Genomic DNA, 164686 nt, shown 5'->3' with positions numbered 1-164686 from the left:
CGGCGCAGGCTTCATTCCGCAAACGGGTATCGGACTCCGCTTGAGGTCCACAACGAGTACCTGAGCCGGCAGCTCGCAGCATGAAGTGATCATCAGGAAGCTGTCCGGAGAACGCGGGGCTCCTCACTCATTGGACAGCGCGGCAAGGTGGTGAGCATCCTGCGCAATGGCACGCTGGCACTCGTGGAACTCGACGGCGAGCCAAGCGAACTACTCGGCGGAGCACGACGCTGGCCCATCCACTGGGATGACCTGCTGGTGTACACGGTGGACGCCGGGCCAGTGAACCTCGAAGACGGCTACCGACTGGGACTATCCAGCCTCAAACGGAACGCCGTGCAGCATGCCGTACAAGCTGGCAGCAGGACGAGCCTCTGCGGGAAGCCAGTCCATCCACTGCCGATCTGCGACTGGTCGATGCCGTTCTCGCCCAGGGCGACTCGGGCATGCCCGGCCTGTGTCCGCTTGGCAGCGCAGCCTTCATAGGCAAGCCGACGAGCGCGCGCTTGTTCTCCCCGTGGTCTCGGATGTGCGGAGAGGAAGCCATCAAATCCGCTCGCCGTCGACTCCGCCAGCGGACTGGTGCGTCCCATGACCGCCCCTCCCCGACCCTGACAACGACCTGATCCCACCTCGAATGCGCTAAGACCAGAACGGAGTAACCAGCACTCACGTCGAGAATGACTGTCCGCTTTTCAGGCGGAGCAAACACACTGCCTAGCTGACCAGGACCGTGGTCAGGCGCATGTGTACGGTCGCGCGGATGCGTCTGCGTGTGGGGACGTTGCTGTCAGTGCTGCTGTCACCTCAGCCATGGTCACCCGGTGCCGGGGCCCGACGAAGGAGGGCTTCGGCGTCGATCGCCCCAGCCATGGTCGGCGGGCGCCGAAGTCTGCGATCGTCACGGCCATGACCACTTCGATGCGAACTGTGGGCGGGCCCACGACGACAGCCCTGCCGTACAGATCGAACGTGCGCCGCCGTGCGACGGAGGTTGGCGCTGTATGACGCTGTTGCTGTACGAACTGCTGTACAGCACCTGACCCCGGAGGCACCGGAAGCGGTGCGGCAGCGACCTTCCGCTTCCAGCGGTACCAACCTCGCTGTCAACACAGCCCTCTGCTGATGGCTGGAGAATCATCGAGGTGCGCTACCTGCTCCGCCGCCAGGTCATCGCCTCACGCTTTCTGACCCTCCGCGCCCAGCCGCCCGATCCCATGAAAATCACAGACTACGAGCTGGCCTGGGCTTATGCGATGGGATAACGGCCAACCTCCAGCCAGTACACCAGAGGCGGGGCCACCCCCGTCACCTTGAGGTCAGTCCGATGCGAGAGTGCACCGCCTCAAGCCAGTCAGCGGCCATGTCTGTTTCCGTTATGCGGCCGATCAACGCCAGGGTCGAGCTAATGCTCTCGTCCTCTTCCACGGGGTTGTCATCGCCACTGACCTGAAAGCGCAGCCCATCCATCAGGTGATCGAGCGCGTGCGGGTCGCTGCCCTGCTTGGAGTCGGGCCAGGTGGGTCGGAAAGAGACGATGGTGTGCCCGTCCCGGATGTACTTGAATCTGTCATGGCCGTTGATGTCCATGCTGAAGCTGAGGGCCTGACGGCCTCCTTCGGTCAGCGACAGCAGGAAAGCGTCGTCTGAACGTGCCGGCAGGATGCCCGTCCACCCTCCGGCCTCGGCTACCCAGAGAGAACCGTCGTCGCCGTTGTGGTCGAGGATTTCGCTCAAGTGGCTCGGGACGCGGGTGGAAAGGTCCAAGGAGAAGGCCTGGGCGAGGGTGTCGAGATCCGCTCCCTTGATCCAAAGGGCGCTGAATCCCAGCGACCACAGGTCCATGTCGTGATCGAGTTCATCGTTGAAGAGAGTCGAGACCAGAAGGTCGTGCAGGTACGTCGGCGACCGCATGATCACCTCTCGATTGTAGGTGCGCCAGGAGGGGGCATCCCGGAGACGCCCCCTCCTGACTGTGGAGTTATGACGGTGGCGCGCCCGCGCGGATTCTGACCCAGAAGGCATTGGACGGCCAGTTGCCCGCGCCGCCTTCGCGGGAGCTCGAAGTGAAGACGCGATAGCGGGAGTAGAAAGCGCCTAGATCGAAACCGGCGGCTTCGTTGTGCGCCGCGCTCACCATGCGAAGTGAGGCGTTGAACGTAGGCGTCCAGACATTGTTGACCATTTTGCCCTCGACGCCGAGCGCTTGGAAGGTGGAGCGGAACGGATACTCATCGCACTCCTTGCCCGGGCCGTTCCCGCTGAGGTTCGGACAGTACCAGGTCATCTGGGTGCGGTTCTTCCCGTTCAGCAGCACGCCGTCGGGGGCGAGCTCGCTGTTCGCCCACCTGGTCAAGGGGGCCCTGGGTATCACGTCGTAGTTGCCGGGGAACTTCTTGGTGATGGGCTGGCCTTGCCGATCCAGCTTCGGATCGGTCGCCTGCGGGTTTTGGAAGGCGTCCCTGATGTGTCTCGCCACCTCTCCACGGAAGGGATCTTCCGTGTACATGGTGTAGACACGGTCGGCGCCGAGAATTCTGCATCCGCCGGTGTGGCCGGGCCAATAGAAGTCGCCATTGGACCTGCGCGCCGGATAACTGAGTCGAATGCTGTCGCAGCGGGCGACGAAGGGAAAATCGCCCTTTGGCCGAGTGGGGATCTGCTCGGTCCCGAGGTGGTGCCACAGCTTGAACGGTTCCGGGTCGAGGAAGTCGATGCTAACCCCTGGGTAGAGCTTGGGGCGCAGTGTGCAGTTTCCCCAATTGGAGCCCTGGGACCGGAAGACGAAAGCGGTCTGGCCGTTTCGCTTGAATTCACCGATCGTGGCGATTCTCTTTCCGTCTTCAGGGCCCTCGATCATGTCGCAGTCGGAGTTGTCGGACCCTGCGGCCTCCACCCTGACCGTGATGTTGCGCCCGTCGAGCACGTTCGTCTGGACGCAGTTGGCGCCCACGACGATGAGTTCGCTGATGTTGATCCAGATACTGATGTCTCTGGCCTTCAGGTTGGGGTTGTTCTGCCCGTATACGACCGGCCCATCCTTGGTGGTGCCGAGGTTGGTGTACATGATGACGTTGACGGTCATCCTGACGCCTTGCGACTTGGGGCACGGCGTCTTCGGGAGCCCGGTCAGCAGGTCGACCTCCCAGTCGCCCCATCCTGCGATCCGGCTGTAGCAACCGGTATAGGGACGCATGACAGTCCAGCCGAATCCGTGCCAGGGGCGCGGTGACTTGAGACGCTCCGCGTTGCAGTCCGCGGGGCTCATGCGCTGGTAGTCGAACGGACCGCTGGTGTTCGTGTCCGTTGCCGCGGTCACTCCAGCCGGAGCTGTTTTTCCAGTAGGTAGGGCTGGCGTAGAAGTAGACACGTTGAGGGTGTGCCAGGTGGTCCAGGCGCCGTTGACGCCGGCGGCGGTGGCGCGGGCGCGCCAGCGGACCTTCCATCCGTCGGTCAACTTGCCCGAGGCGATGGTGATCCCGGCGGAGGAGCCGTTACTCACTGCTGTGGTGGTGCTGCCCGACCAGATCAGACCGCTGCCCTGGCCGGAGGCGGTCGGGTCATGCTCAACCTCCACCGTCATGGTCGACGAGCGACCGTCCGGATCGCTGAGCCAGCCGATGAACCGTGGTGTCAGGGTCGAGGTGACCGTGCCCTCCTCATCGCTGGTGGGAGTCACATACTCACTCGACACCGTCGGCTTGGAGATGTCCACGTTGAGGGTGTGCCAGGTGGTCCAGGCGCCGTTGACGCCGGCGGCGGTGGCGCGGGCGCGCCAGCGGACCTTCCATCCGTCGGTCAACTTGCCCGAGGCGATGGTGATCCCGGCGGAGGAGCCGTTACTCACTGCTGTGGTGGTGCTGCCCGACCAGATCAGACCGCTGCCCTGGCCGGAGGCGGTCGGGTCATGCTCAACCTCCACCGTCATGGTCGACGAGCGACCGTCCGGATCGCTGAGCCAGCCGATGAACCGTGGTGTCAGGGTCGAGGTGACCGTGCCCTCCTCATCGCTGGTGGGAGTCACATACTCACTCAACACCATCGGTGAGTTCGGCGGTGGTGGGAGTTCCTTCGTGGTGAACGACCATGTGTGCAACGCCATCACGTTGCCCGCGTCATCCTTGGCGCCGGTCACCTCAACCGTGTATTTGGTGCGCTCGGCCAGTGGCTGAGCGGGAGTGAAGGACAGGACGGTCGTGGAGTCCGCCGCGAGAGTACCGGCCACGATGCCGCCTGCCGGATCCTTGACCACAATCTGGCCCTCGGACACCGGCTCACTGAGAGTCGCCTTGATCGGGCCGCCGAGAGCCACATCGACGGCGTTGGGTTCGGGGCTCGACGCGGTGACTGTCGGCGCGACGGTGTCCGGCTGGGCGGTAGTGAAGGACCAGGAATATGGTTCCATCACGTTTCCCGCAGGATCCCTCCCCCCTGAGACACTGACGGTGTGGGCGGTTTCGGGGTTCAGGGGACCGCCGAATGTCAATGTCCACGTTGTGTTCGCAGCGTCTACAGCGATGTCACCGAGAACCGGCGCTCCCGCCGCATCGGCAGCGGTGATCTGAGCATCCGACACGGCCTCGGAGAACCTCACGACGACTTTGGTTTTCACCGAGACACCCGTGGCGCCGCCTGCCGGACTGACGTGCGCCACCGTAGGCGCAGTGACATCCGCCTCCGTGGTGAACTGCCAGAGACGTGGAGCGACCTCTTGGCCGTCCACATCCGTGGCGCCGTTCACTTCCACGCTGTAGGTGGTCGCGTGCCGTAGCGCTTGAGCGGGAGTGAAAGTGAGCACCTTCTTGGCGGCATCCAGGGCCGTCGTCCCTTGGACCGCTGTCCCGACCGAGTCCTTGAGGGCGATGTTCGCGGTCCGTGCCATTCCACCCACCGTTCGGCGCGTCCGGCTCACCACTCCCCCAAGCCCCCTGGGCAAGTGGGAACTGAGCTGGGGCGATCAGTTCGACATCCGGCCGATCCTGGTCGATCCGAGCGCCGAAGGGCTCAGCGAGCGGGCCGTAGCCGGTTACATCGCCAAGTACGCCACCAAGGGCGCGGAAGCCTCCGGGACGGTGGATCATCGCCTGTCCTGCTCGGCGTGCGCGGGCCGTGGGCGGATGACTTTGATGGCCACCTGCGGACTGTGCCACGGCACAGGTCTCAAGCCTGGCCTGCACCTCGACGCCCTGCCGGTCACCGAGCACGCCCGGCGCATGATCCGTACCTGTTGGGACCTGGGCGCACGACCCGAGTTCACCAGCCTGCGGCTCCGGAAGTGGGCGCACATGCTCGGGTTCCGGGGACACTTCTCCACCAAGAGCCGCCGCTACTCCACCACCCTCGGGGACCTGCGCAGCGCACGCGCCCAGCATCGGGCCACCGAAGCGCGGGAGCGTCACGGCCTGCCCGCCGTCAGCGATGCGACCACGCTCGTGCTCGGGCACTGGCGGTTCGCCGGGATCGGCTACACGTCCGGCGAAGCCATCATGGCCGAGCACATCCGGCAGCGCGTCCAGACCGCCCGAAAGATCGCGGCAGAGCCGGAGGACGGATGACACCAGCCCCATCCGCCCACGATCGGCGGCTCTATCGCGTCACCGACGCCATGCACCTGCTCAGCCTCAGCCGGAGCGTGATCTACGAGCTCATCCGCTCAGGTCGCCTCCGCTCCGTCACCCAGGGGCGTACGCGCCTCATCCCCGCCTCAGCCATTGAGGACTACATCGCCCTACTCGAACAGGAGGCTTCATGACCGAACGACGCAGCCGGGGCGACGGCGGCCTGCACTGGGACGAGAAGCGGCAACGCTGGATCGCCTCGGTGACGGTCGGCTACACCCCGGCCGGCAAGCGCATCGTCAAGAAGGCCAGCGGCAAGACCAAGACCGAAGCCAAGGCCAAGCTCAAAGAGATCATCCGCGACCACGAGGACGGGCTTGCCAGCGGCCCGGCGAACTACACCGTGGCGGACGCCGTGACGGGCTGGCTCGCCTATGGCCTGCATGGCCGCAACCAGAACACGGTCACCAACTACCGGACCCTGTGCGACAAGCACATTCTCCCCGACCTGGGCGCGCGCAAGTTGCGCGAGCTGAGCGCCGAGGACGTGGACCGGTGGCTCGTCGGCAAGGCCAAAGTTCTCAGCGCCCGCACGGTGCGGCTGCTCCACTCGTGCCTGAACCGTGCCGTGAAGTTCGCCCAAGCCCGCGACAAGGTGAAGCGCAACGTCGTGGGCCTCTGCGAGATCCCTGAGGGCAAGGAAGGCCGCCCGTCCAAGTCCCTCACTCTCGACCAGGCGAGCGCCCTCCTCGACGCGGCCGAGGGCACACGCCTGTACGCCTACGTCGTCCTGTCGCTGCTGATCGGTGCCCGTACGGAGGAACTGCGGGCGCTCACGTGGAAGGAGGTGGATCTCGTCGGCGACCCGGACAAGGACATCCCGCCATGGATCGCCGTGTGGCGCTCGGTACGCGAAGGAGGCGACACCAAGACCAAGCGCTCACGGAGATCACTAGCGCTGCCCAAGCGATGCGTGGAAGCGCTCAAGGCGCACCGGGAGCAGCAGCGGAAGGATAAGAAGGAGGCAGGCGAGAAGTGGAAGGATCACGGTCTCGTCTTCGCTTCCCTCGTTGGCACACCGCTCGACGCCCACAACGTACGCCGCGCCTTCCGGAAGATCGTCAAGGACGCGGGGATGCCCGCGTACTACTGGACGCCGCGAGAGATGCGGCACAGCTTCGTCTCGTTGCTTTCCGACTCTGGCGTCCCGTTGGAGGACATCGCCCGCCTCGTCGGCCACAGCGGGACGGCCGTCACCGAAGCCGTCTACCGCAAGCAGATCCGCCCCGTACTCCTGCAAGGAGCTTCGGCGATGGACACCCTCTTCGCCCGGTAGTCACTCAGTTGGTCACTCAGCAATGCGAAAGGGTGCCACCCTAGAGAGTGACACCCTGCTCGACCAGCGAAAACCTGGTCGGGACGACAGGATTTGAACCTGCGACCCCTTGACCCCCAGTCAAGTGCGCTACCAAGCTGCGCTACGTCCCGGTTGTGTCGACCGCTCCCTGTGCGGTGCGACGTCATAACCTTAGCGCACATCGGAGGTGCACGCGCACACGGAGAGCGGAGTGGAGGTGGCCAGGTGGGCCGCAAGCCGACCATCGATCGGAAGGAACTGGCCGAACTGGTCGCCCAAGGGGCGAGCGTGCAGGAGTTGGCGGCTCATTTCGGGGTCAGCGAGTCAGGGGTGTTGCAGGCCAAGCGGGCTGCCGGGCTGGCCAAGCCGATGATGGACCACAGCGCCGCCGTGCCGTGGAAGCTGGCCCGGGCGCACGCCCAGTCGGGGCCGGCAACGAATCTGCGTAACCTGTCGGCGGCCGCTCAGGGCAGGCCGCCGGCGGCCGAGCGGCTCAACACGGCGCTGCGGTGGGCGCAGCGGCTCGTGGACGCCGGGCTGGACGTCCGGTACGACGCCGACGAAGGGTTCAGCGAGGTCCCTGCGGCACCATCGGGATCACATGTCGCAGTCGTTCTCGCGGCGGCGCGGAAAGGGCTCGAAAGCCGCTGAGCACGGGCCTGCCGGTATGGCCTGACGAGTTTCGACATACCTGTTCGAGGGCAGTCGCGGTCTCAACATAGAGACCGGAGGCGAACATCATGACCACCTACGCTTGGGTGGCCGTCGTCGTGGTCGCGGTGGTGGCGGTCGCCGTAGTGGGATATGTCGTGCTTCAGCGGCAGAAGCGCCGCAACCACCTCCGCGAACGTTTCGGCCCGGAGTACGAACGCACGGTCGCCGAAAGCGAGAACCGGCGGGAGGCCGAGCAGGAGCTGCTCGCGCGCGAGCGGCGCCTTTCCGAGCTCGACATCCGCCCTCTCCCCCAGGAGGCCCGCGATACCTACGCCAACCGGTGGACCGAGGTGCAGGAGCGCTTCGTGGACGCGCCGGGGTTCGCCGTGACCGAGGCTGATCAACTGGTGACGGCTGTCATGGCGGAACGGGGTTACCCGACGGAGGATTTCGAGCAGCGGCTCTCCGACCTGTCGGTGGGGCACGCGGCAACTCTCGATCACTACAGAGCGGCTCACGAGATCAGCGGGCGCGCGGCCAGGAAGGAGGCCTCCACGGAGGAGCTCCGGCAGGCCATGGTGCACTACCGCGCGCTGTTCGAGGAGCTGCTGAATGAGACCACCCGAGGACGGTGAAACGATATGAGCAGCAGCGACGAGCTCAAAGTGCCGTCGCAGCGCACCGATGAGCGCGCCGATGAACGCGCGGATGAGCGCGCCGACGAGACGGACGCGCGTGCCCGTGACGACGTTCAGGATGCCGAGGAGTTCGGCGGGCGTCCGCGCGAGGAGGAGCGAGCGGCGGGTCCCGAGCCGGTTGCGGGCGCCGAGCGGGCGGACGGCCACGGCAACGACAACAACAACGACAAAGACGACGATCGGCTGAGGGGGGAGAGTCCCCGGGTCGGTGACGAATACGCGGCGGCCGTTCCCGGGGCGGTCGTCACTCCTGCCCCTCACGGCGTTCCTGCTTCTGGGAGCGCTCCCGTCCCCGGGGACGAAGAGGCGCCGTATCGGGATCCGTATGCCAGGACCGACGGCGACATGCTGGCAGAGCCAGAGGCCCTGGAGCCAGAGCGGGAGCTGGCGGGTGGTCCAGGGCCGGTCCGGGCCCCGGGTGGGGCCGATGAGGTGCCGGCGCATGCCGCGCCCCAGGACGTAGCGCTGTTCGACCAGGATCCCGCCCAGGTGCAGGCCCGCTGGCGCGACCTGCAGGCGTCCTTCGTCGACGACCCCAGCGAGGCCGTGCAGCGCGCCGACGGCCTGGTGGGCGAGGTGGTGGAGTCGCTCACCAGCAGCCTCACCAGCCGCACGAACGCCCTGCGCGAGCGCTGGAAGGACGCCCCCGGCCCCGACACCGAGCAACTGCGCCTGGCACTCCGGGACTACAGGACGGTCCTCGAGCGCCTGCTCGCCCTGTCCAGCCGCCAGACGACCCAAAGCGCCGAGACGGCCGGGGTCGCCGGCCAGAGCGAGGAAACGAGGTGACATGACATGCTCGCGATAGTGGCAGCGATCATCTTCGGGCTGGGCTTCCTGCTCGATCTGGTCGGCGCGAGGATCCCCGGCGGGTTCTCGGGCATGACGTTCGCGCTGCTGGGGCTGTGCCTGCTGGCCCTGCATCAGGCAGGGGTCGGCAAGGCCAGCTTCCGCACCGGTTACAGCAACTGGCGGGGCCGTGCCCGCCGCTGACCGACCAAGATGATCATCCGAACGGAGCGGCCTCCCGCCAAGACGGTGCGGGAGGCCGTTCGTGTGTGCGGCGGAACTCACCCCTTGCCGAGGCGCCCCAGCCGGTGAAGCCGCAGGCGACGGAGCTCAGCCCTTGCCGTGGAAGCGCATGATCACTGTGCTGCCGCCGCTGCCCACGCGAAGGGTCAGGTCCGACGACAGCAGGCGGGCCACCCACAGGCCCATGCCGCCGATGGCGCCGGGCATGGGCCCGGGCTTCCATGTGCCCTCGTCGTGCACCTCGACGACGAGGTCGCCGTTCACCGTCCAGGTCCGCAGGGTGGCCCGGTCGGCTCCGTGGGTGACCGCGTTGGTCGCCACCTCGTTGACGGCGATGACGAAGTCGCCGATCGCCTCCTCGGGCATGCCGGCGTCACGGGCCTCGTCCTCGGCGAACTGCCGGACCCGGGGCAGATCCGGCAGCCGGAATCGGAACCGTCTCACGGGCGCGCCGGGTGGCGGGCTCGTGTAGCCCGTCTGAGGCTCGACGTCCTCGTTCACCCGGCGACCTTCTACTCAACCGACCAGTTCGCTGCGAAGCTGGTCGAGGACCTTGCGGAGGATGCGCGAGACGTGCATCTGGGAGATGCCGAACTCCGCCGCGATCTCGGCCTGCGTCATGTTGCCGAAGAAGCGCAGCAGAAGAATGTGCTTCTCACGCGAGGGAAGCGCGTCGATGAGGGGTTTGACGGCCTCCCTGTCGACCATGGTGCTCAACGTGTCGTCGTCCTCCGGGATGACGTCGCCGAGCGAGGCTGCGTCGTCGTCGGTGCCGAGCGGCGCGTCGAGCGAGAGCGTGCTGTACGCGGCGGAGGCGTCCAGTGTCAGCAGGACGTCCTCCTCGGTGATGTTCATCTTGGCCGCGAGCTCCGCGACGGTGGGCGACCTGCCGAGGTCCTGGCTGAGGTCGGCGACCAGCCGGTTGAGCTCGGAGCGGCGCTCCTGGTAGAGGCGCGGCACCCGGATGGCCCAGGTGCGGTCGCGGAAGTGTCGCTTGACCTCTCCTGTCATCGTCACCACCGCGTAACCTCTGAACGCATGCCCGAGGCTGGGGTCGAAGCCGTTGACGGCCTTCATCAGGCCAACATACGCGGCTTGGAGGAGATCCTCCAAAGGTTCGCCCCGATAGCGGTATCGCCTCGCGATCTCCATGGCGAGCGGCCGGTGCATCTCGACGATGCGCTCGCGCAGCCGCTCCCTGTGGCTGTCGGGGGTGTCGTCCCTGGCCATCTCGGCCAGGAGCTCTTCTGCCGTCATCTCCTCGAGGTCGTATTCCTGCACAGCCATTCGCTGCTCCTCATATGGATCGCAGGCGGCCTCTGCTGAAGCAGGAAAAGCCCATGCAGAGGCGCGCCTCGCTCTACTCTCGAGACGAAAGCCCGCTGCTGGACTTCGGCTCCAGTGTCCCCCGTGCCGTCAGAAGTATTCCTCCCTCGTGCGGTGACAGTAGGGTTGCTCCGTGACAATGCCGGAAAACGGCGACGGGCCCTCGGCGGCCCTGAGCCTGACGTCATCGACCGTCGACGAGATCACCGTGATCCGTGTCGACGGCGTGCTCGACGCGACCACGCGCGAGCAGTTCGCCGATTACCTGTCGATGGCGGGTTCCGACGTGATTCTCGATCTCGCCGGAGTGACGTTCATGGACTCGCGCGCGCTCGGCCTGATCGTCCACCACTGGCAGACGAGCCTGGCCTCCGGGGCGAGGTTCGCGCTGGTCGGGGTCGAATACTCCAAGTCCAAGGTGATGTGGATCACCGGGCTGGCGCAGCGGCTGCCGCTCTACGACACGCTCGACGACGCCCTGGCCGCCATTGGCTGAGGCCCGAAGCCAGAGCCAAAGCCCGAGGCCAGGGCCTGGTCCGAGGCGCCAAGCCCGAGGTCAGCGCCGGCTCAGAGGGCGGCGCGGCGACTGAGGTCAGCGCCGCGACTTGCGCTGGTGCTCCTCGACCAGGAGCCTGGCCAGGTCGGCCACCTTGACCTGGTGGTGCTGGGAGATCCGGCGCAGCTCCTCGAACGCGGCCTCGGCGGTGCACCCGCTGGTCTGCATGATGATGCCCTTGGCCTGGTCGATGACGGAGCGACCGGCGAGCGCCTCCTGGAGCTGGGCTGCGTCGGTACGCACCTCCTCGAACTCGGACATGTTCGCCATGGCCACCCCGAGCTGCTCGGTCAGCATGTCGGTGAGCGAGTGGGCGCCCTGCGGCGAGAACGCCCCGGGCCGTACGGAATAGAGGCCCACGATCAGGTCGGCGGACGCCACGTCGATGGGGACGACCAGCGCCGACCGCACCCCCCAGCGGGTGGCCAGCGCGTCGTAGCGCGGCCAGCGGCTGTCGGTGAGCACGTCGTTGACGGAGGCGCGGGCCCCGCTCTTCCTGGCCTCGATGGACGGTCCCTCGCCCAGCTCGCGCTCGCCCTCGACGAGCATGATGAGCTCGCTGTGCGAGCCGGCGGCCAGGACCCGGTGGTCGCGCCAGTGCTCGGCGGAGGCCCCGGAACAGCCGGGCACGCCCGCCGCCAGGGCCGTCGTGAGCCCGCGCAGCACGCTCTCCGTGGAGGTGTCTTCGCCCAGGCGCCCCAGCGACGCGAGGTCACGCGCGAGGCCCGGGGTGATCATCGCGGTCGATTCCATAGCGATATCGCCCTACCCCATATGGCACCCATTATCCCGGGTGGCGTAGCGTCGGAGGATGACCATGCCGGACCTCGAACACGCGCTGGACGCGCTGGCGGGGCGCGTCTCATCGCTGCGTGAGGCGAGGACCGCCTATCCCGCGGACCTGGCGCCGACGCTCGACGCCGCGCTGGCCGAGCTCGACACCGCCGTCGAGCTGTTGGCCGAGGCGCGCGAGCAGCTGCGCAAGGCGCCCAAGCGGGCGGGGGGCAAGAAGGACGGCGCGCAGCGCGAGCTGAAGCTGCTGCGCCAGGTGTTCCGGGCGTTCCCGGTGCCGGTGATCGTGCTCGACGGCGGCGGCGTGGTCCGGCGCATCAACCCGGAGACCTCGCGGCTGCTCGGCAGCCCGGACGGCTATCTGGTGGGCCGCTCGTTCCCGCTGCTGGTGGACGTGTCGCGGCGGGCGGCGTTCCGGTCTCATCTGACGTCGGTGCTGCAGACCGGGCATCCGGCGGCGTTCGAGACCCGGCTGGCGCACCAGGGGCGCAGCCATGTCGTGCAGATCGCGCTCACCAGGCTGACGATGCCGGGCGAGCCGCAGCAGATGGTGGCGGCGGTGGCGCTGCCGATGGAGGTGCAGCTGCCCGAGCCGGGCGCGCGGCGGCCCGAGCAGTCCGACGGCGCGCTGCTGCTCGCCGCGGCCAAGCGGCAGGACCTGCTGGCCAAGATGGGCACGTTGCTCCTCGACGAGCAGGCGCTGCTGCGTCCCGTCGCGCTGCCGCGGGCGACGCGGCTGCTGGCGGCCGAGTGGGCCGACTGGGTGATCGCCGACGTCGTGCGCGGCGGGCTGCCGCGCCGCTCGATCGTGGTGGGGCCGAAGGACCAGCCGGTCGGCGAGCTCGTCCGCCAGGTCGAGGCCGTCGACCCGGCCACCTGTCAGGTGGTGCTGCAGGTGCTCGATCGGGGCTCGGGCGTGGTCCTGGAGATGGTGGACGACGAGAGCTTGCTGGGATTCTGCGCCGAGGGCCCGGTGCTGACGGCGATGGGCGCGGGCTCGCTGGTGAGCGTGCCGATCGGGGCCGGCGACGGGGTGCTGACGCTGGTGCGCACGCACGACAAGCAGCCCTTCGCGCTGGCGGACCTGGCGGTGCTGCAGGAAGTGGGGTTGCAGCTGGGGCTGGCGGTACGCGCGCAGAGCAGCTACCAGAGCCGTTCCCGGGCCGCGGACGCGCTGTCGGCCAGTGTCGCACCACGCAACCTGCCCGACGTGCCGGGTTATGAGGCGGCCGCCGTTTACCACCCGGGGTCGTCGGTGGGGGCGGAGTTCTACGACGTGTTCCCGGTCTCGGGGGGGTGGGGCTTCGCGCTGGGCGGGGCGGCCGGCAAGGGCGAGGAGGCGGCGTCGGTCAGCGCCATGGTCCGCGGCGGCCTGCGGGTGCTGAGCGTCTGGGAGTCCGATCCCGACCTGGTGATGCGCAAGGTCAACGAGGCCCTGGTGGCGCAGGGCACCGGGATGTTCGTGATGGCGGTGGCGGGGTTCGTACGGGGGCGCGAGATCCGGCTGTCGTCGGCCGGGCACCATCCGGCCGTGCTGCTGCAGCCCGACGGCGGCGTGCGGTACGCGGCGGGCGGCGGCGTGCCGCTGGGCATCGCGGCCGAGGCGGAGACCTGCGCGCAGAAGCTGACGGTCTCTCCCGGGCAGACGCTGGTGCTGTATTCGGAGGGGTTGATCTCCTCCAGGAACGAGCACGGCGAGCCGTACGGCGAGGAGCGGCTGGCCGACGTGCTGGGCCGGTGCGCGGGTCAGGCGCCGTCCACGGTGGTCAAGGCGGTGGAGTCGGACCGGCACGCGTTCTCGGGCGGCCAGGTGTGGGATGAGATCGTGGTGTTCGCTCTCCGCGGTGTCTGATCTGTAGGGGTTTGCGATCGGGGCAAACCTGGGTATCGTCAAAGGCGTAGACGCATGTGCCTAAGACGCAGGCACACCTTTGACGCTTTCCACGCTGCTGAGGTGTGCCATGAATATCGCGATCGTCGCTTCCGCCGGGGGTAACCAGCGCCACCGCATCCTCTCCGTCGCACGAGAGCTGGGGCGCGAGCACCACGTCACCATCTATTCCCGCCGTGACAACGCCGAGGGCAAGCCCAGGACGCGGGTGGCCCCAGGGGTCACACTGGAGCAGCTCGACGTGGGCCCGGCCAAGGACTTGCCCGGGGACGAGGTCCTGCCGTACCTCAACGACATCGGCGAGAATCTGATGCGGCGGTGGAGCCAGGACCGGCCGGACGTCATCCACGCTCACACCTGGACCTGGGGCCTGGCCGCAGTGGCGGGCGCCAAGGGGCTGTCGGTGCCGGTTACGCAGACGTTCCACACCGTCGACGCCGCGCACAAGGACGTCGAGCTGGCCCTCGGCCGCCGGGCCGACGCGGTCATCGCCGGCTCGGGAGACGAGGAGTCGGCGCTCATCCGGCTCGGCGTGCCGCGCGGCCACATCGCGGTCGTCCCCTACGGCGTCGACACCGAGCGCTTCCAGCGGCGCGGCCCGGTGGCCACGCGCGGCTCCCGCAAGCGGCTGCTGCACGTCGGCCCCCTCACGCCGGACCGCGGCGCGCACACCGTCGTACGGGCGCTGCAGGGCCTGTCCGACGTCGAGCTCGTCATCGCCGGCGGGCCGGAGCCCGACCAGCTGGAGGACGACCGGGACGCGCGCCGCCTGCGCTCCCTGGCCGACCAGCTCGGCGTCGCCGACCGGGTGACGCTGCTGGGCCAGGTGAAGCGCGCTTCGGTGCCGAAGCTGATGCGCAGCGCGGACGCCGTGGTGTCGGTGCCGCGCGAGGCCGTGACCGGGATCGTCGCGCTGGAGGCCATGGCCTGCGGCGTGCCGGTGATCGCCTCGGCCGTCGGCGCGCACCTCGACTCCGTCATCGACGGCGTCACCGGCCTGCTGGTGCCGCCGGACCGGCCGGCGCGCACCGCGCGCCTGGCCCGCGAGCTGCTGTCGGACCCGACCCTGCGCACCGCGCTCGGCTACGCGGGCGCCGACCGGGCGCGCTCGCGTTACTCCTGGGAACGCGTGAGCCAGGAGCTGGTACGGGTTTACGAGGCGGCCTGCGCCTGAACCTACCGGACGGCTCCGGCGGGCGGACGGCCTGCCGGAGCCGTTTCATGGCCTGGCCGGGGACCCCAGGTGTGTGCGAGTGTGGCGCGCATGGAGATCGACGAGGCACGGTCGCTGGCGCAGGCCCTCCAGAGGCTGCTGCACAGGGCCGCCACCATGATCGACGAGTCCCGGCCCACACCCGAGCTGGTGGCCAGGGTGACCGGGCACGTGGGCTGCGAGCTGAAGGACCTGATCTGCGTCACGCAGGCGTTCAACGTCTGGGAGCACGCGAGCCTGCAACGCGGCGTGGACGCCTACCTGGCCGCCCGGGGCAAGGCGGACTGGTTCGGGGTGTCGGGGCAGGGCCGCGAGCACAGCGACACGATCGACATCCTGTCAACGGTCGCCCGCGGCTTCGAGGCGTACGAGATCAGCGCCGTCGACTACGCCACCACGGCCGTCGGCCCGGACGAGATGATCGAGGTGGTGAACTTCGGGCTGGTGCAGACGTCGGCGCCGGACGGCTCCCCCATCGTGATCGTCCTGCGCGGGCCCAGCGAGAGGTACGGCGGGACCGGCTGCCGGGTGGAGGTGATGGCCGCCTCCCGCGCGAGCGCCACCGCCGCCAGGGAGGAGATCGAGCGGCTGACGCGGCGCCACGACGTGCTGCGCGGCCAGATCCTGACGTTCGGCGTCTCGGAGTACATGGGCAACAGCCTGGTCACGTTCCTGCCGCGCCCGTCGCTCGCCCCGGAGGAGGTCATCCTGCCCGACGGGGTGCTGGAGACGATCGAGCGGCACGTGGTCGGCATCGGCCGGCACGCCGAGGCGCTGCGGGCGCGCGGCCAGCACCTCAAGCGCGGCCTGCTGCTGCACGGCCCGCCCGGCACCGGCAAGACCCACACGGTGCGCTACCTGATGGGGCGCATGCCGGGCGTGACGGTCGTGGTCCTGGCCGGCACGGCTGTGGGCTCCATCTCGGACGCGGCGGCGCTGGCCAGGCGGCTGCAGCCGGCCATCGTGGTCGTGGAGGACGTGGACCTGGTGGCGCACGACCGCCGCCTGTCCGTCGAGGGCAGCCCGCTGCTGTTCACGCTGTTCGACGCGATGGACGGGATCGGCGCCGACGCCGACGTCACGTTCGTGCTGACCACGAACCGGGCCGACGTGCTGGAGGAGGCCCTGGCCAACCGGCCGGGACGGGTGGACCTGGCCGTGGAGGTGCCCAGGCCGGACGCGCGCTGCCGGGCCGCGCTGCTGCGGCTCTACGGCGGCGACCTGCTGCCGGAGGCGGACCTGGAGCCGCTGGTGGCCAGGACGGAGGGCATGACGGCGTCGTTCTTCAAGGAGCTGCTGCGCAGGGCCGTGCTGGGTGCCCTGGCCGCCGACGGCGCCGTGGACCGGCTGTCGGCCGAGCATCTGTCGGACGCGCTGGAGGAGATGCTGCGCGGCCAGGAGGAGCTGACCCGCACGCTGCTCGGCGCCCCACAGCCGATGTCCAGAGTGGCCTACGGGCCGGACGGGCTGTTACCGGAGTGACATCTTTGGTTCTATGGGGCGCATGCTCAGACGCAGTTCGATCATGGCGGCGGCGCTTCTGAGCGTCGCCGCGCTCCCCCAGACCGCGCAGGCACAGACATGGGGCCCGCCCGTCCTCGTGGAGGACTTCGACGGCTCGTCGATCGACACGAGCAAGTGGATGATCTACCACTCCCCGGACGCGGAGCGGAATCCCCGCACGGGCAGGGCGGCGACGGTCTCGAACGGCGTGCTCCGCCTCAAGGGCGGCATGTACGGCGGCAAGGACCTGTCCGGCGGCGTGGCCACCCGGCACGCGCAGACGTACGGCCGGTGGGAGGTCAGGTTCAGGGCCGAGGCGGGCGCCGGTTACACGCCGGTGGCGCTGCTGTGGCCGACGGCGCAGGGCGAGGGCGCCGGCTACGCCGAGGTCGACTTCGCCGAGATCGTGGACCCGAAGCGGCAGGGCGGCGGCATCTTCGTGCACAGCGGGCACGGGCGGGCGCAGCGGCAGCTGCGGGCCGACTTCACGAAGTGGCACACGGTGGCGGTCGACCGGCTGCCGGGCCGGCTGACGTTCTGGCTGGACGGCAGGAAGGTGTGGGACTACCGCGGCGCGTACGTGCCCGACGGCGGCCGGATGGGGCTGGCGCTGCAGAACGACGTGGTGTGCGAGCCACGCTGCAGGGACGCCTCGACGCCCGCCACCGTGTCCATGTACGTCGACTGGGTGAAGGTCTACAAGGCCTCCTGACCGCCGCGGGGCTCAGGCGCCGTCCTGGCCGCGCAGCCGGGCGGCCTTGAGGCCCAGGTGGACGGCCAGGCGGTCGTCGCCGTCCGACAGGTCCCGGTGCGTGAGCCGCTCGGCCTTGCCCAGCCGGTAGTAGAGCGTCTGGCGGTGGATGCCCAGCTCGACGGCCGTCTTCTGGGCGTGGCCGCCGCAGTCGAGGTAGACCTCCACGGTGTGGGCCAGCTCGGCGTCCAGCGCCGCGGTCTCGGCCGCCAGCTCGCGCAGGTCCTGCTGGCCGAGCCGGGCCAGCAAGCGATGCACGCCGAGGTCCTCCCAGCGGGCGACGGGGGCGTGCCTCGGGAAGTGCTCGGCGATGCGCAGCGCCTGGCGGGCCTCGCGCCAGCTCAGCCAGGCGTCGGCCGGATCGGTTCTGGGCGCGCCGACGCCGGCGGCGGTGCCGTACGCGCTCTGGACGGTCTGCGCCACCTCGACCGCCAGGTGGGCGGGGGCCAGCAGGGCGACGGGCGAACCCGGGCGGGCGAGGACGCCGCGCGGGAGGGTCCAGAGGGCGGCCACGCGGTCCTGCGACTCCCGTACGGCGATGGCCGTGACCGGCCCCGGCACCTCGATGGAGACGCCGGCGCGCTCCTCCGGGTCGGCCGAGAACAGGGCGAGCAGGCCGCGCCCCAGGTCGCGGCGGCTCCTGGCCTCCTGGGCGAGCGCGGCGGCGGCCCTGGCCACGAGCGGGGCCACGAGCGGCGCGGCCGAGCGGAGCCGCTCGTCGGTGAGCGTGCCCGAGTCGAGCAGCCACAGGTAGCCGTAGGCGACCTCACCGTGCCGCAGCGGCCAGCACACCCGGGCCAGGACGCCGAGCGCCGCGTCGCCGGGGATCCTGACGGGGCCCTCGGCCCTGGCGATGCCGTAGCGCTCGAAGTAGTCGCGCACCTCGCCGGTGGCGCGCCTGCGCAGGATGGACTCCTGGCGGACCGTGTCGATGTCGCCGTGCTGCGCGCCGTAGGCCAGCAGCCGGAACGAGCGGTCCTCCAGCGTCGCGGACGCCCCCAGCAGGGCGGCGATCTCGTCGACGATCTCTTGGAGGTCAGCGGCGTCGTACATTTGTACAACAGCATTCCACACCGGGCGTTACGCGCGTCGATAGCCCCCTCTGAGCTGCGGTTTTTACACTTGGGCCCATGCTGGGTCAACTGCTGCTCGCCGCTTCCAGGAGCGGTGTCGTGCACCGCACCGTGTCGGGTTTCCCGCTCACCAAGAAGGTCGTGGAGCGGTTCGTCGCGGGCGAAAGCGTCCAGGAGGCCCGCGACGCCGTCGAACGGCTGCGCGATGCGAACCTCGCCGTCACCGTCGACCACCTCGGCGAGGAGACGCGCGACGCGCGGGCCGCCGAGGCCACCGCGAACGCCTACATCTCCCTGCTGGAGGCGCTGCGGCCGCTGGAGCTGGGCGCCAGGGGAGAGGTGTCGGTGAAGCTGTCGGCCGTCGGGCAGCGGCTCGACGACGCGATGGCACTGGAGCACGCCCGCGAGATCTGCGCCGCCGCGGCGGCCGGCGGCTCGGCGGTCACGCTCGACATGGAGGACCACACCACGGTCGACTCGACGCTGGGCATCCTGCGTAAGCTGCGCGAGGACTTCCCGGAGACGGGCGTGGCGATCCAGGCGTACCTGTTCCGCAGCGAGGAGGACTGCCGCGACCTGGCGGCGGAGGGCTCCCGGGTGCGGCTGGTCAAGGGCGCCTACCGCGAGCCCGCCTCGGTCGCGCACCAGGGGAAGGCCGCCGTGGACAAAGCGTACGTGCGATGCCTGCGGATCCTCATGGCGGGGAAGGGATACCCCATGGTGGCGACGCACGACGATCGCATGATCGCGATCACGGAGCTGCTCGCCGACCGGTACGGGCGGACGATCGGCGACCACGAGTTCCAGATGCTCTACGGAATCCGGACCGACCGGCAGGAGGCCCTGGCGGGGGCCGGCCACACGGTCCGCGTCTACGTCCCGTACGGCGACGACTGGTACGGCTATTTCATGCGCCGCCTGGCGGAGCGCCCGGCCAACGTCGCCTTCTTCCTTCGTGCCCTTGGGGGTAAGTAAATGGATGCCATCAGCAACGTCCCCGTCCCCGCCAACGAGCGGGTGTACGGCTACGCGCCGGGCAGCGCCGAGCGGGCCACGCTGGAGGACCGCATCAAGGAGCTGGCCGGGGCGTCACTCGACCTGACCATGACCATCGGCGGCGAGCAGCGGCTCGGCGGCGGCGCGCCCATCGACGTGGTGCAGCCGCACAACCGCGCCGCCGTGCTGGGCCGGACCCACGAGGCAACCGCCCAGGATGTGCGGGCGGCCGTCGACAGCGCGCTGCGGGCGGCGCCCGCGTGGCGGGCGCTGCCGTTCGACGAGCGGGCCGCGATCTTCCTCAAGGCGGCCGACCTGCTGGCCGGGCCGTGGCGGGCGACGCTCAACGCGTCCACGGTGCTGGGCCAGTCGAAGTCGGCGTACCAGGCGGAGATCGACGCGGCCTGCGAGATGATCGACTTCTTCCGGTTCAACGTGGCCTACGCCCGTCAGCTCTACGCCGACCAGCCGATGTCGTCGCCCGGTGTGTGGAACCGGATGGAGTACCGGCCGCTGGAAGGGTTCGTGCTGGCGATCACGCCGTTCAACTTCACCTCCATCGCCGGAAATTTGCCGACTTCTGCCGCTTTGATGGGCAATGTCGTCGTCTGGAAGCCGTCGCCCACCCAGCAGTTCTCCGCGCACTTCATCATGCAACTGCTGGAGGCGGCCGGCCTGCCGCCCGGCGTGATCAACATGGTCACCGGCAACGGTCAGGCCGTCTCCGAGGTGGCCCTCCCCCACCCCGAGCTGGCCGGCATCCACTTCACCGGCTCGACGGCCACGTTCCAGCACCTGTGGCGCACGGTCGGCGAGAACATCGCCTCCTACCGCGGCTACCCGCGGCTGGTCGGCGAGACCGGCGGCAAGGACTTCGTCGTCGCCCACCCGTCCGCCGACCCGGCGGTGCTCTCGACGGCGCTGATCAGGGGCGCGTTCGAGTACCAGGGGCAGAAGTGCTCGGCGGCCTCGCGGGCGTACGTGCCGCGCTCGATCTGGAACCGCATCCGCGACGACTTCGTCGCCACGGCCGAGTCGCTGACCGTGGGCGACGTGTCCGGCGACCTGTCGACGTTCATGGGCGCGGTCATCGACGACCGGGCGTTCGCCAAGCACAAGGTGGCCATCGACCGGGCGCGGGCGGCCTCGAACATCGACGTGCTCACGGGCTCGTACGACGACAGCGTCGGATATTTCGTGAAGCCGACCGTCCTGGAGTGCGCCGACCCCACGGACGAGATCTTCGTCAAGGAGTACTTCGGCCCGATCCTCGGCGTGCACGTCTACGAGGACCGCGACTTCGACCAGGTCCTCGACCAGATGGAGGGCATCGCCCCGTACGCGCTGACCGGATCGGTCATCGCCCAGGACCGCTACGCCATCGCCGCGGCCTCCGACCGGCTGCGCTTCGCGGCCGGCAACTTCTACGTCAACGACAAGCCGACCGGCGCGGTCGTGGGCCAGCAGCCGTTCGGCGGCGCCCGCTCCTCGGGCACCAACGACAAGGCCGGCTCGATCTTCAACCTGATCCGCTGGGTGAACGCCCGCACCATGAAGGAGACGTTCGTCCCGCCGACCGACCACCGCTACCCGCACATGGGCTGATCTTCACCCCGCGCCCTCGGCTGCGAGACCGGCCGAGGGCGCCGCGCGTGATGCCCGGGGAGCCCTGGGTCCGGGCCTGGTGACGCCTCGATCTTCGAGCCGGCGGTCGTTTGTATGCGATGATCCGAGGGTGGGCGACCTGACCAGGCGTGTGAGGTTACGGTGGGTGCTGCTGCTCGCGGCCGTGCCGGCCCTCGTGCTGATCGCGGTGTCACTCGCGCGCTCGGCGGGTTTTCCGACCGCCCGCCTCCTGGCCGACACGACGGAGTCCGGCGGCGGCTTCTCCGACTCCGCCGATCGGACCGTCAGCATGCGCTTCGACATCAGGAACGCCGGCTGGACGGCGGTCACGATCACGGGCGTGGGGCGCAGCGGCTCTTTCATGCGGCTGGTCAAGACGGACGGGCCCCGATTCCCGCACACGCTCGAGGCCGGGGAGAAGGTGCACGTGGAGCTCGTCTACCAGGTGACCGACTGTGACGCCGTCCCCGACGAGGACTGGCCGATCCCGGTGCGGGTGGAACGGTGGTGGGGTGCTCAGACCGTGGAGGTCGACCCCTCGCCGCAGACGCCCGACGTGTCGGAGGACTACGACGAAGAGCCGGTGGACGGCGAGATGCCGGCGTTGATCAAGTGGCATGCCGCCCGGGCCAGTCACGTCTGTGACTGGGGCCTCTGATCCCGCGTCTGGGACGGCTCAGTCTCCCCGGCAACGCGCGCGGGACACGGCCAGGCGGTTCCAGTGGATCCTGGCGCCGTCGCGCAGGGTCAGGAAGTCGCCGTACAGGTCGTCGTACAGCGCGGAGCGTTTGTCGTCGGGCTCGAAGACGTCGCGCGGCCGCACGTGCCGCTCCACCGCGGCCCGCACGGAGGGCTCGGCTCCGGTGGCGACCAGCGCGGCGATGAACGCGCCCTTGGCACCGAGCTCGGTGTCGGCGGACCGCATCGTGGGCACGCCGGTGACGTCGGCGAGCAGCCGGCACCAGAAGTCGCTGTTCGCGCCGCCGCCCGTGATCCGCAGCTCGGTGGCGTGCGCGCCGGAGCACTCCAGGCATTCGCGGACGACGTAGCTCATCCCTTCCAGCATGGCGCGGGTGATATGGGCCTTGGTGTGCTCGAAGGTGAGCCCGCTCAGCGAGCCTCGGGCGCGGGTGTCGCGGAACGGGGCGCGCTCGCCCGCGGGGCTGAGGTAGGGGTGGAAGAAGAGGCCGTCCGCGCCGGGATCGGCGGCCTGCGCGAGGTCGGAGATGCCGCCGGGTTCGCCGAGCCCCATCAGGTCCATCCCCCAGCCGATGGCCTCGATCCCGGCCATGGCGGCGAGTGAGCGCAGGTATCCTCCGGGCACGCCGGAGGGCAGGGTCATCCCGGATGGGGTGCAGGAGGTGTCCACGGCCGCGACGGGTGTCGCGATGGAGAGGGTGGTTCCGAGGATCACGCAGGCCTGTCCCGGGGTGACGGCGCCGATGCCGAGCGCCGTGGCGGGGATGTCGAAGGGCGCCATCACCACCGGCAGCCCGGCCGGGAGGCCCAACTCCGCCGCCGCGAGGGTCCGCAACTGGCCGATGCGGTCGCCGTCGCCGCGGATGCCGGGCAGGAGGCGTTCGGCCCACGGCATGCCGAGGAGGTCCAGGATTTCCGGCGCGTAGGCGCGCGTGCGGATGTCCAGGAAGGGTGAGGCGGCGTCGGACTCCTCGGCCGCGTACTCGCCGGTGAGCCGCAGGAACAGCCAGCCGCCGCAGTAGAGCGCCTTGTGGGAGGCGTCGAGCCGCTCCCGGTCGTGGGCCCGCAGCCAGGCGAGGATGGCGCCGGACGTGCCGGCGAAGCCGTAGTTCCCGTTGATCTTGAAGGCGGCGTCGAGCACCCCGCCGGCCTCCCAGCGGTCGATGATGTCGCAGGCCCGTCCGTCGTTCCACAGGATGGCGGGTCCGGTGGGGCGGCCGTCGGGTCCCACGAGCCAGCATCCGTCCCCCTGGCCGGTGAAGGCGAGCGTCCGCACCGGCTCCCGGCCCGCCCGGACGAGGGCGCGGACGGTGGAGACGACCGCGTCCCAGACGCCGTCCATGTCCTGCTCGCTGAAGCCCGGCCCGCCGCGCCGCACCTGTGTCGCCTGGCGGGCGACCCGCAGTTCGTGCCCCTCCTCGTCGAACAGCACGGCCTTGACCATGGTGGTGCCCGCGTCGACGCACAAGACGGCCATGTTCCTCGCTCCCTAGCTCGCGCTGCGGTCCTCGTAGCGGGTGATGACGACGACCTTCTCGTTCGACGGGGAGGAGCTGTCGAACTCGTAGCCCAGCCATTCCTTGACCAGGCGGCGGGCCAGCTCGGGCCCGATCACCCGCTGGCCGAGCGCGAGCACCTGGCAGTTGTTGGACAGGATGGACCGCTCGGCGCTGAAGGAGTCGTGGGCGACCGTGGCGCGTACCCCGGGCACCTTGTTGGCGCTGATGGCCATGCCGATGCCGGTGCCGCAGATCAGGACGCCCCGGTCGATCTCCCCCGCCGCCACGAGCTCGGCGAGCCTGATGCCGACCTCCCCGTAGGACTCGCTCTCCGGATCGGAGGCGGGCACGCCGAGGTCGCGGACCGACTCCACTCGGTCGTCGGCCCGCAGGTCCGCCAGGATCAGCTCCTTGTAGGCGAGCCCGGCGGAGTCGCAGCCGATCGCCATACGCCAGCGCTTGGACACCATGGAAGTCGTCTCCTTTCTGTGGGTCAGCCGCAGTGCCGGCCGAGCACGTCGCCGACGGCGGTGAGGATGAGGCCCATGGACGTCGCGCCGGCGTCCGGGGAGCCGACGCTGCGCTCGGCCAGCGGGCGGGCCCGGCCGATCCGGGGCACGAGGTTCGCGGTGGCGGCGGCCGCGTCGACCGCGGTCCCCGCGGCCGCGTTCCACGCGCCGGCGAGCCGGGCTCCGGCGGCGAGGTCCGCGTCGAGGGCGTCGGCGAACGGGAACAGCGCGTCCAGCATGGTCTTGTCGCCGAGCTCGGCGCGGCCGAAGTCCTTCATCGCCTCCGCGCCCCGCCGCACGGCCCGCGCGAGGTTCGCCGGGCCGACGGGCGCGGTGTTGCCGAGGGATTCGCCGATCGTGCGCAGGAACAGGCTCCACAGCACTCCGGAGGTGCCGCCGGCCCGGTCGCCGAAGGCGTCGGCCGCGGCGGTGAGCACGGTCCGGACGCCTCCGCGGGTCTCCTCGGCCGCCGCCTGGGCCGCGCGCAGCCCGCGGACCATGCCGGAGCCGTGGTCGCCGTCGCCGGCGATGGCGTCGATGCGCCCGAGCTCGTCCTCGTGGTCGGCGACGACGGAGGTCATGGCGCGCAGCGCGTCCCGGACGACCTCGGCGGCACGCACCGACTCGGGGCCGGGCTGCTCGGCCGCCCACGCCGCCACGGCCTCCGCCAAGGCGACGGCCTTCTCCGCAGCGGCGCCCTTCTCCTGAGCGGCGGCCGGCTCCGGGGCGGACTCCTGCTGCCGGGCGAAGCGGGCAGCGGCCTGGTCCGGGGCGGCGTGGCGGCGGAAGGCCGCGGCGGGGACGGCGCCGCGGCGGAAGGCGGGCGTCTCGGCCGGTGCCCGCCAGAGCTCCTCCAGTTCGTCGTCCAGCCAGGTGATCGAGAGCGAGCAGCCCGCCATGTCCAGGCTCGTGACGAGCTCGCCGACCTCGGGCATGACCAGGTCGACGCCGGCGGCGGCCAGCAGCGGCCGCACGTTGCCCCAGAGCAGGAACAACTCCTCGTACTTGGTGGCCCCGAGGCCGTTGAGCAGCACGGCGGCGCGGTGCGCGCCCTCGGGGCGCTCGGCGAGCAGCGGCTCGACCAGCGCGGAGGCGATCTTCGCGGCCGGCATCCAGTCGTCGGACCGCACGCCCGGCTCGCCATGGATGCCCAGCCCGAAGTCCATCCGCCCCTCCGGCACGGCGAACAGCGGGGTGGACTGCCCGGGGAAGGTGCAGCCGGCGAAGGCGACGCCGAACGAGAACGTGCGGGCGTTGGCCGTCCGCATGATCCGCTCCACCGCGTCGAGGTCGTCCCCGCGCTCGGCGGCGGCCCCGCCGATCTTGTACACGGTGAACGTGCCGGCGATGCCGCGCCGGTCGCCCACCTCGGCGGCGGGCGCGGAGGCGATGTCGTCGGTCACGTACACGATGCGGACGTCCACGCCTTCGGCGCGCAGCCGGTCGGCGGCGGCGGCGAAGTTCAGCCGGTCCCCGGCGTAGTTGCCGAAGGCCAGGACCAGGCCGGCGCCGCCGTGGGCGGCCCGCGCGACCCGGGAGACCTGCTCGGCCGAGGGCGAGGTGAAGACGTCGCCGAGCACGGCGCCGTCGGCGAACCCGGCGCCGGTCACCCCCGAGTACGACGGGTAGTGGCCGGAGCCGCCCCCGACGACCAGGCTGACCTTGCCCGGGCGCGGTCCGCCGGCCCGGATGAAGCCGGACGCACCGGGCACCCGCATGACGTAGTCCGGGTAGGCGAGGGCGAACCCGTCGATGACCTCGTTCTTGAACTCGGCGGGGTCGTTGTAGATCTTCGTCACTGGCGTGCTCCCTCGGACAGCTGGGCGAGGATGAACTCGCGGGCATCGACGTGGTCGGCGGCCAGGTGGTCCGCCAGTGCCGCCGCCTCCGGCCGGGGCGGATAGGTGGCGTTGGGGATCCCGACGACGAGCAGGCCGGCGGCGTACGCGGCCCGGATGCCGTTGCTGGAGTCCTCCACGGCGAGGCCGTTGCCGGGGCTGATCCCGAGCCGGGCCACGGCCTCGAGGTAGACGTCCGGGCTCGGTTTGCCGCGCGGCACCTCCTCGCTGGAGACGACCGCGGTGAACAGCCCGGTCAGGTCGTGGTGGTGGAGCACCGCGTCGATGGCCGGGCGGGCGGCCGACGACGCCAGCGCGATGGGCACCCGGGCGCTCACGCTGGTGATCAGCTCGCGCGCGCCGGGGAGGAGCTCGGCCTCGCCGCGCCGGATGCGGCCGACCAGCCCGGTCACGCAGTGGTCGCGGGCGAGGTCGGCGTCGCCGGGGGCGCCGACGTGGCCGGCGAGGTATCCGGCCCATTCCAGCGAGCTCATGCCCTGGACGGCCAGGGTGTCGGACAGCTCCCACGGGCGACCCCGCGACTCGGAGAAGTCGCGCCAGACCTCCTCCCAGAGGTGCTCGCTCTCGATGATCACGCCGTCCAGGTCGAAGACGACGCCCTCGATGGCCGGGGCGCCGGTCATGGTGTCACCTCCACGGTCGCTCCGGCCGCCTCCAGGGCCTCGATCGCCTTGGGGCTCGCATCGGAGTCGGTGATCACCAGGTCGAAGGCGGACAGGGAGGACAGCCGGTGCAGCGCGGTCTTGTCGAGCTTGCTGCTGTCGACGAGCAGGTAGCGGGCGGAGGCGGACTCGATCATGGCGCGCTTGAACGCCACGATGCGCTCCTCCTGGTGGTAGGCGTGGCCGGCGGCGACCGCGGAAGTGGACATGAACAGCACGTCGGCGTGGATGGCCTGGATGATCTCGATGGCGTGCATGCCCTGGAAGGAGTCGTGCAGCGGGTCGTAGTCGCCGCCGATCCCGATGACGCGGATGTCGGGCAGGGCGGTCAGCTCCTTGAGCGCGGCCATGAAGTTCGTGGCGACGTGCAGCGGCGCGCACTCCGCCAGGCCGGGCACCATGTGCAGGACGGTCGTCGAGTCGTCGAGCAGCACGGACATGCCGGGCTCGACGTGGCGCAGCGCCGCCTGGGCGATCCTGCGCTTCTGCTCGACGGCGGCAGCGTGCCGGAAGGCCACGCGGGCCTCGTAGACACCGCTCGGCTGGGCCGTGGCGACGCCGCGCGCCTTGCGCAGGACACCCTGCCGTTCGAGCTCGTCGAGGTCGCGATGGATGGTCATGACGCTGACGCCGAACATCTCCGCGAGTTCCTGCGCCGTCATCGACCCCTGGCCCAGGATGAGGTCGGCGATCTGGCTCTGCCGAGCCCTGTTCTTTCGCACGGGCACTCTTTCGACGTCGGGGACACTTGGGGGATTCGTCACAGCCGCTCGCCGTCCGCCACTCGGAGCCGGGGGTCCCTGACGGCGTCGCGGGCCGCCATGGCCGACTCGTCGTCGGGCAGGCGCTGGGCGGCCAGCTCCGCCTCGATGCGGGCCAGGGAGAGGGCGAGCTCCTGCCGTACGCGCTCGTCGTCCCACCCCAGCTCCGCGCCGATCACCGGGGCGATCGCGCGCGCGGCGGCGGCTCCCCGGTCGCGGGTCTCGATCGCGATGTGGGTACGGCGGGTGAGGACGTCGTCGAGGTGGAGCGCGCCCTCGTGGGTGACGGCGTGGACCGCCTCGGCGAGGAGGTAGTCCGGTGCTCCCTCGACGGGCCGCCCAAGTTCCGGCCGCTCGATGATCATAGCGATCAGGTCCTCGGTCAGCGAGCCGTACCGGCCGAGCAGATGATCCATCTGCGCCGCGGTGAGACCGGCGGACGCGGCGAGCTCGCCCGCCCGTGCCCTGGTCGCGGCGTAGCCGACGGCGCCGAGCAGGGGCACGCTCTCGGTACGCGACGGCGGCGTCGCGCGGCCCAGTCCCTTCACGGCCGCGTCGATCGCGTCCCTGGCCATGATCCGGTACGTGGTGTACTTACCGCCCGCGATCGTGGTGAGCCCGGGGACGGACGTCTCCACCGCGTGCTCCCGGCTGAGCCGGCTCGTCGTGCCGGCGTCACCGCGGATGAGCGGGCGCAGCCCGGCGAAGACCCCGTCGATGTCGTCCCTGGTCAGCTCGGTCTCCAGGGCGGCGTTCACGTTGCGCAGCAGGTAGTCGAGGTCGGTGGAGGTCGCCGCCGGATGGTCGAGCCCGGCCGCCCACGCGGTGTCGGTGGTGCCGATCAGCCAGTGGCGGCGCCAGCCGCGGACGAACAGGACGCTGTCCTCGGCGCGGACGAACAGCGAGACGTCGCTCCTGATCCGCTCGCGCGGCACCATGATGTGCACGCCCTTGGACGCCTGCACGTTGAAGCCGGGCCTGCCGCCGGCGAGGGCGCGCACCCCGTCCGTCCAGACGCCGGTGGCGTTGACCACGTGCCCGGCGCGGATGGTGAACGTCTCCCCGCTCTCCAGGTCCCGTACGTGCGCGCCGCGTACGGCGCCGCCGGATGTCTCCAGCCCGATCACCTTGACCGCGGAGGCGACGTCCGCGCCGTGGGCCGCCGCGGTGCGGACGAGTTCCAGGGTGTGGCGCGCGTCGTCGACCTGGGCGTCGTAGAAGGTGATCGCGCCGATCAGCCCGCTCTGCCTCACTCCGGGCGCGAGGCCGCGCACCGCGCGGCGGGACAGGTGGCGGTGTCGGGGAAGCGCGCCGGCGCCGCCGATGGTGTCGTAGAGCAGCAGGCCGGCGCCCACGTAGGCGCGTTCCCAGACCCGCCGGCGCAGCGGGTAGAGGAAGCGGATGGGCTTGACGAGGTGCGGGGCGAGGTCCTTCAGGAGGAGCCGCCGTTCACGCAGCGACTCGCGGACGAGCCCGAAGTCGAACCGCTCCAGATAGCGCAGCCCTCCGTGGATGAGCTTGCCGGACCGGCTGGAGGTGCCGGCCGCGTAGTCGCGCATCTCGACGAGGGCGACGGACAGCCCGCGCGCGGCCGCGTCCAGGGCCGCCCCGGCTCCGGTGACGCCGCCGCCGATGACGAGGACGTCGTATTCGGTGCGGGCGAGGCGTGCCAGCGCTTCGGCGCGCCCGGCCGGGCTGAGCTGGCCGTTCGGCATTCGCTGTCGGACCCTTTCTCGTTCATGGGGTGGGGGAAGCGGGCGCCGGCCGTCGCGTGCGACGGCCTCTGGGCAGGTCGGCACCCGCTCCCCGGCTCGGATGGCGCGCGCTCACTTGTCCAGGACGAACGGCCCCTTGTACTTGTCGGCGTTGTCCTTGGTGATCAGCACGCAGTCGATGCTCTGCTTCTCGTCGGCGACGCCGGTCTTGCCGGTCTTGAGGTATTCGACGGCCTGGGCGACGGCGTTGGTCGTCCCCTGGACGATGGGCTGGAGCACGGTGGCGACCATGGTCCCGGCCTTCACCGCCGCGACCGCGTCGGCGTTGCCGTCGAAGCCGAGCACCTTCACCTTGTCGATCTTCTTGGCGTCGGTGAGCGCCTCGATCGCGCCGAGGGCCATCTCGTCGTTGCCTGCGATGACGCCGTCGAGGTCGGGGTGGGCGGCCAGGAGGCCTTCCATCTTCTCCTTGCCCTGGACGCGGTCCCAGTTCGCGGTCTCCTGGCCGACCTTCTTGAGGTCGGGGTAGGCGGAGATGACGGCGGCGTAGCCGTCGGAGCGCACCTGGGCGTTGTTGTCGGTCGGGTTGCCGAACAGCTCGACGTACTTGCCCTTGCCGTCCATCGCCTTCACCCAGGCCTCGGCGCCGATCGTGGCGCCCTGGGCGTTGTTGGAGATGATCTGCGCCTTGGCGACGCCCTGCTTGGCGATCTCGGCATTCACGAGGAAGACCGGGATGCCGGCGTCGGTGGCCTTCTGGACGGCGGCCACGGACTCGTCGGCGCCGGCCGGGTCGAGGATGATGGCCTTGACCTTGTTGCTGATGGCGGTGTCGATCAGCTGGTTCTGCTTGTCGGGGTCGGCCCCGTGGGCGTTGACCGTGGCCTGGTAGCCGGCCTTCTCGATCTCGGTCTTGGCGGTGTCCGCCTCCGCCTGCCAGTAGGAGTTGGCCAGGTCCACCGTGATGACGGCGATGGTCCCGCCCGCGGCGGCCGCGGGGCTCGGGGCCGCGGCGGAGGTGCCGGACCCTGACGAGCCGCAGGAGGCGAGGCCGAGTGCCAGCGCGCTGGCCGCGGCGACGGCGGCGATCTTTCGGAACATGGGGAGCCTTTCTGGGTGGTGCAGACGGCGCGTGGCCGTCCGGGGTACGTCGGGGTCACACCGGGGCCGGCGCGTGCTCCGACGGCTTGGGGGGTGACAGCGCGGCCTTGGCGGACCGGCGCTTGTGGAGTGACTGCTGGAGCTGGTCCAGCGCGACGGCGACGACGATCACGGCGCCCTTGATGATCTGCTGCCAGAACTGGGAGACCCCGACGAGGACGAGGCCGTCCACGAGGAACCCGATGACGAACGCTCCGATGAGGGTGCCGCGGATGGTGCCGCGGCCGCCCGAGAGCGCGGCGCCGCCGATCACCACGGCGGCGATGGCGTTGAGCTCGAAGAACTCGCCGGCCGCCGGGGTCGCCGAGGACAGGTCGGCCGTCAGGAGCAGCCCGACCGCGGCCGCGCACAGCCCGGACAGGACGTAGATGCGGGTCTTGACCTTCTTGACGGGGACGCCGGACAGTTCGGCCGCGCGCTCGTTGCCGCCGGTGGCGTAGAGCCAGCGGCCGAACGGGCTCTTGCTGAGCACCAGCGCGAACACCGCGGCGAAGAGGATCATCGCCCAGACCGGCATGGGCAGGCCGAGCGGGGCGCTCTTGAGGAAGGTGAGGAAGCCGGTGTTGCCCAGCGTCTCCTCGCCGCCGAGTTTGGAGAACGGGGTGCCGTTGGTGATGAGCAGCGCGATGCCGCGGGCGACGTACAGCATGCCGAGGGTGGCGATGAACGGCGCGACGTTGAGTCTCGCGACCACCAGCCCGTTCACCCAGCCGAGCAGGGTGCCGACGCCGAGGGAGACGACGATCACGACCCAGGCGGCGGGGTAGACGACCAGGTCGAGGCCGCCGATCTCGAGTCCTTCGAGCAACAGGCCCGCGGTGACGCCGGACAGGCCCACGATCGAGCCGACCGACAGGTCGATGCCGCCGTTGAGGATCACCAGCAGCATCCCGATCGCGAGGATGGCGTTCATCGCGACGTGCCGGGTCATGATGATGAGGTTGTCCGCGCTGAGGAAGTTGGGCGACAGCAGCGAGAAGACGACCACGATGAGGACGAGCGCGAGCAGCGCACGCCCCTCGATCATCAGGGCCCTGGTGTTGATCTTGCGGAGGGGGCGGGGCGCCGTCGCCTTGACGGCGGCCTGGCTCAGCTCACTCACTGGCGGTTCCCATCGCGTGGACGCCGGCCTCGGACTCCCCGGAGGCGGCCATGATCTCTTCACGGGAGGCCGTGCGCGGGTCGAACTCCCGCACGACACGGCCCTTGGACATGACGACGATGCGGTGCGAGGCGGTGATCGCCTCCCCGATCTCGCTGGTGACGTAGAGGACCGCGAGGCCCTTGCGCGCCTCGCGGAAGAGCAGCGAGAAGATCTCGCCCTTGGCGCCGACGTCGATGCCGCGGGCCGGCTCGTCGAGCAGGAGCACCTTCGGGCCGGTGAGCAGCATCTTGCCGATCACCACTTTCTGCTGGTTCCCGCCGCTCAGCGAGGTGATCGGGGCGCCGGGGCCGGAGGTCTTCACCTGGACCTCGGAGATCCCGTCCCGGACGCGGCCCGCCTCACGCCTGCGGGAGACGAAGCCGGCGACGACCAAGGACCTGGTCAGCTCCAGCAGGCTCGACAGGGACAGGTTCTGGCCGACGGACATCGACTGGACCAGCCCGTCGCGCTGCCGGTCCTCCGGGACGAGGCCGATGCCGAGCTCGATCCGCTCCGCGACGGAGGCGCCGGACAGGTCCCTGCCGCCGAGCTCGACCCGGCCGGAGGCGATCGCCCCGCGGCCGGCCAGCGCCTCGACCAGCTCGGTGCGGCCGGCGCCCATGAGCCCGTAGAGGCAGACGATCTCGCCGTGCCTGACGTCCAGGGAGACGCCGTTGACCGCGAGGCGGCCCTCTCCCGTGGCGTCGACGATCTTGACGTCGCGGATGCTCAGCGCGACGTCGCCGAAGTCGCGCTCGGCGTCGCGGAAGTCGTACTCGGCGGCCCGGCCGACCATCTTGCCGACGACCCAGGCCAGGTCGATGTCCGCCGCGTCCGCGGTGGCGACCAGCTCGCCGTCGCGGAACACGACGGCGTGGTCGGCGATCTCGATCGCCTCCTCCAGGTGGTGGGAGATGTAGACGATCGCGACCCCGTTGGCGGTGAGGTCCTTGATGACCTTGAAAAGGACCTCGACCTCCGGGGCGCTGAGCGCCGAGGTGGGCTCGTCCATGATGAGGATGCGGGCGTCCAGCGCCAGGGCTCGGGCGATCTCGACGATCTGCTGCTGCCCGATGCGCAGGTCGGCGACGAGGGTGTCGGGGTCGATGTCCTCTTCGAGCCGCTCCATGAGCCGCCGCACGACCTCGCGCTCGCCGCGGTAGTCGACCGTGCCGAACAGGCCCGTGCGCTCGCGGCCGATGAAGATGTTGTCGCGCACGCTCAGGTTCGGGCAGAGGTTGAGCTCCTGGTGGATGATCGAGATGCCGTGCTCGACGGCCTGGCCGGGCGAGCGCAGCTCGATCGCCTGCCCGTCGAGCTCCAGGTGTCCGGAGGTCGGGGACTCGACGCCGGCGATGATCTTCATCAGGGTCGACTTGCCGGCGCCGTTCTCGCCGAACAGGGCGGTCACCTTGCCCCGGTGCACCTCGAAGTTGACGCCCTTGAGTGCCTGCGTGGCGCCGTAGTGCTTGGTGATGTCGATGGCCCGCAGGACGACGGGGGTCGCGGCGTCCGGGAACATCAGCCCGCCACCTCGACCTTCACGGGCGTGACGAGGTAGCTGCCCTCCGGTCCGGTGTTGGTGACGTAGACGCCGGTCACCGTCGCGGTCCCGCCCTTCGCGGCGGCGAGGTCGATCTTGGCGGCGACCTCCGCGAGCATCCTGGCCTTCAACTCGTTGGCCGTCTGCTGGTAGTCGGTCTGGTTCTGGAAGTCCTTGAACTTCAGCGTCCCCGGGGCGTCGCGCAGGGCGGTGCCGTTGGCGGCCTGGCCGAGGGCGACGCGGACCACGCTGCGCTCGGGCAGCCCCGCCACGTCGACGGTGAGCAGACCCGCGTCGGCCTCGGTGACCTTGCCGGTGAAGCGCACCGGGATCGCGTACTTGTCGGTGCCCGCGATGTTGCCGTACTTGGGGCCGGCGGCCGAGGGGTCGGCGGCCACCGCGGCGGCGACCTCCTTGAGATCCGCGGCCTTCGCCTCGACGACCGCCACGATCTTGGGGTATTCGGCGGCGGCGAAGTCTTTGGCGTTGAACTCCGCGGGGTTGAGCGCGCTCACCTCTTGCCTGGACAGGAACCGGGTGTCCAGGGCCATGGCGACCAGGAGGGCCGCGATCGCGACCGGCCAGAACAGGCGCGCGATCAGGCGGGGAGGGGCGGCGGCTGCGCTGCTCATCGGACGGGGGGCTCCTTTCCAGCAACACGCGTTCACGTGAACGTAACAGAACAAATCGTTATCTATCAAGATTCTTCTGTTACGAGCACCAGCGGATGCGGAGATGTTGTGACTCAAGTCACGCCTGCCTAGATTTATCACGTGGCTCGCGATAGCGTCTACACGAGTCACGTTAGAAGTAACACGATGAATCTCATGAAAAGATGAGATGATCACTCAGGAGCGCGATGAGCAGCTACCGGGACCGCGCACTCCAACGCCTTCGGCACACGTTCGACCTGCTCGTCATCGGCGGCGGCGTGAACGGGCTCGGCATCGCGTGGGACGCGGCCGACCGCGGCCTGTCCGTGCTGGTCATCGACAAGGGCGACTGGGGCGGCGGCACGTCGTCGTGGTCCTCCCGGATGATCCACGGCGGGCTCAAATACCTCGACAAGCTCGACATGGGGCTCGTCCGCGAGTCGTTGCGGGACCGGGAGTGGCTGCTGCGTGGCGCGCCGCACCTCGTGGCGCCGCTGCCGTTCGCGTTGCCGTTCTACCGCGGCAACAGGCACCACCGGTTCGCGCTGCGCGCCGGGATGGTGCTCTACGACGTCCTCTCCTTCGACAAGTCGCTGCCGCTCCACCGGACCTATGGGCGGCGGAAGACCGCCGCCCTGCTGCCCGGCCTGTCCCCGGACGGGCTCCAGGGCGCGGCGGTCTACCACGACGCGCAGGTCGAGTACGCCGAGCGGCTCTGCGTCGAGATCATGCTCGCCGCGCGCGCCGCCGGGGCGGCCACGCTCAACCACGCCGAGTCCACCCGGTTGCGGGTCGAGCAGGGCCGAGTCGTCGGGGCGTCGGTCCGCGACGTGCTCACCGGCGCCGTCCACGAGGTGACGGCGCGTTTCACCGTCAACGTGGCGGGGCCGTGGGCCGACTCCGTGCTCGCCGGCTCGGCCGCAGGGACCGAACGGCTGATCGGCGGCACCAAGGGCACGCATCTCGTCGTGGACCCGTTTCCCGGCGCGCCGTACTGCGCGATGTACTACGAGGCCGTCAGCGACGGCCGCCCGCTCATGGTGATCCCGTGGCTCGGCAGATATCTCATCGGCAGCACCGACGAGCGGTTCACGGGCGACCCCGGCACGGCCGCCGCCGACCAGGGGGAGATCGACTACATCCTGGCCGAGACCAACCGCCTGTTCCCCGCCGCCGGCCTCACCGAGGACAGCATCCTGTACACCTACACCGGGGTGAGACCCCTTCCGTTCGTGCCGGAGGGCGATCCCGGGGACATCACGCGCCGGCACATTCTGCACGACCACCGCCCGCGCCTCGACGGGCTGCTCTCGGTCGTCGGCGGCAAGCTGACCACCTTCCGCACCCTCGCCGAGCACGCCGTCGACGAGGTGGGCAGGCGCCTGGGCAGGAAGGCGAGGTCGCGGACCCGCGGGCTCGGCCTCCCCGGCCGCCCGCCCGAGGGGCCGGCGGAGCACGCCCGCGCGTTCGAGCGGTCGAGCGGGCTGCCGGCCGCCGAGTCCCGCCGGCTGACACGCGTCTACGGAGCCCGCGCGGGCCGGGTCGCCGACCTCATCGCCGCCTCCGAGCCGCTCTCCCTGACCGTGGCGACGGGGGTGCGGGCCGGCGAGGTGGCGTTCGCGATCAGGGAGGAGGAGGCCGTGACCCTCGCCGACGTGCTCGCCCGCCGGACGATGATCGGCCTGGAACCCGACCTCGGCCAGGGGGCCATGGACGCGGTCGCCGCGGCCTGCGCCGCCGAGCTCGGCTGGGACGACGCGGAGACCGCCCGGCAGAAGGCCGCGTACGTACGCTATCTCCGGCGTTTCCGCGAATTCGAACCGGGACCGGTGGCGTGAATGGGACGTTACCTCCTCGGCGTCGACGCCGGATCGACCGTCACCAAGGCCGTGCTCTTCGACGTGACCGGCGCCGAGGTCGGCCAGGCGGCGCGGCGGGTGCCTCATCGTTATCCGCGCCCCCACCACGTGGAGCGCGACCAGGACGAGCTGTGGGAGGTGACCTGCGCGGTCATCAGGGAGGTCGTCGCCGCGGCCGGCGTCCGGCCCGCGGAGGTCGCGGGCGTCGCCGTCACCTCACACGGCGACGGGATCTATCTGGTCGACGAGCGGGGCCGGCCGACCCGGCCGGGCATCCTGTCGCTCGACACCCGCGCGGCGGGCCTGGTCGCCGAGTGGGAGCGCGCCGGCCGCTGCGCCGCCGTCCTGCCGCTCAGCGGGCAGAAGCCCTGGCCGGGCTCGCCGGTGTCGGTGCTCGCCTGGCTGCTGCGCAACGAGCCCGACGTCCTGGCCCGCACGGCGTACGCGCTCCCGTGCAAGGACGTCATCAAGCAGCGGCTCACCGGCGTCGTCTCCACCGACCCCACCGAGTCGAGCCTGTCGTTCACGAACGTGCACACGCAGGAGTACGACCGCGAGACGCTGCGGATCTTCGGCGTCGAGGAGCTGTTCGGCCTGCTGCCCGAGGTGATCGGGTCCCATGAGGTCGCCGGCGAGGTCACCGGCGCGGCGGCGGAGCAGTGCGGCCTCGCCCCCGGCACCCCGGTCGCGTCGGGGGCGCACGACGTGGACTGCGGGGCCATCGGCATGGGCACGGTGCTGCAGGGCCAGCTCGCGATCATCGCGGGGACGTTCAGCATCAACGAGGTGATCTCCGACGTGGCCCGGGTGGACGAGCGCTGGAACGCCCGCGCGTTCGTCGTGCCCGGCCAGTGGATGAACATGGCGCTGTCCCCGTCGAGCGCGGCCAACCTCGAGTGGTTCGCCACGCGGCTCGCCGCCGACGCGCACGCGGGCCGGCCCTTCGGCTTCGTCGAGGACGATCTGCGCGCGGTCGAGTCCAGCCCCGGCGACCTGGTGTACCTGCCGTTCCTCTTCGGCTCCCCCTACCCCGTGGACGCCAGCGCGGCCTTCGTCGGGCTGCGCGGCTGGCACGAGCGCGGCCACCTCGTCCGGGCGGTGATGGAAGGAGTGGTCTTCAACCACCGTCACCACGTGGACGCGCTGCGGGACGGCTTCGACGTCACCGACATCCGGCTCACCGGCGGGGCCGCAGGCAACCCCCGGTGGGTGCGGATGTTCGCCGACGCCCTGGCCGCCCCGGTGGGGGTGAGTCCCGTACGGGAGGCGGGCGCGCTCGGCTGCGCCATGCTGGCCGGCATCGCGGCGGGCGTCTACGCCGACCTGGCGGAGGCCGCCGCCGCGGTCGCCGCGCCGCCCGCCGTCTGCGAGCCGACGCCCGGCGGCGTGGCGCGGCAGGAGGAGAACTACCGGCGTTACCAGCGCGTCGTGGAGAGGATGACGGCGGTATGGGCCGAGCTCGGATGACGTGGATCGGCACCAGCTGGAAGATGAACAAGACGCTGGCCGAGGCCCGCGCGTTCGCCGACGGGCTGGTCGCGGCCCGCGGCGCCTTCGACGGGGTCACGGCCTTCGTCATCCCCGCGCACACCGCGATCGCCGCCGTACGCGAGCGCCTGCCGCCCGACGTCCCCGTCCTCATCGGGGCCCAGAACGCGCACTGGGCGCCCGCCGGGGCCTACACCGGCGAGGTGTCCATGGGGATGGTCGCCGACGCGGGCGCCACGCTCGTCGAGATCGGCCACTCCGAACGCAGGGAGCACTTCGGCGAGACCGACGACACCGTCGCGCTCAAGGTCGAGGCCGCCGTCGCGGCGGGTCTCACGCCGCTGCTGTGCGTCGGCGAACCGGGCGCGGTGCGCGCCGCCGGACGGGAGATCGACTGGGTGGCCGGGCAGGTGACCCGCGGGCTGTCCAGGCTCGCCGCCGGCGACCTGCACGAGGTCGTGGTCGCGTACGAGCCCGTCTGGGCGATCGGCGAGCGCGGCCGCGAACCGGTGACGTACGAGATCGCCCCCGTCATGGAGACGCTGTCCACCGGTTTCGGGGTCCGTGCCGTCCTCTACGGGGGAAGCGTCAACCGACGCAACGCGGCGGCGCTGCTCGACGTGCCCGGGATCGACGGCTTGTTCGTCGGCCGGGCCGCGTGGGACGTCGCGGATTTCCTCGCGTTGGTCCGCATCGCGGCCGCGGGCCGTCACGTGGGCCGGCCGGATGCGCGATAGTCGGAGGCTGAAACATCCGGATCGAGCAGGAGGTGCGATGAAGGAGCCGCCCGCGGAGGGCCGCCTGGAACGGCAGCGCGCGCGCCAGCGCGCGATCGCCGCGGACGTGATGGCGGAAGGCTCGGTCCGCATCGAGGCGATCGCGGAGAAACACGGGATCAGCCTGATGACCGCCCACCGCGACCTCGACGCGCTCGTCGCCCGGGGGATCGTCCGCAAGTCGCGCGGCGTGGTCACCGCCCTGCCCTCCAGCCTCGTCGAGGCCAGCGACCTGTTCCGCCGCGGCCGGCAGCAGCCCGAGAAGGCGGCGCTCGCCCGGGCCGCCTGCGCGTGGATCGAGCCGGGACACGCCGTCATCCTCGACGACTCGACCACCACCCTGCACCTCGTCCCGATGCTCGGCGACAAGGCGCCCCTGACGGTGATCACGAACTTCCTGCCGGTCATCGAAGACCTGACCGGCGAGCCGGACCTCACGCTCATCGCGCTCGGCGGCCGGTTCCACCCCTGGGCCAACTCGTTCATGGGCCACATGACCGTCGCGGCGATCCGGGAGGTGCGCGCCGACATCGTCATCATGTCCACCTCGGCCATCACCGACGACATCTGCTTCCACCAGACCGAGGAGACGGTCGACACCAAGCGGGCCATGTTCGACTCGGCGGCCACCCGCCTGCTGATCGTCGATCACACCAAGTTCGAGCGCCGGGCCCTGCACGCCCTCGCGCCGCTGACCGAGTTCGACCACGTCATCGTCGACTGGCGGACGCCGCCGGAGCATGTGGAGCGGCTGCGGCGCAAGGGCGTCGGTGTCACCGTGGCGCCCGCCGCGCGCGGACGCTGACCCCGCGGTCTCGTGGCGTAATCTGCAATCGTCGTGTCGTTGACGCCACGAGATGATCGCGACCAGCATGAGGGCATGCAGCGGCGGGTGGTGATCGTCGTCTTCCCCGGGTTCCAGTTGCTCGACATGGCCGGGCCCGCCGACGTGTTCGCGACGGCGGCGCTGCTCGTGCGGGGCGGCTACCGGGTGGAGGTCGTGGCCGTGCGCGCGGGCACGGTGCCGGCCGGCAACGGCGTCGCCGTGACGGCCTCGGCGCTCGGCGAGGTCGCGGGGCCGATCGACACGCTGCTCGTGGCGGGCGGGATGTCGGTGCCCGATCACCTGGCGGACCGGGAGCTCGTCGAGGGCGTTCTGCGGCTGGCCGGGGCCGCGCGGCGCATCGCCTCCGTCTGCAACGGCGCGTTCCTGCTGGCCGAGGCCGGGCTGCTGGACCACCGGCGGGCCACCACGCACTGGCTGGCCGCCGGCGAGCTCCGGTCCCGGTACGCGTGCGTGGAGGTGGACGCGGACCCTCTCTACATCGAGGACGGCCACGTGTGGACCTCGGCGGGCGTGCTGTCCGGCGTGGACCTCGCGCTGGCGCTGGTGGCCAGGGACCACGGCCACGAGGTGGCCCGCGACGTGGCCCGCGGGCTCGTGGTGTACCTGCACCGGCCGGGCGGGCAGAGCCAGTTCAGCACGCCGATGCGGGCGCTGACGCCGCGCAGCGAGCCGCTGCGGGAGCTGCAGGCGTACATCGACGCCCACCCGGCCGCGGACCTGAGCGTGCCCGCGCTCGCCCTGCGCGCGGGGATGAGCGAGCGCCACTTCTCCCGCGTCTTCACCCGCCAGACCGGCCTGTCCCCCGGCCGGTACGTCGAGCTCAGCCGCGCCGAAGCCGCCAGGCGGCTCCTGGAGGTCACCGACCATCCGCTGGACACCGTGGCCAGGGAGTCGGGGCTCGGCACGGCGGAGACGCTCTACCGCGTCTTCCGCCGCCACTGGCGGGTCTCGCCGGGCGATCACCGCCGCAGGTTCCGGTCCCGGGACCGCGGCCTCCCCTCGAACGAGCGGTCCCCGGCGCGGGACCGCGGCCTCCAGCCGAACGAGCGGTCCTCGTCCGGGGACCGCGGCCTCCAGCCGAAGGAGCACTGACATGCGCGTGGCCATCCCGCTCTATCCCCGGTACACCGCGCTGGACGCGGTCGGGCCGTACACCGTGCTGGCCACCGCGCCCGGCTGCACGGTCACGTTCGTGGCGGCCGAGGCGGGGCCGGTGACCGACGACCAGGGCACGCTGACCCTGACCGCCGCGGCCTCGTACGCGGACCTGCCCGACCCCGACGTGATCGTCGTGCCCGGCGGGCTCGGCACGCTCGACGCCCTGTCCGACGAGGCCCTGGTCGGCTGGATCCGCGAGGCCCACCGGCACACCCGGTGGACCACCTCGGTGTGCACCGGCTCGTTCCTGCTCGGCGAGGCCGGTCTGCTGCGGGGACTGAAGGCGACCACCCACTGGGCTCTGCTGGAGCTGCTCGAACGGTTCGGCGCCGAGCCGGTGAGCGAGCGGGTCGTCATCGAAGGCAAGATCGTGACCGCGGCCGGGGTGTCGTCGGGCATCGACATGGCCCTGACGCTGCTGGCCGCGGCGGGCGGCGCGGAGACGGCGCAGGCGGTGCAACTCGCCATCGAGTACGACCCGCGGCCCCCGTTCAACGCGGGCTCGCCCGGTACGGCGTCGGAGGAGACGAGGCAACGCGCGCTCAACCTGCTCAGCTGACGAAGCACGCGTCTCCGGCCCTCCAGCCCGGGACGGGGCGCTGCCCGTCCGGGCCCGATGTCGGGCGGGCCCAGAGGTCTGCGCATCACTCCTGGTCCGCGTCCCCGATGGCCCCCAGCGGCAGGACGTCGAAGTGGACGACCACGTGTCCGGTGGAACGCTCGGCGGCCTCCGGGGACTCGCGTCGCCTGCGATCCGACACCGTGCGGTACCTCTCCAGCACCTCCAGCACCTCGTCCCGCAGCTCGGCCGTCTCCGCCGCCGTGAGCCGCAGCGACCGTCGCGCGAATCCACTGGCCTGCTCCCACTCCTCGGGCGCCATTGACATGTGCTCCCGCCACCTGGCCAGTTCCGCCCCCCGCTGCCGCACTAGGTCGTCGAGCAGGAGCTCCAGGGCGCCGGCCGTCTCGGGGTCGTCCGGCGGCTCACCGTAGGTGAAGCCGCCCGGCACGATCCTCCAGTACTTCTCCTTGCCGCGCCCCATCTCCGGCGCGACCTCGATCATGCCGTGCCTGGCCAGCTCCCTCAGGTGGTAGCTCGTCGCCCCGGTGTTCTGCCCCAGCAGACCGGCGAGGCCGGTGGCGGTGGACGGCCCGTGCTCGTCCAGCAGCTCGTAGATCCGCAAGCGCAGGGGGTGGGCGAACGACTTCAGCGCGTTCGCGTCGAGCGTACGCGCGGAAAAGCTCTTGCTCCGCTTCACGTGCAAGCCTATCTTTGCAAAGAAATCTATGCACACTTTCTCTTGTACACGTCTACTTTAGGGGGAGTCGGCCGTGCCGGGTCTCGGGCGCTCGTTCGCCTTCCTGTGGTCGTCCACCGCGCTGTCGAACCTCGCCGACGGCGTGCTGAAGATCGGCGCGCCCCTGCTGGCCGTGTCGATGACCCGCTCCCCCACGCTGGTCTCCCTGGTGGGCGCCGCGGCGACTGCGCCCTGGCTGCTGCTGGCGCTGCACGCGGGCGCGATCGCCGACCGGGCCGACCGCCGCCGGGTCATGGGGGCGGCCAACGCCGTCCGCGCCGCGATCCTCGCCGCCGTCGCCCTGCTGGCATCACTGGGGTTGCTGGACCTCTGGGTGCTGCTCGCCGCCGTGCTGGCGGCCGGCGTGACGGAGGTCTTCGCCGACACCTCGGCGCAGTCGATCCTGCCGATGACCGTGCCCGCGCACGACCTGCCCCGGGCGAACGGCCGCGTGTCCAGCGCCCAGCTCGCCGGCAACGACTTCGCCGGCGCCCCTCTGGCCGGGCTCCTCGCCGGAGCGCTCCCCGCCGCCGTCTTCGGCGCCCCTGCCCTGCTGTACGGCGCCGCGGGGCTGCTCCTGCTGGGCATGCGCGGCCCGTACCGGTTACCCGCCCCCCGCCCGGAGCGCCGCCCGCTGCGGCGGGACATCGGCGAGGCGCTGCGTTACCTGAGGTCGCACCGGGTGCTGCGGAGCCTGGCGATCACGGCGGGCCTGCTCAACCTCGCCAACGCCGCATACTTCGCCGTCTTCGTGCTGTGGGCCGTGGGCGACGGGTCGATGATCGGGCTGGAGCCCGGTCAATACGGGCTGATGATGGCGGCGTTCGCGGCCGGGGCGGTGGCCGGGTCCCTGCTGTCCGGGCGGGCGGCGGGGCTCTTCGGGGAGTTCCGCACGATCGTGGGGGCGTGGCTGATCAGCAGCCTCCTGCTCCTGGTGCCCGTGGCGGCGCCCACGCCGTGGGCGCTCTACCCGACCGCCGTCCTGTGGGGCGTGGTGGGGGCGGGGGGCAACGTGCTCGTGGTCTCGACGCGGCAGCGGCTGATCCCCGCCGAGTTGCTCGGGCGGGTCAATTCGGCATACCGCCTCGTCGGCATGGGCGGCATGCCCGCAGGGGCGGCGCTCGGGGGCCTGGTGGCAGAGTTCACGGGCATTGCAGCCGTCCTCGCAGGCGCCGCAGGAGTATGTTTGGTGGGGGTCGGGCTGGTATGGCGCGCCTTATCGGATCGAATTTCTAGGCCGCTGACCAGCGCACCTGCGTTTTCTGACATATCCAGGCAACGTTAGGCACCCAACAGCCGGTGCTGAAGTGACATGATTATCCCCGAGCAAGAGGGGATGGTATGCGGGAGATCGGCGGACGGTACCTCCTGAACGAGGAGGCCGGTCGTGGGGGTATGGGAGTCGTCTGGCGTGCGTTCGACCAGCTCCTCCACCGTACGGTGGCGCTTAAGGAGCTGACCTTGGCCGGTGAGGTCGAGATGGTTCGCCGCCGGGTGTTGCGTGAGGCCAGAATGGCTGCCGGTCTGACGCACCCCAACATCGTCACGGTCCACGACCTGATCGAAGAGGGCGGCAAGCTCTGGATCGTGATGGAATACCTGGACGGGCTCTCATTGCACCAGTTGCTCTCCCAGGTCGGCACGCTTCCGGCGCAGTCGGTGGCGGCCATCGGGCAGCACCTGCTCGCCGCATTACGCACGGCCCATCAGGCCGGTGTGCTGCACCGCGACGTGAAGCCCGCCAACGTCATGCTGACCGGCGACCGGGTGGTGCTGACCGACTTCGGCATCGCCACGGCCGAGGGCGACATCCGCATGACGACGTCGCGGCGGCTGCGCGGCACGCCCGCGTTCATGGCGCCCGAGCGCCTGCACGGCGGGCCGGCCAGCAAGGAGGCCGACATGTGGTCCTTCGGCGCCACGCTCTACAGCGCCGTCGAGGGCCAGCCGCCCTATCCGGGCCAGGACGCCGCCACGGTGCTGGGCATGGCCAGGAGCGGCCCTTACCCGCCGCCCCGCCGGGCCGGGGTGATGCGTCCCCTGATCGAGGGGCTGCTGCACCACGACCCGGTACGCCGCTTCACGCCGGAGCAGACGGCGGGCCTCCTGGCCGGGATGCGCGCCAGCACCTACCAGACCGCCATCTGATCCCATCGCCCATGGGACGACGAAGCCGACGGCTCAGCGCCGTTGAACACCGTCCGAACGCCTTGGCCGACGCTCCCCGCAGACGGCGAAGAGGAGATCCTCCGAGGCGGAGACTGTCGGTGCCGACGGTGGACGGCTAGCGTGGAGGGGGTGGATGTCGTCTACACCCCCTACGATCCGTCGATCAACGACGATCCGTACCCCGTCTACGCGCGGTTACGCCGGGAAGCGCCGGTCTATCACAATCCGGACCTCGACTTCTGGGCGCTGTCCCGGTACGCCGACGTCTCGGCCGCGCTCCCCGACAGCGCCCGCTACTCCAGCGACCACGGGCCCATGCTCGACCGGGGCGCGTGGGGGCCGCAGGCGCGGACGTACCTGTCGTTCGTGGCCATGGACCCGCCCGAGCACACCCGCATGCGCGCCATCGTGTCGCGGGCCTTCACCCCGCGCCGGGTCGCCGCCCTCGAACCCATGATCAGGAAGCTCACGCGGGGCTACATCGAGCGGGGACTCGAACGGGGCACGTTCGACTTCGCCCGCGACCTGTCCGCCAAGCTGCCGCTCGACGTGATCTCCGAGCTGATGGGCGTGCCGCCGTCCGACCGGGCCGACGTGCGCCGCAAGTCCCTCACCCTGGTCAACTACAACCCCCAGGGCAAGATGGCGGACGACGCGCTCCAGGGCCTGCTGTCGCTCGGCGACTACTACACCTCGATCATCGCCGAGCGCCGGGCCACGCCGCGCGACGACCTCGTCTCCGCGCTCGTCGCCGACGGCGAGCTCACCCACGAGGAGATCGTGGCGTTCATCTTCCTCCTGATCGGCGCCGGCTCGGAGACCACGACGCACCTGCTCAGCGCCGCCTGGTACTGGGCGTGGCGCAACCCGGCCCAGCGCGCCGCCGCCTTCGGCGGGGCGATAGCGTCGTGGGTGGAGGAATCGCTGCGGTACGACACCCCGGCGCACGGCCTCGCCCGCCGCCTCACCGAGCCCACCGAACTGCACGGCACGCTCGTTCCCAAGGACGCCAAGATCTGGCTCCTGATCGGCTCCGCCAACCGCGACGAGTCGGTCTTCCCCGACCCCGACGTCTACGACCTGACGCGCGACACCTCGAAGGGCATCAGCTTCGGGGTCGGCCGCCACTACTGCCTCGGCGGCCCGCTGGCCAGGCTGGAGGCGCGGGTGACGCTGGAAGAGCTGACGAAGGCCGTCTCGCCCGAGTACGAGGTCCACGAGGAGGGGATCAGACGCACCACCCACGGCAACGTCCGAGGAATGATCAGCCTCCCGACCACCGTCACACCTGCCTGAGCAAGCTGCGGTACGTTCTGCACATGGCTGAGATCGTGTACCCGCCGGTGATCGCCGCCGCGCGGACCTTCTTTCGCGTGCTCGACATCCGCTTCCACCTGGAGGGGACCGAGCACGTGCCGCGGTCCGGAGGAGCGGTGCTGGTGAGCAACCACATCAGCTACCTCGACTTCATCTTCGCCGGGTTCGCCGCGTTGCCGTCGAAGCGGCTGGTGCGCTTCATGGCGAAGGAGGACGTGTTCAAGCACCGGATCTCGGGTCCGCTGATGCGCGGCATGCACCACATTCCGGTCGACCGGGGGGCGGGCGCGGGGTCGTACGCGACGGCGCTGCGCATGCTGAAGGCCGGCGAGGTGGTGGGCGTCTTCGCGGAGGCCACGATCAGCCGCTCGTTCACCGTCAAGGACATCAAGAACGGCGCGATCCGGATGGCGCAGGCCACGAACACGCCGCTGATCCCGGTGGCGCTGTGGGGCAGCCAGCGGTTCTGGACCAAGGGGCGGCCGCGCAACCTGCTGCAGCGTCACGTGCCGCTCACCATCCTGGTCGGCGAGCCCATGCACCCGAAGCGGGGCGATGACGTCAACCAGCACACCGCCGATTTGCACGCCCGCATGTCGGAGCTGGTCGACCGGGCGCAGCGCACCTATCCGGAGGTGCCGCCGGGGGTGTGGTGGCAGCCCGCCCACCTGGGCGGCACGGCTCCGACCCCGGAGGAGGCCGCCGCCATGGACGCGGCCGAGGCCGAGGCGAGAGCCAAGAAGGCGTAACCCGAGGGAAAGCCGACGCGACCGTCCGCGCTGTCGGCGCGCTTCCGGGCGCGTCGCCGTCCGTACCACCGGCTGCTTCACCATCAGCACCGCCCACGGCACCGTCCAAGGCATCCATCATCAACACTTTTCGTCTCCTCCGACGAGAAGACGGGTATGCCTACATCACGCGGAAGGAGGGAGGGGCTTTCTCGTCGGGCCGAAGCCCGGGGTTTCAGCCCCAGACACCTGATGAAGAAGCTCATCAACACGGCGGACACCCTCGTTGAGGATGCGCTGAACGGCATGGCCGCGGCCCATCCCTCGCTGCGGATCCGCGATCAGGTGGTCTACCGGGCCGAGGGCCCGCGCCACGGCAAGGTCGGCCTGGTCTCGGGCGGCGGGTCCGGGCACGAGCCGCTGCATGCCGGATTCGTCGGGTACGGCATGCTCGACGCGGCCTGCCCGGGCGAGGTCTTCACCTCACCGGTGCCCGACCAGATCATCGAGGCCACCAGGGCGGTGGACGGCGGCGCGGGCGTCCTGCACATCGTCAAGAACTACACCGGAGACGTGCTCAACTTCGAGATGGCCGCCGAGCTCGTCGAGAGCGTCGAGGTGGCGAGCGTGCTGGTCGACGACGACGTGGCCGTACAGGACTCCCTCTACACGGCGGGCCGCCGCGGCACCGGCGCGACGCTGTTCGTGGAGAAGATGGCGGGCGCGCTGGCCGAGGAGGGGGCGCCGCTGGCCGAGGTGGCCAGGGTGGCGGGCGAGGTGGACGAGCGCAGCAGGTCGTTCGGGATCGCGCTGAGCTCGTGCACGACGCCGCACGCCGGCAAGCCGACCTTCGACCTGCCCGACAACCAGGTGGAGCTGGGCATCGGCATCCACGGCGAGCCGGGGCGGACGCGGGCGCCGATGGCCTCGGCCCGCGAGCTGGCCGCGATCGCGATGGAGGCCATCCACGGGGACATGCCGCTCCACGGCGACCTGCTGGTCATGGTCAACGGCATGGGCGGCACACCGCTCATGGAGCTGTACGTGGTGTTCGCCGAGGTGGCGTCGTTCGTCAAGGGGAAGGGGGCCCGCGTATCCCGGTCGCTGGTCGGCAACTATGTGACGAGCCTGGACATGCAGGGCTTCTCCGTGACGGTCTGCCGGCTCGACGACGCGCTGACCCGGCTGTGGGACGCGCCGGTCGAGACGCCGGGGCTGCGCTGGGGGCGCTGATGGACACCATGGACACGGGCTTCTTCGTGGCCTGGTTCGAGGAGGCGGCCAGGCTGGTGCGGCGTGACCGCGACCGGCTGACGGAGCTGGACGCCGCGATCGGCGACGCCGACCACGGCACGAACCTCGACCGCGGCCTCACCGAGGTCACCAAGGCCCTGGCCGAGTGGCCGCCGAGCTCGCCGGTGCAGGTGCTGAGCTCGGCCGGCGCGACGCTGATCCGCCGCGTCGGCGGGGCCTCCGGGCCGCTGTACGGGTCGGTGTTCCGCCAGATGAGCAAGGCGCTGGATACGCCGGTGACGCTTGCGGGGTTCGCGGCGGCGTTCGACCAGGGCGTGGTGGCGCTGCAGCGGCTGGGGAAAGCGGCTCTGGGCGACAAGACCATGGTGGACGCGCTGACTCCCGCGTCCCGCGCGCTGGCGCTGGCCGTACGGGATGGGGTGGGGGCGCGGGAGGCGTTCGAGCAGGCGGCGCGTGCGGCGGCGGAGGGCGCGAAGGCGACGATCCCCCTACAGGCGCGCAAGGGGCGGGCCAGCTATCTGGGCGAGCGCAGCGTCGGCCACGAGGACCCGGGCGCGGCCTCGGCGGCCCTGTTCATGGCCGCGCTGGCCACCGCCGCGGCGTGATGCCGCCCCTTGAGGGCCACGGGATCCTCGCGAAACGGCCCCTGCGGGCGCGGGCGGAGGTTGGGTGATGGTGGGGCTGGTGCTGGTGTCGCACAGTGCGGGGCTGGCGGCGGAGGCGGCGGCGCTGGTGCGCGGGATCGCCGGGCACGACGCGCCGGTGGCGGTGGCCGGTGGGACGGACGACGGTGGGCTGGGCACCAGTCTGGACCTCATCGAGGCGGCGATACAGGCCGTCGATCAAGGTGATGGGGTGCTCCTCGTGCCTGACATCGGCAGCTCGGTGCTCACCGCCCGGCTGGTGGAGGAGCCCGGACGGGTCGTGCTGGCGGATGCGCCGTTCGTGGAGGGCGCGATCGCGGCGGCTGTGACGGCGGGCACGGGAGCGCCGCTGGCCGACGTGCTGGCCGCGGCCGAGGAGGCCCGCATTTTCCGCAAGCTCTAGGTGCGCGGCGGCTGCCGGGCGTCCTCTTGCGGTCAGCTCACGCTTCTGGATTCGGCCAACCGTTAATCACCGTCCCGCCATCTGCCTGGCCTAGCGTTCGGCCAGACAACGGCACGACCGAGGTGGATGGGCACATGGCCGGACAGCGGCATTGGACGGGATCGGACTCGGGCCAGCGGCACCCGCTGCCCGTCTGGGCCGACCCCGACGTCGAGGAAGAGCGGCTGGACACTCAAGGCGTGGCCCGGCGCGGTCTGCTCCGCCGGGCGGGCTTGTTCGGCGCGGGGTTCGCCGCGGCCTCGATCGCCGGCGCCGTCTCCAGTGGGGGCGCCCAGCCGGCCGCCGCCCGGCAGGGCAAGCCCGGCGGGGACGACCCCGAGCTGGCGTACCTCGTCGGTGACCACCACGTGCACACCGTTTACAGCCACGACGCGAAGTACACCTTCTCCCAGCAGGCGATGCGTGCCGCCCAGTTCGGCCTGGACTGGATGGTCTTCACCGAGCACAGCAACTTCGGCCACGCCAACGCCGGTGGTGCGCTCGCCGAACACGCCGAGGTGCTCAAGGCACGCGCCGAGAACCCGCGCATGCTGATCTTTCAGGGTCTGGAGTGGTACATCCCCGCGGCAGAGCACTGCACCGTGTTCGCCGCTCCGGGCGAGAACGAGGCCGAGATCCTGCGCCAGTTCGAACTCGCCTACGACGGCAAGCTGCTGAAGCGGACCGAGGGCGGTCCTACGCATGCCGGCACGGCGGCCAACGAGGCCCTCGCGGTGGAGGCGATCAAATGGCTGGCCGAGCGCAAGCGGGCGGGTTTCGTCGATGACGTGCTGGTGCTGGCCAATCATCCGTCCCGGCTGGGCATCGACTCGCCGCACGAGCTGCGTGCCTGGAACGACGCCGATCCGGAGATCATGATCGGTATGGAGGGCGCACCGGGTGCGCAGGGCGCCGCCCTGCCCGGACGCGGCGCGAGCAGCATCCGCGGCGAGTACGAGAACAAGCCGTCCGGGCAGTCGTGGCCGGGCTATCCCGGCGAGGCGTACGTGACCTATGGCGGCTTCGACTGGATGACCGCCACCGTCGGCGGCCTGTGGGACGCCCTGCTGTCCGAGGGCCGGCTGTTCTCGATCACCTCCAACTCCGACAACCACGGACCGTCGGCGACACCTGGCGCAACGGCGACTGGCCTGCCGGACAGAGCTTCGACGACACCGGCAGGCTGCCCGACCCGGTGGACACCGGCACCCCTCAGCCGGGCAGCGACTTCTGGCCCGGGCAGTTCAGCCGCACCCACGTGGGCGTGCGGAAGTACGGCTACCTGGAGGTGATGGAGGGCCTGCGGGCGGGCCGGGTGTGGGTGGACCACGGCCAGCTCATCGACGGCATCGAGGTCCGGCTCGTCGGCAGATCCGGCGGCGGCAGCGGCGCCACGCTCGGCGGCCGCGTACGGGCCCGTCGCGGGCAGCCGCTGCACCTGCTGGTCACCATCACGACCGCGTCCCGCCCGAACTACCACGGGGAGCTGCCGAAGCTCGCCCACGTCGACGTGATCAAGGGAGTGGTCCGCGGCCCCGCGGCCGACCGCGACTCCTGGAGGGCGCCGGACACCCGGGTGGTCCGCAGCTTCGACGTCGGCGGCAGGACCGGCACGTACACGCTGCGGATCCCCGTCGGCCCGGTCACCGAGCCGTGCTACCTGCGGCTGCGCGGCAGCGACGGGCGCCGTCACGGTCCCGGTCTGCTCGGCGGCGACATCGACCCGCACGGGCCGATCGCCCACACGCCCGGCGACGGAGACCCGTGGCTGGACATCTGGTTCTACACCAACCCCATTTTCATCGACGTCGAGTCCTGACACTCGGCGCCGACCATCGCCGGCCACGGGTGAGCCGGCCCTTCCCCATCAGAGAGGACTGTCATGCGCCGTAGAGCCGGACGTTTCGGAGTGATCGGCGGGCTGGCCGTGGCCTGCCTCGTCGCCGGGCAGGTCGCGACGGCCGCGCCGATCCCGTCGGCAGAGCGCCTGCCGTCCGGACCGGTGTCCGTGACGTCGGCCGCGCGCCTCCCGCTCGGACCGGCGTCCTTGCGGGAGGAACGCACCTCCCGCCAAGTGGCCCCGGGCGTCACCCACGTCGCCATCGAACGCGGCCAGAGCTCCCCCGGCGACTTCTGGACGGTCACGATCGGCGTGGCGACCACCGAGGAAGAGGCGAGCGAGCTGGAGCGGCGGATCCGCGCGGCGGGGTACGAGCCGCGCCGGGACCCCGCCGCCGGCGCCTCGCCGCTCGGCCCGGACGACCGGCCACTCGGCTGGATGGTCCGGGTCGGCAAGCACGCCGATCAGCAGGCGGCGCAGGCGGCCGCGGACGGCCTGGCCGCCAAGGGCCTGCGCGGCAGCGTCCAGTTCACCGGCGAGGACGGTCACCCGACGACCGGCCCCTGGTCGATCGACCTCCTCGTCATCGATCCACGCCGCTTCCGCGGACGGCTCGGGTCCGAACTGGCCACGGGGATCGTGCCGGGACGGGAGACCACCAGCTCGATCGCCCAGCGGACCGAGGCGCTGGCCGCGGTCAACGGCGGCTACTTCGTCATCTCCGCCGGCGACGGCGGCAAGCCCGGCCCCGGGCTCGCCGGCACCGACGGCGACCTCGCCGGCATCTCCGTGGTCCGCGGCGACCTCGTCTCCGAAGCCGTCAACGGCCGCCCGGCCCTGGTCGTCCCCACCGGCTCGGGAAGCGGCGCCGCCGTACGACGGCTCGAGACCCGCCTGTCGGCACGGGCCGCGAGCGGCGTCCGCCGCGAGGTCACGGGCCTCAACCGCAGGCCCGGCCTGATCGTCAACTGCGGCGGCGTCGGGGACGCCTACCCGCTGGCGCAGCCTGCTCACGACTACACCTGCGGAAACGACAACGAGGTGATCGCGTTCACGCCCGTCTTCGGACCGCGGCTGCCGGAGGGCGAGGGCCACCAGGTGACGATCGACCGGCGAGGCGTCGTCGTGGCCGCGAAGGACGGGCTCGGGGGCGCGATGTCCGCGCAGGGCACCGTCCTGCAGGGCACCGGCACCGGCGCCCAGTGGCTGCGCGACCACGCCCGCCCCGGCGCCCACCTCGCGCTGAGCCGCTCCGTCATCGACGCGGAACGCGGCACGCCGCTGCCGCTGCGGCCGCAGAGCTCGATCGTCAACGGCGGGCCGCTGCTGCTGCGCGATGGCGCGGTCGCGCTGGACCCGGTACGGGACGGGTGGAGCCCGCAGGACATCGGCGGCGCCGACCGCGGCGCCTTCTACAACGGCTGGTACCTGCGCAGGAACCCGCGTACGGCCGCGGGCGTCGGCCGTGACGGGCAGATCATCCTGCTCACCGTCGACGGGCGCCGCCCCGCGCACAGCGTGGGGCTGAGCATCCCGGAGGTCGCCGAGGTCATGCGCAGCCTGGGAGCGGTGGACGCGATCAATCTCGACGGCGGCGGGTCGACGGCCATGGTCGTCGGCGGTGCGCTACAGGGCACGCCGAGCGACAGCACCGGCGAGCGGCCGGACGGGGACGCCATCGTGGTCCTCCCCAAGAGCTGACTCCGGTGGCCGCTGATCCGCGGACGCCCGCGGATCAGCGGGCCCTGCCCCCGCGGCGGGCCCTGCCCGGTGGACCAGCGGCCCCGCTCCGCGGACCAGCGGCCTCGCCCCGTGGACCAGCGGGCCTTGGCCGGCGGATCAGTGGCCTTTGAACGCCTCCTCCAGCCACCAGGAGCCGCGCTCCCGCGTGACCTTGGCGTGGATCAGCAGCGGCCGGTCCAGCGGCCCCTTGAGCCAGTCGGCCACGCCGGCCAGGTCGGCCTGCTCGGTGACGGTCACGGCGGCGAAGCCGTGTCCCCGGGCGATGGCGGCCAGGTCGGCGGGCGGGAACGTGACCGTGTCCAGCGGGTGGCCGTGGGGTCCGAAGTGGTGGACCTCGGCGCCGTACGCCTCGTCGTCATACACCACGATCATCATCGGCAGGCCGAGGCGGACGACGGTCTCCAGTTCCGCGATGCTCATGAGGGCGCCGCCGTCGCCGAGCGCGGCCACCGGGAGCCGGTCCGGCCGGGCCACGGCGGCGCCGATCGCCGTCGCCAGGCCGAGCCCGATCGACTGGAACGCCTGCGTGAAGCAGAACCCGCCCTCGTCCGGGACATCGATGAACATCGACGGATATCCCATGAAATTTCCGGAATCGATGGCCACGATCCGTTCCATCGGCAGCAGGTCGTCCAGGCCGATGGAGAGCGTCCTCGGATCGATCCGGGCGTCGCCGCTCTCGTCCTCGTACGGCACGTCCCGCCACCGGCCCTCGGCCTGAATGCGGCGGGCGATCTCGGGTGAGCGATAGCCCGCGGCACCGACCGGCCCGCCGGCCTCCACGGCCGGTACGGCGGGCTCGGCGGCGGCGGATGCGGCCGTCGTGCCGGATCGCGGAGCGGCGGGTGCGGCGCTGGGGGCGGTCGTGCCGGCTCGCGGGGCGGTAGGGGCGGTGGGCGGGATGGTCAGGTGGGCGGTGAGGGCGGTGGCGACCGCTGCCACGTCGCCTGCCACGCCCAGGTCGACGGGCACGTGTGCGCCGAGCGCCGCCCGGTCGAGATCCACCTGGGCCACCTTCCCGTCCGCCGGGATCAGTGAGCCGTGGCGGGTGGTCCACATGTTGAGGGCGCACCCCCACCCGACGACCAGGTCCGCGCCGCGGATCAGCTCGGCGGCCAGCGGGGTCGCGAAGCCGCCGCTCACGTCCAGGTCCCACGGGCTGCCCCGGAACAGCCCCTTGGCCACCGCCGACGTGGCCAGCAGGGCGCCCACGCGGTCGGCCAGGACCTCCAGCTCCCGCCGCGCATGCCGTGCGCCGCGCCCCGCGATGAACACGGGCCGTCGCGACTCCGCCAGCAGGCGCGCGAGCTCCTCCACCTCACCGTCTGCGGGAAGGGACGGACGGGCCCTCTGAACGGCGTCGGGCGAGGGCGCCGGAGCGGCCCTCTCGACGGTGGCGGCCGGGCGCGTCGGGTCGGCCCCGTAGACGGTGGCCCGCGAGCGCGACGGGCCGATGCCCGGGACAGTGGCGGGAGTGTGATCCGGCCGGGCGTGCTCGGAGGGGACGGGGAGGGCTTGGATGTCGAGCGGGAGGTTCAGCAGGACGGTGCGGCGTTCCTCCGTGGCCACACGGTACGCCTCCACCGCCTGCTCCCACGCCCCCTCCGCGGACGTGACCCGCATCGGCACCGCCCCCACCGCCGCGACCAGCGCGTCCTGGTCGATGTGGAAGTTGGAGCGGGCGTCGGTGGCCTCACCGGCCAGGATGATCAGTGGGGTACGGCTCTTGGCGGCCTCGGCGATGCCGGTCATGGCGTTCGTGAGCCCGGGCCCCTGGTGCACCGACACGATCCCGGCCCGCCCGCTCATCCGCGCGTACGCGTCGGCCATGGTGGCGGCCCCGCCCTCGTGCCGCGCCGCGACGAAGCGCACGCCGGCCGCCACGAGGGCGTTCGTGACGTGGAAGTTGCCGCTGCCGACCACGCCGAAGACGGCCCCGGCGCCGCACGCGGCCAGGGCCCGGCCCACGGCCTCCGCGACGATCAACGCTCTACCAGGGCCAGCACGCGGACGGGGCTGCCCGAGCCGCCCACGATGGGCAGCGGCGGGGCGACCACGACGGCGCCGGTGACGGGCAGACGGTCGAGGTTGCGCAGCTGGGTCAGGCCGTATTTGCCCGCGCCGAGCAGGAACGAGTGGCAGGGGAAGGCCGGGTCGAAGGAGTGGGCGGCCCCGGCGTCGGTGCCGACCGTCTCGACGCCGACCCCGATGATCGGCGTGTCGGAGGCCAGCCAGGAGGCGCATTCGACGGAGATGCCCGGGGTGTGAGGGCCGGTCTCGTCGGCGTTGAGGAAGGCGGCCTGGTCGGAGGCGCGGGTGTCCCAGCCGGTGCGGTAGAGGAGCCAGCCGCCGTCGGGCAGCGGCCCATTGGCACGCTCCCATTCCTTGACGTGGTCGACCTGGAGGAGGAAGTCGGGGTCCTTGGACGCCTCGGCGGAGAAGTCGAGCACGACGGCGGGCGCGATCAGGCTGCGGGCCGGCACCTGGGAGACGTCCTGGCCGTCGCGGGCGGTGATCCAGTGGATGGGGGCGTCGAAGTGCGTCCCCGTGTGCTCGCCCGTGTGGATGTCGTTCCAGTACCAGGCGGGGCCGCGATCGTCGTACCGGCTGATCTCCTCCAGCCGGAACGGGATCGTGTTGCCGAACGGCCCGGGCAGCTGGAGGATCGGCGTCTCGGACGAGAGGGGCGCGGTGAGGTCGATCACCTCGATCGCGCCGCTGCGCACGTGGTCCACGAAGCTCTGCAACACCGACATGTCATCCTCCTTGATGGGCTGAGCGCATCCTCCCCTCCCGCATGGGCTACTTCAACCCGCTGAAGCTCCAGCGGCTGGTAGGGCTTCGCGGGCAGGGAGGAGAGCTGCCACTGCCGGCTGGTGTCGAGCGCGGGCTTCCAGCAGTTCCGCAAAAGAATCATGCTCGGATCCACTCCGCGCATCCGCCGGTCGAGAAGGCCTTGTCGGTGGCCTCGATGGTGACGGTGGACGGGCCCGTCGGCATGTCGGAGGCGATCACGTCCGCCGGGCTCGCGGACGTCCCCTTCATGCGGGCCCAGAAGCACGTGGTGAACCCGGCGGCCGGCCCGGCCGTGCGGTATTTCCCCGGCTGGATGTCCTTGCCGACGATGAGCATGCGCAGGGCGGCGGAGTTGGTCACGGGGTCGGCGCCCGTCCCGCCGGGCGAGCCGCTCTGTGTGGCGCCCGGCTGCGTGGCCCCGGGCTGCGTCGCGCCGGGCTGCGTGGGCCCCGGCTGGGTGGCGCCGGGCTGGGTGGCGCCGGGCTGGGTGGCGCCGGGCTGGGGCGCCTCGGTCGGCTGCTGCTGGTCGGTGGGCGGCTGGGTGTCCTCGATCGTCACCGTGACCCTGGGCTCGGAGGACTCGGACGGCGACCCCGCGCCGAACCCCACGAAGATCCCCAGCAGGAAGCCCAGCAGCGCGGCGAGCCCCGAGACGAGCAGGATGATCGGCGGACTGCTCGTCGCCCGCGGGTATTCGGGCGGGGGATATCCATGAGGCGGCCCGTACATCACGGACCCAAGCGTGCCATCCCTGTCAACGGTGGAGATAGTCCACGAGGGACGCCTTCTCCGTCTCCAGCTCCTCGATGGCGCTCTTCACCACGTCGCCGATGCTGACGATGCCCACCAGGCGGCCGTTCTCGACCACGGGCATGTGCCGGAACCGCTGGGTGGTCATGGTCCGCCGCAGCGCGTCGACGTTGTCGCCGGGGCCGACCGTGCGGACGTCCGTCGTCATGATGGCGGAGACCGGCTCCTCGAGGACCGCCGCGCCGCGGTCGTGCAGATGGCGCACGACGTCGCGCTCGGAGACGATCCCCGCGATGGTGACGCCGTCGGTGGACACCACCACAGCGCCGATGTTGTGCTCGGCGAGCTTGGCGAGCAGCTCGCGGACGGACGACTCCGGAGCCACCGTCGTCACGTCGCTGCCCTTGGCGCGAAGGATCGTCCCGATGAGCATGTGCACCACCTCTGCCCTCAGTGTTCCAAACCTTGGGTCAAGGCAAACAAGCCCGTGGGGACGGCGTCAACCATTCCCCTAGGCTGCTTCCGGTACAAATTACGTACAGGGAGCCAAAACCCGCCTAACCAGGGATGGAGCCAGATGACCGAGCCGCTCAACGTCGGAAGCCACGACCTGCCCATCACGGAGGAGCTGGCCGCGTTCATGCGCACCGGCTGGGCGGACACCCGGCGCCTCGACGTGACCGCGCTGCCGATCGCGCCCTGGGCCGCCAAGCGCCGCGCCGCGCTGGCCGCGCGCTTCCCCGGCGAGCGGCTGGTGATCCCGGCGGGCACGCTCAAGGTACGCAGCAACGACTGCGACTACCGGTTCCGGCCGCACAGCGCGTACTCGTACCTGACCGGCGCGGGCGAACCGGACGACGTGCTGGTCGTCGAGCCGTCCGGGGAGAGCGTCCTGTACGTGCGGCCGCGCTCGCCGCGCGAGGAGGGACAGGAGTTCTACCGCGACCGCCGCTACGGCGAGTTCTGGGCCGGCCGCCGCCCGGACCTGGCCGAGGCGGCGGAGCTGTACCAGGTGGAGTGCCGGCACATCCGCGACCTGGAGCTGGACGGGCCCGCCCGGGTGCTGCGCGGCGTGGACGCCTCGGTCGACGCGCGGGTGCCGCGCGGCTCGGGCGACGCGGAGTTCGAGTCGTTCCTGGCGGAGATGCGGCTGGTCAAGGACGAGTGGGAGCTCGGCGAGCTGCAGTCGGCCGTGGACGCCACCGTGCGCGGCTTCGAGGACGTCGTCCGCGCGCTGCCGCAGGCGCTCGGGCACCCGCGGGGCGAGCGGTACCTGGAGGGCGTGTTCGGGCTGCGGTCGCGGCTGGAGGGCAACGCGGTCGGCTACGAGAGCATCGTCGCCTCGGGGGCGCACGCGTGCGTGCTGCACTGGATCCGCAACGACGGCGCGCTCAACGCCGGCGACCTGCTGCTGCTGGACGCGGGCGTGGAGTGCGACACGCTCTACACGGCCGACGTGACCCGGACGTTCCCCCTGTCGGGGCGGTTCAGCGCGGTGCAGCGGCAGGCGTACGAGCTGGTGTACGAGGCGCAGACGGCGGCCATCGCCACGCTGCGGCCGGGCGCCCGCTTCCGCGACTTCCACCTGGCGGCCATGCGGGTGATCTGCGACGGCCTGCGCGACTGGGGCCTGCTGAAAGGCTCGACCGACGAGCTCATGGAGACGGGACTCTACCGCCGGTACACGCTGTGCAGCAGCGGCCACATGCTCGGCCTGGACGTGCACGACTGCGCGCGGTCGCGGGCGGAGGTCTACCTGGACGGCGTCCTGGAGGAGGGCCACGTGCTGACCGTCGAGCCCGGACTCTACTTCCAGCCGGACGACCTGACGCTGCCCGAGGAGCTGCGCGGCATCGGCATCCGCATCGAGGACGACCTCGTCGTCACCGCCGGCGGCGCCGCCCTGATGTCCGGCGGGCTTCCCCGCCGCGCGGACGAGGTCGAGTCCTGGATGGGTGCACTGGTGTAACGAAGCGGACACGTTTCGTGCTGGGCTGACAACGTGTGACGTGGGTCTCATACCTTTTCCTCAAATTCCCGCGAAAGCGTCGACTACTAGACAGGCCGTCAGTAGGGTGACTGATCCGTAGGCGGCGGAGGTGGTCAGCTCATGGCGCTGTCCGGGAATGCGTCCGGATACGTCCGACGCAAGGCCGGGTCGGTGCTCGGGCAGGTCGGCGACCTGTTCGTCATCGCCCTGGAGGGGCTGCGCCGCAGCTGGGACGTCAAGAGCTGGTGGTGGGAGTTCGTCGACCAGTGCGTGTTCCTGGCCCGCGTCACCAGCGTGCCCGTCCTGCTGGTCTCCCTGCCGCTGGGCGCAACCGTGGCGTTGCAGGTGGGCGAGCTGGCCTGGCAGCTCGGCGCCGGCTCGGCCACCGGCAGCGCGGTCTTCGTCGGCCTCATCCGCGAGGTGGCGCCGCTGGCCAGCGCGCTGCTCATCGCCGGGGCCGGCGGCAGCGCCATGACGTCCGACATCGGCGCGCGGCACATCCGCGACGAGCTGTCGGCGATGGAGGTCATGTCGGTCAATCCGATCCACCGTCTGGTCACGCCGCGCATGTGGGCGGCCAGCACGATCGCGGTGTGCCTGTGCCCGCTGGTGATCCTGGCGGGCGCGAGCGGCGGCTACTTCTTCAACGTGGTCGTGCAGGGCGTGACGCCGGGCGCGTACTTCGACGGGGCGCTGTCCCTCGTCGTGGCCTCCGACCTGTACGTCACGCTGTTCAAGGCGTGGATCTTCGGGTTCATCGCGGCGGCGGTCGCCTGCTACAAGGGCATGACGTGCGCCACCAGCCCGGTCGGCGTGGGGCGGGCAGTCAACCAGGCGACCGTGGTGACGTTCATGCTGGTGTTCACGTTCAACTACGTGATCTCCGCGGTCTACTTCCTCGCCTACCCGCCGAGGTCTCTGTGATGGTGACGCGGACGGCCGGCCTGAGGCTCGCCCACCGGGGGCGGGATCTCGCCGAGCGGTTCGCGACGCTGGCCGACTGGCCGCTGTTCGTGTGGAAGGTGCTGTACTACTCCGTCCGCGACGTGGTGCTGCGGCTGCGCTACTTCAAGGTCGTCTTACGGCAGGTCAGCGACGTCGTCGTGGGCGTCGGGGCGACCGTCATCGGCGGCGGCATGATCTTCGTGGTGTTCACGATGGCGTTCGTCGTGGGCGCGACCGTCGGCCTGCAGGGATACCAGGGGCTGCAGGCGATCGGCGCGGAGTCGTTCATGGGCCTGGTGGGCAGCTTCGCCAACGTCCGCGAGATCACGCCGATCATCGCGGCCACGGCGCTGGCGGCGCAGGTGGGCTCGTCGTTCACGGCGGAGCTGGGCGCGATGCGGATCTCGGAGGAGATCGACGCGCTGGAGGTGATGGGCATCAACGCCTTCACCTACCTCATCTGCACCCGGGTCGTGGCGGCGCTGCTGGCGCTGATGCCGATCTATCTCATCGCGTTGTTCGCCAGCTTCTTCGCCACGCGGCTGATGTGCACGGTGCTCTTCGGGCTGGCGCCCGGGGTCTACGACTACTACTTCTACCTGTACCTGCCGGTCAGCGACATCCTCTTCAGCGTCGCCAAGGTGGGCGTGTTCGCGTTCGCGGTCATCGTGATCCACTGCTACCACGGCTTCAACGCCACCGGCGGCCCGGTCGGCGTGGGGGTGGCGGCGGGCCGCGCCATCCGCCAGTCGATCGTCACGATCGTGCTCCTCAACCTGCTGTTGTCGTACCTGTTCTGGGGCGGCGGCGGCAACATACCGCTGACGGGGTGAGCCGGTGGGCCGATTCGAACTCTCCCTCGCCGCCCGGATGGGCATCGCGTTCGCCGTGCTCGCCCTGCTGGCGGCGGCGACGGTGTTCGTCGTACGCACGGCGACCGAGATCAGCGGAACGCGGATCGACGCCGTGTTCGCCCGCTCCGGCCAGGGGCTGGACACCAACTCGCCGGTCAAGATCCGCGGCATCACGGTCGGCGACGTGACGGCCGTGTCACTCGACGCCAAAGGCCGGGCCGTGGTGACCATGCACCTGGAGCCCGGCGTCAGGGTGCCCGAGACCACGGTCGCCTCCATCGAGCCGTCGTCGGTGTTCGGGCCCAAGTTCGTCGCGCTCACGCCGGGCACGGGCGAGACCACCGGCCCCTACCTGGGCAGCGGCGCGATCATCACGAAGACGGAGGGGCCGATCGACCTGTCCGACACGCTCGGCGACGCCTACCGCGGGCTGGACGCCGTGGACCCGCGCGAGGTCACGGTGATCGTGCACACCCTCGCCAAGGGACTCGACGGCGAGGGGAAGCACCTGCGCGAGCTGATCGGCGACGCCGGCACCGTCGTCGGGGTCGCACACCGGCACCGAGACCGGGCCAGGCAGTTCCTGCACGACGCCGCCGCGCTCGGCACGGCCCTGTCGGACAAGGGCGACGAGCTGGTGTCGATCTCGTCCGACGTCAACGTCATCACCCCCGACCTGCTCGAACGCGCAGGCAAGGTGCGCGCCCTGCTCCAGGAGGTCACCTCCGTCTCCGGCCAGGCGGCGCACGGCCTGCGCAAGCACCGGCAGAACCTGCGGGCAGGCGTGCACTCGGGCGAGCGCGTGGCCGCCCTCATCTACGCCCAGCTCGGCCTGGCCGGCGACGGCGTACGCGGGTTCAACCGCCTGGTCGACCTCCTCAACGAGCTGATCGAGGCGCAGGGCCCGGGCAACACCCGCCAGCTCCAGGTCGAGGCGTTCGTCGCCACCGACGTGTGCGAGCTGATCGTCGGCGCCTGCGGTCCCACCGACGGGAGGCGCTGAGATGGCCCGCCGGGGATGGCTGTTCGTCAGGTTCGCGCTGTTCGTCGGGCTGACCGTTTCGCTGATCGTGCTGATCAGCGTGCAGATCGAGCGGATCGGCGCCGGCGGCGGCTACCGGCTCGTCGCCACCTTCGACGACGTGTCGGGACTGACCGAGGGCGACCAGGTCAAGATCGCCGGAGCGCCGGTGGGCCAGGTGTCCGCGATCAGTGTGGTGGACGGCCGGGCCGAGGTGACCATGGAGGTGCAGGACGCGGTCCGGGTCCCCGCCGACACCGAGGCCGCCATCCGCTGGCGCAACGCCGTCGGCCAGCGCGTGGTCTACCTGCTGCCCGGCACCGCGCCGGACCGGCTGCCGCCCGGCGGCCGCATCGCCCGCACCTCCTCCGTGGTGGACATCGGGGAGCTGGTCAGCGACCTCGGCCCGCTCACCCGCAGCCTCGACCCCGAGCAGATCAACCAGCTTCTCACCGCGGCCGCCAAGTCGCTCAAAGGCAACCAGCGCAACATCCCGCGGCTGCTCGACAACGTCAACGCGATCACCACGACGGTGAACGACCGCAGGAAGACCATCGAGCAGCTGCTGAAGGACTACGCCACCGTCACCGACGTGGTCGCCCGCCGGGACCAGCAGATCGAGCGGCTCGTCGACAACCTGGTCACGCTGACGGACGCCTTCGCCGCCAACCGCAAGCTGATCGACGACTCGCTGGTGGAGCTCTCGACCACGATCCGCACCCAGAACGAGGTGCTCGGCAAGAACGCCGGCGAGCTCGGCGCCCTGGTCGACAACCTGACCGGGCTCACCGGCGGCATCCGGCGCAACGTGGACAAGATAGACAAGGCGGTCGCCACGCTGCAGCCGTCGCTCGCCCGCGGCTACTCCACCGTCAACCGGGGCCACTACTTCATCACCGCGGTCCCCTGCCTGGCTCTGGGGCCGGCGCCGTGCCCGTACGGGATGCAGTCGCCGCCGCCGCTGCGCAACAGCCGGGTCCAGAGCACCGAGGACCTGCGCAAGCTCATGGTGGGCGGCCGGTGATGGCGCTCAAGTCCTTCCGCGACCGCAACAAGTACGCCGTCGGGCTGGTGTCGCTGGCCACGCTCGCCACGATCCTCGTCGCCACGTTCCTGGTCGGCAATCTCGGCCTGCTGGAGGGCGGCTACACCATGTCGGGCGTCTTCGCCGACTCCGGCGGGCTGCGCAGCGGCAACGACGTGCGGATCGCGGGGGTACGCGTCGGCGAGGTCACCGAGGTGCGCGCCGACTACGCGCAGGGTCACGTGATCGTCACCTGGCGGGTGGACGACGGCGTGCGGCTCGGCCGGAGCACCCGCGCCGACGTCGCCCTGTCCAACCTGCTCGGCGGCCGCTACCTGAAGCTGACCGGCGCCGTGTCGGCCCCCCCGTACATGGACCAGCTCCCCGAGGCGCAGCGGCGCATCCCGATGGACCGGACCGGCGTGCCCACACTGATCAACGACGCCATCAAGGACGCGACCCGCCTGGTGGAGCGGCTGGACACCGAGGCCGTGGACGACCTGCTCACCGAGCTCGGCAAGGTCGACCTCGCCAGGCGCGGCCGGATCACCCGGCTGCTGGAGAACATCGGCGACCTTTCGGACACGATCAGCAAGAGCGAGCCGCAGCTCCAGCGGCTGCTCGACAACGGCACCAAGATCATGGACGTCCTGGAGAAGAAGGACAAGCAGCTCGTGCGGCTCATCGACGGCATCGAGATCATGCTGAGCGAGCTGCGTCGACGCCGGAACGAGCTGCGCGTGCTGCTCGGTGACGGCAGCGATCTGGTGCAGAGCACCACGCGGCTGATCAACGAGCACGAGCGGGCGCTGGTGCAGGTGCTGGACGACAACGCGGCCATCACCACCCGGCTCAGCGGGAGCAACGAGCAGCTCAACTCGCTGCTGGCGTGGGCGGGGCCGACGTTCACCGGCCTGTCCACGATGGGCGGCCAGGGCCCGTGGCTCGAGGCCATAGCCACGGGTCTCGGGCCGATCAACCCGGAGGTGCTCGCCGCCATCGCCAAGGACAGGAGGAACGACCGATGACCCCTCCCCCTGACCGCACCTGCCCCCTCGCCCTCCGGGCCTGCTCCCCCGCCCCGCGCCCCGCTGGGGCGTCCGGACCGCCCCTCCCTGCCTCCACGCCGGCGTGCCCCGCCTCGACTCCCCGACACTCACCGGGGCGCACCGGGCCGCCTGCCCCGGCCTCGGCGCGACCCGCCGAGACGTGCGGGCCGGGGCTCATGGGACCCGCCGGCGCGCCCGACCCCGTCCTTGCGCCATCGGCCTCGCCCGCCCCGGCTCTCCCCCAGCCGGCGAATCCCGCGCGTCGATGGCACCGTCCGCTGTCGCGCGGGCGTTGCGGGCCGCCAGGTGGCCGGTGGTCGGGCCGTGAGCGGCGACGTCCCTCTGCCGAAGCGCCCAGCCCGGCGCGCACGGCATCCGCCGACATCCCTGCCTCCCCGCGCTCCGTTGAGGCGTTCGGCCCGGCTCTCAGGTCGCCTGTTGACGCGCCCCGCCGGGTCCTGCCGAGGGTCGCGGGTGGGTGCAAGGGGGCGGTGTGCCCAGGAGGGGTGGAGGGCGGGTCGGGTTCGGGCGGTAGAGGGGAGGGCCTGTGAGGGGGTTCGTGGCGGTGCTGGTCGCCGGGGTGTTCCTGGCGTCCGGATGCTCCGTACTCGGAGCGGAGCCGTACCGGCTGGTCGCGATCTTCAGCAAGGCCCCGTCCCTGTACGAAGAGGCGCGGATCAAGGTGATGGGCCTGGACGCCGGGTACGTGGACAGCATCCGCATCGACGGCGACAAGGTCCGCGTCGGCCTGCGCGTCGACCGGAACGTGCCGCTGCCCGCCGACGTCAAGGCCGTGGTCGCGCCCCAGAACACCCTCGGCGAGCGGAACGTCGTCCTCTATCCCCCGTGGAAACCCGGCGACCAGCGGATCGCGCCCGGCACCATCATCCCGCTGGAGCGCACCGACCTGCCGGTGGAGATCGACGACGCGCTCGACGCGTTCACCAAGCTGACCGACGCGCTCGACGACGAGAAGCTGGGCGACGTGGCCGGCGACCTGGCCGACGGGGTCAGGGGCCGCGGCAAGACCATCAACAACGCGATCGCCGACACCGCGGAGCTCACCGGCACCCTGGCCAAGCAGGACCAGCAGCTCATCGACCTGGCCAAGGGCCTCAACCGGCTCGCCACCACGCTCAACGAGCGCGAGAGGCAGGTGACCGGCGCGATCGACGCGTTCTCCGAGGCCAGCGCGATCCTGGCCGAGGAGCGGCGGCGGCTGCGCGGCTTCGTGTCGAGCATGGCGGAGTTCGTACGGCGCGGCGACGTGGTCATCGAGCAGTACTCCGAACGGCTGCCGCAGGCCGCGGGGACGCTGGCCGAGCTGGTGCTGACGGTCCGGGCCAACAGCGCGTCCATGGCGCAGGCGGTCCAGGGCGCGGCCGACTTCGCGGACGTGGTGATCGAGGCATGGGACAGGAAGCAGCACGTGCTGAAGATCCGCGTCGTGCTCAACGCGATGACCAGGGCGTGGCTGACGCCGCTGTTCGAGGCCCTGAACCTGGGGCGGGTGCCGTGCCTGCCCAACGGGCTGAGCAACTGCCCCTTCGAGCAGCGCGGGAGGCGGCGATGAGGATCGCGGCCGGATGCCTGGCCCTGTTCGTCACCGCGTCGTGCTCGCTGCAGACGCTCGGCGCGCCCACCGGCGGCCTGACGCTGCACGCGGTCTTCGACGACGTCCAGAGCCTGGTGGCCGGGCACAGCGTGCAGATCGCGGACGTGCGGGTGGGGACGGTCACCGACATCCGGCTGCAGGGCTACCGGGCGAAGGTGACGATGTCGATCAAGTCGGAGCACCGGGTGCCGCAGGGCAGCACCGCCACCGTGGCCAAGACGTCGGTCCTGGGCGAGAACTACGTGCTGCTCACCCCGCCGAAGGGCAAGGACCTGTCCACGGGCCCGTACCTGCCCACCGGGGCGACCATCGCCGACACGTCGGTCGAGCCGGACATCGAGCAGGTCACCGCCAAGGCGGGGCCGCTCATCGAGGCGCTCGGCGCGCAGGACGTCAACGCCATCCTGGACGCGGCCTCGACCGCGTTCGCCGGGCAGGGCGACGACGTCAACAAGCTGATCAGGCAGACGGCCGAGGTCACCGACGCGTACTCCGCCGCCCGCGCCGACCTGGCCACCAGCATCGACGCGCTCGCCAGGCTGGGCGACGACCTGGCGAAGGGCAGCGCCGAGCTGGACCGGCTGCCGGGAACGCTGGCCGCGGCCACCTCGCGCGTCGCGCACGGGCGCAAGCACATCAAGAAGACGATCGTCGCGCTGACGAACCTGGCGCGGGAGGCCAACCTGACCGTCTACCCGCGCCACGCCGCCCGGCTGCGCACGCTGCTGCGCGAGCTCGAAGCCGTCTCCTCCTCGATGCAGCGGGGCAAAGAGGACCTGAAGGCGCTGGTGGCGAAGGTCCAGAAGTACCTGGACGCGCCGCCGATCACGGTGAACGGGCAGGTGCTGATCTACGTCTGGCTGAAGGGCGTGCTGCTGCCCCAGAGGTCGGACAGCGGGCCGCGGCCGAACCGGGTCGAGGACTTCCGCCTGCTGCTGGAGCCGCCGCGATGAGAAACCGGATCTATCTCAACCTGGGGTTCTTCGTGGTGCTGGGGGTCGTCATGACGATCTGGGCCTTCAGCACGATCATCCGGCTCGACGCGATCGAGCGGCCGTACCGGGTGTCGGCCGAGTTCGTCTCCTCGCCCGGGCTCGTGCGCGGCTTCGACGTGGCCTACCTGGGCGTACGCGTCGGCAAGATCGGCGACGTGCGGCTGGCGCCCGGCAGGATCGTCGTCGGGCTGGACATCGACAGGGAGGTCAGGCTGCCGAAGGGCGTGACGGCCGAGGTGCGGCGCAAGTCCGCCATCGGGGAGCCGTACGTGGAGCTCTCGCCGCCCGCCACCGGGGTCAGAGGGCCGGCGCTGGCGGCGGGAGACACGATCCCGCTGACCAAGACGACGGTGCCGCTCGACTACAAGGAGCTCTTCGAGGGCGTCGGCAAGTTGCTGAACGCCGTGCCGCCCAGGGACGCCAAGACGATCACCCATGAGCTGGCGGTCGCGCTGGACGGCCGGGCGCCGTCGATCAGGAAGCTCATCGACGACGCCCACTCCCTGACCGGCACGCTGGCCGACAACGCCGACGTGCTCGACGACCTGTCGGTGCAGCTCACCCGGCTCACGCACACGCTGGCCGGGAAGAAGGACCGGCTGGCGTCCGGGATCACGGATCTGAGCACGGTGACGGCGACGCTGCGGGCGTCCCGTACCGACCTGAACGCCTTCCTCGACCACGGGCCGGGGGTGTTCGCGGAGATCGACTCGGCCGTCAGGGCGTCCAGGCCGGGGTTCTCGTGCCTGCTGACGGCGGCGGGGCTGCCGCACCGGCCGGCGTTCTCGGCCGGCACCGAGCGGAACGTGCACCATCTTCTGAGCATCGTGCCGACCGCGCTGAGCCTGGCCGACGACATCAGCGACCGGCGCGACGGGACCGTGTACGGGAAGGCGGCGTTCGTGTTCAGCGTGCCCGGCGGGCCGACGCCGGCCGAGGAGTACGCCGGGCCGGTGGGGCCGCCCTCGGTGCCCCGCCTGCGTGCCTGCCCGGATCGCCGGCCCGCCCCCGACGTCACGGCCGATGCGGCGGACGCGGGAGACCCGGGTGCTCCTGGGAGCGACCGCCACCAGGATGCCGCCGAGTCCCCCCGGCCTCCGGCGAAGACAGAGGAACCCGAGGACGCCCGGCACGCCGCCGAGACGTCGCCCAGCGGCGTGGCCGCCACCGGCGCCGCGTCGTCCCGTACCGCACCGAACCCCGTCCCGCTGATTGTCGCGATCTTCCTCGCCGTCGTGGCAGGTGGTGGCATCGTGGGCTGGATCGCGGCGGGCCGGGCCGCCCGCCGCCGTGAGGAGTCCCCATGACCCCCGAACAGGACCCCATGACCCCCGAGCAGGACCCCATGCCCCCCGAGCAGGACGCCGCCGCACCCCACGCCGCGGCCGCCGACCCCGGCTCCGGGGACACCCCCGCGGAGGCGCCGCACACGCCTGCCGGCCGCGAGCACCCGCAAACCGCCGACGACGACCGCCCTGTGACGGACGTGGCGTCCGGCGCCGAGGGCCTGGAAGCAGGCGCGGCACCGGCAGGCGCAACCGACGCCGAGGGCACGGAGGCGGGCACAGGGCCGGGCGGCTCTCGGCCGGACGCCACCGGCACGTCCGACGACGCTCAGGGGACGGCCACCGGCGTGGTGTCCGGTGACGGGGAGCCGGCGGACGGCGAGCGGCCGGCCGCCGGGGCCGGAGGAGGGCGGCGGTTCGGGCGGGTGACGCGGGCCAGGATCGCCGGGGCGGTGGCCGCGATGGTGGTGGCCGCCGTCGCCGCGACCGCCGTCCTGCAGTGGGTCACCGCCGCCCAGGCCGAGGACGCGCGGGCCCAGCTGGCGGTCGAGCGCGCGCTGCGGCTCGAGGTGTCCGGGGCGGCGAGCGCCTTCAGCAAGGCCCTGCTCAGCTACGACTACCGGGACCTGCAGACCACCCGGGCCACGCTCAGCGCCCAGGCCACGGGCGATTTCCTGGCCACGTACGACACCGCGTTCGGCGGCGCGATGGCGCAGGTGATCGTGAAGCTCAAGGCCACCTCGCAGGCCACCGTGCGCGAGGTCTACCTGGCCGACGTGGACGAGGCCACCGCGCACGCCATCGTCGTCGTCGACCAGCAGGTGAACACCTCGGAGGCGATCCGCTCCGTGAAGGATTCGCACCTTAAGATCGCTCTTGTGAAGGAGAAGGGCACCTGGAAGGTCCACGACGTGACCGTGCTCGGCGCGGCCTCGGAGGACCAGTATTCCCTCGACGGCGGCGACGCCAAGAAGAAGGACTGACGATCGGCCCCATCGCGATGGGCGGCCGCCCCGACGAGGTGCGCGCCCCAGAGAAATGGCTCACCGAGGTGGAGCGGGAGCGGGCCGCGCGGTTCCGGTTCGAGTCCGACCGCGCCGCGTTCGTCGCCGCCCACCTGCTGGTACGGCTCTGCGCCGCCGCCGCGCTCGACGCCGACCCCGGCGAGCTGACGCTCCTGCAGCACTGCGACGTGCACGGCCCCGGGCACGGCAGGCCGTACCTGGAGCAGGCCCCCGGCTTAGGCGTGAGCCTGAGCCACACACGCGGGTACGTGTGCGCCGCGGCCGGTCCCGGCAAGGTCGGGGTGGACGCCGAGCACGTGCCGCCGGGCCCGCTGGACGGGATGCTGGCCGACCGGGTCCTCACCCCGCGCGAACGCGTGCTGGTCACCGGCAACGACGAGCTGATCCGGCACTGGGTGCGCAAGGAGGCGCTGGTCAAGCGCGGCGAGCTGTCGCTCGACCGGTTCGGCTCGGCCGACGGCGACCTGACGGGCCGGCACCTGCTGGAGTGGACCGCCGGGCCGGACATCAGGGTGGCCGTCGTCACGGACCATCCCGCGAAGAGGGCGCTCATCCAGCGAATAGGCTGACGGGCATGTTCTACCGGAAACCGGTCGAGGAGCGGATCGCCGAGCGCCGGCCGCTCTGCCTCTCCCCCGTGCAGCTCACGTACGGTGCGCTAGATTGGAGATCATGAGCGCGCCTCGCTGGCTTTCTCCCGCCGAACAGCGTGCCTGGCGCACGCATCTGGCGCTGCACAAGCTGCTCATGCACCGGCTCGACCGCGAGCTGCAGGAGCACTCCCTGTCGTTGAACGACTACGAGATCCTGGTCAACCTGTCGGAGAGCCAGGGACGCCGCATGCGCATGAGCGACCTGGCGGACGCGACGATCCAGTCACGCAGCCGCCTGTCGCACCAGATCTCCCGCATGGAGGCCAAGGGCCTGGTGACCAGGGAAGACTGCCGGGACGACCGGCGGGGCACGTTCGCGGTGCTGACCGACGAGGGCTGGGAGACGATCCAGCGGGTGGCGCCCCACCACGTGGCGGGCGTGCGCGAGCACTTCGTCGACCGGCTCACCGACGACCAGCTCAACGCGATCGAGGCGGCGTTCGCGCCGATCGTGGAACACCTCAAGAAGCTGCGCTGATCAGCTGAGGAGGCCGCGCCGACACCCAACCGATATCGGTGACGCACCACGGCGTTCCCAAGCGCTCGCTACGATCCGGTCATGCTCAGAAAGCTGCTCGTCCTGGCGGTTCTCGCGCTGGCAACGGCGTGCTCGTCGGGCGGTGGGGACCAGCTGCCCGCCGGTCCCGATCTGATGAAGAAGGCCGCGGAGGCCATGAAGGGGGTCAAGTCGGCCACCTTCTCGATCTCCACCGAAGGCAAGCCGAACGTGCCGGTCAAGAAGGCCGACGGGCGGCTCACCGCCGCCGGTGACGCCGACGGCACCATCACGCTCGACGTCCTGGGCACTCTGCAGGAGGTCACCTTCGCCCTCATCGGCGACACCGTGCACTTCAAGGGCCCGACGGGCGGGTTCCAGAAGATGACCAGGCAACAGCTGGCGCAGTTCTACGACCCGTCGGTGATCCTGGAGCCGACCAAGGGCATCGCGCAGCTGCTCGCCTCGGCGACGGACCCGAAGGTCGAGGGTGTGGAGAGCGGCTCGTACCGAGTCGCCACCACGTTCCCCGGACAGGTGGTCGGGCAGATCGTGCCCGGCGTCACGCAGGGCGTCAACGGCAAGGTCTGGCTCGACCAGGCCACCAGCAGGCTCACCAAGGCCAGCCTGCCGTTGCAGAACGGCACCGTGACGGTGTCGTTCAGCGACTACGACGCGCCGGTGACGATCACGCCGCCCGCCGCCGGATGAGGCGCGCCCGCCGGGTCGCGCTCGGCGCGGGGGGCGCGGTGGTGCTGCTGGCCGCGCTCGACGCGTACGTGGTGGCGACCGTCCTCATCCCCATCGCCACGGACGTCGGCATTCCGCTCAACCATCTGGAGCGGGCCACGCCGATCGTGACCGGGTTCCTGCTCGGGTACATCGCGGCCATGCCGCTGCTCGGGCAGCTCTCCGACCGGTACGGGCGGCGGCCGCTCATCCACGCCTGCCTGGCGGCGTTCGCGCTCGGGTCGGTGCTGACGGCGCTGGCGGGCAGTGTGGTGATGGTGGTCGCCGGGCGTGCCGTGCAGGGGGTGGCCGGCGGGGCGCTGCTGCCGATCACGATGGCGCTCATCGGCGACCTGTGGGACGAACGCGAGAGGCCCCTCGCCCTGGGGGCGGTGGGGGCGGCTCAGGAGCTGGGGAGCGCGCTGGGACCGCTGTACGGCGGACTGGTGGCGCAGATCTCCGCCTTCATGGTGGCGGGGGTGGAGCTGGGCGGCTGGCACGCCATCTTCTGGATCAACGTCCCGTTGACGGCGCTGGCCGCCGTGGCGGTCCACCGCGCGATCCCGGGGCGTCCGGTGGATGCCCCGGGCAGCCTCCCCACCGCCCCCTCTCCCGGCGCCGCGGACCGGACGACAGCCGACGTCGGCACGGCCGGCGGGCGGACCGCTCACCCCGATCCGCCATCCGGCCAGCCGGGACCGTCCGCGGACGCGGTGGGCCGGTCGGCGGCCGCCCCCTCCACCGGCGGAGCAGGAGCGACAGGCCGGTCGGGCCCGGTGGGGCGGGTCGACGTGATCGGCGGGGCGTTGCTGGCGCTGGCGCTCGCGCTCCTCGTCGTCGGCCTCTACAACCCCGACCCGGCCAAGTCCGTCCTGCCGCCGTGGGGCCTGCCGGTGATCGCGGCCGGAGCGGTGGCGGCCGTGATCTTCGTCTGGTGGGAGATCCGCTCCCCCGTACGCCTGCTCGACCTGTCCGGCACCCGCAAGGGCCCGCTGCTGGCCACCCTGGGCGTGAGCTTCCTGGCGGGCGCGGCACTCCTGGTCACGATGGTGTTCGTCCCGTTCACCGCCCAGACCCTGCTGGGCGAGGACGAGTTCGGCGGGGCGCTCGTCCTGGCCAGGTTCCTGGGCGCGCTGACCGTCGGCGCCCTGCTCGGCGGCCTGCTGGCCAGGAAGGTGGGCGAGCGGCTCGTGGCGGTGGCGGGCATGGCGGTGGCGGCGGCCGGCTACTGGCTGATGAGCCGCTGGCCGCTCGACCTGGCGGGCGCGGGCCTGGTCGTGGACGTCGACCTGGTGGTGTCGGGTCTGGGCCTCGGCGTGGTCATCGCCCCGGTGTCGTCGGCGGTGCTGCGGGTGAGCCCGGCGGCCCAGCACGGTGTGGCGTCGGCGGCGATCGTGGTGGCCAGGATGATGGGCATGCTGATCGGCATCGCGGCCGTGTCGGCGTGGGGTTTCTACCGGTTCCAGTCGTTGACCGCGCATCTGGACACGCCGCTGCCGTTCGGCGTGGACCCGGAGACCTACCAGCGGCGACTGGCCGACTACACGGCGAAGGTGCAGGCGGCGCTGCACACCGAATATACGGAGATGTTCCTGGTCACGGCGCTCATCTGCCTGCTGGGCGCGGCCATCGCGCTGCTGATGCCCGGCTCCGGGCGGTCACAGGGTGGTCTTCGCGAACCCGCGTAGCCCTGCCCCGGGGGTGGCCGCCGCCGGATCCGGTGGCATCCCAGGCATGAGACCTGCCGCAGCCGACATGCACGTCAGCCGCACCGGGTGATCGCCAGAATCGCCATGTCGTCATCGCGCGGACCGCCGGTCCAGCGCTCGACATCACGTACCAGGACCTGGACCACCTCGTCCGGCTTCCGGAACGGGCCCCGCCCGGCGAGCCGGCTCACCGGGTCGTAGAAGGTGCCGGAACGGTCTCGGGCCTCCGTCACTCCATCGGTGACCAGCAGGAGCGTGCCCCCCATCGGGAACGGCCAGTCCCTGGGCTCTGCCTGCGGCACACCCAGGCCGCTCATGCCCAAAGGAAGACTGGGCTCGCCCGGATCCAGCGGGGACACCGCGTCGCCCTCGACGAGATACGGCGAGGGGTGGCCGCAGTTCAGCAGCCGCACACGGTCCGCGCTCGCCGTGATCTCGCCGAGCACCGCCGTGACGAACCCTTCCATCCGGACGTCCTCCTCGCGCGAGGAGACCTCTCTGACCAGTGCGCGCTCTATACGCCCGGCCAGCGCCACAAGGTCGGGTGCCCGGTCTGCCGCCTCCCGGAATGCGCCCAGCAGTACGGACACGGTGCCGACCGCGCCCAGGCCTTTGCCCCGCACATCCGCGATCAGGAGCCTGGTGCCGTACGGCGTGTCCTGCACGGCGTACGCGTCTCCGCCGATCAAGGCCTCGATCTGCGCGGTCTTGTAGACGGCGGCGATCGCCAGCGGGCCGACACCTGCCGGTGGAGCGGGCAGCACGGCACGCTGGGCGGCCTCGGCGACGGAACGCACCGCTTCCAGACGGCGCCCCTGGCGAGCGATCACCTGGTTCACCCCGAGGCCGACGAGCGCGGTGAACACCGCGTCGATCAGCGAGAAGGTGCCGGCGGCACGACCGAAGTAACCGTCCTTGATCAGCAGTGCCAGCTCGATCAGGACAAGGGCCGCTCCGGCCGCGATCGTGTGCCGGAGCGAGAGCAGTGCTCCGGCCAGCACGACCGCGGCACCCAGCTGGTAGTCGCCCCAATAGTCGCGCGGAGACAGAATATTCAGGACGGTGCCGATGACCATCAGTGCGGCCGGTATGAACCAGACGTACCGGGGCCACCTCATGGAGGGTGGGTCCATCCGCGCCCCGATCCCACATCCGACGGGGAACACCACGTGAATTACTCTTGGGTTCGTCCCACGTCACTTCCCCAATCCTGACCTTTGATCCTTTCTAGTGGACGTCGAATCGCCTGTCGAGGCGACACTCCCAGAGCGTTCGCCCTGGCGGTGGAGGGACCCGTCGACGGAAAGCCCTCGGTGTGGGCAAGGGCCTATGGCGAGAGCCGGTGGAGGTCGCGGGGAAAGGCGGTGGTCTGGCGGATGTTGGCGGCGCCCGTCAGCCGCGCCGTCCACCGCTCCAGCCCCAGCGCGAACCCGCCGTGCGGCGGCATCCCGTACCGGAACGCCTGCAAGTACCCTTCGTACGGCTCCACCGGCTCCCCACGCTCGGCCAGCGCCGCCAGGTAGTCCTCGTACCGGTGCAGCCGCTGCCCGCCCGTCACCAGCTCCATCCCCCGGAACAGCAGGTCGAACCCGTTGGAGTGCCCCGGCCGCGCGGGGTCGGGATGGGTGTAGAAGGGCCGCTTGGCCATGGGGTAACCGGTGACGAAGAGGAACTCGGACCCGTGCTCCCGCATCGCCCACTCCGACAGCCACCGCTCCTGCGCGGGCGACAGGTCCGGCTCGTCGGACGAGGTCATCCGCTGGGCCTCGGTGAAGTGGACGGCCGGGATCTCGGCGGGCACGCCGGGCAGCGTGGCCCCGAGGAGCGAGACGGCGGATGCGGCGCGCTGGCGTACCGACTCCAGCATGCCCGCCATCGCCTCCCGCACCACCGCCATGACGTCCCTGTGGCCGGCGACGAAGCCCAGCTCAGCGTCGAGGCTGGTGTATTGGGCCAGGTGGCGCACGGTGTCGTGCGGCTCGGCGCGGAACACCGGCCCCACTTCGTAGACCCGCTCGAACACCCCGACCATCGCCTGCTTGTAGAACTGCGGCGACTGGGCGAGGTACGCGGGCCGCCCGAAGTAGTCGATGCCGAAGACGTTCGCGCCCGACTCGGTGGCGGAGCCGACGATCTTCGGGGTGTGGATCTCGGTGAAACCGAGCCGGTCGAGCGTCTCGCGGAACCCGGCCACGCTCGCGGCCGAGATCTCCAGCGGCGCCCGCAGCAGCGGATGCCGCAGCGCGACCGGCGCGTGGTCGAGGACCGTCGGCAGCGCCGCCGGCACCACCGGCCGGTAGAGCTCGAACGGCGGCGGCGCGCCGGGCTCGGACAGCACCTCGATCTCCGGCTCGACCAGCTCGGCGCCGCCGGGCGCCTGTGCGCTGGCCATCACGGTCCCCGTGACCCGGACGACGCTCTCCTCGCCGGGCAGGTCGCGCCCGGCGACCACCTGGGAGAGGCCGGTCCGGTCTCTGACGACGAGGAAGGACACGGATTTCAGCTGCCGGCGGCGGTGCACCCAGCCGGCGATCGTCACTCGTCGCCCCGCGTGCTCGGCGAGCTCCGCGGACATGACACGAGAGATCATTACAGCTCCTCGGAAAGGATGTGCATGATCCCTTGGGAGTGCGGGGGAGAAGGGTGCTCCCGGTGCCACCGCACTTTCGCCGCCCCGCCACGGGGCGGCCTCGGCGACCCGATGACGGGGGTCAGACCGGCGGGGCATTTCCTCCCCGCACTCGGGAGTGTCTTCGCCGGCGGGGCGCGGGGCCGCCTTCGCAGCTGCCGGCGGCTCTCTGGACCCGTGCGGATCCGCGGCTACTCGTCTCCGTCAACGTTTGCCGTCGATCTTACGGCCACGCCGGAGCCACCGGCAAAGCGATTACTTGTCCTTCTTCGGCCGCTTCTCCCTGATCTTCATCGTGACCTCGATCGGGGAGCCGGCGAAGCCGAACTCCTCGCGGATGCGCCGCTCGATGAAGCGCCGGTAGGTGTCTTCCAGCCATCCCGAGGTGAACAGCACGAACTTGGGGGGCTCGGTCGACGCCTGCGTGGCGAAGAGGATCTTGGGCTGCTTGCCGCCCCGCACCGGCGGTGGCGTCTGCTGCACCAGCTCGGTCAGGAACGCGTTGAGCCGCGCCGTCGGCACGCGCGTGGACCAGGAGTCGAGCGCCTTCTCCAGTGCGGGGACCAGCCGGTCGACGTGCCGCCCGGTCTTGGCGGAGATGTTGACGCGCAGCGCCCACGGCGTGCGGACGAGCTGGCGGTCGATCTCCTTCTCGAGGTAGTAGCGGCGGTCCTCGTCGACCAGGTCCCACTTGTTGAACGCGACCACCATGGCCCGCCCCGACTCGATGACCAGGCCGATGATGCGGAGGTCCTGCTCGGTGAGCGGCTGGCTGGCGTCGATGAGCACGACCGCCACCTCCGAGCGCTCCAGGGCGGCGCGGGTGCGCATGGCGGCGTAGAAGTCGGCGCCCTGCAGCTCGCGGTCGCGCCGGCGGATGCCCGCCGTGTCGACGAAGCGCCAGGTGCGCCCGCCCAGCTCGATCAGCTCGTCCACGGGGTCGCGCGTGGTGCCCGCCATGGGGTCGACCAGCACGCGCTCCTCCCCCGCCAGCTTGTTGAGCAGCGAGGACTTGCCGACGTTGGGCTTGCCGAGCAGCGCCACCCTGGCCGGGCCGCGCTGGGCCTCGAACGTGACCCGCGGCGTCTCGGGCAGCGCGTCGAGCACCACGTCGAGCAGGTCGCCGCTGGCCCGCCCGTGCAGGGCGGAGACGGGGTAGGGCTCGCCGAGCCCCAGCGACCACAGTGCGGCGGCCTCCAGCTCCAGCTGCTGGTTGTCGACCTTGTTGGCGGCCAGGATGACCGGCTTGCCGGACTGCCGCAGGATGGAGCCGACGATCTCGTCGGCGTCGGTCGCGCCGACGGTGGCGTCGACCACGAACAGGATCACGTCGGCGAGCTCGGCCGCGATCTGGGCCTGCTCGGCGATGCGCAGGTTCATCCCGGTGGCGTCGGGGTCCCAGCCGCCGGTGTCGACCACGGTGAAGCGGCGGCCGCGCCAGTTGGCGTCGTACGTGACGCGGTCGCGGGTGACGCCGGGCACGTCTTCGACGACCGCCTCACGGCGGCCGATGATGCGGTTGACCAGCGTGGACTTGCCGACGTTGGGCCGTCCTACGATGGCGACGACGGGCAGCGGCGTGGTGTCGCCGTGCTCGATGATCTCAAGGTCGTCGAGCTCGGCCTCGACCCAGTCCCCCGTTGACACGAATTTTCATCCTTCATGTGAGTACCGCACCCTCAGGTGCGCTCCTTGACCAGTCTCAGCACCTCCGCGACGACCTCTTCGAGGGTCAGCGCGGTGGTGTCGAGCTCGACGGCGCCAGCCGCCATCGAGAGCGGGTCAGCCTTACGTGTCGAGTCGAGCGTGTCACGCCGGGCCATGGCCTCCTGCTGGGCCTCCACCGTGGTGCCGGCCAGCTCGGCGCTGCGCCGCCGGGCGCGCGCCTCCGCGCTGGCCGTCAGGTAGATCTTGACGGTGGCGTCGGGGCAGACGACGCTGCCGATGTCGCGGCCCTCGACCACGATGTCGCCGTCGCCGATGATCTCCCGCTGCAGCGCGACCAGGCGCGCCCGCACCTCGGGGACGGCGGCGACGGCGGAGACGGCGCCCGTGACCTCGGCCTCCCTGATCGGCCCCGCCACGTCGACGCCGTCGACGTGGATCGCGGGACCGTCGGGGTCGGTGCCGGAGACGATCCGCGGCTCGCCGCACCTGGCCGCGATCGCGGCGTGGTCGGCGAGGTCGACGCCCTGCTGGAGCATCCACCAGGTCATCGCGCGGTACATGGCCCCGGTGTCGAGGTAACGCAGGCCCAGCGCGCGGGCGACCCCGCGCGACACGCTTGACTTACCCGACCCCGAAGGGCCGTCCATGGCGACGACCAGACCGGCCACGGCCTCTCCCTCTTCACGTTTATCCAACCTGAGAAGGCTACCGCCTCCGGCGCGAGATCCGGCACGGCGATCGGTCGTGGCCCGGTGGCACCGGTTTCATGCCGTGGCGACGGCGCAGGAGCACGTCATCCGCCGGCGTTCGGCCAGGCTCGGCCGCCGGTGGAGGATCATCGCCACGATCATGGGGAGCGTCACCAGGGTGTTGTAGAACAGGTGCAGTTCCACGCGCGGGATGATCAGCTGGACGATGCTGGTGACGACCGGCTTGCCCAGGAGGTGATATCCCGTCAGCGCCTGCAACAGCAGGAGCAGGTGCTCGAAGTGGTGCCAGGCCTGGATGCCGAGCGCGATGTTCCACCAGGTCCGCGACCGGCCGACGAACCCCTGGCGCAGGAACCAGAGGCCGGCCAGCATGATGAGCGCGTAACCGTAGTGCATCCATTCGCTGGTGACCAGCCAGGGGAAGGGGATGCCCAGGACGCCGCGGGCCTCCGGCAACGGCCAGCCGAGCGCGTAGACCTGGATCGCCTGCGCGATGTGCTCGGCCCAATGCGCCACCACGATGACGAGGAAGATCGTCAGCGCCTGCTTGTGCCGTACGGAATTCATGGTCGTGGTCATGTCAGAACCTCCGCCGCCGCGCGCCATCCGCTGGCCACGGCCCCGTTCATGCCGCTGTCGAAGGGACTGGTGTGCTCGCCCGCGAAGTGGCAGGCGCCTTCCTGACGGGCCTCCTCGCCGGCGAACGCGGTGAACTGTCCCGGCCGGTAGAAGGCGTAGCAGCCCAGCGACCAGGGATGGGCGGACCAGTCGAAGGAGGCCCAGCCGCCCGTCCACGCGGCCGCCACCCCGCTGATCACCTTGTCGATCTCGCCTATGAGGGCATCGGGCGGCACGGGCCGCGTCGCGTCCGCCCCCGATCGGAGGTTGACCAGGATCGAGGTCTCGCCGGGGACGCCCAGGGTCTCCTCCCAGCAGGTCTGGTAGCCGGTGTCGGAGACCGTCGCCCCGTCGCAGCCCGAGGCCAGCCAGGGCCGTCCGACCACCTCCAGGTGCGTCCGCACCGCGCCGCCCATGGGCAGTTCGCCGATGGCGCGGGTCTTGAGCGGCGAGAACCCGGCCCGGCTGATGTCGACCGAGGCCCGCAGCACCGAGAACGGGAGGGCGAGCACCACCTGATCAGCCGGGACGTCCTGCACGGCCACGCCGCGCTGGAAGGTGAGCACGAAGCGGCCCCAGTCGTCGCGGCGGACGGCGACCAGCTCGGCGCCCGGGTTGACGCGGTCTCCGACGCGCTCGGCGAGGCGCTCGGCGATCCGGTCCACGCCGTCGGGGATCGCGTAGCGGGCATCCCCCGGGCCGAACAGCTCGAACTCCCCTTCAGGGCTCCGTCCCAGGAGCGTCACGAGATGCAGGGCGCTGAGCTCCGTCGCGTCGGCGCCGAGCTCCCAGGTGTAGGCGACCTCCAGGAAGCGGCGCAGGCGCCGGGCGGCGCCGATGGACTCGAGGTAGTCGCTGATGGACAGCCGATCCAGCTCCACCGCGCGCGTTGTCGCGTCGGCGTGGCCGGGCCTCGGACCGGTCGCCAGGAGGTCCGCCCGGATCGCCGGCTGGACGTCCGCGAAGTGCTTGGCGGCCTCCTCCAGCGGGTATTCCGCTCCGTCGATCCACAGCCGTGGCGCGGCGCCGGGCGGCATGACCGCTTGGAGGTCCACCACCGGGATCTCCAGCTCGTCCAGCAGGGACAACAGGGCGCTGTCGCCGGAGTCGACGAGCTGCGCGCCGCGCTCGGCGTGCCTGCCTCCGGAGAAGTGGCCGCGCAGGGTCCAGCACCTGCCACCCACACGTTCGGCGGCTTCGTAGACCTGGACGTCCACGCCCGCGCGGCGCAGGCGATCAGCACAGGCCAGGCCGGCCAGCCCGGCTCCGACGACGACTATCACCGTTCCGTCTTAAACCGGCCAAACACCGAGAGGGAGGATTAACCGCATTTATCCACCTAAGTTGGACCCATCACCGGGCCCAAGGTCTCATTTCAGCATCCGCCCCCCGCTTCTAGGCTCGCTCTTGCGCGAAACGTCGATGCACGGGGGCGGCCATGCTTCGAAAGGTTCGACGCCGGATGCTGGGCATCTCGCCACGAGAGGTGAGCTTCAGCGTCCGCGGGTTCCACCTTGGTGATCATGAGACCCGGTCGCGGTTGGAGGCCGCGGGCGCGGCCTTCGTCCGGGGATACCAGCTCGCGTTGGACATCGGCGAGCCCGAGCACGTCGGGCGGGTCATCGATGCGACCGAGGGCCGCGCCAGGGCCTCACTCGCGCGGGGCGCGGACACCGATCACGGCGGCGGCGGACGTGCCGACGGCATCGGCTTCGTCTTCGAAGGCGCGGCCATGGCCCTGTCCCTCCTGGACGCCCTGTCGCCCATCCCCGGCGACCGCCTGGCGCGTTTCCGGGAGGGGCCCGCCGCCCGGAGCGTCTACACGGTCAACGTGGGCGTCGGGTGGGCACTGGCCCGGCTGCCCCGATGGCGCTGGCGCCCGCTGTTGTGCCGCCTGGACCCCCTGCTCGGCTGGCTCGCCTGGGACGGCTACGGCTTCCACCAGGTGTTCTTCCACCCCCGAGAGCCGGTCCGCGCACCACTGCCCGGTTACGTGGCGCACGCCACCGCGCAGGGGGCCGGAAGAGCGCTCTGGTTCTTCTGCTGCGGCGACGCCGACCTCGTCGCCGGCGAGGTACGCCGCTACCGTCCCGAGTTCCACGGCGACGTGTGGAGCGGCGTGGGGCTCGCCGCGACGTACGCCGGAGGCCCGCAGGACCACGTCACCCGCCTCCCCCGGCTGGCGGGAGCCCACGCGCCCGCCCTGGCCCAAGGCGCGGCGTTCGCCGCCAAGGCGCGGATCCGCCTGGGCGTGCCGCCGGCGCACACCGAGGCGGCCACGCTGGCGCTGGCCGGTGTCGGCAGCGCCGAGGCGGCGGCGGTGACCGACCGGGTGCTGGCGGGGCTGGCAGGCCACACGGGCCCGGTGCCGGCCTACGAGGAATGGCGGCGGCGGGTGGCACGAGAACTCACGACCACAGGGAGCAGTCATGTCGCCTGACCGCATGGAGCGTGTCCGCCCGTATGTCGCACGCGGCTTAGCACTTCTCCTGGTGGTCGCCGCCTTCCTCGTCACCCGGCTGCCCGAGGCGGGCGCGGAGGAGCGGCAGCGGCTCGGAGAGCGGTACCGCTTCGCCGCCCTGCCCATCGCCATGCCGCAGGGCCTGCCGCAACAGACCATCAGGCAGGTGCACCCCGACTACCGGCGGATCCAGGCGTGGATGTCGTCGGTCGGCGCGGGGATCGCGATGACCGACCTGGACGGCGACGGGCTGGCCAACGACCTGTGCTATGTGGACCCGCGCGTGGACAGGGCCGTCGTGGCGCCCGCTCCGGTCGGCCCGGCCAGATATCAGCCCTTCGCCCTGGACGTGGGGTCGCTGCGGTACGACGCCGCCATGGCGCCCATGGGGTGCCTGCCGCTCGACGCCAACGCGGACGGCCGCATGGACCTGCTGGTGTACTACTGGGGCCGCACGCCCACGCTGCACCTCGCCACCGGCCGCACCCCGTCGCCGGGCACGTACCGCGCCACGGATCTGGTGCCCGGCAGCACCGAGCGCTGGAACACCAACGCGGCCTCCACGGCCGACGTGGACGGCGACGGCCGCCTGGACCTGATCATCGGCAACTACTTCCCTGACGACACGGCGGTGCTGGACGCCGCGGGACAGGGCCCCGTGTGGATGAACCACTCCTGGTCACGTGCCTTCAACGCCGGTCGCAACCGGCTGTTCCTCGGGACAGGCGACACGAGCCTGTTCAAGGACGCCAGCAAGGCGTTCACCTGGGAGATGTCCGACGGCTGGACGCTGGCGCTCGGCGCGCAGGATCTCGACGGCGACCTGCTGCCGGAGATCTACATGGCCAACGACATGGGTCCCGACCGGCTGCTGCACAACCGCTCCAAGCCGGGGGCGCCTGCCTTCGCCCTGGCCGAGGGGGCGCGTACGCTGACCACGCCCGGCTCCAAGCGGTTCGGGCACGACTCCTTCAAGGGCATGGCGACCGACTTCGGCGACATCAACCGCGACGGTCACCTCGACATCGTGGTGAGCAACATCACCGAGGAGTTCGCCCTGCAGGAGAGCAACTTCGTCTGGGTGAACACCGGGCAGGCGCAGGGCCTGGCCCGTGGGCAGGCGCCGTTCACCGACCGCAGCGAGGAGTACGGCCTGAGCCGCACGGGCTGGGGCTGGGACGCCAGGATGGCCGACCTCGACAACGACGGGATCGTCGAGGTGCTGCAGGCCACCGGGTTCGTCCGCGGCGCGGTCAACCGCTGGCCCGAGGTCCAGGAACTCGCGCTGATGAACGACGAGGTGCTCGCCGACCCGGACCGATGGCCGCTCCTGGGCCCGGGAACCGACCTGGCCGGCGACGGCGGCGTCAAGTTCTTCGCCAAGACCGGCGAGGGCGCCCGCTACTCCGAGATCTCCGGCCTGGTCGGCATGGGCGAGAGCACGATCAGCCGCGGCATCGCCCTGGGCGACGCGGATGGCGACGGCGACCTGGACGTCGCGGTCGCCAACCAGTGGGCGGCTCCGGTCTTCTACCGCAACGACTCGCCCACGGCCCGGAGCAACGCCTCGCTGACCCTGAGCCTGGCCCGTCCGGCCGAGCACGGCACGACGCCGCTGATCGGAGCCACGGTGACCGTGCGGGACCAGCGGGGCGCCCGGCACGTGGCGCAGTCGGACGGCGGCAGCGGCCACTCCGGCAAGCGCAGCCCGGAGGTCTCCTTCGGCCTGGGCCCCGATCCGGGACCGCTGGCCGTGGAGATCGGCTGGCGTGACGAGAACGGTCGGCCCCACCGCCAGTCGCTGACCCTGACCCCGGGCCGCACCGCGGTCCTGCTGACCGATCGCGCGGTCCCGTCCCCCACCGGCATGAGGAGCTCGTGATGACGACGACCCGCCCCCAGCCAGCCGAAGTCCCCGGCCTGCCGCAAGGGGACGTCACCAGCGCGCCCGGTGCCACGCCGACGGCCCCGGCCGCGGCCGCCGCGAAGGACGTGCGCATCACAGCCCTGCGTCGCTTCGCCCTGGCCATCACGGTGCTCAACATCGCCGGGTATGCCATCCTCGGCTTCGAGCCCGCCCTCATCTGCCCCATCGCGGCACTGGCCACCGCCTACGCGATGGACCTGGGCCTGGAGTACCTCGACGCCCGCATGCGCCGCCGCCCGCCCCGCTTCCTGGGCGCCGGGGTCCGCGGGCTGGTGGACTTCCTGCTCCCCGCCCACATCACCGCCCTGGCCGTCAGCATGCTGCTCTACTCCGGCGGTCAGGTGTGGCCGGTGGTCTTCGGCGTGGTCGTGGCGCTGGGCGGCAAGACTCTCCTGCGCGTGCGCATGGGCCGTGGCGACCGCCACGTCATGAACCCCTCCAACTTCGGGATCACCGTCACGCTGCTCTGCTTCACCTGGGTGGGGATCGCACCGCCGTACCACTTCACCGAGAACGTCACCGGCCTGTGGGACTGGCTGCTCCCCGCGATCATCATCACCACCGGGACGCTGCTCAACGCCAAGCTCACCAAGCGCATGCCGCTGATCGCGGCGTGGGTGGGCGGCTTCGCGGCCCAGGGCCTGGTGCGGGTGGCGCTCTTCGACGCGCCGCCGGCGAGCGTGCTGCTCCCGATGACCGGCCTGGCTTTCGTCCTCTTCACCAACTACATGATCACCGACCCGGCGACGACGCCGGTGAAGCCGCTCAACCAGGTGTTCTTCGGCGCGGGGGCGGCAGCGCTCTACGGCCTGCTGACCAGCCTGCACGTAGCCTTCGGGATGTTCTTCGCGCTGACCATCGTGTGCGCGGTGCGCGGCTTGTACCTGTTCGGCTGCTCTCAGCGGGGTGCCACGGCATGACGGACATAGCCATCGTGGGCATGGCATGCGTCTACGCCGGCGCCGCCACCCCACGCGAATTGTGGGAGAACGCGCTGGCGGGACGGCGGGCCTTCCGCCGCATACCGCCGGAACGCCTGCGGCTGGAGGACTACTACGACGCCGAGGGCGTCGACCCCGACCGCATCGCCCTCACCCAGGCCGCCGTGCTGGAGGGCTACGCCTTCGACCGGATCGCCTACGGCGTGTCGGGCCCGACCTACCGCGCCACCGACCTGACGCACTGGCTCGCCCTGGACATGGCCGCCCGGGCGCTGGCCGACGCGGGCCTCGGCGACGGGGGGCCGGTGGCGGAGGAGACGGCCGTGTACGTGGGCAACACGCTGACGGGCGAGTTCACCAGGGCGCACGTGCTCAGGACCCGCTGGCCGTACGTGCACCGCGTGGCCTCGGGCCTGATCGGTGACCAGGAGACCCTCGCCGAGTTCGGACGGCGCTTCCGCGCGCCCTTCCCCGAGCCCGACGGCGACTCCCTCGCGGGCGGGTTGTCGAACACCATCGCGGGGCGCATCTGCGGCCACTTCGGGTTCGGCGGCGGCGGCTACACCCTGGACGGCGCCTGCGCCGCCTCGCTGCTGGCGGTCATCCATGGTTGCCAGGCCCTGGAGTCCCGGGACGCGCAACTCGTGGTCGCGGGCGGCGTCGACCTCAGCCTGGACCCGTTCGAGCTGGTCGGCTTCGCCCGGGCAGGCGCGCTGGCCACCACCGAGATGCGCGTCTTCGACCGGCGGGCCCAGGGCTTCTGGCCTGGTGAGGGCTGCGGGATGCTGGTGCTGACCCGCCTGGAGAACGCGGTGACCTGGGGCCTGCGGCCGTACGCGGTGCTGCGCGGCTGGGGCGTGTCCTCCGACGGCACAGGCGGCATCACGCGCCCCGAGGTGGCGGGGCAACGGCGCGCCCTCGAGCGTGCCTACCGGCGCGCCGGCTTCGGCGCCGACACCGTGGCGTTGTTCGAGGCGCACGGCACCGGGACACCGATCGGCGACCTCACCGAACTGACCGCCCTGTCGCAGGTCGTCGGGACGGGCGGGAGCGCCGCGATCAGCTCGGTCAAGGCGGCGATCGGCCACACCAAGGCGGCCGCCGGCGCCGCCGGTCTGATCAAGGCCGTGATGGCCGTCCACAGTCAGACGCTGCCGCCCGCCATCGCCTGCGAGGAGCCGCACGAGCTGCTGACCGGCGACCGGCCTCTGCGTGTGCTGGCCGAGCCGGAGCCGTGGCCCGCCGATCGCCCGCTGCGCGCCGCGGTCAGCGCCATGGGCTTCGGCGGCATCAACACCCACGTGGTGCTGGAGGGCCTGGCATCGCACCGGCGGCGCGGCCTGGACGGCCGTACGCGTTCCCTGGGCCGTACCAGCCAGGACCGCGAGCTGCTGGTCTTCGCCGCACCCACCGCGAAGGACCTGCGCGAACGCCTGTCGGCCGCCGCACGCGTGGCCCCGCTGCTCTCCCGCGCCCAGGTCGCCGACCTCGCCGCTCACCTGGCGGGCACCTGCGGCGAGGGCGCGCACCGCGCGGCCGTCGTGGCGGCGACGCCGGAGGACCTCGGCGCCGGGCTGGCCGAGGCGCTGGCCGCGCTGGACAGGGGTGAGCGCCTGCTCGGCCCGCGTGCCTTCACCAGCGGGCCCGGGCCCCGGGGAATCGGGTTGCTCTGCTCCGGCCAGGCATCACGCGCGCCGGCGTCCGGCGGCGCGCTGGCCCGCCGCTTCCCTTCCGTGGCGGAGCTGTACGCCGAGGCCGGGCTGGTGGGCGAGGCCGCGGACACCGACACGCGTACGGCGCAGCCGCGGATCACCACGGCCTCGATCGCGGCCCTCCTCGCCCTCGGCGACCTGGGAGTCGTCGCGGACGTGGCGCTCGGGCACAGCCTTGGCGAGCTGACCGCGCTTCATTGGGCGGGCGCGCTCGGCCGGGAGGACCTGCTGGCCCTGGTGCGGGCGAGAGGCGAGGCGATGGCGGCGATCCCGGGGGAGCACGGCGCGATGGCCAGTGTGGCCGGCGGCCCCGAGGACGTGGCGGACCGGCTGCCGCCCGGCACGGTGATCGCGTGCCTGAACGGCCCGTCGGCCACCGTCATCTCCGGCTCGCGGGAGGGCGTCGACCGCGCGGTGCGCGAGCTGGGCGCGACCCGCCTGCCGGTCTCCCACGCCTTCCACTCTCCGCTCATCGAGCCCGCCGCCGCGGAATTCGCGCGCCACCTGGACAAGGTGGGCTTCGCCCGGCCGGCAGGGCTCGTCCTGTCCACGGTGACCGGCGGCCCGGTGGATCCGGCCACCGACCTGCGTGCCCACCTCACCCGGCAGATCACCGCCCCGGTCCGCTTCACCGATGCCATCGGCGCCGCCGACGGCATCGCCTGCTGGGTCGAGGCCGGACCGGACAGCGTGCTGACAGGGCTGGCCGCGGCCATGGGCCGGACCTCGTTCGCCGTCGGGGCCGCGGGCCGTACCCTGGCGGGGCTGCTCCAAGCGGCGGCCGCGGCCTGGGTGCTCGGGCAGGACCTGAAGCTGCAGGCGCTGTTCGCCGGTCGCCTCATCCGGCCGATCGACCTGTCCTACGCGCCGTCCTTCCTGGCCAACCCGTGCGAGCGCGCGCCGGAGGCGTCGGTGCCGCGTGCCGAGCCCGTCCGGGTGGAGCCGGTCCCCGCGCAGGCGGACGGCGACGATCCGGCGGAGGTGGTGCGCAGGCTGGTCGCCGAGCGGGTGGAGCTGCCGCTGGAGGCCGTCACGCCGGCCAGCCGCCTGTCGGCCGACCTGCATCTGAACTCCATCACCGTGGCCCAGCTGATCGCCGAGGCGGCCCGGCGGCTGGGGCTACCGGTGCCGGTTCACCTGACCGAGTTCGCCGGGGCCTCGATCGCCGAGGTCGCCGAGGCGCTGGCCGCCGGGGAGGCCGAACAGGACGCCGCGGACCCCGTCGCGGGCGTGGACTCGTGGGTCCGGGTCTTCACGGTGGAGCACGTCGAGGAGCCGCTGAACTCCCCGGGCGCGGTCACGCCGGCGGGACACGCGCGGGTCCTCGCCCCGCCCGGTCACCCCCTCGCCACGGCTCTGGCGGACCTGCCCGAGGCGCTGGTCCTGTGCCTTCCCGAGGCCGCGGAGCCCCCCTTCGACCTGTTCGCCCAGGCCGCGGCCGCGCTCCCCGGCGCGCCACGCCTCGTCGTGGTCCAGCACGCCGAGGCAGGCGCGGGTTTCGCCCGCAGCGCGCACCTGGAGACCGGCATCCCGACGACCGTCATCACCGTCCCCGACACCCCTGACGCGGCCGCCTGGATCCGGGCCGAACTGGCCTCAGCCACCAGCGGCTACGTCGAGGCCCGCTACGACGCGCAAGGCCGCAGGACGGTGCCGGTCCTGCGCCTCCAGCCACTCCCCCAGGGCCGGCCCGGCCACCTCGGCCCGCAGGACGTGCTGCTCGTCAGCGGCGGAGGCAGGGGCATCGGGCTGGAGTGCGCCAGGCATCTGGCGCGGCGGACCGGTGCGAGGCTCGCCCTCCTCGGCCGGTCGGATCCGGCGGAGGACCCCGGCCTGCGGTCCGGCCTGGACCGCCTCGACGGCATCGAGCACCGCTACTACCGGGCGGACGTCACCGACGCCGACGCGGTCGCCGAGGCCTGCCGCCGGGCCGAGGCCGAACTGGGCCCGGTCACCGGCATCCTGCACTGCGCCGCCGACAATGAGCCGACGCCGCTGGCGCAGCTGGACGCGGCACTGCTGGAGCGGACGTTCGCCCCCAAAGTACGCGGGGCGCGCAACCTGCTCGCCGCCGTCGACCGCGACCGCCTGCGGCTCTTCGTGGCGTTCAGCTCGCTCATCGCCCGCACGGGCCTGGCGGGAGAGGCGCACTACGCCCTGGCCAACGACTGGCTGGGAGCACTCGTCGCGGACATGTCCGGCGACGACTGCCGCAGCCTGGCGATCGAGTGGTCGGTGTGGGCCGGGGCCGGCATGGGAGAGCGGCTCGGCGTGCTGGACGCACTGGCGCGCCGGGGCATCGATCCCATTCCCGTGGACACCGGTCTGGATGTCCTCACCCGGCTGGTCTCCGCGCCGGTCGGGGCGAACCAGGTGGTGGTGACCGGCCGGTACGGCGAAGCCCCGACCGTCAGGAGGGAGCCCGCCGAGCTGCCGATGACCCGGTTCCTGGAACACCCCCGCCGCTTCGTGCCGGGCGTGGAGCTGGTCGCCGACGTGAACGTGAGCACGGCCACCGATCTCTACCTGGACGACCATGTCTTCGGCGGCGACCGGCTGCTCCCGGCCGTGCTGGGGTTGGAGGCCATGGCGCAGGCGGCCGCCGCGGTCGCGGGCCTGGACCAGCCGCCTGTCTTCACCGACGTGCGCTTCGCCCAGCCCATCGCCGTCCCGGCCGCCGAGGAGGTCACGGTGCGGGTGGCCGCCCTGGTGGACGAGGACGGCGCGATCCGGGTGGCGTTGCGCAGCTCGGCGACCGGCTTCGTGGTGGACCACTTCACCGCCACGTGCGTGGCCAAGAACGGCGCGGGCTCGGAACGTCTGATGCCGCCCCTCACCCTGACCGGCGAGCCGATCTCGCTCGACCCCGGCGAGCAGCTCTACGGCGGCCTGCTCTTCCAGAGCGGACGCTTCCGCAGGGTGCGCGGCTACCTCATGCTGACGGGCTACGCCTGCGCCGCCGAGCTCGCCGCCGACGCCGGCGCGCGCTGGTTCGCCGGTCACCTGCCCCGCGGCCTGGCGCTGGGCGACCCCGGCCGCAGGGACGCGGCCGTCCACGCGATCCAGGCCTGCCTCCCCCGGGCGCGGCTCCTGCCCGTGGGCGTGGAGCGGATCACGATCATGGCGACCGAGAGCGCCGACGCCGTGCTGCACGCCCGCGAGCGGCACAGCGACGGCACGACCTACGTCTTCGACTTCGAGGTCGCCGACGCCTCCGGCCGCGTCCTGGAGCGGTGGGAGGGGCTGCGTCTGCGGGTGCTGGAGGCCGGACCGGCCCTGATCCCGCCCGCGCTCATCGCGCCCCACCTCCAGCGGTACTGCCGCGAACGGCTGGCGGACACCGGCCTGGAGCTGACCGTGGAGTCGGGCGGCGGCAGGGTGCAGCGCCGGGCGAGAGCGGCGGCCCGCCTGTTCGGACCGGACACGGTGATCCGGGGGCGGGGGGACGGCCGTCCCGAGGTCTCCGGCGGGCGGCGGATCTCCGTGAGCCACGAGGAGGACCTCACGATCGCGGCCACGGCCACGGTGCCCGTCGGCGTGGACCTGGTCCGCCTGGGGCCCGCCGCGCAGTTCGAGCCGCTGGGGCCGGAGGACGAGGAACTGCGCGCCCTGCTCGGCGACGACGGCGCGGCGCGGGTCTGGGCGGCTCGCGAAGCCGTACGCAAGTGCGCCGGCCGGCCGGGCGCACCCCTCACCTTCGCCGGGACGGACGGCGCGATGGTGCTGTTCAGGTCGGGCCGGATCTCCGTCGTCACGCACCTGTCCGGCGGCCTGGTGACGGCCGTCGCGCTGGAGGCGGAGGACCGCGATGCCTGAGGTCTTCGAACACCGCCACGTGGTCACGCTCGAGGAGACCAACCAGCTGGGCAACGTCTACTTCGCGCACTTCCTGCGCTGGCAGGGGCAGGCCCGGGAGTTGTTCCTGCGCAGGATGGCCCCGGAGGTGCTCGCCGGCCTGGACGAGGAGCACGCGCTCGTCACCACCCACGTCTCCTGCACGTACCTGGCCGAACTGGTGGCCTTCGACGAGATCGCGGTGCGGATGCGGGTGGGGCGAGTGATGCAGAACCGCATGTCCCTGCGGTTCGAGTACTGGCGGCTGCGAGGCGGCGAGGAGGAGCTCGTCGCCCGCGGCGAGCAGGAGGTGGCCTGGTTGCGACGGGAGGCTGCGGAGCTGGTTCCCGTCCCCGTGCCGCCGACCCTGCTCCATGCAATCGACGCCTACCTGTCCGAGCCGGTCAGGACAGCGTGGCGCAGTTGATGAGGACCGGCACGGCAGTACGGAAGGGAGCGGCAATGCCAGTGATCGACGATCTGCGGTCGCGCTTGCAGGCCGCCGATCCAGCCAGCGCGGCGGAACTGCTTCACAGCAAGGCCAGGCACCTGGTCGACGTGATGGTTCCCCGCCGTGAGCTGGACGACGGCACGCTGGGCTTCGCGGCGAGGGTGCAGACCACCATCACCCTGAAGCTCGGCGACGACGCCACCGCGGACACCCCGACCGAGACCATCACCCTGATCGCCGAGCGCTCGCAGATCCGCCTGCACGACCCCGTCCTCACCCTGGACGGCGCCATGCGGCTGGACCTCGAGACGCGGACCTACGAGGCGGTCGGGACGAGCAAGGTTCTCTGGCCGGGCGAGGAGATCCGCCTCCGGGTGGGCCGTGGGATGGATCCGCTGATGCGGCCCACCTTCGGCAGCCTGGAGATCTCCCCGCTGGTGAACTTCGGCACCGACCCGGTCCGGAGCGTGCAGGAGGTCTACCTGGTGGCCGACACTCCGCTGGGCACCCTGCACAACCGGGAGCCGGCCGTCATGGTGTGCGAGCTCACCAAGATCCCGCCCATCGGCCAGCCGTACCGTCAGCAGGGCCTGGTTCCGCTGTACAACGCCGCGGGCCAGATCGTCTGCATGAAGATCGGCACCGATAGCGAACTGACCGGGCTGGTCGACTGACGGCCCGGAGGGCCGGCGGTGACGACCGCCGGCCCGCCTCTCCGGCTCCTCCACGAACGCAGGGCGGAATCATGCGGATTTTGTTCACCACGCTGCCGGTGGAGACCCACTTGCGACCCCTGGTGAGCGTGGCGCACGCGGCGCGGCGGCGTGGGCATGAGGTCGCGGTGTGCTCCACCCCCTCTTTCAAGGACGAGGTCGAGCTGTACGGCTTGCGCCACCTCCCGGCGGGACGCGACTGGATCACTCCGATGCTCGCCCCCCTCATGGGCGAGGAGCAGATCCCGCCCGAAGAGATCGCCCGGCTGATGAACCGCCTGGTGACCTCGGGGATCCCGGGCGGGGGCGCGCTGGCCATGGCCAAGGACGTCATCGGCCACGCCCAGGACTTCGGCGCCGACGTGATCGTGCGCGAGGCGTACGAGCTGGGCGGCTGCCTGGCCGGCGAGTCTCTGTCCATCCCGCACGCGTCCGTCGGCGTGGTGGGGCGGATCACCGAGTTCCTCGACGTCAGGCTGATGGCGCCCGCGCTCGGCGAGCAGCGCCGCGCGCTGGGCCTGCGGCCCGACCCGGCGGGCGAGCGCATCTACGCGCATCTGCACGCCCACCTCATGCCGCCGCACTACGACCCGGCCGAGCTGGCCATCCCGGCGCTGCGCTGCTACCGGCACCACACGGTCGACCGGCCGGGAGACCGCCTGCCCGGCTTCGTGGCCGCGCTGCCGGCCGACCGTCCCCTCGTCTACGCCAGCCTCGGCACCGTGGCGCCGCTGTTCCGCGCCGCCGACCGGACCCTGCGGACCATCGTCGAAGCGCTCGGGCAGCTCGACGTCGCGGCCGTGGTGGCGGTCGGCGCGGACAAGGATCCGGCCGCCTACGGCCCGGCGCCCGCGGGCGTGCACCTCACCGACGTGGTGGCCCAGCCTCTGCTCCTGGAGTGCGCCGACCTGCTGCTCACCCACGGTGGTTTCACCAGCGTGCGCGAGGCGCTGCGGTTCGGGGTGCCCATGGTGGCGGTGCCCTGGATCGCCGAGAACCACATCATCGTGCAGCGCTGCGTGGAGCTCGGCCTGGCGGTACGCCTCGACTGGGAGGCGCTCACCCCGGCGGCGGTAGCCGACGCCTGCCGCACCGTCCTGGAAGACCCCGGCTACCGGGCGCGGGCCCGCTCCATGCAGCGGTCCATCCTGGCCCTTCCCTCCCTGGACGAGTTCGTCGCGGACCTGGAGAAGCTGGCGGTGCGGGAGCAGACCCGGTGAGCGACTACCTGGTCGTGGGCGGCACGTACCGGGACGACGTCTATTGGAGCGAGACCGCGTTCGCCTTCGACCTGAGCCTGCAGGCCTCCGCCCATGAGCCGAGCCCCGGCGGTCCCGGTCTGTGCCTGGCCGTCGCGCTGCGCCGTCTGGGCAATCCGGTCACGCTGCTGACCACGCTGGGCCGGTGCGCGGACAGCGAGCTCGCGCTGCAGACGCTGGAGGCCGAGGGCGTCACGGTGCTCGCACAGCGCCACCCCGGTGCGCTGGACCATGCGATCACCGTCATCGACCCGGACGGGGACTCGATGATCGTCACGCATCGGCGGGCGCCCCGTCCCGCGGTCCGCCGCCACTCCGCCGACGTGACGGTCGTCTGCTCGCCGACTCGGCTGGACCGGCTGCTCACGCGGGTGAGCGGCCGCATGGTCCTGATGCCGCACTCGGTGCAGTGCCGCGAGCTGAGCGCCATGGCCGCCGCGGACCGCGCGGCCGTCCTCGCCGCGACGGAGCTGGTGATCGTCAACGAGCGCGAGTACGAACTGCTCCGTCACCTGCCCGAGCTGGATCGGGTGCCCGCTGTGGTGGTCACCCGCGGCGAGCGCGGGAGCACAGTCTTCACCGGCAACCGCGCGCTGTCCGTCGGCGCGGCGGCGGAGGCGGACGTCGCCCGCAACGCCAACGGTGCGGGTGAGGCCTTCGCCGCCGCCCTGCTCACCGCCCGCGAGCACGGCTGTGCCTGGCCGGAGGCCCTGGCGGCGGCCTCGCAGTACGCCTGGCGCCACGTGTCCGACCCGCGTTCCCTGGCCTTTCCACGAGCGCGGCTGTCCGACCTGACCACGACCGCCTTCGCCTTTCCCCTGGAGGGCATCTCATGACAGACCGGCCCGCTGTTCTCATCCTCGAGGAGACGCTGCTCTACGCGGACGCGCTGGCCGTACGGCTGTGCCGCGCGGGACTGCCGAACGTCGAGGTCCGCAGGCGGCTGGACGTGATCGAGGCAGCACGCTTCGACGTCGTGCTGGTCAACACCGGCATGCCGGACAGCGCCCGCCTGGTCGCCGAACTCCACCGCGCCGGCGGACCCGCCGTCCTCATCCTGGGGGCGGCCGAGCGGCACGAGAGCGTGGTGGGCTGCCTGCAGGCCGGGGCGGTCGGCTTCGTCTCCTGGCAGGAGCCGGTCGACAGCCTGGCCGCGGCGATCATCGAGGTGGCGGCGCGCGGGCGGCTGGGCGGACGGCGGCTCACGCCCCGGGAGACCCAGGTGCTGGCGCTGATCTCGGCGGGCATGTCCAACGAGGCCATCGCGCACCGGCTGGGCGTACGACTGCGCACGGTGAAGAATCACGTCCACGCGATCCTCGGCAAGCTGGACGTCCCCAGCCGCGCCGCCGCGGCCGCCCGCTTCCAGGCGACGGGATCGGTCCGGTGAGCAGGGCACCGGAAGAGAAGATCGTGGAGCTCGCGTGGCTCACCCGGACCGCGCGCGAGACCCGTGAGGCGGGCCGCAGGCTGGCGCTCTGCCACGGCTGCTTCGACCTGGTGCACATCGGACACGTGCATCACCTCGGCCAGGCCAGGCAGCTGGCGGACATCCTGGTGGTGAGTGTGAGCTCGGACGTGACCTGCGCGAAGGGGCCCAGCCGGCCCGCGTTCGGCCTGGCGCACCGGATGACGGTGATCGCGGCGCTGGAGGCGGTGGACTACGTGTGCGCCAGCCCCGCCGCGACCGCGGTCGAGGTGATCAGGGCGCTGCGGCCGGACTTCTACGTCAAAGGCCCCGACTACGCCCGCTGCACGGACGACCGGCTCGCCGCCGAGTCCCGCGCCGTCCAGGAGCTGGGGGGACGGACGGTGTTCACCGACGCGCTCGTCACCTCCTCCTCCACCGATCTGCTCGGGAGGTACGGTGCCTAGCTCACGGATCCTGGTGACCGGTGGCTGCGGCTTCATCGGCAGCCACGTCGTCAAGCTGCTGGCCGGGGCGGGGGCGCGGGTCACCGTGCTGGACACCATGGACGCCTACGCCTTCGACTACGCCGAGCGCTTCGGCGTCACCGCGCACGCCGCCGAGATCGTGCACGGGGACGCCGCCGACGCGGAGCTGGTCGGCGGTCTGGTGTCCCGGGCCGACGCCGTGGTGCACGCCGCCGCGTGCGCCGATGTGGCGGCGACCAACCGGGAGCCGGCGCGCGACTTCGCCGCGGGCGTGGCGTCGCTCCAGACCGTGCTGGAAGCGGTCAGGAGAGCCGGGGTGGAGCGGCTGCTGTTCACCTCCTCGGCGCAGGTGTACGGCGAGGCGACCCCGCCCTCGGGCGTCTTCGCCGAGCCGGACGCCCCCGGACCGCCCGGTTCCTTCTACGCCAACTCCAAGTACTGGGGTGAGCAGCAGATCCGGCTCTATCGGGAGCTGCACGGCCTGCGGGCCACCGTGCTGCGGTTCTTCAGTGTCTACGGCCCGGGCCAGGTCCCCAAGGAAGGAAGCCACAGCTGGGCCGTGGCCGCCTTCGCGATGCGGGCGGTCAAGGGACGGCCGCTGGTGGTCCACGGCGACGGGTCACAGGTGCGTGACTTCGTCTACGTCGAGGACGTGGCGCATGCCGTGGTGCGCGCCCTGACCACCCCCGCCGCGGAGGGGCAGACCATGAACGTGGGCACCGGGACCGCCACGTCGATCGCCCGGCTCGCGCAGCTGGTGGCCGAGCGCGTGCCGGGGACGGCGATCGAGCGCGGCCCGCGTCCGGCGGGCGATCCGGAAGGCGCCGCCGCCACGGTGAAGCTGCTGGAGCGCACGCTCGGCTGGCGGCCCGACACCTCGCTCGGCGCCGGGCTGGACCGTTATCTGGCCTGGGTGCGGGACAACCAGGACCTAGTCCCGTCATGGGTGTGAGCCCCGGTCACGAGGTCAGCCTCACACCGGCCTACTTCGACGCCCGCTACGCGGCGGCGGCCGATCCGTGGAACCTCGCCACGAGCTGGTACGAGCGGCACAAGTACGACGTCACGCTGGCCAGCCTGCCGAACGAGCGGTACGCCCTCGCCTACGAGCCCGCCTGCTCCATCGGCGTCCTCACCCGCGGGCTGGCCGCCCGGTGCGACCGGCTGCTCGCCGTGGACTGCGCGGCGGACGCGGTGGCCGCAGCCGCGAGAGCCGTGGCGGACCTCCCGCACGTCCACGTGGCCCGCGCCGTCCTTCCGGAGGACCTGCCGGAGGAGCGCTTCGACCTCATCGTGCTGTCCGAGTTCCTCTACTACCTGTCGCTGCGCGACCTGGAGCTGCTCGTCGACCGGGTGATCGATGCCCTGCTCCCCGGCGGCCACCTGGTGTGCGTGCACCGGCGCGACGGCTCTGGCCCGTGGGAGGGGGCCGAGGTGCACCAGGTGGTGCTCAGCCGCTCCCGCCTGCCGGTCGTCGTGCGTCATGAGGAGGCGGGATTCCTGCTTCATGTGCTGGAAGCCCCCACCCGAGCAACTCCCTGGCGCGGGCCGCGGCCTCGCCCCGGCGGCTGACGCCGAGCTTGTGCAGCAGGTTGTGCACGTGGTTCTTGACGGTACGCACCTCGATGACGAGCTGCCGGGCGATCTCCCGGTTGGACGCGCCGCGGGCGATGAGCGCCAGCACCTCGCGCTCGCGGCGGGTCAGGGAGACGGGCGGACCGGTGGGCGGGAGCCGCGCGGCCAGGCACGCGACGTGCCGCAGCAGCAGCGCGGCGACCCGGGGAGGGCACAGCAGCTCTCCCCGCTCGCACGCGGCGAGCGCTCGCAGCAGGTCCCCGTGCGTGTCCTCCTTGAAGACGAACCCGCTCACCCCGGCCTCGGCGAAGGGGAGGATCGCCTCGGCGGTGGAGTCGATGCCTATGACGAGCGTGGGGAGGATCTGCTGCTGCGACAGCTGCAGGACGATCTTGTGTCCGGCGCCCATGGCGCCGTTCACCAGCGCGATGTTGTAGCGGCCGGCCGCCGCCTCCTCCAAAGCCTGCTCGGCGCGTACCACGGTGACGTGTATTTCCGGTGCATGCCGCCTGAGGCGGTCCGCCAGGGGGTCAGCATATAGTCGGGCGTCGTCCACAAGGAGCAGGCGCACTAGGTTCTCTCCCCAAGCCGCTAATCGTGAAGAAATTACATCCTACTCGAATTGCTGCCGGTGAGTTGTTTTTACCTTGAGGCGGACACATGGTCAACAATCGTCGCCTGGTGCTGTGGGATATCGACAGGACATTGATCCGGTCGACCGGATTCGATCGCCATGTATACGTTTACACAATCACCCGTCTGGCCGGCGCCGACCAGGTCAGACTCCCTCCGGGGGGCACCGGGCGGACCGAAACGGTAATCGTCGAGGAATTGCTGAAGGCCAACGGAGTGGCGCCGGCACTGCTGCCCGAGGCGCTGAAGCTGGTGGAACAGGGCCTGACGGGGGACCTGCGAAAGATGCGGGCCATGGGGCGTACCATGCCGGGGGCCCGTGCCGCACTGGCCGCCACGGCCGGCCTGCCGCACACCGTCACGACCGTCGCGACGGGCAACCTGCGCCGGGTCGCGCACGCCAAGGTGACGGCGTTCGGCCTGGCCGAGTACCTGGACCTCGAGGCCGGCGGCTACGCCGAGGACGGCCGCGACAAGACCGCCGTGGTCGCCGGCGCTCGCGAGCGGGCCGGGCGCAGGCACGGGACCACGTTCTCCGCGGCCAACACGATCCTGGTCGGAGACTCGCTGTCGGACGTCATCGGCGGCGCGGCAGGCGGCGCGAAGGTGCTGGCCACGGCGACCGGCACCGCGACGGCGGCCGAGCTGGCGGCGGCCGGGGCCGCGCTCGTGGTGCCGGACCTGACCGACACCTCCAGAATCGTTGACGCGATAAACAAACTAACCGCTTTATAGGAGGGGTACCAGAAGTCGAGTAGGACCTTCGGCCCGTATCTCCGGAACTTACCGGCGATTTCACAGAAACGTCTGGAAGCCCAGTCACGGTGAATGCCATAATCAACGCGCGCCAAAGTATGAGCACGTGCGGGATAGACCCGACGGCAACCGTGCAAGGAGACTCTGTGCCGACCTTCGTCGTGTTCGCGCGGGTGGACCCTGATGATCGAGGCGAGCCGGACGACGAACTGCTCAAGCCCTACGCGAGGTGGAACGAGACGGTCCGCGCGGAGGGCAGGTGGATCGCCGGGGGCGCCTGCGACCCCGGCGGGCGCGTGCTGACCCGCGGGGACTCCGGGCTCTCGGTCACCGAGGCTCCGGACGGGCAGCAGACGGTCGGCGGGTTCGTGATCGTCCGGGCCGCCGACTACGACGAGGCGGTGCGGCTCGCCGCCACCCATCCGCATCTCGATTGGGGCGCGCTGGAGGTCCGACGGCTCTTCGAGATGTGATCCGAGATGCGATTCAGAATGTCCAGCAACCACCTCTGGAGGAGAACATGGCCGAACCCATCAAGCCGACGTTGGTCACCATCACCCTGCCGGTGAAGGACCTGGCGGCCGCGACCAAGTTCTACAGCGACCTGCTGGGCCACGGCCCGGACTCCGAGCCTGCTCCGGGCAACGCCGAGTTCCAGCTCGGCCAGGATGTCTGGCTCATGCTGTCGGAGGATGACGCCGAGGCCGCGGAGGCGGGCGCGAAGGTGCTGCTCGGCGTGGAGAGCCTGAGCGGCGCGCTGGCCAAGCTGCGGGACATGGGCGTCACGCCCGGCGAGGTCCAGGAGATCGAGGGCGCGCTGTCCTGGAGCGACTTCCGCGGGCCCGAGTCGCATCGGCTGACCTTCGTGGAGCTGAAGGGCTGACATCCGCTCGTCCGAAGGCCGGATCACACGATCCGGCCTTCGGCGTTTCAGTGGGTCTGAGTCTGGTCCCTTGTGCCCATGTCGACGGCAGATCGCCTGCCTATCCTGGCGTTGATCCCACTCCCCCTCGCGGCATGGAACGGCGGTAATGAACGACGACAAGGCCGCATACGGCGACGGCATAGCTGACGTGTTCGACATCTGGTACGGCGAGGAGAGCGACAAGGCCTGCATCGAGGTGCTCACCGAGCTGGCCGGTCCCGGCCCGGTGGCGGAGCTCGGCGTCGGCACCGGCCGCGTCGCGATCCCCTTGGCCCGCTCGGGGCTGGCGGTCACGGGTGTGGAGTCCTCGAAGGACATGATCGACCAGCTCCGCGCCAAGCCCGGCGGCGAGTCCGTCACCCTCGTCCGGGGCGACATGGCCGACGTGCCGATCGACGGCGCCCACAGGCTCATCACGTGCGTGGACAACACGTTGTTCCTGCTGCCCTCCCAGGATGAGCAGGTGCGGCTGTTCGCCAACGTCGCCGCCCGGCTGGCCGACGACGGCTACTTCGTGATCGAGGTCCCGGCCCGCGTGCCGAAGATGGACGAGGACGAGAACGGCATTTTCGTCGAGTGCGTGACTCCCGAGCGCGTCGGGCTCTGGGTGGTGGATCACAACCGTGCCGAGCAGCGCATGTTCATGCAGCAGGTCTCGCTGACCGACGGGAACGTCCGCATCAGGCCCGTGCCCATCCGCTACGCCTGGCCGGCCGAGCTCGACCTCATGGCCAGGATGGCCGGCCTGCGGCTGCGCCACCGGTGGAGCAGCTGGCAGCGCGAGCCGTTCACCTCCGAGTCGATCGTCAACATCTCCGTGTACGCGAAGGCGGGCCAGTGATGATCGACGCCGCTGGATTCAAGCTCTGGAACAGCACGGCCATGGGCCTCTATCTCACCTGCCTGGAGCCGGGCGAGATGCTGGTGGAAGGGCGGGGCACCCGGGTCCGGGACTCCGCGGGCCGCTGGTACCTCGACGCGAGGTCCGGGTTCTGGAACGTCACGCTCGGCTACTCGCATCCGGCGCTGGTGGAGGCCGTCAAGCGCCAGGTCGAGACATTGCCGTACGCGAGCCTGTGGGGCTACGGCCGTCCCGCCTCCCTGGCGGTGGAGACTGCCGCGATGCTCTCACCGCACCTGCCGGGGGACATCGACATGGTGAAATTCCAGAGCAACGGCGCCCAGGCGGTGGAGACCGCCGCGCTGCTGTCACGCCATCTCCACCTGCTGGGCGGCCGGCCGCAGAAGAACGCCGTGGTGGCCATGTGGGGCGGGTTCCACGGGTTCGGGCCGGGCGCCAGTGCCCTGACCGGCCTGCCGTACCTGCACTACCATGCCGGTCCGCTGCTCCCGGAGGTCATCCACGTGCCGGGGCCGTTCGCGCCCATCGGGGAGACGGGCACGCCGGATCTGGTGCGTGTGGTGTCCGACTACGGGCCGGAGCGGGTGAGCGCGGTCGTGGTCGAGCCGGTGATCGGTGAGGGCGGTCACGTGCTCGGCGCCGAGTACCTGCGCCAGATCGCGGACTTCTGCCGCGAGCACGACATCCATCTGATCGTGGACGAGGTCACCACCGGGATGGGCCGGATGGGCGCCTACACCCGCAGCGAGCAGCTGGGGCTCGCGCCCGACATCCTCACCCTCGGCAAGGGCCTGACCGGCGGCTACGTCGGCATGTCGGCCGTGTGCCTGTCCCGCGGCCTCTACCAGCAGCTCCTGGACGCGCCGGTCGAGCGGTTCTTCGCCAGCGGCTCCACCCACGACGGGCACCCGCTCGGCCTCGCCGCCGCGACCGCCGTGATCCGCGTACTGAACGAGGAGAAGATCTTCCAGAACGTCCAGGCGCAGTCCTTGACCCTGCAGACCCGGCTGGAACAGCTCGCCGAGCGCCACGAGAGCGTGAGCGCGGTGCGCGGCGCAGGGCTGATGTTCGCGGTGGAGTTCGCCGCCTCCGGCGACCCCTGGTTCACCAACAAGGTACGCCTTGCGATGGAAGCCCGGGGCGTCCTGGTGGCCGTGCTGAACAGCGTGCCCGCCATCATGATCATCCCGCCGCTGATCGTCTCGGCCGAGGAGGTCGCCGAGATCGCGCACGCGCTGGACGGCGCGCTGGCGGACCTGGCCAACGGCTGGGAGCCCGCCGGCCCGCCCATGAAGGGCTTCGTCTAGGGCGGCGGGCTCCGATCACCGGATCGGGAGTGTGTACTCCAGCGTGTAGTAGGCGACGGGGTCGCCGGTCGTGGTCACCTTGCCGCAGCCGCTGAGGCCGGCGAGGCCGCCGGTGGCCGACCCCTTGACGACGCACCAGTCGGCGTTGATCGCGCCGTTGGGATCGGAGGTGCCGGAGGACTCCATCACGAAGGTGCCGCTCCTGCCCTCCAGCTTGCCGACGAATCTCGCCGTTCCGGTGGAGGTGGCGCTGCCGTCGGGCCGGAAGATCTCCACGTAGACGTGGTATCCGTTGCCGACGAGACCGCCGGAGAACCGCGTGTTGAACACGGTGTTGAGCAGCTTGAAACCGCTCTTGTCGGGAGGGCCGATCTCCTCGACCGTCTGTCCCAGGAGGTCGACCGTGCCCTTGACGTAGGTTGACGATTCCGCGGGCGCGGAAGCCGCCGCGACGGACCCCGCCGGGAGGAGGCCGAGGGCTACGACACTCGCGCCGATCAGGGCAAGCCAGCGTAACGACACCTTTGTCACAATCAGTGAACCTTTCATGGCAGCGCGAAGACAGCGGTCTCCGCAGGGAGGAGGGCATTTGTGGCGAGATAAAGCATGTATCTGCTTAGCGAATCAAGCGAAATACATGCTCAATCATCCATCCATGTCTTGATATAGAGCCAAAGGACCAAATCTCGCCTGGTACCGCGAAATGACGAATTGGACCCCTATCAGTCACCAATATGCAGAGGGGTTTCCCGATGACGAACACGGCGCCTTCGGCCCGCCGGCGGCTCACGCCCTTCACCGTCCTGGCGGCGCTTTTCGCGATCTCCTTGGTGTGCCTGGCCGTGCCCGGCATCGGCCCCGGTGTGCGCGCCGCCACGGCCGACGGCACCCCCGGCACCTTCGTCGCCAGGGAGTTGACCTGTGTCCGCCATCCCGGTCACGAATCGTGCACCTGGACGGGGGACTTCCGGCCGTACCACGGCGCCGGCGTCAAGTCCGGGGTGGAGTTGTACGGCCGCGACCGGGACACGCTGCGGGCGGGAGAGCAGACCGCGGCGATCGATGTCGGCCGGCCGCACCGGGTCTACGAGCCGGGCGGCTCGAACGAGTGGATGTTCAGCGCCTTGCTTCTTCTCTGCGGACTGACGATCCTGGGCTTCCTGCTGCGCACCGCGGCCCGTGCGATCAGACCTTGAACGCGCGGAGGAGACGGTCCGTCTCGTCAGCGAGTCGCGACAGGTCCGCGGCGGGGTCGGCCGAGCGTGCCAGGAGCATGCCGCCTTCGCACAGGGCGCCGAACAGGAGCTGCGCGCGCTGGGCCAGGTTGCCGTCGACGACGTCGCCTGCTTCGACGGCCGCGCGCAGGCCCTCGAGGAGAACCCGCAGCACGTGAGCATATTCCATCTCGCGGACCGCCTCCCAGCCCAATACGGACTGCGCATCCAGGAGCACGATCTGCCGGAAACGCCGGTCCTTGCAGCATTCGAGGAAGGCATGACAGCCGCGGCGCAGCGACACCCATCCGCCGCCCTCTTCCACGGCGGCTCGCTCCAGCTTGGCCGCGACCTCCTGCTGCTCGCGGATGAACGCCGCGCGGAACAACGCCACCTTGCCGCCGAAATGATGGTACGCGGCCCCCTTGGTCACCCCCGCGGCCGCGGCGATCGCGTCGATCGACGTGTCCGCGTACCCCTTGCCGCCGAAGAGCTCTCGTGCGGCGCACACCAGCCGGCCTGTCGTCGCATCCGTGCGCTGCGCCTGGGTGCGGCGGGCCATGGCTCCTCCCTTCGGGTCATATTCGTCCGCTCATATGTAGGCTTGGTCGATGGAGGGGCGAGTCCCGCACGGATGGCATTGCCGCGCATTCGTCGATTGCGACGCTCCGGAACTCGACATATGAATCGAGATGTTTTCCCGGCGGCCGACTTCACGCGCCCTTCCGACCACACAAGAATTCGGCGAGCATGACAGTGCACCCCCGCTGACCGTGATCTGGCCTCACGGCATGTTCACAAGGCGCAGGAACGGAAGCAGCAGCCAGGGTCTGCGACCCGTCACGACGACCTTGCCGCTGAGGAGGGCACGGAGCCTGCTGATCCGGTGGAACAACATCAGGTTGAGCGTGGCCGGATCGAACGACACCCGTACGTCGACGTCGCCTCCCGGCTCCTCAGCCGATATGCGCCCCTTTCGGAGCACCAAGGTCGCATCCGTGGTGTACGGGGAGTGGAATGCGATGGCGATGCGGCGATCCAGGGGCGGCACCCCGGTGTCGAGCAGTCGTCCGACGTCGTTGTGGGCCACGCCCATGAAGAACAGCTCAAAGAACTGCGCGGCCTCCCGGGGCGGGATCTCCCATCGCGTTCCGATGGCGCGGGATATGTCGTGCCCATGGATCTGCAGTTCGTTGAGCAAGTGGGCGAAAAGGCCGGCGAGCGGGATCCGGGAATCACCCAGCCAGGCGATTTGCCGGGCCGGGTCGAGGTTTTCGGTCATGCGCAGCAGTTGACCGATCTCGGCGCGCAGACGCTCGGCGAGGACCCGGGTGTCCCGCTCGGTGAAATGTCGTAACGTGATGACGTTGAACTCTGCCACGGTGTCGAGTGTCGCGCTTTTCATGTGGTCGTTCAGATCCGGGAACGGGAACGGGTCGCGGTCCGACCGGATCACGTATGTGTACAACCACGTGATGGCGGTGACATGAGCCGCGGTTTCCGCGATCGACCAGTCCTTGGTCGCTTTGACATCGAGGGCCGGCGCGGACGAGACCATCGCCGAGAAGCGATCGCCGGTCCGTTCTAGAGCTGTGCGCACGAAAGTCCACTGAGTGTCCGTGATGACAGAGGCCATTTTTTAACCTCCACAAGCCCCAGGAGAGGACGGTACGAAATGCCTGTGCACGGTCACCGCACCGCGACTTTACCACTCAGCCCTTGACTCGCGCTGCCCGCATCGCATGCTTTCCCGGCGCCGAATGGATTCTTATATGGCATGTATCACCGGTCGTCAATGTCATTGTCAATTGCTTACTCGAGCACGCGTGGCCGGTGCTGAGACGGTGCCGGAGGACTAAGAGAGTCTTTGCTGGTAAGTGCCCTCATGTGACCAGGACAGACGGACCGCGAGTAACGGTCGTGGTGGCCAGCAAGGACAGGTTGCGGGCACTGGCCCGCTCCCTCCCGCTGCACCCGCGCCCGGTGATCCTCGTCGACAACGGCTCGACCGATGGGACGGCGGCCTTCGTCCGGCGGCACTTCCCCGACATCGAGGTGGTCGAGGCGGGTGTGAACCTGGGGGCACCGGCCCGCAACGTCGGCGTGCGGCTGGCCGAGACGCCGTACGTGGCCTTCGCCGACGACGACTCCTGGTGGGCGCCCGGGGCGCTGGAGCGGGCCGCCGACGTGCTGGACGCCCATCCTCGGCTGGCCGTGCTGGGGGCGCGGGTCCTGGTGGGGCCCGAGGAGCGGCTGGATCCGGTGTCGGAGCAGATGCGCCGCTCGCCGCTCGGCGTCGAGCCGGATCTGCCGGGGCCGAGTGTGCTGGGGTTCCTGGCGTGCGGGGCGGTGGTGCGCAGGGACGCGTTCCTGGAGGCAGGCGGGTTCGACGACGTGATCTTCTTCTTCGGCGAGGAGGAGCGGCTGGCCGTGGATCTGGCCGCGCGGGGGTGGGGGCTGGCGTACGTGGACGACGTCGTGGCCCACCACCATCCGTCCCCGGCCAGGGACCCGCGGGGCAGGCAGGTGCTGGCCGCGCGGAACGCCGTGCTGACCGCCGTCCTGCGCCGGCCCTGGCGGGTGGTGGCGCGCCGCTCGCTCGACGCCCTGCGCGGCGGCCCGGCCGGATGGAAGGGCCTGCGTACGGCCGTGCCGCGGCTCCCACGGGCGCTGGCCGAACGCCGCGAACTCCCCCAGTCGGTGGAGCGCGCCCGGCGCACGCTGGAGCGGGCCGATGGGTGATCCGCGCGTGGGAGCCGTCGTGATCACGTGGAACCGCCGGGAGGAGGCGCTGACCTCCGTCGGCAGGCTCCTCGCGCTACCCGAGCGCCCGCACGTCGTCCTGGTGGACAACGGCTCCACCGACGGCACCGCCCGGGCCGTCGCCGCCGCCTATCCCGAGGTCGAGGTCGTGGCCCTCGGCGAGAACCTGGGGGCGGTGGGACGGAACGTGGGCGTGGCCCGGCTGCGCACCCCGTACGTGGCCTTCGCCGACGACGACACCTGGTGGGAGCCCGGGTCGCTGGAGCGGGCCGCCGACGTGCTCGACGCACACCCCAGGCTGGCGGTCGTCACGGCCCGCATCCTGGCCGAGCCCGGCGGCCGCGACGACCCGATCGTGGCGGAGCTGCGCGACTCACCCGTAGCCGGCCCCGCCTGGCTCCCCGGTCCGGCGCTGGGCAGTTTCCTGGCCGGGGCGTCGGTGCTGCGGCGGGAGGCGTTCCTGGGATGCGGGGGCTTCAGCCGGCGGCTGTGGCTGGGCGGCGAGGAGGAGCTGCTCGCCGTCGACCTGGCCACGGCCGGATGGGAGCTGTGCTACCTGGAGGAGCTCACCGTGCACCACCAGGCGTCACGCAGCAGGGACCCGCACGCGAGGCGGCGGGTCGGCCTCCGCAACACGTTGTGGTTCACCTGGCTGCGGCGGCCGGTGCGGGCGGCGCTGCGCCGCACCGCGCATCTGGCCAGGACCGTGCCCCGCGACCGGATCTCGGCGCTCGCCGCGTTCGACGCCCTGCGCGGCCTGCCGTGGGTGCTGGCCGAGCGGCGTCCTGTGCCGCCGCGGGTGGAGGCCAGACTGGCGAGTCTGGAGGCCTCGCAGGCCGGCTCGCGCGCCCGCCGTTACATCTCGTGAGCATGGGGCAGCAGACAGTCATGACGACAATTCCGAATCCGATCGACCTGCAGAAGCACCTGAGCGGCGTGGACTACCCCGCCAGCAAGCAGGACCTGATCAAGGCCGCGCGCGACCACGGCGCGGGCGACGACATCGTCAAGGCCCTGGAGGCCATGCCGGACCGCGAGTACGACGGCCCGAACGCCGTCAGTCAGGCGGTCGCCAAACGGTGACGTGGGAGCGCGGCGGGCGGGCCCACCGGCTCGCCCGCCGCGCTGTGCCGCTCACCCGCGCCCGGCGGTCAGCGCGAACGCCCACACCGGCACCAGGCCGCGCTTGAGCAGCCGGAACGTCGGCAGGGGGCTGCGCGTGACCGTCTCCTTGTAGATCACGGCCGCCCGTCCGGTCAGATACCACCTGCGCGGGCTGTCGTCCGGCCGGGTGAACTGGATGACCGCGTCCCCGCGCCCGAGGCTGACGGGCTGATGGACGTACCCGAACCTGAAGGGCTTGGGGGTCCTGCCGCGCAGCGTGGCGGCCAGCGAGTCGGCCGCGTGCAGCCCGGTCGGGATGCCGCCCTGGCAGGTGCCGTGCAGCACACCGAACGGCAGGCTGACCGCGGCGGCGTCGCCGACGGCGTACACGTCGGGGTGGGACACCGAGCGCAGCGCGGCGTCCACGACGATCCTGCCGCGCTCGTCCACGGTCAGCCCGGCCCCGGCGGCCAGAGGGAGGCCCTGGGTCCCCGTGGTCCAGAGGGTGGCGTCGGAGTGGATCAGTTCGCCGCCGGCCAGTTCCACCGCGTCGGGCAGGACCTTGGTGATGTCCGCTCCCGAGCGCACCTCGACGCCGAGCCGCGCCAGCGTCGCGTCCAGGTGGGCCCGGGCCCGCTCGCCCATCATGGAGCCGGGCCGGCCTCTGGTGACGAGGACGACCCGCAGGTGGGGGCGGGCCTCGGCGAGCTCGGCCGCCGACTCGACGCCGGTCAGCCCGCCGCCGGCCACGACCACCGTGCCGCCGCCTGCGAGCGCGTCGAGCCGTTCGGAGAGCCGTACGGCGCTCGCGTGATCGTCGTAGGTGTAGGCGTGCTCGGCCACGCCGGGTACCGAGGTGTCGGTGACGGTGCCGAGCGCGTAGATCAGCTTGTCGTAGCGGAGCACCCGCCCGCCCTCCAGCCGCGCCTCGCGCCGCCCGGTGTGGAGCCCGGCCACCTTCCCCTGCACGAACCGGACGCCGGTGCCCGCCAGCACTTCCTCCAGCGCGTAGTCCGCCAACTCCTCACCGGCCGCCGTCTGGTGCAGCCGGAGCCGCTCGGTGAACCTCTCGGAGGCGTTCACCAGCGTCACCTTGCCACCGATGCGGCGGGTCCTGGCCGCGACCCTGATGGCCGCCGCGATCCCGGTGTAGCCGCCACCCAGTACGAGAATGTCGGTCATTTTCCTTACCTCCTCGATTCGTGGCAGAGGACGAATCGAGGAGGCGCGAATGTGACATCCCGGCCGGCGTCCGTCCCCGCCCGCGTGTGCGCGGCCCGGGGACGCCGGCGCGACGGCTCAGGGAACCTGCCAGCCGCGTTCGCGGAGGGCGTCGATGAGAGGGGCGGCGGCGTCGGGCTGGACGGACAGCTCGGCGATGCCCAGGGGCAGGCCGGGGGCGTGCTCCAGACGCACGTCCTCGACGTTGACCCCCACCTCGTCGCACACCTGGAACAGCCGCGCCAGCTGCCCGGGACGGTCGCCGATGACGACCTGGACGACGGCGTAGGCGGAGGCCGGGCCGCCGTGCTTGCCCGGGATGCGCTCGCGGCCGGCGACGCCGCGCTTCAGCAGCTGGGTGAGCTCGCCGGTCGCGGTGCCGTCGCCCTCGGCCAGGGCCCGCAGCGCGCTCGCCGCCTCGGCCAGGTCGTGCGCGACGGCCTCCAGCACCTCGGCGACCGGGGCGGCGTTGCCGGACAGAATGCCGAGCCACAGCCCGGGGTCGCTGCCGGCAATCCGCGTGACGTCGCGGACGCCCTGACCGGCCAGGCCGAGCGCGACGTCGGTGGCGTCGGCCAGGCGCGCGGCCACGGCGGAGGCGGTGACGTGGGGCGCGTGGGAGACGACGGCCACCGCGCGGTCGTGCTCGCCGGCGCTCACCTCGACCGGGTTGGCGCCGCACAGCTCGATCAGCTTGAGCACGGCCGCCTTGGCGTCGGGACGGGCCTCCTGCGTGGGGCACAGCGCCCACGGGCGGCCCAGGAACAGGTCGTGCCGCGCGGCGCCGGGGCCGGACTTCTCGCGCCCGGCGAGGGGGTGGGAGGCGACGTAGGTCGTCAGGTCGCAGCCCAGCTGCGTGGCCCGGTCGATGGGCTCGGCCTTGACGCTGGCCACATCGGTGTAGAACCGGGCCACGTCGTGCCGCTGCAGCTCCAGCAGCTCGCTCGCCACATGCGCCGGAGGCACCGCGATGACGGCCAGGTCGACCCCCTCGGCGGCCGGGCTGCCGAGGACCCACTCCTCGCCCGCGCCGAGCTCCCGTGCCAGCCGTACGGCTCCCTGGTCGCGGTCGGCGAGCAGGACGCGTACGCCGTGCTTACGCAGCGCCAGCGCCGCGGAGGTGCCGATGAGACCGGTGCCGACGACGAGCACGGTACGAAGTTCCATCTCGATGTCCTGATTTATCGGGCCGTTTGGGGTTGTGAGTGTGCCTGGCCGCGCTTGCCGGCGGCTTACTGCGCGATGTCCTGCCGCAACGCCACCGCGCCACGCAGGTAAACGTGCTGGATCTCGGCCCGGGGGCGGTCGGTCTCGACGTGGGCCATGAGGCGTACGACGCGGGGCAGCGCGCCGGGCACGTCGATCTCGGTGCAGCAGATCAGCGGCACATCGTGGAAGCCGAGCTTCCGCGCCGCCAGCGCGGGGAACTCGGCCGTCAGGTCGGGCGTGGCCGTGAAGAGCACGCTGATCACATCGTCTGGGGTCAGCCGGTTGCGCTCCATGATCGCGCTGACGAGCTCGGTCGTGCCCGCGATGATCGAGTCACGATCGTTGGCGTCCACCTGGATCGCCCCACGAATCGCCCGCACCATATGGTTCGTCCCCTTCTGATAAGCGGGAGAGCCCGTGCGGAGGTTCGCACGGGCTCCTGCGTTCCGGCCAGATTACAGCTTCACGGCCGCATACAGCTCGCCGACCTCTTTCAAGGTCAGCGCCCGTACGGTGCCGGGCTTGGTACGGCCCAGCTTCACCGGGCCGAACTCGATCCTGGCCAGGTCGATCACCCGGTGGCCGGCCTCCTCCAGCATGCGCCGGACGACGTGCTTACGGCCCTCGTGCAGCACGACCTCGACCAGCGCCTGCTGGCCGTGCTCCTGCACGACGCTGAAGTCGTCGGCGCGGGCGATGCCGTCCTCCAGCTCGATGCCCTGCTTGAGCCGGCGCCCCAGGTCTCTGGGGATCGGCCCGGGCACCTTGGCCCAGTATTTCTTCTGCACGCCGTAGCTGGGGTGCGTCAGCCGGTTGGCCAGCTCGCCGTCGTTGGTGAGCAGCAGCAGGCCCTCGGTCTCGGTGTCGAGCCGGCCCACGTGAAACAGGCGCGGGGCCAGCTCCTGGACGTAGTCGGCCAGGCACGGCCGGCCCTGCGGGTCGTCCATGGTCGACACGACGCCGATGGGCTTGTTCAGCGCGTAGTAGACCAGGTTGGGAGCCGTGGGGATGCGCTTGCCGTCCACGTGGATGACCTGCCTGGCGGGGTCGACCTTGGCGCCGAACCGCCGTACGACCTGACCGTCCACGGTGACCCGGCCCTCGCCGATCATCTCCTCGCAGGCCCTGCGGCTGGCCACGCCCGCCTGCGCGAGCACCTTCTGCAGCCGTACGCCGTCGGGCACCTCGGTGGTGTCGCGCTCGTCGGTGTAGCCCTCGGGGTACAGGTCGCGGTCGCGGATGGGCTGGCGGGCCGCCTTGATGCGGGCCTGCTGCGGGCTGCCCGGGCTCTTGCCGAGGGTCTGCACGTCGTCACGCCTGGGGGCACGGTCGGGACGGCCGGTACGGGCGTCGCCGTCGGGCTTGCCGTAGCGGGCACGGGTCGAGGCCACGGTCCGGGGGGCGGTGTCCTCCCTGCGGCCACTGCGGTCCGCGCGGAAGGCCGCCCGCTCGTCCCGCCGCTCGCCACCGTAACCGCCGCGCTCGTCACGGCGCCCGGCGCCGTATCCCCCACGCTCCTCGCGACGCCCGGCGCTGTATCCGCCACGGTCGTCACGGCGCCCAGCACTGTATCCGCCGCGCTCCTCGCCACGCCCAGAGCCGTATCCGCCGCGCTCCTCGCGGCGACCGGCGCCGTAGCCCGCACGCTCCTCGCGGCGCCCGGCGCTGTATCCGCCACGGTCGTCACGGCGACTGGCACCGTAACCCGCACGGTCATCACGACGCCCGGCTCCGTAGCCGCCACGGTCGTCACGGCGACTGGCACCGTAACCAGCCCGCTCGTCCCGGCGCCCGGCGCCGTAGCCGCCACGGTCGTCGCGGCGGTCGGAGCGGGAGCCGTCGCGGTCGCCGCGAGGGCGCTCATAGCGGTCGCCACGCGAATACCGGTCGTCTCGGTCTCCGCGCGGCCTGGAGTCGCGGTCGCCGCCGGCATAGCGGTCGTCGCGGGTGTACCGGTCATCCCGATCATTGCGGGAGTAGCGCTCCTCGCGGCCTCCGGAACGGGTGTTACGGCCCTCGGCGTCGCCGTCGCGGCCGGCGGGCCTGCCGTACCGGGCGCGGGTCCCGCCCCGGTCGGCGCGAAGGGAGTCGCGGGAGTCGCGGGAGGGGCGGGCGTCGCTCACGGAGTCGCGGCCGTAGCCGCGGTCGCGGTCGTCGCGTCGAGAGCCGCCGCGGGGGTCGTCACGGAAGTCGTCGCGGTCGGAGCGGAAGGCGGGACGTCCACCGCGGCCGGCACTACGGCCCGAGCCGCCGGTGCGTCCACGACCGCGTCCATCACCGGACGGGGTGCTTCGCCTGTTGATCACTTTGTTGTCTCCTCGAGGTTTTCCACGTCGTCAGGGAGGAAGGGAGCGAGCTCGGGGAGCTCGCTGAGATCCCGCAGTCCCAGACGTTCAAGGAAGTATGACGTTGTCCGGTAGAGCACTGCCTGGCTCTCCGGGTCGGTGCCGGCCTCTTCGACCAGCCCCCTGGCGACGAGCGTCCGCATGACGCCGTCGCTGTTGACGCCGCGTACGGCGGCGACGCGGGCACGGCTCACCGGCTGCCGGTAAGCCACGACCGCGAGTGTTTCGAGCGCGGCCTGGGTCAGCCGCGTCTGCTGGCCGTCCCGTACGAAGCGCTCGACCAGCGGCGCGCAGTCGGCGCGGGTGTAAAACCGCCAGCCGCCTGCTACTTCTCGCAAGTCAAAACCCCTGCCGGCGGCCGTATATTCCGCCGCCAGCCCCCGCAACGCCGCGGCCACCTCATGGGTGGGCCGCTCCAGCACCTGCGCCAGAGTCACCTCGGCCACAGGCTCGTCAACGACTAGCAGGATAGCCTCCAGCGCCGCCTCAAGCGTCGGCCCCCTGTCTCCCTGCTCCGGATCGCCTTCGTCGTCGTCCCCTTCACCGGCGATCGGCCCGGCCTGCCAGGCACGTGCCTCACCCGCGGCGTCACCCGGCTCCCCGGCCGCCCGCCTTGCGCCGGGCTCCAGCGCACCGCCTCCCGCCGACCCGGCGCCCGAAGGGCGAGCCGCCGATCCGGGAGCGGGAGTCCCGGCCGTCGGCCCAGCGACCGCCGCATCGGCCGCCATCCCGCGACCAGTGCCGGCCGACGCTTCCGGGACCGACGCTCCGGCCGACGGCTCGGCCTTCAGGCGCTCGGGCTCGTCCGCCATACCACCCCGCACGTCGCGGTCATCGGCGATCGGCTCGGCATCCCACCCACCCGACCCGGCCCCGGCGTCACCCGAATCCTCGGCCGCGCGGCTCGCGCCGGACTCCGCCGCACCGCCTCCCTCCGGCCCGGCGGCCGCGGGCCGATGGCCCGTCGGCGCGTCGCCCGACGGCGGCTCGTCCAGCGCCGATGCACCCTCCAATGCCGCGTCGGCCGCCTCCTCCGAAGCCTCGCCGGCCGCCTCGTCCGCGTCCGCGGGACCGGTCGTGTCCTCCTGCTCCGACTCGACCTCCAGCGAAGGCGCGGACGGCTGGGCGAGGGAGCCGGGGAGGGTCATCCAGACGGGGAGCGGCGGCTCGGAGTCCGGGGACCGGCGCGGGTTGGGCAGGGGATTGGGATTGTCAGTCATCGGGTGCTTTCTCCGCGGATTCCTCGTAGTCGTCGCCCACCGCCACGTCCCCGTCGTCGGCGCCGGTCCAGGTCACGTGCAGCTCCCCCAGCGGCTCGATCTGCTCGAACGAGACCGCCGACTCCCGGAACAGCTCCAGCACGGCCAGGAACCGCGCGATGACCTCGAAGGTGCCCTCGCAGTCGGCCACCAGGGCGCGGAAGGTGGCCCGCCGCATGCGGCGCAGGTGCATGACGAGGATGGCGGCCTGCTCCTTGACGCTGGCCAGCGGCTGGTAGATGTGGGCGACGTTGACGGTGGGCGGCAGCTTCGGCGTGAAGGCCTTGGCGGCGATCCTGGCGAGCTGCTCGGGCCCGATGCCCAGGATCAGCTCGGGCAGCAGGTTGGCGAACTGCGGCTCCATCGGCGCGGTACGCGGGAAGCGCAGCGCCTCCTCCGCCATCCGCCCCGCGAAGACCTTCGCGACCTCTTTGTACGCCTTGTACTGCAGCAACCGCGCGAACAGCAGGTCCCTGGCCTCCAGCAGCGCCAGGTCCTCCTCGTCCTCCACCTCGCCGGACGGCAGCAGCCGGGCCGCCTTCAGGTCCAGCAGCGTGGCCGCGACCAGCAGGAAGTGGCTGGTCTGGTCGAGGTCCCACTCGGGCCCGCGCGAGCGGATGTAGGCGATGAACTCGTCGGTGACCTTGGAGAGCGAGACCTCGGTGATGTCCAGCTTGTGCTTGGCGATGAGGCCGAGGAGCAGATCGAAAGGTCCCTCGAAGACGTCCAGATGGACCTGGAATCCCTGGGGTTCGTTCTGCTCGGCGGTGGTCACCTGGCCATTGTGGCAGGCTCCGACCAGCGGGCCAGCACCTCACGCGCCAGCTCACGGTAGGCGTTGGCGCCGAGGGACGACGGGTCGAACGTGGTGATCGGCTCGCCGGCGACGGTCGCGTCGGGGAAGCGCACCGTCCGGTTGATCACGGTGTGGAACACCTTGTCGCCGAACGCCTCCACCACGCGGGCCAGCACCTCGCGCCCGTGCAGGGTGCGGGCGTCGTACATGGTGGCGAGCAGGCCCTCGATCTCGAGGTCCTCGTTGAGACGCTCCTGCACCTTGGAGATCGTGTCCATGAGCAGGGCCACGCCTCGCAGCGCGAAGAACTCGCACTCCAGCGGCACCATCACCCCGTGGGCGCAGGTCAGTGCGTTGATCGTGAGCAGGCCCAGGGACGGCTGACAGTCGATGAGGCAGACGTCGTAGTGCGGCAGCAGCGGCTTGATCACGCGGCCGAGCACCTGCTCGCGGGCGACCTCGGTGACCAGCTGGACCTCGGCGGCCGACAGGTCGATGTTGCTGGGCAGCAGGTCGAGGCCCTCGACGCCGGTCTCCAGCAGCACGTCTTCGGCGGTGACGCCGCGCTCCATCAGCAGGTTGTAGACGGTCAGGTCGAGCTGGAGCGGGTTGATGCCCAGGCCGACGGAGAGCGCGCCCTGCGGGTCGAAGTCGACCAGCAGCACCTTGAGGCCGTATTCGACCAGCGCGGCGCCCAGGTTGATGGTGGTCGTGGTCTTGCCGACCCCGCCCTTCTGATTGACCATCGCGACCACGCGCGCCGGGCCGTGCACGGCGGGCGGCACCGGCTCGGGGAACACCGGCCGGGGCCGCTGCGTGGGCCCCAGGTTGACGCCATTGGAAGGCGCGTTGGTCTTCGTGTCGCCCCAGGGGTTGTCGGGGGTCCCCGGGGTCGAACCCTTGGTCGTCACAGTCACCAGCTCGAACCTCCCTGACGATCCCGAACCGGACCGTCCGGACGGACACTATGGCGTCACCACTTAACGCGGCAAGGCGGCACGCCGTCCGCGCCGCACGTCGCAAAAGACTATAGATCACTGCCGGGCACGGGGATGCGCCGCAGCATAGACTTCGCGGAGCTTGTCGACCGTCACCAGGGTGTAGACCTGGGTGGTCGTCACCGAGGCGTGACCGAGCAGCTCCTGGACCACCCTAACGTCCGCGCCGCCGTCCAAGAGATGGGTTGCGAAGGAATGCCGCAGTACGTGCGGACTTATCCCGGCGAGTCCGGCGCGTTCGGCGGCGGCCTGCAGCACCTCCCACGCACCCTGCCTGGTCAGGCGCCCGCCCCGGGCGTTCAGGAAGACGGCGGGGGTGCCGCGTCCGTGGGCGAGCAGACCGGGCCGGGCCCGGACCAGGTACGCGTCCAGCGCGGAGCGGGCATACCGCCCCAAGGGCACGATCCTGACCCGGCCGCCCTTGCCGCGCAGGCGTACCTGGTCGTCCTCCAGGTCGTCCACGGCCAGGCCGACGGCCTCGGAGATGCGGGCGCCGGTGCCGTACAGGACCTCGAGGAGGGCCCGGTTGCGCAGCGTCAGGGGCGCGCCGTCGGGGCCGGAGGCGGCGATGAGCCGCTCGACCTCGTCCACGGTGATCGCCTTGGGGAGCCTGCGGGGCTGGCGCGGCGGGCGCACCTGGTGGGCGGGATCGTGGGTGGTGACCCCTTCGCGCAGCGCGAATCGGTGCAGCCCGCGCACGGCGGACACGGCGCGGGCGGCCGAGCTGGCCACGAGGGCCGGGTGCTCGCCGTCGCCCTCGCGCAACGCGGCGAGGAAGGCCTGGACGTCGGCCTCCCCCACCTCGTCGAGCTGAGCGCGGCCCCGCGCCTGCAGGTGTTCGAAGTATCGGCGCAGGTCACGACGGTAGGACGCGAGCGTGTTGGCAGCCAGGTCCCGCTCCACCGCCAGATGGGCGAGGTAGCTGGAGAGCACTGCCTCCACGAACCCGTCCTTCCGTCACGCCTCCGGGGCGTCGGCGGGGCGCAGCGTTGCGAAACCCTCGACCGAAGCCGCATATGCGGCGAGGATACCGGCCACGGTCGCGGAATTGTGGATCATTCCCATGAGCGCCCTCTCGACCGCGTCGGTCAGGGGGATCCATTCGACCGGCATGCCGATCTCCTCGTGCTGGTGGACGAAGCCGTTCTCCTCGTCGGGGATCTTGGTGAGGTCGCGGGCGAGGAAGACCCGGACGCGCTCGTCGGTCATGCCCGGTGAGGAGCGCAGGTCGATGAGCGTGTGCCAGGTCTCGGCCCGGTATCCGGCCTCCTCGGCGAGCTCGCGGGCGGCGCCGGCCACGAGCGGTTCGCCCGCCACGTCGCGGATCCCCGCCGGCAGCTCCCACATCAGCTGCCGGGTGGGGTGGCGGTACTGCCTGATCATCAGGACGCGGTCCTGGTCGTCGAGCGCGAGCACGGCGACGGCGCCGGGATGCACCACGTAGTCGCGGTCGGCGACCTCGTCGCGGGGCATCCTGACGCTGTCGGTGACCACGCGGATGACGTAGCCCTCGAACCGCTCCTTGGTCTCGACGACCTCCCACGCTTCGGGCGTGTCCTCAATCTTCACGGGCTCACCTTCGCGCCGACCCGGCTGTCGGCGTACGCCAGCGCGGCGCTGATGAGGCCCTTGAACATCGGGTTGGCGCGGGTGGGGCGGGAGCGGAACTCAGGGTGGGCCTGGGTGCCGATGTAGAACGGGTGGACGTCGACCGGCAGCTCGGTGTATTCGACCAGGCGGCCGTCGGGCGACAGCCCGGAGAAGACCAGGCCGACCTTCTCCAGCTGCTCGCGGTAGGTGTTGTTGACCTCGTAGCGGTGGCGGTGGCGCTCGTCGGCCTTGGCCTTGCCGCCGTACAGCTGCCGGGCCAGCGTGCCCTCGCCGAGCTTGGCGGTGTAGCTGCCCAGGCGCATGGTGCCGCCCATGTCGCGCTCGCCGGCGACGACGTCTTCCTGGTCGGCCATGGTGGAGATGACCGGGTGCTTGGTGTCGGGGTCGAACTCGGCGGAGTTGGCGCCGGGGATGCCGGCCATGTTGCGGGCGGCCTCGATGACCATGCCCTGCATGCCGAGGCAGATGCCGAGCAGCGGGATCTTGTTCTCGCGGGCGTGACGGATCGCGCCGATCTTGCCCTCGATGCCACGCACGCCGAATCCGCCGGGGATGAGCACGCCGTCCACGCCGTCGAGCTCGCGCTCGGCGCCGTCGGGGGTCTCGCAGTCGTCGCTCTTGACCCAGCGGATGTTGACCCGCGCGTCGTTGGCGAACCCGCCGGCGCGCAGGGCCTCGGTGACCGACAGGTACGCGTCGGGCAGGTCGATGTACTTCCCGACGAGCGCGATCGTGACCTCCTTGGCCGGGCGGTGCACGCGGCGCAGGAGCTCCTCCCACTCCTTCCAGTCGACGTCCCTGAACGGCAGGCCGAGCCGCCGCACGACGTACGCGTCGAGCCCTTCGGAGTGGAGCACCTTCGGGATGTCGTAGATGGAGGCCGCGTCCACGGCGGAGACCACGGCGTCCTCGTCCACGTCGCACATCAGGCTGATCTTGCGCTTGATCGCCGTCTGCACGGGCCGGTCGGACCGCAGCACGATCGCGTCCGGCTGGATGCCGATGCTGCGCAGCGCCGCCACGCTGTGCTGGGTCGGCTTGGTCTTGAGCTCTCCGGACGGGCCGATGTACGGCAGCAGCGACACGTGGAGGAAGAACACGTTGTCGCGGCCCACCTCGTGCCTGATCTGCCGCACGGCCTCGAGGAAGGGCAGCGACTCGATGTCGCCGACCGTGCCGCCGACCTCGGTGATGACCACGTCCACCTCAGGACCGGCCATGCCCCTGATGCGGTCCTTGATCTCGTTGGTGATGTGCGGGATGACCTGGACGGTGTCGCCCAGGTATTCGCCCCGCCGCTCCTTGGCGATGACGTTGGAGTAAATTTGGCCGGTCGTGACGTTGGCCGAGCCGTGCAGGTCGGTGTCGAGGAACCGCTCGTAGTGGCCGACGTCGAGGTCGGTCTCGGCGCCGTCGTCGGTGACGAACACCTCGCCGTGCTGGAACGGGTTCATGGTCCCGGGGTCGACGTTGAGGTACGGGTCGAGCTTCTGCATGGTGACCCGGAGACCGCGTGCCTTGAGGAGGCGACCGAGGCTGGATGCCGTGAGCCCCTTGCCGAGACTGGAGGCGACACCGCCGGTGACGAACAGATGCTTGGTTTGCGATGCGCTGCGCAAAGGGGCTCCCGTGGCTCGAGGTGTGGTCGAAGTGTCCACGGGCTCTCAGGATATCAAACAACGCCCCTCACATGCCCGAACAGGCATGACCTAGCGGTAACTTTGGTCCTTATGTCATTAGTACGGCGGGCCGCGGGCGCGCTGATTCACCGCGCCTATCGGGCGATCCGGCACGCCGGCGCGATCACTCCGGGCTCGCCCGCCGGTTACCGGTTCCGGCGGCTGGGGGACGGTGTCTGCATCGCGTTCCCTCCGGGCGCGATCTTCGGCGAGCAGTGGATCGAGATCGGCGATCACACGCTGATCGGCGAGCGGGTGTCGCTCTCGTGCGGCATGATGCCCGGCCACGACCTCGGAACCGGCTCGGTCCTGCGCATCGGCCGCGGCTGCTCGATCGGCCGGGGCTCGCACGTGGTGGCCCACCAGTCGATCGACATCGGCGACGACGTCTTCACCGGGCCGTACGTCTACATCACCGACCAGAACCACGTCTACGACGATCCCGGGATCCCCATCGGCAGGCAGTGGCCGCGCAACAGCCCGGTCTCGATCGGCTCGGGCTCGTGGCTGGGGACGGGGGCCATCATCCTGCCGGGGACCACGCTGGGCCGGCAGTGCGTGGTGGCGGGCGGCGCGGTGGTGCGGGGCGAGTTCCCCGACCACAGCGTGGTGGCCGGGGTGCCGGCCAAGCGGGTCCGCGGCTACACGCCGGAGCTGGGCTGGCACTCCCCCAACGGCCGCCTCCCCGCCGACCACACCGCCCACTGAGCTCAGTGCACTGAGCACACGATCCACCCGGCCATCCATACGCTGACCACGCCGACCGCGCCACGCGCCTCCGCGCCGTGGCCGCCGTGGCCGCCGTGGTCTGCCGCGCCCGACGCGATCCCGCGCGCGGCGGGTGCGATGCGCCTCCCCGGCAGGTCCACGGCATGGGGCCGGCGGCGTGCCGAGCTCGGCCACGCCGGATGAAGGGCCATCGCCGAGACGCCGCCCCCGCCGACCTGGGGCCGGCGTGCTGAGCGGCCGCGCTCGTGACCGGGCGGCGGCGGGTGGCATGGCGGCCGTCCCATCGCAGGGACCGGGGTGCTGCTGGAAGGTGGTCCACGCCGGCGTCGCCCTCCCCCGAGCGGGCCGACATCCCAGCCCTCGCGCCCCCAGACGGGCGGCATCCCAGCCCTCGCGCCCCCAGACGGGACAGCATCCCAGCCCCGCTCGCCCCCAGACGGGGCAGCACCCCGGCACCACTCGCCCCCTGATGGGACGGTGAGTCGGCGGCGGAGGCTCAACCCCAGCGGGCGGGGAGAGCCGGTCCGGGTGGGTCGCGATCACGTGTTCGGGCGGACGTGCGGCCGGGGGATGGACCGAACATCGTTCTGACCGTTAGCGTCGTGTCATGCGGACCGCCATCTGTGAGCGCCTGGGCATCGAGTTCCCCCTGTTCGCCTTCAGCCACTGCCGGGACGTGGTGGCGGCCGTGACGAACGCGGGCGGTTTCGGGGTCCTGGGCGCGATCGCGTACTCACCGGAGGAGCTCGACACCGAGCTGACGTGGATCGACGAGCGCGTGGGCGGCCGGCCGTACGGCGTGGACGTGCTCGTGCCCGGCAAGATCGACGCCTCGGCGCTGGACCGGCGCGCGCACCTCATGGACTTCATCCCCGACCGCCACCGCGACTTCGTCACGCACCTGCTGGGCAAGTACGGCGTGAGCGCGCCCGCCCAGCCGCTGACGGCGGCCGCGGATGAGCTCGGCAGGCGGGTGACGGCCTCCGGCGCGACAGGCCTGATCGACGTCGCGCTGAAACACCCGATCGGGCTGATCGCCAGCGCCCTGGGCCCGCCCCCGCCCGAGATGGTGGCCAAGGCCAGGGAAGCGGGCGTGCCGGTGGCCGCGCTGGTCGGCACGGTCGAGCACGCCCGCAGGCAGGTGGCGGCGGGCGCGGACCTCATCGTCGCGCAGGGCACCGAGGCCGGCGGGCACACCGGTGAGATCTCCACCATGGTGCTGGTGCCGCAGGTCGTGGACGCGGTCGCCCCCGTGCCGGTGCTGGCCGCGGGCGGGATCGCGTCGGGGCGGCAGATGGCGGCCGCCATGGCGCTCGGCGCGGAGGGCGTGTGGTGCGGGTCGGTGTGGCTGACCACGGAGGAGGCGGAGACGGCGCCCGCGGTCAAGCGGAAGATGCTGGCGGCCTCGTCGCTCGACACGGTCCGGTCGAGGTCGCGTACCGGCAAGCCGGCCCGGCAGCTCAAGTCGGCCTGGACGGAGGAGTGGGACTCCGGCCCCGAGAGCCCGGGGCCTCTGGGGATGCCGCTGCAGATCCTGCTGTCCGAGGGGGCGATGGCCCGCATCGGCGCGGCGGCGGAGAAGGGCGAGCCGGGGGCGGTTGAGCTGGTCAACTACTACGTCGGGCAGGTGGTGGGCCAGCTGAACCAGGTGAAGCCGGCCCGCGACGTGGTCTACGACATGATCAGCGAGTACGGCGAAGCGGTGGAACGCCTGGCCCGCCTGTCGGAGTGAAGACGTACAGGTAGGGGTGGCGGGGCCGGATCGTGCCGTCGGCGGCGGCCTTGGCCAGCGCCAGGGCGCCGTCGGCCGAGGTCCCGAGCGGCGGCGTGAACCGCGCCTCCGGCAACGCCTCGCGCACGGCGCTCAGGAACGGCTCCATCAGCAGGTCGGCGGCGTCGAACAGCCGCCCGCCCCAGGAGAAGACCGGTTCGAGCCCGCCGGCGGCGGCCACCGCGGTCAGGCCGAGCTGCCGTCCCGCCTCGGTCCAGATGCCCCGGGCGACCGGATCTCCCGCCCGCGCCGCCTCGCCGACGCACGGCGCGAACGACGCCAGGTGATGCGCCGGGGACCCCGATTCGTAGACGAGCGCCACCAGATCGAGGGGCTCACCGAACCGGGCGGTCATGAGGTCGAGCAGGACGGCCGAGCCCCCGGACCGGCCGTCGTACGCGCGCAGGGCGGCCTGCAGCCCCTGCGTGCCGATCCAGGCGCCGCCGCCCTGGTCGCCGAGCAGGTGCCCCCATCCGTCGGACTGGTTCCATACGCCGTTCAGGTCGGTGCCGAGCGTGATGACGCCGGTGCCGGCCGCCACGACCACCCCGGGCCGGAACCCGAGTGCGCCGACGTGCGTGGTCACCATGTCACCGGCGACCACCAGAGTCCCGATCCGGAGGCGCTCGCGCAGCGCGTGCCACAACACGCCCGGCTCCCTGACCAGCCCGGGCAGCCCGGTCACCCCGACCGCCATGGCGTCGAGGCCGCCGACGGCGCCTGTCTTCTCCGCGATCTCGGCGATGCGGGAGGCGAGCCGGTCGAGGTCCACCCGGCCCTTCTCGCGGGGCACCGGCGCCGCGTCCTCCCCGTACGCGCTCTCTCCCGCGGTCTCGATCCGTACCCTGATGCCTCCGCCGCCGACGTCCACCCCGGCGTGGCCGCCGCGGCTCATCCGGCGCGCCCGCGCAGCGCGGCGACGGCCGCCCGGACGCCCGGGTGTGCGTCGAGCGCGGCCCGCGCCGGCTCGGGCGGGCAGCCGGTCAGCAGCCGCACGAGTGCCTCGGGGATGCGCCCGTCCGCCTCGGCCAGCGCGGCGCGGCAGGTCGCCGCGTCCTCGCCGGTGGCCTCGGCGAGCAGGCGCACCGCGCGCTCGCCGAGCTTGGCGTTGGTGGCCACCAGCCCCACCATGAGGTTCCCGTACGTCCGCCCCGCCTTGATCATGAGTGCCGTCGAGAACGCGTTCAGCAGCACCTTGGTGGCCGTGCCGGCCTTGAGCCTGGTGGACCCGGTGAGCGCCTCCGGCCCGGTGTCCGCGACGACCACGATGTCGGCCAGGTCGCGGAGCGGCGCGTCCGGGTTGCAGGTGACCAGCACCGTGAGGGCGCCCGCGGCGCGGGCCGTGCGGAGGGCGCCGGCGACGTACCGGGTGGAGCCGGACGCCGTGATCCCCACCGCCACGTCGTCGTCCCCGAGGGCCCGGGCGTCGGCGGCGCCCAGCGGCTCGGCGTCCTCGCGGTCGACGGACGAGTCGGTGATCGCGGCGGCGCCGCCGGCGAAATGCGCGGTGAAGAGGTCGCGCGCCACCCCGAACGTGGGCGTGATCTCGGTGGCGTCCAGCACCGCCAGCCGCCCCGACGCGCCGGCGCCGAAGTAGTGTACGCGCCCGCCCCGGCCCAGCCGGAGATGCGTCTCGTCCACCGCCCTGGCGAGTGGCCCGGTCGCGGCGCGGGCGGCCTCGACCGCCCGGGCGTCCTCGTCCAGCAGCAGCCCGAGCACGTCGCCGGAGGCCAGGGTGTCGATGGCGGCGGTGCGCGGGTTGCGGCGTTCGGTCGGTGGTGCCGGCTGGGGCATCGTTCTCCTCATCGATCGTGTTCGTACGGCTCGGCGAGCGCGCCCGCGTAGGCGGTGAACAGCCGCCGCGACTCCGTGGCCAGGTCGCCGAGGTCCCGCGGCACCGGAGCCGGGCCTTCGCGCAGGAACGCCTCCGCGCGGTCGCGGAGCCGTTCCCGCAGCTCCGCCTCGGCCTCTTCGGGTGCGGCGAGCGCGCGGTCGAGGCCGCTCGCCCACAGCTCCCAGCGATCGCGGTAGTAGCCGCCGACGAGCCCGCTCCAGTGGCGGCCCGCGTAGTCGTCGAGCAGCGGACTGTCCGACGTGCCCCACACGGTGATGATGCGCCGGGCGTTGTCGGCCAGGACGTCGCGGTCGGCCGGATCGGCGGCCCACGACGTCGCCTTCGCCTCCCAGTGCTGGAAGCTGTATTCGGGCCGGCAGGCCAGCACGCGCTCCAGGTCGTCGAAGACCCGCAGGAACCGGCCGATCTCAGGCCCGCCGGCCGCCCCGAGCGCGACCGACCGCTCCACGGCGTCGGCGTGGAAACGGTCGGCGACCCTGGCCATGAAGGCCACGGCCACCTCGACGAGATCGTGCCCCAGCGGTCCGGCCAGCAGGCCGGGATCGTGCTCGGCGGCCTGGATCAGCCGTTCCCACGCCCGCGCCAGCACGGCCGGGTCATACCAGAGGGCGCGGGCGGCGCGGGCTCGCGCATCCGCCACGCCGCCGTAGGTGGGGCCATAGGTGGGCAGGGTGACGATGACGCCTCTGAACCGGTCGGGAGGGGCGATCTGCACGCTGTCCGGGGCGTAGATCGTGTCCAGGAGATCCCTCCAGGCCGCCTTCAGCTCGCCGCCGCCGGTGCCGTAACGCTGGGTCACGAAGGCGTCGAGCCAGGTTTCGAGGTCGGGCACCGCGTTCCAGATCTGGTCGGCGACGAGCTCGAAGAAGACGGGGTTGTTGCGGGTGGCCTCCATGGACAGGCCCAGACCGGCGGGCGGGTTGTCCGCGGCCAGCGCCGCGTCGATCCCGGCCGTGAGACCGCGCAGGTCGGCGCCCGGATCGGTGCGGCCGCCGAAGTTGAGCAGCGCGCACCAGAGCCACGGTTTGCCGGAGAACCCCTCGAAGCGGCCCCACAGTGGATCGTGCTCCGCCCACAGGTCGGCCACGAGCATCCGATCGTCGGGGATCGCGTCGAGGAAGGCGGTGACGCGGTCCTCGGTCCAGAAGTCCCGCTGGTAGGAGAACGGCCAGGCCTGCATGAGCCAGACCGCGTCCGGGTCGGCGGCCCGCAGGCCGGCCAGCGTCGCCGCCGCCACGGCCCCGGGGAAGGCGGGGTCGGCGTCGATGGGGATCATCTCGATGAACGGGTCGGCGGCGTAGAGGTGATCTGTGCCGAAGAGCTTGATCTGCGCGCGGGCGATCTCGGCGCCGATCCGCTCGTACAGCGGGTCGGCCGGGTCGAGCACCCAGGTCTCGAACCCCTGCCAGTCGCGGCGGCCGGCCCGGGCCGTCGCGGCGATCTCGCGTGGGACGTGCCCGGTGAAGGCCGGCAGCACCGGGGTCATGCCGAAGGCCCGCTCGCGGTCGACGATGCGCGCCCCGAGCTCGCGATGGCTCTCGATCCAGGACGAGGACAGCGGCCCGGCGAAACCGTCGAGGCAGCCCATGAACTGGAACGGCAGGTAGCCGGGTCCTCCCAGGAAGCTCCTGATCGTGTCGTCGTCGAGCCCGAGGAGGGAGTAGGCGGCATGCAGGGCGGCCTCGTGGCCGGTGACGGCGAGCGGCATGGTGATGCCGTGCAGGGCCATCCAGTCGATCTCGCGTTCCCAGTCGGCCCAGTCCCAGTACGGCATCGTGTAGCTGAAGGTGCAGAAGTTGAAGTAGTACCCCTCCCGGACCCGCGCCGTCCCCCGGCGGGGCGGGGCGTCGGGAAGGGCCGTCAACGGCAGCGGCAGCCGCGTGTCCCAGCCCACGGACATGCCGCAGCGCTCCCGCAGGTAGTGATGGAGCGCGACGGAGGCGCTCACCCCGTCCGTCGCGGCGACGATGAGCGTCCCGCCCCTGGCCTCGTACGCGTACCGGCGTTCGCCGTCGCCGTCGCGCGCGGTGAACCGTACCGACTCCGCCACAGGCCCCAGCACGCGACGGGCGAGGCCGCGCACGGCGTCCACCCACTCGCCGTCACCCGGCAACATCGCAGGTCACGCCCCTCGACTAATTAGTTCCGTACGGTACATAATTAATATGCTAGCGTACCGGCCAGTCGCTGCCAGGGAGAGAACATGGAGCAGGTGGTCGCCGCAGGCACGCAGTTCATGCGGGAGGTCAACGCCGCCGCCGTCCTGCGGAGACTGCGGGCCGAGACCAGCATGAGCGTGTCCGCGCTGGCCAGGGCCGTCGGGCTCTCCCGACAGGCGGTCACCCGCTCGCTCAACGCGCTGGCCGCCGAGGGGCTCGTCGAGTTCGGCCCGCTCGACCGCGAATCCACCCGGGCGGGACGGCCCGCGCAACTCGTGCGCTTCCGGGCGGAGGCGGGTCACGTGCTCGGCCTCTCGATCAGCCCGCAGGACGTGCGGGTGGCGGTGTCCGACCTGGCCGGGACGGTCACCGCGGCCGACGCGACGCCGCTCGGCCCCGACCAGAGCGGCGACCGGGTGGTGGAGACGCTCCTGTCCACGGTGGAGCGGACGCTGCGCTCGACGGGCGTCACGACGGCCGGACTGTGGTTCGCCTCGGTGGGCACCCCCGGCATCGTCGACCCGGCGGCCGGGGTCATCAAGCTCATCCCGAGCATGCCCGGCCTGGCCGGCGACGTCCTCGTCCGCCGGCTCAAGGAGGCGCTGGGCTGCCCGGTCTACCTTGACAACGACGTCAAGCTGGCCACCCAGGGCGAGCGATGGCGCGAGCGGCGAGCTTGGAGCGGAGAGCGGCAGCCCGCGTCACCAGCGGAGCCCCGTGCGAGCGCGACCATCGAACACGCGCGGCGCGAGGACTCCCTGGTGATGCTCCACTGGGGCGAGCGCGTCGGCGCCGGGATCGTGCTGAACGGCGAGCTCTACCGCGGCGCCTCCAACGACGCGGGCGACGTCGGCTTCCTCGACCTGTTCTGCGACGTGACGGGCTCCTCCCCCGCCGCGTCGGGCCATCCGCACGGCCTGGGCCCGTTCGAGGACCGGGTCGGCGGCGCGGAGATCGTCCGCCAGGCCGCGGCGGCGGCCGAGCGCGCGGGCGACGGCGAGTTCCTGGCGCGCATCGCGGGAGAGGGCGCGCTCGAGGCCGTGCTGGACGCCGTCGTCGAGGGCAGGCCGGCCGCCCTGGAGGCGCTCGACGTGGTGGCCCGCCGCTTCGCCAAGGGCATCGCCGTGATCCGGGCGATACTCAACCCCCGGCTCGTGGTCATCGGCGGGCCTCTGGCCAGGTGCGGCGAGACGCTGCTCGCGGCGCTGCGGCGGCACCTGGCCGGCGAGCCGCTGGACCAGCCGGCCCTGGAGGTCTCGACGCTCCAGGATGACGCCGTCGTCCACGGGGCGCTGCTCCACTCCCTGGACGAGATCGAGCGGACCAGGTTCGGCCTGGTCAGAAGCGGTCGTCATGAGGGCGGTACACCCCGATAAGGAGAAAGAGTCATGCATATGACCAGACCAGCCCGGCGCGCGGCGCTCGCGGCGCTCAGCGTCACGGCCGCCGTCGCCCTGACGGCCTGCGCGGGCGCCGGCAGCAGCTCCGGTGGGAACACGGCACAGAAGATCGACGTGTTGACGACCATCTCCAAGGATCCGGTGACGCTCACCCTGGCCTACACCAACGATCCGCCCACCAAGGCGCTCATCGACGGCTTCACCAAGCGCCATCCGAACGTCACCATCAAGCCCCAGATGACGCCGTTCAACGACTACATCAAGTCGATCAAGCTGGCGATGTCGGGCGACGCGGCGCCGGACATCGCGCAGTACAACCCGGGCGCGATGAACTCCCTGGTCCCGGCCGGGCTGATCCTCGACCTCGGTCCGTGGGCCAAGGCGTACGGCTGGACCACCAAGTTCCCGCCGGCCAGCATCGAGGTCCTCAGCTCCGACAAGGCCGCCAAGCAGTTCGGCACCGGCAGCCTGTACGCCGTGCCCGGCGGGCTGTCCGTGCTCGGCGTCTTCTACAACAAGAAGATCGTGAAGGAGGCGCCGAAGACGCTGGCCGAGTTCGAGGCCGCGATGCAGAAGGCCAAGGACGCGGGCCAGACCCCGCTGGCCAACGGCGCGCTCCAGGTCGGCGGGTTCCACCTGTGGAACGCGCTGCTCAACGTCACCGGCGACATCAACGACTACCGGGGCTGGGTGTACGGCAAGCCGGGCTCGACGATCGAGACCCCGGCCGCGAAGCAGGCCACCCAGACGCTGATCGACTGGGCGAAGAAGGGATACATCTCCAAGGGGGCGAGCGCCACGGCCGACGCCGACGCTCTGGCCGCCTTCTCCAAGGGCGGCAGCGCGTTCCTGATCACGGGAAACTGGGCCGCCTCCACCCTGGAGACGGAGATGAAGGACGACGTCGGCTTCTTCCTCATGCCGACGGCCTCGGGCGAGCCCGCGAAGGTCGCCTCGGGGGCGAGCGTGGCGTACGCCATCTCGGCGAAGTCGAAGAACCCGAACGTCGCCGCGGCGTTCCTGGACTACCTGAGCTCACCCGAGGCGGCGAAGATCGAGTTCGACGGCGGGTTCATGCCGGTCGACACCAAGGCCGAGCTGGGCGCCACGGGGCTGCGCGGGGAGATCGCGACCGTCTTCGCGTCGGTGGCGCAGAACAACGGGATCGTCCCCTTCCCCGACTTCGCCTCCCCCGGCATGATCGACAAGCTGACCCCCGGCATCCAGGGCCTCATCAACGACAAGATGACCGCCGACGCCTTCCTGAAGTCTCTGCAGGAGTCGTGGGACGCGCACCATGGCTCGTGAGGCGACCTCGCCCGTCTCCCCGTCGCGCGCCGCCACGGCACGCGGCGGGGGGCAGGCGGCCAGCGGGCACGCCCGCCCCGGGCACTGGCGCGGGCGGCGGGCGCGCGGCTGGCTGTACGTGCTGCCCGCGCTCGCGGTCTACCTGGGCTTCGCCATCTGGCCGGCGATCACCACGCTGCGCCTGTCCCTCCTGACCTGGGACGGCATCCTGCCGCCGGTCTGGGCGGGCCTCGACAACTACGTCAAGATTTTTCGCGATTCGGCGCTGTACGAGGCCATCCTGCACAGCCTCGTGCTGATCGTCTTCTTCTCGGTCATCCCCATCGCGGCCGGGCTGCTCATGACGGCCCTCCTCATGGGGAAGGTGCGCCGGGGCATGACGTTCTTCCGGATCGTCTTCTTCCTCCCCCAGGTGCTGCCGCTCGTCGCCGTCGGCATCACCTGGCGGTGGCTCTACAGCGAGTCCGGCGTCGTCAACCAGTTCCTCGACGCGGTGGGACTGGGGTCGATCACCCGCGCCTGGCTCGGCGACTACGGCCTGGCGCTGGTCGCGCTGGGGCTCATCGGGACGTGGGTGATGAGCGGGCTGTGCATGATGCTCTTCCTCGCCGGCGCTCAGAAGATCGACCCATCCCTGTACGAGGCCGCCACGCTCGACGGCGCGGGCGCGTACCGGCAGTTCCTCCACGTCACCCTCCCCGGGGTGCGCAAGGAGATCACGGTCGCCGGGGTCATCACCACGATCGCCGCGCTGGCCAGCTTCGACCTCGTCTTCGTCACGACGAACGGCGGCCCGGCGGGGCAGACGAACGTGCCCGGCCTGCTGGTCTACCGGCTGGCCTTCAACGAGGGCGACATCGGCGGCGCCAGCGCGCTCGCCGTCGTGCTGACCGTGATCGTGATCGCGGTCGTCGCCGCGGTCCGATACTTCACCAGGGATGATGCGAGTTGAGAAAGCGCGGCGGTGTCAGTTTCCGCTACGGAGTGCTCGTCGTGCTGACGGCCATGGTGCTGGTGCCGTTCGCCGGCATCATCCTGGCCGCCCTGCATCCCCCGGGCGCGCAGCTCGACGGGCTGAGCATCCCGGAGCGGTGGTCGTGGGAGACCTTCGCGCTCGCCTGGGAGCGGGGCAACTTCACCGCCCTGATGCGCTCGAGCGTGCTGATCGCGGTCTTCGTGGTGCCGCTCTCGGTGGCGCTGGCCACGCTCGCCGGCTACGGGCTGGAGGTCCTCAAGGTGTGGGGGCACCGGACGCTGTCGTTCGGGTTCGTGCTGGGGCTCACGCTGCCGATCGAGGTCATCGTGGTGGCGCTCTACTTCAATCTGCGCGAGGTGGGGCTCACCAACTCCTACGCCGGCATCATCCTGGCCGAGGCGGCCCTGTTCATGCCGTTCGGGGTGTACTGGATGCAGACGCACTTCTCGAACGTGCCGGGTGAGCTGGTGGAGGCGGCGCGCATCGACGGGGCCAGGGATCTCGTCGTGCTGGTGCGGGTGCTGCTGCCCGTCTCGTGGCCGGCGATCACCACGCTGTCGGTGCTCTACTTCATGTGGTCCTGGAATCAGTTCATGCTGGTGCTGGTCATGATGCAGGACCCGGACCGGCGCACCGCACCGGGCGGCCTGGGTCTCTTCGTCGGCCAGTACACCACCGACATCCCGTTGCTGGCCGCGGCCTGCCTGATCGTCATCGCGCCGATCGTCGTCGTCTACCTGCTCTTCCAGCGCAGCTTCGTCAACGGCATCACCCAGGGCGCCATCAAGGGCTGATCCCGAAGCCGGCACCACCGCCCTCACCGGCCCCCGGCTCGCCGACATCCGTCCGCCTCCCCAAAGGACCTCGTCCCTCCTCCCCTGGCACGCCATCCCGCCTCCTGGAAGGCCCGTCCACGGGCGGGGCGTCCACGGGGGGCGGGGGGCATCCCCGGCCTACGGCCCTGTCCCCCTCCCCCGGCATGTCATCCCCACCCCAAAACACGGGCGGCGGGTTCGTTCGGGCCGAAGGGGACGTTTGGCGTTCCCGGGGAAACCCGTGTCAAGATGCGCGTGTGGTCGGGACACCGCCTGAGCTGGAGCGCGGCACCGGCGTCCCCGCGCACGTGCAGATCGAGCGCTGGCTGCTCGACTCCGTCGACAGGGGCGAGCTGGCGCCGGGCGACCGGCTGCCCGGCGAGCGGGAGCTGGCCGGGCGGCTCGGCGTGAGCAGGATGACGCTCAGGCAGGCCCTGGCGACACTGGAGCGCGACGGCGTCCTGGTCAGGGTGCCCGGCAGGGCGGGCGGCGCGTTCGTCGCCGAGCCGCGCATCGAGTGCGACCTGACGGGGCTGGCCGGGTTCACCGAGCAGATGCGCCGCGCCCATCTGCGGGCGGAGGCGCGGATCCTGGTGGCCGCCACGGTGCCCGCACCGGCCGCGGCGGCCAGGGCGTTGCGCGTCGAGGCGGGCTCGCCGGTGCACGAGGTGGCGAGGGTGCGCTCGGCCGGGCGGTCGCCGATCGCGCTGGAGCGCTCGTTCTTCCCGTCCCTGCCCGGCTTCCTCGGCCAGGACCTGACCGGTTCGCTCTACGCGCTGCTCGCCACCCGCTACGACCTGGAGCCGCGCACGGCGGTCGAGCATCTCGACCCGGTGATCGCCCGTCCTGAGGAGGCCGCCGAGCTGGGCATCGAACCGGGCGCGCCGCTCATGCTGATCGAGCGCACGGCGTACGCGGCCGACGGGATGCCGGTGGAGTTCGCCCGCGACCTGTTCCGCCCCGACCGGGTGCGGATCTCGGTACGCAGCGGCGTCACGGCGCCAGCGGGGTCTTGACCACCGTGCCCGGCACCCAGGCGCCCTCCACCTCGATCTCGACCTCGGCCCCCGGCTCGACCGCCAGGTAGGCGTAGGCGATGGACTCGCGGGCGGTGTAGCCGTAGCCGCCGGAGGTGACCCGGGCCACCACCTGGCCGTCCACCCGTACGGGCTCGTTGCCGAGTGCGACGGCCCTCGGGTCGCTCAGCGTGACGCATCGCAGCCGTCGCTCCGGGGCGGGGTCGAGCGCGTCCCTGCCCAGGAACTCCTTGTCCGGCTTCACGCAGAATCCGAGCCCCGCCTCGTACGGCGTCGTCTCGGGCCCGATGTCCGCGCCCCACACCCGGTAGCCCTTCTCCAGCCGGAGGCTGTCGATGGCCCGGTAGCCGCCGGCCACCAGCCCGTACGGCTCCCCCGCCCGCCAGAGCGTCTGCCACAGCCCGAGCCCGTACTCGCTGGAGCAGTAGAGCTCCCAGCCGTGCTCGCCCACGAACGTCACCCGCAGCGCCAGCACCGGCACGTCCCCCACGGTGATCTCCCGCGACGACATGAACGGGAAGTCCATCGGGTCGGGCGTGAGCCCGCGCATGACGTCGGCCGCCCGCGGCCCCCACAGGGCGAAGCAGGCGTACTGGCCGGTCACGTCGGCGATCCTGGCGGTGGAGCCGGTGAGCGCGGCCTGCTTGCGTAGCCACCCCAGGTCGTGCGCGCCGAACGCGGTGCCGGTGACGATCAGGAACTCCTCCTCGCCGCGCCGGGTGACCGTGAAGTCGCATTCGATGCCGCCGCGCCGGTTGAGCGCCTGCGTGTACGTGACGGCGCCGACCTCGCGGGCGACCCGGTTGTCGCACACCCACTCCAGCAGCGCGGCCGCGTCGGGCCCGGTGACCTCGATCTTGGCGAACGAGCTCTCGTCGAACAGCCCCGCCGCGGTCCGGGTGGCGCGGTGCTCGGCGCCGATGGCGGACGACCACAGCCGCCCGGCCCACCCTCCCGGCCGCTCGCCCCCGTCGGTCTCGTTGGAGGCGTAGTAGTTGACCCGCTCCCAGCCCGACTTCTCCCCGAAGACGGCCCCGTGGGCGCTGTGCCAGGCGTAGGCGGGCGAGACCCGCAGCGGCCGCCCGGCCGAGCGCTCGTGGCCGGGGTAGCGGATGTCGTAGTAGGTCTCGTAGTTCTCGACGGCCCGCTTCAGCGTGTACGACGGCGAGCGGTAGTGGCGGCCGAACCGGCGCACGTCCATGTGCCACAGGTCCATGCTGGGCTCGCCCTCGACGATCCACTCGGCCATCACCCTGCCGATGCCGCCCGCGCCCGCGATTCCGTGCGCGCAGAAGCCGGCCGCCACGAAGAAGCCGCCGACCTCGGTCTCCCCGAGGCAGAACTCGTTGTCGGGGGTGAACGCCTCCGGGCCGTTGATCATCTTGCGGATGCCGACGTCGCCCATCGCGGGCACGCGAATCCGGGAATTGTCGGAAATTTCCTCGAATCTGGCCCAATCTTCGGACAACAGGCGGCCATTGAAGTCGCCCGGCACCGCGTCGTACGCGTTCGGTCCGGCCGTCCAGGGGGCGCAGGTGCGCTCGTACCCGCCCATGACCAGGCCCTGGACCTCCTGCCGGTAGTAGACGAGCAGGTCGGGGTCGCGCAGCGTGGGCAGGCCGGTGTGGTCGTGGAAGCCGTCGGTCACCACGTACTGGTGCGACATCGGCACGATCGGGACCCGCACCCCGGCCATGCGGCCGATCTCGGCCGCGAACATGCCGCCGCAGTTGACCACGATCTCGCAGTCGATGTCGCCCTGGTCGGTGACCACGCCCGTGACCCTGCCGCCCGCCGTCCTGATGCCGAGCACGCGGGTGCGGGTGCGGATGACGGCCCCGCCGTCGCGGGCCTTCTTGGCCAGCGCGTAGCAGAGCTGGGACGGGTCGATCTGGCCGTCCGTGGGCAGGTACGCGGCCCCGACGACACCCGCGGGGTCCATGAGGGGGAACAGCTCCACGGCCTCGGCCACCGAGATCTCCTCCAGCGGCAGCCCGAATGTGCGGGCCCACCCGATCTGGCGCCGGATCTCGGCCATCCGCTCGGGCGTGGAGGCCAGCTTGATGCCGCCGCATTCCGTCCAGCCGGCGTCGAGGGTGCGGTAGAGCTCCACGGAGTACTGGTTCATCCTGGTCAGGGTGGGGTCGGCGCGGAGCTGGCCGACGAGTCCGGCGGAGTGGAAGGTCGAGCCGCTGGTCAGCTCGTCCCGCTCCAGCACGACGACGTCGCGCTCGCCGAGCTGGGTGAGGTGGTAGGCGACGGAGGCGCCGCCGACGCCGCCGCCGATGATCACGATGCGGGCCGAGTCGCTCATGGTCGCGAGGCTAGCCGCCACGCCGTAAAAGGTCTAGACCGTTTAGCGCGGGTCGTCCTAGCATCGACCATGGCCTTGCCCGAGGTGCTCGATCGTATCCCGCTGCTGTCCGGCGTGCCCCGTACCGTCGAGGAGCTGCCCGGCGGGCTCACCAACCGCAACTACAAGGTCGTCACGCCCGGCGGGGCTTACGTGGCGCGCGTGTGGGCCAGCGACGGGGCCCTGCTGGCCATCGACAGGGACGCCGAGCACGCGAACTCGATCGCGGCGGCGGCCGCCGGGGTGGGGGCGCCGGTGCACGCCTACCTGCCCGAGCTGGGCGTGCTGGTGGTGGGCTATCTGCCGGGGCGGACGTTCACGGAGGCGGATCTGCGGGACCCGGCGAACCTGCCGCGGGTGGCGGAGGCCTGCCGCCGTCTCCACTCCGGGCCGCGGTTCGTGTGCGACTTCGACATGTTCGACGTCCAGCAGCGGTATCTGCGCATCGTCCAGGAGCGCGGCTTCCGACTTCCCCCCAAATATCTCGATTTCATGCCCACCGTCGCTGAAATCCGGAAATGTCTGGAGGTGCGGGACGAAGGCACCGTCCCCTGCAACAACGACCTCCTCCCCGGCAACATCCTCGACGACGGCGCGCGCCTGTGGCTGATCGACTACGAGTACTCCGGCAACAACGACGCCTGCTTCGAGCTCGGCAACATCTGGAGCGAGTCCGACCTGCCGCTCGGTCACCTGGAGGAGCTCGTCACCGCGTACTACGGCCGCCGCCTCCGCCACAAGATCGCCCGCGCCCGGCTGCTCGGCCTCATGTCCAAGTACGGCTGGACGTTGTGGGCCTCGATCCAGGACGGCGCCAACGACAGCATCGACTTCGACTTCTGGTCGTGGGGGATGGAGAAGTACGAGCGGGCCGTGGCCGAGTTCACCGGATCCGGCCTGGCGGACCTCATGGACGAGGCCGCGCGGCCGGACTAGGGCGGGCAGACTGGGTGGCATGCTCGCCGCATTGACCGGTCTGGGCCTGTCCACGGCCGCCGGCCTCAACGCCTACATCCCGCTCCTGGTCGTGGGCGTGCTGTCCAACCTCACCGACGCCGTGAAACTGCCCGACGGCTACGCGTGGCTGTCCAACTGGGGCGTGCTCGCGGTGATCTCGGTGCTCCTGATCGCCGAGATGGTCCTCGACAAGGTGCCTGCCGTCGACAGCGTCAACGATGCCATCCAGACCGTGATCCGCCCGGCCTCCGGCGGCGTGGTCTTCTCCGCGACGAACGCGGCCGCCGAGCTGGAGAACTCCACGTGGATGACGGAGCACCCGTGGGCCGGCTGGCTGCTGGGCATCGTGGTGGCGCTGGCCGTGCACGCGATGAAGGCGGCGACCCGCCCCGTGGTCAACGCGGGAACGGCAGGCGTCGGCGCTCCGGTCGTGAGCACGGTGGAGGACGCGGGCTCGCTCGGCATGAGCCTGATCGCGGTGTTCGCCCCGATCCTGGTGGTCGTCGCGCTGCTGGTCCTCGCCGTGGCGGCGTGGTGGCTGATCAGGAAGGTACGGCGCTTGCGCGCCCGCAGACGAGCCGCCCGGAGTCACCCGCCAGGATGATCTCCGCTCCACCCGCAGGGTGATCCGCCGCCGTGCCCGCGCCCTCTACGGTTCTTCCCGGTTAGCGAACGAATCGTGTGAGCGTCACGTGGCCCCCGACCCTGGCGCGCTCACACAGCGAAGGGCCCGGCGGATCCGTGCCGCCGGGCCCTTCACACGCGCAGCCGCCGCAACCACCCGCCGAGGAGGTGCACGAACTCCGCCGGGCGCTCCTCGTGCAGCCGGTGGCTGGAGCCCTCCCAGCACACGACCTTGGACGCCGGGTGCTTGAGCAGGCCCGCCTCCCACGCCGCGCGCCGCCGGTCCGCCCAGATCGACAGCACCGGACACTGCCTGCGGGCCAGGTAGTCGTCGCTCGCCGGGCACACGCCGATGGCGCCGTCCTCGACGAACATGGCCTCGAACGCCTGGACGAGGACGTGCGGCGGCATGCCGTACAGCCTGCGCTTGTGCCAGCGGCGGATGACGGCGGGGGTGGCGGCGTTCGTGCACCACTCGTCGAGCGCCTCGGCCGCTGCGTGGGGGTGGTCACCACGCAGGCCCGCGATCGTCCTGGGGAAGTCCCTGGCGATGTCGTCCGTGATGCCGTAGCCCGGGTCGAGGGCGACGAGCGCGCGCACGCGGTCCGGGTGCTCGACGGCCAGGATCGACACGACCTGGCCGCCCATCGAGTGCCCGACGGCGATCACCTGGGGGATGCCGAGGCCGTCGAGGAGGGCGTCGAGGTCCTCGGCCATCATGCGGGGTGTGTTGCCCGTCTCCGGGACCGACGAGTAGCCGTGCCCGCGCAGGTCGACGGCTATCACCCGGCGCCCGGCTGCCGTGAGCGCGTCGAGGTGCCAGGACCACTGGTGGGAGTCGGTCCCCCAGCCGTGCACGAGCAGCAGCGGCGGCCCGTCGCCGCCGCCGTCGTCGGTGTAGAAGAGCCTGATGTTCTCGCCGACGTCCGCGTACGGCATGGCTCAGCCCGCCTCTCCCCCGGCCGTGCGGGACAGCAGCGCCGACTCCCCCGCGGTCCAGCCTCCGTCGATGGCGAGCTCGGCTCCGGTCACGTACGAGGCGGCGTCGGACAGCAGGAACGCGATCGCCTCCGCGACCTCCTCCGGCTCACCCCAGCGCCCGGCCGGGGCCAGCGGGAAGGTGCCCTCGCCCGACACGGCGCCGAACTGCCGCGTCATCGGGGTGACGATCATGCCTGGATGTACGGAGTTGACCCGGATGCGGTCCTTGCCGAACTCCAGGGCGGCGATCTTGGTGAGGCCGCGCACGCCCCATTTGGAGGTGCCGTACGCGCCCGTGCCCGGCAATCCGAAGAGCCCCGCGACCGACGACAGGTTCACCACGGCGCCGCCGCCCGACGCGCGCATGGCGCCCACCACGGCCTTGAGCCCCAGGAAGACGCCGACCAGGTTGACCCGGAGCACGCGCTCGAACTCCTCCAGCGCCTGCTGCTCGATGGGGAACGAGGTCGCGATGCCGGCGTTGTTGACGAGCCCGTCGAGCCGCCCGAACCCCTCCACCGTCCGCGCGACCACCGCGGCCCACTGCTCCTGGTCCGTCACGTCGTGCGGGATGAACCGGGCGTCGAGCTCCTTGGCGGTGGCCGTGCCCTCCTCCACGAGCACGTCGGTGAGCACCACCCGGGCCCCGGCCGCCACGCACCGCCGCGCCGTCGCCGCCCCCATCCCCCTGGCCCCGCCAGTGATGATCACGACCTTGCCGTCCAGCACGCGCACCAGCCCCTTCCCGCCGCGATCCGCAAAGTATGTGCACTGAAACACAGCCCGTACATGCAGATCAAGTGCTTGCTTGGCTCGGCGCGCCAAAGCCGCCGCGGCCGACTATCCTCTAGACATCGACCCCAACGGGAGGTGGCGGAGATCGAGCAAGTCCTTGTCATCGTGCTGGTGATCCTCGCGTTTCTGGCGCTGCTCACCGGCGTGGGCGTCTACCTGCTGGTCAAGCTGGGCAAGAAGGCGGCAGGCAAGGCCCGTCAGGCGGCGACGCGGCTGACCACGCACGTCAATGCGATGGGCACGGGCGACGCCGCCGAGGTCGAGCGGCTCCGCCTCGACCTGCGCCGCGAGGTCTCCCTCACCCGCCAGGCCGTCGAGCAGGCGCAGGCGCAGGGCTGGGGCCTGGGCGACCTGCCGCGGCTGCTGGCCGACCTGGAGGCGCAGGCCGACGTGCACGACGGCCAGCTCGGGATGTACGCCCAGCAGCGCCGCGTGTCGCATTACGTCGACCACGCCACGCTCGACCGGCTGCGCGAGCACCAGGCCAAGCTGACGGCCATGTGCGCCCGCATCCGCGCCGACCTCCTCGGCGACCAGGTCCACCACACGGCCACCGGGATCGCCGAGCTCAGCTCCCGCACGGACCTGGAGATCGAGGCCCGCCGCCGGGCGCCGGACCCGCTGGAGGAGATCGACGAGCTCTACCGCCGCACCATGGAGGAGCGCAAAGACCTCCCCTGACGGCTACCCAGCGTGGCAGGATTGCTTCGCCACGTGACGAGCTTTTGCCTGAGTGGTTCTATCCCGGCCCTCCTGGCGGCTGGACGGCCGACATGCTCGATCATCTCCCTCCCGACGCGCCCAGGCACGTCGAGTTGATCGACGGGGCGCTCGTCATGAGGCCGCCGCAGACCCTCTTCCACATGCGCGCGGTCGGACGGTTCGAGCACTCCCTCGAGCCACCGGCGCATCTGGAGGTCGTTCGCGAAATGACGGTCACACTGGGCCTGCGCCAGCGGCCGGAGCCCGACATCCTCGTAGTGAAGAGGTCTGCGATCACGTCTCTGAAGCTCACCTCCTTCAAACCGGAGGATGTGCACCTCGTGGCCGAAGTCGTCTCAGATGAGTCCATGGAGCGAGATCGGACCACAAAGCCCATCAAATACTCAAAGGCAGGGATCAAGCACGTCTGGCGAGTGGAAGAAGAGGACGGGCTCCCCGTCGTCTACACCTTCGAGCTCGAGCCGGCGGTCATGGTCTACGTCCCGACCGGCGTCCACCGCAAGCGCCTGCAGACCGACATCGGCTTCGACGTGGACATCGATCTCACATTGGAGTGGCCACCGGACTAGACACGGCCCCACTCGGCATAGATCAGCGCGGCGAGCTCGGCCTCCGTGGCCCCATTGTTCGCCATCGCCTTGGTGGCCTGGGCCTGAGCCCTCGTGGGGAGCAGGCCGTCGAGCAGGACGGGGAGCGACAGCCGCCGCAGCAGCACCTCCGACTCCGGGATCCCGTACGGCCGGCGCATCACGGCCACGTTCACCCGCAGCGCGTGTTCGTTCCCCGGTGGAACGCCCGGACGGTCGATCTCGACGGCCGAGTAGCGGAAGCCGTTCGCCAGGTTGCAGGCGGCGCAGGAGGCCGGGCCCCGGCTGAGCCGGCCGCCGCACTCGGCGCAGGTCAGCCGGTCGTAGGCGGCGTCGACCACGCGCCAGGGATGCTTGTCGGGCTCGTCCACGACCATCTCGGCGATGAGCCGCTCGTCGGACGACTCGGCGGTGCCGTGTCTATGGTCGCGCTCGCACGGGGCTCCGCTGGTCACGCAAGCTACCGCTCTCCGCCCCAGGCTCGCCGCTCCGAACTCGCGCTCCAGGAACGCCCGCCACCCCTCCTCGACGATCTCGTCCACCAACCGGGCGCACCGGGCGCAGCCCGGAGCCCCGGCGGGCTCCCAGTGACCGCATTCGCCGCATCGTCGCATGCCCGCACGCTACAAGCCGGCCCGTGCCTGTCGCGACCGCATAAAACCGCGAGATCGCAGAAGCGCCCGGGCGCCGGCTGCGCGGCCGTTAATCGGTTGCGCGGCCCATCCCCGCCCCGGCATACTCGGGCGGGTTGATCGCCACGACGCGAAGGGAGGGTGAGACCGTGATAACGACTGTTCGCGTGCCGTTTTCCGCGTCCTCAATCCTTCCCGCCGGGCGTGCGCTGAGCTGATCGACGCGCCGGTGGGGCCCCACCCTTGGAGCGATTCCACCGTGCCGAAGCACTCGCAGCACCGCCGCCGCGGCAAGTACGCCCTCGACGCCGACGACCTCGAATGGCTGGCGAGCACCCCCGACCACACCGATGACGGCCCGCCCGAGGGTGACCGCTGGTCCACCTGGGACCAGAGCACGCCCACGGAGAAGGGCCCACGGCCGTACCCCGGCTGGCTGGTCACCGAATTGGCGGCCGTCGACACCGAGCACGGCGTGCTCAAGACCGGCAAGGAGGCCGACGTCCACCTGATCTCCCGGGGCGTGCCCGGCACCGACCGGGTCTGCCTGCTGGCCGCCAAGCGGTATCGCTCGGCCGAGCACCGCCTGTTCCACCGCGACTCGGGCTACCTGGAGGGCCGCAGGACCCGCGACGACCGCATGAACCGGGCGATGGCGGCCCGCACCGCGTTCGGCAAACAGGCGATCGCCGCCCAGTGGGCGGTGGCCGAGTTCGGGGCGTTGTGCCGGTTGTGGGAGCTCGGGGTTCCGGTGCCGTACCCGGTGCAGATCGTCGGGACGGAGATCCTGCAGGAGTTCATCGGGACGCCGGACGGGTACGCGGCGCCACGCCTCGCCCAGGTGTCCGACGACCTGGACGACCTGTGGGAGCAGCTGGTCGCTGCGATGGTCACGCTGGCCGGGGAGGGGCTGGCGCATGGCGACCTGTCCCCGTACAACCTGCTGGTCCACGAGGGCAGGCTGGTGATCATCGACCTGCCGCAGATCGTGGACGTGATCGCCCACCCGGCCGGGCCGTCGTTCCTCGACCGCGACGCCCGCAACGTGGCCACGTGGTTCGCCGCCAAGGGCGTGACGGCCGCGGACCCGGACTCCCTGACCGCCCTCCTGCGCACGGAGGCCGGCCTCGCCGGCTGAACCGCCGATGGCGCGGAGCGGGCAGCGCCGGCCCCGCGCCACCGGGCGACACACCGAGCAAGCCGGCCGAACGCATCGACCGCGAGCACGGGCGCATGGACGGCCAGCCGGGCGCATGGACGGCCAGCCGGGCGCATGGACGGCCAGCCGGGCGCATGGACGGCCAGCCGGGCGCATGGACGGCCAGCCGGGCGCATGGACGGCCAGCCGGGCGCATGGACGGCCGTCAGGCAGTCCGTACGAGCTGGCCGCCGGCTACGTGCGCCGGCGGCGTCGAAGCGTCAGGAGGTCAGCTGGTCGGCCTGGGCCGGCTGACCGCTCCGGTGACGGCGTCGAGCGTGACCTCGTGTTTGGTCCCGTCCGCGGTCACCACGTCGGACTCCCAGACGGTCCTGCCGAGCTCCCCGTCCAGGCTCAGCTCCGTGATGCGGCCTCCCGGCACGGTGGCGACGATCTTCTCCGCCGCCTCCAGGTAGCCGAGCTTGGCCGCCCGCACCCGGTTCCGGCGCTTGGCCTTGTCCTCGGCGTCGTCGCGCTCCTGCGTGGGCCCGGCGACGACCTTGCCCGCCGCCACGTCCATCTGGTGCTCGGTGCCGGCCCGATCGACGACCTGCACCTCCCACAGCCTGCCGTCCTCCTCGGTCTCGATCGAGATGAGCATGGAGCCGGGCACCGCGGTGAGCGCGGCCTGGCCGGCCTGGCGCAGGTCGTCCAGGCCAACCCGGCCAGGGCCCGGCGTCGGGGTGCCGGTGGGACCAGTCGGGGTGCCGGTGGGACCAGGGGTCGGGACGCCGGTCGGCGGCGTGGGCGGGAGGGCGGGCAGCACGGCCTGCCCCGACACGGCGCCGCAACCACCCGCGAGCATCGCGGAGCCGACCAGGACCCCCGTGAGCGTCTTGTTCATGACTGCTCGCTGCCCATCGGAGGCCGGTCCATTCTCCCAGGTCAGGCGGGGTGAGCGCCGCTCGACTGCTGTAATTCTCGACTAGTGCACGCCGGCCTCGCGCATGTCGCGGAGCTCGCGCTTGAGCTCCTTGATCTCGTCGCGCAGCCGGGCAGCCACCTCGAACTGCAGATCGGCCGCGGACTGGTGCATCTGCTCGGTCAGCGACTCGATGAGCGACTCGATCTGGGCCCGCGGCATCTCGCCCGCGATGGCCTTGGCGTGCTGGCCCGCCTGCCGCGAGGCGAAGCCCGGCATGGGCGCCTTGCCACGCGACTGCTGCCGGCCGCCCCCGCCGAGCAGCTTGTCGGTGTCGGCGTCCTCGCGCTGCAGCGAGTCGAGGATGTCGGCGATCTTTTTGCGGAGCGGCTGCGGGTCGACGCCGTTGGCCTCGTTGAAGGCGATCTGCTTGGCCCGGCGCCGGTTCGTCTCGTCGATCGCCCGCTCCATCGACGGGGTGATCTTGTCGGCGTACATGTGGACCTGGCCCGACACGTTTCGGGCGGCGCGGCCGATGGTCTGGATCAGGGACGTCTCGGAGCGCAGGAAGCCCTCCTTGTCGGCGTCGAGGATCGCCACCAGCGACACCTCGGGCAGGTCGAGGCCCTCGCGCAGCAGGTTGATGCCGACGAGCACGTCGAACTCGCCGGTGCGCAGCTCGCGCAGCAGCTCGATGCGGCGCAGCGTGTCGACCTCGCTGTGCAGGTAGCGGACCCGGATGCCGAGCTCCAGGAGATAGTCGGTGAGGTCTTCGGCCATCTTCTTGGTCAGCGTGGTGACCAGCACGCGCTCATCGCGGTCGGCGCGCTCGCGGATCTCGTGGACCAGGTCGTCGATCTGGCCCTTGGTGGGCTTGACGACGATCTCGGGGTCGACCAGGCCGGTCGGGCGGATGACCTGCTCGACGACCTCGCCCTTGACCCGGCCCAGCTCGTAGGGCCCCGGCGTGGCGGACAGGTAGACGGTCTGCCCGATGCGCTCGAGGAACTCCTCCCACTTCAGCGGCCGGTTGTCGAGCGCCGACGGCAGCCGGAAGCCGTGCTCGACCAGCGTGCGCTTGCGGGAGGCGTCGCCTTCGTACATGGCGCCGATCTGCGGCACTGTCTGGTGCGACTCGTCGAGGACCAGAAGGAAGTCCTCCGGGAAGTAGTCGAGCAGCGTGTTGGGCGCGCTGCCTGGCTCGCGCCCGTCCATGTGGCGCGAGTAGTTCTCGATGCCGGAGCAGGTGCCGATCTGCCGCATCATCTCGATGTCGTACGTCGTGCGCATCCGCAGCCGCTGCGCCTCCAGCAGCTTGCCCTGCCGCTCCAGCTCCGACAGCCGCTCGGCCAGCTCCGCCTCGATGCCCGCCACCGCGGCCGCCATGCGCTCCTCGCCGGCGACGTAGTGGGAGGCCGGGAAGATGTAGAGCTCTTCGTCCTCGGTGATGACCTCGCCGGTCAGCGGGTGCATGGTCGAGAGCTTCTCGATCTCGTCGCCGAACATCTCGATGCGCACGGCGAGCTCTTCGTATTTCGGGATGATCTCGATCGTGTCGCCGCGCACCCGGAACGTGCCCCGGGTGAAGGCCAGGTCGTTGCGCGTGTACTGCATGTCGACCAGGCGGCGCAGCAGCTGGTCGCGGTCGACGTCCATGCCGACGCGCAGCCTGGCCATGCGGTCGACGTATTCCTGCGGCGTGCCCAGGCCGTAGATGCAGGACACGGAGGCGACCACGATCGTGTCACGGCGGGTGAGCAGCGAGTTGGTGGCCGAGTGGCGCAGCCGCTCGACCTCGTCGTTGATCGAGGAGTCCTTCTCGATGTAGGTGTCGCTCTGCGGGACGTACGCCTCGGGCTGGTAGTAGTCGTAGTAGGAGACGAAGTATTCCACCGCGTTGTTGGGCAGCATCTCCCGCAGCTCGTTGGCGAACTGGGCGGCGAGCGTCTTGTTGGGCTGCATGACCAGCGCGGGCCGCTGCAGGCGCTCGATCAGCCACGCGATCGTGGCCGTCTTGCCGGTGCCGGTGGCGCCCAGCAGGACGCTGTCCTTCTCCCCGGCCTTGATGCGGCGCTCCAGCTCGGCGATGGCCGTCGGCTGGTCGCCAGAGGGAGTCATCTCGGTGACGACCTCGAACGGCGCCACCTTCCGCTGCAAATCTGTGACCGGTCGCATATGGCCACTGTAGGCCGAGCGACCGACAGAACCGTCACCCGGTGACGGGCCCGCCCTTCATCGGCGTGAAGCCGGACAGGTTGACCTCGACGCTGGTGACACCCCGTGGCGGCGCCGTCATGAGCGCGAACATCCGGATCCGCCGCCCCAGGCAGTGAGGCAGCGGGCCCGGACGTCGCTCTCGTATGCCGGAGATCAGGCCGACCGCTCCCCGATCCGGGGAAACGGGGTGGTGGAGAAGACGACCTCGACCGGCACCTCGAAGTATTCGGCGATCTTCAGCGCCAGGTAAAGACTGGGACTGTATTCGCCGCGTTCGAGATAGCCGACGGTCTGGTAGTGCACCCCCAGGGCGTCGGCCAGTTGCCTGCGGGTCACGCCCCGCTCCGCGCGCAGCAGCGCGATGCGGTTGTAGACGGTCTCGCTCATCGCCACATATCTTCTCAGCCGACCCGCTGCATGGCCCGCTCACGCCGGGCCTCCATCAGCGAGCCCGACTCGCGCCTGGCCATCCGGCGCAGGATCGGCGGCGCGAGGAGCAGGCCGGCCACCACCCACGCGCTGAGCACGAGGATCGTCTCGATCGGCCGCCAGGACCCGCCGATCTCGGCGGCGGCCATGGAGTCGGGCAGGAGCGCCGCGCGCATGCCGAGACCCAGCCAGTAGACCGGGAACGCCTGCGCGATGGCCTGCAACCAGCCCGCGACAGCGGAGATGGGGTAGAAGATGCCGGAGATGGCGACGAGCCCGCCGACCACGAGCATCGACAGCCCCGTGACCGCCTGCGGGTTGTTGAAGAGGGAGCCGACGACCGCGCCGAGCGGCAGGGTGGCGACCAGCCCGATCAGGGTGATGGCCAGCACGAGCAGCAGCCCGCCGAGCCCGGCCTGAGCGAGGTCCGGCAGCAGGAGCAGGCCCGCCGCGAGCAGGATGACCATGCTGCCCAGTGCCTGCAGCGTGAGCAGCGCGATGCGGCCGACCATGTAGCCGAGCATGCCCTGCGGGAGCGCCTTGGCACGCAGCAGGGTGCCGTCCTCGCGCTCGACGGTGATCATCGACATGGCGCCGATCAGCCCGTTGAAGGCCGCCAGCATGCCGAGCATGCTCGGCAGCGTGACGCCGGCCAGCGTGAAGGTGGTGCCGGGCACCGTCGCGTCGCGCTGGAAGTAGATCACCACCACGAAGGCCGCCGTGGAGATGATCGTGAAGGAGACGTCCTGCGGGTTGGTCAGGCTGTTCTTGAACTCGATCCAGCCCCTGGCCAGTCCCAGCTTGACGGCGTGCAGCGCGGCGTTCACGCTTCCTCCCTCTTCAAGATCGCCATGTACGTGTCCTCCAGCGTCGCCCGGCGCACCTCCAGGTCGCCGATCTCGGTGCCGTACTGCTCGAAGAGCCCGCGCACGAACCCGGTGGCGTCCTCCGTGGCGTGCACGAAGTGCTCTCCACCGCGGCTCCAGCGCACCTGGGCGTCGCGGGAGATCTGACGGGAGAGCTGGTCGGGGCTGCCGTCGGCGACGATCCTGCCGCCGGACAGGATGAGGATCCGGTCGGCGAGCTTCTCGGCCTCGTCGAGGTCGTGCGTGGTGAGCAGGATCGTGGTGTCGTCGAGGTCGGACAGGCGGTGGACGAGGTCGTGGAAGTCGCGCCTGGCCTGCGGGTCGAAGCCGGCGGTCGGCTCGTCGAGGAAGAGCACCTCGGGACGCCCGACGATGCCGATCGCGACGTCGAGCCGGCGGCGCTGCCCGCCGGACAGCCGGTTGATGCGCTGTCCGGCCTGCTCGGTGAGGCCGACGGCGTCGATCAGCTCGGCGATGTCGAAGGGCCGCCTGGCCGGGTTCGCGTACGGCTCGTAGTAGCGGCTCAGGTGGTGCAGCAGCTGGTGCACCCGCCAGCGGCCGTGGTCGCGCCACGACTGCAGCACCACGCCGAGCCTGGCCCGCCAGCGCTCGTCGCCGCGGATCGGCTCGGTGCCGAGCACCCGCACATGACCCCCCGAGGGCGCACGGAAGCCCTCCAGGATCTCGATCGTCGTGGTCTTGCCCGCGCCGTTCGGCCCGAGCAGGGCGATCACCTCGCCCGCGCCCACGGTGAAGTCGACGCCCTGTAAGACCCGCTTCGGCCCGTAGGCCATGCGCAGGTCCCGGACCTCGATCGCGGCATCCGTGTTCACCTGATCGAGGTCGCCTTCGAGCTCACTTACAGCCCCCATGGCACCTCCAAGTAGTACATCTACTACATCCATAGCATACCTACTACAGGTCGCAATAGACCTGTGACACCACATTGCAAGCGAACAGCAAGTCACACCCGATACGGTCGGAATCGCCTTGTAGCGGAAAAGGAAGGTCCCATGTCACGACCCAGAGAGGCACTGATCCAGGCAGGCCAAGGCGTAGCCCAAGCGGTTGCTCAAGGGGGTGACGTACGCCAGGCGATGGGACAGGCCATGGGCCAGGTCGTCGACCAGGCGGGGCAGCTCGCGGGCCAGGCCCGGGGCTTCGCGCTGAACCCGCACGACTTCGCGGCCGCCCGCGACGGCGGCGCCTCCGTCGGCACGCTCATCGAGGCCAGGACCGCGTCTCTGAACGAGGCGGGCGAGATCGTCAACCGCAGCTTCGCCGAGAACGGCATGCACGTCATCTCACCGGTGGTGATCCCCAAGGGCACCACGGCGAAGGTGATCGTGCCGCTGGGCATCCTCGTGGTGCTCGGCCTGATCGGCGCGCTCGGCAACGTCATCCCGAACACCGATCTGATCTTCGGGCCGCACTACTGGGTGGTGCTGGTCCTGGCCGCCGTGTTCCTGTGGTGGCGGCGCAGCGTGGTGATGGTGCCCGAGGGCTGCAAGGCGCTGATCACCAAGTTCGGCAAGCTGGTGCACATCGCCGAGCCGGGCCGGGTGACGCTGTTCAACCCGTGGAAGCGGGTCAGCTACATCGTCAACACCACCCGCGAGTACCCGTTCAACGCGCCGATCAGCGAGGCCCCGACGCAGCAGGGCGTCAAGGCGAGCGTGGACCTGTTCCTGCAGTTCCGGATCGAGAACCCGGCGGAGTTCATCTTCGTGCTCGGCTCGGTCAGCGGCTTCCAGTCCAAGCTGCAGAACGCCATCAGCGAGGTCACCCGCTCCCTCATCTACGCCCAGCGGGCGGAGGAGATCTACGACCTGGTGGGCGAGAGCACGCTGGGCATGCTGGAGAGCCTCAACCAGCAGTTCCTGCCCGCGGTCCGGCTCACCGACGTGAACATCACCCACGCCGAGCCGTCCAGCCAGGAATACCGCATGGACCTGGCGGCCCCCGAGATGGTCCGCGTCGCCAAGGAGGCCTACACCTACGAGTACGAGCTGCAGCTGCGCAAGGAGCAGAACGAGGGCGACCTGATCAAGGAGCTGGCCGGCCTGCAGGAGACGCTGAGCGCCATCCAGGCCGAGATCGCCGGCTACCAGGCCCGCATGGACACCGCGCTCGAACGCGCCACCCACCAGGCCAAGGCGCAGGCCAGGCAGCGCCTGGTCGAGGCCGAGTCCACGGCCAACGCCAACGCCGCGCTCCTGGAGGCGCAGGCGCTGGACATCAGGGCGCTGTCGGCCGCCGAGGCGCCCGAGATCCTCGACTACCGCTTCCAGCAGGACCTGCTGAACAAGCTGGAGTCCGTCGCCACCAGGCTGCCGCAGGTGGTGCAGGTCGGCGAGCAGACCGACATCGACTTCCTGGCCCTGGCCCAGCAGCTCGTCGGCGGCAAGGGCGCGGCGCTGTTCTCCGCCGAGGACATGGCCGCCATCCGCGCCAGGCTCGACGACATCGGCGCCCGCGTCGAGGGCCGCGAGGCCGAGATCGCCGCGCTGCTGAAGAAGGCCGCCGCCGACGTCACCGAAGCTCAGGAGCCACCGCAGCCCGACCAGGATCTGGAGCGGACGGTCGAACGGCTCCTGCCCACCGGCAGGCATCACGTGCAGGGCGAGGGTGACGACCGATGAGCAGGGAATTCTCGAAGATCAAGGAGTCGCTGGCCTCCTGGGGCGAGATCCGCCAGCTGCTGCGCGGCGGCGAGCAGGGCCAGCTCGTGCCCGTCGTGATCCCCAAGGACCGGCGCGGCTTCGCCTGGATGTCGCTGGTGTTCCTGGCGGTCTACTTCGCCGGCATGGCGGCGCTGACCGAGCTCACGCTCGTCGCGGCGCTCCTGGCGCTGCTCTCGCTGCTGCTGGCGGTGGTCACGATGTGGCGCAAGGCGATCATCGAGATCGAGGAGGGCACCACCGGCGTACGCAGCCGCTGGGGCGCCATCACCGGCACGCTCCCGCCGGGCCGCCACTACCTGTGGCTGCCGTGGGACCGGGTGGACGCGGTCGTCGACACCTCCACCGAGATCCCGTACTCGGCGCCGATCGTGGCCTGCCCGACGGCCGAGAACGTGCCGCTGAAGTCCATCGAGTTCTTCCTGAAGTTCCGCATCGTCGATCCGGTCGCGTTCGTCCGGACGATCGGCGCGGGCAACTTCGACCTGGTGCTGTCGAGCGCGGTGCAGGACGCGATCAGGCAGCGCAGCCGCCGGGTCCACACCGAGCGCGCGTACGACCTGCGCGGCTCCGACGTCGGCGACATGCAGGACGCGCTCAACCGCCAGCTCGGGCGCTACGGCGTGCGCATCACCGGCGCCAACATCCCCGACGTGCAGCTGCCCGACCAGTACCAGCAGCACCTGGCCACCCGCGAGAAGGTGGCGAAGGAGCTGTCGGCGTACGAGCGCGAGTGGGAGCTGACCCGCAAGCGGCGCATCGACACCCTGCTGATGGAGATCGAGCGCTCGAAGAAGACCCGTGACGCCCGCGTCGTCGAGGTCAAGGCCGCCCACAACAAGGCGCGCAAGGACGTGGCGCGCATGCTGGAGGAGCAGGAGACCGAGGCCCAGCGGGTCACATGGGAGATCGAGGCGCGCGGCCGGGCCGAGCTCACCGCCGCCGAGAACGAGGCCAAGGCGCTGCGCCGGCTGGCCGAGTCGTACCGGGACAACCGGGCCGTGCTGCAGTACGAGCTGGCCCGCAGGCGCCTCGACGTGGGCGCCAAACTGGCGGAGAACGCACCCCAGCCGCTGGTCGTACGCACCCAGCAGGGTCAGGCCGACTCCGCGCTCTCCACCCTCCTCCTGGCCCAGCTGCTCCCCCGCATCTCGGGCACGGGAACAGGCCAAATGAACGGCCACACACCTTCCGCATAGGAGAACCCCATGGTGTTCCGCAAGTTGATGGCCGCGTTCGGCGCGGGCGTCGAGGTAGACACGGTGTTGACCAACACGGGCGTGCGGCCCGGCGAGGCGCTGCGCGGCGTGGTGAACTTCCGCGGCGGCAACTCCGACTACAAGGTCGAGGGCATCTACATCGACCTGACCGCGGTCGTCGAGGTCGAGTCGGGTGACAGCGAGTACAAGACGACCTACAGCTTCCTGCGTCAGCAGGTGGCGGGGATGTTCCAGCTGGCCAAGGGCGCGCAGCACCAGCAGTCTTTCGAGATCATGATGCCGTGGGAGACGCCGATCAGCGCGATCGCCGGTCACCCGCTGCACGGGATGAAGCTGGGCGTGCAGACGGAGCTGGCGCTGGCGGGCGCGCTCGACAAGGGCGACCTCGACCCGCTGTTCGTCAGCCCGCTGCCGGCGCAGGAGCACGTCATCGGCGCGCTCGACCGGATGGGCTTCCACTTCAAGAAGGCCGACCTGGAGCGCGGCACGCTGTACGGCTCGACGATGCCGTTCTTCCAGGAGATCGAGTACTACGCCGGCGGGCAGTGGCGGAAGTACTTCAACGAGCTGGAGCTGACGTTCATCGCCGGGCCGCGGCAGATGGACGTCATCCTGGAGGCCGACAAGCGGGGCGGCTTCCTGACCTCCAGCCACGACGCCTACAACCGCTTCACGGTCCGCTACGACGAGCCGCCGCAGGCGGCGGAGGCGGCACTGCAGCGCGGCCTGGAGCAGATGGCCCGCCACCGCGGCTGGTTCTGACCGCCGCGGGCGGTGGCGGGCGGCGTCCCGCCCGCCACCGCCCGTGAATCCAACCGATTCGCCATGTGATCGTTCTCTGGTGGTCGCATGGCCCGCTCGTTACCATGACGTCGGGGACTGACTGATCGTCGAGCGACGGGGCGTACGATGGCACGGTTCATGGCGGCGGTGAAGCGGGTCGCCCCATGGGCGGTGCGGAACGCCGACGGCGCCATCGCTCTCTGCCTGGCCATCGTGGTCGGCGTGCTCGGCATCATGCCCCACGAGATCTTCGGCGAGAAGGGCCAGGACATCCAGCGCCAGCTCGTGACCGCCGCGACGCTGGTGATCATGGCGTTGGTGGCCACCGCGCTGCTGCGCGACCGCGCCCGCCAGGCCCCCGTCGAGAAGACGATCACCTCGGGCGCGCTGGCGGAGCTGCCGGTGCGGCTGGCCCGCCTGGAGCAGATCGAGAGCCTGGCCCACAGCACCCGTAGGGCCCTGGACACGCTGCAGCTCGTCCGGGTGCTGGGCAGCCGGCAGGAGATCGCCCAGTCCCATGCCGAGGCCCGCAAAGACACCACCCGGTGGACCTTCAAGGGCGGCACCGGCACCTATCTGCGCGCGGTCACCCTGCCCGAGTGCGTCGCCGCCGCCCGCAGGGACAAACGCCCCCTCACGGTCAGGATCGAGGTGATCGACCCGTCCGACACCGAGGTGTGCGAGACGTACGCCCACTACCGCCGCTCCCTGTCCGACCTCCCCGACGGCACCGGCGAGACCTGGACGACCGACCGGGTCAGGAAAGAGTCGTACGCGACGATCCTGGCCGCCTTCTGGCACCGCCAGCGCTACGGCCTGCTCGACATCGGAGTGGGCCTGTCGCAGACGATGACGACGTTCCGCTGGGACCTGTCGACCACCCGTCTGATCATGACGGTCGAGGACCCGAACATGGCGATGACGGCGCTGGCGGGCACGTTCTACTACGAAAACTGCGACACCGAGCTGCGGCTCAGCTTCGAGCAGGCGCGGCGGGTGCCGCTGGAGATGTACAAGAAGGTGCCGCTGAGCGACGAGCCCACCATCGAGGAGGTGCAGGAGCTCTTCGAGCGCATCGGGATGCCGCTGCCCAAGTCCTACAACGGCCACGACGTCGTGGACATCGCCCGCAAGGCGCTGCGCGCCCTGGATCCCTACGGTGAGGCGCGGCCGGCGCCTCATCGACGAGACGGCGCGTGAGCATGGGCCATGAGCTACCACGACGTGCACCAGAAGGTGATCGAGGGCCAGGCCCGGTCGTGGGCCCTGGAGGCGCTCTCGCGGCCGGTGACCGCGGTGCGCCACCCGCTGGGGTTCGTCTGCCTGCCGCTGGAGCGCGACCGGGCTCGCGGCGGCGAGGGGGTGTGCATCCACCTGTGGTCCGACTCGCTCGCGCACGCCGAGAGCACCACCTCGCAGATCCACTGCCACAGCTGGGACCTGGTCAGCCACGTGCTCTACGGGCAGGTGCGCAACGTCCACGCGGTGGTCACCGACGCCGGCGCGGACGCCACGCACCGGGTGTTCGAGGTGGTCAGCGGGGCCGACGGCGACCGCATCTCGCCCACCCGCCGCACCGTGCGGCACGCGACGGGGCTGGTGGAGGTGTTCGGGCCCGGCGACACGTACACTCTGCCGGCCGACCGCTTCCACAGCAGCGTCGTCCCCGAGGGCGGCGAGGCGGCCACGATCGCGCTCGGAAGGGGCCGGCCAGGCGGGCGCGACCTGTCGCTCGGCCCGCTCGGCGCCGGGCCGCACCACGTGTCCAGGCAGCAACTGGACGCCGACGAGACCGCGCTGGCCGTACGACTGATCACCGCGCACCTGACCTGAGGGGCACCTGATGGACCTGGACCACGCACGCACGGTCGCCGTCGAGGCCGCCGAGGCCGCCGGGGCCTTGCTCCTGGAGGGGACGCGGGGCGTCGTGGGGGTGCGCGCCAAGGGCGCGGGGGGTGACGTGGTCACCGACCTCGACCTCGCCTCGGAGAAACTCCTGCTGGAGCGCATCCTGACCGCCTATCCGTCGCACTCGGTGATCGCCGAGGAGTCGGGGCTGGTCGGCGACGGGCACGGCGAGTGGACGTGGCTGGTCGACCCGCTGGACGGCACCAACAACGTGGCGATCGGGCTGCCCGCGTTCGTGGTGGGGATCGCGTTGTGCCGGGACGGGCTGCCGGTGCTCGGCGTGGTGCACGATCCTGTCTCCGCCCAGACCTGGTCGGCCGTCAGGGGGCGCGGCGCGCTCTCCTCGGGAGGGGTGCGCCTGGCGCCGCCGTACGCGCCGAGCCCGCACGGGCCGCTGCTGGCCTGGACCCAGGGGCACGGGGTGAGCAGAGGCGACGCGACCGTGCGCGCGCTGAAGCAGGCACTGGAGCTCCATGCGCGCAGGATGCTGCAGCTGTGGGCGCCGCTGCTGGCGTGGGCGATGCTGGCGCGCGGCGACATCGACGGCATCGTCGGCTATCGGGCCGAGTTGGTGGACCTGCCGGCCGGCGCGCTGCTCGCCGAGGAGGCCGGCATCGAGATCAGGACACTGGACGGCGGCCCGTTCGAGGCGTGCATCGACGCCCCGGCCGAGCGGCGCAGCTTCGTCGCCGCCCACCCGCGCGCGATCCCCGGGCTGCTCGCCCTCCTCCCTGACTGAGGAAAAATCCGCAGATATTGTGTGTCCTTCGTCGATGAGTTCCGCTCCCGTCCGACGTCTACTTAGAGGGTGCCGGAGACACGGCACCGTCGAGAGGAGCCGGACATGATGACCACGACCCAACTGGCGCAGGTGCTCTTCACGACCGCCCTGCAGCCGTCCGACGACCTGTCCCCGTACCAGATCCGCGAGGCCGTGGACGAGCGGCTGTGCGCGTGCGGCGGCGACCCGGCGTGGTGCGCGGCGTACGTGGCACAGGAGGCGGGCGACCACCCGGAGACGTACGTCGTACGCATGCGCTCGGCGCGGTGGCGGACGCCTACGCGTCGGCGCTGGCCGCCGCGTGAGCGCCGCTCAGCCCACGTTCACGAGCGCCCACACCGTGGCGACCAGCCCCACCACGGCCAGCCCGGTGCCGGTGAGCAGGAAGCGGCGCATCGGCACCTTGACCTCGTGGCGGCGGCACGACTCGAACCACAGCAGCGTCGCCAGCGACGCCCACGGCGTCACGACCGGGCCCACGTTGGTGCCGACCAGCAGGGCCAGCAGGCGGTCCTGGTCGGCGGCGGGGATGACCGCCTCGACCGCCGTATAGGCGGGCAGGTTGTTGATCACGTTGGACAAACCGGCGCCCACGGCGGCGGTGCGGTAGGGGTTGCCATCGGCGCCGATCAGCCACGTCATCAGGGTGGACATGCCGTGCAGGCTCAACGTCGGCACCACCAGGAACAGCCCCGTCACGAAGATCACGAGCTGCCAGGGGATCAGGCTCCACGTCAGGCGCTCGCGGGCGCGCAGCAGGAACGCGCCCAGCACGATCACGGCGGCCGCGGTGGCGGCCACGGCGACGTGCACCTCGAGCAGCAGTAAGGCGATGAACAGCAGGCATCCGGCCGACGCCGCGCCGAACAGCACCCGGTCGGCGACCGGCTCCAGCACCGGCGGCGTGTACCGAAGGTCCCGCCGCTCGCCCCGCCGCCAGTAGAACACCCACAGGAACACCATCGTCACGGCGATGGCGGCGATCTGGGGCGACCACATGCGGGCGGCGAACTCTTGGGCGTCGAGGCCGATCTTCTCCATGCCGAGGAGGTTCGTCAGGTTGGAGACGGGCAGCAGCAGGCTCGCCGTGTTGGCCAGCCAGATCGTGGTCATGGCCAGCGGCAGGGCGGCGATGCGGGCCTTGGGGGCCAGGGCGAGCATGACGGGGGTGAGGAGGACCGCCGTCGTGTCCAGGTTCAGAAATATCGTGACAAAAGATGCGAAAGCTACACAAAGAAAGAAAAGGGCGGCGTAATTGCCGCGGCCCAGCACCGCCATGCGCGCCGCGATGGCGTCGAAGACCTGGGCCTCCTTGGTGAGCTCGGCCACCACGATGATCGCGACCAGGAAGATCAGCAGGGGGCCGATCTCGTCCATGCTCTCGGTGGCCGCCTCCCAGGGCAGCAGCCCGGTCGCCACGAAGACCAGGCCCAGAAGCAGCAGCCCGATCCTGATCCAGTCGAGCACGCCAAGACGCCGCAACACGCGAACGATGATCGCACATAGCTTCGTCTTGCGGATGCCTCGGGAGGGTCGCCCTCGCCGCACTCCGGCTGGGGCCCTTTTGGGGGTGGAAAGGGCGGGTGCCCGCTGAGGCAGGACGGCAGGGTCCCACCGGAGGGTGGACGGCCGGCTCCCACGGGTGGTAGGGCGGATGCGGCGGCGTCCAACGGGCCGGGACAGCAGCGGTCCCACGCAGGTGAGGCCGATCCGGTCCCACGCAGGCCGGGCAGCCGGAGTACACGGGGCCGGGCGGATGGGGCTCCATGGGGGCGGATGGGGTTCGTCGGGGTGGGGCGGGTGGAATCATGGTCGGGCGGGTGAGCGAAGGGTGAGGCGCCGGACGGGGGCGCAGGCGCCTGTGGGAAGGGATACTGGGCGGCATGGCACGTGACGGCAGGCCGACCGACATCTTCGTCAGCTACTCCCCGGCCGACACGGCCTGGGCGACGTGGATCGCCTGGGAGCTCGAGGCGGCGGGCTACAAGACGATGATCCAGGCGTGGGACTTCGTGCCCGGCACCAACTTCATCGACTTCATGGACCGCGGCGTCAGCGAGGCCCAGCTGGTCGTGGCGGTGCTCTCGCGCAACTACCTGACCTCCCGGTACGGCCGGATGGAGTGGCAGGCGGCACTGCGGGCCGACCCGGACAACCCGTCCAACAAGCTCGTCACGATCCGGCTGGAGGACGTCCAGCTGGAGGGCCTGCTGTCCACGATCACCTGGGTCGACCTGCTCGGCGTCACCGACCCGGGCCAGGCCAGGGCGCTGCTGCTGGGCCGGGTCAGGGAGGCGCTGGCCGGGCGGGCGAAGCCGGAGTCGGCGCCGGCGTTCCCCGACGGGTCGTCCACCGTGCCGGCCGCCGCGCCGACGCTGCCGCCGCCGGCCGAGCGGGCCAGGGCGCGCCGCACGCCGGTCACGGCGCCGAAGTTCCCGCCCGCGGCGCGCCCGGACGGCGGGCGGGAGTCGGTCAGCGTGCTGCACATCGGCGGCCCCCGGTTCGGCCGGGGGCTTCCCGATCCCGGCGACCCGTTCACGCCGGAGGACATGCAGGCGCGGATCTGGGCGGATCTGACCGCCATGCAGGACCGGGGCATGCCCCGTCCCGACCTCATGGTCGTCAGCGGGGATCTGACGGAGTCCGGCAGCCTGGGGCAGTTCGGGCAGGCGACGCGGTTCGTCACCGACCTGCGGCTGCTGCTCGGGCTGGAGCCGCACCGGCTGGTGCTGCTGCCGGGGCCGCGCGACGTGACCAAGGCGGCCGCCAGCGCGTACTTCATGACCTGCGAGGCCGACGACGTGAGCCCGCAACCGCCTTACTGGCCGAAGTGGCGGCATTTCGCCGGGCTGTTCGGCGAGGTCTACCAGGGGCTGGACGACCGGGTGTTCGACGGCGGGCAGCCGTGGACGCTGTTCGAGGTGCCCGATCTGAGGGTGGTCGTGGCGGGGCTCAACTCGACGATGGCGATGAGCCATCTGGAGCGGGACGCGTACGCGCTGCTGGGCGAGGCGCAGGCGGCCTGGTTCGCCGAGCGGCTGCGCCCGTACGAGGAGACCGGGTGGCTGCGGCTCGGCGCTGTCGGGCACCCGCCGCGTGAGCTGCGGGACGCGCCGACGTTCGAGCGGCTGCTGGCCCACCGGCTCAACCTGGTCTTCCACGGCGGCTCCGGCGACGGCGGCGAGGGCCGGATCGCCGCGCCGCGCGCCGGCCGGCACCAGGTCGTCGAGATCACCCCGGACGGCCTGCGGGTGTGGCGGCCCGACGAGGGCGTGCCGGAGCCGGTGCCGCACACGTGGCGCGCCGCGCGGGCGACGTTCACCGGTGAGGCCGAGCCCGTCCCGCCGCCCGGGCCCAAGCCGGAAGAGCGCGAGGCGAGCCCCGTCGAGCTGCTGCTCGACCGCATCACCGAGGTGTGCGAGGCCCGGCACGAGCGGGCCAGGATCCGCAGGTTCGCCTCCCATCTCGTGGTCACCCACCCGGAGGACGGGTTCGTCCGGCAGACGATGATCGGCGCGCACGCCGGCGAGCTGACCGGCGAGGCGGTCGACGCCTTCGTCCGGCAGGCGCACGCCGCCGGCCTGGCCGCCGAGCTGGTCTACCAGGGCCCGCCCGCGCCCCGCGCGGTCCGCGACGACCTGATGCGCAAGGGGGTGCGGCTGCGCAGCTTCACCGAGTTCCAGGGCCTGCTCGACCTGACGGGATACGTCGCCGAGCAGACCGCCCGGCTGACGACCGACCGCCGCTACCCACCCGACCTGTACGTGCCGCAGCGTTACCGCGAGCTCGACCGGCCCGGCAGCCAGGTCAGAAACGGGCTGACCGACGAGCTGATGCGCCTGCTGGCCGCCGACCACGGCCGGTTCCTGCTGTTACTGGGCGACTTCGGCCACGGCAAGACGTTCGCGCTGCGCGAGCTGGCCCGCCGCATCCCCGCCGAGCTGCCGCACCTGACGCCGATCTTCATCGAGCTGCGCGCCCTGGACAAGGCGCACTCGGTGGACGCGCTGGTGGCGGCGCACCTGGCGAGCCACGGCGAGGAGTTCATCGACCTCAAGGCGTTCCGCTACCTGCTGCGGCAGGGGCGGATCGTGCTGCTGTTCGACGGGTTCGACGAGCTGGTGACCCGCCTGACGTACGACCGGGCCGCCGACCACCTGGCCACGCTGCTGTCGGCGGCCGAGGACAAGGCGAAGATCGTGGTGGCCAGCCGCACCCAGCACTTCAAGTCGCACAGCCAGGTGCTGACCTCGCTCGGAGAGATGGTGGGGGTGCTGCCGCAGCGGCGGGTGCTCAGCGTCGAGGACTTCACGCACGACCAGATCCGCTCCTACCTCGCCAACCGGTTCGACGACGGCGACGAGGCCAAGGCGCGCATGTCGCTGATGGGCGAGATCAAGGACCTGCTCGCGCTCGCGCAGAACCCGCGCATGCTCAGCTTCATCGCCGACCTCGACGCCGACCGGCTGCGCACGGTGGCCGGGGCCCGGCACACGATCAGCCCGGCGCTGCTGTACGAGGAGATCCTCGGCTCGTGGCTGGCCTTCGAGGAGCGGCGGGCCAAGGTCCCCGGCTCGGCCGCCGCGCTCAGCACCGACGAGCTGTGGCGGGTGGTGACGCTCCTCGCCCTGCGGCTGTGGGAGACCGGGGAGTCGCTGCTGGGCGTGGACGAGCTGACCGAGATCGGCGAGACGCTGACCGACCTGGCCGGCGGGCAGCTGTCGGCGGCGCACGCCGCGCACGCGATGGGCTCGGGCAGCCTGTTGGTGCGGACCGAGGAGGGGATGTTCGGGTTCATCCACGCCTCGGTGATGGAGTGGCTGATCGCCCGGCACATCGCCCGGGACGACCTCGCGCCGCTGTCGCGCCGGCCGCTGTCGGCGCTCACGGTGGAGTTCCTGTGCGACCTGGCCGATATGCGGGCGCTGCGCGCGTGGGTGGCCGATCCGCCCGCCGACGACGTCTCCAGAGCCAACGCCGTCAAGATCGCGGCCAGGCTCCGCACCCCCGCCCGCGCCGACCTGCGCGGCGCGAACCTCAAGGGCGAGGACCTGTCGGCCAGAGACCTGCGGGAGGTCGACCTGACCGGCGCCGACCTGTCCGAGGCCACGCTCGCCGGCACGAACCTGTCCAGGGCCGTCCTGCGTGAGGCCAGGCTCGTGGGGGCGCGGCTGGACGGTGCCGTGCTCACCGGGGCCGACCTGACCGGCGCCGACCTGTCGGGGGCGCGGCTGGCGCAGGTGGACATGAGCGACGTGGCCGTCGAGGGCGCCCGCTGGCACCGGGCGTCGCTGATCAACGTGACCGGCACGCTGCCGCACCTGCACGGCGCGGCCGTGGTGCCGGGGCAGCAGGTGGAGGTGGAGTTCGCGCCGGCCGGGATCGGCGTCCCGTACGGCTACCACTTCCAGACCAGCCGCCTGCCGGAGCCGATCGCGTACAGCCCCGACGGCGCCACCCTCGCCATCGGCAACGAGGACGGTGGCGTGCTGCTGTGCGTCGGCGGCGCGCCCGTGCGCACGCTGCAGGGCCACGGGGGCCGCGTCTACGCCGTCACCTTCGCGGGCGACCTGCTGGCCACGGGCGCGAGCGACGGCACCGTGCTGCTGTGGGACGCCCTCACCGGCGAACGGCTGCGCACGCTCACGGGCCACCCCGACGGCGTCTGGCCGGTCCGCCTCAGCCCCGACGGCGATCTGGTGGCGGCGGGCGGCGGCGACGGCCTCGTCCGGGTGTGGGAGACGGCCACCGGGCGGCCGGTCCACGAGCTGGAAGGGCACCAGGCGCCCGTCTACACGGCGGCGTTCGGCCGTTCGACGCTCGTGACGGGCGACTCGGCGGGCGCGGTGCGGGTCTGGGACCTGGAGTCGGGGCGGGTGCGGCGGACGCTCGACGGGCACCGGGGCAGCGTCTACCGCGCCGTGCCCAGCCCCGACCGCCGGCTGCTGGCGACCGGCGACGAGGCCGGCACCGTCCGCCTCTGGGACACCTCGACGTGGGAGCTCCTGCACACCCTCACCGGGCACGCGGGCAGCGTCTACTGCGTGGCGTTCGCGTCCGACGGGTCGCTGCTGGCCACCGGCGACACGGCCGGCGCCGTACGCCTGTGGGACCCGGCCGGGCAGGCGCTCGGCACGCACACCACGCACGCGGCGGCCGTCTACCAGGTGACGTTCAGCCCCGACGGGCAGGTCCTCGCGAGCGGCGACTCCGGCGGCGTGGTGCGGCTGCAGGCCGTCGGCGGCGAGCGGCTCCAGCAGGCCGGGGGCGGGCAGCGGGTCGAGCTGGCCGGACACCGCAGCTCGGTGTGGCCGTTCGTGTTCCGGCCCGACGGCCGGCAGCTGGCCACCAGCAGCAACGACGGCACCGTGCGCCTGTGGGACCCGGACACGGGCCAGTGCCAGCGGGTGCTGCGCGGGCACGGGCGGCGCATCTCGTCGGTGCGGTTCAGCGCCGACGGGTCGATGCTGGCGACCAGCGGCAACGACGGCGTCGTCCGCGTGTGGGAGCCGCGCACGGGACGGCGGCTGCGGGAGTTCAGCGGCACCTCCGACCGGCTGATCTCGGCCCTGTTCTCCCCCGCCGGGCCGGTGCTGGCCACCTCCAGCAACGACGGCGGCGTGCACTTCTGGAACGCCACGACCGGCGACTACGAGCGCGAGCTCAACGCCGAGACCGACCACGTCTGGGCCGAGGCGTTCAGCCCGGACGGCAACATGCTGGCCACGGCCAACGACGACGACAGCGTCAGGATCTGGTACCGCCCGACCGGCAGGCTGGCCGCCAACCTCATGGACCACCGCGGACGGGTGCGGTCGATCGCGTTCAGCCCGGACGGCGCGTACGTCGCCACGGGCTGCGACGACAAGCTCGTCCGCATCTGGCACGTGGCCTCCGGCGGCCGGGTGGCGATCCTGGAGGGGCACACCGACCGCGTCTACTCGGTGGCCTTCTCCCCTTCGGGCCGCCATCTGGCCACCGCGAGCAACGACGGCCGGGCCATGGTGTGGGAGCTGCGCCCGGGACAGCACTGGCAGCGGCAGCCCGTGTACACCCTGGACGGGCACTCCGGGCGGCTGTGGAGCGTGGCGTTCGACGCCTCCGGCCAACGGCTGGCCACCGGGGGCGACGACCTGATGGTGCGGGTGTGGGACGCCGCGAGCGGGCGGCAGCTGCACGCGCTGGCCGGGCACGCCCGCCGGGTGTGGTCGGTCGCCTTCAGCCCCTCCTCCGACCTGCTGGCAAGCGCGGGCGACGACGGCGTGGTGATCCTCTGGGAGGGGGCCGAGCGGCGGGCGACCCTGCTGGGGCTGCCGGAGGGGTGGGCGGCGCTGGCGCCCGACGGCCGTTACAAGATCCAGGGCGAGCCGGGCGGGCAGTTCTGGCACGTCATCGGGATGTCGCGGTTCGAGCTCGGGGAGCTGGATCCTTACCTGACGGGGGTGCGGCCGGTGGCGCTCGACTCGCCTTTCTAGTACACCTCGATGCGGTCCAGGCTGATCACGGTGCCGTCGGAGGCGGGGTTCTTCTCCCCTGTGACGCGGACCCGCAGCGTGTGCGGGCCCGCCGGCAGGACGGGGCTCACGTAGTTGAGCTCTTCGCCGACGCGAATGGCGCTGTAGAGGTCCACGCGCTGCTCGGGGCCGCCGTCGATGGAGATGGCCGCGATGCCGTTGCCGGCGTCGCGCACGCTCAGCAGCGCGACCCGCGTGCCGGTGAAGCGGATCGTCGCGGTGGCGCCCGCCTGGCCGCTCCAGTGGTCGTTGCCCCAGAAGCACTGGGTGCCGCACTGGGAGCCGGACTGCCAGGCGCCCGCGTACGCGACCTGCGCGTCGGTGTCGTTGATCACCGACGTGGCGGCGCCGGGATCGCCGGAGGGCAGCTGCTGGGTGGATCCGGCGCCGCGCGGGCGGCCGAAGTTCGGGGTGCCGTCGGCGTTCCAGGTGAACTTCTGCACGCGGGCGGTGCGGAAGGCGTACGTGTAGACGTCGGTGTTCTTCGCGTGGTAGGCGATCCAGTCCTCGGTGCCGTCCGGCGAGCGGAAGAACGAGTGGTGCCCCGGCCCCCACACGCCGGTGGCGTCGTTGCGCGCGAACACCGGCCCGGCGTGCTGCGTCCAGTTGGCCGCCACCATGGGGTCCTTGCCGTTCGCGATGCTCTTCATCCAGAGCTGGTAATCGGGCTTGCCGGTGTCGCACGTCGAATATGTCAGGAATGTCCTGCCGTTGCGGTAGAGCGGCGTGGGCCCTTCTCGCACCTCGGTGCAGCCGCCGCTCGCCGGAATGGCCACCCGGCCGCCCGTGACCGTCCACGGATTGCTCATGCGGGCGATGTAGAGCTGCGCGGGGCCGCCCTGGCCGCGGCCCGGGCCGCTCCAGACGAAGTACGACTGCCCGTTGTGGGTGATGGGCTCGCCGTCGATGGCGTATTCGCCGAAGTCGGCGATCTTGGCTTTGAAGGAGTACGGGCCCATCGGGTCGTCGCCGGTGGACTCCAGGACGTACATGCGGTGGTTGGCGTCGACGCCGTCGGAGGCCGTGTAGTAGATGTACCAGCGGGATCCGACGTGGCGGAAGGCGGGCGCCCACATCTGCTTGTTGCGGCTGGGGTCGCCGTCGCGCCAGACGACCTGCTCGGGTGCGACCAGGAGGGTGGCGAGGCTGGGGGACTTCCAGACGCCGATCCGGTCGCCGCGGGTGGTGGCCACGTAGTAGTTGCCGTCGTGGTACATCAGGCTGGGGTCGGCGCTCGGGTTGACCGGGTTCCTGAACGTCTGCGTGAGATCGGCGGCGGCCGCCGGCCCCGGCCCGGCCACGGTGCTCAGGGCGACGGCCACGAGGGCACACCACAGCGTCAAGCGCGGCATCAACGGTCCTTCCCCATCCTGTCGGGCGATCTTTCCGATGGTCACGGATGAACGTCATGCTCGTCAACGGCGGGAATGTGCGACAGTCACCCCTGGAGTCCCGCGACTGTGGAAAGATCCATGCCTAGATCGTTTCGATGAAGCCGAGCATCGCGAAGGGATCTCACATGGCTACCTGCCGGGAGTCGCGCTCGTGACCGGTGAGCGCGACTTCGCACCGAAGCCCGGCGAGCGGCGTTCCGACGGGCGGTCGCGGGCCGTCAAGGTCGCGGTCGTGCTGGTCGGCGTGGTCAATCTGGCGGCGGCCGGGGTCCTGATCGGCGTCCCGGGCTTCCAGACCACGCTCGACGCCGTCCCCGGCCCGGCCGAGGGCCGTACCACGCCTCCCGCGGCGGCCCTCACCCGCAGCCCCGCGGCCACTCCGGTCCCGCTTTCGCCGAACTCCGGCACCCCCGCCCCCAGCGCACCGGCTGCGAGCGCGCCCGTCCGCCCCGCTCCGACCCCCACCGCACCGCCGTCGAGCGCCGGCGTCCCGACGACCCCGGGGGCGGTCCAGCCCCAGGGCGCGGCGCGGACGGCCCCGGTACGGGGGCCACGAGCCCGCTCCGTGCGCCCGCAGGCGGTCCGCCCGAGGAAGAAGACCGTGGTGATCGACACCGTCGAGACCGGCCTCACGAGCCCGCCGGCCTCCTCCCCCACCGGGACGCCGGCCTCCTCCCCCACCGGGACGCCGGCGACCTCCCCCACCGGGACCCCCGCGGCGTCCCAGCCCACGTCGGCCGCCCAGCGCCGGAGCGGGCGACCGTCCGGCCGGGCGCCGAGGAAGGTGACCGAGCCCCCGCACGACGACGCCGCCGAGACGGACGACTAGCCGCCGGAGCTTCGGACCCGCCCTCCGGCGTGGCCCTCAGCCGCGGGCGGCCCGGCTGAGCAGGTCGTCCCACACGTCGCTCACCCGCGCGTCCAGCTCCTCGAGCGAGCCCTCGTTCGGGATGACGATGTCGGCGACCGCCAGCCGGTCTTCCCGGCTCGCCTGCGCCGCGATGCGGGCCTTGGCGTCGGCCTCGGCCATCCCCCGGTGCGCGGCCAGCCGTCTGATGCGCACCTCGTCGGCCGCGTCGACGACGATGACCACGTCGTACATCGGCGCCAGCTTGTTCTCGGCCAGCAGGGGCACGTCGTAGACGACGATCGCGTCGTCGGCCGCCTCCGCCTGCAGCTGGGCCACCCGCTCCCCAACCAGCGGATGGACGATCGCGTTGAGCGAGCCCAGCTTCTCGGAGTCGGCGAAGACGAGGGAGCCGAGCTTCTCCCGGTTGAGTGAGCCGTCCGGATGGAGCACCTCGTCGCCGAACGCGGCCACCACCCGTGCCAGACCGGCCGTGCCGGGCTCGACCACCTCACGCGCGATCTTGTCGGCGTCGATCACGACGGCTCCCCTGGCCGCCAGCCGCTTGGACACCTCGCTCTTGCCGGAGCCGATGCCGCCGGTGAGCCCAATCTTCAGCACCGCAAAAGCCTACCGAAGGGTATGGAGTCATCATCAAGGTATGACGACCACGATCCTACGGGTGGCGCACGAGCAGGCCGCGGCGGCCGGCGACGACTGGGTGGGGCCGCAGCACGTCGTGCTCGCGCTGCTCGCCGGCGACTCGATCGCCGCCCGCGTGCTCACCGAGGCCGGGCTCGACCGGGACAAGGCGCTGGAGTGCCTGCGTCACGAGGCGAGACCGGGCCACGGGGTGGGCGGCTTCGCCAACCCGGCCTTCCACAAGCTGGAGGGCATCGCCACGGGCCTGGCGCTCGCCGCCGGTCACCGGAGCCCGGCGCCGGAGCACTGGCTGCTCGCGCTGGCGTACGACGCCCGGGACAGGGAGGCGACGCCGCTGCACGTGTTCGGCCTGGACCCGGCCAGGGTGGTGGAGGCGCTGCGCGCGCACGGCGTGCAGGCGCCGCCGATCGACCCGCCCGTCCATGTCCCGTGGCGCGGCGGCCACCAGATCGTCGTGCCCGCGTCCAGGCTTCGGCCGCTGCTCGACCGGCTCAACGCCGAGCACCCGGCGGGCTCGGAGTGGCGGTGGGGCTGGAACTGGGTTGACGACGACATGGCCCGCGCCGTGATCATCGCTGAGGAGGGGATCGATCTGGCAGCCTACGCAGGTGGACCATCATCAGGTGATCGTCCATCCGCTCGCGATGCGTCTCCCGATAGCCCAGGCGGCGGTAGAGCCGGAGATTGGCGTCCGACAGGTGACCGGTGAACAGGTCGAACGCCGTGGCCTCCGGCACCTGCTCGTGCAGCGCGGTCAGCAGGGCCGTGCCCAGCCCCTGACCCTGCCGGTCGGGCGCGACGACGAGCCGGCCGACCAGGCAGGTGGTGCCGGACATCTGACCGCGCACCGCGCCGACGATGCGCCCCGCGTCGAGCGCCTTGAGCACGACGGCGGTCTCGATGACCTTGCGCAACTGCTCCAGCGACTCCACGAGCGGCGGGATGTACGGATCGCCGTACAGCTGGGCCTCGCTCACGTACGCCGCCCGCTGCACGGTGAGGATCTCCCCCGCGTCCGCCGCCACCGCCCGTTCGATCGTCACCCGCAGCACCCTATCGGGCGGACGCGGCCCCGGCGCGCTTGTCCGCCCGCCGGGTAAGGCCTTCCCCCCGTCAGCGGACGATGCGGAAGAACGCCCGGACTCCCTCGACGAGCGTGTCCGGCGCCGCCATGGTGAGCATGCGGCTCGGGCTGTGCGCCTCGCCCCAGTACACGATGTCGTTCTTGCGCTCGGCGATCCGCCGCAGCACCAGTCCCCACCGCAGCACGAGTCCCCGCCGCAGCGCAAGTCCCGTCACAGCGGAAGTCCGGCCACGTCACCCGGATTCGCCGCGTCACCTGATCCGTCGTTGACGCGGCCCGTTTGGCGACTGCACAGCCCCTCACGACCTGTACCCCCACAGGACGCGAAAAGCCCCGCACGTCGCCGTGCGGGGCTTTCACGATGGGCCTAGGGCCTCAAGGTCAGCTCTGGCCGCCCGCGAGCTTCTCGCGAAGGGCCGCGAGCGCCTCGTCAGAGGCGAGCGCGCCGCTGGCGGGAGCCGACGAGGAGCCGCCCTGCGGAGCCTGGGTCTCGCCGCTGTAGGACGAGGGCGCGGCGTCGCCGGCCTCGGCCTCGGCCTTGCGGGCCTCCTCGATCTGCTTCCTGTGGGCCTCGAAGCGCTGCTGGGCCTCGGCGTACTGCCGCTCCCACTCCTCGCGCTGCTTGTCGAAGCCCTCGAGCCACTCCCCGGTCTCCGGGTCGAAGCCCTCGGGGTAGATGTAGTTGCCCTGCTCGTCGTAGGTGGCCGCCATGCCGTAGAGCGTCGGGTCGAACTCGACCTCGGCGCCCACGCCCTCGTTGGCCTGCTTCAGCGAGAGGCTGATGCGACGACGGTCGAGGTCGATGTCGATGATCTTGACGAAGATCTCGTCGCCGACCTGGACGACCTGCTCCGGGATCTCCACGTGGCGCTCGGCCAGCTCGGAGATGTGGACCAGGCCCTCGATGCCCTCCTCGACCCGGACGAACGCGCCGAACGGCACCAGCTTGGTGACGCGGCCCGGCACGACCTGGCCGATCTGGTGGGTGCGGGCGAACTGCTGCCACGGGTCTTCCTGGGTGGCCTTGAGCGACAGGGAGACGCGCTCGCGCTCCATGTCGACGTCGAGGACCTCGACCGTGACCTCCTGGCCCACCTCGACGACCTCGGACGGGTGGTCGATGTGCTTCCAGGACAGCTCGGACACGTGGACCAGGCCGTCGACCCCGCCGAGGTCGACGAAGGCGCCGAAGTTGACGATCGAGGAGACGACGCCCTTGCGGACCTGACCCTTCTGCAGGGTGTTGAGGAACGTCTGGCGAACCTCGGACTGCGTCTGCTCGAGCCAGGCGCGGCGCGACAGGACCACGTTGTTGCGGTTCTTGTCGAGCTCTATGATCTTCGCCTCGAGCTCGCGGCCGACGTACGGCTGCAGGTCGCGGACACGGCGCATCTCGACCAGGGAGGCCGGGAGGAAGCCGCGCAGGCCGATGTCGAGGATGAGACCACCCTTGACGACCTCGATGACGGTGCCGGTGACGATGCCGTCCTCGTCCTTGATCTTCTCGATCGTGCCCCAGGCGCGCTCGTACTGGGCGCGCTTCTTGGACAGGATCAGGCGACCCTCCTTGTCCTCCTTCTGGAGAACCAGGGCCTCGACGTGTTCGCCGACCTCCACGACGTCAGCCGGGTCGACATCGTGCTTGATCGAAAGCTCGCGCGAGGGGATGACACCCTCGGTCTTGTAGCCGATATCGAGAAGGACCTCGTCTCGATCGACCTTGACGACGGTGCCCTCAACAATGTCACCGTCGTTGAAGTACTTGATGGTCTCGTCGATCGCGGCGAGGAAGGCTTCCTCGGACCCGATGTCGTTGACCGCTACCTGCGGGGTGCTCGAGGTGGCCTCAGTGCTGGACGTCATGTGTGGAATTGCTCCGAACGCGGACAGGATGTCGATGTGGCGGATGCGCGGCAGGCCCTCTTCCGCATCAAGCCGAGGAATTACGACATCGACGTGACCGAGCGCGAGCCCGCTCCGTCTGAGGCGCGCGCGAGCCCACAGCGCAGCGATCAGCATATGAGACCTGGGGCACGGGGTCAATCCGGGGAGCGGTCAGTACGCGATGACCTGGAGCCCTCGCTTGGCGATGATATTACCTCTTAGATTCCCCGGTATGGAGATCCGGTCGGGGTCCCCGTCGGAGACGTAGCGCTCGCCAGGGTGCTTGTCCAGCCATTCCAGCCAGTGTTGCGAGCACCACTTGCGGCACTCGCCCTTCTTGCCGTTGCTCTGGATGCGCTGGATCGCCCCGGGGTCGAATTTTTTCGCGTAGGGCGAAAGCGACGGCTCGGCTCCCGCGAGGAACACGCCGGCGAAATCATACCGTGTCCCGTCCCAAGATCCGCGCCGCGCGACCTTCTTGCCGTGCGGCATCGCCCCGTACGGCAGCGCCATCGTCCTGGACGGCGGCACCCCGAGTTTCTTGAGCAGCCGCTCTAACCGGACGATCTGCTCGCGGACCTTCTTCTTCTTGAGCGCGCGCAGATTGGGGTGGCCCCAGGTGTGGTTGGCCACCTCGTAGCCGTGGTCGACCAGCCATCGCACGGCGGCCGCCTGGGACGCCTCGTCGCGCAGCCCGAACGGCTCCTTGTTGATCCAGAACGTGGCGACCGGCCGGAACCCCGGATGGCGTGCGGCCACCTCCTGGATCACCGCCACGGCGGTGTCCGGCGCGGGGTTGCCGCTCGCGTCCAGCGCGAAGTGGCTGTGATGCCCGTCGTCGAACGTCAGCACGACGGGGAACTTGCCGGCCGGCACCCGGATGTCGCCGATGGCGAACTCCCTGGCGGTGATCGGCACGTATCCCTTCTTCGCCAGCTTCTCCAGCTCCGCCCTCAGTTGGTCGGGCGTCCGGTCGAGTGAGGCCATCCGTTTGCGGACGATCCGGTGGTACATCAGGATCGGCACCCGCCCGAGCTCGTTGGCGCGCACCTGCCTGGCGAACTCGGGCGTGGCCACGATGCCGGGCGGCGGGCCGACCGGGGTCAGGCTGGGCTGCGGAGTGCTCTCCTCGGTCTTCGCCCGGACCGGCGGCCCGGCATGCGGCCGGACCGGGGACGGCATGAGGCTCAACCCGATGATGGCCACGGTGACCACGACGACGTTCGCGAGACCGATGATCCGCGTGAGCGACGCTGACGTGCGCACACAACTCCCGTGCCGCTCGGGGAAAAAGACACTTCAGGGTAGTGCACGTTGTTGACGCTGATGGCGTGCGAAGGAGTCGGACACAGCCTCGGGGCGCGACGCGGAATGCCGCGTCGCGCCCCGAGGCCGGGGTCAGTGCCCGGCGTCCTCCCAGGTGCGCCCGACGCCCACGGAGACCTCCAGCGGGACCCGCAGGTGGTAGGCGGCGTTCATCTGGTCGCAGACGAGTTGCGTGAGCTGCTCCAGCTCCCCGGGCGCCACCTCGAACACGAGCTCGTCGTGGACCTGCAGCAGCATCCGGGAGGCCAGCCCCTCCTCGCGCATCGCCTGGTGGACGTTGAGCATGGCGACCTTGATGATGTCGGCGGCCGAGCCCTGGATGGGGGCGTTGAGCGCCATCCGCTCAGCCATCTCGCGGCGCTGACGGTTGTCGCTGGTGAGGTCGGGCAGGTAGCGGCGGCGCCCCATGATCGTCTCGGTGTAGCCGTCGCTGCGGGCCTGGGCCACGATGGCGTGCAGGAAGTCGCGCACGCCGCCGAATTCCTGGAAGTATTCCTCCTTCAGCGCCCGCGCCTCGGACACCGCGATGTTGAGCTGCCCGCTCAGCCCGAAGTCGGACAGGCCGTAGGCGAGGCCGTAGTTCATCGCCTTGATGCGGGCCCGCAGCTCGCCGTCGATCTGCTCGGGCGGCAGGTTGAACACACGGGCCGCGGTGGCCTGGTGGAAGTCGTGGCCGGACTCGAAGGCGGCGATCAGCGACTCGTCGCCCGACAAGTGGGCCATGATGCGCAGCTCGATCTGGCTGTAGTCGGCCGTCAGGAGCGTCTCGTAACCCTCGCCGACGACGAAGCCCTGCCGGATGCGGCGGCCCTCGGCGGTGCGGATCGGGATGTTCTGCAGATTGGGCTTCTCCGAGGAGAGGCGGCCGGTGGCGGCGATGATCTGGTTGAACGTGGTGTGGATGCGGCCGTCGTCGCCGATCTCCTTGATCAGGCCCTCCACCGTGGTGCGCAGCTTCTGCTGGTCGCGGTGGCGCAGCATGATCGTGGGCAGCTCGTGGTCGGTCTGGGTGGCGAGCCAGGCGAGCTGGTCGGCGTCGGTGCTGTAGCCGGTCTTGATCTTCTTGGTCTTGGGCAGGTTGAGCTTGGTGAAGAGGATCTCCTGCAGCTGCTTGGGCGAGCCCAGGTTGAACTGCTCGCCGACCGAGCGGTGGGCCTCCTCCACCGCGTGCTTGACCGCGGCGCCGAACTCGGCCTCCAGGCCGGCGAAGTATTCGCTGTCGACGGCGATGCCCGCGCGCTCCATCTCGGCCAGCACGTGCAGCAGCGGCAGCTCGACGTCGCCGAGCAATTGCGTGCCGCCGCGGCCGGCGAGGAAGCTCTCGAGGGAGTCGGCCAGCTCGCGGACGGCGTGGGCGCGCAGCGCGAGGTCCTTGGCCGGGGCGTCCTCGTCGTCGCCGAACAGCGCGGCCTGCCCGTTGGACTCCTCCTCGGCCCGCAGGTCGCGGTGGAGGTAGCGGCGGGCGAGGTCTTCCAGCGCGAAGGTGCGCTGCCCGGGCATCGCCAGGTAGGCGGCCAGGGCGGTGTCGCAGGCGAGGCCGCGCAGCTCCATGCCCTGCGCCCACAGCGCCAGGATGGGGCCCTTGGCGTCGTGGACGGCCTTGGGCCTGGTCTCGTCGGCCAGCCAGGCCCGCAGGGCGGTCTCGTCGGCCTCGGTGAGCTTGACGGGGTCGATGTAGGCGGCGGCGCCGCCGGGCGGGGCGACGGCGATGCCCTCGATGCGGCCGGTGCCGCTGCCGTAGACGCCCTTGAAGGCGAGCCCGGCGCGGCCCTCGGGCAGCGCGGCCAGCCAGCCGGCGACGCGGTCGGGGCCGAGCAGCACGGTCTCGACCTCGAAGCCCTGGTCGGGCTCGCGCTCGCCGGTGCCGAGCACCTTGAACACCCGCTCGCGCAGCTCGCCGCGGATCTGCAGGCTGTCGAACAGCTTGTTGACCTCTTCGCGGTCCCAGGCGCCCTGCGTGAGGTCGTCGAGCTCGACGTCGAGCGGGACGTCACGCAGCAGCTCGGTGAGCCGCCGGTTCATCAGCACCTGGGCGACGTGCTCGCGGAGCTTGTCGCCGACCTTGCCCTTGACCTCGTCGACGCGGTCGATCAGCGCGGTCAGCGAGCCGTATTCGCGCACCCACTTGGCCGCGGTCTTCTCCCCGACGCTGGGGATGCTCAGCAGGTTGTCGCTGGGGTCGCCGCGCAGCGCCGCGAAGTCGGGGTATTGAGCCGGGGTCAGGCCGTATTTCTCCTCGACCGCCTCGGGCGTGAACCTCGTCATGTCACTGATGCCGCGCCGCGTCATCAGGACGGTGACCTGCTCGTCGACCAGCTGCAGCGTGTCGCGGTCGCCGCTGACGATCAGGACGTTCATCCCCTGCGCGGAGGCGCGGGTGGCGAGCGTCGCGATGAGGTCGTCGGCCTCGAAGCCCGGCTTGGACAGGCGCGGGATCCGCAGGATGTCGAGCAGCTCGAAGATGAGCTGCATCTGACCGCGGAAGTCTTCGGGGGTCTCGCTCCTGTTGGCCTTGTAGTCGGAGTATTCCTCATGGCGGAACGTCGGCTCCGACCTGTCGAAGGCCACCGCCACGTGGGTGGGCTGCTCGTCGCGCAGGACGTTGGTCAGCATCGAGGTGAACCCGTAGACCGCCTCGGTGTGCTGACCGTCGGTGGTCATCAGGTTGGCGTCCTTGAGCGCGAAGAACGCGCGATAGGCCAGGGAATGCCCGTCGAGCAGCAACAGGCACGGGCGGCTGGGGGTCACTTCACTCTTCGGCACACCCGCAGCCTAGTCTGCGTCTGCGACAGAAAACCTGAGCTCGGAAGAGTGGAGACGTCCCTTTGACGCAGACCAACCCCCTGGACCTCCCCGTGCTGACGGGCATGCACGAGGGCACGCTCGCCGACCGGATGGGCATCGAGTTCCTCGAGGCCGGCCCGGAGCGGGTCGTGGGCCGGATGCCGGTCGAGGGCAACACCCAGCCCTACGGCGTGCTGCACGGCGGCGCCTCGGCGGTGCTCGCCGAGACGCTGGGCTCGGTGGCGGCGGCCATCCACGCCGGTCCCGACCGCATCGCCCTGGGCATCGAGATCAACGCCACCCACCACCGCGCCGCGTCGTCGGGTCACGTCACGGGCGTCGCGACCAGGTTGCACGCCGGTCGCACTTTGGCGACGTACGACATCGAGATCACCGATGAGCAGGGACGACGCGTCTGCACCTCCCGCCTCACGTGCATGCTGCGCGACCGCTGACCCTACGGTCACTTACGACGAAGCTTTGCGCAGCGCCCCCCGGGTCGCTACGGTTGTCCGAACGCGAGCCCACAGGGACAGACGGCCCCGCGCATGCGGGGGTGTTCCGGGCGAGCCCGCGGGAGGCCCAGTAGAAAACGTGTACCGGCCCCGCGCACGCGGGGATTCCGCTCTGCACGGCCCCAAAGGCCCCCCGCGGGCTCGTCAATATTTTCGTAAAATCGTTACGGCTTCGTTTCCGCCGGCGGCCAGGCGTCTCGGCTCATTTAGCCCCTGACCTGGCGTGTTGTTTGCTCACATGAGTGACACGCAGTTGTCACTAATTGGTGACGAACGATACTGAACCGGGCGTAGCCAGAATAAGCTCCCGCCATTGCATCCCAGTTGTGCCTGCGATGCGCGCGTGTCGAGATGGAGGGGCACAACCCCGCCTTGACCTAACTTTGAGGGAGCACCATTGCGCAGAGCCGTGATCGCGTTCACGGCCTTCCTGGGTGGACTCGTCTTCCTGCTCGCCGGACCCGCCAACGCGGGTCCCGTCGATTGTGAGCAGGGACTGAGGGGGACACTCCGACTCCAAGGCCAGCCAGTGAACGGCGTCAAAATCGCCGTGACCACCGAGGGCGGACAACCCGTCCAGGAGGTCACCACCAACGCTCAAGGCGCCTGGGACGTCGAGGTCGAACAACCAGGCAAGTACAAGGTCACCTTGGACGTCGGCACCCTTCCGCAGAACGCCGAGATCCGCGGCGGCAACAACACCCGCACGCCGACGGTGTACGAGGGCAACTGCTCCGCCGTCCTGTTCGCGCTGCAGCCCAAGGGTGCCCCCGGACAGCCGCAGCAGCAGGACACCGGCGGTGAGAGCTCGTTCTGGACGCGGGCCGCGCAGCTCACGTTCGAGGGCTTCAACCTGGGCCTGATCATCGCCCTGGCCGCGCTCGGTCTGTCGCTCATCTACGGCACGACCGGCCTGACCAACTTCGCCCACGGCGAGCTGGTCACGCTCGGCGCGATCCTCGCCTACGGATTCAACGTGGGCCTAGGACTCCATCTGATCCCCGCCGCGATCCTCGCCGTCCTGGTGGCGGGCGCGCTCGGCTACGGACAGGACCGCTTCTTCTGGGGCCAACTGCGCAGACGCGGCACCGGCATCATCGCCATGATGATCATCTCGATCGGCGTGGCGCTCTTCCTCCGCTACGTCATGTTGATCTTCTTCGGCGGCGAGAACGAGGCCTTCGCGCAGTACACTGCGCAGCCGGGCGTCGAGGTCGGCCC

148 protein-coding genes, 1 tRNA gene and 2 pseudogenes (1 of these 151 cut by a window edge) are annotated in these 164686 nt (G+C 71.3%); 89 read left to right on the top strand and 62 right to left on the bottom strand.

The window, feature by feature from the left end:
- Positions 1 to 1308: 1308 nt before the first annotated feature.
- Together ID574_RS44725 and ID574_RS44720 are read right to left on the bottom strand one after the other, a co-directional pair.
- On the bottom strand, positions 1309 to 1914 hold the full coding sequence (locus tag ID574_RS44725) for a DUF6461 domain-containing protein (RefSeq protein ID WP_223167717.1): 606 nt from the start codon (positions 1912 to 1914) through the stop codon (positions 1309 to 1311).
- 67 nt (positions 1915 to 1981) lie between these two features.
- Complete coding sequence (locus ID574_RS44720) at positions 1982 to 4882, bottom strand: Ig-like domain-containing protein (protein ID WP_188195120.1); 2901 nt, start codon at positions 4880 to 4882, stop codon at positions 1982 to 1984.
- Here ID574_RS44720 and ID574_RS44715 point away from each other — a divergent pair.
- From ID574_RS44715 to ID574_RS44705, 3 genes are read left to right on the top strand one after another with little or no spacing between them, the layout of a single operon-like run.
- Positions 4863 to 5555, top strand: coding sequence for a replication initiator (locus ID574_RS44715; RefSeq protein ID WP_188195119.1), 693 nt, complete (start codon positions 4863 to 4865; stop codon positions 5553 to 5555). The genes ID574_RS44720 and ID574_RS44715 overlap by 20 nt on opposite strands.
- The gene (locus tag ID574_RS44710; protein WP_188195118.1) at positions 5552 to 5752 is read left to right on the top strand and encodes a helix-turn-helix domain-containing protein; all 201 of its coding nucleotides are present in this window, start codon (positions 5552 to 5554) and stop codon (positions 5750 to 5752) included. The genes ID574_RS44715 and ID574_RS44710 overlap by 4 nt, the downstream gene beginning before the upstream one ends.
- Positions 5749 to 6894, top strand: coding sequence for a tyrosine-type recombinase/integrase (locus tag ID574_RS44705; protein WP_188195117.1), 1146 nt, complete (start codon positions 5749 to 5751; stop codon positions 6892 to 6894). The genes ID574_RS44710 and ID574_RS44705 overlap by 4 nt, the downstream gene beginning before the upstream one ends.
- A 75-nt stretch (positions 6895 to 6969) precedes the next feature.
- Here ID574_RS44705 and ID574_RS44700 read toward each other — a convergent pair.
- A tRNA-Pro gene (locus tag ID574_RS44700) sits at positions 6970 to 7046 on the bottom strand.
- Positions 7047 to 7140: 94 nt separating this feature from the next.
- On the opposite strand from ID574_RS44700, the gene ID574_RS44695 reads away from it, so the two are divergent.
- The 4 genes from ID574_RS44695 (at position 7141) to ID574_RS44680 (ending at position 9260) form a co-directional block, all read left to right on the top strand.
- Positions 7141 to 7566: a helix-turn-helix domain-containing protein gene (locus ID574_RS44695; protein WP_188195116.1), complete on the top strand. Its 426-nt coding sequence runs from the start codon at positions 7141 to 7143 to the stop codon at positions 7564 to 7566.
- A gap of 89 nt (positions 7567 to 7655) precedes the next feature.
- Complete coding sequence (locus ID574_RS44690) at positions 7656 to 8204, top strand: hypothetical protein (RefSeq protein WP_188195115.1); 549 nt, start codon at positions 7656 to 7658, stop codon at positions 8202 to 8204.
- A 6-nt stretch (positions 8205 to 8210) separates the two neighbouring features.
- Positions 8211 to 9056: a hypothetical protein gene (locus tag ID574_RS44685; protein ID WP_188195114.1), complete on the top strand. Its 846-nt coding sequence runs from the start codon at positions 8211 to 8213 to the stop codon at positions 9054 to 9056.
- Positions 9057 to 9062: 6 nt separating this feature from the next.
- Positions 9063 to 9260: a hypothetical protein gene (locus ID574_RS44680; protein WP_188195113.1), complete on the top strand. Its 198-nt coding sequence runs from the start codon at positions 9063 to 9065 to the stop codon at positions 9258 to 9260.
- 126 nt (positions 9261 to 9386) lie between these two features.
- Here ID574_RS44680 and ID574_RS44675 read toward each other — a convergent pair whose 3' ends face one another.
- Both ID574_RS44675 and ID574_RS44670 read right to left on the bottom strand, forming a co-directional pair.
- Positions 9387 to 9743 carry an ATP-binding protein gene (locus ID574_RS44675; protein WP_223167712.1) on the bottom strand — a complete coding sequence of 119 codons (357 nt, stop codon included), beginning with the start codon at positions 9741 to 9743 and terminating at the stop codon, positions 9387 to 9389.
- 72 nt (positions 9744 to 9815) lie between these two features.
- A complete protein-coding gene (locus ID574_RS44670; protein WP_188195111.1) occupies positions 9816 to 10586 on the bottom strand; it encodes a SigB/SigF/SigG family RNA polymerase sigma factor in 771 nt (256 codons plus the stop codon).
- Between the two features lie 178 nt (positions 10587 to 10764).
- Between ID574_RS44670 and ID574_RS44665 the strand changes: the two genes are divergently transcribed.
- On the top strand, positions 10765 to 11121 hold the full coding sequence (locus tag ID574_RS44665) for an STAS domain-containing protein (protein WP_188195149.1): 357 nt from the start codon (positions 10765 to 10767) through the stop codon (positions 11119 to 11121).
- Positions 11122 to 11217: 96 nt separating this feature from the next.
- Here ID574_RS44665 and ID574_RS44660 read toward each other — a convergent pair whose 3' ends face one another.
- Positions 11218 to 11934, bottom strand: coding sequence for an ANTAR domain-containing response regulator (locus tag ID574_RS44660; protein WP_188195110.1), 717 nt, complete (start codon positions 11932 to 11934; stop codon positions 11218 to 11220).
- Positions 11935 to 11992: 58 nt separating this feature from the next.
- On the opposite strand from ID574_RS44660, the gene ID574_RS44655 reads away from it, so the two are divergent.
- The 4 genes from ID574_RS44655 (at position 11993) to ID574_RS44640 (ending at position 17292) form a co-directional block, all read left to right on the top strand.
- Positions 11993 to 13825: a SpoIIE family protein phosphatase gene (locus ID574_RS44655; protein ID WP_223167711.1), complete on the top strand. Its 1833-nt coding sequence runs from the start codon at positions 11993 to 11995 to the stop codon at positions 13823 to 13825.
- Positions 13826 to 13934: 109 nt separating this feature from the next.
- Positions 13935 to 15038 carry a glycosyltransferase gene (locus tag ID574_RS44650; protein WP_188195109.1) on the top strand — a complete coding sequence of 368 codons (1104 nt, stop codon included), beginning with the start codon at positions 13935 to 13937 and terminating at the stop codon, positions 15036 to 15038.
- Positions 15039 to 15128: 90 nt separating this feature from the next.
- Positions 15129 to 16559, top strand: coding sequence for an AAA family ATPase (locus ID574_RS44645; protein ID WP_188195108.1), 1431 nt, complete (start codon positions 15129 to 15131; stop codon positions 16557 to 16559).
- Positions 16560 to 16581: 22 nt separating this feature from the next.
- On the top strand, positions 16582 to 17292 hold the full coding sequence (locus ID574_RS44640) for a glycoside hydrolase family 16 protein (RefSeq protein ID WP_188195107.1): 711 nt from the start codon (positions 16582 to 16584) through the stop codon (positions 17290 to 17292).
- A gap of 12 nt (positions 17293 to 17304) precedes the next feature.
- On the opposite strand, the gene ID574_RS44635 is transcribed toward ID574_RS44640, so the two are convergent.
- Positions 17305 to 18384, bottom strand: coding sequence for a PucR family transcriptional regulator (locus tag ID574_RS44635; protein ID WP_188195106.1), 1080 nt, complete (start codon positions 18382 to 18384; stop codon positions 17305 to 17307).
- A gap of 77 nt (positions 18385 to 18461) precedes the next feature.
- Between ID574_RS44635 and ID574_RS44630 the strand changes: the two genes are divergently transcribed.
- The 3 genes from ID574_RS44630 to ID574_RS44620 all read left to right on the top strand — a co-directional run bounded on the left by ID574_RS44630 (position 18462) and on the right by ID574_RS44620 (position 21684).
- A complete protein-coding gene (locus ID574_RS44630; RefSeq protein ID WP_188195105.1) occupies positions 18462 to 19379 on the top strand; it encodes a proline dehydrogenase family protein in 918 nt (305 codons plus the stop codon).
- Positions 19380 to 21005 carry an L-glutamate gamma-semialdehyde dehydrogenase gene (gene pruA, locus ID574_RS44625; RefSeq protein ID WP_188195104.1) on the top strand — a complete coding sequence of 542 codons (1626 nt, stop codon included), beginning with the start codon at positions 19380 to 19382 and terminating at the stop codon, positions 21003 to 21005.
- Positions 21006 to 21171: 166 nt separating this feature from the next.
- The gene (locus ID574_RS44620) at positions 21172 to 21684 is read left to right on the top strand and encodes a hypothetical protein (protein WP_188195103.1); all 513 of its coding nucleotides are present in this window, start codon (positions 21172 to 21174) and stop codon (positions 21682 to 21684) included.
- An 18-nt stretch (positions 21685 to 21702) separates the two neighbouring features.
- On the opposite strand, the gene ID574_RS44615 is transcribed toward ID574_RS44620, so the two are convergent.
- The 10 genes from ID574_RS44615 to ID574_RS44570 all read right to left on the bottom strand — a co-directional run bounded on the left by ID574_RS44615 (position 21703) and on the right by ID574_RS44570 (position 33210).
- The gene (locus tag ID574_RS44615; protein WP_188195102.1) at positions 21703 to 23202 is read right to left on the bottom strand and encodes an FGGY-family carbohydrate kinase; all 1500 of its coding nucleotides are present in this window, start codon (positions 23200 to 23202) and stop codon (positions 21703 to 21705) included.
- Positions 23203 to 23214: 12 nt separating this feature from the next.
- Positions 23215 to 23694: an RpiB/LacA/LacB family sugar-phosphate isomerase gene (locus ID574_RS44610; protein WP_188195101.1), complete on the bottom strand. Its 480-nt coding sequence runs from the start codon at positions 23692 to 23694 to the stop codon at positions 23215 to 23217.
- 23 nt (positions 23695 to 23717) lie between these two features.
- Positions 23718 to 25532 (bottom strand): dihydroxyacetone kinase family protein, encoded by a 1815-nt coding sequence (locus ID574_RS44605; protein ID WP_188195100.1) that lies wholly within the window; start codon positions 25530 to 25532, stop codon positions 23718 to 23720.
- Positions 25529 to 26215, bottom strand: coding sequence for an HAD family hydrolase (locus ID574_RS44600; protein ID WP_188195099.1), 687 nt, complete (start codon positions 26213 to 26215; stop codon positions 25529 to 25531). Before ID574_RS44600 ends, ID574_RS44605 begins: the two co-directional genes overlap by 4 nt.
- Positions 26212 to 26976 carry a DeoR/GlpR family DNA-binding transcription regulator gene (locus ID574_RS44595; RefSeq protein WP_223167710.1) on the bottom strand — a complete coding sequence of 255 codons (765 nt, stop codon included), beginning with the start codon at positions 26974 to 26976 and terminating at the stop codon, positions 26212 to 26214. The genes ID574_RS44600 and ID574_RS44595 overlap by 4 nt, the downstream gene beginning before the upstream one ends.
- Positions 26977 to 27014: 38 nt before the next feature.
- The gene (locus tag ID574_RS44590; RefSeq protein WP_188195098.1) at positions 27015 to 28730 is read right to left on the bottom strand and encodes a glycerol-3-phosphate dehydrogenase/oxidase; all 1716 of its coding nucleotides are present in this window, start codon (positions 28728 to 28730) and stop codon (positions 27015 to 27017) included.
- Between the two features lie 111 nt (positions 28731 to 28841).
- Complete coding sequence (locus ID574_RS44585) at positions 28842 to 29831, bottom strand: D-ribose ABC transporter substrate-binding protein (protein WP_188195097.1); 990 nt, start codon at positions 29829 to 29831, stop codon at positions 28842 to 28844.
- A 55-nt stretch (positions 29832 to 29886) separates the two neighbouring features.
- Positions 29887 to 30993 carry an ABC transporter permease gene (locus ID574_RS44580; RefSeq protein WP_223167709.1) on the bottom strand — a complete coding sequence of 369 codons (1107 nt, stop codon included), beginning with the start codon at positions 30991 to 30993 and terminating at the stop codon, positions 29887 to 29889.
- Positions 30986 to 32557, bottom strand: coding sequence for a sugar ABC transporter ATP-binding protein (locus ID574_RS44575; protein ID WP_188195096.1), 1572 nt, complete (start codon positions 32555 to 32557; stop codon positions 30986 to 30988). Before ID574_RS44575 ends, ID574_RS44580 begins: the two co-directional genes overlap by 8 nt.
- Entirely contained in the window at positions 32557 to 33210 is a 654-nt protein-coding gene (locus tag ID574_RS44570) for a DUF2291 family protein (RefSeq protein WP_188195095.1), read from the bottom strand. Before ID574_RS44570 ends, ID574_RS44575 begins: the two co-directional genes overlap by 1 nt.
- A 227-nt stretch (positions 33211 to 33437) precedes the next feature.
- Here ID574_RS44570 and ID574_RS44565 point away from each other — a divergent pair, with 227 nt between their 5' ends.
- The 6 genes from ID574_RS44565 to ID574_RS44540 all read left to right on the top strand — a co-directional run bounded on the left by ID574_RS44565 (position 33438) and on the right by ID574_RS44540 (position 39918).
- Entirely contained in the window at positions 33438 to 35069 is a 1632-nt protein-coding gene (locus ID574_RS44565; protein WP_188195094.1) for a glycerol-3-phosphate dehydrogenase/oxidase, read from the top strand.
- Positions 35070 to 36557, top strand: a complete 1488-nt coding sequence (locus ID574_RS44560; RefSeq protein ID WP_188195093.1) for an FGGY-family carbohydrate kinase — start codon at positions 35070 to 35072, stop codon at positions 36555 to 36557.
- Positions 36539 to 37315, top strand: a complete 777-nt coding sequence (locus tag ID574_RS44555) for a triose-phosphate isomerase (protein ID WP_223167708.1) — start codon at positions 36539 to 36541, stop codon at positions 37313 to 37315. Before ID574_RS44560 ends, ID574_RS44555 begins: the two co-directional genes overlap by 19 nt.
- 37 nt (positions 37316 to 37352) lie before the next feature.
- The gene (locus ID574_RS44550; protein WP_188195092.1) at positions 37353 to 38159 is read left to right on the top strand and encodes a DeoR/GlpR family DNA-binding transcription regulator; all 807 of its coding nucleotides are present in this window, start codon (positions 37353 to 37355) and stop codon (positions 38157 to 38159) included.
- A 75-nt stretch (positions 38160 to 38234) separates the two neighbouring features.
- Positions 38235 to 39293 (top strand): GlxA family transcriptional regulator, encoded by a 1059-nt coding sequence (locus tag ID574_RS44545; RefSeq protein WP_188195091.1) that lies wholly within the window; start codon positions 38235 to 38237, stop codon positions 39291 to 39293.
- Between the two features lies 1 nt (position 39294).
- On the top strand, positions 39295 to 39918 hold the full coding sequence (locus ID574_RS44540; protein WP_188195090.1) for a DJ-1/PfpI family protein: 624 nt from the start codon (positions 39295 to 39297) through the stop codon (positions 39916 to 39918).
- Between the two features lie 85 nt (positions 39919 to 40003).
- On the opposite strand, the gene ID574_RS44535 is transcribed toward ID574_RS44540, so the two are convergent.
- Complete coding sequence (locus ID574_RS44535; protein WP_188195089.1) at positions 40004 to 40618, bottom strand: helix-turn-helix domain-containing protein; 615 nt, start codon at positions 40616 to 40618, stop codon at positions 40004 to 40006.
- 73 nt (positions 40619 to 40691) lie between these two features.
- On the opposite strand from ID574_RS44535, the gene ID574_RS44530 reads away from it, so the two are divergent.
- From ID574_RS44530 to ID574_RS44490, 10 genes are all read left to right on the top strand, one after another.
- Positions 40692 to 41942: an MFS transporter gene (locus ID574_RS44530; protein ID WP_188195088.1), complete on the top strand. Its 1251-nt coding sequence runs from the start codon at positions 40692 to 40694 to the stop codon at positions 41940 to 41942.
- A 56-nt stretch (positions 41943 to 41998) separates the two neighbouring features.
- The gene (locus ID574_RS44525) at positions 41999 to 42805 is read left to right on the top strand and encodes a serine/threonine-protein kinase (protein ID WP_188195087.1); all 807 of its coding nucleotides are present in this window, start codon (positions 41999 to 42001) and stop codon (positions 42803 to 42805) included.
- Between the two features lie 150 nt (positions 42806 to 42955).
- Complete coding sequence (locus ID574_RS44520; protein ID WP_223167707.1) at positions 42956 to 44122, top strand: cytochrome P450; 1167 nt, start codon at positions 42956 to 42958, stop codon at positions 44120 to 44122.
- A gap of 23 nt (positions 44123 to 44145) precedes the next feature.
- Positions 44146 to 44892 (top strand): lysophospholipid acyltransferase family protein, encoded by a 747-nt coding sequence (locus tag ID574_RS44515; protein ID WP_188195085.1) that lies wholly within the window; start codon positions 44146 to 44148, stop codon positions 44890 to 44892.
- Positions 44893 to 45123: 231 nt separating this feature from the next.
- Entirely contained in the window at positions 45124 to 46104 is a 981-nt protein-coding gene (gene dhaK, locus ID574_RS44510; protein WP_188195084.1) for a dihydroxyacetone kinase subunit DhaK, read from the top strand.
- Positions 46104 to 46730 carry a dihydroxyacetone kinase subunit DhaL gene (gene dhaL, locus ID574_RS44505; protein WP_223167706.1) on the top strand — a complete coding sequence of 209 codons (627 nt, stop codon included), beginning with the start codon at positions 46104 to 46106 and terminating at the stop codon, positions 46728 to 46730. The genes dhaK and dhaL overlap by 1 nt, the downstream gene beginning before the upstream one ends.
- A 67-nt stretch (positions 46731 to 46797) precedes the next feature.
- The gene (gene dhaM / locus ID574_RS44500) at positions 46798 to 47172 is read left to right on the top strand and encodes a dihydroxyacetone kinase phosphoryl donor subunit DhaM (RefSeq protein WP_188195144.1); all 375 of its coding nucleotides are present in this window, start codon (positions 46798 to 46800) and stop codon (positions 47170 to 47172) included.
- Positions 47173 to 47306: 134 nt separating this feature from the next.
- Positions 47307 to 48503, top strand: coding sequence for a PHP domain-containing protein (locus tag ID574_RS44495; protein WP_223167705.1), 1197 nt, complete (start codon positions 47307 to 47309; stop codon positions 48501 to 48503).
- On the top strand, positions 48476 to 49030 hold the full coding sequence (locus ID574_RS60745) for a hypothetical protein (RefSeq protein WP_223167704.1): 555 nt from the start codon (positions 48476 to 48478) through the stop codon (positions 49028 to 49030). Before ID574_RS44495 ends, ID574_RS60745 begins: the two co-directional genes overlap by 28 nt.
- 63 nt (positions 49031 to 49093) lie before the next feature.
- Positions 49094 to 50752 carry a phosphodiester glycosidase family protein gene (locus ID574_RS44490; protein ID WP_188195083.1) on the top strand — a complete coding sequence of 553 codons (1659 nt, stop codon included), beginning with the start codon at positions 49094 to 49096 and terminating at the stop codon, positions 50750 to 50752.
- A gap of 138 nt (positions 50753 to 50890) precedes the next feature.
- Here the strand turns inward: ID574_RS44490 and ID574_RS44485 are convergent, their stop codons facing one another.
- From ID574_RS44485 to ID574_RS44470, 4 genes are all read right to left on the bottom strand, one after another.
- On the bottom strand, positions 50891 to 52780 hold the full coding sequence (locus ID574_RS44485) for a thiamine pyrophosphate-binding protein (RefSeq protein WP_188195082.1): 1890 nt from the start codon (positions 52778 to 52780) through the stop codon (positions 50891 to 50893).
- The gene (locus ID574_RS44480) at positions 52777 to 53550 is read right to left on the bottom strand and encodes a cyclase family protein (RefSeq protein ID WP_188195081.1); all 774 of its coding nucleotides are present in this window, start codon (positions 53548 to 53550) and stop codon (positions 52777 to 52779) included. The genes ID574_RS44485 and ID574_RS44480 overlap by 4 nt, the downstream gene beginning before the upstream one ends.
- Positions 53551 to 53707: 157 nt before the next feature.
- Entirely contained in the window at positions 53708 to 54322 is a 615-nt protein-coding gene (locus tag ID574_RS44475; protein ID WP_188195080.1) for an Rv1352/Rv1906c domain-containing protein, read from the bottom strand.
- A 22-nt stretch (positions 54323 to 54344) separates the two neighbouring features.
- Entirely contained in the window at positions 54345 to 54773 is a 429-nt protein-coding gene (locus tag ID574_RS44470) for a CBS domain-containing protein (RefSeq protein ID WP_188195079.1), read from the bottom strand.
- 144 nt (positions 54774 to 54917) lie between these two features.
- Between ID574_RS44470 and ID574_RS44465 the strand changes: the two genes are divergently transcribed.
- The 14 genes from ID574_RS44465 to ID574_RS44400 all read left to right on the top strand — a co-directional run bounded on the left by ID574_RS44465 (position 54918) and on the right by ID574_RS44400 (position 69710).
- Positions 54918 to 56309: an aminopeptidase P family protein gene (locus ID574_RS44465; protein ID WP_188195078.1), complete on the top strand. Its 1392-nt coding sequence runs from the start codon at positions 54918 to 54920 to the stop codon at positions 56307 to 56309.
- A gap of 141 nt (positions 56310 to 56450) precedes the next feature.
- Positions 56451 to 57254, top strand: a complete 804-nt coding sequence (locus ID574_RS44460; protein ID WP_188195077.1) for an MlaE family ABC transporter permease — start codon at positions 56451 to 56453, stop codon at positions 57252 to 57254.
- Positions 57254 to 58108 (top strand): ABC transporter permease, encoded by an 855-nt coding sequence (locus ID574_RS44455; RefSeq protein WP_188195076.1) that lies wholly within the window; start codon positions 57254 to 57256, stop codon positions 58106 to 58108. Before ID574_RS44460 ends, ID574_RS44455 begins: the two co-directional genes overlap by 1 nt.
- A gap of 4 nt (positions 58109 to 58112) precedes the next feature.
- Positions 58113 to 59132 (top strand): MCE family protein, encoded by a 1020-nt coding sequence (locus ID574_RS44450; RefSeq protein ID WP_188195075.1) that lies wholly within the window; start codon positions 58113 to 58115, stop codon positions 59130 to 59132.
- 1 nt (position 59133) lies between these two features.
- Positions 59134 to 60174 (top strand): MCE family protein, encoded by a 1041-nt coding sequence (locus ID574_RS44445; RefSeq protein ID WP_188195074.1) that lies wholly within the window; start codon positions 59134 to 59136, stop codon positions 60172 to 60174.
- Positions 60174 to 61202, top strand: coding sequence for an MlaD family protein (locus tag ID574_RS44440; protein WP_188195142.1), 1029 nt, complete (start codon positions 60174 to 60176; stop codon positions 61200 to 61202). Before ID574_RS44445 ends, ID574_RS44440 begins: the two co-directional genes overlap by 1 nt.
- 568 nt (positions 61203 to 61770) lie before the next feature.
- Positions 61771 to 62796 carry an MCE family protein gene (locus ID574_RS44435; protein WP_188195073.1) on the top strand — a complete coding sequence of 342 codons (1026 nt, stop codon included), beginning with the start codon at positions 61771 to 61773 and terminating at the stop codon, positions 62794 to 62796.
- A complete protein-coding gene (locus ID574_RS44430; protein ID WP_188195072.1) occupies positions 62793 to 63791 on the top strand; it encodes an MCE family protein in 999 nt (332 codons plus the stop codon). The genes ID574_RS44435 and ID574_RS44430 overlap by 4 nt, the downstream gene beginning before the upstream one ends.
- Positions 63788 to 65140, top strand: coding sequence for an MCE family protein (locus tag ID574_RS44425; protein WP_188195071.1), 1353 nt, complete (start codon positions 63788 to 63790; stop codon positions 65138 to 65140). The genes ID574_RS44430 and ID574_RS44425 overlap by 4 nt, the downstream gene beginning before the upstream one ends.
- The gene (locus tag ID574_RS44420; RefSeq protein WP_188195070.1) at positions 65137 to 66102 is read left to right on the top strand and encodes a hypothetical protein; all 966 of its coding nucleotides are present in this window, start codon (positions 65137 to 65139) and stop codon (positions 66100 to 66102) included. The genes ID574_RS44425 and ID574_RS44420 overlap by 4 nt, the downstream gene beginning before the upstream one ends.
- A 17-nt stretch (positions 66103 to 66119) precedes the next feature.
- Positions 66120 to 66713 (top strand): 4'-phosphopantetheinyl transferase family protein, encoded by a 594-nt coding sequence (locus ID574_RS44415; protein ID WP_188195069.1) that lies wholly within the window; start codon positions 66120 to 66122, stop codon positions 66711 to 66713.
- A gap of 103 nt (positions 66714 to 66816) precedes the next feature.
- On the top strand, positions 66817 to 67275 hold the full coding sequence (locus ID574_RS44410) for a MarR family winged helix-turn-helix transcriptional regulator (RefSeq protein WP_188195068.1): 459 nt from the start codon (positions 66817 to 66819) through the stop codon (positions 67273 to 67275).
- A gap of 81 nt (positions 67276 to 67356) precedes the next feature.
- A complete protein-coding gene (locus tag ID574_RS44405) occupies positions 67357 to 68004 on the top strand; it encodes an LppX_LprAFG lipoprotein (protein WP_188195067.1) in 648 nt (215 codons plus the stop codon).
- Positions 68001 to 69710 (top strand): MFS transporter, encoded by a 1710-nt coding sequence (locus tag ID574_RS44400; RefSeq protein WP_188195066.1) that lies wholly within the window; start codon positions 68001 to 68003, stop codon positions 69708 to 69710. Before ID574_RS44405 ends, ID574_RS44400 begins: the two co-directional genes overlap by 4 nt.
- A gap of 74 nt (positions 69711 to 69784) precedes the next feature.
- Here ID574_RS44400 and ID574_RS44395 read toward each other — a convergent pair whose 3' ends face one another.
- The 6 genes from ID574_RS44395 to ID574_RS44370 form a co-directional block, all read right to left on the bottom strand.
- Positions 69785 to 70849, bottom strand: a complete 1065-nt coding sequence (locus ID574_RS44395; protein WP_223167703.1) for a PP2C family protein-serine/threonine phosphatase — start codon at positions 70847 to 70849, stop codon at positions 69785 to 69787.
- A gap of 209 nt (positions 70850 to 71058) precedes the next feature.
- On the bottom strand, positions 71059 to 72321 hold the full coding sequence (gene aspS, locus ID574_RS44390) for an aspartate--tRNA(Asn) ligase (protein WP_188195064.1): 1263 nt from the start codon (positions 72319 to 72321) through the stop codon (positions 71059 to 71061).
- A 294-nt stretch (positions 72322 to 72615) separates the two neighbouring features.
- Entirely contained in the window at positions 72616 to 74007 is a 1392-nt protein-coding gene (gene der, locus ID574_RS44385; protein WP_188195063.1) for a ribosome biogenesis GTPase Der, read from the bottom strand.
- Between the two features lie 32 nt (positions 74008 to 74039).
- Complete coding sequence (cmk, locus tag ID574_RS44380) at positions 74040 to 74675, bottom strand: (d)CMP kinase (RefSeq protein ID WP_188195141.1); 636 nt, start codon at positions 74673 to 74675, stop codon at positions 74040 to 74042.
- 117 nt (positions 74676 to 74792) lie between these two features.
- Positions 74793 to 75317 carry a hypothetical protein gene (locus tag ID574_RS44375; protein WP_223167702.1) on the bottom strand — a complete coding sequence of 175 codons (525 nt, stop codon included), beginning with the start codon at positions 75315 to 75317 and terminating at the stop codon, positions 74793 to 74795.
- A complete protein-coding gene (locus tag ID574_RS44370; RefSeq protein ID WP_188195061.1) occupies positions 75314 to 76639 on the bottom strand; it encodes a flavin monoamine oxidase family protein in 1326 nt (441 codons plus the stop codon). The genes ID574_RS44375 and ID574_RS44370 overlap by 4 nt, the downstream gene beginning before the upstream one ends.
- A gap of 155 nt (positions 76640 to 76794) precedes the next feature.
- Between ID574_RS44370 and ID574_RS44365 the strand changes: the two genes are divergently transcribed.
- The 12 genes from ID574_RS44365 (at position 76795) to ID574_RS44310 (ending at position 92122) form a co-directional block, all read left to right on the top strand.
- Positions 76795 to 77796 carry a DUF1702 family protein gene (locus ID574_RS44365; RefSeq protein ID WP_188195060.1) on the top strand — a complete coding sequence of 334 codons (1002 nt, stop codon included), beginning with the start codon at positions 76795 to 76797 and terminating at the stop codon, positions 77794 to 77796.
- Entirely contained in the window at positions 77786 to 79699 is a 1914-nt protein-coding gene (locus tag ID574_RS44360; RefSeq protein WP_188195059.1) for a CRTAC1 family protein, read from the top strand. The genes ID574_RS44365 and ID574_RS44360 overlap by 11 nt, the downstream gene beginning before the upstream one ends.
- Positions 79699 to 80664 (top strand): RnfABCDGE type electron transport complex subunit D, encoded by a 966-nt coding sequence (locus ID574_RS44355; protein WP_188195058.1) that lies wholly within the window; start codon positions 79699 to 79701, stop codon positions 80662 to 80664. The genes ID574_RS44360 and ID574_RS44355 overlap by 1 nt, the downstream gene beginning before the upstream one ends.
- Complete coding sequence (locus ID574_RS44350) at positions 80661 to 86213, top strand: type I polyketide synthase (RefSeq protein WP_188195057.1); 5553 nt, start codon at positions 80661 to 80663, stop codon at positions 86211 to 86213. Before ID574_RS44355 ends, ID574_RS44350 begins: the two co-directional genes overlap by 4 nt.
- Positions 86206 to 86658: an acyl-CoA thioesterase gene (locus tag ID574_RS44345; protein WP_188195056.1), complete on the top strand. Its 453-nt coding sequence runs from the start codon at positions 86206 to 86208 to the stop codon at positions 86656 to 86658. Before ID574_RS44350 ends, ID574_RS44345 begins: the two co-directional genes overlap by 8 nt.
- 35 nt (positions 86659 to 86693) lie before the next feature.
- Positions 86694 to 87356 carry a hypothetical protein gene (locus ID574_RS44340; protein WP_188195055.1) on the top strand — a complete coding sequence of 221 codons (663 nt, stop codon included), beginning with the start codon at positions 86694 to 86696 and terminating at the stop codon, positions 87354 to 87356.
- A 71-nt stretch (positions 87357 to 87427) separates the two neighbouring features.
- Complete coding sequence (locus ID574_RS44335; protein WP_188195054.1) at positions 87428 to 88615, top strand: glycosyltransferase; 1188 nt, start codon at positions 87428 to 87430, stop codon at positions 88613 to 88615.
- A complete protein-coding gene (locus ID574_RS44330) occupies positions 88612 to 89490 on the top strand; it encodes a carbohydrate kinase family protein (protein WP_188195053.1) in 879 nt (292 codons plus the stop codon). Before ID574_RS44335 ends, ID574_RS44330 begins: the two co-directional genes overlap by 4 nt.
- Positions 89487 to 90044, top strand: a complete 558-nt coding sequence (locus tag ID574_RS44325) for a LuxR family transcriptional regulator (protein ID WP_188195052.1) — start codon at positions 89487 to 89489, stop codon at positions 90042 to 90044. Before ID574_RS44330 ends, ID574_RS44325 begins: the two co-directional genes overlap by 4 nt.
- Positions 90041 to 90529: an adenylyltransferase/cytidyltransferase family protein gene (locus ID574_RS44320; protein WP_188195051.1), complete on the top strand. Its 489-nt coding sequence runs from the start codon at positions 90041 to 90043 to the stop codon at positions 90527 to 90529. Before ID574_RS44325 ends, ID574_RS44320 begins: the two co-directional genes overlap by 4 nt.
- The gene (locus ID574_RS44315; RefSeq protein WP_188195050.1) at positions 90522 to 91502 is read left to right on the top strand and encodes an NAD-dependent epimerase/dehydratase family protein; all 981 of its coding nucleotides are present in this window, start codon (positions 90522 to 90524) and stop codon (positions 91500 to 91502) included. Before ID574_RS44320 ends, ID574_RS44315 begins: the two co-directional genes overlap by 8 nt.
- On the top strand, positions 91493 to 92122 hold the full coding sequence (locus ID574_RS44310) for an SAM-dependent methyltransferase (RefSeq protein WP_188195049.1): 630 nt from the start codon (positions 91493 to 91495) through the stop codon (positions 92120 to 92122). Before ID574_RS44315 ends, ID574_RS44310 begins: the two co-directional genes overlap by 10 nt.
- Positions 92123 to 92156: 34 nt before the next feature.
- On the opposite strand, the pseudogene ID574_RS60740 reads toward ID574_RS44310, so the two are convergent.
- Positions 92157 to 92534, bottom strand: a pseudogene (locus ID574_RS60740) (LuxR C-terminal-related transcriptional regulator); the annotation flags it as partial.
- A 251-nt stretch (positions 92535 to 92785) separates the two neighbouring features.
- Here ID574_RS60740 and ID574_RS44305 point away from each other — a divergent pair.
- The 5 genes from ID574_RS44305 to ID574_RS44285 all read left to right on the top strand — a co-directional run bounded on the left by ID574_RS44305 (position 92786) and on the right by ID574_RS44285 (position 96608).
- Positions 92786 to 93493, top strand: a complete 708-nt coding sequence (locus ID574_RS44305; RefSeq protein ID WP_188195048.1) for an HAD family hydrolase — start codon at positions 92786 to 92788, stop codon at positions 93491 to 93493.
- A gap of 167 nt (positions 93494 to 93660) precedes the next feature.
- Positions 93661 to 93987 (top strand): YciI family protein, encoded by a 327-nt coding sequence (locus tag ID574_RS44300; RefSeq protein ID WP_188195047.1) that lies wholly within the window; start codon positions 93661 to 93663, stop codon positions 93985 to 93987.
- A 47-nt stretch (positions 93988 to 94034) separates the two neighbouring features.
- A complete protein-coding gene (locus ID574_RS44295; protein ID WP_188195046.1) occupies positions 94035 to 94397 on the top strand; it encodes a VOC family protein in 363 nt (120 codons plus the stop codon).
- Positions 94398 to 94545: 148 nt separating this feature from the next.
- Entirely contained in the window at positions 94546 to 95280 is a 735-nt protein-coding gene (locus ID574_RS44290; RefSeq protein WP_188195045.1) for a class I SAM-dependent DNA methyltransferase, read from the top strand.
- Positions 95280 to 96608, top strand: coding sequence for an aminotransferase family protein (locus tag ID574_RS44285; protein WP_188195044.1), 1329 nt, complete (start codon positions 95280 to 95282; stop codon positions 96606 to 96608). The genes ID574_RS44290 and ID574_RS44285 overlap by 1 nt, the downstream gene beginning before the upstream one ends.
- 15 nt (positions 96609 to 96623) lie before the next feature.
- Here ID574_RS44285 and ID574_RS44280 read toward each other — a convergent pair whose 3' ends face one another.
- Positions 96624 to 97130, bottom strand: a complete 507-nt coding sequence (locus tag ID574_RS44280) for a DUF3224 domain-containing protein (RefSeq protein ID WP_188195043.1) — start codon at positions 97128 to 97130, stop codon at positions 96624 to 96626.
- A gap of 230 nt (positions 97131 to 97360) precedes the next feature.
- Between ID574_RS44280 and ID574_RS44275 the strand changes: the two genes are divergently transcribed.
- Positions 97361 to 97804, top strand: coding sequence for a hypothetical protein (locus ID574_RS44275; RefSeq protein ID WP_188195042.1), 444 nt, complete (start codon positions 97361 to 97363; stop codon positions 97802 to 97804).
- On the opposite strand, the gene ID574_RS44270 is transcribed toward ID574_RS44275, so the two are convergent.
- Entirely contained in the window at positions 97794 to 98384 is a 591-nt protein-coding gene (locus tag ID574_RS44270) for a TetR/AcrR family transcriptional regulator (protein ID WP_188195041.1), read from the bottom strand. The genes ID574_RS44275 and ID574_RS44270 overlap by 11 nt on opposite strands.
- 222 nt (positions 98385 to 98606) lie before the next feature.
- Entirely contained in the window at positions 98607 to 99458 is an 852-nt protein-coding gene (locus ID574_RS44265) for a DinB family protein (RefSeq protein WP_188195040.1), read from the bottom strand.
- 251 nt (positions 99459 to 99709) lie between these two features.
- Between ID574_RS44265 and ID574_RS44260 the strand changes: the two genes are divergently transcribed.
- The 3 genes from ID574_RS44260 to ID574_RS44250 are packed head-to-tail and all read left to right on the top strand — an operon-like array spanning position 99710 to position 101668.
- Positions 99710 to 100564, top strand: coding sequence for a glycosyltransferase family 2 protein (locus ID574_RS44260; RefSeq protein ID WP_223167701.1), 855 nt, complete (start codon positions 99710 to 99712; stop codon positions 100562 to 100564).
- Positions 100557 to 101453, top strand: coding sequence for a glycosyltransferase family 2 protein (locus ID574_RS44255; RefSeq protein WP_188195039.1), 897 nt, complete (start codon positions 100557 to 100559; stop codon positions 101451 to 101453). Before ID574_RS44260 ends, ID574_RS44255 begins: the two co-directional genes overlap by 8 nt.
- A 20-nt stretch (positions 101454 to 101473) precedes the next feature.
- Positions 101474 to 101668: a DUF2795 domain-containing protein gene (locus tag ID574_RS44250; protein WP_188195038.1), complete on the top strand. Its 195-nt coding sequence runs from the start codon at positions 101474 to 101476 to the stop codon at positions 101666 to 101668.
- 51 nt (positions 101669 to 101719) lie between these two features.
- Here the strand turns inward: ID574_RS44250 and ID574_RS44245 are convergent, their stop codons facing one another.
- The 10 genes from ID574_RS44245 to ID574_RS44200 all read right to left on the bottom strand — a co-directional run bounded on the left by ID574_RS44245 (position 101720) and on the right by ID574_RS44200 (position 112747).
- Positions 101720 to 102871 (bottom strand): NAD(P)/FAD-dependent oxidoreductase, encoded by a 1152-nt coding sequence (locus tag ID574_RS44245; protein ID WP_188195037.1) that lies wholly within the window; start codon positions 102869 to 102871, stop codon positions 101720 to 101722.
- 117 nt (positions 102872 to 102988) lie between these two features.
- A complete protein-coding gene (locus ID574_RS44240; protein ID WP_188195036.1) occupies positions 102989 to 104077 on the bottom strand; it encodes a prephenate dehydrogenase in 1089 nt (362 codons plus the stop codon).
- A 65-nt stretch (positions 104078 to 104142) separates the two neighbouring features.
- A complete protein-coding gene (gene aroH, locus ID574_RS44235) occupies positions 104143 to 104502 on the bottom strand; it encodes a chorismate mutase (protein WP_188195035.1) in 360 nt (119 codons plus the stop codon).
- Positions 104503 to 104574: 72 nt separating this feature from the next.
- On the bottom strand, positions 104575 to 106425 hold the full coding sequence (locus tag ID574_RS44230; RefSeq protein ID WP_223167700.1) for a pseudouridine synthase: 1851 nt from the start codon (positions 106423 to 106425) through the stop codon (positions 104575 to 104577).
- Entirely contained in the window at positions 106422 to 107015 is a 594-nt protein-coding gene (gene scpB, locus ID574_RS44225) for an SMC-Scp complex subunit ScpB (RefSeq protein ID WP_188195138.1), read from the bottom strand. Before scpB ends, ID574_RS44230 begins: the two co-directional genes overlap by 4 nt.
- 661 nt (positions 107016 to 107676) lie before the next feature.
- On the bottom strand, positions 107677 to 108498 hold the full coding sequence (locus ID574_RS44220; protein WP_188195034.1) for a segregation and condensation protein A: 822 nt from the start codon (positions 108496 to 108498) through the stop codon (positions 107677 to 107679).
- A complete protein-coding gene (locus ID574_RS44215; protein ID WP_442939402.1) occupies positions 108495 to 109430 on the bottom strand; it encodes a ParA family protein in 936 nt (311 codons plus the stop codon). The genes ID574_RS44220 and ID574_RS44215 overlap by 4 nt, the downstream gene beginning before the upstream one ends.
- Before the next feature lie 123 nt (positions 109431 to 109553).
- Complete coding sequence (gene xerD, locus ID574_RS44210; RefSeq protein ID WP_188195032.1) at positions 109554 to 110459, bottom strand: site-specific tyrosine recombinase XerD; 906 nt, start codon at positions 110457 to 110459, stop codon at positions 109554 to 109556.
- A 15-nt stretch (positions 110460 to 110474) separates the two neighbouring features.
- On the bottom strand, positions 110475 to 111086 hold the full coding sequence (locus ID574_RS44205) for an NUDIX domain-containing protein (RefSeq protein WP_188195031.1): 612 nt from the start codon (positions 111084 to 111086) through the stop codon (positions 110475 to 110477).
- Entirely contained in the window at positions 111083 to 112747 is a 1665-nt protein-coding gene (locus tag ID574_RS44200; RefSeq protein ID WP_188195030.1) for a CTP synthase, read from the bottom strand. The genes ID574_RS44205 and ID574_RS44200 overlap by 4 nt, the downstream gene beginning before the upstream one ends.
- 111 nt (positions 112748 to 112858) lie before the next feature.
- Here ID574_RS44200 and ID574_RS44195 point away from each other — a divergent pair, with 111 nt between their 5' ends.
- The gene (locus ID574_RS44195) at positions 112859 to 113515 is read left to right on the top strand and encodes an acyltransferase (RefSeq protein WP_188195029.1); all 657 of its coding nucleotides are present in this window, start codon (positions 112859 to 112861) and stop codon (positions 113513 to 113515) included.
- Between the two features lie 628 nt (positions 113516 to 114143).
- Complete coding sequence (locus ID574_RS44190; RefSeq protein WP_188195028.1) at positions 114144 to 115268, top strand: NAD(P)H-dependent flavin oxidoreductase; 1125 nt, start codon at positions 114144 to 114146, stop codon at positions 115266 to 115268.
- Here the strand turns inward: ID574_RS44190 and ID574_RS44185 are convergent.
- Genes ID574_RS44185 through ID574_RS44175 form a run of 3 tightly spaced genes read right to left on the bottom strand, consistent with a single transcriptional unit; the run spans position 115219 to position 119278 of the window.
- Positions 115219 to 116202: an N-acetylglucosamine kinase gene (locus tag ID574_RS44185; protein ID WP_188195027.1), complete on the bottom strand. Its 984-nt coding sequence runs from the start codon at positions 116200 to 116202 to the stop codon at positions 115219 to 115221. The genes ID574_RS44190 and ID574_RS44185 overlap by 50 nt on opposite strands.
- Complete coding sequence (locus ID574_RS44180; RefSeq protein WP_188195026.1) at positions 116199 to 117101, bottom strand: N-acetylmuramic acid 6-phosphate etherase; 903 nt, start codon at positions 117099 to 117101, stop codon at positions 116199 to 116201. Before ID574_RS44180 ends, ID574_RS44185 begins: the two co-directional genes overlap by 4 nt.
- An 8-nt stretch (positions 117102 to 117109) precedes the next feature.
- Positions 117110 to 119278, bottom strand: a complete 2169-nt coding sequence (locus ID574_RS44175) for an alpha-N-acetylglucosaminidase (protein ID WP_188195025.1) — start codon at positions 119276 to 119278, stop codon at positions 117110 to 117112.
- 87 nt (positions 119279 to 119365) lie between these two features.
- Between ID574_RS44175 and ID574_RS44170 the strand changes: the two genes are divergently transcribed.
- From ID574_RS44170 to ID574_RS44150, 5 genes are all read left to right on the top strand, one after another.
- Entirely contained in the window at positions 119366 to 120697 is a 1332-nt protein-coding gene (locus ID574_RS44170; protein WP_188195024.1) for an ROK family transcriptional regulator, read from the top strand.
- Positions 120698 to 120715: 18 nt separating this feature from the next.
- Positions 120716 to 122029, top strand: a complete 1314-nt coding sequence (locus ID574_RS44165) for an ABC transporter substrate-binding protein (protein ID WP_336245610.1) — start codon at positions 120716 to 120718, stop codon at positions 122027 to 122029.
- Positions 122019 to 122981 carry a carbohydrate ABC transporter permease gene (locus ID574_RS44160; RefSeq protein ID WP_188195022.1) on the top strand — a complete coding sequence of 321 codons (963 nt, stop codon included), beginning with the start codon at positions 122019 to 122021 and terminating at the stop codon, positions 122979 to 122981. The genes ID574_RS44165 and ID574_RS44160 overlap by 11 nt, the downstream gene beginning before the upstream one ends.
- Before the next feature lie 53 nt (positions 122982 to 123034).
- A complete protein-coding gene (locus ID574_RS44155) occupies positions 123035 to 123799 on the top strand; it encodes a carbohydrate ABC transporter permease (protein WP_188195137.1) in 765 nt (254 codons plus the stop codon).
- A 278-nt stretch (positions 123800 to 124077) separates the two neighbouring features.
- The gene (locus tag ID574_RS44150) at positions 124078 to 124836 is read left to right on the top strand and encodes a GntR family transcriptional regulator (RefSeq protein ID WP_188195021.1); all 759 of its coding nucleotides are present in this window, start codon (positions 124078 to 124080) and stop codon (positions 124834 to 124836) included.
- Here ID574_RS44150 and ID574_RS44145 read toward each other — a convergent pair.
- Positions 124814 to 127171 carry a GcvT family protein gene (locus tag ID574_RS44145; protein ID WP_188195020.1) on the bottom strand — a complete coding sequence of 786 codons (2358 nt, stop codon included), beginning with the start codon at positions 127169 to 127171 and terminating at the stop codon, positions 124814 to 124816. The two genes, ID574_RS44150 and ID574_RS44145, sit on opposite strands and share 23 nt — an antisense overlap.
- Before the next feature lie 69 nt (positions 127172 to 127240).
- Between ID574_RS44145 and ID574_RS44140 the strand changes: the two genes are divergently transcribed.
- Together ID574_RS44140 and ID574_RS44135 are read left to right on the top strand one after the other, a co-directional pair.
- On the top strand, positions 127241 to 128146 hold the full coding sequence (locus tag ID574_RS44140; RefSeq protein ID WP_188195019.1) for a choline kinase family protein: 906 nt from the start codon (positions 127241 to 127243) through the stop codon (positions 128144 to 128146).
- A gap of 19 nt (positions 128147 to 128165) precedes the next feature.
- A complete protein-coding gene (locus tag ID574_RS44135; RefSeq protein ID WP_188195018.1) occupies positions 128166 to 128771 on the top strand; it encodes a DUF4126 domain-containing protein in 606 nt (201 codons plus the stop codon).
- Positions 128772 to 128923: 152 nt separating this feature from the next.
- Here ID574_RS44135 and ID574_RS44130 read toward each other — a convergent pair whose 3' ends face one another.
- Complete coding sequence (locus tag ID574_RS44130) at positions 128924 to 129730, bottom strand: alpha/beta fold hydrolase (RefSeq protein WP_188195017.1); 807 nt, start codon at positions 129728 to 129730, stop codon at positions 128924 to 128926.
- Between the two features lie 3 nt (positions 129731 to 129733).
- Entirely contained in the window at positions 129734 to 130507 is a 774-nt protein-coding gene (locus tag ID574_RS44125; RefSeq protein WP_188195016.1) for a glucose 1-dehydrogenase, read from the bottom strand.
- Positions 130508 to 130678: 171 nt separating this feature from the next.
- Between ID574_RS44125 and ID574_RS44120 the strand changes: the two genes are divergently transcribed.
- Both ID574_RS44120 and ID574_RS44115 read left to right on the top strand, forming a co-directional pair.
- Positions 130679 to 131248, top strand: coding sequence for a hypothetical protein (locus tag ID574_RS44120; protein ID WP_223167699.1), 570 nt, complete (start codon positions 130679 to 130681; stop codon positions 131246 to 131248).
- A 92-nt stretch (positions 131249 to 131340) separates the two neighbouring features.
- Positions 131341 to 131859: a Uma2 family endonuclease gene (locus tag ID574_RS44115; protein ID WP_188195014.1), complete on the top strand. Its 519-nt coding sequence runs from the start codon at positions 131341 to 131343 to the stop codon at positions 131857 to 131859.
- Here ID574_RS44115 and ID574_RS44110 read toward each other — a convergent pair.
- Positions 131856 to 132491 carry a hypothetical protein gene (locus ID574_RS44110; protein ID WP_223167698.1) on the bottom strand — a complete coding sequence of 212 codons (636 nt, stop codon included), beginning with the start codon at positions 132489 to 132491 and terminating at the stop codon, positions 131856 to 131858. The two genes, ID574_RS44115 and ID574_RS44110, sit on opposite strands and share 4 nt — an antisense overlap.
- A 277-nt stretch (positions 132492 to 132768) precedes the next feature.
- On the opposite strand from ID574_RS44110, the gene ID574_RS44105 reads away from it, so the two are divergent.
- The gene (locus ID574_RS44105) at positions 132769 to 133647 is read left to right on the top strand and encodes a serine protein kinase RIO (protein ID WP_188195013.1); all 879 of its coding nucleotides are present in this window, start codon (positions 132769 to 132771) and stop codon (positions 133645 to 133647) included.
- A 289-nt stretch (positions 133648 to 133936) separates the two neighbouring features.
- Here the strand turns inward: ID574_RS44105 and ID574_RS44100 are convergent, their stop codons facing one another.
- The 5 genes from ID574_RS44100 to ID574_RS44080 form a co-directional block, all read right to left on the bottom strand.
- Entirely contained in the window at positions 133937 to 134551 is a 615-nt protein-coding gene (locus ID574_RS44100; protein ID WP_188195012.1) for a PepSY domain-containing protein, read from the bottom strand.
- Positions 134552 to 134632: 81 nt separating this feature from the next.
- Positions 134633 to 136744: an excinuclease ABC subunit UvrB gene (gene uvrB / locus ID574_RS44095; protein WP_188195011.1), complete on the bottom strand. Its 2112-nt coding sequence runs from the start codon at positions 136742 to 136744 to the stop codon at positions 134633 to 134635.
- Between the two features lie 195 nt (positions 136745 to 136939).
- Positions 136940 to 137173: a helix-turn-helix transcriptional regulator gene (locus tag ID574_RS44090; RefSeq protein WP_188195010.1), complete on the bottom strand. Its 234-nt coding sequence runs from the start codon at positions 137171 to 137173 to the stop codon at positions 136940 to 136942.
- Positions 137174 to 137187: 14 nt separating this feature from the next.
- Entirely contained in the window at positions 137188 to 138042 is an 855-nt protein-coding gene (locus ID574_RS44085) for an ABC transporter permease (RefSeq protein ID WP_188195009.1), read from the bottom strand.
- Positions 138039 to 138953, bottom strand: a complete 915-nt coding sequence (locus tag ID574_RS44080; RefSeq protein WP_188195008.1) for an ABC transporter ATP-binding protein — start codon at positions 138951 to 138953, stop codon at positions 138039 to 138041. Before ID574_RS44080 ends, ID574_RS44085 begins: the two co-directional genes overlap by 4 nt.
- Positions 138954 to 139094: 141 nt before the next feature.
- Between ID574_RS44080 and ID574_RS44075 the strand changes: the two genes are divergently transcribed.
- From ID574_RS44075 to ID574_RS44050, 6 genes are all read left to right on the top strand, one after another.
- Positions 139095 to 140723, top strand: coding sequence for an SPFH domain-containing protein (locus tag ID574_RS44075; protein ID WP_188195007.1), 1629 nt, complete (start codon positions 139095 to 139097; stop codon positions 140721 to 140723).
- On the top strand, positions 140720 to 141961 hold the full coding sequence (locus ID574_RS44070) for an SPFH domain-containing protein (RefSeq protein ID WP_188195006.1): 1242 nt from the start codon (positions 140720 to 140722) through the stop codon (positions 141959 to 141961). The genes ID574_RS44075 and ID574_RS44070 overlap by 4 nt, the downstream gene beginning before the upstream one ends.
- Before the next feature lie 9 nt (positions 141962 to 141970).
- Positions 141971 to 142744, top strand: coding sequence for a sporulation protein (locus ID574_RS44065; RefSeq protein ID WP_188195005.1), 774 nt, complete (start codon positions 141971 to 141973; stop codon positions 142742 to 142744).
- Between the two features lie 147 nt (positions 142745 to 142891).
- Positions 142892 to 143965: a hypothetical protein gene (locus tag ID574_RS44060; RefSeq protein WP_223167697.1), complete on the top strand. Its 1074-nt coding sequence runs from the start codon at positions 142892 to 142894 to the stop codon at positions 143963 to 143965.
- Between the two features lie 9 nt (positions 143966 to 143974).
- Positions 143975 to 144598: a hypothetical protein gene (locus ID574_RS44055; RefSeq protein WP_188195004.1), complete on the top strand. Its 624-nt coding sequence runs from the start codon at positions 143975 to 143977 to the stop codon at positions 144596 to 144598.
- Positions 144599 to 144608: 10 nt separating this feature from the next.
- Positions 144609 to 145412: an inositol monophosphatase family protein gene (locus ID574_RS44050; RefSeq protein WP_188195003.1), complete on the top strand. Its 804-nt coding sequence runs from the start codon at positions 144609 to 144611 to the stop codon at positions 145410 to 145412.
- A 354-nt stretch (positions 145413 to 145766) separates the two neighbouring features.
- Here ID574_RS44050 and ID574_RS44045 read toward each other — a convergent pair whose 3' ends face one another.
- On the bottom strand, positions 145767 to 146939 hold the full coding sequence (locus ID574_RS44045) for an ArsB/NhaD family transporter (protein WP_223167696.1): 1173 nt from the start codon (positions 146937 to 146939) through the stop codon (positions 145767 to 145769).
- A gap of 398 nt (positions 146940 to 147337) precedes the next feature.
- Here ID574_RS44045 and ID574_RS44040 point away from each other — a divergent pair, with 398 nt between their 5' ends.
- Positions 147338 to 152929 carry a TIR domain-containing protein gene (locus tag ID574_RS44040; protein ID WP_188195002.1) on the top strand — a complete coding sequence of 1864 codons (5592 nt, stop codon included), beginning with the start codon at positions 147338 to 147340 and terminating at the stop codon, positions 152927 to 152929.
- On the opposite strand, the gene ID574_RS44035 is transcribed toward ID574_RS44040, so the two are convergent.
- Positions 152926 to 154320 carry a family 43 glycosylhydrolase gene (locus tag ID574_RS44035; protein ID WP_188195001.1) on the bottom strand — a complete coding sequence of 465 codons (1395 nt, stop codon included), beginning with the start codon at positions 154318 to 154320 and terminating at the stop codon, positions 152926 to 152928. The two genes, ID574_RS44040 and ID574_RS44035, sit on opposite strands and share 4 nt — an antisense overlap.
- 193 nt (positions 154321 to 154513) lie before the next feature.
- Between ID574_RS44035 and ID574_RS44030 the strand changes: the two genes are divergently transcribed.
- Entirely contained in the window at positions 154514 to 155191 is a 678-nt protein-coding gene (locus ID574_RS44030; protein ID WP_188195000.1) for a hypothetical protein, read from the top strand.
- A gap of 36 nt (positions 155192 to 155227) precedes the next feature.
- Here ID574_RS44030 and coaE read toward each other — a convergent pair whose 3' ends face one another.
- Positions 155228 to 155830 carry a dephospho-CoA kinase gene (gene coaE, locus ID574_RS44025; protein ID WP_188194999.1) on the bottom strand — a complete coding sequence of 201 codons (603 nt, stop codon included), beginning with the start codon at positions 155828 to 155830 and terminating at the stop codon, positions 155228 to 155230.
- Here coaE and ID574_RS60735 point away from each other — a divergent pair.
- Positions 155802 to 156014, top strand: a pseudogene (locus ID574_RS60735) (Clp protease N-terminal domain-containing protein); the annotation flags it as partial. The gene coaE and the pseudogene ID574_RS60735 overlap by 29 nt on opposite strands.
- A 427-nt stretch (positions 156015 to 156441) precedes the next feature.
- Here ID574_RS60735 and ID574_RS44020 read toward each other — a convergent pair.
- The 5 genes from ID574_RS44020 to polA form a co-directional block, all read right to left on the bottom strand.
- A complete protein-coding gene (locus ID574_RS44020) occupies positions 156442 to 156915 on the bottom strand; it encodes a GNAT family N-acetyltransferase (protein ID WP_188194998.1) in 474 nt (157 codons plus the stop codon).
- 70 nt (positions 156916 to 156985) lie between these two features.
- Positions 156986 to 157171, bottom strand: a complete 186-nt coding sequence (locus tag ID574_RS44015) for a hypothetical protein (protein ID WP_188194997.1) — start codon at positions 157169 to 157171, stop codon at positions 156986 to 156988.
- A 166-nt stretch (positions 157172 to 157337) separates the two neighbouring features.
- On the bottom strand, positions 157338 to 158819 hold the full coding sequence (rpsA, locus tag ID574_RS44010) for a 30S ribosomal protein S1 (protein WP_188194996.1): 1482 nt from the start codon (positions 158817 to 158819) through the stop codon (positions 157338 to 157340).
- A gap of 192 nt (positions 158820 to 159011) precedes the next feature.
- Complete coding sequence (locus tag ID574_RS44005) at positions 159012 to 160106, bottom strand: polysaccharide deacetylase family protein (protein ID WP_188194995.1); 1095 nt, start codon at positions 160104 to 160106, stop codon at positions 159012 to 159014.
- A gap of 132 nt (positions 160107 to 160238) precedes the next feature.
- On the bottom strand, positions 160239 to 162929 hold the full coding sequence (polA, locus tag ID574_RS44000; protein WP_188194994.1) for a DNA polymerase I: 2691 nt from the start codon (positions 162927 to 162929) through the stop codon (positions 160239 to 160241).
- Positions 162930 to 163033: 104 nt separating this feature from the next.
- Here polA and ID574_RS43995 point away from each other — a divergent pair, with 104 nt between their 5' ends.
- The gene (locus ID574_RS43995; RefSeq protein ID WP_188195133.1) at positions 163034 to 163405 is read left to right on the top strand and encodes a PaaI family thioesterase; all 372 of its coding nucleotides are present in this window, start codon (positions 163034 to 163036) and stop codon (positions 163403 to 163405) included.
- 589 nt (positions 163406 to 163994) lie between these two features.
- Positions 163995 to 164686, top strand: partial view of a branched-chain amino acid ABC transporter permease gene (locus tag ID574_RS43990; protein ID WP_188194993.1) — the 5' portion only. It continues 472 nt past the right edge of the window; only the first 692 of its 1164 coding nucleotides appear in the window; its start codon is at positions 163995 to 163997; its stop codon lies off the right edge, out of view.

Origin of the sequence: Nonomuraea sp. SYSU D8015 (assembly GCF_008065375.1) — a bacterium.
Taxonomy (GTDB): Bacteria; Actinomycetota; Actinomycetes; order Streptosporangiales; family Streptosporangiaceae; genus Nonomuraea.
The sequence above is the reverse complement of the archived record's forward strand: the minus strand, read 5'-3'. Positions and strand labels throughout refer to the sequence as shown.

Coding starts and splice junctions, on each gene's coding strand:
- ID574_RS44615 (WP_188195102.1), bottom strand. CDS start 23,202: ATGGCCGTCTTGTGCGTCGACGCGGGCACCACCATGGTCAAGGCCGTG.
- ID574_RS44250 (WP_188195038.1), top strand. CDS start 101,474: ATGACGACAATTCCGAATCCGATCGACCTGCAGAAGCACCTGAGCGGC.
- ID574_RS44610 (WP_188195101.1), bottom strand. CDS start 23,694: ATGGTGTCCAAGCGCTGGCGTATGGCGATCGGCTGCGACTCCGCCGGG.
- ID574_RS44270 (WP_188195041.1), bottom strand. CDS start 98,384: ATGGCCCGCCGCACCCAGGCGCAGCGCACGGATGCGACGACAGGCCGG.
- dhaL (WP_223167706.1), top strand. CDS start 46,104: ATGGACACCATGGACACGGGCTTCTTCGTGGCCTGGTTCGAGGAGGCG.
- pruA (WP_188195104.1), top strand. CDS start 19,380: ATGGATGCCATCAGCAACGTCCCCGTCCCCGCCAACGAGCGGGTGTAC.
- ID574_RS44360 (WP_188195059.1), top strand. CDS start 77,786: ATGTCGCCTGACCGCATGGAGCGTGTCCGCCCGTATGTCGCACGCGGC.
- ID574_RS44295 (WP_188195046.1), top strand. CDS start 94,035: ATGGCCGAACCCATCAAGCCGACGTTGGTCACCATCACCCTGCCGGTG.
- ID574_RS44585 (WP_188195097.1), bottom strand. CDS start 29,831: ATGTTCCGAAAGATCGCCGCCGTCGCCGCGGCCAGCGCGCTGGCACTC.
- ID574_RS44410 (WP_188195068.1), top strand. CDS start 66,817: ATGAGCGCGCCTCGCTGGCTTTCTCCCGCCGAACAGCGTGCCTGGCGC.
- ID574_RS44245 (WP_188195037.1), bottom strand. CDS start 102,871: ATGACCGACATTCTCGTACTGGGTGGCGGCTACACCGGGATCGCGGCG.
- ID574_RS44325 (WP_188195052.1), top strand. CDS start 89,487: ATGACAGACCGGCCCGCTGTTCTCATCCTCGAGGAGACGCTGCTCTAC.
- ID574_RS44725 (WP_223167717.1), bottom strand. CDS start 1,914: ATGCGGTCGCCGACGTACCTGCACGACCTTCTGGTCTCGACTCTCTTC.
- ID574_RS44275 (WP_188195042.1), top strand. CDS start 97,361: ATGACGAACACGGCGCCTTCGGCCCGCCGGCGGCTCACGCCCTTCACC.
- ID574_RS44565 (WP_188195094.1), top strand. CDS start 33,438: ATGAGCAGCTACCGGGACCGCGCACTCCAACGCCTTCGGCACACGTTC.
- uvrB (WP_188195011.1), bottom strand. CDS start 136,744: ATGCGACCGGTCACAGATTTGCAGCGGAAGGTGGCGCCGTTCGAGGTC.
- ID574_RS44080 (WP_188195008.1), bottom strand. CDS start 138,953: ATGGGGGCTGTAAGTGAGCTCGAAGGCGACCTCGATCAGGTGAACACG.
- ID574_RS44135 (WP_188195018.1), top strand. CDS start 128,166: ATGCTCGCCGCATTGACCGGTCTGGGCCTGTCCACGGCCGCCGGCCTC.
- ID574_RS44460 (WP_188195077.1), top strand. CDS start 56,451: ATGGCGCTGTCCGGGAATGCGTCCGGATACGTCCGACGCAAGGCCGGG.
- aroH (WP_188195035.1), bottom strand. CDS start 104,502: ATGGTGCGGGCGATTCGTGGGGCGATCCAGGTGGACGCCAACGATCGT.
- ID574_RS44345 (WP_188195056.1), top strand. CDS start 86,206: ATGCCTGAGGTCTTCGAACACCGCCACGTGGTCACGCTCGAGGAGACC.
- ID574_RS44180 (WP_188195026.1), bottom strand. CDS start 117,101: ATGCCCCAGCCGGCACCACCGACCGAACGCCGCAACCCGCGCACCGCC.
- ID574_RS44140 (WP_188195019.1), top strand. CDS start 127,241: ATGGCCTTGCCCGAGGTGCTCGATCGTATCCCGCTGCTGTCCGGCGTG.
- ID574_RS44480 (WP_188195081.1), bottom strand. CDS start 53,550: ATGTCGGTGTTGCAGAGCTTCGTGGACCACGTGCGCAGCGGCGCGATC.
- ID574_RS44560 (WP_188195093.1), top strand. CDS start 35,070: ATGGGACGTTACCTCCTCGGCGTCGACGCCGGATCGACCGTCACCAAG.
- ID574_RS43995 (WP_188195133.1), top strand. CDS start 163,034: ATGCACGAGGGCACGCTCGCCGACCGGATGGGCATCGAGTTCCTCGAG.
- ID574_RS44630 (WP_188195105.1), top strand. CDS start 18,462: ATGCTGGGTCAACTGCTGCTCGCCGCTTCCAGGAGCGGTGTCGTGCAC.
- ID574_RS44400 (WP_188195066.1), top strand. CDS start 68,001: ATGAGGCGCGCCCGCCGGGTCGCGCTCGGCGCGGGGGGCGCGGTGGTG.
- ID574_RS44555 (WP_223167708.1), top strand. CDS start 36,539: ATGGGCCGAGCTCGGATGACGTGGATCGGCACCAGCTGGAAGATGAAC.
- ID574_RS44165 (WP_336245610.1), top strand. CDS start 120,716: ATGACCAGACCAGCCCGGCGCGCGGCGCTCGCGGCGCTCAGCGTCACG.
- ID574_RS44495 (WP_223167705.1), top strand. CDS start 47,307: ATGGCCGGACAGCGGCATTGGACGGGATCGGACTCGGGCCAGCGGCAC.
- ID574_RS44285 (WP_188195044.1), top strand. CDS start 95,280: ATGATCGACGCCGCTGGATTCAAGCTCTGGAACAGCACGGCCATGGGC.
- ID574_RS44175 (WP_188195025.1), bottom strand. CDS start 119,278: ATGTTGCCGGGTGACGGCGAGTGGGTGGACGCCGTGCGCGGCCTCGCC.
- ID574_RS44160 (WP_188195022.1), top strand. CDS start 122,019: ATGGCTCGTGAGGCGACCTCGCCCGTCTCCCCGTCGCGCGCCGCCACG.
- ID574_RS44110 (WP_223167698.1), bottom strand. CDS start 132,491: ATGCGACGATGCGGCGAATGCGGTCACTGGGAGCCCGCCGGGGCTCCG.
- ID574_RS44375 (WP_223167702.1), bottom strand. CDS start 75,317: ATGACCACGACCATGAATTCCGTACGGCACAAGCAGGCGCTGACGATC.
- ID574_RS44680 (WP_188195113.1), top strand. CDS start 9,063: ATGCTCGCGATAGTGGCAGCGATCATCTTCGGGCTGGGCTTCCTGCTC.
- ID574_RS44415 (WP_188195069.1), top strand. CDS start 66,120: ATGGGCGGCCGCCCCGACGAGGTGCGCGCCCCAGAGAAATGGCTCACC.
- ID574_RS44710 (WP_188195118.1), top strand. CDS start 5,552: ATGACACCAGCCCCATCCGCCCACGATCGGCGGCTCTATCGCGTCACC.
- ID574_RS44170 (WP_188195024.1), top strand. CDS start 119,366: ATGGAGCAGGTGGTCGCCGCAGGCACGCAGTTCATGCGGGAGGTCAAC.
- ID574_RS44405 (WP_188195067.1), top strand. CDS start 67,357: ATGCTCAGAAAGCTGCTCGTCCTGGCGGTTCTCGCGCTGGCAACGGCG.
- ID574_RS44715 (WP_188195119.1), top strand. CDS start 4,863: ATGTTCGCGGTCCGTGCCATTCCACCCACCGTTCGGCGCGTCCGGCTC.
- ID574_RS44075 (WP_188195007.1), top strand. CDS start 139,095: ATGTCACGACCCAGAGAGGCACTGATCCAGGCAGGCCAAGGCGTAGCC.
- ID574_RS44365 (WP_188195060.1), top strand. CDS start 76,795: ATGCTTCGAAAGGTTCGACGCCGGATGCTGGGCATCTCGCCACGAGAG.
- ID574_RS44470 (WP_188195079.1), bottom strand. CDS start 54,773: ATGCTCATCGGGACGATCCTTCGCGCCAAGGGCAGCGACGTGACGACG.
- ID574_RS44430 (WP_188195072.1), top strand. CDS start 62,793: ATGAGGATCGCGGCCGGATGCCTGGCCCTGTTCGTCACCGCGTCGTGC.
- ID574_RS44455 (WP_188195076.1), top strand. CDS start 57,254: ATGGTGACGCGGACGGCCGGCCTGAGGCTCGCCCACCGGGGGCGGGAT.
- ID574_RS44305 (WP_188195048.1), top strand. CDS start 92,786: ATGGTCAACAATCGTCGCCTGGTGCTGTGGGATATCGACAGGACATTG.
- ID574_RS44540 (WP_188195090.1), top strand. CDS start 39,295: ATGCGCGTGGCCATCCCGCTCTATCCCCGGTACACCGCGCTGGACGCG.
- ID574_RS44255 (WP_188195039.1), top strand. CDS start 100,557: ATGGGTGATCCGCGCGTGGGAGCCGTCGTGATCACGTGGAACCGCCGG.
- ID574_RS44550 (WP_188195092.1), top strand. CDS start 37,353: ATGAAGGAGCCGCCCGCGGAGGGCCGCCTGGAACGGCAGCGCGCGCGC.
- ID574_RS44290 (WP_188195045.1), top strand. CDS start 94,546: ATGAACGACGACAAGGCCGCATACGGCGACGGCATAGCTGACGTGTTC.
- ID574_RS44190 (WP_188195028.1), top strand. CDS start 114,144: ATGCGGACCGCCATCTGTGAGCGCCTGGGCATCGAGTTCCCCCTGTTC.
- ID574_RS44050 (WP_188195003.1), top strand. CDS start 144,609: ATGGACCTGGACCACGCACGCACGGTCGCCGTCGAGGCCGCCGAGGCC.
- ID574_RS44645 (WP_188195108.1), top strand. CDS start 15,129: ATGGAGATCGACGAGGCACGGTCGCTGGCGCAGGCCCTCCAGAGGCTG.
- ID574_RS44545 (WP_188195091.1), top strand. CDS start 38,235: ATGCAGCGGCGGGTGGTGATCGTCGTCTTCCCCGGGTTCCAGTTGCTC.
- ID574_RS44065 (WP_188195005.1), top strand. CDS start 141,971: ATGGTGTTCCGCAAGTTGATGGCCGCGTTCGGCGCGGGCGTCGAGGTA.
- ID574_RS44600 (WP_188195099.1), bottom strand. CDS start 26,215: ATGACCGGCGCCCCGGCCATCGAGGGCGTCGTCTTCGACCTGGACGGC.
- ID574_RS44685 (WP_188195114.1), top strand. CDS start 8,211: ATGAGCAGCAGCGACGAGCTCAAAGTGCCGTCGCAGCGCACCGATGAG.
- ID574_RS44155 (WP_188195137.1), top strand. CDS start 123,035: ATGGTGCTGGTGCCGTTCGCCGGCATCATCCTGGCCGCCCTGCATCCC.
- ID574_RS44145 (WP_188195020.1), bottom strand. CDS start 127,171: ATGAGCGACTCGGCCCGCATCGTGATCATCGGCGGCGGCGTCGGCGGC.
- ID574_RS44440 (WP_188195142.1), top strand. CDS start 60,174: ATGGCGCTCAAGTCCTTCCGCGACCGCAACAAGTACGCCGTCGGGCTG.
- dhaM (WP_188195144.1), top strand. CDS start 46,798: ATGGTGGGGCTGGTGCTGGTGTCGCACAGTGCGGGGCTGGCGGCGGAG.
- ID574_RS44650 (WP_188195109.1), top strand. CDS start 13,935: ATGAATATCGCGATCGTCGCTTCCGCCGGGGGTAACCAGCGCCACCGC.
- ID574_RS44185 (WP_188195027.1), bottom strand. CDS start 116,202: ATGAGCCGCGGCGGCCACGCCGGGGTGGACGTCGGCGGCGGAGGCATC.
- ID574_RS44655 (WP_223167711.1), top strand. CDS start 11,993: ATGACCATGCCGGACCTCGAACACGCGCTGGACGCGCTGGCGGGGCGC.
- ID574_RS44195 (WP_188195029.1), top strand. CDS start 112,859: ATGTCATTAGTACGGCGGGCCGCGGGCGCGCTGATTCACCGCGCCTAT.
- ID574_RS44575 (WP_188195096.1), bottom strand. CDS start 32,557: ATGTTCCCGGACGCCGCGACCCCCGTCGTCCTGCGGGCCATCGACATC.
- ID574_RS44570 (WP_188195095.1), bottom strand. CDS start 33,210: ATGAGCAGCGCAGCCGCCGCCCCTCCCCGCCTGATCGCGCGCCTGTTC.
- ID574_RS44515 (WP_188195085.1), top strand. CDS start 44,146: ATGGCTGAGATCGTGTACCCGCCGGTGATCGCCGCCGCGCGGACCTTC.
- ID574_RS44035 (WP_188195001.1), bottom strand. CDS start 154,320: ATGCCGCGCTTGACGCTGTGGTGTGCCCTCGTGGCCGTCGCCCTGAGC.
- rpsA (WP_188194996.1), bottom strand. CDS start 158,819: ATGACGTCCAGCACTGAGGCCACCTCGAGCACCCCGCAGGTAGCGGTC.
- ID574_RS44355 (WP_188195058.1), top strand. CDS start 79,699: ATGACGACGACCCGCCCCCAGCCAGCCGAAGTCCCCGGCCTGCCGCAA.
- ID574_RS44590 (WP_188195098.1), bottom strand. CDS start 28,730: ATGCCGAACGGCCAGCTCAGCCCGGCCGGGCGCGCCGAAGCGCTGGCA.
- ID574_RS44635 (WP_188195106.1), bottom strand. CDS start 18,384: ATGTACGACGCCGCTGACCTCCAAGAGATCGTCGACGAGATCGCCGCC.
- ID574_RS44425 (WP_188195071.1), top strand. CDS start 63,788: ATGAGAAACCGGATCTATCTCAACCTGGGGTTCTTCGTGGTGCTGGGG.
- ID574_RS44665 (WP_188195149.1), top strand. CDS start 10,765: ATGCCGGAAAACGGCGACGGGCCCTCGGCGGCCCTGAGCCTGACGTCA.
- ID574_RS44660 (WP_188195110.1), bottom strand. CDS start 11,934: ATGGAATCGACCGCGATGATCACCCCGGGCCTCGCGCGTGACCTCGCG.
- ID574_RS44420 (WP_188195070.1), top strand. CDS start 65,137: ATGACCCCCGAACAGGACCCCATGACCCCCGAGCAGGACCCCATGCCC.
- ID574_RS44310 (WP_188195049.1), top strand. CDS start 91,493: ATGGGTGTGAGCCCCGGTCACGAGGTCAGCCTCACACCGGCCTACTTC.
- ID574_RS44705 (WP_188195117.1), top strand. CDS start 5,749: ATGACCGAACGACGCAGCCGGGGCGACGGCGGCCTGCACTGGGACGAG.
- ID574_RS44040 (WP_188195002.1), top strand. CDS start 147,338: ATGGCACGTGACGGCAGGCCGACCGACATCTTCGTCAGCTACTCCCCG.
- ID574_RS44335 (WP_188195054.1), top strand. CDS start 87,428: ATGCGGATTTTGTTCACCACGCTGCCGGTGGAGACCCACTTGCGACCC.
- ID574_RS44060 (WP_223167697.1), top strand. CDS start 142,892: ATGGCACGGTTCATGGCGGCGGTGAAGCGGGTCGCCCCATGGGCGGTG.
- ID574_RS44445 (WP_188195074.1), top strand. CDS start 59,134: ATGGCCCGCCGGGGATGGCTGTTCGTCAGGTTCGCGCTGTTCGTCGGG.
- ID574_RS44090 (WP_188195010.1), bottom strand. CDS start 137,173: ATGAGCGAGACCGTCTACAACCGCATCGCGCTGCTGCGCGCGGAGCGG.
- ID574_RS44100 (WP_188195012.1), bottom strand. CDS start 134,551: ATGAACAAGACGCTCACGGGGGTCCTGGTCGGCTCCGCGATGCTCGCG.
- ID574_RS44070 (WP_188195006.1), top strand. CDS start 140,720: ATGAGCAGGGAATTCTCGAAGATCAAGGAGTCGCTGGCCTCCTGGGGC.
- ID574_RS44465 (WP_188195078.1), top strand. CDS start 54,918: ATGACCGAGCCGCTCAACGTCGGAAGCCACGACCTGCCCATCACGGAG.
- ID574_RS44340 (WP_188195055.1), top strand. CDS start 86,694: ATGCCAGTGATCGACGATCTGCGGTCGCGCTTGCAGGCCGCCGATCCA.
- ID574_RS44690 (WP_188195115.1), top strand. CDS start 7,656: ATGACCACCTACGCTTGGGTGGCCGTCGTCGTGGTCGCGGTGGTGGCG.
- ID574_RS44130 (WP_188195017.1), bottom strand. CDS start 129,730: ATGCCGTACGCGGACGTCGGCGAGAACATCAGGCTCTTCTACACCGAC.
- ID574_RS44350 (WP_188195057.1), top strand. CDS start 80,661: ATGACGGACATAGCCATCGTGGGCATGGCATGCGTCTACGCCGGCGCC.
- ID574_RS44395 (WP_223167703.1), bottom strand. CDS start 70,849: ATGAGGTGGCCCCGGTACGTCTGGTTCATACCGGCCGCACTGATGGTC.
- ID574_RS44240 (WP_188195036.1), bottom strand. CDS start 104,077: ATGGAACTTCGTACCGTGCTCGTCGTCGGCACCGGTCTCATCGGCACC.
- ID574_RS44115 (WP_188195014.1), top strand. CDS start 131,341: ATGCTCGATCATCTCCCTCCCGACGCGCCCAGGCACGTCGAGTTGATC.
- ID574_RS44525 (WP_188195087.1), top strand. CDS start 41,999: ATGCGGGAGATCGGCGGACGGTACCTCCTGAACGAGGAGGCCGGTCGT.
- dhaK (WP_188195084.1), top strand. CDS start 45,124: ATGAAGAAGCTCATCAACACGGCGGACACCCTCGTTGAGGATGCGCTG.
- cmk (WP_188195141.1), bottom strand. CDS start 74,675: ATGGACGGCCCTTCGGGGTCGGGTAAGTCAAGCGTGTCGCGCGGGGTC.
- ID574_RS44265 (WP_188195040.1), bottom strand. CDS start 99,458: ATGGCCTCTGTCATCACGGACACTCAGTGGACTTTCGTGCGCACAGCT.
- ID574_RS44490 (WP_188195083.1), top strand. CDS start 49,094: ATGCGCCGTAGAGCCGGACGTTTCGGAGTGATCGGCGGGCTGGCCGTG.
- ID574_RS44720 (WP_188195120.1), bottom strand. CDS start 4,882: ATGGCACGGACCGCGAACATCGCCCTCAAGGACTCGGTCGGGACAGCG.
- ID574_RS44670 (WP_188195111.1), bottom strand. CDS start 10,586: ATGGCTGTGCAGGAATACGACCTCGAGGAGATGACGGCAGAAGAGCTC.
- ID574_RS44055 (WP_188195004.1), top strand. CDS start 143,975: ATGAGCTACCACGACGTGCACCAGAAGGTGATCGAGGGCCAGGCCCGG.
- aspS (WP_188195064.1), bottom strand. CDS start 72,321: ATGATCTCTCGTGTCATGTCCGCGGAGCTCGCCGAGCACGCGGGGCGA.
- ID574_RS44640 (WP_188195107.1), top strand. CDS start 16,582: ATGCTCAGACGCAGTTCGATCATGGCGGCGGCGCTTCTGAGCGTCGCC.